This is a genomic window from Pseudoalteromonas sp. XMcav11-Q, assembly GCF_040104525.1.
GTDB lineage: Bacteria > Pseudomonadota > Gammaproteobacteria > Enterobacterales > Alteromonadaceae > Pseudoalteromonas.
In genome coordinates, this window is sequence record NZ_JBECOX010000007.1 from 57,672 (window position 1) to 288,357 (window position 230,686).

Here is a 230,686-nt window from a genome sequence, read left to right on the forward strand (position 1 = left end):
CTGTCAAACTAAATAAATCACAAGATCTGACCGCTTTTTTAGATTCTTTTATTATATGGATCTAACTATATAGATCTAAAAGACTGGATCGACTTCCAGCTTTTAGATCGTTATCCACAACACCTCATCCACAACCTCGAAATTTGTTCAAAAACAGCGGTGTTCTTACCGTTTCAAGCATGAGCGTTGGCTTATAAAAGTATTTTTAGGCTCAGCTATCCCATAGATTATCCACAAATAAATCACCGAGTTAAACTTAGGAATATTTTATTTTCTGCCTTTATTTCATATAGATAAGTAAAAACACTAAAAATTACACACTATTTGTGCAAATATTTTTATCCAATAACCTCAAAGCCCTCTTTACATATTCACGTTAAACGCTAAGATGGCGCGCAATACGACTTAGGTGAGGGTAACAATGCAAACTTTAGATCTTATTGTAGGCAGCCAAATGGGATCAGCAGAATACGTTGCTGAACAGCTAATGGAATCGCTTGAATCTCAAGGTTATACCGTGAATTTGCATGAAAAACCCGAGCTTGAAGCTTGTCAGCAAGCACTTTGGCTGGTGGTGACATCAACTTATGGGGCCGGTGACTATCCAGAAAACTTATTACCTTTTATATCAGCATTAAAAGCGAGCTCGGATCTAAGCCAGTTACGCTTTGCGGTAGTGGGAATTGGTGATTCAAGTTATGACACCTTTAATCATGCAGCTATTAATCTTGCAGATCTACTTAAAGAAAAAGGTGCAACACAGCTGTTAGACATAGAAAAGATCGATGTTTTACACCCAGATCTACCGGAAGATACCGCTATTGCTTGGTTACCTAAGTTTGTTGAATGTGTCGCTTAACGGCGCGACATTGAAATACACATAAGTTATTCACAAATTCAGTCTATTTTAGATCGTATTGTGGATAACCTATGATCTAACTGCTGATCTACGCTTACTTATCCATTGGATAAAATAATTCAGATCTAGCCCTGTGAATAAAGTAGCAAGTTGATCAAAGGTTTTAAGCCCATTGATCCGATCTAATTCACACCAATTGATCTTAGTTAAGCAGTTGGATCTAAACAGGAATACAAAACTATTCACAGATCAAAGGATCAGTAGTAGTAAGATCAATAAAGATCTTTAAAAAGATCCTTATATATTTTAAGTGATCTCTTTTTTGCGTTGTGCAAAGTTTAACCATTTCACTTCTGGTTAATTCTAGGTAGAATACGCATCCTTTCTAAATTTGCTCGGTTGTTTTAAGTAGGATCCCGTAAATGATTTATCATGAACATTTTGATGTCATCGTTGTTGGTGGTGGACACGCAGGCACTGAAGCTGCACTTGCAGCTGCACGTATGGGTATGAATACCTTATTGTTAACACACAATATGGATACCTTAGGCCAAATGTCATGTAACCCAGCTATTGGTGGGATTGGTAAAGGTCATTTGGTTAAAGAGATCGATGCGCTTGGTGGTGCAATGGCCAAAGCAATCGACAAAGGTGGGATCCAATTTCGAACGCTTAATTCATCGAAAGGCCCTGCGGTACGAGCGACTCGTGCTCAGGCAGATCGCGCATTGTATAAAGCGGCGATCCAAGACATTTTGCAACATCAAGAAAACTTAAAGATCTTCCAACAATCTTGTGATGATCTGATTGTTGAAGGTGATCAGGTCAAAGGTGTCGTAACTCAAATGGGTTTACGCTTTAGCGCTTCTTCAGTGGTGCTAACGGTTGGTACTTTCTTGGGTGGCCAGATCCATATTGGTTTAGAAAACTTCAAAGGCGGCCGTGCTGGCGATCCTCCTTCTATCGCTTTGGCTGAGCGTTTACGTGAAATGCCTTTTAGAGTTGATCGACTAAAAACGGGTACACCACCACGTATCGATGCAAGAACGGTTGATTTTTCAGTGATGCAAGAGCAACCAGGCGATACCCCTACTCCAGTTTTCTCGTTTATGGGCAAAGTGTCTGATCATCCAAAACAGATCCCTTGTTATATCACCTATACCAATGAAAAAACCCATGATGTGATCCGTAATAACTTACATCGCTCGCCGATGTATGCTGGCGTGATTGAGGGGATTGGTCCGCGTTACTGTCCTTCCATCGAAGATAAAATTGTGCGTTTTGCTGATAAAGAAAAGCATCAGATTTTCGTAGAACCTGAAGGCTTAACGTCATACGAGCTGTATCCAAATGGTATCTCCACCAGCTTACCATTTGATATCCAACTGGAGATCGTGCGTTCAATTAAAGGCTTTGAGAATGCGCATATTTGTCGTCCTGGTTATGCAATTGAGTACGACTTCTTCGATCCTCGAGACCTAAAGCAATCATTAGAAACTAAGTTTATCAATGGCTTATTCTTTGCAGGTCAAATAAACGGTACAACCGGTTATGAAGAAGCTGGTGCCCAAGGTTTGATTGCGGGTATGAACGCAGCTCTTCAAGTTCAAGGCCGTGAAGCATGGACACCGCGCCGTGATGAAGCTTATGCCGGTGTGTTGATTGACGACTTAGCAACGCTTGGTACAAAAGAACCTTATCGTATGTTTACCTCTCGTGCTGAATACCGTTTATTACTACGTGAAGACAATGCGGATTTACGTCTAACGGAAAAAGGTCGCGAATTAGGTTTAGTTGACGATGAACGCTGGGCTGCATACAACGACAAGCTTGAAGTTATGGAACAAGAAGCACAGCGTCTGCGCAATACTTGGATCCATAAAGATCACCCTGCACTTGAAGCGGTAAATGGATTATTGAAAAAACCACTGGTACGCGAAGCCAGTCTTGAAGATCTGATCCGCCGTCCAGAGGTTAATTATCACGACCTGATGGCAATCGAAGGATTAGGATCTGAGTTTGATAATATTCCAGCCCTTGAACAGGTTGAGATCCAAACTAAGTACGCCGGTTACATTGCGCGTCAACAAGATGAGATTAATAAACAGCTTCGTCATGAAGAGGCATTACTGCCTGCTGAGTTTGATTATAGCCTGGTAAGCGGCTTGTCAAATGAGGTTGTGGCAAAGCTGAGTGATGCTCGTCCACAAACGATTGGTCAAGCTTCACGTATTTCTGGTATCACCCCTGCTGCTATTTCGCTATTATTAGTGTATCTGAAAAAGCAAGGGCTATTACGTAAGTCGGCGTAATAGCAGTGGAACACTGTGTTACTAGAACAATTGAATGAATTACTCGCTGATACCTCAATCGAGCTCAGCGAACAACAAAAGCAGCAGTTGGTCGAATATGTCCAGCTGCTGGATAAATGGAACAAAGCCTACAACCTCACTTCCGTTCGTGACCCAAAAGAAATGATGGTAAAACACATCATGGATTCTTTGGTTGTTGCGCCACACTTAACGGGCAGTAACTATATTGATGTTGGCACCGGGCCGGGTTTACCGGGTATGGTTTTAGCGATAGCTAGACCGGACATCAATTTTGTTCTTCTTGATAGCCTTGGTAAAAGAGTTCGATTTTTAATGCAGGTAAAACATGGGCTTGGCATTGAGAATGTTACCCCAGTGCAGTCTCGAGTTGAAGAATATCAGCCAAGTGTTAAATTAGACGGTGTACTCAGCCGTGCTTTTGCATCACTACAAGATATGATCCAGTGGTGTTCACATTTAATCGATAACCAAGGTGTATTCTTAGCACTAAAGGGTCAATACCCTGCGGATGAGCTAGAACAACTACCAAACGGCGTGAGTTTATCGCAAGATATTAGTTTAGTGGTGCCCAAGCTTGAAGGTGAGCGCCATTTAATCATTCTTTCTAAAGATTAATTGTCGAGGACAATGTGGCAAGAGTCATTGCAATAGCAAACCAAAAAGGTGGTGTTGGTAAAACAACCACTGCGGTGAATTTAGCCGCGTCCATGGCGGCGACTAAACGTAAAGTTCTGTTGATCGATCTCGATCCTCAAGGCAATGCAACCATGGGCAGTGGTGTTGATAAATACGCCGATGTCGCAACGGTTTATGATCTATTGATCGAAGAAGCGCCAATGGATCAAGTGATCACCACAGAAACCAGTGGTGAGTATCATTTGATCGCAGCCAATGGGGATGTAACCGCGGCAGAAGTCAAACTGATGGAGTTGTTTGCGCGCGAAGTGAGACTACGCAACGCCCTTGAGACGATAAAAGATAAATATGAGTATATATTCATCGACTGTCCACCTTCATTAAATATGCTAACGGTAAATGCCATGGCTGCCGCCGATGCGGTTTTAGTTCCGATGCAGTGTGAATATTATGCACTGGAGGGATTAACAGCTTTAATGGACACCATTACCCAACTCGGTAAGTTGGTGAATCCAGGATTGCAAATTGAAGGCATTTTGCGCACTATGTACGACCCGCGTAATCGTCTAGCTAACGACGTATCTGAGCAGTTAAAACAACACTTTGGCGATAAAGTGTACCGGACTGTGATCCCTCGTAATGTGCGATTAGCGGAGGCGCCAAGTTTTGGAGCGCCTGCGATGTATTATGATAGAGCATCAAGCGGTGCGAAAGCTTATCTAGCGCTAGCGGGTGAAATGCTAAGACGCAAAGAAAAGCAAGCGGCTGCGGTTGCCTAAGAGGATAAAAAGAACATGTCGGTTAAAAAACGTGGTTTAGGCCGAGGGTTGGATGCCCTACTCAGCTCAGCTAAACCTAATCCTAATCCAAGTGCTGCGGCACCTGTGCCTAATCAACAAGAAGCGGTTGCAACAGTCAGTGAAGCACCTGCCGAATCGGCGGTTGAACAAGAGTTACAACGATTACCTATTGAGTGGCTAAAGCCGGGTAAATATCAGCCGCGTAAAGATATGTCTGAACAGGCACTTGAGGAACTGGCGAGTTCGATCCGTTCACAGGGGATTTTACAGCCTATTGTGGTGCGTAAAGTTACCACGCAAAGCTTTGAAATTATTGCCGGTGAGAGACGTTGGCGTGCGGCACAACTGGCAAAGCAAGATACCGTTCCTTGTTTAATCAAAGATGTGCCGGATGAAGCGGCTGTTGCTATTGCCCTTATTGAAAACATTCAGCGTGAAGACCTCAATGCGATGGAAGAGGCAATTGCTCTAGATCGATTGCTTAATGAATTTGAACTCACGCATCAGCAGGTTGCTGATGCGGTGGGTAAATCGCGTACAACGGTCACCAATTTACTTCGTCTCAACAATCTCAACGATGATGTAAAAATCTTGTTGGAACATGGCGACATAGAAATGGGTCATGCTCGTTGTTTACTTGCCCTAACTGGTGAAGCGCAATCTGAAGCAGCAAGAACTGCTGTGGCCAAAGGATTAACCGTAAGAGAAACCGAAAAACTGGTTCGCACCATTTTAGAGCCTGTTGAGAAAAAAGAAGCGAAGCAAAAAGATCCTGATGTGAAGCTGCTTGAACAGCAATTGCAGGAAAACTTAGGCGCAAAAGTTGAGATCAACTATAACCAAAAAGGCAAAGGTAAGCTGGTTATTTCCTATGCTAGTTTGGATGAGCTTGATGGTATTTTGGGGCGTATTAACTCTGAAATGAATGAAGCTGAATAACGGTAAACTTAACTAATTGACTAATACGTGAATGCGGTGCTTTATTTTGCGCCGCTATTTCCTCACCGATATGCTGCGAAATAGCGAGAATACTAAGAACTTTGATGGAAAAATAGCCACTCTTGTACAGGCTTTAATTTAAGCCTTCCTCCCTAACAAATTTTGACCTATTTGGCGTCCAAAAAACGTCACATTTCGCCTCGTCAAGTTGCAAATTAAGCAGAAACAAGTATAATTTCGCCAGTTTTCATACCCTGATAAAATTTAACGTCATTAAGGTTAATATAAAGTGACTCATTCGTTAGCCCGTCCATACAGGCGAGCCGCATTACAAGGTGTTTTGATTCAGGGTATCGTAGCATTAGTCGCTGCAGTAATCGTTTTTATAGGTTGGGGAGTACAAGCCGGAGTTTCAGCATTAGCTGGCGGCGCTGTGTTGGTACTCCCTAATTTTGTATTTGCTGCTTACGCCTTTCGATTTATGGGTGCAAGCAAAGCAAATCAAGTATATTCCTCGATAAAACGAGGAAATGGATTAAAATTTTTGCTAACTGTTGTGCTCTTTGCACTGATTTTTAAGCATTTTTCAGTAATGATGCTGCCTTTCTTTGGCGCGTATATGCTCGTGATGCTGACACAATGGTTGGTCCTGATTTTTTTTAATCATTAACTTTTGGGATAAAACATGGCTGCAGAAGAAGTTACTATATCGAGCCATATTCAGCACCACTTGACCAATGCCAAGATGTGCTCGACCGATGCCGGTCTTGCCTTCAATAAAGCATGTGCGGACAGTGGTTTCTGGGCATGGAATATAGATACCCTCGCATGGTCAATCGGTTTAGGTCTTATTTTCTTATGGATCTTCCGAAGTGCCGCTAAAAAATCCACTATAGGCGTTCCTGGTAAGTTCCAGTGCTTTATCGAGATGATCGTTGAATTCGTTGGTAACAACGTACGTGATACGTATCATGGCAAAAGCGCACTGATCGCTCCTTTAGCCCTAACTATCTTTGTTTGGGTGTTCTTAATGAACTTAATGGACTTAATTCCTGTTGATTTCTTACCTGCTTTTGCCGGCTTTGTTGGTGAGCAAGCGTTTGGTATGGATTCACACGATGTGTACATGAAAATTGTACCAACCACTGACGTGAACATGACCGCAGCACTAGCTATCGGTGTGTTTATTTTGATGATCGGTTATTCAATCAAAATCAAAGGTATCGGTGGCTTTATTGCTGAGCTAACACTTCATCCGTTTAGTACTAAGAACAAGATTGGTATGTTGTTCTTGATTCCGTGTAACTTGTTACTTGAAACCATTGCTCTTGTTGCAAAGCCATTCTCATTGGCACTGCGTTTGTTCGGTAACTTATACGCGGGTGAATTGATTTTCATCTTGATCGGTACGATTGGTTTAATGCAGTTACCACTGCACTTTATTTGGGCGGTATTCCATATTTTGGTCATCGTATTGCAAGCGTTCGTATTTATGATGCTGACAATCGTATACCTAAGCATGGCAAGCTCAGACAACCACTAACAGATTTTTTAAAAAATTAACTTTAACTTTAATTTACAATTGAAACTTTGGAGAAAAAAATGGAACTAGTATTAGGCCTTAAGTTTATCGCTGTTGCTCTACTAATCGGCTTTGGTGCAATCGGTACAGCTATCGGTTTCGGTAACATGGGTGGTAAATTCCTTGAAGCTTGTGCTCGTCAACCTGAGCTTGCGCCTTCACTACAGGTTAAAATGTTCATCCTTGCTGGTCTAATCGATGCTGTAGCAATGATCGGTGTTGGTATCGCAATGGTAATCCTGTTCGTACTTTAATTCTAATTTTTGAACAGTTTACTATTTTAAGGAGGAGTGGTTGTGGATATTAACCTCACTCTAATCGGTGAATTAATTGCGTTTACGGTATTCGTACTTTTCTGTATGAAATATGTATGGCCACCGCTAAATGATGCAATTGAAGCTCGCCAGAAGAAAATTGAAGATGGTTTAGCGGCATCTGATGAAGCTGAGAAAGAACTTGGGCGCGTACGTGCACAAGGTGCTGAACAGTTGAAAGAAGCGAAAGCACAAGCGGCTGAAATCATCGAACAAGCTAAGAAGCGTGCTGCGCTAATTGTTGACGAAGAGACTACTCGTGGTCAGCAAGAGCGTGAAAAAATCATTGCTCAGGGACACTCTGAAATTGAGTCTGAGCGCAACCGTGTGAAAGAAGAGCTGCGTTCACAAGTCGCTGCACTTTCTATCGCAGGTGCTGAGAAGATTTTAGAGCGTGAAATCAATCAAGCCACACACAGTGACATCGTTGAAAAACTTGTCGCTGAGCTTTAAGTAGGAGGGTATGAGCATGTCTGAATTGACTACTATCGCTCGCCCATACGCTAAAGCAGCTTTTGAACTTGCCGTTGAAAAAGGCACAGTTGAAGCTTGGAATGAAATGCTGTTCTTCGCTGGTCAAGTTACCAGCGACGAACAGGTTCAGGCGCTACTTGGTAGCATCGCTACTGAATCACAGCAGTCTGAAATCATTATCAAGTTATGTGCTGAGCAACTCAACGAACAAGGTCAAAATCTTATCAAGCTGATGGCCGAAAATGAGCGTTTAGCCGCCATCCCAGCTGTTGCAGAATTGTTTGCAGAATTAAAAGCAGACTATGACAAAGAAATCGAAGTAGATGTGGTTTCAGCAACAGTGCTTGCAGATGATACGCAAGCAAAATTGGTCGCGGCACTTGAGAAACGTTTCGCACGCAAAGTTAAGCTGAATTGTAGCATCGACGAAGCCATTGTAAGTGGCCTAGTGATTAAAGCCGGTGACACCGTAATCGACGGTTCTGTTCGCGGCAAGTTAGATCGTCTTGCGACGTCGCTACAATCGTAATTGGGAAAAAGAGCATGCAACTTAATTCCACAGAAATTTCTGCACTGATCAAGCAACGCATTGAGCAGTTTGAAGTTGTAAGTGAAGCGCGTAACGAAGGTACTATCGTATCTGTTACCGACGGTATCATCCGTATCCACGGTCTTGCTGACTGTATGCAGGGTGAGATGATCGAGCTTCCTGGCAACCGTTATGCTATCGCACTAAACCTTGAGCGTGACTCAGTAGGTGCTGTAGTAATGGGTCCATACGCTGACCTTAAAGAAGGCGTAAAAGTTAAATCAACTGGTCGTATCCTTGAAGTACCAGTAGGCCGTGGTCTACTAGGTCGTGTTGTTAACACGCTAGGTGAGCCAATCGACGGTAAAGGCGCTGTTGATAACGATGGTTTTGAACCAGTTGAAAAAATCGCACCTGGCGTAATCGAGCGTCAATCAGTAGATGAGCCAGTACAAACTGGTTATAAGTCTATCGATGCGATGATCCCAGTTGGTCGTGGTCAGCGTGAGCTTGTGATCGGTGACCGTCAGACTGGTAAAACAGCACTAGCAATCGATGCTATCATCAACCAAAAAGACACAGGCGTTAAGTGTGTGTACGTAGCGGTTGGTCAAAAAGCGTCAACAATTGCTAACGTAGTACGTAAACTAGAAGAGCACGGTGCGCTTGCAAACACTATCGTAGTAGTTGCTTCTGCATCAGAATCTGCAGCGCTACAATTCCTAGCGCCGTTCTCTGGTTGTACTATGGGTGAATACTTCCGTGACCGCGGTGAAGATGCACTAATCGTATATGATGATTTGTCTAAGCAAGCTGTTGCTTACCGTCAAATCTCACTACTACTTAAGCGTCCACCAGGTCGTGAAGCATACCCAGGTGACGTTTTCTATCTTCACTCACGTCTTCTAGAGCGTGCGTCTCGTGTAAACGCTGACTACGTTGAGAAGTTCACAAATGGTGAAGTGAAAGGTAAAACAGGTTCATTGACGGCATTGCCAATCATTGAAACTCAAGGTGGTGACGTTTCTGCATTCGTACCTACCAACGTTATCTCAATCACTGACGGTCAGATCTTCTTAGAAACTGACTTGTTCAACGCAGGTATCCGTCCAGCGGTTAACGCTGGTATCTCGGTATCTCGTGTAGGTGGTGCAGCTCAAACTAAGATTGTTAAGAAACTAGGTGGTGGTATCCGTCTAGCGCTAGCTCAGTACCGTGAACTAGCGGCGTTCTCTCAGTTCGCTTCTGACCTTGATGATGCAACACGTGCACAGCTTGAACACGGTGAGCGTGTAACAGAGCTAATGAAGCAGAAACAGTACGCACCGATGTCTGTTGCTGATATGTCATTATCGCTATTTGCAGTAGAGAAAGGCTTCCTAAAAGATATCGAAATCAACAAGATCCTTGATTTCGAAGCAAGCCTAATCGCGTTTGCTAAGAGCGAGTACGCAGAGCTAATGGCTCAAATCAATGAAACTGGTAACTACAACGCCGAGATCGAAGCGCAGCTTAAAGAGCTTCTTGAGAAGTTCAAGTCTACGCAAACTTGGTAATGTGTTATTAAGGTGAGTAGGTAACTACTCACCGAGATTCGGAGAGAGAGTCATGGCCAGCGGAAAAGAGATAAAAAGCAAGATCGGGAGTATCAAGAATACTCAAAAGATCACCAGCGCAATGGAGATGGTTGCCGCTTCTAAAATGAAGAAGGCACAAGAACGCGTAGCGTCTAGTCGTCCATACGCTGAAAACTTACGCAAAGTGATCGGTCGTGTTGCTCAGGCTAATCTTGATTTCCATCACCCGTTCCTAGAAGAACGTGATGTGAAACGAGTTGGTTATATCGTTATCTCTACAGACCGTGGTCTTTGTGGTGGCTTAAACTCAAACGAGTTTAAGCGTGTAGCGAAAGACGTGAAAGCGTGGAAAGAAAAGGGTGTTGAGGCGTCGTTCGCAACACTAGGCAGCAAAGCTGCTGGTTTCTTTAAACGTTTTGGTGGTTCGCTTGAAGCCAAAAAGGCAGGGCTGGGAGATACACCTTCAATACAGGACGTAATTGGTCCTGTAAAAGTAATGCTAGATGCATACGAAGAAGGCAAAATTGACCGCTTATTCGTTGTGTACAACAAGTTTGTCAACACAATGAAACAAGAGCCTGTTATCGATCAGTTATTACCTTTGCCAAAAGCTGAAGAAGAAGTATCAGCTCACGCTTGGGATTACTTATATGAGCCAAGCCCAGAGGCGATTTTAGAGACACTAATTGTGCGCTTTATTGAGTCTCAGGTTTACCAAGGCGTAGTTGAGAATGCTGCCTCTGAGCAAGCTGCCCGTATGGTTGCGATGAAAGCCGCAACTGATAACGCAGGTGGCCTGATTGATGAGCTACAGCTGGTATACAACAAGGCACGTCAAGCCGCAATCACACAAGAAATCAGTGAGATTGTGAGCGGTTCGGCTGCCGTGTAACGCTTCGGCAAAGTTTAATAAGAGGAATAGACATGAGTTTAGGTAAGGTCGTCCAAATTATCGGCGCCGTTGTGGACATCGAGTTTCCACAAGACAACGTGCCAGCCGTATATGACGCACTAAAAGTTACAGAAGGCGACTTAGCTGGTTTGACACTAGAAGTGCAACAGCAGCTAGGTGGCGGTGTGGTACGTGGTATCGCACTAGGTAGTACTGACGGTCTACGTCGTGGTACTCCAGTACAAGGTACAGCTGAGCCAATTAAGGTTCCAGTTGGTACAGCAACACTAGGTCGTATCATGAACGTACTTGGTGACGCAATTGACGAAGCGGGTCCTATCGGTGAAGAAGAGCGTTGGTCTATTCACCGTGCAGCACCATCATACGAAGAGCAGAGCAGCTCAGTTGAACTTCTAGAGACTGGTATCAAGGTTATCGACCTTGTATGTCCATTCGCTAAAGGTGGTAAAGTTGGTCTATTCGGTGGTGCGGGTGTAGGTAAAACCGTAAACATGATGGAACTTATCCGTAACATCGCAATCGAGCACAGCGGTTACTCAGTATTCGCAGGTGTTGGTGAGCGTACTCGTGAGGGTAATGACTTCTACCATGAGATGAATGACTCAAACGTACTAGACAAAGTATCTCTAGTATATGGTCAGATGAACGAGCCACCGGGTAACCGTTTACGTGTTGCACTAACTGGTCTAACAATGGCTGAGAAGTTCCGTGACGAAGGTCGTGACGTACTATTCTTCGTAGATAACATCTACCGTTATACACTAGCAGGTACTGAAGTATCAGCACTTCTAGGTCGTATGCCTTCAGCAGTAGGTTACCAGCCTACACTTGCTGAAGAAATGGGTGTTCTACAGGAGCGTATCGCATCAACTAAGACAGGTTCAATCACTTCAATCCAAGCGGTATACGTACCTGCGGATGACTTGACTGACCCATCTCCAGCAACAACGTTTGCTCACTTAGATGCGACAGTAGTACTTTCTCGTGATATCGCGTCTCTAGGTATCTATCCTGCGGTAGACCCTCTAGATTCAACTTCACGTCAGCTTGACCCACAAGTTATCGGTCAAGAGCACTACGACACAGCACGTGGCGTTCAGACAGTTCTTCAGCGTTATAAAGAGCTGAAAGACATCATCGCAATTCTAGGTATGGACGAGCTATCTGACGAAGATAAGCAAGTTGTATCTCGTGCACGTAAGATCCAGCGTTTCCTATCTCAGCCGTTCTTCGTTGCTGAGGTATTTACAGGTGCTCCTGGTAAATACGTATCTCTTAAAGACACAATCTCTGGCTTTAAGGGCATCCTAAACGGTGATTACGATGATATGCCTGAGCAGGCATTCTACATGGTTGGCTCAATCGACGAAGCAGTTGATAAAGCTAAAAACATGTAATTAGGAGGTTGTTATGGCAATGACAGTACACCTTGATGTAGTAAGTGCAGAGCAGAGCTTGTTCTCTGGCGCTGTGACTACTATCCAAGTGACAGGTAGTGAAGGCGAGCTTGGTATTCATCCAGGCCACGCGCCACTACTGACTGGCCTAAAACCTGGTATGGTACGTTTGGTTAAAGCGGATAGCTCAGAAGAAGTTATCTACGTTGCAGGCGGTACGCTTGAAGTTCAACCACAAACAGTAACTGTTCTAGCGGACGTTGCTATTCGTGCGGAAGAGCTTGACGAGCAAGCTGCTGAAGAAGCTAAACGTGAAGCGCAAGCGCAAATGGCTTCTGGTACTAGCGGTGAGTTGGATTACCAACAAGCTGCAGTACAACTAGAAGAAGCCCTTGCTCAACTACGCGTTATTCGCCAGCTGCGCAAATAAGCAACCACCTATCTGGTTATTGGAAACCCACGCATCGCGTGGGTTTTTTTATGCGTACAGGTAAAGAGCTAAGGGCTTGCTATCTAGCTATTAGAGCCATTGCATTAAATTTTAGGGCGGATATACCATGCCATTTAAATCAATTAAATGGCTTAATTTTGCCTTGCGGTACGTAGATACTGAGGTAGTAGTCGGGTGTGAGAGCGGATCTGCTAAGTTATTTCTTCACACTATTTCTAGCTGACAACGTGTAAAGCTTTATAGACATTCCCATACTAGGAAGATTTGTTATGCATGCATCGATGCAAATAGGTATCGAGAGTTGTTCAAGCATTGAACAGCATCACTTGCTTCTTTTTATATAGAATGGGCTGTAACTTTCTGTTTTTATATTCTATTTTTTATTGGTACTCTGAACTTTGAAATATCCAGGAAAAATAACATTTTTTACATGATAAAAAAGAAATAATGGTTCGATATTGTCTTTTGTATTTGTAATGGGTATAAGTGAGCGTATTCCCTTGAACTTATTGTTTTTAACGTTAAGTTTTAGGTTAAATGTGGTTGGTAAAGTTATATTTTATGCTACTTTAATTGTTCGTATTTATTGAAAAATAACTTTGTTATCTTAGAATAGGTATTGTCTTCTCGATAATGGAAACTCGCAGGCTTCATGGATGAGGTAAAGCACGGAAAAGTGATGAAAGAAGTAAATTTCACTAGAACAGTCCAATTTGTTAAGTTTGCTCAATGGACTTTAGATCCCAAAAAGCAAACAATCACTGATGGTGACGAAAGTAGAGAATTAGAGCCACTGCTTTATAAGATTCTTTGCTATTTGTTACTTAACATCGATCAGATTATAACTAGACAAGACTTAATTGATGACGTTTGGTGTCAGCATTATGTTGATGATAACGCAATAAATAGAGCGATCTCTGAACTCAGAAAACTGCTAAAGTCAGAAAAGTTCAAAGGCGTTATTATTAAGACTCACTACCGTAAAGGTTATAGCTTAGCGGTAGATAGAGAAATTGTTCTTTTTGAAGATGGCGGCCAATCTAGTAATCCAGAAGTAACCCCACCACCCACTAAAAAATCTAAAAAAAATTACTCCACAATACTTATTGGCTTAATGCTTCTTGTTGTAGCAATCACGCTATCAATGCTTTATTTCCTCCCTGCTAAAAAAAATGAGAATCAAGCGCTCAGCGCTTTTAAAGAGCATTCATTTGATAGTTTTGAGGAGCGAGCTATCACTTGGCAAGAGGCATATTACAGTTATTTAATATTGCACCCTGACAGCAATTATTATGCTTATTTGTCGGAATCTGACACGAGTAAATCTATTGTTGTTCGTTCGATGAAACACGATGATGCAAAGAAATTTACTTTTCCTGACAGCAGTGTAGAGCCTTTAGGTTTTTCTACTTCTCTTTCGCACCTATTCTACAGAGAGAAAACTGCAGATGGTGCTTGTGCCATATGGCGTATTGATTATTTGAAGGAAACTGATGCGCAAAAAGTAATGGGATGTGATAAGCAAATTCGCAACCTATTAGAAGTTGATAATCGTTATCTACTCTATGACAAGCTAGGCTTTCGTGAAAAGAGCCATACTGCTGCACTTTATATTTTCGATAGAAAAAGAGAGCTTGAGTTTAGAATATCTTCTCCAAACGCAAGTTCATTTGGCGATCAATTACTGCATTATGACTCCAGTAACGGACGAGTGTATTTCAAACGGATGCAAAGTGAGTTTACAGAAGTTTTTTATACCGATGTTGAAGGCAGTAACCTAGTCCAGGTAGCAACCATTACAGGAGTCGTAAACAACTTTACGATTGTTGATAACCAGCTATATTGGTTTGATTTACTGTCCCAAAGTGTCAAAGCATTTGACATCGATCTGGGAGTTGAAGTTGAGAACATCAAAAATAACTCATCAGTCGAGTATAGGAATATTTGGCGTGTAGCAAAAGATAAATATTTGGCGCAACAAAAAGACTTTGAAGTGGTAACTACACTGTATTCAAAAGATCTTGTCAAGCAGCTGGATATTGCAGGGGCCAGAGATGCCGCAGCATTGGAAAATATGGATCAATTTGTTGTTATTTCCAATGTTGATCATATTAATGAGCATTTACTTAGTTTTTTAGACAAGCAAGGCCGTGTTATTCGCCAAGTACAGTTAGATGAGTTTGCTTATCGGGTTAAGGTGAATAAAAGTAACTCATTAATTTATATAAGATTAGATAAAGATATCAAGGTGTTTGACCTCACTGGTAAGTTAGTCAATGAATTCTCATTTGATGAGAAAGTGGTTGAGATTGAAGCGTCTAATGATTCTCAGATAGCTGTAGTGGTACAAAAGGGCAAGATAAATAGAGCGCTTCTTATAGACAGTATGACTGGAAAGCAACGCCTACTGCCGATAAGAGATGTTCTTTGGTTTACCTGCTTTACAGAGTCAAAGTGTATTACGCAGAATTTTTTCAGAGAGGTACGGTTATACGATCTCGAAGAGGGAGCATTTACTGGGCAAAGCACCTACGTTGAACCATTTTTCCCCAACTTTACATTATTTGGAGCAGAGTTAATTTACTTTGACGGTAAAAAGCTAATGGAGTTTGACCCCGAAGCTTTATCGCAAAATGAACTAAAGTCCTACGATCCTAGTGAACAAGGAAATCTGTTAAATATGAGGCTAATCGATAATGATGGCAGTTATCTAACTTTTGCTATCACACGTAAGCAAAATGCAATCACGGTCTTTGAGACCAAATAAAAAAGCCCGAGAGCATGGCGGTGCCTCGGGCTGGTACATATGCGAGAAATGCAGATGTAATAAGGAAAACTTAGTCTAGGGGATCTAATTTATCCAGTCAAACTTATTGAGATACTTATCCTAATATTCAAATTAGCTTTCCTAAGGTTTTGCTAATAGCAAGTTTTTGATTTATCGCTATGCTAGACCTTGCTCTACAATAAAACGGAATAAAAAAATGAAACTTTCAATTAAAAAAAAGCAACTAAAGCAACTAACTAAATCACAAGCATCTAGCGTTAATGGTGCTGGTACTAATGAAATAGTAAAGGAGCTATTGACCTACAGCGTGATGTGTAATCAGGACAGCATGGCCTGTGGTATGGACGATAAAACCACAAAGCATTTTATGTAAGCTAAAAGGGTCGCTCGATTGATGCGTGCTGTTTGGCTTTTAACCAATGTTATACTTATTAAAGAGTTAACTTTTATCCCTCAGCCAGTGGAATACATTTTGGCCGGAGGGGGAGTGAAGTCAATACGCAATCAAATTGAACAAGGACCCGTTCATAAGGAAGAGGTACTATTTGAGTACCTCTCGACTGATAGCCATTTTAAGCCTTTCTTTTCACACTCCAGCGGAATCATACAGTACGCGCTTAAAGATACGCCTCAACTCACTACTGGCAAGAGAATACTCAAGATCACACCCAATGCAAGTTACGGGTACATGATATTTGAACAGTCCAATACGTACCCTGACATCTCTGTAGATTATTTTATTTGTACAGATGATGAAAGTACTGGTTTTGCGGTTCAGTTTTATCACACTCGATCGAATATATTTTTTTGGAAATCAAGTGAAGATGAAATAAACATGCACTCAAGCTTAAGTGGAAAACCAGTTTATTTAGCGCTTGCACCATGTAATACGTCTGCCGACTAGCCTTCAAAACAACCCTAATATTATCAAATAATATCCATATCCTTTCATAATGCTTTGAGTCAACTTGTTGTTAGTTATGGTTATTTTTGTTTTTTTGCTTGTTTGAAATGTAAGTGAACTATAGGCATTATCAAACCACTTTATTAGTTTGAATAGGCACTAAAAATGACGTTAGAAGAATACTTTAATAATTACTACGAACTAATATGTAATGGTGAGTTAGATAACTTAGCGCAATTTTATTGTAGTAACTCTCCACTTATTGAAGCAAATTATCAGCAGTTTTCTGGTATGAGACAGCAATTTAAGTTCAAACTTTCATTACAAGGTGTTGAGCTTATCTCAAAGCAACCTGACCTATTAATTGTGCGAGATAGCTTAAGGTTTGAAGCGACAATTGAAGGTAATGAAGTTGTTCAGGTATCAAGCAACGTTCACATGATGACGCGTGATAACGACGAATGGAGAATTTTTAACTCTGCAGCGTTGCCTGACAATAAGGTGGCATAATGTCTGACTTATTCAGAAAAGAAGCGTTATTACATCAAGGGCATAAACTAGATGGTGAAGTTACCCTCGCGACTCATATGTCATTCAACTGGATACTAGGTGTAATTGTACTTATCGTAGTTATAGGTTGCGCTTATTTATTCCTAGGAGAGTACCACAGAAAAGAAGTGGTTTCTGGTTACCTAAGACCAACTCAGGGGGTTAGCAAAATTTATCCGCTCGGCACAGGGGTAGTTGATAGAGTCCTGGTAGAAGAAGGTCAGTCTGTTAAGAAAGGTGAAGTGCTCGCAACGATTCGTATGGAGCGGGTACTGACTTCTGGTGCAGACATGAATGCCGCGATTGTCACTGAGTTGGAAAAGCAAAAGCAGCTATTGCAAGAAAATCTTGCGAATCAAATAAAGTTGAGAGATATGAATCAGGATAAACTTGAGTCTCAGATCGCAAGTTTATCAATTCAGCTAGAAAAGGCTAAAAACCAGTTACGACTACTATCCGAGCGAGTAGCGCTTAGCGATGAGCGAGTCAAAAATACAGAAGCACTTATCACAAAGGGGTTTGCCTCAGGTAATGACTTAAAGACTCAAAAAGACAACTTATTAGCAATTACTCAGCAGCAAGAAGAGCTGTTGTCGCGGCTATCCAGTCAAAGAGAACAGATGAGTCAACTTCAATATGAACTAGCGCAGTTACCTATAGATCATCGAGAAAAACAAGTAAGCCTTCAGTCACAACTCGCAAGTATCAACCAACAAATCAGACAAGCACAAGGCCAGCAGAGCTACAATATACTGAGCCAAATGGATGGCAAAGTTAGCAATCTACTTGTTAAACCGGGGATGGTTGCAAATGGACAAACTCCCATAATGACTGTCTTGCCGCATAATGCGGAGTTGGAGGCTATTTTGTTTGTGCCAACGAGAGCTTATGGCTTTGTAAAACCCGAGCAGCTTACTCGGATCCGTTACCAAGCATTTCCATATCAGCGCTTTGGCATATATGAAGGGCATATTAATACAGTTTCTAAATCAATTTTATTACCTAATGAAGCAAATGCCCCTGTATCTTTGCGAGAACCGGTATATCAAGTAGTTGTAAGTCTTAAATCTCAGTCTGCTAATGCCTATGGCGCGACAGTTCCGCTCCAAGCTGGAATGTTACTAGAAGCCGACATTATGGTTGATAGTCGCTCATTATTTGAGTGGTTATTTGAACCAATTTACAGCATCAAAGGAGCGTTGTAATGGAAAATCCTATGCATTTATTGAGATTTAGTGGCAATAAGCGTCTACCTGTGATCTTGCAAACTGAAGCCGCTGAATGTGGTTTAGCTAGCTTAGCTATGGTAGCGGCATACCATGGTCATAAAACCGATCTTACTTCGCTTAGACGTGAACACGAAATATCGCTCAAAGGAGCAAATTTAGAAGAGTTGATGCAGATTGCTGATAAGTTAAAGTTTAGCACAAGAGCACTGCGGCTAGACTTAGAGCATCTACCTAAGCTCAAGACCCCCTGCATTTTACATTGGGATATGAACCACTTTGTGGTATTAAAAAAAGTTTCAAGTCGCGGAGTCGAAATACATGACCCTGGAGTTGGTTTACGAAAATATACATTAAGCGAGTTTTCTAAGCATTTTACTGGTGTTGCTTTAGAGCTAAATCCAACAGAGGAGTTTCGCTCTGAGGATACGAGAGTAAACTTGAAGTTATCTGACTTTTGGAGCAAGGTGACTGGGATGAAATCAACACTTGGTAAAGTGTTTATTTTATCGGTATTACTCCAGGCGTTCGCGATTGCAAGTCCTTACTATATGCAGTTAGTTGTCGACGAAGTTGTGCTCAGCTACGACAAGAACTTACTCGCGATATTGGCGATAGGCTTTGGCCTTCTTATGCTAATTGAAATGATAACTGGTGCCGTTCGGAGTGTTTTGCTATTACACTTTGGAAACTTGATGAGTATACAGCTTGGCTCCAACCTGTTTTATCATTTAATACGCTTACCTTTAAAGTACTTTGAAAAGCGCCATATTGGTGATGTGGTTTCGCGTTTTGGCTCATTACAACAAGTGAAAGACCTACTAACTCAGGGAGTAATTGAAGTTATCATCGATGGTATTATGGCAATTGCCACACTAGTGATGATTTTTATTTACAGCCCCAAATTGAGCTTCGTAGTGCTAGTTGCCATTGTGTTATATGCCATTTTCAGAATTGCAATGTACCGACCATTGAGGCAAATGTCGGAAGAAGTCATTGTGAATTCTGCAAAAGAGCAATCTAACTTCATGGAAACCATTCGCGGAATACAAACGATAAAGCTATTTGGTCGTGAAGTACAAAGACAAAGTGTTTGGCATAATAAATATGCGGATAGTCTGAACGCAGGTATACGCGTTGGACATTTAAATATCGGGTATGAAGCAGTAAATAAAGTTATTTTTGGCGTTGAAAACGTACTGGTTATCTATTTTGCTGCTTTATTAGTGATGGATGGCGACCTAACGGTAGGGATGTTATTTGCCTTTATGGCATATAAAAGACAGTTCGTAGAAAAAATGGCAGGTCTTGTTGAGAAAGCCATTGAATTTAAAATGCTGAACCTGCACTTCAATCGCTTAGGTGATATTACACTCACAGATAAAGAACAAGATATTGAGCGAAAAATATCAGGCTCTCCATTAACGGGAAAGATTGAGCTACAAAATATTGCCTATAAATATAATCAAAAAGACGCACCTATTTTTAAATCACTTAATTTGCAAATTGAAGCTGGTGAATCTGTTGCAATAATAGGCCCTTCTGGTTGTGGTAAAACAACGCTCGCAAAAATTATGCTTGGACTTTTTGAGCCTGATGATGGAAAGGTGTTGGTTGATAATCAAGATATTCGTCAATTAGGTTTAGGTAGCTATCGCTCTCAAATAGCCGGAGTTATGCAAGATGATCAGCTACTATCTGGATCAATAGCCGATAACATCTCATTTTTTGATCCGCAGTTAGATATGAAGCAAGTAGAGTGGGCTGCTCAGGTTGCAGCTATAGATAAAGATATTGCTAATATGACTATGGGTTATAACACGCTGGTTGGTGACATGGGAGCTGCACTATCTGGTGGTCAAATTCAGCGCCTACTATTAGCTCGTGCGTTATATCGCAAACCTAAAATTTTATTTATGGATGAGGCTACGAGTAATCTTGATACCAAGCTTGAATATGCAGTTAATACTGCAGTTAAGTCTTTAGATATAACTCGTATCATTATCGCTCACCGCCCTGAAACCATAGCCAGTGCTGATCGTGTGATCGAGCTTCGATATGGTGAAGCTGTTGAGGTGGATAAGGATATTTATGAGGCTAGGAAAATGCCTATGGGTGAATCAACACAAGCACCTGTGTGTAAGTTAAATATTGAAAATGAGCCTTATACAGATACTTCTGCTGGTGGAGAATTTGTTCTGAGCTAGTAAACGATTTCGAGTAATCACTCTCACTCGGGAGCTTGAGGTAATAAGGAAAATAAAATGAACAAAACTAATCAAAAGGTACGAGAAATGATTGAATTAACATATCAATTAGAAAAAATTTATGGCGGCAGTACTTCCCTGCCTACAACAGCGCCAAGGTATCAAGGGCCGTTTTATCCTTCAGACCCATGCTTAGGGCCTATCGATATCACGACTTATTTTTAAGATGAAACTAAAAACCCCTTTTATGGGGTTTTATTTACTATTGATGAACTTTTGGAGTTTGAAATGTTGATAGTGGTATCAGCGATTATGTATGTTTTAGTTGTGTCATATTTTAATTGGGAGTTTTCTTTTTTTAGTGATGATTTTAATTTCTGGTTGTTGTTTTTAGATGTTTCTCTTTATTCGTTTTGTTATGCTGTTTCTTTTTTTGCTTTGAAGTTTTTGTTTAATGAAAAACATTTGGGTTGACTGTTTTATAAGTTGTTAAGTTTTTAATGGTTGTGATTTTATTTTGCTATTAGATTTCCAATGTCTTTGTTGTCTTTTGATTTTTTCTTAATATTTACAATAGTAAAATTACGGTTCTTATACTTTTTTTGTGTTCTTTAATGGTTTTATTTGTTAAGTAGAGGTGTTAAAGGTTATGTATTTATTATATTTCTACTTCTTGTTGTTTTATAAGGTTTTATTTTTTTCTATATATTTGACTGTTGTTTTGTTTTGAATTAAATTTTGTTTCAGGGTGAGTTTTTAATTTTCCCTTATATAGAAATGCTACCTAGTATTTATGGTGGTGAGGTAATTTAATTTTTAATAAATGCGAGAAAAAAATGAAAGAAATTAATAAATGTGAAATTCAGGAAGTTAATGGAGGGGTTGTACCTCTGTTTTTTGCCGTTGCTGTTTATGGTGAGGTTGCAGCTTTTTCTGCTATTGTTTCAGGAATTGCTACCTATAATGCTGTTAGAAGTGGATTCAAAAAATAAGGAATAATAAAATGAATACATTGTCAATGGAACAAGTTAAACATGTTAATGGTGGATTTGCATTCTTATTTATTCCAGTCGCTTTGACTTGGGGTAATGTAGCAACGGCTGCAGCTGTTGGTGCTGCCGGTGGTGCAATTACTGGTGGATTATTAGCTATTTATTCATAAAATAGAATGGGGAAGAACTTCTTCCCCTTTATTTTTATCTTTTTGAGAGAGAAAAAATGAGTATTAAAGTATCAATTTTTGTAATCAATAGTATTTTTTTTGTTTTCTTTGTTGCAATGATACAAAGTGTCATGGTTGGTGTTCATCAACCTAAATTTGGTGATTTAGTATTCTTTTTGCCTGGTGTATTATTAAGTTTGGTTTGTTTTCATGGCTTAATTTATAGAAAAAAGAGTGGTGATTATTCATTTCTTTCCTTGGTTTTATATAGTGTTTTTGTTTTCTTGAGTAAAAGGGTTGATGAAGTAGGTAGCCTTCAAGCTGTTGATTATTATATAGCCTTATCTGGTTTAGTTATTTTTTATTTTGTTTTTAAAGGGTTGAAGGATTAGGGGAGTTGAATTGTTTTATACTATCCAGTTTTAAATGGTTTAAAACTAATCGTTGTACTCGGTAGATACTGATGCAGTTAGCTTACCCCAAGATAGGTTATAAATTAGCCTAGTCTTAGTTAAGTTTTTTATGTTAGTTGTAGAGGGGTTGTTGAAGAGGTGAGATGGGGTCCTTCGAAAAATCATTTCGTTTGGCTAGAGCAAGGGTCAAATGTCTAATAAAATTCAAGAGTTAAATGGTAGTGTTTTTTGTGTAAGTTCGGATGTAATTATTATATAAATAATTGGCTTTTTAGTAAGTAATGTTGATTGTTTTTATTTGCAACCATTTTATAAGTTTTTACTTTGATTGTGGTTTTGTAATTTAGTTTTTGTCGGGTGTTATTTAACGCTAAAGTTTGTTGTGAATTAAACAGTGTAACTTCCCAAGTCATATCTTTTATTTTAATGGTTGTGTTAAATGTCAATATCGGTTTTCATATTTTAAATTATGAAAAAACCTAAGTGGTCGTTCCTGAATGTTGACGATTTAATGCTTAGGTTTGCCGAACCAAATAAATCCAGAATTAGTATTATCTTTATCCAAAATTAGCGCTTCGCGCAGCTAATAACTGATAAAAAAGGCATAAAAAAGCCGCTATTGGGCTAAAATTTTACGGCAGTTTTGGCCTACGTCTGCAGCACTGTGTTAAGCCTATCACCGAGCTTTCCTTTTGAGCGGTTAAGAGCCAGGTTACCACCCGTGTTTTGCGTGTTCGATGATTGGCTCTATCGCATTGCGCCGCTTGAGCTTCTTCTTAATGCTCGGAGTCATTCGGTGTTTTCGTCAGACAGTATGTGAATTTGTTTTATTCAGGTATTCGAGGCCCGTGAGCAGGCGGACAGGCTTCGCGCCAGCGCCTTTATCGCCATAGCGCTGTTTAAATCCGCTCTCTAAGCACTGCTAATCAATGAGCTTTGCTAGTTTCACCAGCTCATGATGCGATGAAACGATATCAAGAAGCTTGAATTAAAACGGGTGTTTTTGTGGTGTGTGCCTAGTTGATTCTGGTGTCATTTTTACACTCAAATTGCGATGTTTTGGTTGCGTGATTCAAAAAATCTGTAATTTGAGAGTAGTAAGAACATTTAGATCTTCAAGTAATTCAATTGGTTTAAGGATGAACATAATAAAACTTTCATGATCTCGTCTTGGTATAATCTCGCAGTGAGGTCGTATGGGTACATTATCAGTCCAACAAGTTTGAAAATTATAAATGGAAAGTGCGTAGTTGGAATTGATCATTATAAAATTAGAGATTCACCCTTCTTCGTCATTTATTTTTGATATAGCTACTTTTAGGATATAGATAGAAACAACCATGCAAAAAATAAAAAATGCAGGAAACTTATCCATCATAGGTAAATAAAATAATGAGACCATGATGTAAATTATCCCTTCTGCGATCTTAAAATTCACAATGCGGTTCATAAATATTGAATTTATAATGAGAAAACTTGATATGAAGCTAAGTAATGCTAGGATGCTGGCAGCATCTAATTTAAGATGAAATAAAAAAGGGATTAATATAAGTAATAATATAGATAATGAAAACTTATATGGCTTTTCTAGGATGTTATTCATTCTATTCTCTCTACTACGTTATCTAGAAAAATGAGGCCAAATTCAGCCTCATCAAATGCACTAACCACATTTAGCGCATTGTACACATTGTCTTTCCAACAACCTCGAAGCACTTTACCATCGATCGCAATGTGTGGCTTTTGAGCTTCTTCATGCGTTTAAATTGCTTGGCATGGGCATAGCGCGCTACTTTTTGTGCGGTCTTAGGGCCAACTCGTTCATGACTTTGTCTAAGCCGAATACCGGCTTGCTTAGCGAAACCAACCAGTTTATCACGGCATTTTTCTAGTAGTTTATTGTCGGTTGGATGGGTGATATTTTTCTCCATGATGGTGCTGTCTAAGACTACTTCCCGTAAGCTTGAAGGCTTAATAATATTACTTTTAAGGCCCGCATCTACCGTGAGTGACAGCATTAATTCAACCCCATTTTCGCCAATATGGGTGGTCACACCACATGGCTACCGTATTTTCGTCAGACAATTTGTGAATTTGTTTCAGGTATTCGAGGCCCGCAAGCAGACGAATAGGCTTGGCGCCAGCGCCTTTATCGCCATAATGCTGTTTGAACTCGACCTCTAGACGCTGCCAGTCAATGAGTTTTGCTAGCTTCACTAGCTCATGACGGGGTGAAACAATATCAATAAGCTCGATTTGAAACAGGTGCTTTTGTGGTGTTTGCGCGGTTGGTTTTGGTTTTATTTTTACACTCAAATTGCAATGTTTTGGTTGTGTGATTCAAAAAAGCTGCAATTAGAGGGTAGTAAGATCGTTTAGATCTTCAAGTAATTCAATGAATTAAATTGGTTTCAGGGGCGACTATTTAAAAAAATAGCAATTTCTTTAGCCATTTTTTCAATGTTCTTTTTAGACTCCAACATATACAACACCCTTGAAGAACCGTTGATAAAAAGTTTTCCATCAACTAACTCAATAGAGTTAATTTTAACAGCAGGCAAAAAAGGACAGAAACAACAAAAGGCTTCATTTTTTTCGAAATAAAATAAACGTCTAAATGTTAGAGCAACATAAAAAAACGAAGCTAACAAAAAAACATAAAAATCACCCCAAAATAAAAAAATAGGTACATAAAAGATAAAAAAAACAAGTGCTGAATTATAAAAGCTTCTTTTCATTTTCACCCTTGATTTGGGGTGATAAAACCACCCCAATTGAATAAAGTTACTGCATTAATGCGTAACTAACAGTGCCGCTTATAAAGCCAATACCGCCACCCATAAGCCCCAGTACAGCACCAGCAGGTGCACCGCCAATTCCTGTAGACGCAGTACCGAGTGTAAATCCGACTGTAGCACCAAACCCAGCTCCGCCAATAGCACCTTTAATACCAGCTTCCCAAAGACCTGATACAGAAACGGCACCATCAACTAGTATAACTTCATTTTTTTTCAATTCTCTCATGTTCTTAACTCCTTATTTAGCCAAAGCATAGTAAAGTGCGCCACCCGCAGCACCTACGCCAATGATGCCAGCAGTAACCCAACCAATAGGGTTGCTTGCCAGACCAACATAAATAGCAGCAGCACCTGCACCAGTCAGTCCACCATCAAGGCCACCAGCAATTAAATGATCGGATGTCCAAGCGGCACCATTTACTTCTTGAACTTGATTTAAATTCAGTTCTTTCATCTTTGTTTCTCACGTCAAATTTAGTTATTAATTTATCATCACTTCCGCCAAAGAAGATGACTTGTTCTAGAGGGAGTTCAGCTCGCCTCCGAAAATTATAAAAACAATAAAAAAATAAAAAATCAAATTTTAAGAAATTAAATGAAAGTAATAAATTCATTGGTTTAGAGGAAAAAATATCAAAAAGTAATATTCTATAAGCATCTAGTAAGATGTTGTTTAGCAATCTGTGTCGTTTCATTAGAATAAACAAAAAAGAGGAATGGCGCATAAGCAAAGAGTTTTATTTAGACACTGGACAAGATTAAGAACCTGTCTTCATGTAAGGTTTTGATTTTGAGGATGTTCTTGAGGTAGGCAGACTATTTATGCAAGTTGATACATTGTTAGAACGCTTCTCTAGCATTGATTACTTGAGGTGAGAGCATATTTTTTTAACAAAACTAACTCTAGAAGAGTTTCTCTCTGAATTCGTCGTCAAGCCTAGCACCTAATGTTGCTGACTTTCTATGTACCAATGGTGGAGAATTTCTTCTTGTTGCATTATTTGCGCATCTTCAGGGACGGGGATAGATAAAAGTGTGTATCAATTCTTGTTGTTTGCCCATCAATTGCAACTAAGTCAGCAAGCTCTTGCCATTTCTGTTTGGTTTCTTTAGTAATTTATCAGCGCTTAATGCATAAGTAATATGCACTTATTCACGGCTGCACCCATTATTTTGTTGCTTGCTTTCTGACAAATCGCTTTTACTCAATGCATTGTTGAAAGATGATGTGATCCCACCGTGGGATTACCTGTAAGCAGTTTGCTTTTTAACCGCTTCATCAGAGGTCGTATACCATCATCTGAATTCGAGTGCTTAATCTCTCAAGCGTTAACCTGCTTCATTATTACTTAATGAAAACAGAGCTAAAAATCCCGCTAATTTTTATCAAACTCTTATTTTTTGAGAAGCTATTTTTATCTTTTTGTTTTTAAACAATAAATTTATTTGTTGTAATTTGCCTTACAAATTTTTGACTGACATGATTGGACCTAAGTTTGAGACGCTATGACATTTGGCGTGTTTGAAATGGGGCATAAGGCATGACAAATACATTAGAAAACGCTGGTGTGAAGGTTCGAGAGTATGATCGGAGCACCTATGCTGTGTGGGAAATTACCTTAAAGTGTAACTTAGCCTGTAGTCATTGTGGTTCTCGTGCGGGTGATAAACGAGCTGATGAGCTGTCGACTACGGAAGCGTTTGATTTAATCAAACAGATGGCTGATCTAGGCGTAAAGGAAGTGACCTTAATAGGTGGCGAAGCTTATCTACGTCCTGATTGGTTGATGATTGCGTCAGAAATAAAAAATAAAGGTATGAGAGTCACCATGACGACTGGAGGTTACGGCATTTCCAGAGGAACCGCAAAGCGCATGGCTCAAGCGGGCATTGAAGCAGTCTCAGTTTCTATTGATGGTCTTGAAGATGAGCATAATAGTATTCGTGGCAAGTCTGATTCGTGGAGCCAATGCTTCACCACATTATCTCAATTTAAAGATTTGGGAGTACATACTGGAGTAAATACTACAGTAACAAGAAAAAGCGCAAAGGACCTTCCTTTATTGTACGAAAAATTAATTGATGTTGGCGTCAAAAACTGGCGAATCCAATTGGCCGTGCCAATGGGGAATGCGGCTGATAATAATGAGATGTTGATGCAGCCTTATGAATTACTCGATCTGTATCCATTATTGGGGTTGCTGTCAGTTCGTGGCAGAAAAGACGATCTCATAATTCAACCTGGTAATAATGTTGGTTATTTTGGTCCTTATGAACGTTTGCTTAGAGGGACTTTTATGCAAGAGAGTAAGTACTCGTTTTATACCGGTTGCGTTGCGGGACAAGGAGCTATCGGCATTGAAGCTGATGGCAAGATCAAGGGATGTCCATCATTGCCGAGCGAAGAATATACAGGGGGTAACATCAGGGAACGTACATTGAAGGATATTTATGAAAATGCACCAGAACTGAATTTTAATAGTCAAGAAATGGACGATGCGTCGATTGCACATTTGTGGGGTAATTGTAAGGGATGTAAATACGCGAAACTGTGCCGAGCTGGTTGCAATTGGACTGCTCATGTATTTTTTGGAAAGCGAGGAAATAATCCTTATTGCCATCATCGAGCATTAACTTTAGCCGCCAGCGGTTTACGTGAGCGCTTTCAGCAGCGCGTTGCGGCTTCAGGTATCCCGTTTGATCACGGTGTATTTGAAATCTATGAAGAATCAATCTCTGCGACATCTAATGACAACGTAAATCGCTTCACTATTCAGGGTATAAATTTTCCTCCTTCTTGGTTGGCGACAGACTCTAATCTGAGAGAGCGATTAAATAGCGAGAAATTAAATGCAATTCATCAATACAGAGCGTTAGGTTTAGCTAAAGCTGTGTGAGTGAATAAAAGTCTGTGGCGGCAGACTTCTAGGTGTAAATGATAGAGGCACCAAAACTTAGCGGTTTACCGCAAAGTATACTCTCGAGAGTACAAGCTCTATCAATAAATGTAATAAGGAAAATAAAATGAGAAATAAAAACTACGATATGCAAGAGCTGAATAATGCAGCCGAGTTACTTGAGTTAGTCGAAGGTGGCACACTGCATGATAATGGCTTAACACCTGTTCCTTGGGATTTTCCTCGTGTTATTCCAGACCCTATTGACCCAGTAAAGCCTCCGTTTCAAATGTCTTACGGTATCTGGATCCCACCATATGATTTAGCTAAGTACTCTTTGAAATAAGCAATGCTTAAGGGGCGGAAGAGATTTCTTTTGCCTCTTTGTTACCTCATACCCCAACTGTTTACTAGGGTCACAAATTTTCATCAGCAATAGCATTAGGCTTTCTTAACTAGTTGATAGTGCTCTGGACAAATCGTGCGCTCTAGTCTTTTGATTTAATCACAACGACTACTTAACAAGCGACTGTCCAATAAGCGTCTCTCAATTATTAGCTGAATACTTCATATGGTGGAATAGGAAATAGAATAAACCCTTCAATACTTTGAAAAAGATAATAAAAAAGGAATAGAAGATGAAATTTAGTAAACTTGCACAAAGTTTATTATTGGCACTTTTGCCCGTAGGGCACATATATGCATCTGGAGCCGATGAGAATACAACACCTATTGTTGTGAGCTACACTCAGGGAAATTTACCCTCAGCATTTGTTGCGCGGTCAACGCTGTTATCTTCAGATGGTATCCGTACTTATGCTTCTCTCACCGTTACCCAGAATGAACTTGACTCTCTACTTGTAGAATCACTTAATCAAGGTGGTTTACTGCGGATTGAGGGAAATCATAGGTATCATTTCCCTCAATTACTTTCTCATAATGCGGGTGATAAATCGCAAAATCAGCTTAACTGGCAACAGTTAACAAAGCTTTCTAAACTGGAGGTTCAGACCGTTGGTACAACGAAAGTGTGTCTGATCGATTCAGGTGTTCAACTTAATCATTCCCAATTGAGCTCACAGTTATTTTCAGGGCTGAGTAGTGAGTATGCAGGCTTCTGGTATCAAGATGCGATTGGGCACGGAACTCACCTCGCTGGACTACTTACCGATCCTGTTTTTGCGAACGGTGAAATATCCGTTGAAGTACGAAAATTACTACGATCGGCTAATGGTGAGAATTCTATTATCCGCGATTCAGACCTAATTAGTGCCATAGAGCAATGTGCAAATTCAGGTGCTCAAGTGATTAATATGTCGCTTAGTAGTCCATACTTTTCATCTGCTACTCGAGATGTGATCGATAGACTTGCCTATGACAGAGACATTATTTTTGTTGCTGCTGCGGGAAATCACGGGATACCTCAATCAGATAAAGGTGACTACCTAGCGTTTCCAGCGGCTTATCGAAATGTGATCGCCGTTGGCGCGATCGATGAAAATACGGATCTTGCATATTTTTCCGCTGAGAATGCCAGTATTGATCTAGTTGCGCCCGGTGTGAATATTCGTTCGACAATGACAAATCGTAATCGAGTGACTGCGGTGAGCAATAAGGTAGGAAATAAACTGCACTTTGTTCAGATTGATAATGGTACTCAGGACTTTCCAAATGAATTGAGCTTAGTGGAAAATTGCTTGGTAGCGCTGCCTAAAACGCTATTGGATGAGCATGATACACAATATGCTCTATCCCCTGAAAGCAAGCAGTGGTTAAAAGATGCTACAGACACATGCGCTGATGCTAACGGTAGTGGGATAGTATTTACTTATGATGTTGGTATTGCAGATACTACCATTAGCAAGATCGATTTTAGTACAAGCTTCCCGACTCTACTTATTCCAAACTTGACGTTAACACACGGAAGTTCAGAGACATTCGATTTACAGGTTGATGTAAATCAGTCTGAGTATGCTGTTTTATCCGGCACATCACAGGCAGCAGCCATTGTAAGTGCTGGTATAGCCAAACTCAAATCAGCTAACCCTAATGTGGATAGAGAAACGCTAATTCAAGCGTTATTTGGCAGTGCCGAAGACCTGGGACAACAGGGTAGAGATGGTAAATTTGGTTTTGGATTAGTCGACTTTTATAAAGCAAACCAAGTATTAAATGGCGAGATTGAGTTACCGGAGCAAGGTGTAAATCACTGTCCTGCTTCTTGGTATAGTAATCGCGCGTATACACAAGGGGAGCGTGTTGCTTTTGGCCGCTTTGTTTATGAAGCGAGCTATTGGTCAAAAAATCAAAACCCTTTATTCTCCGATGGTGATTATGAAGCGTGGAGCTATATCGGTGAGTGCGATAAAACTCAACCTAGTTATACCGCAGACTTCGATAGTGACTATGCCAGTTCTGGTTACCAGTTATCAGAAATAGAACGAATCACAGTGGTTTATTCATGTGAAAGCTACACACTAGCTTGTGGTGGAGGTAATTCTGGTGGCGGATTTGGTGGCTTCATTAGCTGGGGTTATGGTGGTGGTTCAGGTTTTTCTGACGGCGGAGGCGGAGGAGGCGGCTCATCATCAAGTAATCAAAATAGTCAAAAAGAGAAAGAAGCTAAACAATTTAAAGAAGATGCAGGCGATATTACTAACGTTGTCGCGCAATTCCAGTTGAAGCTAAAGCAAATATTAAATGGCCTAGACCCAAATAGTTCAGCCTATAAACAAGTCAATGGAATGCTTCAAAACTTAGGTAAACTCGCCGATAGGCTCAACAGTGGCGTACAAGGCTTTAGTCACGCTTGGAATGGTGAGGGTCAAGAAGCGTTAGCTGAGGCACTTGCATTTGTGGTTGCCGTTAAAACTGGTAAAACGATCGATGCTGTTGGTCGAATGTTAGGTAAAAACCCTGTAGTTGCTGTTGGCAAGGCTGCAGTCTCTGTTGGGTTCAGCTACGCGGCTGGTAATAGTGTTGAAACAGCTGTTGAAAATTTTGTTTACGATACGTATGTCAAGGATGCGATGACTGCTGCTAGCTATTATCAAAAAGTCGTGAATAAAGGAAATGAAATACTCAATGACATGCGCTGCGGTTATCAGCGGGTAACTAGGCCCGATATGTTATGTCGAGAGCATCTGAGAAGCATCGATCTGCTTGATAACACGTACATTGTTATGCTTGATCTAGATAACAATGGTGTTCGCTGGCAGTCCGCGCAAGCAGACAGAGAGATTTCCTTAGGTCAAAGTGACGGAATGTTATTCATAGACTTTAACGGAAGCGGCGAGCTCGACAGTGTTAATGAAGTGCATTTTGGTCATGCAGATACTCAGTTGGATACTTTATTGCTATTAGATAGCAATCGCGACTTGAAGATAGACGCATTAGATAGCAATTTTGACCGTCTAATGGTTTGGCAAGATCTTAACGCGGATGGTCGAGTCAATTCGGATGAATCTATCTCTGCCGCTAGTTTAGGGTTGGTAATCCATTTAGAAACTCCAAGCTTACAATTTACAGCGACAACTCATAGCGGTCCGGTAGGACTAATTAAGAGTAAGCAGTAATCGGCAAGCAGCCACGGAATGCTAGTTATTTTGTGGCTGCATATTTTCCATAGTTTGCAGTAATATCAACTTAAAAATAGCAGTAAAGGGAACATCAATCGTGGACGATCACATACAAACCTCTCCCCGAGGGGAGTCTACACTGGTAGATGAAGTAAACACTACGCAATTTTACTTTTCAATTAAAGTATCTCGTCTATTATTTGCATTAGCCGTTTTTTTCGGCATATCAGCTTGGATGTCGGAGGGGATATACTCACCGCAGAGCGCAGCGTCGGCGTTTAAGTCTGAACTTCTCAGTAACCCTAAAATACTTTTTTGGTTTAGCTTATACTGTGTCACTTTTATGGTCTCGGCTGGATTTTATTTGTTGGTTACGATTCAAAATAAGTTGGTTTTAGATGTCAAGAATTGCACGATTGTGATTTCTTATCTGTTTTTGCGAGACAAAACGATCGATTTTGAAAGCCTTGATAGCTTATTGGTGTTTCAAGATGAACATGAGCCATCTTTATTTGGCTTACATTGCCAGGACAAAGACCAACGCAGGGATAAATATCTAAGTAAGGGTATATGTTGGAGACTAGCAGAATCGCAATTGGCAGCATTTCTTCAAGTGATTAAAAAACACCGATTAGATCTCGGAGTTTCGCCTTGGGATTGAAGTGTACCAAACATAGTAAGCATCACTCTTACGAGATTATTCATAAACTTTTCCAAACTCCTTTCGCATCACACGACTGTTGATCTTAGTAGGTCATACTTTTGAATGGCCATCATCATTTTATCTCTCTAGGCCGTACGCTCATGTTATAGACACTGAATGATTAATGGGGGCTCATCAACTGTCTCTCATCTGTCAAAGTGTTTAGTTTGATTTTTACATTAGCTGAATATCAATATCAAACCAATAATATACTCTTATTTGGCCATAATGTTGGTGCTTAAGATTATGATAATTATAGTTAAGTTGTTTTTTTCCTTTGTTTGATTTAAAACTTTTTTAGCAACAATATTGAGCCATACCGAATTGAAGAGATGTGTTATTTACCTTTCACACTTTGCAACTTTAAGTCGGTCTGGCAGGTGGCTGTACTCAACTCTACTTCTCCACTTTGTCTGAAAATCGATTACCAAAAAAAGCGAGATAGTATCAATCTCAGCGCCACAAAAGGACAGTGGTTCTGTGTTGGTTGGAAGATCTAGCGATGCCTTCCATTTGAAGCTTCAAACTTGGTAATCAAACTACATGTTATTTTTTAAAAATAAATTAGGATAATAAAATGAAAGACTTACATCAAAATATGCAAGATGTTACCGAAGCAAAAGAACTACTTGTAAAAGTAGAAGGTGGTCTATCACCTATCAAATTCCCTGGTGATGACAAATTACCACCTTGTGACTGGTGGGTTTGCCCTCAGCCGTTATACGGCGTAATCATCGATCCTCCATTTGAAAAGTTCTAAGAACGTTTCGAATAGATCGTGATTGTGTTGGTGGCGCGTTATGCGCCACCAATAAGACTTGAGCTACTAGGGGTTAAAAATATGTCAGTCAATATGGATAGTGCAGGAATAAAAATAAAAAAAGAAGCACGCCAAACTTATGCAGTATGGGAAATTACGTTGAAATGTAATTTAGCGTGTAGTCATTGTGGCTCGCGAGCAGGAGACAGCAGAGTAAATGAACTCTCCACAACAGAAGCATTAGATTTGGTCCATCAAATGGCTGACCTAGGCATTAAGGAAGTTTCACTGATTGGTGGTGAAGCCTTTATGCGCCCAGACTGGTTGATGATAGCTGCTGAAATTACCCGCTTGGGTATGAAAGCATCAATGACAACTGGCGGCTTTGGTATTTCTGAAGGAACAGCTAAACGTATGAAGCAGGCTGGTATTTCAACAGTTTCTGTTTCTATTGATGGATTAGAAAAAGAACATGATTTGCTCCGAGGAAAAGTTGGAGCTTGGAAGCAATGTTTCCTGACAATTGAACGATTGACCAACGTAGGAATTAATGTTGGTTGTAATACTCAGATAAATCGTTATTCGGCAAAGCAACTGCCTTTGCTTTACCAGAAACTTGTAGATGTGGGGGCTAGAGCATGGCAATTGCAGCTAACAGTACCTATGGGTAATGCTGCAGATAATGATGAAATGCTATTACAGCCGAATGAATTACTTGACGTTTTCCCTCTAATTAACTTTCTATCTGTTAGAGGTAGGCGTGATGGCTTAGCTGTGCAAGCAGGCAATAACATTGGTTATTTTGGACCTTATGAACGTCAGCTTCGAGATAATAAATCCACTCATTCTGAATGGGCTTTTTATAGAGGTTGTGGAGCCGGGCAGAATACACTCGGTATAGAAGCTGATGGGAGCATTAAGGGCTGTCCTTCATTACCAACAAATGCATACACTGGCGGTAACATTAGAGAGCGTTCATTACGCGATATCTATGAAAATACTGATGAGCTTAGATTCAACGATATTAATAAACCTGAAGATGCGACCAAACACCTTTGGGGAGAGTGTGCAACCTGCGAATTTGCAAAGGTTTGTCGTGGCGGTTGTAACTGGACCTCTCATGTATTCTTTGGCAAGCGTGGAAATAACCCATATTGCCACCACCGAGCTGTAAAGATGGCAGTAAGAGGTAAACAAGAAAGGTTTTTCATTCGAGAAAAAGCGTCTGGAGACCCATTTGATCATGGGGTATTTGATTTAGTTGTTGAAGATTTCAAACCTTTGGATCCACAGGATACATCTGTATTCAGCTTAGCACAGGCGCAATTTCCTGAAAATTGGCTTGAAGCGGACCCCAATTTGGTCAGGCGTTTGTTTACTGAAAGGGGCCTTGTTATGAAGCAATACGTTGACTCAGGTATTGTACCTAAAGAGGAATCTCCTTGGTTCGATAAAACCCAACGAGAAGCACTGATGTCTAGCGCTGTGCCAGCCTAAGTAATTATAACACCGATAAATTTTAGAGGTATGTGAGTTATGTTTAACAACAGATTGTCTTTAGTCGCTTTGGCATTACTTTCTCTTAATGCTACAGCACAAAAAAATACTACGATAACGCAACTGACTTCTGCTGTACCATCTGATATTGCACAGTCTCAATTTATCAAAAGTGTGCAAGATGACAGAAGTTATGATGAGCTCGTATTGGAAAATGGCCTACGAGTTGTGGTTGTCTCAGACCCCAGTATTTCAGAAGCTGCTGTAAGTTTGACGGTTGGTGTTGGCCAATATCATGACCCTGAATCTTATCAAGGGCTGGCTCACTTTCTGGAACATATGATCTTTCAGGGATCTAAGGCTTACCCTAAGCCAAATGCATTGAAGGATTTTATTAGCAAGCATGGCGGACAATATAATGCCGCCACTGAATTGCAAATGACGAGTTACTTCTTTAGTTTACCGCAAGATAAATTTGATACTGCATTGACGATGCTTAGTGATGCAATCGTTAATCCTCTTTTTGATAAAGAAAATATTGATAATGAAATCAATGCAGTAGATCAAGAGTGGCAACGATTGAGGCAACAAGATAGCTTCGTGATTAACCGTACGGCCGCCGTAACCGTTAATCCAGAGCATCCAATTAGAAAGTTCGGTGCAGGCAATAAAGCTTCATTAAAGAGTAAATCAAATAAGAATGACCTCTATGCAGCGATGGCTAACTTTTACAAGCAGTATTACTCTGCAAACTTAATGACAGTGACGCTAGTGGGAGGGGAGTCGACTGGCGAATTAAAATCGTTAGCAAAAAAGCACTTTGCAAAAATAAAAAACTTACAGGTTGAACCCCCAATTATTTCAACACCGGTATTTACAGAAGCTACACTAGGCCAAGAAATCAAGCTCCAAACCAAAGTTGCTACCGATCTATTACTATTACAGTTTCCATTGTCTTCAAACTTTGCTAATTGGCAATTTAAGCCAAATGCGTACATTCAAATGTTATTGGCTTCTCAAGAACCGGGGTCCTTGGCTGCTACGCTGACTGAGCAAGGGTTAATTGAAATGATGCTACCTATGTTGATACCCAATAGCTACGGCCTTGAGGGTACTGCGCTGGTACAATTTATGTTGACTGAAAAAGGCAAGATGCATCAGGAAAAAATAGTCGCAGCATTTTTTGATTACGTTGAACTCATTAAGGAAACTGGGATAACTGAAGGATATGCCGCTGAGCTAAAACAAATGCTTAGTGGTCAATTTGAGAGCTACCAAAAGCCTCCCGCGCTTCATTTGGCAATGCAGTTTAGTCGTATGATGCAAACTGTACCTGCTCGCGATATCCTTCATTTTGATACTTATTTTAAAGGTTTTAATTCAGCAGTCATTCGCGAAAGTTTATCTAATCTCACCTTAGAGAAAGCCAGAATATGGCACATTAGCAACGATGAAAAAACGGGCACTTCTTTGCAATATGCACAAGGTAGCTACCATGTTGCTCCTTTGTCCGATTCGGCGAAAAAAAGTTATGCAGATTCAGGGTTGAACTTTAAGTTGCATTCGCCTTCTGTAGAAGAAGAGGTTGCTACACAGCTTGTTAAGCAAAGTAACGAGCTACCTAGCCAAGTTGTTGCATCAAAGGGTATTAGTGCTTGGTTGAAAAATAGTGAACATTTTACACAGCGTCAGGGCGTTTTAGGTATATCCATTGAAAGTGCAATACTTAATCAAGATGTGAAAAATCACACAATGCTGAACTTGTTAAATGTGATGATGATAAGAGAGCTGCAAAGGTTGGGGACTCGTGCTCAACAAAGGCATCAGATAAACCTGATGGCGATGCAGAATGCGCAAGGAAATTTAGCGATCACTCTCTCAGGGAAAACAGGAAAGCAAGATTATTATGCTGAGCAGCTTTTTAAAGAAATTACCGGCATGGAAATTTCGGAATTTAGACTTGAAGCTGCGAAAAAGTTGTATTTAGAATCTTTAGAAAATCTAGATAAATTGCCGCTTGCGTACCAGTCGGAACTGCATTTTGGTCGACAAGTTAAGACTGAAGCGATGTTGTGGACAACAGAGCAGGTTATCGCACAACTTAAGCAAGTTAATACCAAGGAATTAGCTAGTTTTCACAATAAGTTAGTAAGTAACACTTACATCGATATATTTGCATTTGGTGGTTATGACCAAGCTGATGTGCAAAGTCTTGCGTATAAAGTAAGAGAAACTTTTGGTCCAACATCCCAGACCCAAAAGCCACAGATTACAACCAAATATGCTCCTCAAAAAGGTTATATGACGAATGATAAACAGCGCTCTTCACTGGATAACGTTTATTATAGAGAGAGTTATATTTACGCCGAAAAATCCGCGCCCACGTATGCTGCGCTTATGGTGTTGAACCAGTTTTTTAATAGCTCAATATTCAATACTTTGAGAACTGAAAAGCAAATGGCTTATGCGGTAGGGAGTAAAGCGTTTAAGGTACATGATTATCCAGCTTTCAGTTTATTTATTGAAAGTGCAAATACCTCGTTACCAAAGATTAAGTCCGAGTTTGATAATTTCATTATGTCATTTTATCAAGGACTTGAAAAAATGGATGAGAAGGAGTTTGAGGTTGTTAAAGATGGATTGCTTGTCAGTTTAGAAAAGCAGCCTGAAAATGTATTTATTGAATCTCAGCGTTACTTCGAAGATTGGTTGAGTGGTAGGCTCGATTTTAGTTCTCGAGACGAGCTGATACATTATCTGAAGCGTGTGAATAAGTCACAAATTATTCAAGCCTATCAGCAATTATTAATTGACTATCAGGGTGAAGTGCAATTGCTTCAAATTAAAGGCCCGAATTCTAATAGTGAATACTTTGAATTTGAAGAATAAATTCTGCTGTAACGCAGGCCAGTATTGCGAGGCTTAGAGTAAAAATGGCAATTATTGTTATGGGACAAGTTGAAGATGCTCATACCCAGCATATGTTTCAACAGTTAAAGCGCTGTCGAGATGAGGTATACCATTTTCAATCACATGATTTTCCGTCAAAGTGTCAGTTGAGTTTTGATTTCGTAGATAATAAACATTCGATAAGCCTTGCCTGTGGAACACAGATTTCTCTTGATGATATTGAGGCTGTGTACTGGCGAAATTTTTCTGGGGTGAGTGATGAATCGACACGTGAGAATGTGGGCAGTTTGGATAGCTTAGCAGCACAGGACAGCATGGCTACTATCCGCACTTGGATGCAGTTAAACAATAATACTCGCTGGTTTAATAGCTGGGCGGCATATCAATATCATTTGGAGAAACCGAGGCAGTTGGCCAGAGTAAAAGAGCTCGGCTGCCTGGTGCCTAGTACTTATATTGGTAATGAGCTTCAAGCGATCCAAGCGGCATATAAGGCTTTTGATAAAGCGATATTCAAACCAGTTTATGGCGGTGCATATACGGAATGGCTAACTGCTCAGCATATTGACCCAGAGCATGCTCTCGTTGCTCTGCAAAAGTCACCCATCACTGTGCAAGAGTATATTGAAGGCACAAATGTACGTACATTTGTGGTTGATGGCAGAGTTGCTTCAGTTGCAATTGACAGCAACAGTGTTGATTTTAGAGAAGATGATCTTGCAAGTATGCGATTGGTCAATACGCCTTTAAGTATAAAGAGCCAAGCGATCGCCGTAACGAAAGCGTTGCAACTTAACTGGACCGCGATTGACTGGAGACGAACGGCGACTGGTGAGTACTATTTCCTTGAAGCTAATCCCTCACCGATGTTTCTCGGTGTAGAAGAACGCACTGAAGTGCCAATCACAAAATGGCTGATAGATGCGATGACAGAAAGTAAAAATAAATAATTTTAACTGTTTTGGTATAAATCGGGTGGCGGCCCTCTCGTATCAAAACTTACTTGTAGATGTAATAAGGAGAAAACTATGCATCCATTTTCATTGAATAAAGCGCAGCAAAAGAAAGTAAACGGTGGTTTACCTATTAAAGATCTGAAGAAAGAGACGCAGCCTGCTGGTTGTGTTGAAGGCGGCGGTATCATTCCACCTGATTTCTTTAAAGATATGTAATTAAAAAAGAGCCGAGTGTACGCTTTGGCTCTTTTTTTATACTTTTTAAGTAAGCAGTCTTTAAAACTATTATTTTTTGGATTTTTAAATGAAACCGTAGTTAGCGTGACTAAAAATGGTAAAGTTTATATAAATCAATAAATTACTGTTGTGGCGCAGCAAAATAAAAACCCAAGTCATTCTAAAAGTGGAAATTCTGGTGATTGAGACCGTGACCAAGACCAGCGATAGTTTTGCTGTCTTTATAACACAAGGGGTTAGATATTGAACTCGAGTTATTTATTAAAGATTCTATTTTCTGTGGTCTCTTTTAATGTTTTCTACTTACTTTTTACTCTTTTCTTTGAAAGAGACTTTGACTTTTATGTCTCAATTTTTGGCAGTTTTGGTATTCTATTCTCGATATTTGTTTTTTCATCCGAAGATGAGTGAGTTAATTGTTTTTAACGAACCTGAGATTTACAAAAACTAAAATTGCCGTTGAGTTGTGAAGTTTATCTTATCCGGCAATGTATTAGCTCTATGCTTTTGGTAACTCTACCTACGAAACCGTTGTATAGCTATTTTTGAGCTCTTTCATTATCTTCAGTGTTTTCGTCAGCTTAGTTGTCATGCATATCATGGGATCACTATAATTGGCGTACAGTGTTTGAGATTCATCTATATGTGGCTGGTGTAGGTTGATGAGCTGTTCGCTGCCCATTGAAAGGAACGCTCTCGATACCGGATAAAAAGCTGTGTGCGGATAAACACTCTCATTATCAATAGTTTCTTTTTCAGCCGGATACTCTCTTACGTTTCTGAACAATCCCCGCTACAATATTGCAAAATTTGTACTGAGTAAGTACTTATCTGCCTGCTAATTTTAGGTATCGCGATGCACATAGAAGTGATGGCGTTAAAGGCGTAAGTATAGAAAAGTACACCTGTTTAACTGACACAAGAAAAAGGATCCTGTGTTCATGCCATTAAATACAATTATTCTGGCTGCGGGTAAAGGTACCCGCATGCGCTCAAAACTGCCAAAAGTACTTCACCCTATTGCAGGAAAGCCAATGGTGCAGCATGTCATCGATAATGCGGTGTCTCTTGGGGCGCAATCGACCAATTTAGTATTCGGACATGGTGCGCAGCAATTAAAAACTGCTTTGGCACATAACGAAGTAAATTGGGTTCATCAAGCTGAGCAATTAGGTACTGGTCACGCGGTTGCGGTTGCGAAAGAGCATATTGGAGATGAAGATAAAGTTTTAATCCTCTATGGTGATGTTCCACTGACAAAAAAGAGCACGTTACAGCGTTTACTAAATGTGACGCCAGATAATGGCCTTGCTGTACTCACTGTTGATTTAGCAAATCCAACTGGCTACGGCCGTATGTTACGTGAAAACGGCAAATTAGTTGGTATTGTGGAACAAAAAGACGCGTCTGCTGAGCAACTTGCTATTACCGAAATCAATACAGGCATAATGGCGGCAAATGGTGGGCTATTAAAGAAATGGCTTGGACAGTTATCTAATAATAATGCACAAGGTGAATACTATCTCACTGACATCGTAGCTATGGCGCACAGTGAAGGGATAGAGATTACTTCTGCACAGCCTGATGACGAAATGGAAGTTGAAGGTGCGAACAACCGTGTGCAGCTTGCTGCTTTAGAGCGTGCCTATCAGGCTTGGCAAGCAGAAGCTTTGATGGTTAACGGTGCAAGTCTAGCGGATCCTGCTCGTATTGATGTCCGTGGTCAAGTAACGACCGGCGAAGATGTTCAGATTGATGTTAACGTGATATTTGAAGGTCATGTTGAAATTGGCGATGATGTCGTCATTGGCCCAAACTGCGTACTTAAAAACTGTAAAATCGGTAATGGTGTTGTAATTAAAGCCAATACCCTTATCGAAGATGCACTGGTCGCTGATAAATGCACTTTAGGCCCATTTGCTCGCCTGCGTCCTGGGGCGATAATGGAAGAAGACTCTCATATTGGTAACTTTGTAGAGATGAAGAAGTCGCGCCTAGGTAAAGGATCAAAAGCTAATCACTTAACTTACCTCGGTGATGCCGAAATAGGTGAAAAAGTGAATATTGGTGCTGGTACCATTACTTGTAATTACGACGGCGTTAATAAGTCAAAAACCATCATTGGAGACAATGCTTTTATCGGCTCAAATTCATCACTAGTTGCACCTGTTGAGATCGGTAGCACGGCAACGATTGGTGCGGGCTCTGTTATTACGTCAACTGTAAAAGATGAGCAACTAGCAGTAGCGCGTGGAAAGCAGCGCAACTTAGATGGCTGGCAACGCCCAATTAAAAAGTAGTAATGTTATTTCATTATTACTTTCATAGAGATAGGTTTAAATTTCTCTAACTTTTAGTAGGGCAAGTTATGACTTGCCTTATTTCATTCCTTTCTGTTACCGCCCGTGGTACATTGTATTTTCAATAAAAAAATATTAACAATAATATTACCCAATAAGTGCTATGGAAAATTTATTTCGCCGTGAGGTGTTTGAGCATAAGCAGCATCGCTTAGAGGGCACAATTAGCTTAATCCAACCACCTGTATTTAAAACACTGGGGTTACTCATTTTAACGGTTGTGATTTTAAGCATCGTGTTTCTATCAAGTGGTAGCTATACCAGAAAGGAAAGAGTATCTGGCGTTATTGAACCCAGTGGTGGGCTACTGCGCGTTGCTGCAATGCAACAAGGTGTGGTGTCCGAAGTGTTGGTCAAAGAAGGGGAGCAGGTCGCTGCAGGACAACCTTTACTGCGTATTGCATCCGCAAAACATAGCACCGAAGCCACTGAGTTAAATCAAGCATTATTGAATCAATATCGCTTTCAACAAAAGAACTTACTACAGCAGATAGAGCAACTGCGTGGACAGTACCAACTTGATATAGAAGAGCTGCAGCAACAAGAAACCACCGCAAGAGAAAAGCTAAAAGAGCTTGAGAGCCAAGCGGCCACGTTCCAAGAGCGGCTGCTACTCAATCAAGATTTGGTATCACAAATTGCAACCTTAAAAGGCACTGGGTATATTTCTGAACTTGAATTACAGCGCCAAAAAGACACTTTGCTTTCACTAAAGCAGCAAGCTTCTTCAATTCGCTCAGAGCGTATAGCGCTAGAATCGCAGCTTAAAAACATCAAAAATCAATTAGCTAAATTGCCAATTGAACACCAAAACCGAATTTCTCAGCTGCAATCACAACAAGCCGATCTACTGATCCAAATCTCGTCTATTGAGCAGGAACGACTTGGTGAAGTCCGTGCTACCCAATCAGGTATAGTCACAGGATTGCTTGCTAAGCTTGGTAAAAATGTTTCCATGGGGCAGCATTTACTGACCCTTATCCCTGAGCATAGTGATATGCAAGCTATTGTTTATATACCAACTTCAGCTTTTGGTTTTATCAAAGAAGGTCAGGAAACTAAATTGCGCTATCATGCGTTTCCCTACGAAAAGTTTGGTATTTACAAAGGGAAAATTGTGGAGCTTAGTAACAGCGTTATTTTGCCCGAAGAAACCAATATGCCTGGTATTATTCAAGAGCCCGCTTATCGAGTCGTGGTTGAGTTAGACGAACAAGCTGTCAAAGCATATGGTAAAGACACAGCTTTGCGGGCTGGTATGACTTTGGATGCCGATATTGTGGTCGAAGAAAGGTCCTTGTTGCGCTGGTTATTTGACCCAGTATTTAGCATTAAAGGTCAGTTATAAGAAGTAAAAAGGGTTGATATGGAAATGGAACACGAAGGCGCGGCCAGCAAGTTAGAGTTTTGGTCACGGAAATCTTTACCTGTGATCATTCAATCGGAGGCTGCTGAGTGTGGTCTTGCGAGCCTTGCTATGGTTGCTGGATATCACGGTTACCATACTGACTTAACGCGTCTGAGACAGCGCTTTAGTATTTCAATCGAGGGTTGTACGCTGCTCGATATTATGCACTTTGCTGAAAAACTTCATTTAACCTCAAGACCACTTCGGATTGAACTTGAAGATCTTGATGCACTGCAAACTCCGGCTATTTTACATTGGAACATGAATCACTTTGTGGTACTGAAAAAGGCCAACGAAAAACGTATTGTGATCCATGATCCAGCCAGTGGTGAAAAAACCTATACGATGGAAGAGGCTTCTAAACACTTTACAGGAGTGGCACTGGAGCTGACTCCAACAAAGGAGTTCGAAAAGAAAGAGCAAAAAGCGAGTCTTAGATTTGCTGACTTCTGGAGCCGTATCACTGGCTTAAAACGTTCGTTACTGCTTATTTTTATGCTTTCTATTTTGCTGCAAGTGTTTACGCTTGCTGCACCATATTATATCCAATTGGTGATAGACGATGTCATACTAACCGGGGATACCTCATTACTTACTGTGCTTGCGGTTGGATTCTTTTTAGTACTATTGTTTGAGATAGCTACCAATGCACTGCGGGGCTTTACGTTACTGCATTTTGGCAATCAAATGAATATTCAGTTGGGAGCTAATCTCTTTCACCATTTAGTACGTCTACCCATTACCTATTTTGAAAAGCGCCATATGGGGGATGTTGTTTCACGGTTTGGCTCTCTTCAGCAAGTAAAGCAGCTACTTACAACAGGAGTAATCGAAGCCATCATTGACGGTTTAATGGCGATAATCACTCTAGCGATGATCTTCTTCTATAGCCCCATGCTATCTGCCGTCGTAGTTATCGCCGTTATTGCTTACGCGATTATCCGAATTGCTATGTATAAACCATTTCGCAATATCAGTGAGCAGGAAATTATGGCGCGCGCTGAAGAAAACTCCAACTTTATGGAAACGGTACGCGGAATTCAGACGATTAAATTGTTTGGTTCAGAGGTTAAGCGAGAAGGGCAGTGGCAAAATCGCTACGCTAGTGCGATTAACCACAATATCCGCTTGGGCAATTTTAAAATTGGTTATGACGCGATTAACCGAGCACTGTTTGGTGTTGAGAATATCATCGTCGTTTATTTAGCTGCACATCTCGTTATTGCTGGTGGATTTAGCACAGGGATGCTGTTTGCTTTTATGTCTTACAAGCGTCAATTTATGGATAAAACCGCTAACCTAATCGAGAAACTCATAGAGTTTAAAATGCTGGGCCTACATTTTGACCGCATTGCCGATATTGCTTTAACAGACAAAGAAGAGTTGCAACCTGATCAATATCGTAAACTGAATATTGAAGGCAAAATAGAGGTGAAGAATGTTTCCTTTGCGTATTCTGATGCAACACCAAATGTTATTGAAAAACTAAACTTAACAATCAATGCGGGTGAGTCAGTAGCAATCACAGGGCCTTCCGGTTGTGGTAAGTCGACGTTACTTAAGTTAATGCTGGGGCTAAATAAACCATCCAGTGGTGAAGTTTTGGTGGATGGCATATCTCTTAGCCAAGTTGGTGCAAGACAGTATCGTCAGCAGATAGCTGCGGTGATGCAAGACGATGAACTCCTATCCGGTACTGTGGCTGATAATATTGCCTTTTTTGATTCACCAATCAATATGGAAAAAGTGGTGCATTGTGCTCAATTAGCAGCTATCCATGATGATATTAGCGATATGCCAATGGGCTATGACAGCCTGATTGGTGATATGGGGTCGAGCTTATCCGGCGGTCAAAAGCAGCGGATCATCTTGGCGCGTGCTCTGTATAAAGACCCTAAGGTTCTGTTTATGGATGAAGCAACAAGCCACCTTGATACGGGGCTGGAAGAAGATATCAATGAAGCGGTATCGCGGTTGAAAATTACCCGTGTGATCATTGCGCACCGTAAAGAAACTATCGCCTCGGCTGACAGAGAAATTAAGCTCAAAAAGCCAGAAAAGATGGACTCGGAAATGGAAACGTCTGCGTCGGAATAGGCCGTGAGAGAAAGCTGGTACCAAGCTTGCTCCCGTTTTCTGAAGCTTAGTGTTCTTCAACCGTTTATCACGCTAGTTCACCATTTATCTGAGCATTCTTCCGTTTGTCGTTTGGTCTCCAATTGATGGTAGCAAGCCGTATGCTACTCACATCTGGAGGGCATAATGCAAAAACGAATCAACCACTATTTATTATCAACCATTCTCACCTTGTTAAGTTACTCAGCGAATGCAACGGTTGAGTTTGATACAACTTTGCGAATGAACATACAAGATCTTAGTGCCAGTAACGGTCAAATCTTTGATGAGAAAGACACGACTTCCTGGTTTACTGCTCTCGATGTTAGTTCAGAGTTTAATGGGATTAGAGTTGCGGCCACTGCAAACTGGATGAAAATAGCAGGGGGGTCTGAGCTCAATGTTGAAGTTTCTGAGGCTTACTACGATTTCACGTTAGGTGATTGGTTTGCGTCAGTCGGCAAGAAAAAATTGGATTGGGATGTTGGCTATGGTTTTCGGCCTCTAGACATGTTTTCTCCTACTGATTCTCTTGCAGTTTATACTGCTGTGCCACCTGGTGCGTGGATGGTAGTGGGAGACTATTTCACCGAAACTGGTAGCGTAAGCCTTGTGTGTAACGAAACTACTCCAGATTATCTAGAAAAAGGGGTGAAAGTGGCAGCAAGCGCTGGCTGTGGCGGGCGCTATTATCGATACTTCGAGAGTTTTGAAGCTCAGGCCGTTGCACATTATGATGAAAAGTTAGGCGTGAGAGTTGGCGGTAGTGCTGTTACTGTTATTGGGGATAGCATGGAAATTCATAGCTCATTACTTTGGCAGCAAAGGCATAGAATGCCGATTTTTGACCCGCGCATATTGCAATCAGACAGCTTTATTCCTTCAGTTCAAACACAATGGCAGCGTGGTAGTCTTCAAGCCCTGATGGGTATCAATTACAGTTTTCGTTTTGGGATGACTCTGATTGCTGAGTATTGGTACGATGGTCGCTCACCGAGTAATACGCAGTGGCGTGACTTAATTAGGGCTGCAGATGGTAATATAGAAAGTCATCAGTTACACGTAATGCGAGGGCATTTTGCGACCCAAAATTTGTTCAGAGATAACTTGCTGCTGCACCTGAGGACGTCATCGACAACTTGGCAACCTACATTAACTTGGGTTGTAAACCCTAGTGATAACAGTATGTTGATTGATGGTAAGCTATGCTATAGTGGCTTCAAAAATAGCCCACTATGTGGTGGTATTAGGCAGTATGTGGGTGGTAATGAATCCATCTATGAGCAGCTTAGCTTTGACAAGACATGGTACTTTTCTACGGAACTAAAATTTTAATATGGGTCAAACAGTGGACTCACCGTTTAGTGGTGATAATTGGAAGAAAAATGTTCAGTTGGCATTTGTATGTACACTAATCGGAATTACGATTTACGCAATAGGGTGGGCTAAGTACTCGGTAATCTCGGTGCTGATATCACTCGGGGTTGGTTTTACAATCCGATTATCAAGATTTTGGTTGGCTACAAATTACTCAAGCATGAAGTTGGCTACACAATATGCAGCCGCACTGATTTTATCATTTTTAGTCTGGGGCTTAACACCTATTCTATTAAGTGTACTAAAGAGCTCTGGTGGTTATGTTGATGACCTGCAGCAGTACTTAGGGATTTTTGTTGTTGGTGGTTTCATTATGGTTGTGGTTAGTTTCATTTACTATCGCAGTGAACAAACCGCGCAATTAAGACGCTCTCTATATCAGTTCGAACTAGATCAAGTACAAAAAGATAAGCTATTACTAGAAACCCAGCTTAGATTACTTCAATCTCAGATTGAGCCGCATTTTCTTTTTAACACACTTGCGAATATCCAAGCGTTGATTGCGGTTGACGCGAAGCAAGCGAGCAAAATGCTTTCAGCATTAACTGCTTTGTTGAGGCAGAGCCTTGACCGGACTCGTACGGAGTGGCTGACACTTGGGCATGAACTCAGATTTAATAAAGCTTACTTGGCCATACAAAAAATTAGACTAGGCGAACGTCTCCATATTGAGTACGATGTCACTGATAAAATCACAGATGACATTTTGTTTCCGCCGATGTTGTTACAACCGATCATGGAAAATGCAGTAACACACGGTATAGAGCAGATTAAATCAGGTGGTATGCTGAAGCTAATAATAAAGCGTGCCGAGCAGAATGTGATTATTATTGTGTCGAACGATTGCAATATCGGGGGCAGTAAAAGAAAGGGCACGAATGTTGGCCTGAAAAATGTGCAACAACGAATGGAACAGCTTTACGGGGACCAAGCAAAACTGGTTTATGACGATAGCCAAGCGGGACAGGTTTGCGTAACTTTGGAGGTACCTATTAATGTCTCAACTCATAAAAGCAGTGATCGCTGACGATGAGCCTATTTTAAGAGCTCATTTGAAAATGATGCTGAAAGAAGCGTGGCCAGAGCTGAATATTGTCGGTCAAGCTGCTGATGGTGAAGAAGCATTAACACTCGTTGGTGCTTTTTCACCTCAAGTTGTGTTTTTGGACATTAACATGCCTGGCATAGATGGATTAGAGGTCTCGCGGCAACTGTGCGAACAGGTACAGCCACCGTATGTCGTTTTTATTACGGCTTATGATGAGCACGCGGTGGTGGCTTTTGAAAACCAAGCCATTGATTATCTGTTAAAGCCCATCGAAGAGTCTCGCTTAGAACGGACTGTCGAGCGTCTACAAAAACTATTAAGTCAACAATCTCCCTATTTAAATCAAAAAGCTCAGCTCAGTGAGATTTTTGAAGAGTTGCTAGAATCCACTCAGTCAGCCGCGATAGGCAGTTACCTAAAATGGATCAAGGTCAACAAAAATAATGAACTCCATGTTGTTAATACCTCGGATATTGAGTATTTCATTGCTGATAATAAATACACAGAAGTTCACACTGCAACAGACACTTATTTGATCAAAACAGCAATTACAGCGCTGGAAAATGCGCTAAATCCAGAAATGTTTTGGCGTATTCATCGAAATTGTATTGTTAAAGTTGAAAATATTCAAAAAGTTACTAAAGATGAACTCGGTCATGTTTACGTAGATTTAAAAGATAGCAGCGAAAGGTTAGTAGTCAGCCGAAAGTATCAATCGCTTTTTAAGCAGATGTAATATCCCTTCAGGCGCTAAGAACTAAGATTTTTAGTATCTCGTATCTACACATGTGCTCCACTAATGGCTCTATTATAAAGACAACAAGTTAACTCATTCCTTGTTCACACCTTGGGTTAATTCAACGCTTAAACCACACGTCACTTTATCTTTGATATTTACCGTTTATCCCACTTAAGCGCAGGTTATCACCTCGTTTACCACTGAATGTTTGATTTTCTTATGATGCTTACACTAACAGAAAAATGAAGGGTAATAGTGATGACAAGCAAATCAATCATAACAATCGCAATAACAGCAATGGGCTTATTAAGCTTAAATGTCGAAGCTGAAAATATTATACCTGAGCAGGTAATCGAAGCCTACCAAGCGGGGCTACAAGGCTCGAAAGAACAAAATCAATTCGCTTTTAATGCACTAAAAGAAATTAACGAAAAAGCACCAAATCCAGTTGTTCTGGCGATGCTAGGTAGCACAGAGACAACACAAGCTCGTTATACCAACAAGCCATGGCAGAAAATGCAATATGCTGAAAAGGGGATGGCGAAATTGTCCAAAGCAATCAAGCAGGTTAAGTCTTTACCTTATTCATTGCAGGCACGAGTCAATGTAACTGCTGGTTGCACTTTTGCTCAGGTTCCAAAAATGATGAATCGCGCAGAGCATGGAAGTTACTTACTGAACAAAGTAATCAGTGAAAGTGAGCAGTTTAAACAGTTAGAGCCTGCTTTACAGGTTAGTGCGTACCGTTGTGCAGCAGCTGCAGCTGAGAAGTTGGATGATGCTGAGCAAGCAAAATTGATGGCGGAGCTGGCACAAAAGCTCCTGTTAGCTAGCACCAAATAACAATGAGGACGCTTCTATGCTGCGTTTTGAAAACATTCGAAAATCTTATACGACATGTGATGTAACTGTCGATGCACTTAAGGGGGTTTCTGCGCATATTCATGCTGGCGAAACCGTTTCTTTGTGCGGCCCGTCTGGTAGTGGCAAATCTACGCTACTCAATATCTGTGGATTACTTGATGAGCAGTATCAAGGAGATATATGGATTAATGATCATCCTATACCGAAGAAAAAAAGCTTGCTGACGCAGATTCGAAGAGAAAAGCTGGGCTTTATTTTTCAGCGCTACAACTTAATTCCTGTGATGTCAGTGCTCGAGAACATTGAATATCCGTTGTTGATGTTAAACCTTAATAAACAGCAAAGAATGGATAGGGTTGTCGAAATTGTTCATAAAGTTGGCTTGAAAGATCATATATCTAAACGTCCTGACCAGCTTTCTGGTGGTCAACAACAACGTGTCGCAATCGCACGAGCACTGGTGAAAAAGCCACAGTTAGTGATAGCTGACGAACCCACTGCTAATTTGGACACACCAACTGCAAACATGGTGATGGATCTAATGCGTGATCTAGGTAATGACATGGGCACGACATTTATCGTTGCTACTCATGATCACCGGATGACGGATCGCTGCCATCGAGTATTAAACCTTGCTGATGGGCACATCACAGAACAGTTGCAACAAGTAGACAACAGGAGAGCAGGGTAATGCGTTGGGTTGTATTTGCATTTTTTAACGTACTAAGAAACGGACGACGTTCACTGTTCACAATTTTGGTTGCTGCGGTAGCGGTGGCCGCTATTTTAACCACCAGTGGATTTGCGCTGTTTACTTACCAATCTTTGGCTGAGAAAGCAGCAAGAGATGAAGGTAACTTTATTATCACCCATAAAAAATTGCTGGAAGAAGAAGATATGCCGTTGCAGTACGGTTTGTCAGACACTGAGTTACTGCAAAATCAACTATTAGAAGATGAAAGGGTAAAGAATGTTCTACCTAGAATCAATTTTAATGGCCTGGTTTCAAATGGTGAAAAAAGTTCTATTTTCATTGGGTTGGGTGTTGAACCAGAAGAGTTCATGGTTAAAGGACCATTCTTAACCATGGTATCTGGTCAGGCTTTATCGAGTTTTAGTGACCTAGAAGCCGAGTCGCAAATTGTGCTAGGTAAAGACTTAGCTCGGAGTTTAAAAGTGGCTGTTGGTGATTATGTGACGCTAATGTCGACGACCACGGATGGCGCGTTAAATGCCTTAGACTTTCAAGTTCGAGGGATTTATACAACAGGTGTGCCGGACTTAGATAAGCGCCAGCTATACATTAAACTTAGTGACGCCCAATCTTTACTCTACACCGATAAGGTTAGCTCGCTTTCTGTTTACTTATTTGACTTGGATAATACTCGAAGTACTGTCGCGCAATACGAGCCAAGAGATCCATCTTTGGCCTTTGTCCCTTGGTGGGAAAGAGCTTTTTACTATCAATCAGTTAAAGATTTATATAACCGAATCTTTGGCCTATTGGGTGGAATTATGGTGTTACTGGTGTTCTTTTCCATCTCAAACACAATGGCGATGGCTGTGACTGAGCGCACTAGGGAAATAGGGACGGTAGCAGCAATGGGATCTTACCAATGGGAAATCATCAGGAACTTCATTCTTGAGTCCAGCATCATTGGTTTCTTAGGCGCAACAATCGGCATTGCTATCTCGACCATTGTTGCTTGGGGTCTCGTTTATCTGGGGTTAGAAATGCCACCACCACCAGGAAGTAACCAAGGGTATCCACTTACTATTACGTTTTCATGGGAAATTGCGTTGAGTGTAATGTTAATAATGATTTTAGTTTGTGTATTAGCGGCATTCAAAGCGGCATACAAAGGTAGCGCGAAACCAATAACGGAGGCATTGAACCATGTTTAATAAACTTACCAAAACTTTACTACCTGCAGCGATATTAGCGTTTGCTTCATTTAGTGTTGGTGCTTCACAGCTTACTAAAGCAGATGCACAAGCTACATTATTAAAAGTAGATGCATTTAGAAGTGAGTCAGCGTCAGTGAAGGTGTCTGCCACCGTAAAAGCTTTTGATGACGATATCCTTAAGCATACAAAACAATACGATGTGTATTCATCGTCATCAAAACGTGCGTTGGTGGTTTTTAAATCTGACTCTGAAAAGGGCCAAAAGGTACTGATGAAAGGAAGCGACTACTGGATGTTTATGCCCAAAAGTCGCCGCCCAATTCGAATCACCCCGATGCAAAAACTGCTTGGTGAAGCATCATTAGGTGATATTGCAACTTTGAGTTGGAGTGAAGAGTATCAAGTTAAAAGCGTTGCACAAGTTGAAGGTGTTATTAAGCTTGAACTACAGGCTAATTCAACCAAACTAAGCTATCAAAATATCCTACTGGAAATTGATCAAAAAGATTATTTTCCTAAAAAAGCAGAACTTTATTTGCGCTCAGGTAAACATGCCAAAACGGCATTTTTTGAACGTGGGATCCGCGATGACAAAGTCAAAGTTGTAGCAATGACTTTACAAGACAAAGTGCAGAAAGGACAAAAAACCGTTATTGCATATGATGAAGTACAACAGATTGAAGTACCAGATAAATTATTTAATCCACAGATACTCATCCGTAGCGATTTAGACCTGTTACTTACCGAATAGGAGCAGGGTGTGGAACTGTCGTTAAAGAAAAACCAAATTGATATGTGGCAGACATCTGTCAGCCTATTTCAAAGTAACAATGCGATTGACGAGTTAACCGGATTGCTGACTGACGAGGATATTGCACACATTGAACTGATACGGAGATATTCTGAAAAGCAAGTAAAGATTGTGTCGAGAGCTTTTTTACGTGCTGTGCTAGCTAAGTATACTGGACAGTCTCCTAAGTCAATTCAATTTGCAAGAGGGTTACATGGTAAACCCAAATTGGCAAATGCAGATATGCAGTTTGAATTTAACCTTTCCCATAGCGATGACTTATTGGCCTGTGCCGTGAGTCTAGATCAACCTGTTGGGATTGATGTCGAGCGGATCAGGTACAAGCGAAACCTAAAGCATCTAGGCAAGTCGGTATTTTCGCCTTCTGAGCAATGTGAGTTTGAACAGTTATCGGAGCAGCACCAAGAGTTATACTTTTTTGATCGCTGGACATTAAAAGAGTCGTTGATTAAAGCGACAGGCAAAGGCTTAACGACCAAATTAAGCAAAGTATCATTTGGTAAACGTGATGCAATTGCCAGCTTCAGTGTCAGTGGTCAGCAGTTGGTGGAAGTATCAGGGGAGTATGCTAGCTGGTTGTGGCCTATTTCAACAGAGCATCGTCTTGCGGTTACTATGCTCGCTCGAGCGAGCATAGCAGAACCTGTGACTTTTAGAAGTTTTAACTTTTTGCCCAAGCGTGTCGCTGCGTCTGCAGCGGCGTAGACATAAAGTAATTTTATTATAAAAGCCCGCGTATGTTACCTAGGTTCAAGCGACATTTGGCGCCAAACTCAAAGTTAGGTGTACACACGCAGAAGAAATGGAGTATATATGAAGGTAATTAGTGATAACGCTTTAGTTATGAACTCAACTGAAAAAGTCGCGTCGTTCAAGCATGATACCTCCGTTGAGAGTATTAGAACTGACAGAAAGGAAAAACTGGCGGGGGCATTTCGCTTATTTGGTAAATATGGGTTCGATGAGGGAGTTGCGGGACACATTACCGTTCGTGATCCGAAATACCTTGATCACTTCTGGGTAAACCCGTTAGGAAAAAGTTTTAATCAAATTCAGGTTTCTGATTTGTTACTGGTGAATCATCAAGGCAAAGTTGTGGAAGGGGAAGGATTACTCAATGGCGCGGCGTTTACGATTCACGCGCATATACATCAAGCACGCAAGGATGTCATCGCTGCTGCTCATGCCCACTCTACTTACGGTAAAGCTTTTTCTTGCCTCGGAAGGGAATTACTACCAACTACTCAAGACGCATGTGCATTTTTCAATGACCATAGTCTCTTAAAGCAGTTTGGAGGAGTAGTTCTTGATAAATCGGAGGGGGAATTAATTGTACAGGCTTTGGGGCGAAATAAAGCCATAATCTTGCAAAACCATGGCTTGCTGACTGTTGGGCGAAGTGTCGAGTCAGCGTGTTGGTGGTATATAGCAATGGAGCGTGCTTGCCAAACTCAGCTGTTAGTTGAAGCGATAGGAAAACCTAAGTTAATTCCAGACCATGTGGCGAAAGAAACTCATAAACACATAGGGCGTGAGCGTACTGGTTGGTTTAACTTCCTTTCACTTTATGAGCACATAGTTAAAGAGCAAGCCGACTTATTGAGATAGGCCAATAATTGGTTTCTCTCGTTTTGATTGCATGTTTTGTGGTGCCCAACCAGGGATGAGAGCATCAAATCCGTTGCAGATAGGGGAATTCGTCGATTGACTTTATGGTTTACACTTTTGATAGCAGCTTGGTATTACCCCAAACACTTTTATGGTAAAAAATAGCTTATCGTTGGCTACAACGTTTCGCAGTTTTGAATCATTTGTTGCTTAAAAATTCTAATTTGCACACTAATCAGCTTAGCTATGTGGTCTATTTTTCGGTGAGGAAATTTTAGCGATATCACAGCTATTGCATAAGGTATCTACATCTTTTCATGCAAGGCAAAAATTTCGTTACTTAGCTGTTCTAAATCAAGAGCTTTTAGCATCGTTAGCGTCAAGTATTGGCGCTAACAGCGTTGAGTTCACTTTCTTTATATCACACTATTGATGCGTAAATTCGTTTTGTTATCCCTAAAACACTCTAGCTAGATCTAGGCTAGGGATTATTTAAGGTGTATTTCAAAACATGAGTTAGCTCATTCTTTATCTAAACTTCAGGTTGGTTTCGTAATGGCTGTTGTTACATAGCATGGTACTTTCAGTATTTGCTCTGTAACAACAGCTTAACTGATCTTATTAAACGTAAGTTGTGAAGATTAGTAGAGATAAAAGTTAGCTTCTATTTCATTGGAAATTCAAAAACCACCATGAATATCTGAAATGGGTTTGTACAGATCTAAGGATGTCAGAAATTACTTGTTTTTGATGGCTGTAAAATTATTTCGATCTCTGAAAGCAGCTCATAAAAGTGCTCTCCTTCCATCAATTTCACATGGTTACCTTTACTTACAAAGTCAAAGTGATGGTATTGAGCTAGAAATCATACCGTGTAACTCAAAATACCCAATAAGAACCTGCTGAATTTCTGAGTGAATATTTATAACTTATTGTTTTTGATGCTTAATTAAATTGGAAGATTTATGAAAGCTTTCCCAAAAGACTTTTGTGCTCAAGTTATCAAAAATGGCTCCATCGACAGCGAGGCGGGAAAATATTAACTCACCTTGTTCAACAAAATTTATGAATTACAAATTTTAAATAAGGATGCATGGGCTATGTTTTTCACGAAAGTAACTACCAGATTAAAGAGCACACTTCTTATCAGCGCAACAGTAATGTCGTTGGCTCCTCAAGCAAACCAAACATCATTAACTAAAGAGCAAATCTTGAACGAGCAACTTCGTGAGCAAAATATGGCCATGGAATATAAAGCACAGCTTCAAGAAGACCTCTCAAAATATGAAACTCAAGAATCATGTAATCCTCATCCAAGATGCAAGATAAGACCAGCTACATCAGTGGAAGATAGCGTTGGCAACAACTACGACTTAAACCGAATTCTCAATAATCGTAATAACTAATAACGATAAATAATCAAAGCTAAGGAAAAAACAATGAAAGCACTAGTCATTGGTGGAACATCTGCGATTGGACAGGGGATCATTAATAAGTTGGCGGAAAACGGATATGAAGTTCTTTTTACTTACAACAGTAATGAAGACAAGGCAAAGCTAGTTGCTGAGTTCAATTCTGAGTTAATTAAATACTGTAGGTTAAATCTTGCCGATAGCGCTGCGGTCACAGAATTCATCTGCACGATGAAGCAAGACATCGGCCCGAATGTACTCGTTAACGTCGCGGGCATCACCAATGACTCTCTGTCCTTTGGTGATATCAATGAAAACTTGACCAAGGTACACACAGTGAACTTTCTATCTCCAGCAACTATTGCAGCAAAAGCGGCAGAAGTGATGATGGAAAAGCGCAGCGGCCATATTGTGAATATCAGCTCTGTAGCGGCAAAGACTCCAAAAACAGGTAATGGCGCATATGGTAGCGCGAAGACGGCACTTGAGCGTTTCACTGCATCACTATCTGTAGAAGTAGCAAGATTCAAAGTAAGAACCATCAATATTGCACCAGCCTTTGTGAACACGCCGATGTTTACTCAGTTTGCAAACGGTAAAGAGCGAGAAGTTATCAGAACCTTACCACTAAGAGAAATTTTAGAAGTTGATGATGTAGCAAATGCTGTATTGGCATTTGTAACTGGAAACATCAAAACCACGGGGGTGACTTTGCCACTAACCAATGGCGCACCTGTTCTCTAAAAATAAATATTAACAATTAAATCAATAATATTATTAAGGATAAAAAAATGAACCAAACAGAAATCGCAACAATCGCAGCAAACATTCTTTATCTAGATGACGTCAGTGAAATTGAATTTGATCGTTCATTGTTTGGCGATTATTCAATGTCTTCTCTTGATTACGTTGACTTCGCTTTTGAATTAAAAGGCGAATCTGGAAAGGAATTTGATCCAGACGAATTATGGCCAATCAACACCATGATGGATAACCCAGAATACTACCAAGGTGGCCAATGGACTGAACAAGGCCGTGAGGAACTAAACAAGGTATTCGCTGGTTTCACCGAAGTAGAAGGTGGCAATCCATCACCTGAGTCTTTGTACAACTTATTCAGTGTTAACTTCATTCAGCATCGCATTAATGCACTTTAATGAGGTGATTTTATGTCTGCAGTTTATGTAAAAGCAGCAGGTATTCAAACTGAACATTTTGACCAGTTAGCAGCTCTGGACGCGATAGTAAACCGCGGCCAGGAGCGCGTCGAAAGTGCAGAGAGAAATATCTATAAGCCATTGAATAGAAAGCTATCTAAAGGTGAAGTTGCTGTCATCGCGCGTGAAGACCGCTCAATACTAAACGACCTGTCGACGCTAATTTTAAACTCGATTGGTGACTTGCTCGAGTACACCTCGCAGGACAAGCTTAACGATGCTGAGCAAACCCCACTCTATGCGGGTACAGATGGCGTGTCTGAGTACAACTTTGCTGCGTTGTATAAGATTATCGAGAAGCATGGTGGAGTAGAAGGCGCGCTAAAAAATCTTGGCGAGCTTAGCAAAATGAGTAACCCAATCAATATGATGCGCTTTTTATCAACCAACCCGTTGTATCACGCATCGAAGCGATTGAAGCTACGAGGAGGTGGTTACCCGATACGCGGGATGTCGCTATCGGGACTGCAAGCACTGGAGGATGCGTTCTCAGATATCAAGCACGACAGACAGGCTCAAGGTGTGGTCGTGGGAGCTGGAAGTATGCGTAACTTCGATACTCTACTGGTGTTTGACAAACTAGGTTTGCTGAGTAAAGACGAAAAAGAAAGTGAAATTGAACCTTCTTTTGGTGCGGCAACCCTGTATCTAAGTAACGACCAAACAGATGCATATGCGGAGGTTTTGGCAGTAGAAAGTCGCTACAGTCCATCTCCTTTCCCTAGCCCCAAAGCTTGGCATGCCTTGATGAAGTCTGTGAAAGTTAAAGGGTTGAATGTGGATGTAATTGTGACTTATTGCAACGGCGTAAAAACCAACAATGAAAACGAACTTGCTGCAATTGGTGATACTTTCCCTGAAGTAACCCAAAAAAATTATAAGTCGGTTTTTGGTTACACCAGCAAGGCTAACAACATTTTGGATCTTTCAGCTGTTCTGGTTGATGAGAGTATCCCTGAAGGTGCAACTGTATTAATTAACGGTGCTGGCTTTAGCGTTGGGATTGGTTTAATTGTCATCAAAAAACTAAAAAACATAAAAGTATCATAAAGAAAGGGTATGAAAATGAGTCAGCAGGATAACGTTTGTATCAGCGCATATGGCGCCATAACCCCGCTTGGCCAGACACTGGATGAGATTAGCCATAGTTTACAAAACGGAATAACGGGGATCCGTGAAGTTAAAAAGTTTGATACTTCGACGTTTAAAACAAAGTGGGCTGGATTACCAGAATATGGTAACGAGACAATTCACTGGCCAAAAAAGCCTGGTCAGTCAAATCGTCCAGGAGAGTTAATCTATGCAGAAAAGGCCGTTAAGCAGCTAGCTTCAGAATTTAACCCATTAGAGAAGTACAGCCCAGATCGTATTGGTTGTGTCATAGGCGTTGATGAACCTGGTGTTGATCCAGAACGCACAACACACTTTACAGAAAAACTAGGTCCAGAAAAGAGTAAAAAGCGTGACGAATATATCCCTGAAGGCACTGAATTTTATCGAATTTCAGAGATGATGGACCTCGATGTTACTTCAGTACTTAAAGTGATTCACAAGCACATACCATTTAGTGGTTACACGCGTTGTCATGTGGGACTTTGTTCTGCCTCATTACAAGCGTTGGGGATGGCTCGGCAAGCAATCTTAGATGGAAAAGCTGATGCGATGATCGTTGGTGGTGTTTCCGCGAAAGTCACCCCGTTTAACCTCGCCCAGTTAGAAGCTGTAGGTGCTGTGTGTACAGATCCTCTGCTAGAAGGGGCTGCGCGTTGTCGCCCATTTGATGTCAGACGCTCAGGTTTTATGCCAGCAGAAGGTTCAATTCTATTTATCTTAGAGCGGGAAGATGCAATTGAGTCGAGAGAAGGTACTAAGTACTGCCGTCTAAAGGGTTATGGGGCAAGCTTAGCTTCACAGCACGTTGTTGCGCCGCACACAGAAGGCCGAGAAATGCAGCTATGTATGGAGCGTGCTCTTGCTGAGTCACAGTTGCCACTTGACTCTTTCAGCTTCATCAATGCTCATGGAACGTCAACCAAATTAAACGATTACCATGAAACTCAGGTGTTAGAGGGGATTTTTGGCGAAGGAAAAGTGCCACCAGTGACCTCCACTAAGTCCTTGCATGGGCATTTAATTGCATCAGCTGGTGCAATGGAGGTGTTAGGTGTGATGGCATCATTCCGCGATGGCTTTATTCCAGCAGTTGCCAACCTTGAGCAGCAAGACCCTACGATTAAAGTGTCGATAGTAAAAGAAACCATACATCAGCCAATCATTAACGTGCTGAAGAACTCTTTCGGCATGGGCGGACTGGCTGCATCAATGGTATTACAGAACCCTTCTGTCTAGTAACAGTGGAGATTTAGGCAATGCGCTTCATTGACTTTTTACATCCAACGGCAAGTTGGGTCGCTCGATATAAAAATGAAAAGGTAGATGCTGAGTACGTATCTAATCTACTAGCAACCGTAGGCATGGGTCCTTTGGGTGAGTTAGACAGGGAAAAGTTACATGTTTTTTGCGTATTTAGCCCTGTTCAGGCGTTGTTATCATACTTTGTCGGTTCGTATTTAGGCTTAACCTGTGCAGTGGTTTCTCCGCGCAGCTTGAATAAGCTACTTAATGGATTCGACAACAGAAAGTTGGGCACCATTATTACGCCACTGGGTCGAAAAACTCCAGCGCTACCCGAAGGTACTGAATCCTTATCTTTAAACTTTACAACGCCAAAACTGGTGGGGGGGGCGCTGAATCCAACAATACAAAAAGCACGATTTATTTTTTGCACCTCTGGCTCTACGGGTAAAGCAAAACGAGTTGTGCATTGTGAAAGTAGTTTGATCAACAACGCGAAGATTGTAAGTGAATACTTGCACCTTAGAGAAGATGATATTTCTTATTGTGTTTTTCCAATGCAATACATGTATGGGCTTTCGACTTCCCTCTGTGCACTACATAGCAATAGCGTTATCGAATATGGCGAATTTGTCAGTCCGTCTTTGGTTGCCAGTTACGTTAAAAATAACCCTGTGACGGTATTGCCAATTTTAGGGGAGTGGAGCCAAGAGCTGAGTCAGGTTTGGAAGCAGGGCTTTTCGCCAGAGCGGCTGATCATACTGAATGCTTCAGACCGCCTCTTACAGTCGCAAGCTGAAGAAGTAATGCCCTGGGCAACAGAGTTTTGGAATAACCTTGGGCAAACAGAATCCGCACCTAGAATTTTCGCGCTGGAGTTAACGCAATTTCCTAATTTAGCCGCCGTTTGTCATAACAACACTGTGTCTGTGGGTTATCCCGTTGACGCGGCAATAGAGGTCAAGTTAGTAAACAAAAGTCCTGTTACAGGTATCGGAAATCTTTTTTATAAGACGCCTTTCAAAATGCTGGGGTATTTGCAGGATGATGGCTCTATGCAGTCGACGGATATCTTTTCGGACAGTGGCGATTTGTTTACACAAGATAGCGCAGGGCGGTGGCATTGGATAACACGAAGTAGCCACACCATTAAAGTGAATGGCGAGCTTGTGCCTTTGACATCGGTTACGAATCAAATACTTAACTATAAGCAAGTTTCTGGTGTCGGGTATATCACAAATAAAAAAGGCGAACTGTGCACCTATATTGAATCTTCTTGTATTGATGACGCGCTGCGCATTGAGTTGAGCTCATTGCTGGCTAGCACGCTCAGAGGAAAGCGCTCAAAAGTCGCGCTAGTTCCTAAGTTGCCGAGAACGGAAAATGGCAAATTAGATCTTTCTGAGTTACGCCAAAGCAATTTGGAAAATATAAATATTAATCAATAGGTTATTTAAATGAACGACGTAACTAAAGCAGTAGAATTGCAACATACCGCTTTTGATAGAAAGCGTATCCAAGCAATTGTAAAAAAATATTGGGCGATGAACTTACCTGATGAAAAAGTCCCACGCATCTCGGACTATGAGTCATTCGTGGCCAATGTGCCAGAAATGGGAAAGGAAAAATACATAGAGCTTTCAGAAAAGGCTTTTGAAAATCACAAAGATGCACCTTTGATCATCGGTGGTTCTAGCGGGACATCAGGTCAAAGCAAATTAGTCGTAGAGAAAACCAGTACGCCAGGCTCAAGACCAAGTGAAGAGGATATTCAACTGATCACAGAACTTCGAATGGCAGGAGTCATGGGGCCAGGGGATGTTGCAGCAAACCTCTTCATGGTAGGTATGTATTCAATTTTGCACCACGGATTTAATCGCATTATAGAAGCGTGTTACGCATCAATTTTGCCGCTTGGTATATTGAGCCCTGACCAAACTGAGTCACAGTTAAAGTTCATGAAGCAATATAAAGTCAATGTTCTTACCGGTACGCCAGGGACGCTTATCCAAGTTGCTCATGCTGTTAAAGAAACTGGTGTGCAATTGAGCATTGAACGCATTCTATACACTGGAGAGCGATTAGGAGAGGCAAAAGCCAAAGTACTAAGAGAGGTCTTCCCTGGAGTGCGCATTATCGGCTTTTATGGCTTATCAGAATGTGGATTTATGGCAATAGAAGAAGGTGATGAGCGTTACAAAGTCAGACAACATGCTTACTTCCTAGAAATCAATCAAGCAGGACGGCTACTTGTTACCTGTCTGAATGAGGAGACACCTGTACCTTTCTTGCGTTTTGATACCGGGGATGCAGTATCGCTTACAGCTCGAGGAGAACAGGTCATTATGGCGGGTATTGACCGCTCTGATACGAGTTTCAATTTTGTCGGTAATCTAGTTGATGTCAAGACGCTACGAAGTATTGCAGCAAGCACTATTTGTGAGCCGGATATAATAATTGAGGTGTTATTAGATACTAATAACGCGGGTCAGGATCTGCTGACGATTCGAGTATTACATGACCAGTTAGATGCTCAGCAATGCCAGAAAATCGAACATGCTTTGCTGGGTTATGAAGAAATAAAAGAAGCAATCGATAAGCGTATCGGAGTGGTTAACGTTCGTTTTGATAAACCTGAAACGGCAAGTCTGACAGGGCGCAATAAGCACAGACAGATATTAGATGCGAGAGCGTAAGCCATGAATAGTCAATTTCTAGATATTTGCCGGATTGAACAAGTTGAAAATGGGGTGGCTCAGGGTCGATTAGTACTCAGTAACTATTGCGGAACTTTGGCTGTGGATCCATTGTTTTTAGCACTGGAAGGTATCCATCAAGCAGCAGTCAGAGTGGGAAAAAAGGTGATTGAAGGTGCCAGTAGCCGTGAAATTCGCGTTTTACCAGTAAACATTAACCAATTTCAGCAGCTTGGTGAGTTTGTTTTGCAGGACTACCAATTTAGTTGTGAAGCTGCACCGTTTGGGCCATCCGCACGAGTCAAAATATCTGTTTATGAGGCACCAGACAAACCCGTGGTTGCAGAGTCCCAAATCACAGTGGCCAAAATTTAGCGAGGATAAAATTATGCATAACAATCAAATGTTGTTTACTAACATCCGTTGGCAATCTGACTTTGTGTTTGAGTTTATTTTAGATGCAAATCACTACCTCTTTGCAGAGCATTTTCCTGGTTTTCCAGTTGTGCCAGCATCCTTAATCATGGAAATGGTCTATACACAGTTAGCTAAAAAGCTCAAAAAAGAAGGGTGTAAACTTTTGATAAATAACGCTAAATTTTTAAGCCCAATGTTGCCAGCACCAAACTATCGTTGTGAGCTGAAAAATAAGTCAGGTGCGACTTACATGTTCACCATTTCGGATAGTACAGGTAAAGCTTACAACAAAGGGATTATTTCTTTAATCACTGATTCGGAGGTGGAATATGCTGCGTAAGATTCTTTTAGGGGTTGGTCCATGGGTCGTATTCAGTTTGGTACTACGGTTTGGCACGATGGAGCTTATCAATGTTGCGTGGATCGTATTTTTCGTTCTCCACACTTATTTTGGCCGTCATTATCTCAAAGCAGGCAACCCTTTATCTTGGGTTTCATCACTATTGTTTTTGATTTTGTTTGCTAATGGTATTTTTGGTTGGTCTTACTGGGCACTTCAGTATGGCGCGCAAATCTGTTACGGCGTTTTTGCCATTACGGCATTAGTGACCGTAATGGTGAACAAACCATTTACGTTAACGCACTCAAAGCTTGTCACGCCACAAGAATTCTGGGGGCATCCAATCTTCTTGAAAACAAACCAGCATGTGTCACTGTTCTGGGCCGCTAGCTTTGCATTGAATGGCGTAGTGATGATGTTTGAAGTTTACTATCCGTGGGCATCGCTAATCACAACCTACTTAGTGCTGACATCCGCTATCGTTTTTAGTGATCTTTACCCAATTCGTGTACGAGAAAAGGCGATGGCAATGCGAGCTAAAATGGAAGCAGAAGCGCAACAACAGGCAAAAATGAAAGCATCGGCGCAATCAGTCGCATAAAAAGTAGAGAGAATAAAATGATGAACAAACAAGTATTAATGCTGGCTCGCGGTGAGTATGAAAGCTTTCTAAAGCTAGATGGCTCTACCATATTCGACAATCTGCCTTGCCAGGGGGTGATTCTTGCGGACCGAGGTAACGCTAAAACTTATCCAAAGCTAACGGACAAATTTAAAGTAGAAGTTGTTCGTTGGTCTGAAGAAGAAAAGCTTAAAGAGCAGGTCGTTGCACTACATAAAGAGTATCAATTCACCGCGGTAGCAACCTTGGATGAGTCTAATGTTGGCCTAGCAGCTGAGCTGCGTGAGCTACTGGGAATTGAAGGGCTGCAGCATGAGCAAGGTCTTTGGTTTAGAGACAAAGTCACGATGAAGCAACGCTTGAAAAATACCACCGTGAAGTATCCGCAATTTGCTTGCTGCACTGACATTGAACAAATAAGAACCATGCTATCTACATTCGGTAAGTTGGTGATAAAGCCTAAAGATGGTTTTGGTAGCAAAGAGGTTATATTTGTTTCTATACCACAAGAGCTGGAGGTATGGATTGAAAAAAACCAACAGCATCTAGGACACTTTGAGGCGGAAGAGTTTATTGAGGGGCAGCTATACCATATCAACGCCATGATAGTGAATGGTGAAACAAAATTAACAGCCCCTGCTGCTTATTTACCAGGTATGAGCAACATTGACTTTACGGCGGGCACTCCATTTATCAGTGTAATTGAAGAAGATACCGAGCTAAAACAAAGGCTGATTGCATTCTCTGATGAAGTAAATAGAGCGTTTGAAATCAAAAATGGCATTACGCATCTGGAATGCTTTGTGTCGCCTAACGGCGAACTCACTTTCTGTGAAATCGGTCTACGACCAGGTGGTGGAGGTATCGTCTGGATGATTGAGTTGCAATACGGTGTGAATTATGCCGAGGCTGTTTTGGCTATCGAAGCGGGCTGCACGGAGGTTTTGCCTTCGATTAATGAACATAATCCAGCTGTATCTGGATTGATAGGAATTCGCTCGAATATTTCGGGATTTGTTAAAGAGTGTTTGCCATTGGGTGCAATGACCGACTCTCGAATCAAGCTCAAGCAATCTTTTGTAAAGCCAGGCGCTTTTAAAGCGGCTTCGACTCATTGCACTGACTTCTTAAGCCTGTTTATTTTTGACTCTGAGAATACTGAGTCATTCCACGGAATGTGGCGCGATATTCAGCAGAAGTACCAACAAAATTTATCATTTACCACTATTTAAGAATCAACAGAAATAAGGAAAAAACCATGAACACTATCAACTTAAGTAACTGTGAGCACACTATAGAGCTTCTTAACGTAAATATGCAAGAAAGCTCTCTCGAGGAAGTGGATGCGTCAGAATCTACGCTTAATCAAGTGAACTTCAGTGAGTCGAAACTTGAAAAGGTGAAGTTTGATAAATCTGAATTTGACGGCGTCTCTTGTCAAGAAGCAAATATGGTATCAATTAACTTATTTAATACTACTCTGACCCGCAGCAACTTACACAACTTGAAAATTTCAAGCTGTAACTATGAAGGTATGACAATTGAGGGTATTGAAGTCTTCAAATTGTTGCAAGCATATCAAAAGCAAAACTCTGCTGTGTAAACAATCATGAATGTTCTCATCGTAGGTTGTGGTGGGATAGGTGGTTACTTCGGTGCTAGGCTGGTAGAAGCTGGCACCGAGGTTACTTTCCTTACTCGTGCTAATACTGCGGCTAAGTTACGCAGTGGTGGGTTACACCTAAAAAGCGCCAGAGGAGATGTTAACACGCCAGTTAACGTGGTAACTGCTGATGAGCTCAATCAAAGTTATGATCTGGTTTTACTTACTTGTAAATCTTACGATCTAGAGCAGTGTTTACAACATTGCGCAGCGGCGATTAACGTATCTACGTTTATATTGCCTATGCTTAATGGCTTTGGTCACTATGCAAAAATACAAGCTGCTTTTCCAGATGCCAAGTTGTTATATGGTTATTGTAATATCAGCGCTGCACGGCATGTAGATGGTTACATTCAACATTATAACTCCATCCATGAGATGACACTGGGTGTCGCTGACGGTAGTGAACTTAGTGACAGGTTAGATGTAATAATTGCTCAGCTAAAGACCGCTCACTTTAATTTACGAGTGAGTAAGCATATTAAGCTAGAGATGTGGGAAAAGTTTGTCTTTATAAACGCACTAGCTGGAGTGACCTGTTTATTGAGAGGCACTGTTGGTGAGATTTTGCAAACTCGAAATGGTCAGTCTGTAGCAATGCAAATTTTAGAAGAGTGTCAGCAAGTAGCTAAAGCGTATGGTTATGCAGTTCGTCCAAGGGCAAACAAGATGACGAGAGATGCATTTGCTCAGGCAAACTCTCCGTTATCGGCATCAATGCTTAAAGATATTCAAAATCACTCTACCATTGAGTTAAATCTGATCGCTGAATTGTGTGATTTTGCAGAGAAAAAATCAATTTCTATACCTTTTATGCAAGCGGTGTACAGCCACTTACAAGTGTACCAGAACAAATTGAAGGAATGTTAGCCATGAATAATGAAGCGAGCAGTTATAAAGCTGCAATAGAGCAGGTAGGTAGAATTAAGTCATTTTACCAGTTTGCTCTGAAAGGGTTAGTACTGTGTGTATTGTTGGTGCTACTTAATGCAGTTATCAATCATGAATATATGTGGAGCCTTTGGGTTCTTGCTGGTTGGTCGATATTGTTCGTACTACGCTGGATTAGCTGTTTTGGCTTCTCCTCTTTTTTTGACCGAGATTGGGAGAAAAAACAGATAGATAAACGGCTTTCAAAGATGAATAAGTGAGGTGCTTGGTGTACGTAGCTCCGATATTATTTAGCTTCAATTAGCTCTATAATATCGGTACTACCTAAGGTGTATCGATCAAAAATACAGGTTGAATCACTACAATTTATGCGTTTTGGGTTGCTCTTAAGTTCTAAGGTTTTAACAAGGTGGTAACTTGGAGCGTTTTGCCATATTTTTAGCTCTGTATCACGAATTAACAATATATAATCTGATGTGACTGCCCATCGTCCTGAAGAGTAGGTTTCAAATTCTTCAATAAGCAGCTTCTTCTCCCTTGTGTATGGATTATAGCGCCAAAGTCCTGGCTTCCTAAACTGAGTAAGATAAATATCATTTTTAAAAAAGTGCCCCGTATAGCCAGATACACCAAGTAGTTCTTTCTGATCTGTATCCAACTTGAGTGATTCCAGATACCAGCTTTCGTTGACTTCTTTGCTAAACAGAACCTTATTGATGTCTTTTGAGTACGTAAAGTTCTCAAGGTTAGGGAGGTCTTCTTTTAATATCGTAATTTCATTTGTTTGTTTGTCGATTCTGAATAATTTGCCAGGGGTCGTTGCGAGAATGCAGTCACCTGCATCAGCCAGAGTGCTTATATGCTCGAGTTCAGGAGAGTCTGAAACCAGAACGTTCGTCTTTCCTGTACTATGCCATATCCCATTTCGATTTGAGCGATTGCTTATATAATAGAAACTACCATCGTCTTGAGGTGCTGTAGGAGTGTGCTCGTAGTAATCTATTTTGTCTCGTTCTTCCAAAGCCAATGTGTTTAAATCAAGATAAGACAGTTCTGAGAGGAATAGATTGCCTTTACTCATGATGACAGAGTCACCGATCGCTTCTGCCATATAAAGTTGAAATGGTAATTCATCAAGTGCCGAAAACTTTTGCTTGGCAATAGAGTAAGAAAGTAATTTACCATCTTTAGTGAAAATAAGTTCATCGTCAGATCGCCAACTAATTTTGTCGATTAAAAAGGGCTTTGAAAATAGTTTTCTTGTTTCGCCTGTTTGGATATTCATTACCCAAATGCTAGAACGTTCCCAGAATAAGTCTCTGACAAACGCAATGTAATTACCATTTGGGCTAATTGCTGTGCCATAATCACCTCTCCCTGTTGTAGGAGGGGAGGTAAAGTTCCTGATCAGACCTGTGGTAAGATCATGTTTGACGATTACGAATGGACTGGAGAGTTGATCACCTTTTGCGTAGAAAAGTGAGTTACCGTCTTTAGCAAACGTCACTGACATGAGGTAGCCCCCTTCAGCACATGAATCGAGGAGCTTCTTCTCCTCCATAATCAGTTCATTTCCTGCCACACGTGTGATAAACAGTTGGCATTGTTTGCCCTGGTGCTCGACAAAAGCGAAAGACAAGCCATCTCTAGAAAATGCAAAAGACGTTAAACGCTGGTTGTTTCCCAACTCAACAAGTTGTTTCTCACCTGTGGATAGCTGTTTGACCATCAAGGTATATTGAGATTCTTGCTCATTTAAATACACCAATAGACTTTTATCCGGCGAGATAGCAAAATCATATTCAATTCCGCGATCAAAAGTTAACGTCTTTTGTGAAAAGCTTGGAGTAACAAAATTCGCTGAAAAGCTTGGAGCCAAAAACAGCACGGCGGTAAATGCTGTGATTAAACTAATGCTAATCAGCTGCTTTTTATGGTTTAGCAATTGTAATAAAGAGGAGTTCTTCTGTTCTGATGAGATGGCTTTGGGTTGCGCAAGCCCTTGCGCCTTATTGTTCTCAGGGTGTGGTTTTAGCTTGGAAGCACTTCCTGTCTCTAGTTGTTTCTCAGCATATTGCTGGGTGGTATATCTACTCACCTGTTCAAAGGCATTAAAACGATAGCCTTTTTTGGGGACGGTAGAAATGTACTTAAGATTGGGGTCACCGCAGTTAATCAGCTTCCTAAGTTCAGAAATAACAGACGCGATAGTGTTTGTATCACGATATTGAGTACCCCATACTTCCATCAATAAAGTATCATAATCTACAGTTTGCCCGTTAGCCTCCAGCAACGCTTTCAAGCATGCATTGTGGCGAGCAGCTAAGCGGAATATTTCTCCGGTTTTCAGTATTAGCTCATTATTAGAAGCCACGAAAGTCCAATGAGGGGTGCTGTATATGTGCATGACTACGTCTAAATCCCCGCTACCCAATCCTGATTTAACTATTTATAATATTTGTGCGTTAAACTCAACGGCATGTTGTGATGGATGTTAGTATCGATATTGGTTACGTAAATGTCAATATATTGGTTGAAAATTCAGTGAAGGTTAATATTAAGGTGACTTTATTTGGGTTTTTTTAACAATAACGTGGTTGTGTGATGCTGTTTTTATTTTGGGTTATTTCATTAGTGAGTTTATCTTAACTTACTTATTCTTATTATCTTTTTTATTTTTTCACTGCTGATTTAGATTGTTCCGAAAAATAAAATGGAACATATTAGCTTCTGCAGTGAAATCTGTCGATTTTTCACGCGGTGAGCTGTCAGGAAACAGATTTAAAGGCATTTGTGGATTAGCCAAATTGATGCAAGACGATGAGCTCCTATCCGGTACTGTGGCTGATAATATTGCCTTTTTTGATTCACCAATCGATATGGAAAAAGTAGTGCATTGTGCTCAATTAGCAGCTATCCATGATGATATTAGCGATATGCCAATGGGCTATGACAGCCTGATTGGTGATATGGGGTCGAGCTTATCCGGCGGTCAAAAGCAGCGGATCATCTTGGCGCGTGCTCTGTATAAAGACCCTAAGGTTCTGTTTATGGATGAAGCAACAAGCCACCTTGATACGGGGCTGGAAGAAGATATCAATGAAGCGGTATCGCGGTTGAAAATTACCCGTGTGATCATTGCGCACCGTAAAGAAACTATCGCCTCGGCTGACAGAGAAATCAAGCTCAAAAAGCCGATGCATAGTGAGGGTGAGGAGCAAACGTCAACATCTGATTCAGAATAAATAAAGCGAGCACAGAGCTCGCTTGATATGTATCTTTATGGGATCTGACAGGTGTGCTCACGGCAAGAGCGGTTACGACCTGTCCAACAGTCACCGTAGCGATCAGTGAATAAGGCTGCTGCAGGAGATTTACCACCAGCAATCTGAGGTGTCATATTCGCTGGAATAGATTTGCTGTCGTTGGAAAGCGCTTTTATACACTTTTTGTTTAGTGCTAATTTCATTTGTTGTTCCTTACTTTTGCGGTTAATAACAATCCTTTATTTCAATCCTTTTAACCCCCCAAACTCAAAGGGCGTACAAAAAAACTAGTTCTAGTTAGGGTGAATGTCAATTCTTTGTTTGTTTTGTGTTTATCTGTATTTCTTGTGTGTCAAAGTTTGAGTTTGACTGAACAAAAGGTTAACTTACCTGTAGTGAAGACAAAATTAAAAACAGAATTTGAACAAGGATAAGTATGCTAATGCCATTAGATATAGAAAAAAAAGAACTCATCCTGGCTATGGTAGAAAAGCTGGCTAAGCAGGTAGAGTCAGACCTAGAAATGCTAGACCGTAATGGTTTGCTCAGTGGTCTTGCTGGGCACTTATTGTTTTTATTTCGAGCGGCGAACTTTAATGATGCTTGGGTCGATGAGGAAAAATTTCATCTGGCGCTAGATAAGCTCCAAAACGAATTGGCGGAACAAACCCCGGAACTGAGTTCAGGGTTAGCTGGGCAGGCGTGGGTGCTTGAATATTTTAACCAGTATGACGACGAAGATTATGACCCTGAGCTGCTGGAGGAGATAGATCACTTCTTTGCAACGGCACTTGATTTTACTCCTTGGACGGGAGAAATTGAAATGGTGCTCGGCCTAGCTGGTTATTCACCCTATATCTCACGTCGCGCAAAGAGAACTAAACAAAGCACATTATTTGATCGGTTAGTGACGGGTTATGAATCGGTTGCTGTAGAGTTGAGTGATCAGCAGATCGCTTGGTCTCAGCCAAAACAATCCGTATATCGTTTCGATAAAGAAGATACGGAAAGTCATGAGTTTAATTTGGGACTAGCGCATGGCGTACCCGGGATTATTGCCGCGCTTATTCCCGCGCTTCAGGACGAAAAAGTAAAGCTGCGGGCGCAAAAACTGGTCGTTGCGGGCTGTGATTGGCTGCTTGAACAACAAAGTCATGCAGAGGATAAGAAGGCGTGCTTTGGCTCATGTGCAGGCGACGAGCACCATTCTCGGTTAGGTTGGTGCTATGGTGACTTAACTATTGCGTTGACACTTGCAAGAGCTGGGCATGCGCTTGATAAGCCAAGGTATGTTGAGCAGGCATTGGAAATTGCTTTGTTTAACGTCGATAGAGATGCAACACAAGGCCATATTAACGATGCTGGACTTTGTCATGGATTTTTTGGGTTAGTCACCATTTATCAACTGCTCAACCAAATCATGCCTCATCCTAAGTTACAGGGCGCCGCTTTAACTTGGCTTGACTACGGTTTAAATCAGTACCAAGAGCGTGGATTAGAGGCCTTATATTCATATAACGGTCTGGAAAAGGCACATCAGGAAGATCATAGCTTTTTAATGGGTTATTCTGGTATCGGCCTTGCTTTAATTGGCGTGTTAGATGACAACCTAGATTGGGTTGATTGTTTGCTAATGAGTTAAGGAGTGACTATGTCAGCTAAAATATCAACAGATTCCTTTTTTGTATTAAGGACACCAAAGCTGCCGATTGAAACCTTGTTCAATCAACAAGATACTAATGCTATGCTGAGTGCCTGGCTCGCCACACCTGGTGTGGTGGAAGCCCTTTATGTTGCAAGTCCTTCGTTGCTCGAACGCTTGGAACAGTGGCGCGAAAAGCCAAACTCTAAACAAGGTAAAAAAGTTGCTTTAGCACTGCTGAGATATTTAATTCGGATGTCATCTCGTCCTACACCTTTTGGTCTTTTTTCGGGGATCCATACGGGTAAAATTGGCTCAGAAACTCGACTTGTGAGTGATAACGCAGAGCATGATTCCCGCAAAACTCGTTTAGATATGTTTCTATTGTCAGCTGTTCGCTCTCATTTAGCCGAAACGGAAGCAAAATCGGATAGTTTGTCCTATTTACCAAATCCTTCCCATTACTTCATAGCAGATCAGTGTCGTTATATAGAAACTTACCTCTCTGATGACTCGATGCAATATCGCCTAAGTGCAGTCGATAGTGATGAATACTTCATCACTATGTTGGAGCTTGCGAAGCAAAAGCTCAGCTTTTCTCAGCTAATTGAGCAATTTTGTCACCGCTATAACGAAGCTGAATATGATGAAGTTAGCGCCTATCTAGAAGAGCTCATTAGCGAAGGGGTGTTAATTCCTGATATTCCGCTACCTCTTACCGGTGATAGCCCCGACATCGCGCTAATTAAAGCACTGAAAACCATCGCGCCAGCAGAGATTTATACTAAGGTGGAGCAAGCAGTTAATGACCTTGCTATTATGGATGAAAAGGGACATGCAACGCCTGAAGAATATCAAACCATTTTTAATTACCTCTCTGAATTACCAGTAAAAGTTCAAGAAAACAAACTGTTTCAATCGGATACTTATCGCGCGTTTTTGCATTGCGAAATGTCACGACAAGAAGTTGCGAGAGTGAACAAGCAGCTGCAATTGATTGCGAGTTTGAATCGCAGCACTAAGCAGAATCCACTTGAAAATTTTATTTCTAAGTTTAACGCGCGATTTGAAGGACAATTTGTGCCTTTGGACATGGTCTTGGATGATGAATCGGGTATCAGTGTCTCAACAGAAACTGGTTATGATGCCCCTCTTGTGGGTGGTTTGCAGTTGGGTCGAGCGAATCGCGGTCAATCTAGTTCCCCTGAATATACTGAACTGGATCACATTATTGAGCAGGCAGTTACATTGCCAAGCAATTTAGGTACAAGCTGTGTGGCTCTTACCAGTAGTGAGTTGAAACAAAGAGTTAAGGATAAAGTAGAACTTAACTTGCCACGTTCAATGGCTGTAATGTTGAGTTTATTTGAGGACGAAAAGTCTAATCCCGTATTTAAGTTCAACGGTTGTTACGGGCCGTCTGCGGCCAATCTTTTGGGTCGCTTCTGTCACCTTGATGAAACATTAAAAGAATCGGTTATTCATCATTTAGAGCAAGAACATAGTCACAGTGAAGACGTTATCTTCGCTGAAATTGTACATATGCCCGAAGGAAGACCCGGTAACGTAATTGCGAGGCCACATTTACGACAATACGAAATCGTCTTCATGGCGGACAGTTCACTTGACCCTGAATACCAGATCCCGCTAAGTGATTTATACGTTTGGGTCGAAAGCCAGCAGGTTAAACTCTGGAGTAAGCGGTTAGATAAGCGCATTATTCCTCGCTTATCCAGTGCGCATAACTTCTCTGCCAGAAGCTTGAGTGCTTATAAATTCCTTTGTATGTTGCAACATCAAGAAAGTGAAACGCCCAAGTTTTCACTGCCCTCGAGCCTAAGAAACGCAACCTATGTCCCACGTATCATGTTAGATAACCTGATTCTGCATGAGAAAACATGGCGTATTGAGCGCAAAGAGCTTGAGGCGTTGCTGGTTAATCAGAGCATCGAAGAAAATAAGCTTCAACAACTCAAAGATAAGTATTTGTTAGACGATTGGGTGAGCTTTGCTGCAGGTGATAATGTGCTAACTTTGAGTTTGAGCCAAAGTGCGATGGTAGAAGTTTTGTTGATGGAAACCAAAGGCCGTCATACGGTTGAGCTCAGTGAAGTGTTGGCATCTCAATTTGCACCACGAGTAACAGATACACAGGGTCGTCATTATACTAATGAAATCATTGTTCCTTTACTTAATGAGAGTGCAGCTTCTCACACGCACTACATTGAAAAACCGTTAGAAAATATTACGGCTACACCAATCTCTCGGCGTTTTAGTGCTGGTTCCGAGTGGCTTAGCTTAAAAATATATTCAGGTAATACTATTGTTGAGCAGCTGCTTTATGAGCAGTTATTGCCGCTTATTGAGGAAAATAGCGCATTATTCGATAAGTGGTTCTTTATTCGCTATGGCGATCCTGACTGGCATCTACGCTTACGCTTCCAAGGCAAGCCAGAAGTACTTTGTGGAGAGCTATTGCCGAAACTTAATCAGCTGTTGTCACCTATGATAGAGAGCTCTCAGCTACATAAAGTTGAATTAATGACTTATGAGCGAGAGGTTGAGCGTTACGGCGGTCCGCAGTCTATGGCTTTGATTGAAAGCTTATTTATGTTTGACAGTGAGCTTATTGCAAAAAGTTGCCAGCTTGTCGCAGAGTTCGGTGAAGATGTTCGTTGGCGCGTCGCGTTAGCTTTTACTAATCGATTGCTAACGTTATTTAGCTATGATGCTGAACAAAAGCTATCGCTAATCTCTTCATTGCGCGCAGGGTTTGGTAAAGAATTTAATGAGAGTAGTGCGCTGAGAAAGCAGCTCGGCAATCGTTATCGCGACCATCAAACACAGCTCGATGATGACTTTGCGAAGCTTAATATTTCGAACCTAGCGCAATGTGATGAGGCTCAGCAAGCTATACTTGCACTGTTAGAAGGGTGGCAAATGCAGGCTGAGCCAGTGGTGAAGGAAATTCTGACGTTAGAAAAGTCAGGTTTGCTTAACCTGAGTACACAATCATTGCTGGGCTCTCTTTTACACATGCATAACAACCGTATGTTTAAAGCCTATGGTCGAGAGCAAGAATTTGTTATTCATGATATGTTGAGACGAAAATACTTTTCTGAATCTAAAGCCTTGTAGAGTATGAAAAGGTTGGCTTGATTGCCAACCTTTTTCATTTATGAGCTATGCTGATGCTTTATTTTGCATTTTTTCACCAGCAAGCTGTGGCAGTACTCGCTCAATGAATTGTTGAAGTGGTTTAACGTGCGCTTCTATGTCAGTCCAATCCGCTTCTAAGTCCTCAATAATATGATGAGTTTCTATCACCTCACCTTGATAGCAAAGTTCAATGATGGGGTGTAAGAATTTACTTAATTCCGCGTCAGTCGCGTTGTCTTTATGCACCCGAACCTGGTTGAACGGGTCACCTTCAATTGGCGCACCAAAGTCTAATGCTATCTGCAAATGATAGTGATCACCTAGGTGAGCATGGAGGTATGGGCTCGGTAGGTGCTTGTAATACTGCGCCATACCGGTCTCAGATACTGTGACGGCATCCACCATAAAGCCATGTTGCTGCCATAGCGCGCTAGTCTCATTGATACGGCTGAGGATTGCGCTGCTAATTGCTTCTGGTGTGCCAAGGTGTTGATCGCATGCAAGCGCGGTATCGTGATGTTTTTGCTTTAACATCTCGACTAAAGCGCGGCTATTGTATCTAAAACCATGAATAAAGCCTGAAGTTGACTTACGATATTTGGTGGATTGAGTGAGTGTGCCTGCAAAGTAAAGACCTTTCACATTAATGGATTCAAAGCTGCAATCTAGAGACGGGAAGCGGCCCTCAATCATTAAATCGGGTTTTGCGCTATCGGCAAAAACGCTGCTATCCATGGCAAACCCTGTACAACAAATGATCTCGTCATACTCTATGGTTTCTTGCTCTCCATTTGCGTGGGCATAACTAAAGTGCACGATAAAGCGGTCGTCTCGTTTCTCAATTAACTTAATGTCGGCGTCTAAGATAGCATTTTGAGATTTAAGCTGATAAGTATCTAAAATATTATTGTTTACGGCACGTAGGTCGCCAACATAGTGCGTCTTCCATGCCATATCTAAAGGATTTGGACTACAAACATGGATTAGACTTGTAGCAGGAATAAGGTGATCAGCCGTTTCGAAAGCGGAGTTTCCTTTACCGAGAATAAGTACGCGCTTGTTTGCAAACGGGGCCAAATCAATATTTAAGTCAGAGTATTGCGTCACTAACTCAATTCCCTCGATCTTTGGAATATAAGGTTTAGGGACGCCTGTACTAACGATAACGCGAGACGCTTCATATTGATCATTACTTGTTGTAGTTACTACAAAGTGCCCAGCAATTTTTTCGATGGACTTAACATGTTGGTTATAAGCAACATTTAGCTGATTTTGGTCGACATAATGATTGAGATATTTGACTAAATTATCTGCACTTGGGAAAAAGTTTTGGTCAAAGCTTGAAAAGTTTAGGCTGTAGTCATCAGTTAAAATTGAGTTCCAGTCGTGTCGTAAGTTGAACTCAGGGTTTGTCGAACCAGTATATACTTTATTAATTGAAATCAGTTTTCGGTGAATTGGGAATGTTTCGAAAAAACATCCTGCGCGCTGGCCTGACTCCAACATAAGGTAGGACAAGTCATTTTGTTTTAGATGATAAGCAGTTTGGACTCCCGCAGGGCCTGCGCCAATAATAAGATAATCAAGCATGTTCGTTGTTCCTTGTTGGTGTTGGTGCTGCAACAACTACTCTAGACAGGGTAAGGTTCCCCGCTTTCCCTATTGCAGTTATGATATTAATTTGTTGTGTAATTGTTGTTTTAAAATGTGTATTAATTGTGTATTTGCAATGTTTTTTTACCAATGGTGGGATGACTGGTTCACCTTAAGTACGCAACCTGTGCATGAAGATTTATACTGACTGAGACACAATCAACGGAAATAAAAATGATGAAAAAATTCGGGCTCGCCATATTGGTGGTATTCAGCACGCTATCTTGGGCTAATGAAAAATTAAATGAAGAACTCTCGGTGTTTACACCTTATCTCGGTACTTGGCAATCGGACTTTGATGTAGCTACAGGTAAACCAAAGATGCAGGATGTGAGTCACTGGGAGCGGGCTTTAAATGGCACGGCTGTTCGTACCTTACATTCAATCAACGATGGCATGTACGGCGGAGAGTCATTAATTTTCTGGGATAAAAGTAAAAACAGTCTAGTATTTTACTATTTTACGACGGCAGGGTTTTACACCCAAGGAACGATGGAAGTCCTGAGCCAGACCGAGTTTGTGGCATACGAAGATGTCATTAATAACAAAGATGGCATTACAAAGGTGAAATCAACCAGTAAATTTGAGAGTGGTCAATTTACGGTGTCGACACAATATTTGAAAAACGGCGAGTGGACTCAACCTGAGTCGCGTGTTTACACGAAAAGTGAGAAAGAGGTTAAATTTAAGTAAGCCTTAAAGTGCCTCCAATGAGGCACTGAACTGTGATATTTACTCTTGATTAGTAAATATCAGGGCAAGTGTGGCGACCACACGTATTGGCAACACAATGCGTTAGCCTGTCTTGGCTGAAGCGAAGCGCGCCGCCTGCAACTTGTGGAGTCATTACTGCAGGTACTGTTTGTTTGTCAGCAGATAGGGCTTTGATTTTCTTTTTGTTTAACGATAATTTCATTTCAGTATTCCTTCTAAACTAGATGCTCAGATTGAGCTACAAAAGTGGATTAACGCGAACTAATTTGTTTCGATTTTTTCGAACAAAAAAGAAACACAATTGCCAAGCTAAAACATATTGCTTACTTTTTCAACATTTTGCTTTCGAATGATTATGTGATGGGATATTTGGCAACAATGAAAACGCCAAGTACCTAATAAAGTACTCAGCGTTAAAAACCAGTTAGGCCTACTTTTTGTCTAAACTTAGCGATCTTCCCTTGCGCTCGGAGCCTAACCGAGCTGCCCTAAGTGCAAGTACGTTGCTTAGTGAGGTATTGAAGGTCACCCAATTGCCGTTTTCAAGCTGTGCTTCGATAACAAAACCCGGAATGGCGGTAAAAGCGTCGAGCTTTGCTCCAGATAGCTGTTTTGCGGCGACGACGGGAATGCGAAATTCAATTCCGGCTTGTGCTAATTTAGGTAGCTCTTGATGGCCCAAAATAGCCACGAATCGTTGCCAATCAGCCTCACGTTGCGCTTGTAACTTAGCCGTAAAATATCCGCTAGACTGGCTGTATATACGACCGGCTTGGTAGGGTAATTCCCACTCGGCATGGTGCCATGCACGCTCTGCAAGGGCCAATAGCCTTGGATAAAGCATGTATTCGGCTTGTGCATCACTGCGCAGCATTTCACTCCATAAGTGCCCTTGGAGCCCGGCAAACTTAACCCCTTTGTTTAGTGATGAGTCGCTGTCGTTGGCTATGTAGGCGTGGTTATTGGTATTTTTCCAGATCTCTGCATGCGCTGGGAGGTTGTCTGGCATAAATTCAAACATCTTTTTGCTTTCGATAGCACGGCTTGCCCAGTGATTACCACGCTCCTCTGGGTGAGATTGATATGGAAAGTCAAAGTAGGTTACATCAGGGCTAGACAAGACCACCTGCCAGCCCTGATTGGCGAAGCGATGCGCGACCGCGTGCCCGTTTTCGCTTAATGTCGCCCAAGCATTGCTCTGTACGTTTGCTGGCATATTGGCAGCACGTACATCACCTAAACCGTCGCTCCACCCTGCAACCTGTATTCCTTTTTTATCAAGTAACTTTGCGATCCGTTCAATGAAGTAACCGTTAAAGTTGGTAAAATCTTTCACGCTTGCCTGCAATTTTTTACAAGCCGGCGACTCTAGCCAAGCACCTGCGGTTTCATCTGCACCTATATGGTAAGTGTTGAGTGGTACACCTGCACGGTCATGCAGCACTTTTACTTCGCTTAATACTTTGTCGATAAAAGTATAAGTGTTTGCAATACAGACATTTAGCGTGTTGTCGTTATAATGTTGAATAGAGCTGTAACGCGTCTTGTCAGCAGCTTCTACTAATCGATATTGCTGTGCATCCTCTGGTTTGCCTTGTGCCATCAGCTTTTTATATCGCGCCTCCATGGCGATGATTGCAGCGCGTGAGTGACCAGGCATATCTAATGAGGGTAACACCTCGATATGATGCGCCTTGGCATAGCGCAGGATCTCAATATAATCTTCTGCAGAGTAAAAGCCATTCACTTGCGCGTTTTTATCATTCCCAGCGCCTAATTGCGGCAATAGGCAGCGAGTTTCGGTCAAATCAAAGCAGCGATAAGCACCGACCGAGGTGAGTTCATCAAGACCGTCTATGGCTAAGCGCCAGCCTTCATCATCCGCTAAATGAAGGTGCAATTTATTTAGCTTATACGCCGCCATCTGTTCAATGGTTTGTAAAATAAAGGCTTTGGAGCGGAAGTTGCGGGCAACATCGACGTGTAAACCACGAAAGTCATACCTTGGTGTATCAATAATATCCACCATGGGAATACTCAAATCATTAATATCCAGCAGTCCAGCAAGGCTTTGTAGTGCATAAAATGCAGCGGCGCCGTTATTGGCTTGGATTGAGATATTATTTTCGGCGACTGTCAGTTGATAATGTGGACTTGATTGCTTATTTGGCTTTACAGCGACATTAACTACAAGCCCGTCCTTGGTGCTTTTTACCCCAAGGGTATTGAGTCGCTGTTGTGCCATGGCGATAGCATCAGCTGAAATACCTGAAAGTTGCAGATTAATTCCGGCTGCTAGATTGAGTCGTTTATCGGACAGCACTGTCAGTTGTTTAGGTTTTGGTATCAGCCCAATTGCAGCATCAAGTGTTGGCTTCATTTGATGTTGATATAAGTATTCACTGCCCATCCACGGCGTGTCATCCTTACTGCTGGTTTGCAGCTGGTTGAGCGTATTAAATGGCGTCAGATAAAGTTGTAGCTCAAGTCCTGTGTCTTTATCGCGCTGGGTTTGCGTGCTTTTGATCACTTGTGGGGTGAGCTTAAGCTGCGCGTCCGTTACAACATAATTTGGCATAAATTCCGAGCGCGTAACCTGAGAATCCTTGGTATAAAAGCGCACGGTAGTGGGGGCACTTGAAAACCCACTAAACCCTGCTGCAGGCGTGATTTTGTGAATATCACCATTGATATGGGTGATGGCAAAGTTATCGCCCTCAACATGGTAAATCGGCATCAGTTGGCTAAAAAAGATAGCAAAGTCATTATTTGCCTTGGTATTTTCTTTAGCTACGCTAAAACTCAGCTCTGAGTAATAACACTTTTGCTGTGCCTTGGGGCAGGTGATCGGCTTGCTATCAAGCAAGGTGTACTTTACATCAAGATTTTGGCCTAACCAGTTTACAGCGGTTTGGTCGAGTGCATAAAGGGGTGACGACACCCCAAAAAGTAGGGCCATAAGCCGATTAAACTTCATTGGCTAGTTCCTTGTTATCATGGTTAATTTTATTGTGTTGAAACAATCCGTATGCCCCTAAAAGTGGCGCGTGATTTAAGGTGCTTGGAATGACACGAACGGATTGATATAGAGCATTGCCAAGCAACTGCTGCATCTTGGCTTCAAGTGCAGCGTTAAAATAGTCATATGAATGCGTCACGGAGCCGCCAAGTACAATGACATCTGGATTCAGCACCATGACTATTTGCGCGAGTGCATGACCAACATGACTGCCAAAAGTTTCAAATTGTTGTAGTGCAAATGGGTCGCCACTGCGTGCTTGTTCGGCCAACCACCTCCCTTCAATTCCTTGTCGCCCAAAGAACTGTCCTGAAGCATAATCTTCAATAATTCCATCAAGATAGCTTAAATTTCCTAGCTCTCCTGCAGCACTATGGTTACCCGTATATAAATTACCGTTAAACACAAAACCGGCACCAATGCCTGTGCCAAGGCATACGCCAATTAGGTTGTTGGCATGGTGGCCACCATATAAGTATTCACCAAATGCAAAGCAGTTTGCGTCATTATGGACAACAACGGGCAATGAAAAGTGGCGTTCTAACAACCGTTTCAGAGGCACATTTTGCCAATGAGGAATATTTTGTGTTGTCAGCACGGTGCCGCTGCACACATCCAGTGTGCTTGGTACGCCAATCGAAATACCAGTTGTTTCGGTCGTTAGGTTTTCTTCGATTAAACGAATAACAAAGGCATTAACTTGGTCTAAGTTGGCCTGACTAGGCACCGCATACTGGCGTACCTGTTCGACCTGAGTGTGGGCAACCGAAGCCACAAGCGCTTTGGTGCCACCCAAGTCAATACATAACAAAGAGTGATTCATCGTAATTTAACTATTTTCATTTAGAGGTTGAGACAGCGTCTTTTGACTATTGCCAAAAGTTTTATTTTTAATCAAAGGATTAGCCCATACACCAACACTTAGAATATAGCTAAGTGGCAGTAGTAACAGTAGGGCAGCAAGTTGTAAGTTGTTACTCAATTCAGCCGCAAAACCTATGATGGGAGACATAAAAGCACCGCCAATGATCCCGGTACATAAAATCCCTGTGATTGCGCCATGGCCGGTTTTGAATGAATTTAATGCCAGAGCAAAGATGACCGACCACATAATAGAGAGGAAAAATCCCACAATTGGAAAAGCAATAAGCGCCACCGTAGTGCTACCGAATAACGCACTTAGGAGCGCGATAGCGGCGCCGGAGCTGAATAAAATCAAAAGCTTTTGCGCATCAATGAGTTTAAGTAGTGCCAGTCCAAGTAAACAGCCTAAGGTTAGGCATAACCAGAATTCGCTCACCACTTTTGCGCCTTCGGTGGCTGGGTCTAGGCCATGATATTGCTGCAAAAACACGGAAATAAGGTTAGCGACGCCTTGTTCTAGCGCAACATAAGCGGCGATAGCGGCAAAAAATTTCAATACGGTTCTATCTTTAAAAAAACCGATGCTTTGTGACCAGCTCAGCTGCTGCTTTTTCTGCTCCGGTACCGCGTTAAATGGTGTAAATTGCGAGAGTAATAGCATCACGACGCTTAGGATAGCGAATACCGCATAGATACTTAGCCAGGTTTTATCTGCAGGGATAACACCAGACAGCGCTCCGCCAAATCCCTCTGCGGTGGTGACTTGAGACTGTAGTTTGCTATACACCAGAGGCGCGAGTGTTGCGGCAGCACCAAACATCAACTGCGCAAACACCGAAAGCACGGCAAAGTGTTCTGAACCACCGCTAGCGCGTAATAGTGGATTGATAGCCACTTGCAGTAGTGCCATGGCACAGCCGAGCATAAACAACGCTACCATGGCAATGGCAAACGTTGGCATTAGCACAAAGGTCGTTGCGCCAATTGCAGCAAGGGTAAATGCGAGCTGCATAACGGTTTTTTCTCCAAAACGCTGAACTAGCAGTCCCGCTGGAATAGACATCACACCGTAAGCGATAAAAAAGGCGAACGGGAAAAACCCCGCAAGCGTTAGACCTATGCTGTAACTTTCTATTAATGCTGGAAAAATCGCGCCTAAAATATTGGTGATAAAGGACACCGTAAAAAAGGTTGCCAATACTAAGGCAATCACTAGGTAGCTTTTTTTCATGTTGTATTTCCACCTTCATTAGAGAGCGGGTGATGGCGTGGCGATCTCGCTTGTGGGCAGACAAACAAAAAGATCAAGGGGAATCTCACCACCACCCGCAATTGGTTTATGCACGGAACGCTTGTGCTCGCTGTAATTGTTCCAGTGCTGTTGTATGGGCAGTAAAATGCTCATCACTAAGCTTCGTAAGATAGGCCTTGGCCGCCTGTTCGATATGCTGTGGCGCTTGTTCAAAGGGCATTTGGCAGGCGCTATCGCGATGATCCATGCCGCCAAGTAAGCAATACCAACTGGGACGAATATAGGGTGAGTGCATCCTGTGTTGGTTGAGCCAAGCATCAAAATCACCACCGCTACGCCAGTGTGTGAGCAGCTCATCGAGCTCGTTTAAGCTCAGAGCTGCGACTTTTGCATCTTGCCAATACGGTGAATCTGCGCGTTTGCTGGTGGCGTAATGTGCCAGTACATACTCTTTAATACCGAGCACCAGATCCGACAGTTGTTGATTGATGGCTAGTGTCTCGAGCTGTTGCGAAAGCAGCTTATTCAATAACTCAATGCTATAACCTGTGACCATCAGCGCGGTGGCTTCGAGTGGTTCAATAAAGCTCTGCGCGAGGCCAATAGCAAACACATTGCCTTCAATACTGCGCGCCATCATGCCCACTTTCATGGTGAGATGTTTGGCTTGTCCTTTATCGAGTTGCGCGGCTTGACGCAGTTGAGCCTCAGCCTCTTCGGGAGTGGTATGTGCGCTGCTGTACACGTAACCATATCCGGTTCTGCCTTGTAGCGGGATCTGCCAGCGCCAGCCGCACGGCATCGCGATAGCAGAAGTGCTTGAAGGTAGCGGGTTTATTTTAGCGCCGGCAATCGCGACAGCTGAATCATTGAGTAACTGATCTGCAAAGGAAATAAAGGGCACTTCGAGCGTTTTCTCTATCAGTAGGGCGTTAAACCCTGAGGCATCGACGTAAAAATCGCTTTTCACCTGCTCACCTGACTCAAGTGTCAGTGCAATAATTTCTTTGGCATGATGCTGTACGCTACTCACCGTACTTTGAATATGCTTTACGCCTCGCGCTAGGCTAAATGCCCTTAACCAATCCGCAAGTTTTTGCGCATCAAAGTGATAGCCGTACTCAAGCGCCCTTGGTAATGGACACTGTGGCAGAGGTGCTTGTTGCTTGTCGGCCAGCACTGCAGCTAAGAAGTAATGTTCGGGTTTATCTATATATTCGCTACCACGACGTCTGGCATTGGCGTTGACAAAGTAGACTTCCGCTGTTTTTACATCCATTTCAGAGAAGAAGGGATGGAAATAGCCGCCATTGTCGCCATTCCAGTTATCAAAATAGATCCCGGTTTTATAGCTTGCTTGGCATGCGGGCATCCAATCGCGCTCTTTCACACCAAGGCTTTGCATAAAAAGCTGCAAATGTGGCGTTGAGCCTTCGCCAACGCCAATTCTGCCAATACTCGATGACTCAATCACCGTGACCGATAAATTGGGTTGATGCTTAGCAAGGTAGGCTGCGCACATCCAACCGGCGGTACCGCCACCAAGGATGGTGAGTGACTGTATTGTTTTCATAGGCAAATGAGTTTTCATAGGCAAATGACCCCAGCCGCAAGCGACTGGGGCTCCGAGGTTAGAACTTATAGCTGACGCCAAGGTAATAACGCGTACCAAATTCAATGGTGTTCTGCGTTAAGTTGTAGTTGGTGTCGTAAGATTGAATAACCTCATTGGTCAGGTTTACACCCTCTAAGCTGACATCCAGATTTTCCATTGCATGCCACACCAAAGATGCATCCCATTGTTGGTAGCTATCGTTGCGCACCGCTTGTGCTGCACCGACGCCAATCCATTCACTACGCCAGTTATAAGCGATACGTGCACTGAACTGCTCGTTTTCGAAAAATAGCGAGCCGTTAAATGAGTTTTCAGATACTCCCGGCACCATTTCTTTTGCATTATCTGGTGTGGTGGTTTCACTATCCACGTAGGTGTAGTTAGTAATAAAGCCAAAGCCATTATCAAAGCTATGTTGAAGCTGCAGTTCTATCCCTGTTACGTCACCGTCTCCGTTACTACGTGGGCGTGTGACTCGGCATTGATCATACTTAGAAGGGTCGGTACCGCATCCGTCTACATATTCAATCGCTTCGGTAGAAAAGACAACGTTGTCAATTTTCTTCACAAAAACGGCTGCTGAGAGCAAGGAAGCTTCGGTAAAGTAATATTCAACGCCAATATCTGCTTGATCTGCTTCATAAGGTTTAAGGTTCGGGTTACCACCGGAGGCAGAACCAAAGTTGGCATCGATCGCTAGGCCTGGTTTTAAGTCGTTGTAGTTAACTCGAGACATAACGCTAGAGGCGGCCGCACGGATGATAATATCGTCGCTGTAGTCATAAGCGAAGTTGATGCTCGGTAGCCAGTTGTCGTAGTCAACCGTTTCATCGAAAACCGTGTTATCAACATAGCCGCTGGACTGCTGTTCTGTATCCACATAGCGTAAGCCGATATTACCGCGGAAGTTTTCACCGCTGAAGTCACTTTGCACATAGATAGCGAGCATATCTTCTTCGACATTGTAGGTTTTACCAAAATCTTGCTGCTCGATTAATTCACCCGCCTCATACTTGCCAGTGATAAAATCCCACCACTTATCTTCATCGAGCTTGGCGTATGAATTAAGAATATGTCCGCCCGTTTGCGAATGAAGATTGGTAAAAATACCATCACTCCAGTTAGCTAAGCTATTACCATCAGGGACAAAACCAACAACATCCGCTGGGTTTCTTTGGAGTGCGATACGTGAAAATTCGTTTTTGTTTACTTTCACACCCGCTTTGATGTTCTTGAAGTAATCGTGTTCTAACATCCACTTGATATCGGCTTGTGCATAACTTACTTCATGCTCTTGAACCGTAGTTTGGAAGTTTGATTCATGAGCAAATTTGAGCTGTGAGGCATCGGTTGGGTCTAACGAATCAAACCAAATTTGATAAGGGCCTGTGGCATCGTAAGTAAAGCCACCATCAGTACTATTTTGACCATTAGGGAAGGCTGGATCGCCAATTTTGTCACCTTCATCCGTTGCTGGGATCCACCAACTTGAGGAACCAAACTGTGTACCTCCATCAGATGTAGATCGACCAATAACACCGCTTACCTCGAAAGTATCACCGACGTATTTACCACTGAAGTTTAAGACATCGACTTCCATATTTACGGCGTTACGAACAGTAGGGTTGTATATAATGTTCGCGTAAGCTGGCAAAATACGCGCACGCTGCGTACCGCCCGCTGCGTTGTTTTGTACATCAACAGCACCTGCACCACGGGCACTTACGGTAAGGAAGTTATGGTTTACATGTGGATTGTCAAACTCAAAGCGAAAGTAGTCTACTGTAAACTCGGTGTTATCGCTTGGCGCAAATTGCGCCGTGAGTTGCGCGCTGGTGCGCTCGCGCTCAGCTCTAAATGCTTGTGAGCCGATTGCCCAAGCGCCCACTGTAGATGCTTGTCCCGTATCTTGATCCGCCGCAAAATATTCATAGTAGCCACCAATGGACTCAATAACGTGACGGCCTGAAGTCAGGTTCTCAACAGAATATGCTGCGAGCACACCAAATTTTTCATCGTCACTCTTCCAACTACCTAAAAACGATCCGCTTAAGTCATTTTCATCATACAAGGTAGAGCGGCCCATTTCTGCCGACACCATGTAAGTGTGTGCATCTAAGTCCAGTGGTTTACGCGTGACAAGATTCACTGTACCACCCAGCGCACCTTCTTCAAGGTTTGCTTCAGGCGTTTTGTAGACGTTCACTGCCGAAACTTGCTCTGCTGATAACAGCTCCATGTTAAAAGTACGTGTCGATGGACCTAAATCATACCAATCGGTACTGGCAACGGATTGGCCATTTAATAGAATGCGCGATTGCTCGGGCGCGGTACCACGGATAGTAACACCACTTACTTCACCATATTTACGGTCGACCGTGACCCCTGAAATACGCTGTAGCGCATCACCAATGTTTTTGTCGGGAAACTTACCAATATCTTCCGAGGTGATAGCATCAACAATACCATCTGCAAAGCGCTTGGTGTTCATTGAAGCTTCAAGCGAGCGGCGAATGCCTCTTACTTCAATCACTTCGACTTTTTCTGTTGCGCTTTGTTCTTCGGCTAATGCTGATGGTGCAGCGGTGAGTAAAAGGGGTGATAAGGTACTTGCTGTCACGATGGCGGCAAGTTTATTCAATTTAAATTGCTTCAACTTAGTTGTTTTCATTGTTCTGCCCATTGTTCCTATTTGTTGTTGGCAGAAGCTAGGGTATCGCCTTGGGTGTTTTTTAAGCGGTATATTTCTATCTACTAATGATACTTTTCACGCTTAAATGAGAGTAATTTGACAAAAATACTTCACTGCACTTCAGGCTGTCGCTATATTTCGATAGATTAATATTGGTTGGTGATTGAATTTGCATGATATGCAACTAGGTGTAACGAGTAGTTGTTTTAAAATTTATAACATGCAGATTTTAAATAAGTTTATTAATGTAAAAGGAAATTGCTATGCGCGCGATGTACGAGAAAGTACTGCCATCTCCTGGATGTTCATGGCGTTATTGCCTGTATCAGTTGCCCGAAATTCCCTTTAATTGGCACTATCATCCGGAATATGAAATCTGTTTGACGCTCAACAGTGTCGGTGTATGTCATGTGGGTGACCATATTGCCCCTTACGAAGACTTAGATTTGGTGATCCTAGGTCCTGACTTACCACATACTTGGCAGTCAAAGCCGAATCCGGATCACTCAGCTCATGTTGTCCATGTTGCACAAATACCCGCGCACTGGTTGGAGTCTTTAGTGGCTCAGCATCCTGAATTACATGGTTTATCTGAGTTGCTAAATGCAGCGCGCCGTGGCGTCAAATTTCCTGTGGAAGTCGCGAGGCAAGCGAAAAAGTGGTTTGAGCAAATCGCGGATGCCGAGCCGTTAATGCGCTTTGTGCTTTTGCTCGAAATGTTAACGCGGATGACGACATCAAACTATCAACATTTAGCCAGTAGCGGCTTTCGCTTTGACGCCCGCCATGATCCCGCGAAAGACAAGTTCGACCGGGTTATTGCCTATATCTATGATAATTACACCGACAAATTAAGCGCCGATGAGCTTGCACAACAAGTGCACATGAGCACCAATCACTTTCACCGTTTCTTTAAAAAGCGTACGGAGCGTACTGTGACGGAATTTATCAATCAGCTGCGTATTGCCAAGGCCTGTAAACTATTAATTAGCTCTGCCTCTCCCATTAGTGTGATATCGGATCAATGTGGTTTTAATAATATTTCTAATTTTAATCGTCGTTTTCAAGCGTTGAAGGCGTGTACGCCCAGTGAGTTTCGTGCACGGCTGCACCAAAAGGCATTGTATTGATCTGGACGTGAGCCTGTTTATGCGCTTTTTAATCAAAACTTCAATTCAAACCGTGAATATTTCGTAATGCTATGATATTCATGCTTATTCCTAAATATTCAACTTGGTATTTATCAAGGAATTGCCAAGAATGTGCCGGGTCGCAACAACAATAAACGAGGATGACCGTGATGACACTAGGACACTTTATAAAACAGATCCGTACACAAAAAGGCTTGAGCCAACCCCAGTTAGCGGAGCAAATGTGTGTTGAGCAAAGCTATTTATCTAAACTAGAAAACGACAAATCCGTGCCTTCTAACGAGGTATTTAGAAAGTTACTAACGGCGCTGAATTTATCCTTAGATGAGTGTATGCAAACCCTTTCAACACAAGGGAAGCGTGAAGAATTAAGCCAAATTCCAGATATAGAGTATTGGTATAAGCAGCATCAACAATCAAAACAAAAGCAATATAAGCAACTTGCGATATTAGCTATTTTGCTAGTGTCTCTCGGTGTTGGGTTATTTTGGAGTGGCTACAAACAGATATTTTTTAGTGAAAAACTGTTTGAATATGAATCTCAGGGGGTATTGCAAGCTGGTGAACCCGTCGAACTATATAGAAAATGGCGCTTTCTCCTTGTCCCTCATAGTAGGAATAGCGATATTGAATTTGTGGAGCAAGTTAAGCTTGCCATGGCGAAACGTTTAGATAAAAAAACGGTATTTTTTTCAGACTATAAAGGGAGCGCTTATACCGAATCAGTAACCGATGGTAGAAGGCATTATCGTTTTCAAGGCCCTAAATTTAGTGAGCGTGTAGAAAACGCCTGGCTGCAATTTATTGGCTTATTGTGTCTCTCCGCTGGGGTTATGCTAACTTTAGTAGGTAAGCGGTTAGTTAAACCTTAGATTATCAATATAGGTGTAAGATGCAAAAACGATTATTTTTTGGTATTGGCATGGATGACGACACTCGAGCGCATATTGGCCAATGGCTGGTGGATAGTGTGAGCGCGAGTAAAGCCAATACTCAGCCGAATAATTGGCATCTTACACTGGCGTTTCTTGCTATGGTGGAGGAGTCACAAGTAGCTGAGCTTTGTGATTTTGCGAGTGCTCTATCGGTGCCTAAATTTACACTCACCTTTGGTGACTATGGCTACTGGCAGCACAATGGCATTTTTTACTTAAAGCCCGAACACAAACCACAAGCTTTGCTTGATTTAGCCAATCCATTGCGTGCTTTTGGAGAAAAATGCGACCTCTATCACAACCCGCATCCATTCTCACCACATATCACGCTATTTCGAAATTGTAAGCCAGAACCTAGTGTTACGAAGCCCATTACGCCTTTCTCGCTGATGGTAAAGAAGTTCTACTTATACCACTCTCACCGCAATGAAAATGGCCTGATTTATGAGCCAATAGCGTCTTTCTTCTTGAGCTGAAATGTCTATTTTGAATGCTTTTTCCAAATAGAATAGAGTGTACTGCTAAGTAAACAGCTAAATAGCAAGACAAAGATATAATTTGGCACGCCGTTATAAAGATATAACGAGAGGTTAGTTGCTAATAATAGTAATAATGCAATGTACTTCATTCAGTTTAGTTCCTATATTCTTCAAAGCTTTATTGAGAACTAATGTTTGATACATCCCCTGTTATGCCCGTTTGTAGCAGGCCTTAGCTTTTCTTAGAGTAAAAGGGTTCGAGTAGATAACAGGCTAATCCATAGGCGCAGCCGAATCCGATAGCAACAATTGGTAGCATTTGTATTTCACTAGCACCAAGCCAACTGCCAAAAATAAACACCAATGACACAACAGAAACTAGGCATATTGTTATCTTTGCGAGCACAATTAAAATATGCTGTTTTAAAGGTAAGTCGCACTTTTCCTTCCATCTCTCTTGAAGTACTACGTAAATAAAAACGAAAAACACAGGTAACAGAGACTCAATAAACTCAAACATGATTTCGTGTCCTACTAAGTAGGTCAGATCCAGAACACGGAGCTGACCGATAGGTGAAGCGTATTTATTGTAAAGCTTCTTCGCTAATCCACCCAAAGCTGCGCCAACTAGAAAGGCAGCTACAAATCCAGCGCCATTAACTTGGTCTGTTACCAGGCTATAACTGTATCTGTAGCGACTAGAGCGTCATGACAGAGAGGTCTTGCTGGAAATACAAGAGGTGTAGTTATGACTGCCATCCGTATTCGCCAGAGACTCACTCAATAAACCAACATATCCTAGATGCGACTTGGTCAAGTTAGCATAAAAACTCACAAGTTCAAAAACCAAGAAAATAAAATTTATTCAATAATATTAGTGCATTATGTTTATATGTTATAGAGGGATAACAACTCAGTTTGCCAATCGTTATAATTGTTTGTTAGCTATGTAGCCAACGCTTTAGCTTTTTAACCAAAGTTTCAAACCAAGTCAGTTGATAGCGTTTGTATTTCTCGCACTTGAGGAATAGCTTTTTGGTGGCTTCGTTTCGTGCTGGGCTAATATGTAGACGGCTACACTCTTTACTTGCGTTGTGCCAATCTTGTGCGCTGACGGCTTTAATTAAATTAGGAAAGGCCAAAAATAACTTACTGGTACCAAGGTTATAAGCCATATCCAATAGCGCAATCTTAGCGGGCGTCGGTAATAGCTGATAAGGAATGCTGCCAGTTTCTTGCTTGGCAAGAAAATGAATGAGGTACTGTTCAAATTCTTTGATTTGCTCTATAAGACATTTTTTAGACGCTTTTGGTGGCAAGGTAAGCTCGGTATATTGCGCATACCAAGAAGCTTTATAGCCGCTGGGTTTTCCCTTAATGTTACGGTATTCATCGCGCTTTTGTTGTAGGGTGGCAGAGCGTTTGGAGCGCCTATCTCGCATCGGTAATTGGCAGAATTGTTCAACACTTTGCATATGAAAACCAACACCAATCGTCGGATTGGCATTCACATCTAGGTACAAATGTAGTACCTCGCCCTCAAATTGCAACAGATGCTGTATTACTCGTTGGTAGAATTTATCGGTGTCGTTGAACAACTAGGTACCTCAGTGATCACTGCTTTTTCATTCGTGGTATAGCACTGTTTTAGTATAGAACAGTAGCAGGCCTCTGCCTTAAAAACCGACTTATGGGCATCAATTTTGTCCCATAATCCACGATTAAAATTGCTTTTTGGCATGGTAAAAATGTTGAAAGTGTCGCCATCTGCCAGCAAAATCTTTTGTGGCGCACTGGAAACATACCAGCCAAACTTTTTTAGATAATTGATATTCGATTCTTCATTTTGAGCATCACTAAGCGCTGCTTGATAGGCGTTAAGGTTGCAACAAGCGTCCATCAGTTCGGTAACATCAAAGTAATTTTCGCCATCAAACTCGTACTTAATGTAGTGGATTATGGCAGGTCCGGTTCCTGAATTGCGAATATCGACTCTAATCGTTGCTTGAGTGGAGTCTAAATCAAAGTTGCTATAGCTGAATTGTAGCCATGGCCAGGTTTCAGTTTTTAGCTGCTTTTCGGCTGCGGAAACTTGCTCCTGAGCAGCCTTTGCTTGCAGGTAGGTGGCGTAAAACGACGCTGCGGAAATAAACATCGCACACAGGGCTAAAATGGTGTTCATTTTAGAGCGAGAGAGTTTAAATGTCCCTCTCGCTTGTCTTGAATTATGTGGAGATGGGTTTAGGCGCTCAGTGCGTTTCTCTTCGGTCAAATCTTCAGAGTGTGAGTTATTATTATGTTCTGACATATTTATCCAACTGATATTACGCCCTAGGGCGACAGAAATACGAGTAACGTATCGCCAATTTTCAGTCTATCTGTCGAAAGCTGATTCCATTGCTTTAGCTTAGCGACACTGACATTAAATTGTTTCGCAATGCGCCATAAACTATCGCCGTGTTTGATCTGATAGTCCAGTTGTTTGTCTGCCAAAATGGGCAAAATTAGCTTTTTTCCTGCACGAATACGGTCACTCTTTAATTGATTAAAGGCTTTTAATTCGGCGACAGTTAGCGAGTAGCGCTTTGCAATGGTGCTAAGAGAGTCTCCACGTCGAATAGTATAATGTTGCCATGTATCCGCGGGCATTTTTGGTAAGTGTGTGAGCATGGTTTGCCACTCTGACACGCGCGCTGTAGGGATGACAATATGCTCAGGGCCGCCGAGTAATGCAGGAAAACGTGCATAGCCTGGATTTAATACCTCGACTTCTTTCCAACCTTTAAGATCAGATAAAATAGCTTGTTGTTCGAGTTTAATAACGCTGATTAACGAACGATTAGGGATCTTAGGAAACTTCATTAAGTCATGCTTTAGCAGTTGTGATGCCGCAAGTAGCTTTGGTACGTAGTGACTTGTTTGGCGCGGTAGCTTCAAATGGAAAAAGTCAGTTGGTTTACCTGCTTTTTTATTTCGTTCAATGGCTGCAAGCACTCTACCTTCACCTGTGTTATAGGCGGCAATGGCATGATACCAATCACCATCAAAACGTTTGTGGAGGTATTGCAAAAAGTCCAATGCGACACGGGTCGAGTCTACGATATCTTGGCGGCCGTCATACCAAGCGTTGATCTTGGCATCATAATGTTTTGCAATCAGCGGTGTGAGTTGCCACAAACCCGAAGCATGCTTGTGAGAGTAGGCTTGGGTATTAAAGTCGCTTTCAATTAGCGGCATCAATGCAAGCTCTATTGGCATATCGCGCTTTTCGACTTCTTCTACTAAGTAATAAAGTAGCGGCGCTGCACGTTCACTGATGGTATCCATATAGTTTGGATGCCTGAGATACCAATCAATCCGTTGTTTTACACGCTTATCGTCGGAATCGGCAAAGCTGAGCTGATCTTTAATGCGGAGCCATAAATCATCAGTTGCGAGCGGATCATATGGTGTTTTAACCACCGTTTTAGCTTCGTTTTTAACTGTTTCTCTTGGCTTATTTACACCAGTTTGCACGGAGTTATCTGGCGTTGGTTCATCCTGTTGAGGTTGCTGTATTTGGCTACAGCCATTTAGGAGCAGGATTGCTGCGAGTAATGGAGTGATGAGGTTTTTCATAGAGCCTTTTTTATTATCCTTTTATTATGCAGTCCAATGAGGCATCTGAACCGCATAAGATTGTATATAAATTCGGTGCAAATGCAAAAATAGGCACCTTACCTGTTGCGGCTGTGTAGTGTAGAGCGATGAAATGGATACAAAATGAACTTTAGCGTTACAGCATTTATCATTGATTAATGGGATTAACGCAATAACACGCGATTGCTCACTGATCGTGTATTGCCCATTTATTCAAGGCCTAGTTGGTGCTTAAATTGTGTTTTATAGGTTCGCGAGAGCGTTAATACTTTCCCACTTTGCAATGCGATTTCACTGTCACCGCTGGCGAGCGGCGTAATACTCACCACTTTAGACACATTAATAGCAAAAGAGCGATGAATACGCACGAAGCCAACGGGGTCTAAGCGCTGACATAAAGTAGCAAGCGTTGAGCGTAGCGGATAAATGCGGCCATTTACGTGTAGATTGACGTAATTTCCAGACGACTGTAACCACTCAACCTCTTCAACTTTAACGATAAATTCTTTACCAAGCTTACGTACCAATAAGTGATGAATAGGTTTGTGGAGTGTTTCACCTTCATCGCTTTCTTGTTTTATCGGAGATGCTTCACCAAGCATATGGGAGACACTAAATTGATAACCTTTTATGAGTGCAATAAAGAACACCAAACTCCATGCATCTTTTTGATATTCATAGATAAGTTCAAACCAAGAAAGGTGGAAGTTGTAATCTAGTTGCAAACTAAAATAAATCGTTTCACGTAATAACACCATGATGCCAACATGGCCAAAACAAAATAACAGTGAGGCCATAAAAAAGCTAAAAGCGACGTTAACAGGTTTATGCCACTGCCAAGGAAATGCGTTTAAATACCAAGATATGACAGGAATTAAGGCTAGACTGGCAGCTGCACTGGTATATTCCCACACGAAAGGTTCCCACAGCGCAAAATCTAGCAGCGCATCTCGCTTGGCATCCATGATCAGAGTAATGGCATTTAAGGTGTTATTAATCGCCAGAAAGAGGGCGAGTAATGCCATTGCCATCAAAGGGTGGTATTGCTGAATAAAGGTACGTGAAAACATCATGGTTTGAGTTTTTCTTTTACTCTAGCAACTGGACGCAAAGCGGTCACTTATTTTATCCCTCTATTCCACGGTTTATCCCTAGCTATTGTTATTTAAGCAAATTTCGTTTGTTTGTACGCTGTATTGGCGCACTGTAGGGGTAAGTTTACTTTCAAAAAGAAAATAACATGGATCATTTAAATCGGCGAGTAGAGCTAGACTGGCTGCGTGTTATTGCATTTACAATACTCATTTTTTATCACACCGCTATGTTATATGTACCTAACTGGGGTTTTCACTACAAAAGTGCTTATACTTCGGTTTGGCTAGAATATCTGATGTTAGTGATCTCACCATGGCGCATGTTGCTTATCTGGTTTATCTCGGGAGTTGCGCTTAGATATATTTTTGATAAACAAGGAGCATGCACAGCCATGTTCTTTCGTACTCCTTTGTTATTGCTCCCACTATTATTTGGCATATGGGTTGTTGTGCCAGTGCAACTGTACGCAGAAATGCAGCAAAATGCTGGATTAACGCTCGGGTATGTTGATTTTTACAAACAGTTTATTGATTTTAACAGCCCTTTATTTAGTCAATATCAAAGCGGTATTTGGCCCCATGTCGATGTCAATCACTTGTGGTATTTGCGAGAATTATGGCGTTTTACTTTGCTCCTTGCTGTACTGCATATCGTCTTTAATTCTAAGCTTCAAGTAATGCTCCGGCATTGTATCACTTTGCGCTGGTTAACTTATCTACTAAGCGTGCTGGCTTTTGCAAGCTTACTCTGGGCTCAGTTGGCATTAGAAGGTGATAGCAAAAGAGAATTTCAGGGGTTTGTTTTTCTGCTCGCAGGTTATCTGCTTGCTAAGCATAATCGGTTTTGGGCTTGGCTTGCTCGACAAGGTAAAGTGCTGCTGTGGGTTTGTGCAGTCAACGCCATGATTATTTTGCTTTTATATCATTTTTACTGGTTGCAGCAAGACACGCGCACTACCTTCATTACTTGGGGTGGGAGTCTTGTGTTGGTGTTACAGCGTGTGTGCGCAGTGTTGTTGATATTAGCATTAGCGGCGCGTTATCTTAACCGTCCTCATCCACTGCTTACGGGGCTCAATAAAGCGGTGTTTCCCATTTATCTCTGGCATCAAAGCGTGATTATTGCCTTGGCGCTCTGGCTGAGCCGTTATCAACTCGGTGGTGTGCCTGAGAGCCTGTTGGTGATCACAGGAACACTGCTATTTTCTGGATTGTTGTTTTGGCTGGTGCCAAAGCTGGGCTCCCTTGGGTTGATGATGGGGTATCGCGCAGCCTTGCTGACAAACAATAAAATTCTTTGGGGGGTGGGGTGTTTGTTATTGTTGCCGCTGATCCTCCGGATTATTTAACCAGTGTACTGCACCATTGTGCAATAAATGCTCTACTCTTATTGCTAGGGTCAGTATGCCTCCGATGGAGGATACTTCACGGATAGCATCGCCACGGTCAAGGTGGTGAGCGAAAATAAGAAGAGGGAATCAAGCAAATGAAACCAATTTCTTCACCTCTGGCGGCAATTCAGCCGCATTACGATGTACTTGTTATTGGTAGTGGTTATGGTGGCTCTATCGCTGCGTCACGCATGGCGAGAGCCGGAAAATCAGTCTGCCTACTTGAGCGAGGGCGCGAGTTTTTAACGGGAGAATTTCCGGATACCGAGTTGGAGGCCGCTGGTGAGTTGCAGTTTAATAGCCAAACAGGGCACAAGGGCTCTCATTTGGGATTATTTGATATTCATATGCACCGTGAACAGAATGTCGTCGTCGGTTGTGGCTTAGGTGGTACCTCTCTTATCAATGCCAATGTTGCTTTGTCCCCAGTAGATGCAGTACTGAGAGATCCAGTATGGCCACACGCGATCCGAGATGATGAGGATGGTTTGTTGGAAGAGGGATTCTCGCGGGCTCGAGAGATGCTGAAGCCTGCCTTATACCCTGAACATTACCCAACTTTGAATAAACTTAAGGCTCACCAGCAGTCGGCAAATGCATTAGAAGCCCCCTTTAATAAAGTACCAATCAATGTATGTTTTGCGACCCCAGAAGATGGCATTAACCATGTGGGTGTTGAGCAGCAAGCATGTAATAACTGCGGAGACTGTGTGTCTGGCTGTAATTTCAATGCCAAAAATACCACCCGAATGAATTACTTACCGGATGCTTGGAATCATGGCGCAGAAATTTATTGTCAGGCCAGTGTACGCTACCTTGAGAAAATCGACTCTGGTTGGCGGGTGTTTTACCAAGACATGGGAACCGGCGCAGAATGCTTTTCTGCAGCCCCGTTATTTGTTGAGGCGGATATTGTGATCTTGGCCGCTGGCACGCTGGGTAGTAATGAAATTTTATTGCGTAGCCAAAGTCGCGGTTTGGCTATCTCTTCGCAACTTGGTCAGCATTTTACCGGTAATGGCGATATGTTGGGTTTTGGCTATAACTGCGACAGCGAAATCGGTGGTGTTGGGGTTGGTAATCTAGAGCCAGAAGGCAAAGCGCCTACAGGACCTTGTATCACCAGTGCAATCGATCTCCGTGAAGCGAGCGAACGCGCGCAACAAATGATTATTGAAGAGGGTAGTTTACCTGGCGCCATGGCAGGAGTGTTGCCAACTGCGCTTGCAAGTGCAGCGGGTGTAGTTGGACTCGACACGGATCATGGTTTTTATGACGCTTTGGAGGAGCAAGCGAGAGTATGGCAAAGCCAATGGCGAGGCGCTTATCATGGTGCAGTAAAACATACTCAGACCTACTTAGTAATGAGCCATGACGATAGCCAAGGTGTTATAACTTTAGAGCAAGACAAGTTGAACATCCGTTGGCCTGAGTTAGGAGCTCAACCTAATTTTCATCATGCGAGTGAAAAGCTGCTTCAAGCGACAGCAGCGCTCGGTGGCACCTATGTTAAAAACCCAATTTGGTCACCATGGTTGAATAATCGCTTGGTTACAGTTCACCCTTTAGGTGGCTGTCGGCTTGCTGAGACGGGTTCCGAAGGGGTGGTGAATCATAAAGGGCAAGTGTTTACGGGAGAGAGTGATGCCTGCTACGACTCGCTCTATGTGTCAGATGGTGCCATCATTCCAACGTCGCTTGCGGTCAATCCGCTGCTTACGATAAGTGCATTGACGGAGCGCTGCTGTGCGCTTATCGCCAAGGACCGTGATTGGCAAATTGACTATCAATTGCCGTCAAGCCGCTCCCGTACCGCTGAGCCGACTACAACAGGGTTGGCGTTTACAGAGCGAATGCAGGGCTATTTTAGCCGCGTGGTAGAGCCAAGCACTACCTCTTTACAAACCTACTTGGCTGCCTATCAGCTGGGCCAAGAAACAAACCAAACGCTGTCTTTTGTATTGACGGTCACCTCGACGGATCTAGAGGTGATGTTGACCGACCCACAACATAAAGCGCACATTTCGGGTCGCGTTGAGTGTAATCTGCTTTCTGATAAACCACTGACCGTTCGCAATGGTGAGTTTCGTCTGTTTGAGCGTCAGGTCTTTCCTCCAAATACTCGGAAGATGATCTATAAAATGAATTTAATGGCGGAGGATGGCAAACAGTACTTCTTTAATGCCTTTAAGTTAATCAAAGACGACCCTCACTCTCTCGATCTTTGGGATGATACTACAACCTTATTTGTTGATATTCATGAAGGAGAAGATACTCAAGGGGCCGTGTGTGGTCACGGTATTATGAAAATAGCGCCGATTGATTTTGTGACGCAGCTTGCCACTATTCGTGTAAGTCATGCCGAGAGTAAAGCGGCTCGCTTAAAAGCCATCGCGCGCTTTGGGCAATTTTTTGCGGGCACACTATATCAGAGTTACGGCAGTATTTTTTACCAAGAAAAAACGCACAGTGGTGAATTGGTGCGCAAAAAACGGCTGCTAAGGGCTCCAACACCTGAAGTATACTTGTTTGATACAGCTGATCATGTGCAGCTATCGCTGACTCGTTATCGTGGCGGTGACAAGGGCCCGGTTATGTTAGTGCATGGGCTGGGAGTTGCTTCGAGTATCTTTTCCACCGATATGATAGATACCAACTTAGTCGAGTACCTAGTCGCTAACCAATATGACGTGTGGCTATTGGATTATCGAGTCAGTATTTTGTTGCCTGCTGCCGCAAAGCAATCAAATGGCGATCAGGTAGCGAAATACGATTACCCTGCTGCAGTGAACAAGATCCGAACCATCACGGGAGCAGATAGTATCCAGGCGGTGGTGCATTGTTATGGTGCTACGACCTTCTTTATGTCTATGCTTAGCGGCCTTTCAGGGGTTCGCAGTGTTGTTGCATCACAAATTGCGGCGGACGTGGTGGTGCCGATGGCAACGAAAATGAAGACAGGTTTACATCTCCCCTCATTTTTAGAAAGGCTGGGCGTAGACTCGCTAACGGCGCGAGTACCACAGCAGAGCAATGGGCTTGCCTCTTTGTATGATAAGGCGTTAGGCTTGTACGCGCTCGCTGAAGCACAGGGGCGATGCAACAATGACAGCTGCCATCGCGTGACTTTTATGTACGCCTCCTTATACCGTCATGACCAGTTAACCGATTTGCTGCATGAGCATATTGATGAACTATTTGCCGAAGCCAATATTCAAACCCTTGAGCACCTTGCTGCAATTTGTCGCGCAGGAAAACTGGTCGATGCAGATGGCAAGGACGTTTACATGCCACACATCAACCGGTTAAACGTACCGACGCTATTTATTAGCGGGGCAGATAACGAATGCTATCTACCTGAGAGCACGAAAAAAACCTATGAACGTCTTTGTCATGCTTTTGGTGATGCTCAGTTTACGCGTAAGGTGATCCCCAATTACGCGCACATAGATTGTATCTTTGGGCGTCAGGCTGATGTAGATGTTTTTCCTCATATTCTCAATCATTTAGAGCGATATTAGCCGTGGTCTTACGATTGCGGCTAACTATGACTGCCAATTTAAGTACTACACACTTTTGGATAGTTTTACCTTAGCTTTAATGTAGCACTAAATGACAACGAAGGATCTCAAATAACAAGGGCTCCCATATTACCAAACGAATATGTTTTGCTTCACCTAGATTGCGTTGATTACTAACCAAATACGCATCTGAAGCATGCGCCTTGTTCGCGCCTAAGATAAATTAAGTCGCCGCCATGATTAATCATAATTTGTCTTGAGAGGCTTAAGCCGATCCCCGAGCCTTGTTGTTTAGTGGTAAAAAACGGCACGAAAATCATGTCGACTACATGTTCGGCAATGCCGGGCCCATTATCGCTTATTTCTATATAGTGCTGGCCTGCGTTATTGGCTCCGGTCTTTAATACCACTTGGCGGGTGTTTCGCTGATCTTCTTCATTGCGCTGCTGCACCGCTTCTATGGCATTTTTGGTTAAGTTAATAAGTACTTGCTCAATTTGAGCCGTGTCTAACATCACCAGTTGGGAGTGGCTAACATCAAGCTGTAAGTCTATGTTCGCTTGATGACAGCTTTGTTGATGTAACTGATAGATGCCCTCTACCAGCGGCGCAAGCTGGGCAGGTTGCAGCGCTGGGCTGGGTAAATTACTCACCGTTCTAAAACGGGCGATAAAAGCGCCCAGATACTCAGTGCGTTTTGCCAGTGTTTGCAACGCTAAGGCTAGGTCTTGTTTATCTTCTTCATCGTCAAAACTCAATGTGTCGGGCAAGAGTCCCCCACAGGTTTGTGCAATGGATGCCAGAGGTGTAATAGAGTTAGCTACCTCGTGCGTAAGCACTTTGGTGAGGCGTTTATAGGCTTGCTGCTCTTTGTTTTGTAATGCATCACGAATGGATTGTAAGGTGACAATTTTACGAATTTGCCCTTGGATATGCGCTGATGTTATTTGTATAGACAAGTTATCTTGTTGCTCGCCATATTGCCAATTTGCTATCGTTTTCAAGCTCTTATCGCATTCATTAACCAAAGGTGCAAGATGGTCTAAGTCTTGACTTTGATTAATGGGTTTACCGAGTAGGCGGGTTACCGCTGGGTTTGATTCAATAACCTTCCCCTCGCTGTCGAACACCAAAACCGCTAAGTCGATATGCACTAGCAAGGTTTGTAAAAAGTGAGCTTGCTGCTCGGCGCTCAACCGCGCGCTTTGGATCCGCGTTTTGATCTCTTCTAAGTGTTGCCGCATTGGGTGATGTTGGCTTAGTCCCAAGGAGCTATCGCCATTGGCTAAAGACTTAAGTACAAAACCCATGTGCTTGTTTTGCTTGTTAAATTGAAAGTATAAGGTTGAAATAAACGTGATGGTAATAAGGGTGATCAACAGCCAAGTTGCCGAAAAGCCACCTTGTATATACAAATATAGCGAGAGCCCACTGGAAATTACTAGACCAATGATAGTAAAGAAAAAAACAAGGATGGGATGGTGAGCAACGCGTGTCATTTCTTTTCTTCCTACAAATCGTACTTTTCTAAGCGACGATACATTGCCCCTCGGGTTAACCCGAGCGCTTTGGCTGCGTTTGAGACATTGCCTTGATAATGCTTGAGCGCTGCACGCACCGTACGTTGTTCAATTTCTTCAAGGTTGAAAGTGCCTTCAAAAGTGAGTGTATTGGTGCCCGAGGTATCTTCCATACTTGCTTGTGCCGCCGTGGGATTAGTGCCAATCACGGTACTGATATCCAAAAACTCGGTTTCACTTAAGATCACCGCACGTTCGATAGCATGTGCGAGCTCTCTGACATTACCGGGCCACGGGTAGGTTTGTAGACATTGCATGTCGCTGCTATTTACCTCAAGCTGCCTTTTATACTTGTGGCAAAAGTGTTCAAGGTAGTAGTTTACGAGCAGTGGAATATCATCGACACGCTCGCGAAGCGGTGGCAGACGGATCTCTATGGTATTGATCCGATATAATAAATCTTGCCTAAAACGACCTTCATCAACCGCTTGTTGCAGATTATCGTTGGTGGCACAGATAAGCCGTATGTCCACTGAAATAGGCTTATTGCCGCCTACAGGAGTGACTTGTCGATTTTGTAGCGCTGCAAGTAGCGTTGTTTGTTGGCCCATCGGCAGGTTGCCCAATTCGTCCAAAAACAAGCTCCCCTCGTGTGCGAGTTCAAAGCGACCGACCTTATCGCTTTTCGCATCGGTAAACGCCCCTTTTTTATGACCAAACAATTCGCTTTCAAACAAACTTTCGGAGATAGCACCCATGTCTAGGCTGATAAAGGTATTGTCGCGACGCATACTCGCCTGATGAATGGCGTGGGCGGCAAGCTCTTTGCCCGTGCCACTTTCGCCGGTGATCAAAATGTTGGCATCGGTGAGTGCCGCGCGTTCGATGGTACTAAATACCTTTTGCATGGCCGAGCTTTGTCCTAAAAAAGCAAATTGATGGCTACCACTGGATTGATTGAGTGCCTGATTTAACCCTTGCGTCTGACGAGTGAGCTTACCAACCTGTTGTTTGTCTTTGGCATGCGCAAATGCGGCGGCAACCGCACCGAGTAGTTGGTCGTTTTGCCAAGGCTTAGCGATAAAGTCGGCGGCGCCTGCTTTTATCGCGTCAACGGCAAGCTGAATGTCACCATAGGCGGTCATTAACAACACCACGATGCTTGGGTCTTGCTCGACAATTTTCTTTAACCAATAGAAGCCCTCTTTGCCACTAATAGCATCTTGGCTAAAGTTCATATCAAGCAAGATCACATCTATTTGCTGCGATGTAATCTGCGCTTCTATATCAAAGGGGTTATCTGTGGTGATGATGGTTTGGTAATGCTTTTTTAGCAAAAGCTTTGCTGCAATTAATATATCGCTGTTGTCGTCGACAATTAATATGGTGCCTTCCTGCTTCATATCCTGATCGCTTTATTTTTCTTTTAGCGTACCGCAATCGTTTAGATCTCGTCTACGAAAAGTGTTCATTTATGGACACTTTGTGATTTTTGATGTGTTCTATTTCCGGACACTTATTATTCTTAGAATATAATGGTAGATACCTAAAGCTTTGTAATTACTAATAAAATTAAGCTTGGCATGGTGTTTGATATTAGTCATACATATTCGATAAAACGATTTAACCGACTAACAACAAGAGGCGTGATTATGGATAAGAAAATAGAGCGTTCAGGATTGCAAAAACATCTTAAGAAAGCGGTGGCAGGTGGTGTACTACTGAGCATTGCAGCAGCGGCACTGGCATTCAATAACACAGCCTCTTCAGGTCGTAGTCAAAATCTCGCACTGAGTAGCCTTACGGTGAGTACCGTAAGCAAAGGGGCGTTTGTGGACGCGCTAAGCTTGCGTGGTCAAGTCGTACCCAAAACCACGATTTACTTAGACACCATCGCGGGTGGTCAAGTAGAAGAGCGTTTGGTGGAGCAGGGTGAGTTTGTTGAGGCGGGTCAGCCATTAGTGAGATTGAGCAATACCAGTTTACAGCTAGACGTGATGAGTCGCGAAGCACAAGTAACAGAGCAGCTTAACTTCCTAAGAAACACCCAAATGACCATGGAAACCAGTCGCCTTAATTTACGCCGTGACTTGCTGGAAATTGACTTACAAATTAGCCATTTGGAACGTCGTTATAAGCAATCCAGGCCACTCGTTGAAAAAGGTGTGCTGGCAACCGACAGATTGTCTGAAATCGAAGACGATTTACAGTATTACAAGGCCCGAAAGGAGCTGACGTTAGAGCGCCAAGCGCAGGAAAATTCAATTCGTAAAGTGCAAGTAGAACAGCTAGAAGACAGTGCTGAGATGTTACAGAAGAACTTGCAATTTGCCCGTCAAAATCTCGAAAACCTACTGATCAAAGCGCCGGTATCGGGTTACTTGAGTGAGCTGGATGTTGAAATAGGTGAGTCAAAGAGTAAAGGGGCACGGTTAGGCCAAATTGACATTCCGAATGAATACAAGTTGGTTGTCCGCCTTGATGAGTTTTATTTAAATCAAGTACAACCGGATATGGCAGTGAATGTGATGTTAGACAGTGGCTTAGTCAGTGCCAAGGTGAGCAAAATTGATAGCCGTGTAACGCAATCACAATTTCAGGTAGAAGTGGCGTTACCAAACGGCCAAAGCGACATTAAACGCGGCCAAAGCATAGATGTCGAACTGATGCTTGGCGGCAACAAAGAAAATGCCTTATTGCTAAAACGCGGTGCCTTTTTTACAAGCTCTGGCGGTAATTGGGTATACGTGTTGGCAAGTGATGGCAAAACCGCCGAGCGTCGTGACATTCGCTTAGGTAAAAAGAATCAAGATTATTACGAAGTGTTAGATGGTTTATCACAAGGTGAGCAAGTGATCACCTCAAGCTATAGCAACTTCGACAAAGCGCAACAACTCAATTTCTAAGGATATAACAATGATAAAACTAACTAACCTAAACCGTGTATTTTGTACTCAAGACGTTGAAACGACTGCGCTAAACGATATTAACCTAACTGTTAATGAAGGTGAGTTTGTCGCCATCATGGGCCCGTCTGGGTGTGGTAAGTCTACTTTATTGTCCATCCTAGGGATGTTGGATTCACCGTCATCTGGGCAGTTTGAGTTTGCGGGCACGGACATTGCGGGCTATAGCGAAAAGCAGCTCTCACAGCTACGTAAAGCGTCTATTGGTTTTGTATTTCAAAGCTTTAACCTGATTGATGAGCTGACTGTGTTTGAAAATGTCGAGCTACCGCTGCAATACCAAAATATCTCAAAAAGTGAACGTAAGCAGCGTGTAGAGCAGATTTTAAAACGCGTTGCCATCGACCACCGCGCTGATCACCTACCACAGCAACTTTCTGGTGGTCAGCAGCAGCGTGTGGCGGTTGCAAGAGCGCTGGTTATTAACCCTAAACTTATCTTAGCGGATGAGCCAACGGGTAACTTGGACTCCAAAAACGGCGAAGAAGTCATGGCGATGTTACGCGAGCTAAACCGCGAAGGCACAACCGTGATCATGGTAACGCACTCAGAAAAAGAGGGGTCATACGCGGATAGACTTGTACGCCTTCTCGATGGCCAAGTGATGTTAGACAAAGCCAACACGGTGGTGCAACCACAAAAATCAGAGGTGGCATAACGATGATAGTGAATTATCTAATAACAGCATTGCGTGCTTTTAAGCAGCAAAAACAGCATTTTATTTTAAATGTACTTGGGCTTAGTGTGGGCTTAGCCGCGGCAATTTTGGTCGCACTGTTTGCAAAAAATGAACTATCTTACGATAGCCAGCAACCTCATGCTGAGCGTGTGTATCGAATTGCACAAGACTATTCGCAATTAGGGCTTGGGGTCGTTCCTATTTTTAATTACATCAATGGCACTCGAGCACTTGAATATAGCCAAGTTGAAGAGGTTTTTGCGCTGACGATGGTGGAGTTTACTCGCGAAGCTGAAGTAGATGTGACAGTAAAAAATCAAGGTTTTAAACTGAATGACCTTTATGGCGCAACTGCAAATATCGAGAATTTTATCGATATGGAGACGGTGGCAGGTAGTCTAAGTCGCGCCATGAGTGTACCGAATAGCATTGCATTGAGTAGTTCAGAAGCTCAGCGTATTTTTGGTCGCACAAACGTGGTTGGCGAGACTCTACAGCATAAAAACGGCCAATATACGGTAGGTGCAGTATTTACAGATTTACCTGAAAACACGCATTTTGGCTTTAAAAACCTAGTGTCTGTAGAGCATGATCCAGTCAATACGGATATAACTTCTAGTTATGTTTATTTAAGATTGGCGCCGCAAACAGATGTTATTGCTTTGGAAAGCATACTGACTGAGAAATATTATTTCGGTGATTTTAAGGGTCGCTTATCGCTGCAATTACACCCCTTAACGGAGCTTCACTTTACTGCAAAGTCGCCGTTTGAAATGAAAGTGGGTGGTGCGAAACAAGTGGTGATGATCTGTGTTGGTTTAAGCGTGCTGCTGATCCTTATCGCTGGCTTTAACTTTATTAATATGACGGTTGCACAGTCGACCAAACGTGCAAAAGAAGTGGGTGTACGCAAGGCACTTGGTGCCAGCAAGTCGCAATTAGTTGCACAGTTTTTATCTGAGTCTGTACTCGTGTCATTGCTTGCAATGACAATAGCCTGTGTTTTGGTCGAGCTACTATTGCCAAGTTTCAACAATCTAGTTGGCCGTGAATTAAGTATTGATTATGCATCTATGTTTAGTGTCGTAGTAGTCGCGGTTGCCGTCATCGTGGGTTTGTTGGCGGGTCTCTATCCTGCATTTTTTATCTCATCTTTTAGTGCTAAACGCGTACTAAGCGGAGATTTACAGCGTGGGAGTACCGCGATTTGGGTGCGCAAAAGTCTTTTAACTGTACAAGCAGCACTTGCGGTTGGGTTAATTATTGCTTCGATAACGCTACAGTACCAGTTGGCACATTTGCAAAATTTACCGCTTGGTTACGAAACCACACAGCGTTTGGTGGTCTCAGAAGTGCCCGTTAAAGCGGCTTTTACAAAAGCGCCAACGTCATTAGTTAAACAGTTCGCGGCGATTGAGGGCGTTGAACATATCAGTGTGATAGATACGCAGCTGACTCGCTCGATTAATAACACCCTAGTACCAACGTGGCCAAATGGTGAACAGTCGCAATCCTTAACGCCAGTTATTGGTACAAGCTACGAGGTAGTCAAAGGATTAGGGTTAACGCTACTTGCAGGTCGAGACTTTAGCCGACAGTTTGCCGGTGATTGGTCAAATCGAGTTAACGGCGTAACCACAATAGGCACCATTATTACCGAGTCAGTCGCCAAGCAAGCTGGCTACAGTAATGTTGCAGATATTATTGGCAAAACTATCAAAGATACTGGCCGTAACGTAGAGATGCGAGTGGTTGGCGTCGTCGCTGACGTCAAAGTGGGGAATGCACAAGAAGCGAGTTCTAATATTATGTTTTTATTGGGGTTTACTTATTTTAATCCAACATCTGAAGTAATCTTAACGATTAACCCGCAGTATTTAGCACAGATTCGACAAGACTTGATTAGTGTGTTGGCAAAAACCGCAAACGTGTATGAACCAGAGATCAACCTACTTTCAGATAGTTATAGGACGGTACTTAGTGGTGATGAGCGTATCTCAAAGGTAGTACTTATCTTCACCGCGCTAGCTGTATTCTTAACCTGTTTAGGCACTTTTGGATTGGCATCCTTTGCAACGGTTCGCCGTCAAAAAGAAGTAGCTGTACGCAAAGTCTTGGGGGCATCACGGCTAAGCATTGTGAATATCTTAGCAAAAGAGTTCCTGATTTTGGTGGGAGTCAGTATCGCCATTGCTTATCCGGTAACTTATTGGCTCGTTGGTGATTGGCTTGCAAACTTTAATGACCGCATTGAGCAAGCAATGTGGGTTTATGGCGCAGCAGCCTTGGTGGTTGCCGGTATCACTTGGTTGACTGTGGCGACCCTTGCCTTTAAAGCCGCGAGTACGCGTCCGTCGCTGATCTTGCGATATGAGTAAATTAAATTGGTAATCACTCAAGAAATTGCGGCCTAATTTAGGCCGCTTTCATCATTTATTTCTTGATGTATTCATCACTAATATCGGCACGACCATTTCTGCTTTTGAATGGTGTGAATATGCTGCTACAAGCAGTCATTTCAAAAGTGAGTCACAATCGCGAGTGGAAAAATCAAGTGACTTTGTACTGGATATCTTTATAAAAAATAACTAAAAAGGATCTTCTATGCTCACTTCATATTTGAGTACGGCAATTCGGGTAAGTAAAAAGCAAAAGCTACACACACTGCTCAATGTCATCGGTTTCAGCATTGGAATTGCTGCTGCAATTATCGTGGCTTTATTTGCCCAAAGTCAGTTGATTGTTGATAAACATCAGCCTGATGCAAATCATGTTTACCGAGTGCATTTAGATTTGCGTTCTGTGGGTGTGGGCGTGCGCGGTGCGATTGACCCTAGAATGCCGCAGCTGATGCAAAAGCACAGTCAAATTAAGGACCTGTTGATTATTAGTCGGATTGAATCGTTACAATATAGTGGCGAACCAATGGCGGATATCGTGAAGGTTAAAGATCAGCGCTTTAAGTTCAAAAAGGCGTATGTTGCGACGCCAAATTTGGCTGAGTTTGTGAATATCTCTGTATTACATGGAGACTTAACTCAGGCTCTTTCTCAGCCCAATCTTATCGCCCTTAGCCAGACAGAATCAAAGCGCTTGTTTGGCGACACAGATGTTATCGGCAGGCAACTTGAATACGATGGGGGAAGCTATGAAGTGGCTGCTGTTTTTGCGGATTTAGAAGCAAATACACACTTTGATTTTGATGTGCTGATGTACTTACCCAAATTACAGCGCGGTCCTTTTAGTAGTCATGTGTATTTAAAGTTGCAGCCAGAAGCAGATCCCAACGCGTTAGCCCAAGAGATGACGCGCGAGATGCAAAAAAGAGCTAAAAACCCGAACTTCAAAGACATCCAGTTTCAGTTTATTCCGTTGACCCAGTTGCATTTTCACACCAATGGCACCGTAGAGATGAAGCAAGGCGGGTCTTATTTGGCACTGCAAGTGAGCGTTGTGCTGAGTACTTTACTTGTGATCATAGCCAGCGCTAATTTTATTAACTTCAATATTGCCAGTGCTGCAAAGCGTGCTAAAGAAGTCGGCATACGTAAAGCGCTAGGTGCCAGTAAGTCGCAACTCGTCACACAATTCCTGTCAGAATCGTTACTGATTGTGCTGTTTTCAGGGTTTTTAGGGGTTGTAATCGTTGAGTTGGCATTGCCGCACTTTAATCAGTTAATCGCGCAGCCCCTGACATTGGTATACAACTCTCTATTTATGCTCGGTCTTGTAATTACATTGACTGTGGTTGGTTTATTTTCTGGGCTATATCCAGCTTTATTTATCTCGTCATTTGGCGCGAAAAAAGTGTTAAGTGGCGATTTTAGTCGAGGGCGTTCATCAGCAAGGATCCGCAAAATAACCTTATGCTTACAAGGTGCGATTGGCGTAGGGCTGATAGCAGCTATCAGCATGCTCTATCAACAAATGATGCTGGTAAAACAGTTGGATGTAGGTTACGAAAAAGCACAGCGAATTATCATTCGAGAATTGCCCTCAGAGCTGATTTATCAGCAACAAGGAAACGCATTGCTTGATGAGTTAGGCCAGATCTCAGGTGTGGCTGGTTGGACATTGAGCGATACCAATTATGCAACCGCCATTAACGGTGGGATGCATTACACTTGGCCAAATGGCGAAACCTATGACGGCATGTTAGCAGTAATCAATACGGGTTATGACGTGATTGATGTACTCGGGTTAAAGCTGATTACTGGGCGAGGCTTTAGTCGCGATTACACTGGAGATTGGTATCGTGAACAGCAAAATGGAGAAGCGCATGTCGCTATCCTGATAACCAAGAAAATGGCTCATTTAGCGGGATATGAGAAGCTTGATGAGGTTATCGGCGTCACTGTTACCGTACCAAGGCGAAAGTTGACAGCCAAGGTTGTGGGCGTAGTTGAGGATATCAGAATTGGTTCCGTGAATAATGCAGTACAACCTACTTCATTGATGCTTGGTCATGTTGATGGTGAAACTGCAAATGTGGTATTAAAAATCGCTGAAGGCATTGATCCAGATAACGTGATCACTGAAATTGAACAAGTCCTTGCTGCACATCTCAATCGTCGTGATATAGAAGTTCAGTCTCTCAATGATGAGTTCTTGGCGGCCCACAAGAATGAACTTTATACGCTTACCATGCTATCTATCTTTAGTCCTTTAGCTATATTGCTGACCTTACTCGGAACATTTGGGTTAGCGTCATTTACTACCTTGCGTAAAGAAAAGGAATTAGCTATCCGTAAAGTGTTAGGCGCTACACGTCTTGGGTTAATTAGCTTGGTTGCTAAAGAGTATTTGTGGTTATCTGCATTGAGTATGGTACTTGCGGTCCCACTGACGTATTGGCTAGTTGGTGAGTGGCTTAATCGCTTTAATGAGCGGATAAATCAATCTATATGGATTTATGGAATCGCAGGCCTACTTGTGATCTTGCTTACTTGGCTTACCGTTGTGCTCGTTACCTACAAGGTTGCAAGCCGGCGCCCCTCATCAGCGCTGCGCTACGAGTAGCTGATAGCAATTTGGCTTAATATTTAAATAGGCCACTTAATAAAGCAAATTGGTATGACTCGCTGTCAATTTAGTGTCAAAAACCATAGTTACACTGGGGTTAATTCAGGCTTGAATAACAAGGTGTAGCTATGGCTAAGGTTAAGACAACCTCTCGTCTTCGTGGAAGATCAGCTAATTCACTTTGGATTGGTGTTTATAACAGTATCCTGTTGTTGTGTTTACCTTTGATTGCGCTGATCTTATTAAAAAAATGGCTACGTAAACCGGGTTATAAAAAGCACTTTTTACAGCGCTTAGGTGTCTATAATTGTAAGCGTTTACCCGCCTGTATTCATTTACATGGCGTCTCCGTCGGAGAATGCGCCGCCATTGCTAAACTTATTCCTGAGCTGCGTAAACAGCATCCTCATTTACCCATTGTTTTCACTTGTACCACAGTAGCGGGTTCCAACTATATTGAGCACAACTGGGGGGAGCAAGTCACTCACACCTATTTGCCATTGGACTTTCAATTGACGGTTGGTGCGTTCTTGACGCATTTTAATCCGATATTGACCATGTCGGTTGAGATGGAGTGGTGGCCTAATCTTATCCGTCAGTCGCGCAACCAAGGCAGTCGAGTGATGCTGGTAAATGCTCGCATGACCGACAGATCAAAAAATCGTTATGCCAACATGTTAGGTCTTTTTACCTTTATGGTGTCCAAGGTGCATAAAATTCTGCCGCAAAGTGAGCTAAGTTATCAAGCTTTTCGCGAGTTGGGTGTACCACCAGAAAAACTGATGATGTGCGGTAATATCAAGTACGATTGGCCAGAGCTTAAACATGCCGACCCAACGCAAAAACCCTCTCAGTTGACATGGATTGCGGGGAGCACGCATGACACTGAAGAAATAGCGGTGGTCGCAGCGCACAAACAGTTGTTACAGCAAAATCCAGCAGCTCAGCTAATTATCGCACCGCGTCATCCTGAAAGATTTGATGAGGTATGGCAGCAGCTGCAAGCAAGCGGGCTGAGCTGTCAGCGTTACTCGCACGCGCCAACACTAACGGCAAATACGCAAGTGTATCTGCTCGATACGATGGGCAAACTATTTGCGTTTTATCGTGATGCCCACGTTGCCTTTATCGGTGGCTCGTTAGTTAAGCTCGGTGGTCATAATCCTGCCGAAGCCATTGTCCAAGGGGCTGCTGTTGTAATGGGAAGTAGTCGACGAAATTGTGAAGATATATGTGCGCCGCTGAGTCAAGCTGGTGCACTTGTTGAGGGTAACGAACCACAGCAAATAGCTAAAGAAGTCATCGGCTTTTGGCAAAATAGTGCTGCAACAGTACAACAAATACAGGCTGGGCAAGCTGCTATCGCAAAGCATAATGGCGCACTACACACAACCACATTGCAAGTTTTATATCAGTTAAAGCAGGCACAACGGCCAGTTCATAGTACCCGATTACATCCAATGGTGATCAGATAACAATGCAATACAACAATATCCTTATTGTCCGACTCAGTGCCATTGGTGACATCGTGATGGCGTCAGGTCTTATTTCTGCACTAAAGACACGTTACCCAGAAGCAAAACTGAGCTGGTTAGCAGAGCCTGCTGGCGCGACCTTGCTACAACAAAATCCATTGCTAGATGAGGTGATCCTGTGGCCTCGCAATGAGTGGCAAAAAGTGCGAAAAGCACAGGGGATCATAGCGCTACTTAAGCTAGTTAATAGCTTTAAAAAGCAGTTGGCTAGTCGACAATTTGACTTAGTGCTCGACGCCCAAGGACTCCTTAAAAGTGGCGCGCTAGCTTGGCTAAGTGGCGCTCAATATAAGGTTGGGATCAATAGTCGCGAGGGCAGTCAGTGGCTTATGAATAAGGTAGTGACCTCGCCTTGGTCTGCTGATATCAGCTCGGAATACAGAGCTGCAGCGAAATTTTTTGGTGCGCCAGAAACGGCATTTCAATACTCGCTCATTGCCTCGAAAGAGACACAACAACACACAAAAGCACTGCTATTGGAGCATACTCAAGGTCAACCTTATGTGGTGTTTTGTCCGTTTACAACGAGAGCACAGAAACACTGGGTAGATGGGCATTGGTGTGAGTTGTATAAACAAGTAAATCAGTCTATTTGTGCGCATATTATTATATTGGGTGGACCAAGTGATATCGCTCATAGCGAGCGTTTAGAAAAACAGATGCCAGGGATCATTAATCTAACTGGGAAAACGACATTACTTGAGTGCAGCGAGATCATTCGGGGGGCAAAAGGTGTGATTGGCGTTGATACTGGACTGACTCACATGGCGATGGCGCATCATACCCCGGTTATTGCATTGTTTGGTTCAACCTTACCGTATGAAAACACCTTCAATCCAAATGGTCGCGTGTTGAGCGATAAACTTGCTTGCTCACCATGCAAACGCCGGCCAACCTGTGAGGCTCGTTTTGATTGTATGGTGGGGCTCACGCCACAAAGAGTGTCGAGCGCACTGGGAGAAGTGCTATGAAAGTTCTGCATATTGAAGCGGGTCGTCACTTATATGGCGGCGCACAACAAGTGGTGTATTTAACTCAAGCGTTACAGCAAAAGGGCATTGAGAACGTACTGGTTTGCCCGCCTAATAGTGAAATGATTGCAGCCGTTGATAAGCAAGTTGTTGTGGATCCTGTGAAAATGGCAGGCGATCTCGATGTCATGCAATGTTTGCGTTTACGAAAGACTATTGCCCATCATCGGCCTGATTGTGTTCATATTCACAGCCGTCGAGGGGTTGATACTTGGGGATTACTTGCCGCTAAGTTGCTTAATGTTCCTGTTATTTTATCGAGACGAGTCGACAACACCGAGCCACGCTGGTGGTCAAAATTAAAGTACCCAGCCTACGATAAAGTTATCGCTATCTCAGAGGGGATCCGCCAAGTATTACTCTCACAAGGTGTTGCCTCTGAGCAAGTAAAGTTAGTCCACAGTGCCGTCGATACCGAGCGCTTTGCACCAAATAGTGCGGAGCGGCAATGGCTGCTTGATGAGTTTGAACTACCACAAAATGCCTTGGTTGTGGCTAATTTTGCGCAACTGATAGAGCGCAAAGGGCAGGATGTGATCATGCGTGCAGCCAAACAACTCATTGCTGAGCATCCTAATTTACGTGTATTACTGTTTGGCCGAGGGCCAAAGCTGCAACAGTATCAAGCGCGTATAGATGAGCTGGGGCTGCAAAAAATTGTCCAGCTGGTGGGATTTCGACAAGACGTAGCGCGTATTTTACCGGCGGTTGATATTGTTGCACATCCAGCATCGATGGAAGGGCTAGGCGTAGCGTTATTACAAAGTAGTGCATCTGGCGTGCCTGTCGTGGGCTTTGCTGCCGGTGGCATTCCCGAAGCGGTTGCGCACAATGAAACCGGACTACTTGCTCCGATTGGTAATCAAGCTCAGTTTACTCAAGATCTTAATCGCTTATTGCAGGACCCGATTTTACGAGAGCAAATGGGCCGTAAAGGTCGCGCTAAAATGTGCAGTGAATTTGCCATTGAGGTGATGGCGGAAGGTAACTTGTCGGTGTATCTAAGCGTGTTAACTGAGTTGGGAAGAGACCCTTTAACTAGCCAATCACAGAAAGTGTGAGTTCCAATAAAGGTAATCACCAATGCGGCTTACTAGCTTGGTTCTTAGTGGGTTTACAGCAATATGCTGGGCAATGGTATGCCTATCTTCTGTGGATCTGAGCTGATGATAGTAATACGCGCTTTGCCAAATTCTGTGTTTAGCAGTTAAGCTGTTCCGCCTTTTAATTCTCCAACAATCTTACCAAGTTGTGTATTGCCAAGCGTCAGTAAGCCATGAAAGTGATCAGGCATTAATACCAATTGAATTAATTCTCTAATCAATTTGAAGGGTGAAATAGCATATTAGCTTCGTTAAAAATTTCTCATTTAGAACAACTAAATAGCAAAATTTTTGCCTTGCTACTAAAGCTATTTCCCCGCTTCAAGATAGATCATTTACTTAATACAACTGGTATAACACCCATGTTTGCCAGCGGCACTCAAACTTTTTTCATTATGTGAGATAGATTGGCAAAACAATCGTGCCAGCCGATAATCCGTAAAATAGAGCGTGCGTTTATGGCAGTTAAACGTAATGAAGTATTCTGCGTACGGGATTGATATCCTGCCTTTTCTCAGGTTATTCCAGCTCATGTGCATGCCTTGCAATTGAGAGATAAGTTTTAAAGATAAGTCCTTCGATTAAATCTATCGAGGTACACCTCGACCTACGTGATGGATGGTAGGTCGTGATTTATCACGACAACAGGTTTGCGACAAAACATTCATGACTATCAAGGTGAACCAAACACGCACATGTGCCGTTTAATTATTAATCGGTTAAACGAGGAGAGCATTATGCTTGCTGCCACACTCAAAGAAAAAATCGCTAATAAAGAACTCCATGCCATCGTGCTTAGCTACGCGGATTCAAATCACTATCTTGCGGGTGGTCAAGATAGTGATGGGAACTTGCATATCTTAATGCATGCCGAAGGTAAACTAACGCCGTTTAACTCGCTGCGAGAGGCCGAGACAAAGCTGGCGGAACTCGGCGCAACTCAAGCCTACCTCAGAGTTGAGTCCGCCTATGATGAAATTGGTCCAGAGGACTCTTCGGGAACGCATATCAGCAATATGGAGATCCGTCACTTAGCTCCATCCGACATAACCGTTTAAACAAAAAGGCTTAAGCGCCCACAAGTGAGCGCTTAAGCCTTAAAAGTCAACGAGTAGAGATCTCTTATTCTACTGAAAGTGTTATCGTTTTAGTTGCAACGGAAGCGGACTTTTCATCTACAACACTTAAACTTACCTGATAGTCGCCTGATGCTATAGGAGTGAATTTTAGGTTCGAGTCATGAGCTGTGGTACTGTCAATCACTTCGCCTGATGGAGCAACCACCTTCCAAAAATAGGTCAAATTGCCTGCATTGCTGTCGCTATCCATAACCGTTGGAGTTATCCAAAGCGCTGCATCTGTTTTCAGTACTCCTTGATAGTCCAGCGCCGTAATTACTGGAGCGCTATTTTGAACAGCACTTACTTTGATGAATGCCGCGACGACTAGTTCAACCTTGCCATCAGACACGATGCATTTCAGCACATAGTTACCAGCTTCATCGAAGGTAAGAGACGCGCGATTATCAGCATTATTGACCACTGCAGTGCTATTCTCAGGCTTCGTTTCAAGTGACCAACGATAAGTGAGCGGATCGCCGTCTTTATCTTCTGCGGATACCACAAAGACTTTGGTTTCCCCTTCCGTAGCTGTAGACATTTGTGGACTCATAGACGCTGTGGGTCCATAATTTTCAGGGTGGCTCTTTATCACGCCACTGGCGGTTTGGCTTAGCTCACCGTTACTTACCTCCACAAAATAACGGTAACTTCCCTCTCCGTGAGGCGTAAAAATCACCGTATCGGTATCTTCATTCGTAACGGAATAGGTCAAACCGGCTTCAAATGGCTCAAACGTCCAACTAAAGGAGAGTGTTCTTCCGCTTGTATCTCTACTTCGCTTGGCACTAAGCTCGATGGCTTCATTGATTTTGGTTGACTCTGGCACGTCGACGAATACAAGCGGTTTGTTTGCTTCGCCTAATTTGGCCGTTAAGGTATGGGTTGCCTCACTTAAACGACCCTGTCTGTCTTTAAGGCTAAAGCGGATTTTATATTGCCCTGCCTTATCTAATTGAAGCGAGGTGAGAAATCCATTTGGTGTTGCCATTGCGGCTTGGCTGCCGCTCGGTTTGCTGTCAAAACTCCAAAGCGGTGTTACAGCGCCTTGATACTGACTACCATCGCTTTTCAGCTCAACAAAAGTCATGGAGCTTAATGTAACCTCTGAAGGCGCAGAAATAACCGCTTTAAGAGCTGGCTGGTTATCTATAACGATGACTTTTTCTGATTTGCTATGTGACGATTTACCATCATAAACGGTTAAAGTAATGGTGTATTCACCCGCAAATTTAGAGGCGAAAGAGGCAACGTTATTGTTAGGGCTTACCAATGTGTATTCATCAACATTAGCAGGTGCAGTAACTTGCCATTTATAACTGAGATTATCGCCGTCTGAGTCTGAGCTGTTGCTCGCATCTAACTGTAGATGCTCGTTGATGGCAATTGCCTGTTTGGTGAGTGTGAAGTCGGCGACAGGAGGTGTGTTCACACTTGGTGTAGTTTTTTCTTTTATACGGATCTCAAACTGTGTTGTCGATTCGTTACTACCTGACTTGATTGTTAGCCCTAGAATGTAAATACCTGCAACGTCAGCGGTAAAGTGCGTTTGCTTAGCGTTGGGGTTAGAAAACTGAGCGTTACTGCCTTGGGGTTTGGCTTGCCACTGCCATGTTATTTCGGCATTTTCAGGGATCGTACTTCCCGTAGTGCTAAGCTGAATGACGTTGCCAGTCTCCCCAAAGGCACTTGCCTGAATTTTAGCGACTGGCTTAGTCGTGGTATCCGTTCCAGAATCTGTATTATCGTTATTTGAGTCTGTGTTGCTGTTATTTGAATCTGTGCTGCCGTTATTTGAATCCGTGTTGCCATTATTTCCATTTTTGCCGCTATCTTGATTGACTGGTGTAGTGTCACCGCCTGAACCGCCGCATCCTGCTAGTAATAGTGAACAACAAAGTATTGATGTTATTAAGTTTTTGTTCATTTAATTATCCTTTTAAGTACCTCAATCCGGAAATGTATCCTGATGTTCATAATATTTCCAGTTAAAATTTGTTCAGTGCAAAATTTAACTTGTTTAGGTTTTGAAGTTTCGACTATAATCGCCTTAAATTTCGAAACGAAACTTATTTGATGACTAAACGAAACACTCAACAGCGCAGACATACCATTCTTTCATGGGTGAATGAATACGGTGAAGTAAGCGTAGAATCACTCGCCGCTGAGTTTGAAACGTCAGAAGTTACGATTCGTAAGGATTTAACGGCACTAGAAAAAAGCGGCCTGTTACTACGCCGCTATGGCGGTGCGATAGCCCTTCCTAAAGAGATCACCGCATCAGGTAAAGACGAGCAAGACTCGGTACGTAAAACGGCCATTGCCAAAGCGGCCGCCGAGCTGATTAAAGATCACAATCGCATCATTATCGATAGCGGCAGAACCACTGAAACCCTAATTCCGGAGCTTGCACAAAAGCGCGGCTTAGTCGTGATGACCAATGCGATGAATATCGCTAATCGATTGTTATCACTGGAGAATGAGCCAACCTTATTGATGACCGGCGGGACATGGGATCCGCACTCAGAATCCTTTCAAGGGCAAGTAGCAGAGCAAGTACTACAATCCTATGACTTTGATCAGCTTTTTATTGGTGCCGATGGCATTGATGTAGAGCGCGGCACAACCACATTCAACGAATTAATTGGGCTGAGCCGTGTGATGGCAAAGTCAGCCCGTGAAGTGATTGTGATGGTCGAATCCGACAAGATTGGCCGTAAAATTCCGAATTTAGAAATACCTTGGGCACAGATCACCACTTTGATCACCGACAACAACTTGGCCGATGACCTCCGCCAAGCGATCGAAGCGCGTGGCATACAACTTATCTGTGCTGAACTACACACAACGTGCAAATAATGGAGAGATTATGTGTGGAATCGTAGGCGCTGTTGCTGAGCGTCCAGTAAACAAAATTCTTATCGAAGGCCTAAAACGCCTTGAATATCGTGGTTATGACTCTGCGGGTGTAGCACTTTGCGAAGGCGGCGCACTCAACAGCGTGAAAGCCGTAGGTAAAGTGGTAAACCTAGAATCTGCGCTTGAAAATGCAGAAGTAAAAGGTACTACCGGTATCGCGCATACGCGCTGGGCAACACACGGCGGCGTAACAGAGGCTAACGCGCACCCGCATATTTCTAACAGCGAAATTGCGCTGGTACACAACGGCATTATTGAAAACCACGAAGGTTTGCGCGCGGCATTAAAAGAAGACGGTTACGAGTTTTTATCTGACACCGACACCGAAGTGATGGTGCACTTGATCCATCAACTCAGACAGCAACACACTACATTACTCGCTGCCGTGCAAGCAGCGGTAAAACAGCTCGAAGGTGCATACGGTACGGTATTATTTGATAAAGCCAATCAAGATGAAATCATCGTGACACGCTCAGGCAGCCCACTGGTGATCGGCCTTGGCCTTGGTGAAAACTTTATTGCCTCTGATCAGCTTGCACTATTACCAGTAACACGCAGCTTTATCTTCCTAGAAGAAGGCGATGTAGCACGCATTACTCGCGAAACGGTAGAAATCTTCGACATTAACGGCAATCCTGTAGAGCGCGAAGTGGTTGAGTCTAACATCACGCAAGATGCGTCGGGCAAAGGCGAATACCGCCACTACATGCTAAAAGAAATCTACGAGCAGCCAATGGCTGTACGTAACACACTTGAAGGCCGTTTAGATAACGATCGCGTTAGTATCGATGCATTTGGCGACAAAGCGAACGAAATTTTTAAAGATGTAAAACACGTACAGATCATCGCGTGTGGTACGTCTTACCACTCAGGCATGGTGGCGCGCTACTGGCTGGAGCAATTTGCAGGCGTAAGCTGTAACGTTGAAATCGCCTCAGAGTTTCGCTACCGCGACTCATTCGTTCACGAAAACAGCCTACTGGTAACCATTTCACAATCGGGCGAAACCGCAGACACACTTGCAGCGCTGCGTCTTGCCAAAGAGCAAGGCTATATGGCGTCGATGACCATCTGTAATGTACCTGGCTCATCGCTAGTACGTGAGTCAGATCTTGCCTTTATGACCAAAGCAGGCGCTGAAATTGGGGTGGCATCAACCAAAGCATTTACAACTCAATTAGTTGGCTTATTGATGCTAACTGCGTCGATCGCGCAGGAAAAAGGCCGTGATCAAAGCGCAATCGTCAACGCCATCAAAACCCTGCCAACCAAGCTTGAAGAAACGCTAACGATGGCCGATGGCATCGAGCTTCTTGCAGAAGAATTTGCCGACAAACATCACTCATTGTTCTTAGGTCGTGGTTCACAATACCCAATCGCAATGGAAGGTGCACTTAAGCTTAAAGAAATCTCCTACATCCACGCCGAAGCTTATGCGGCAGGCGAGCTAAAACACGGCCCGCTCGCGCTTATCGACGCAGACATGCCTATCATCGTCGTTGCACCAAACAACGAGCTGCTTGAAAAGCTCAAATCAAACGTTGAAGAAGTGCGCGCACGCGGCGGTATCATCTATGTATTTGCAGACAAAGACTCAAACTTTGCCTCAGACGACACCATGCGAGTAATGAACGTCAATCACGTAGAAAACATCATCGCCCCAGTGGTTTACACCATCCCACTACAGCTACTTTCATACTACGTAGCCGTGATCAAAGGCACCGATGTTGACCAACCGAGAAATCTCGCAAAGAGTGTAACGGTAGAATAAGAAAAGGCGCGCAAGCGCCTCAGTTGTGGGAGAGTAATAAAGTCTCATACCAAGCAATAAAGTATCATCCTAAAATGGCAGCGATCATAGTCGATACGCTGCCATTCCTAAATCGAAAATGCCCCAAAACAATTTACGTTTTCTTTGAAGTATCTGGTAACTTAGCAGAAATAAGTGCCGCTAAACTAATAAACGCAAACGAAATTGCCAAACAAGCTGCTAACCCGTAGAGCTGGAAGACCCAGCCTGACAGCACTGTACCGAACAATCGCCCCATTGCATTCGCCATGTAGTAAAAGCCAACATCTAACGAAACGCCATCGGCATCTGCCATGCTAACAATCAAATAACTGTGCAGTGACGAGTTGACAGCGAACAGTATGCCAAACACCATTAAACCTGCTATGAGTAACATTTTAACTTCCCAGCTAAAATATAGTGATAAGGCAATGCCTAATGTCACCAGTGCCAACAAGCTTGCCCATTTTACGGTTTCTGTTGAAGGAGAAACGTTGTCTTTGAAGTTGATTAGCTTCGGTGCCATTGATTGCACAATACCGTAACCAATAACCCAAAGCGCCAAGAAACTGCCTACCGACCAATGATCCCACTCAAAGGCTTGTGACAAGAACACAGGTAGCGCAACCACAAACCAGACATCTCGCGCACCGAACAAGAAGAGTCGTGCAGCTGATAAGATATTGATAGAGCGACTCTTTGAAAAAATATCGGTGAACTTAGGCTTGTTCTTAGCTTTCCCCAAGTCGTTCTTCAAGGCATAAAGGCTGTAACACCAGACAAGTGCCAGAACACCAGCCATTAATAACATTGCGCCTTTGAATGAAAGCAAAGTTAACAGTAAGCCGCCTAAGAAAAAGCCAACGCCTTTCAGAGCATTCTTAGAGCCTGTTAATACCGCGACCCATTTAAATAATGTGCCTTCTTGCCCTGCGGCAACCAACATCTTAATTGAGCTTTTCGCGCTCATTTTGTTTAAGTCTTTGGCAATGCCTGAAAGCGCTTGTGCAATCATTACATATACGACTGTTAACCATTCAGCCGGAACGGCTAACATCAGCAAGGTGATAATTTGAATGGCTAAACCAATGTTCATGGTTTTATTTAACCCTAAACGAGCACCTAAGAAGCCGCCAACTAAATTAGTGACAACGCCAAAGATTTCATAAAACAAGAACAACATCGCAATGCTAAGCGGACTATAACCTAACGCATGGAAATGAAGCACTACTAACATGCGTAGTGCGCCATCAGTTAAGGTAAATGCCCAATAATTACCTGTGACAACAAGGTATTGCTTAATATCGTCTGATAATGATGCCAAGCGCTTCATAGTGATACATTACCCTTTGATTGATAAACCAACTTTACGAGCAAGCTCAGCTGTTCTATTAGCATAGCCCCACTCGTTGTCATACCATGTGTACAGCTTCACCTGAGTGCCGTTAACGACCATTGTTGATAACGCATCAACAACGCTAGAACGTGGGTCGGTTTTATAATCGATAGATACTAGAGGCTTTTCTTCATAGCCAAGAATGCCTTTCAATTCGCCTTCAGCCGCTTCTTTCATCCAAGCATTAATTTCAGCTGCCGTTGTTGGACGCTCAACTTCAAATACACAGTCTGTAATGGACGCGTTTGCTAGTGGTACACGTACTGCATGACCATTCAGCTTACCTTTCAACTCTGGGAAAATATGAGTAATAGCTGTTGCTGAACCTGTAGTGGTTGGGATTAAGCTCATGCCACAGGCACGCGCTCTGCGTAAATCTTTGTGCGGAGCATCTAAAATGGTTTGAGTATTGGTAATATCGTGGATAGTCGTCATCGAGCCATGTTTGATGCCGATTTTATCCTGTAACACTTTCACCACTGGTGCTAAGCAGTTTGTGGTGCAAGACGCTGCCGTTACGATTGAGTGTTGTTCAATATCATATCGATGGTCATTAACCCCCATAACTACATTGAGCACACCTTCTTCTTTTACTGGTGCTGTGACAACGACTTTTTTTACACCTTGGTCTAAGTAGGCTTTTAACAACTCAGTTTTCTTCATTTTACCTGATGCTTCAATGACCAAATCACATTCAGACCAATCCGTATCATTAATCGCTTTATTTTGCGTTACACGAATGGCTTGACCATCAATTATCACGTTATTGTCATCATGAGATACATCATATGACCAAGTACCATGCACAGAATCGTACTTTAGCAAATGTGCCAAAGTCTCAGCGTTGCCAGCAGGATCATTGATTTGCACAAACTCAATGTCTTGCCAACCAAAAGCAGCTCTAAGTGTTAAACGACCCATGCGGCCAAAACCGTTAATACCAATTTTAATTGCCATGTTTTAAGCTCCTACTTTTTGAAACTCATTGAAAAAAGAAAGTTGTACTGGGTGTGAAAGCGCTTTAGGGCGCATTTTCTGTACTTGTTTAATAATGTCTGCCTTGTCGTAACCTAGTTCATACATGAGTATTCCAATCACTAAGCCAGTGCGCCCAGAGCCACCTTTGCAATGCACTGCTATAGTGCCTTGATTGCGCAGTATTGATAAGATGTCATTAATTTGAGATGCATAAGCTTTAGCGAAGTCCTCGTTTGGGCCATCTTCATCAGAAATAGGAAGCTGAAACCATTTAACACCTTGTGCATCACACACTTTTGGAAGGTCTTCGGCTTCATTCTTTTTAATTTCTGCATTGTACATCAGCGTCACAACCGCTTGTGCTCCAGCATCTTTCAACTGCGTGACCGATGTTGTTAAATCAACGTCCTTGGTTCCGGGGCAAGGCGTAAATATAAAGCTCGCGCCATTATCAAGTGCCAGTTTGTCGCAAGGATGAGTTTGCATAAGAACCCTCTATGTTATTCGTTAAACCAATGTCTTGTTCTGTTCACAATCGCTACGAGAGACAGCATGATGGGAACTTCAACCAGAACCCCAACCACAGTTGCCAATGCAGCGCCTGAATGTAACCCGAATAGGGAGATCGCCACAGCGACTGCCAATTCAAAGAAGTTAGATGTACCAATCAAACAAGCAGGTGCAGCAATGTTGTGCTTAAGCTTGAGTCTGACCGCGATAAAATAAGCAACAATGAAAATACCATAGGTTTGAAGAATTAGCGGAATAGCGATTAACAAGATATTAAGAGGTTGCTCAATGATGGTGTTTGCCTGAAAGCCAAATAGCAGCACTACTGTTGCTAGTAACCCGATAACAGAAAACGGTTTGAACTTCTCTAGCAAACTTGTGATAGCTGCTTCATCGCGACCTGAACTGTTTAAGTGTTTTCTGGTCAGGATTCCCGCGATTAAAGGCAGTAATACATACAAAATAACCGAGATAAACAAGGTACCCCAAGGCACATGAATATCTGTTACACCAAGCAATAACCCTGCAATGGGAGCGAATGCAAAAATCATGATGATATCGTTCACAGATACCTGAACCAAGGTATAGTTTGCGTCACCTTTTGTTAATTGCGACCAGACAAACACCATTGCAGTACAAGGTGCTACGCCAAGTAAAATCATACCAGCGATGTATTCTTGAGCAGTTTTTGGTGACACAAAATCGGCAAATAATCCTTCAAAGAACAACCAACCTAATGCAGCCATCGAGAACGGTTTTATAAGCCAGTTGATCACCAAAGTTAATACTAAGCCTTGTGGATTCTTGCCAACTTCCTTGATGGTCGAAAAGTCTACTTGCACCATCATTGGATAGATCATCACCCAAATGAAGACCGCAACAACCACGTTGACATGGGCAACTTCAAGCTTTGCAATCGCTTCAAAAAGAGGTGGATAAACAATCCCCAGAACCACACCAGCAACAATTGATATCGCAACCCACACAGATAAATAACGTTCAAAAATCCCCATAGTTATATTCCTTAATTACAGCAACTTGCCACACGCGTAGGGCGATCACCCATTGCATTTAATCTGGCTAGCTCTTGTTCAATAAAAATAGGTTCATTCACTACCGTTGAAATGATAGTTTGCTTCATCCACGCTGGCAGTGTTGGATTGATTGAATAAAACACCCATTGCTGATGTTTTCTGTCAGATAAGATCCCTGTTTTTCTAAGCTGTGCTAGATGACGAGAAACTTTCGGTTGGCTCTCTTCATCCAATGCAGCCATCAACTCACAGACACATGCTTCACCTTCAACAGCAATAATTAAAAGCGTTTTCAAGCGAATATCATCAGCCAGAGCTTTGTATAAAGTAGTAGGTGTTATAGGCGCAGGTTTTTGCTTTTCTTGTATCAGCAAAAACATTTTGATCCGCTCGTTTAACTCTTGTAGCGTCTTTTCAAACGGGTTGGCATCTTTACGAGAACGAGGCTCTGGAAAATCCCAAGCAAGGCAATTGGTGCCGTCAACTCGGCTATCGCATTCTTTTGCTGCTTTATCGCACAGCGTAATAACAAAGTCGAAATGGGTATTGTTAACTTCATCAAGGTGTTTTGAGCGTAAACCATCAGTACGTAATCCAAAGTGTTCAATAGCTGACAATGTGCGGTTATCAACATGATTTGGCTCAGTACCAGCGCTGTAAACCTCGTACTCACCTTTACCATGATGTTGTAATAACGCTTCTGCCATAATGGATCTAGCCGAATTTTCTGTGCATAAGAAGAGAACTTTCATGAGCAACTCCATAATAAATTTATTATATAATAAATTTGTTATGGAGTTGCTGCAAGAGATATTTTCGAAAAAATGAGTTAAGCGGCTGTTCTAGATAAATTGTTCATACTTCAATTTTTTTGGCTTTTTTAATGGTCAAAATATATAAGCGAATAACTCAAAGTGGCACAGAGATATCCTTTGGCTCCAAATTGTTTTTGTCCAGAAGTGAGTTACAACAAGTATGATACTTTAATATTCAGTTGTAGCTTGATTCGGACTTGAGAGTAGTAATTAGTATAAAACTTTATTCCTCTCTCACACATGTTTTCTGTGGCTTAGGATGAGGCTATATTCCTAAGTCACACAATAATTGCAATGCTGGCATTTGGGCCTAATAGTGTCTAATTTGGATAGCCGTCTAACCTAATGCATCGCGAACTTTGGGCATGATCCTGCGACTAACAGGGACTTCGTCACCTGTTGATAAATGTAAAATGCCAGTTCCTGATGCGCTTCTGGATAATGATGTTATGAACAGGGTATTCACTATGTACGAGCGATGAACCCGTAAAAAAGTGGCAGGAAGTGTACTTTCGAGTTCAGACAAGCTGTTGTGGTGCAATACACTTCCCCTATTATTAATAACCAGCTCAACATAATCTCTTGCCCCCTTACAAAAACAAATTTCTTCGCAAGATATAAAGTCTGTTTTTCCAGCATGGCTGATTTTTATTTTAGTTGGTTGTTCCCGTTCTTTCTGTTCGTCCAATATGCGCTGTAATCGATCTGCCCGATCTTGCTCAAACCGCTTTTTTCCTGTTCTTTCTTATAATCGATAGCATGTTGAGCAAAAAAGAAGACGAAAAGCAAAGCAATGCAATAGTAGTAGTAAATATCCAAAAACTGGTTTGGGCTACTAGCAGTCAATAGAACAAACGCAAACAGTGCAATACTATGTGGCAGCGCGTTGCGGGCTTTCTTTATCGCAGCATATCCGGTAATTAATGTGCCTATTCCCACTGGGAGCAGTACTGATACAAGTGTTTTTGATTCCAAATGATCCAGTAACAAAACAAATATGAGGGTCGTTACGCAACCAACGGTTAAGGCTGTTTTTCTTCCTTTTGTTAAAAAGCGTTTACATACATAACTCAATAAAAAGAATGAAACTATTAAGCTTGAACAAAGAATAGTTAGCATCCTGATCCCATTGTATGGGTAACTATAATCAAACAATCCGCGCGATACTTCAGCAATTAATTGGATAACTGCGAAAAGCGATGCAATAGGGATGAATAGATTGTGTTTGGTATTATTACTTTGGAAGGCTAATACAGATGAATAGATAAAACCGAGAATTAAAATACCAAACGGGATAAACACTGGTAGGTAGTGGTTTGCAAGGTAGTCCTTGGGCGTTTGATAATCGGTGATAAGCAACCTTTGTATAGGTGGATCAATCTGTAATAGCCTGTTATGCGAAGATAACTCGATGACTAGAGTATTGTGTTGTTTTATAAGGGGGCTATCGGGTAAATAGAAGCTTTTATCCATGCGGCCGGCAACTTCATTTTTTGCTTCCTCAGCTGGCGAGCCATTGTGGCCGATATTTACTCCATTAAGATAAACCGTCGTAGATGCTTCGGCTGACAAAACCAGTCCAAGAGGGCGCTTCCTAGGTTGCCCTGCGTTTGCCACATCGAAATGAACTTGTATCCAAACTAAAACACAGCAGCACTGATAACACAGCAGCACTGACACCCACGATTATTTACTCACGATGGTTATGGCTGTTTCGACTTAGCATTGTGCAAGGTTGTTCATTATTCGTATCAAAAGCGCTTCTAAAATAAGGTAGCTGTTGGTGTTTGCTCATTTTTCGACACTAAAACTAGTGTATCACGCACGAGAAGCGCGCTGTAATTTGCACAGCTTGAGGGGTTATCGCTAAAGGCGTTATTTGGTTAAGCCAGCAAACGTGCACAATTTGCTAGATTTGTGCGCCGTCGTTTTTTAAGGGTTCCACAATAAGCTGTGAGTACTTGCTCTCGACCCACCGCGCCGTGGAAAACCCGAGAAAATTGTGTAGTGAGCTTCATCCAGTTATCAGGTTCGATGTTTAGTCGAGACAGAATAGGTTGAGACTCAAAGATGGCACCGCTTTTGTCGGTGCGAATACATTGACCGGTAAGCTCAACTAATTCTATATAAAACTTGAGTTCAAAAGGCAGCCCTTTTGGCATATGTTTTCTGGGGCTTCCCGCAAACCGTAATAGGCTTTTTGGTTGTTTCCCTTGCCTTGCATGGTCGATACGCTTTTTGATACTGGTAAAGTCAGAGGTTTCAGGTGTTGGGGCTAATTTAGCTCGAATAGGGTTTAAGTCAACGTATGTCATACAAGCAGCTAATGCTGCTTCGTCCAGCAAGGGCTGAGATTTAAATCGTCCTTCCCAGAACCGGCCTGTACACTCATCCTCTTTATTTGCTCTACGGGCAATATCCTCGTTGAGTACCCGCATAAACCAACTAATATCAGCCAGTCTTTGTCTGTATTTGGAAGTATATTCACTGAGTATCAACTGCTCCGACTCGCTTAGAGGCTCTTCCTCGATAAACTTCCAAGTTACCCAATTACCTTTAAACAGCTTGTGCCAGCGTATTACAACGGCTTTATCTGATAAGCGCTTGGCCTTTTTATCATCAACGTGCAGAACAAGGTGAGTGTGGTTACTCATCACCGCATAAGCACAGACGTCGATACAGAAAACAGCTGCCAATATCAGGAGCTTTTCTTCAACCCAATCACGGCGATGTTCATAGGACTTTCCGGTCAATTTATCTTCACCGCATAAAAACGCGCGCCTCACGCAACGGGAGATACAGTGGTAGTATTTGGTGTCGGTTAAGCTGATTTGATTTTTACGGGCAGTAGCCATCCTTTGTTTTCCTCAATCCTTTGAGTGCAGAATTAGAGCGTAGACGACTTTTAAAAAAGGCACAAATTAGTGGTGGGTGTCTTTGGTTTACTTGTTCAACTTCTACAGGCTTATATGCCCTCAAAATCAAGATACTAAAGGCGCATTCAGCGCCTTTTTTATAACGGTTCAAATTAATCCGTCTTAAAAATCTCATAACTCATTTCCCCTTATGGGTTTCTGAAGTTTGCATTCTAAAAGCCAAAGCAGAAAACTTATTTATTAAATACAATTTCTTACTAGATATTTTTCTATTTATTTAAATCGTAAGTTTGTGGTACTACGCACTTAAAAAGACAGTATGAGTAACAATCAGGCACAATTCATCAAGACGTCAGGTTTTTTGTATTTGAACTGCTAATGTCAGTGGTTCTTAAATCACCATTAAGGACAAACCATGAAGTCGAATTTAGCTTTACTCACCCTATTATTTTTAAATCTCAGCGGTTGCTCTATGAATCATGCTGAAGATAAAACCAATGTAAAAGAAAGTATGTATTTTGGTGAGCAGCCACCGGGTTTAGTGCCGAAGATCTTTGAGCCTAAAATAGTTTCACCAAACGGGGAGTTTGAAAGCGGTACATTCACGCCAGATATGCAGTCTTTTTACTTCACCAAAGCGATAGGCGAAGACAAAAAGCGAGGTTTCTTTGTTATCCATAAAGAAAATAATCAGTGGGGAAAGGCGTCAGAAACAGATCTACATTGGCCGCAGTTTTCTTATGATGGTAACAAAATGTTTATCGGTAAAATGTATCGAGAGCGCGAAGGGGGTGGTTGGTCTGAGCCTAAAAGCCCAGGCGCGTTCATAGAACATATGGCTCATGGACGATCGGTTTCTGCAAGTGGCACTTATTACTTTACCGGATATAAAAAGCGAGGTGTTGTTGGCGCTTTGTATTACTCTCGACTTATCAACGGGCAGTATGAAGAGCCCATAAAGCTAAGAGACGATATGAATCAAGGAGAGTATATTGCTGGTTCTATGATAGCGCCTGATGAGTCATATTTGATTTGGAGTGTGCAACGAGCAGAGGGTTTTGGCCAATCTGATCTCTATATTAGTTTTAAAGAGCAAGATGGTACTTGGTCGAAGGTTATAAATATGGGGACAGCAATTAATACAGAAAAACAGGAAAGCTCCCCTCAATTATCACCTGATGGAAAATATTTTTTCTTTAATCGAGGTGATTGGCATGTGAATGGAAGCGGCAAACGTGTTTATGAAGGAAAACAATATTGGGTTGATATTCAACTGATAAAAAACTTAAAACTAAAAAGTGAGTTTACTTAATTATCTTATGTTTACAAACAAAGGCGCGTTTGGCGTCTTTTGACTAATATCTATAGGACACGTAACTGTTCAACGAGTATGCTTATTTACGAGTTACATGGTAAGCAACCAAGCTACAAACTGTTTTGCTTCAACAGCATTGCTAAGGCTTACTTTTCTGAAATCAGCATGATCTTTATAAACAACATTTTGTTTGTTTACAGAGATCGATGAAATCGGTGGGGTGGCTTCTATGTCAGGGGCGGAGCATACTTTGATTACTTATAAGCCAAAGAACACCTGTGCCCTAAATTTGTCGTTCCAGCCAGCTGTTTTCAATTTGCTGCGTTGACTCGGTAAGCCGCATTCACACTGCTTGAGCATATTCATTACAAAGCGCCTGAATAGGGCCATATTTTCCACCGCACCATCGAGACAAATTCTTGATGAATCCTCTTTAAAGGGGGTTATAAAGAAAGGGGGTTATAAAGACACCCATAATTATTTGTCATCAAAGCTGCACTATCCATACACAACCTAATACGATTTGCATTGGCTTAACCGAAAAACGAAAATGATTTCTGTCCAGCAAACAATACTGACAGCCACTACTATTTGCTTACCATGGTTATGGCAGTTTCGACTTAGCTTTGTACAAGGTTGTTCATTATTCGTATCAAAAGCGCTTCTAAAATAAGGTAGTTGTTGGTGTTTGCTCATTTTTCGACACTAAAACTAGTGTATCACGCACGACAAGGGCGCTGTAATTTGCACAGCTTGAGGGGGTATCGCTAAAGGCGTTATTTGGTTAAGCCAGCAAACGTGCACAATTTGCTAGATTTGTGCGCCGTCGTTTTTTAAGGGTTCCACAATAAGCTGTGAGTACTTGCTCTCGACCCACCGCGCCGTGGAAAACCCGAGAAAATTGTGTAGTGAGCTTCATCCAGTTATCAGGTTCGATGTTTAGTCGAGACAGAATAGGTTGAGACTCAAAGATGGCACCGCTTTTGTCGGTGCGAATACATTGACCGGTAAGCTCAACTAATTCTATATAAAACTTGAGTTCAAAAGGCAGCCCTTTTGGCATATGTTTTCTGGGGCTTCCCGCAAACCGTAATAGGCTTTTTGGTTGTTTCCCTTGCCTTGCATGGTCGATACGCTTTTTGATACTGGTAAAGTCAGAGGTTTCAGGTGTTGGGGCTAATTTAGCTCGAATAGGGTTTAAGTCAACGTATGTCATACAAGCAGCTAATGCTGCTTCGTCCAGCAAGGGCTGAGATTTAAATCGTCCTTCCCAGAACCGGCCTGTACACTCATCCTCTTTATTTGCTCTACGGGCAATATCCTCGTTGAGTACCCGCATAAACCAACTAATATCAGCCAGTCTTTGTCTGTATTTGGTAACATATTCACTGAGTATCAACAGAGGAGCAGCACTGACATCCACAGTTATCTGCTCACCATGGTTATGACAGTTTCGACTTAGCATTGCACAAAATTGTTCATTATTCGTATCAAAAGCGCTTCTAAAATAAGGTAGCTGTTGGTGTTTACGTATTTCTCGACACTAAAACTAGTGTATCGCGCACGGCAACGGGGAATACTGCGCCCTAGGCTATTAATGCGGTAATGGTGTCTGCATGTGCTTGTTCAAATTGAATCTTAAACTAACTACGTGGCGTGTTAAAAAATATTTAAACTTGTTTTGTTTTATTTGAATTTGTTATGTGTTAGGTTTGCAATGCCTTAAATTTCAAGGGCTTTTCTAATAAATGAACTTAATAAATGTATAAAGGAATAATATACAATGAAAGTATTGAACAAAGTTTTTGGTGCAACCGTTTTAGCGCTAGGTGTATCTGCAGGGTCGGCTTCTGCTGCTGAAGTAAAAATCACAGAAGTAGATTATGGTAGTGTGATCATCCAAACTGCTGATGTTGTGTTAAACCACAGCCAAGCAGGGACTTTCTCTATGAATGTGAGCGAAAACCATTTAACTGTAAATGCTCAAGACTCTAATGGACGTAAGTTCCGCTGCGTAATGAATGGCACTGTAAGCTACAGCGATCCTACTATTCTTGAAAGAGTAACGAACATCGCAGCGACAATCTCTGAAGGCGACAGAGTACAATTTGAGGTGCAAAAAAATGTATTACCTCAAGTTTGTCATGTTAAAAAAATGCTAAGCTTCTAAGCTTTGCTATTTCGCAATGGAAAGTGTGCGCACCTTCCATTGCTTTAAGTACTTCTATTTAGCTAGCTTGACTACGCAGTGATAAAAGCTTGGGCAAGATCATGGTGACCATCTCTTTCTAAGCAATCGATAACTTGTTGTTCTACTTGAGTAACTAAGTTACTGCGCTTTAGTTCGATAAAGGCATCGGTAAAACTGTCTTTATATTCTTCCCAACCGCCACAATATGCATTGGCTTCACCGAAAATGGACTTAAATTGATAGGTGATAAGAAAATACTCCCCCGATTCTTGCCATTCTGTTGTGGATTCAGTTACTTGACGACCATTCGCTTTCTTCACAAATAAGCGAAACAGTTCAGGTTTGAGAAAGTAGCCGTAGTGGCAGGTATCTAAACACGCAGTATAGTCGTTTTCGGTTAACTGACTTAAATCGAGTTCTGGGTCTTTAAGTAACTTTTCTAAACAATTCGCGCCATATTCACACTTATCAAGGCGACAAATAATTTCGCACATCAGTGCAAAGTAGTCTGTGACAGACATTTTGCCTGCTTTGCGCAGCTCCACAAAAGAAGGGGCTACGGTGCGCTCAAAAAACTCAATGTCGAACTCTGAGCGATTCGCCGTCATTTCCATCAAAAAGTAGTCGGCGAATGGAAAATCAATGCCAAGTTCGAGGCAATGAAGACAGGCCGTTTCGATATCATCTGGGTGGTGATGATCAACTAATTCTCCCATACAAATATCGAGCTCTACCGCACTTAACTCATCACCCATCAAGTCGGCATACTGAATGACTTGTGCTTTCGTGAGTGCTGCGGTGACATCCAAATAACTTTCAAACAGGGCTTCCGATAAGGTTTCTACCTTTGCCTTATCTTGTTGAGATAAAGCTTGTTTTAAGGTGTCGAGGCGAGTTGGAGTGTCCTCGTTGTACCAATCTCCAAAATAGAATTGCGTCATATTTGTTTTCCTTAATCGATAATAGTCGCAGGAGTAAGTGATTAAGCGCTTGTTGCTGAATATCTAGCTGCTATCCTTGCCTTGTTTAGGTTAATATCACAAGTTGCAATTCTTATCATTCAGCGCACAGGCAATCCAAGGTTGCATTGTGTTCCCAAACTGTTTACACTTGCCGCGATTCTAACCATTCATTCACTGTAGAGGAGAAAAAACATGACACAAACAACTTTATCCTTTGCAGGTCTTTCTCTGTAATTCGCGAGCGCGAATAAATATTTCCTAGCTTGCGAAAGCTGTATTTAGCGATTTTATGTTACCTATGTAACCTAACATTTGATTGCTATAACTAAGCCATTCTAGACCTGCCAATACACAATTATTTTTAAACCTCATTGAAAGGTATTGGTAACTATGGGCAGATCCGTCCAACAAATTTCTGATCGCGTGTGTCTATTTGCATCTCAAGACACTTGGATTGAAGGCGCTGCGATCCAACAACTTACAAAAACCGCTGAACTAGCCAGTATGCATCGCGTTGCTGGTATGCCTGACTTGCACCCGGGACGTGGTTATCCGATCGGCGCGGCATTTTTTAGCCTAGATAGGCTGTATCCCGCGTTAGTCGGAAACGATATTGGCTGTGGTATGGCGCTGTGGCAGACCACCACAAAGGTTGCCAAAGTTAATTTGGATAAGTTTGCTAAACGGCTAGAAGATATCGAGCAACCGCTCGATGCCAGTTGGCAAGAGACGATTCAAGCTGAAATGACACATCGTGATATTTCAGCTGGATTATTTGAAAGTACACTGGGTACGATTGGCGGCGGTAATCATTTCGCCGAGTTTCAAGCGGTGGAACGTGTTTACAATGAAGCCGCGTTTACTGCGCTTGGCCTTGATAAAAAGTATTTACAGCTGCTGGTTCACTCCGGCTCGCGTGGGCTTGGGCAAGCCATTTTAGTCGACCATATTGCGCGTTTTAATCATGATGGCTTAGTGGCTGAAGCGGGCTCGGAGAGTGAAAGCGCACGCTATTTGGCACGCCATGATGAAGCGGTGCGCTGGGCTGAGTTAAACCGCTTTTTGATTGCAAAAAGATTTCTCGCAGCCATTCGTAGCGATGGCGAATGTACGCTAGATGTTAATCACAACCTCGTGTGCCCAAAAGTTATTGATGGCCGCGCAGGTTGGCTGCACCGTAAAGGTGCGACCCCAAGTGACAAAGGTGCTGTCGTGATCCCCGGCTCACGAGGAGACTATAGCTATTTGGTTCAACCTGTAAACAATGCGCCTGCGTTAACTGCCAGTTTATATTCTTTGGCTCATGGTGCTGGTCGAAAGTGGAAGCGAGGTGACTGCCAAAGCCGCTTGAGTCACAAATATAAACGCGAAGACCTTTATCGCACAGCATTGGGGAGTCGTGTGATCTGTGGCAATAAGGAGTTGCTGTACGATGAAGCGCCGCAGGCTTATAAAAAGTGTGAAACCATTGTCAGTGATTTGGTTGACGCTGAATTGATAGAAGTGATCGCCATATTGCGTCCGGTGCTGACATTTAAAACTAATGGGAGTTGTTCGTCATGATCTTGTTGCAACTTTCAGCCGGTCAAGGCCCAGCAGAGTGCGGGAAAGCCGTTGCATTGGCGCTCAACTTAGTCGATAAACAAGCTAAAGCAATAGGCGCAGAATGTACTGTGTTAGCGCAAGAAATGCATGAACACAAAGGCTGCATGAAATCCGTATTGCTACAGCTTTCGAGTGACGCAAAAGCGCTTGCCGAGTATTGGCATGGCCCGCAGTTGTGGGTGTGCCAGAGCCCATTTCGTGCCAAACATAAACGGAAAAATTGGTTCTTTAGCGGCAGCATGGCCGAGATAGATGAAGTCACAATGGCATCCGATATTCGCTATCAAACTTGTCGCGCGTCAGGAGCTGGTGGGCAGCATGTTAATACCACAGACTCAGCGGTACGAGCGACGCATATAGCATCAGGATTGAGTGAGCGAGTGGAGAGTGAGCGTAGTCAGCACGCCAATAAGCGCGTTGCAAAGGCGTTATTGCTACAGAAATTGGCTGCGCAGGCAGATGCTGAGGAAATGGCTCGTGATAAAGCAAGGTGGCAGCAACATCAGGCGCTACAACGCGGTAATCCTAAAAATACTTTTAAAGGAAACCAGTTCAGCCCAAGGGTGCCGTTTAATATAGGAGCTCTGCATGACAACTAATGTGTTATTCATCTGTAGTCGCAACCAATGGCGCAGTCCAACCGCTGAGCGTATCTGGAAAAATCATCCGGGTATTAGCGTGAGATCGGCAGGCACAAGCCCAAGAGCACGTCGCAGCGTAAATGCGAGTGATATTGAGTGGGCCGATACTATTTTAGTCATGGAAGAAAAACATAAATCGCGGCTGCGTGCACAATACGCCAATCTATTGCGCTATAAAAATGTTCAAGTATTGGATATTCCTGACGAATATCAATTTATGGATGACGAGCTAGTGACGCTATTACAAGACAGTGTCGCGAGTATTTTAGTGGTTTAACCCAGCCCATTTGGGGTGTTAATAAGATTGTAGGGAAGAGGATAGAGCAATGTAATTCCATCGGGAACAAGCAATTGAGAACACAATAAGTCGTTTTGTTGCGATTAATTGCTGATTTTGCGGCCAAGTACCAACTTGGCTTTTTAATTTTAAAAATGGAGCAACTAAGATGAGAATTAAATATCCTCGAACTCCGCACTTGGTGTGGTCAAAAGGGATCACAAGTGATGATGTAAGGTGTGCCAACACGGAGCACTTTAAAAACAAACAAGTAGTCGTGACCGAGAAAATGGATGGTGAAAATACCACTTTGTATGCTGATTATATGCATGCACGATCACTCGACAGTCGTTATCATCCATCTCGCTCTTGGGTAAAAGCACTACAGGCTCAAATAGGTCTAAAGATTCCAAAAGGATGGCGTATCTGTGGTGAAAACTTGTATGCAAAGCACGCCATTCATTATCAGAAGTTGCCTAGCTACTTCCTCGCTTTTTCTGTGTGGAACGCGAGTAACGAGTGTTTAAGTTGGGATGATAGCCAAGCTATTTTTAATGAGCTTGGTCTGCATAATCCAAAGGTGCTCTATCGTGGGGCATGGTGCGAAAAAACCATCAAAAGTATTGTTGTAGATACAAACTTACAAGAAGGCTATGTGGTCAGAGTGGCTGATGCCTTCCATTATGATGAGTTTGCTAATTGTGTTGCCAAATGGGTGCGCTCAGATCATATTGTGTCGGATAAGCATTGGATGCATAGCGTTATTACACCAAACAAACTCATGGAGGAGTAACACTGTATGTTAGCGAAGAAAAAAGTAGCGGATTGGTTGCCTTTGCTTGCAGAGCAACATCAGCCTGATTTTACAGAGTGCTTAGCCATGTTGGGGGAAACCTTTCCCCTGTTGCACGAACTTGAAGCAACACCACAAGATACTATTTGGCATGAGGAAGGTAATGTTGCCATTCATACCAATATGGTATTGGAAGCACTTTATGCATTGCTGCAGAGTTCTGCCTCTCATATAAAGGGGGAGCGAAGGCAGGTGCTGATACTCTCTGCGCTGTTGCATGATATTGCCAAGCCTGTCGTGACCAGAGCGAAGGAGATTGATGGTCAACGGCGGATTGTTGCACCGCGGCATGAGGCGATCGGGATGAGTTACCTAGCAAGTAGACTCGTTGACTTACCGTTGCCAATGCAGACTATTCAAACGATTTTGGCATTAGTCGGTTTTCATCAAATGCCCAAATTATTGGTAGTTAAAAACAAAGGCTTCAGTGAATATCTTAATTTAGCGCTAAATGCTGATCTCGAGATGCTCTACTGGCTCGAAGTTGCAGATATGCGAGGTCGTATCTGCCCAGATCAGGATATGCAAATTGAACTGCTGAGCTTGTTTAAAATGTTTGCTCAAGAATATAAGCTTTGGTCGATTGCAGATCCGGCTGAATCACTACTTGCTAATATATCGCGATACCCAACTGTTGAAGAACAGTGCTTCATTGCTGCTTATACAGTTAGGCAAATGGCTTTTGGCGAAATCACAGTTCCTGAAGAAGCTCCTATCAAATTTTACCAACAGGCAAAGCACTATGGTCATTTTTATATCATGTGTGGAGCTAGTGGGAGCGGTAAATCCAGTTGGATAGCAAAGCATCTTCAAGGATTTACACTGGTCTCTTTGGATGAACTAAGAGGCGAGATTAATGGTCGTTCCACGAGTCAAAAAAACCGTGGTCAGGTTCTACAAGCCGCCAAGCAAAAGCTGAAAAAAGCATTAGCAGCAAAGGAAAATGTTGTGTGGGATGCGACAAACCTGCGAAAAGATTTTCGTAAGATACTTTGCGATTTAGGGTGTGACTACGGTGCGCTCGTGACGTTAGTTGTATTTCAACAAGGTGAAGTACAACTTCGGCAAAATAACCGAGCAAGAGCACGAGTCGTCCCAGATGAAGTGATAGCCCAGCAGCTGAAAAGGTTGGAGTGGCCATCGGTGACAGAAGCGCATCGGATACAGGTGATTGGCGAACAAGGGCAAGTGCTTTGGCAAAAGGGGGCGTTTTAGCCACCGTTCAGTGAGATTAGCTTTACTTGTCAGCTAATTTTGATAGCTGACAAGTAGCCAATATAGAAGTGTGAATAGTGGCAGAGCGCTATCCTACGAGCTATGCTAATTTTATCTTGCTCAAGAACAGTTCTTTTGTCGGACTGCTCCTGAACATCATCCAAAATTTCGAAGCCTAAAACGTTCCCTTTCTTTGCATTTAACAATCGTTGCACCAGTTTATATTCTTGTGTTGTATAGCCTAGCCAAGGAGCAACTGCACTAGTGTTGTTGGTCATACTCCCTCATACCACTTTTACCAATATCAATGAGAGTATTAAGGTTATATGTATAAATTTTAAGCGCTTTTATATAAAACTTATATACCTTAAAGAAATGACGGTAGACCCACTGTCAGACATAGCTATACTTCACTCTCGATACGCCAAATACAATTATTTTGTGTGGTGGTTTTTAGGATTTTGTTTGTGGAATATAGGGCGGAGGCGCGGAAATACACACATAGATACTTTTAGAATGAGCACAGGTGCGCTCAATATTAATGCGTTTAAGACTATAAATATTAATCCATCATAAGCTTTTTGCGGCAGCAGCATATGGATACTGAGGAATTTATCCGCTAAGAGAATCAATAACCATGATAAAAAGGTGGCTAGAAAATGGTCTAATTTTAGGAAGTAGGCAATAGGGAAAGTTGCAAAAAATATCATCAGGTAGCCGTAGTTTAGGTTGGTGCTGAGTGTGTTACAAAGCCACAGGGTCACGGCTAACAAGGAAATAGTAGATGTGTGCAAAAAGTGTGATTTTATTCCCTGACTTCCAGTAGCCATTTACGTTCCTTAGTGACTGTGGTGGTGTATATTTGTTCAGCAATTACATCCGAACTTGTTCGATAACGCAACGGCTTTTTCAATAACTCCACTGTGCTGCAAAGTGCCTCGCTAACGTAGCGCTTTAAAACGCTTCTATCATTGCTTGTGAAGAAGCGCTTAACTTGTTAAAAGCGCAAATTAAAGCGGTTTGATGGCGATTATATCCACCGCTTTTGCCAGCCATCCTTGATACAGTGTAAATACCCGTTTGGTGTAGGCTTGCTGGTGATGAAAATCGAACGCGGCTTGATCGATGAAGCGTTCGACTAAGGTAAGCTGGGTGCGGTCTTCACTTTCATAAAGTTCAAAGCGTAAACATCCGACCTCTGCTCGAGTGGCTGGCAAGATCTCTTGGATTGCGTTAATACAATCTTGATAGTGCTCGGTTTTAGGCGTGATATGGGCGATAAAGTTGACGTTATTGTGGCTGTTGGCCATGATATTTCTCCATAATGCGTTTAGTAACGGCGGTAACTGGGGCTGATAAAACATAGGCGGCGATGAATGAGGCCGGCCAAGCATTGGCAAAGGCATGCGCCCATCGCGTGGTAAAGTCCGCCACTAATCCCAAATTGATGTACGTAACCCATCCAGACACCATAAACGACAGGCACAATGACAGCAGTAATGTAAAAATGAGTTTTTGCATGTTTCCTCCTCTGGCTGTTGATATGATTGTAGGGAATTGCCAGCCGATCAGAATGGCAAAAATGGAAAGCTAAGATTGCGGAGATAACTATGCTAGATGACTTACGACTCTTTGTTGAGGTAAGCCGCCGAGGAAGTTTTGCCAAGGCGGCAGAAGACCTTGGCATAGGCGCGCCGACCTTATCTAAGCGGATGTTAGCGCTGGAAGACAAACTTGGTTATCCGCTCTTACTGCGCAGCGCCAGAGGACTTACATTAACGAATCATGGTCAGGCGGTGGTGGATAAAATGGCGGAGTCTTTGCTCGCCTTGCAAGCGCAAAGTGAGGCGCTATCAACACTAGAAGCGTCCACTTTCCACCTGTTATGCCCGCAAAACCTAATGATTGGTCCTTTGTATAATGCGCTGCAATCGTTTCAGGCCCAGTATCCAGAGATCCAATTGCATGTGGAGCCTGCCAATAGTGTGGCCTTACTCAGCCAAAAGCGGTTTGATTTAACCGTGCGAGTCGGGGAGCTGGATGATTCAAGCGTCTATCAAAAACGGCTGGGGAAAATCGCGGTAAGAGCGGTGGTCGCCACGGAAATTGCGACTACACAAACCCTGTTTTTGCCCTTTAAAGCATCGCAACTGCCTGCAACCGATGCGTGGCGAGCACTACTGGCGCAGTTTAGTCACGTCTCTTATGTGGGTGATATTACCTTAGTGCGTAAATTGGTAGGCTCGGCTAACGGTGCTGGCGTATTGCCGATGACAGAAATTGCAGCGTTGGCAGCGCAACCTCAAACCGCATTTAGCTATATCGGTGACTGCCAATTTATTCGCAACATCTACGCGCTTTGGCCAAATCAACGAACTCCACCGACTTACACCAGAGACTTTATTGAGTTACTGCAAATGCGGTGTCAGGAGCTTGATTATCTGCAAGGGGCAGTGATAGCTCTGTAATGAACACCGCACAATCGCATTTTATCCTAAGCTCAGATTGCGCTCAAAATGCACGATATCGACATCAGGCTTTAGCTTATAGAGCTGTGCTAAACGTCCGCCTGACTTTACCTTTTCATCCAGTGCTTCAAACATGTTTGAGGCTTCAATTCGTCTTACCAAGCTCTTGCGCTGAATGGGTTTGGCGATAATGGCTTCGATGGCGGTTTTGAGTTGTCCAATGGTAAATTGATCTGGCAAACAATAAACCGGGATCATGGAATATAACGCCTTTTGCTGCAGCCTTGCCTTGGCCTTTTCAATAATATGCTTATGATCAAAAGCCACAGCAAGATCTGGGATCTCGCTAAGATCCACCCATCTCACATCATCTACCGAGTCTATTTGCGTTGCCACTTGCTGAGGTGAAATCAAGGCGTAATAAACCAAGGTGACACTAAAGCCTCGCGGATCACGGTTGATCCCAGAAAAGGCCTGAAGTTGCTCTAGGTATTGTGGGGCAACACTGGTTTTCTCTTTGATCTTACGCAGTGCGCTCATATCCGTGTTGTCATCCAGTTCAACATCAACAAACCCTCCAGGTAATCCCCAGCGGCCTTTGAACGGCGCATGGGCGCGTTTGGTGAGGAGGACTTTTAAGCTACCTTGCCAAATTGTAAATAACACACTGTCTACTGAAAAAAGAGGCGGGTGAAACTGGGATAAATTGTGTTCTGAGCTCATTGATTTTTTAGTTAATGTCTTTTGGACACAATAAACGATTGTTTAGGTTAAAGCAAAACAAAGGTTTCAATGTTAATAAGTGGAGTATATTGTCTCTGTGACTCTATCTTGGCGCTTGATCAAAATTTGTGTTGTGATGAGTTTGTGTCTTTATGACACTATTAATTTTGAGTTGCAAAGGTTGCTATTTTGAGCTTGTAAGTAATGTAAAAGTCCTTTTATTTTAAATGGTTATAGTAGCTGGAAGGGATGGAAGCGGATGTTGTTTTATTATGCGATAGTTAAAAGCGGTATCAGTAGAGGTAAGTATGACGTTCCTTAACGAGTAAGGCTGTGGCATAGTAAAGTCACTTAAATTATTAGCTGAAAGATCACCCTGCAACGTGGCTACAAATATCCCTCGTCATGCGGAGGTGCTGTGGTTATAAAGCGGCTTTAAGAATCTCAGCATTAACTCGTTAAATTAATCTCAACAATGTCTGACCAATATACTGTTTTATATGTAGAAGATGACCCAAGTAGTGCTGAGATATTACGTTTATATCTGGCACAAGCGGATATGCAGGTTGTCCATTTCGATAACGCCCCAGATGCCCACCGAGCCCTACAAAACCTAACATTTCAACTCGCTATTTTAGATGTCATGCTACCCGGAGGTGATGGCCGTGAGTTACTTAAAGAAGCCGTTGCACGCAACATTCCTACCATTATGGTGACCGCCAAAGTGTCTGAAACCGACCGTCTTGAGGGGTTTGAGCTTGGTGCGGATGATTATGTATGTAAGCCTTATAGCCCACGAGAAGTGATCTCACGAGCAAAGGCACTATGTAAACGTAGCTATCGTGGTCAGCAGAGTGCCGCTTTGTTGTTTGATGGCTTAAGTATCAATCTTGAGAGCAAATCCGTAACGGTAACACAACAAACACCAGCGTTAACGGCTGTGGAGTTCGAGTTATTACTGACCATGGCCAAGCAGCCGCAACAAGTATTTAGCCGCGCGCAATTAATTGAACAAGTATGGGGAAGTGATGCGCCTATTACGGATCGGGCAGTCGATACTCATTTGGCTAACTTGCGTAAAAAACTAGGTGACAGTAAGGCTGAGCCCAAGTTTATCGCCACTCGTTACGGGCAAGGCTATCAATTTATCGCGCGTAAGGTGTCTTCATGAAGCTAAAAACCAAATTTACCTTACTCGTGGCGCTTTGTACCTTTGCGCTACTCGGAAGCTTTTATCAACTATCTAAAAACTCAGCCGAGCGCACTTTTTTAGCATTTAATAAGCAAAGTGCGGTAACGTTTGGTCATTCATTGCTTGATGATGACTTAGTGGAAGAAGCATTGACTGGTAAAACCTTTGCGAGCCCAGAAGCGACGTTAACGTTTTTAGCATCAACCTTTCCTGAGCAGCTATTTATTTGGCGAGATGCTAACTCAACAGCGGATGTAAAGATCCTCAACCCCGATCTCACCATAGACTATGAGCAGGTCAAATCCGGTCATCAATTTTCAATTCATCATCCCGGTGTTGCGGCGTTTGTGGTGCAATTTAATGAGGCGCAATATGTGTTATCACTACAGGGTGAGTTGTTTTGGTTGCCTGAGGTATTGCTAGATAGGTCGTTTGAAAAGGAAGCGCTGCAGCAAGCGATGTTGGATGATTTTATGCTTACTTTGGTCATCTTATCGATTATTGCTGCATTACTTGCTTGGTTGGGGTCGTGGTACTTTTTGTCGCCACTTAAACAGCTCAAACGTAGCTTCAAGGCGATAGAGTCGGGCGAGTTAGACACCCGCTTAGCGCTAAAACGCCATGATGAAGTAGGTGAAATCATCAATAGTTTTAATAATCTTGCGGCTTGGCTACAAGGTTTGCATCAGCAGTATAAACAAATGAATTCCGACTTATCTCATGAACTTAGAACACCACTTAACGGCATTCGTTCGCGCTTGGAGGCGATGGAAGACGGTATAGTGCCAATGGATAAGGCTCAGTTAGCGGTGATAACCCAAGACCTTCACAACGTTAACCGTATTATCGACGACCTGTGTTTGTTGTCATTAACCGAGTCAAAGCAGCTGACCTTGTCATCAACACGAGTAAATCTCTCTGAGCTGTTAACATCGACCTTAGTGCGTTACCAAGCACAGGCCGAAGCGCGAGGCGTGAAATTGGACGCAGATATTCAAGAAGGTGTGACCGTGACGCTTGATGCCGGAAGAGTCAGACAGATAGTGGTGAACTTATTAGATAATGCCTTTAAATATGGTGCTGATGGTGGCGTTGTGACGTTAAAGCTCAGTTATCAAGATAATGAACTGGTGATTACGGTTGCTGACTGCGGCCAAGGTATGTCGCCTAATCAACTCGAACAGGTGTTTGAGCGCTTTTATCGTGCGCAGGGGTCGCGCCACGATACATCCAGTTTGGGGCTCGGCTTACCAATTTGCCGTCAACTTGCCGAGTTGATGGGCGCGACATTGACCGCGACCAGTACTGAAAATCAAGGCGCAAGCTTTTCACTTCGGTTTTCTCGACTAACTTGATAATTGCTTGACAATTGCTCGGCATAGTTAGCTCAACAACGACATCAACAGTTTGAGAGCAAAAATATGAGAGCAATTATTTTATCAGCATTGGCATGTACCACCGTTGGTTGTGGGATCACCGCGTCTACCGCGCCACAATCACTCACTTTACCGATGAAGTACACCGAGAAAGGTCATGCCTATGTGATGGCAACGATTAACCATACGGTTACCCATCCTATGATTTTAGATAGTGCTGCGAATGTTGGTATTTTACCGGTTAATCTGAAAGCAGCACTTGCCTTGCCAGAAGATAAGCTAAGCAAAATGGACGTACAAGGCGCAAGTGGTAGCTCAGAGCTAGTATTGGCAACGATAGACCACACCAGCGTCGGCCACTTAGCAGCAGAGTCGCTTCCATATGTATTTAAAGATATGACCCGCTTAGATGTGGAAGGCGTCTTGCCAGGAATTTTGGGGCATGGATATATGTCGCAATATTGTAATGTGTTTGATTTTAATAATAATGAGCTGAGTTTGTATCAAGGGGTTTGCCCAAGTAGCGTGACACAAGGCTTGGAGAGTGAAAGTTTTAAAATAGATAACAATTTCATCAAGCTGACAGCAAGTTTTAATGGCGAAGAGGTAGACGCCGTGCTTGATACCGGCGCTCCAACCAACTACATCAACTCACACCTGGCCAATAAACTAACATTAACGCTGGGCGAAAAAGACATCAGCCGAGGGTTAAACGACCAAGCGACTAAAAAGGTGGCCATAGAATCACTGCGTTTTAGCTTAGGTGACAAGGAAATCATCAATACCGAAAGTCACTTATCGGATATGCCTGTGTTTGAGGTGCTTGGATATAAAGATGAGCCGTTTATCCTGCTGGGTTTAAGTAATTTCAACGACGATAAGCTCATTATCGACTACGCTGAGAACAAAATTTACTTTTGATCCCAACGCTGCTGGCTTGACGCTCGACCAGTCAGTAGCTAATTAAATTTCATATTAATTTAGACAGTTATGGTGTTTACTATAGCGAATAGTTATTTGAATGATCATTCAAGTAAAGTTAGTCTAGCATCCAATGAGTAGTTAACCTGAGGTTAGTTAGAGCTCAGGTTATACCAATACAAAATGCATCAAGAGGAGCAACTGATGACTGACTTTACAATCCATACCGTAGAATCTGCACCGCAAAAAGGTAAACCATTACTTGAGAAGTCCCAGCAAGCATTTGGACGTATTCCGAACCTTCATGGTGTAATGGCGGAATCACCAGAGCATCTGCATGGTTATCAAGTGTTACATGAGGCTTTTTTAAATAGCTCGTTCAATAACGATGAAAAAACTGTGGTGTGGCAAGCGATTAATGTAGAGCATGAATGTCACTACTGTGTACCGGCTCATTCTGCTATCGCAAAATCAATGAAAGTAAGTGATGAATTGGTCAAAGCACTGCGTGAGCAAGCACCGCTGGGCGATGAGAAACTAGAAGTGCTGCGTGCCACAACACTTGAAATGCTGCGTGAGCGTGGCAAACTGAGTGATGCACAAACGAAAGCGTTTTTTGCAGCAGGTTATACTAAACAAAATTTGCTGGAAATCATCTTAGCACTAAGTCAAAAAGTGATGAGTAACTACGTGAATCATATCGCACATACTCCACTGGATGATGCTTTTAAAGCGTTTAGCTAATTAGTAGAGAGGCATTTAGCCTCTCTACTAGGTATTACTCGCTTTCTAATCCGTCAAGCTGTAAGCCTATCTGAGTGCTCAATACTCCTGCTTGTACACGTAAATATGCATTCAAAGTTGTGAGGTCAGTGTGTGCGTCAGCGTGGCGATAGATAGCTCGGTTACCACGAGCGTAGCTTAAAATTAGATTATTGTCGCTAGCGAAAGTATTGGCGTTAATCATCGTAAGGTGTTCAACGATAATCTCACCGGTTACGGTATACACCTCCCCAGTTACTGGTGATTGTAGTTTCAACCCTTTAACCAGTGTGGTGTTGTTTTCTTCAAGTGAAACAAATGATTGATTGTTGATGTTTATTTCAGCACCGTGTGGCGCCTCAGTTAATTCTATCAACACATTGTCGGTCGCAAGAGCTTGGCCACTAAGTAGTATGACTGATAAAAAGAGTGCTTTCATAATGGTTCTCCTTAGTTATGACCAATAAAACGAATTTGCCAAGAGGTAAGCTGGCCATCTTGCGCATTATTTCTGTGTACAGCACGAATGTCCGGTGCGCCACTTACTGGATCAAAGATAAAGGCTTCGTCCTCACTTTGTGTATCAATTAACCGAATGGTCCATTGGCCTTGCGCAGGTTCGCCATAGAAGTGATGCGATAGCATTTGCATATCATTAAAGCCGTTGCGTCCAGAAATAGTTCCTGTTCTTGGCGTCATTAATACGCTGCGAGTACCTGATGGAGAAATAAGCTCAATTGCAACGTCACGGGTACTGGTATGCTCACCGGTTACACGGATCTGTACGGCTTCTACGGTGACATCGTTGTCAATTTGTACCGAACTTTCTGCGCCAGCAAGGCTACCGTCAGGAATGGTGACATTAGCATTAACTTGCTGCCAAGGTGTGATAGTGAAATTACCTCTATCTTCATTATAGAAACGAGCCATATTTACTGCAGCATCAACATCAATTGCACCAAAGCCGTAGAAGCCATGGTAGTTATAACCTGCAGCATTGCGCTGCCATGTGGGGATCGCATCATATTGTTGTGCTTCTCCAGCCGCATTATTAAAGGTCAATGTAACGCCAGGATTGTCCGCATCAATTTTACGCGCTGTAGAGGCTAAGATATGTCTCACATCGCGCCAAGTTAATGCCGGGTTTGCTGACATGATAAGTGCAATTGCCCCTGTCGTGTTTGGTGCAGCGGAAGAAGTGCCATTCATCGTTGCATTATAATCACAATTAGGATCCAGTGGATGGCTTCCATGTAAGGTGTTACGCAGATTGGTCGGGTTGCTTCCCCAGTCACAGCCACTGATGTCCGTAGAGATTATAGCGGGAGTGGTTGAGCCGTACTCACCGCCAGGCGCACTGACAAAGACGCTTGAACCAACCGTAGAGTATGACGAGCGTTTACCGTCAGCATTATAAGCAGACACAACCAAATTCCAATAGCTGGTATCAATACGCTCTAAGTTAACATCTTGCATTGGTAAGCCATGGTTACGATTTGCAAACCATAGATACCCAGGCCCTAAACCACTGGCATTAAAGCTTTGAGCTTGGTAACCATTACCTGCAGATTTTACGAAAATTGCACCGCGGCCGCTGTGACTTGTAGTCGTGATCTCTTCTTGAGCATCTTCATAGGTCTGTAGCCATGGAGAGAAGTCGTAGTTAAATGTTTGCGGTGATGAAAGGGTTCGGCCATAGCTTTGGTTAAATACTCTAGGAAAATCAAAAGAAGCTTTGTTGAAACCATCAGAATACATGCCGTGAGACTGTAACCAATTTTCCATACTTCCGTTTTTAAGATAGTTAAAGCCAACGAGCCCGGCTCTAGGTGCGACACCACGACCGCCAATGCCATTAAATGCACTGGCAGCAATGATACCTGCGACACCTGTACCGTGACCATCGCCGCTGCTGGCTGGTTTTAAATCAGCAGAATTCGTAAGGAAATCCCATGAGCCTGGTTTTACATTGTTTATAAGATCAGGGTGAGTAAGTTCAACGCCACCGTCTATGACTGCGGTGGTTACGCCTGTTCCCATAATACCAAGCGCATGAGTAAGGCTAAGGTTTAGATCTTCTCCTGCAACACCACCTCGCTCAGAAAAAGCATTTTGCCCTGTATTTTTCAAATGCCATTGTTGGTTGACAAGGGGATCACCTGGAAATAATGGGTATTCTTGTTGGGCACTAGCAGTGCCATGAAGTATGCCTAGCAAAGTAGCTAGATAAGTTATTTTTATTTTCATGGTATCTCAGTTTTTATTGTTTCTTTTACAAGAACAGACTGTATACCCTAAAAAGGTACTTAATGTAAATAGTGGGTTATATATGTATTTTTGTTGTTTTTATTTTGTTTGTTATAAGTGGGACTACTTTGTGCTTACAGGAATTATGGACGGACGCGTTAGAATATAGCTGAGCACTCCGGCTTCGGTTATAGCGACAGACCACACCACCCAAACAGGTGCGCCACTAAAGCTCAGTGCCAGTAAGCCAACACTCATGCCAACTGCCGCGCCAATCTTGCCTTTTATGGGGATCACCTGATGTTGTCGCCATGCAAGCAGACTCGGGCCAAATTTGGGGTGGGTAAGCAGCCAGTTTTCTAACTTAGGAGAAGAGCGGGTAAAGCAAGCAAGGGCAAGAATAAAAAAGATGGTGGTAGGCATAACAGGCAGTGCCATGCCGATAAAGCCGAGACCAACAAAGACGATGCCAGCAACATGCAGCCAAAAACAACGATTGAATAGGGGGATTTTCTTACGCATAGGCATCCTCATATTTCGGGAGTGCTGAACTGGCAGCGCATCACGGTGACCTGAGCCAACATTGTTAACCAGAAGCCAATTATTAAAAGCATATCACAGCGGCTGAAATTCGCGAATTTTCAACTAAGCTAAAGCAAAGAGATTATCAGTCGGACGTCAGTGTTTGAAATAGCGAATCTGATCTCAGGTTAAGTACAGGGAAGTGGTGCGACTGAAACGTTGAGGAGCAAAGTATGCAAGTAAATTTAGAACGTCTAAAGTCTACCTTATTTGCGCTCGCGGAGTTCGGCTATAACCATGAAGATAAGGGAATTTATCGCCAAGGTTTTAGCAATGAGGATTTTGCAGCGCGTAAATGGCTGATGGAATGCGCACAAAGCGAAGGATTTGTGAGTCGTATGGATGGCGCTGGCAATGTGATTATTGAAATGACCAGTCCGGATATCGCAGCGAAACCCGCAGTGATCATCGGCTCTCATCTCGACAGTGTACCAGCAGGTGGCATGTTTGATGGAACTTTGGGCGTCATTGCGGGGTTTGAGTGTATTCGTATTTTAAAAGAGCACAATGTGCAATTGGATAGGCCGATTTGGGTCATCGGTACCAGTGAAGAAGAAGGGCGCTTTGGCGGCATGATCGGGGCACAAGCGCTCACCGGGAAGTTAACGCCTCACCAATTACTCACAAGTCATGATGCGGATGGCTGTATGCTTAGTGATGCCATGCGCGCGCAAGGGTTAGACCCTATGGATGCACTGAATGCGAGGCTAGAACCTGAGCAAATAAATAGTTTTTTTGAATTACATATAGAGCAAGGGCCCGTGCTTGATCAAAAAGGCATTCAAATTGGTGTGGTGGAAGGGATTTCGGGAGTATTTAAATGGATGGTTAAATTAATTGGAAAGGCCGACCACGCAGGCACAGCCCCCATGGAGATGCGCAGCGACGCCTTTATGGGGTTGGCTGACTTTGCCTACCAGTTAGACCGCATTATTGCAGAGGACGGCACAGATACCACGAGGATCACCGTCGGTAAGGCAGAATTAAAGCCGGGTTTTGCACATACGATTGCTGGAGAGGTGGATTTCACCATCGTCGCGCGTGATATGGACGAAACCGTGATGGAGAACCTTGAAATTGCCTGTCGTAAAGCGCTTTCAGCCATCGCTCGAAAACACCATTTAATGTTTGAATACGAGCAGGTGAGTTGGTTGTCTCCAATGAAATGCACACCTGAGATGGTGGAATTTATTAGTCAACAGGCAGAGGCCTTGTCATTGAATTATCAAATCATGCCAAGTGGTGCTGGTCACGATAGCCAGTTTTTTTCAGAAGTGTGTCCCACGGGGCTGATATTTATTCCATCACTCAACGGCGTTAGCCATGCGCCAGACGAATGGAGTCATTGGCATGATGTTGAAGCTGGGAGTAATTTACTGCTGCAATGTGTTCAAAAAAGAGCAATAAAAACAAAAGAATAAATGTAAGGCTGGGGTGAAATTGGGTGAGGCTTTACTAGACAAATTTGATCCTTGGGCTAGTCTTTGTTACTACTAGAATAATGTGGATAGCAAAACTTGCGGCGAATTCGGACTTGGATAACCGCAGTTAGGGATTATGAGGATGTGGATCGCCCGAGTAGTAACCTTGGTCTTACTTGCTGCGAGCTTTAATGGGCTTGCTGCCTCGCTGAGGGTGAGCGATGAGGTCGTGACTGCTGGGTTTATTACGCTACACATTGAGCGTACAGGTCCGCCTCTACAACAACCAACACAGCTATCCATTCAACATCTTTCGGAACCTTACTCCCTCTCCCTTTCGCTTCAGCCGACTCAACAAGCGGTAACCATTAGTGGCTTGGCTGATGGTGATTATCTCGCAACCTTAGGTAGTCCCTCTGCTAACTCGGCACAAACGTCGGTCTCATTTTCAGTCAAACATCATCAGTTAACGCTGGCGCTTGCGCTGTTTGTACTGGGCTTGTGCTTATTTGTGCTACTTGTAGGGATGATTATGGTGGGTAATAAGCAAACGCACGATAAGGAAAGCGTATGATAAATGCTTCATTGGCGCTCGGTCTTGCCCTAGCGTTTGCTTTGCTATGGGTATTTTTTGGCTGGTGGATTGGCAGGCGCGTGCAGTCACATAATGAATTTGCGCTGGCCGGTAGAAATGTTGGGTTGGCCTTTGCTTGTGCCACTGCGATGGCAACTTGGGTCACCAGTAATACCACTTTAGTTGCGCCACAGCTCACTTATCAGTTTGGTATTTGGGGCATGATAGGCTACGCCTGTGCCGCATTCGGATTGTTGCTATTTGCGCCGCTAAGCCAACGCATCAAAACTTTACTACCCCACGGCTACACCAGTGGCGACTTCATGCGGTTGCGGTTTGGGCGTTTCTCTTGGTGGGTCTTTTTGCTGATCTCTTTCGTGTATGCCATGAGCTGGCTCGTTAGTCTAGGCATGGCCGGTGGCATTTTGCTACACACCCTAAGTGGCTTAGATTATCACCTTGGTATGTCGATTATTCTGCTGATGTGTGTGGTCTACACGCTCTTTGGCGGTCTAAAAGCGGTGATCGCCACGGACTTTCTACAGGCCATTATTATTTTGGCAGGTGTCGTCGGAATTGCCATTGTCGTGGCGATGAATGTTGGGCTTGAACCAATTCACCAAAAACTCAGTAGCGACCACCCCAAGCTACTCGACCTGCTTTTTCCTGCCGCTGTGATGTTTTTATTCAACAATATCTTTTTTGGTTTAGGAGAAATTTTTCACAGCAACGTATGGTGGTCAAGGGCGTTTGCATTTAAAGGTGGGGTGGGCAAAAAGGCGTATTTTATCGCAGGACTACTGTGGCTACCGATCCCCATCGTAACTGGGTTTATTGCGCTGGCAGCGCCGAGTTTAGGTTTGTATCCCGCTAGCGCCGATATGGTGGGACCCTTGGTTGCAAGCCAAGTGCTCGGCTATACCGGCTCGATCATTCTGTTCATTGTGGTGTTCTCAGCGCTAGCATCGAGTTTGGACTCTTTGCTCGCCGCAACGTCAGATCTCATCAATCAAGATATTTACCTGCAATACATCAAACCAAAGGCGAGCGATAGCGAACGCTTAAAAAGTGCTAAGTGGATTATTGTCATCTTAGGTGTAGTAACTTGGCTTTTGTGTTTACCAAAAATCGCCACGCTGGGTGCCTTGTTGAACTTCGCTGGTGCCTTCGTCGCCAGCACCATTTGGCCTATCGTATTTGGTTTGTACTTTGCGCGAATGACGGGAAATAGCGCTGGCTGGGCTATGTTGCTTGGCACGCTATCTGGCTTGATTGGGTATTTTTATATTGGCTTTTATGTCGCCGCATTAGTTTCTTGTGCGGTGTCGTTATTAATTTGTGTGATTGCTTGGCGTTTTAGTCAGCAATCATTCCATTGGCAAGCGTTGGGCACACAAAGCAAAGTGGAGGATGTATGATCTCATTGGGCGCATTTTCTAGTTTAATTTGGCTGGCCATAGTGCTCAGTTGTTTATGTCCTGTTGTCCTTGTCGTTATGTTCCTTATTGATTTTAAAAAGAGGCAGTTATGGTAAGTGCGCAGCAAGTAGAGTTTAATCGAGCGCAGCCGGATGTTTACGGGGATGCACATCCCAAAGCATTACTCAGAGCGATACAAGAAGACGGGGACAGGCTGCATTGTTTGGAGAATAAGCACATTATCAGTGTCGACCACCTTGACCGAGACGTGCTGATCCAGCTATTCCGCCTCGCCGCGAAATATGAAAGTAACCCTGCAAGGTTCAGCTCGCCGCTTAGTGGCAAAATTTTGATCAGTGCGTTTTATGAACCCAGCACTCGCACCCGTCTGTCGTTTGAAAGTGCATGGCACCGCTTGGGGGGCGATATTATGTCGATCACCGATCGCTCCTCAACGGGCATTGCGAAAGGGGAGTCGCTGCAAGATGTCGCCGAGATGTTCAATAATTATGGCGATTGTGTCGTTTTACGTGACACCTCTGTGGAGTCTATTGAAGAGATGATCCACAGCCTACGGATCCCAATTATCAACGCTGGTAATGGCATTGATGAGCACCCAACACAAGCGATGTCTGATCTATACACTATCTTCAAATGGCGGCCGTCGTTATTACTCCCTGACAGCGAAGCCTTTAGCCCTATAAAAATTGGCGTGATTGGCGTGCCGAGCCAAATGCGTACGGTGCGTAGCCTGCTGAAAATGTTTACACATTTTCCGCGTATTGTGGACGAAATATTCCTGCTCTACGACGAGAGTGTCGAGGAAGCGGTGTCGAGCGACCAATTAGCCCAGCTAGAGGAAGCGGGGGTCAAGGTGTCTATCGGCCATGACTTGAACGCCGTTTTACCTGAGCTTGATGTGGTGTATATCAATTCCATTGCATGGGTTGGTGAAAGCTTCGAAACCTATGGAAAGTCGTTTAAATTGAGCGCAGATTCCCCCTTTAAGCCCGATGCGATAGTGCTTCATCCTCTGGCTCGGGGTGAAGAGCTGTGTACCAGTTTAGATGCCACGCCACACAATTGGTATTTTAGTCAGGCACGTGGTGCCGTCTTTTTACGCCAAGCCTTATTGACCTGTATGGTGCAGCGCGCCAGTACTGTGATGGATGTGATTTAGGGAGATATTATGTGCGGAATTGCTGGTATTTTTTCAACGCAAGCGCAAACACAAATAGATAATCAATTATTAGTAAACATGGCAGCCATTCAACATCATCGTGGCCCCGACGGTTTTGGCTATAAACAAATGGCTGGCGTGGGATTTAGTCACGCCAGACTGTCGATAATCGACCTCGACGAGCAGCGAGGGCGGCAGCCCTTTATTAGTTCTGACAAGCGTCTAATGTTGGCTCACAACGGTGAGTTTTACGATTACGCGCGGATCCGAGCTGAGCTGGTAGCAAAAGGGGCAAGGTTCCAAAGTAAAAGCGACTCAGAAATTGCTATGCACTTATATCAGCAGCTTGGTCTCGATGAGATGCTGACGCATCTGCGCGGTGAGTTTGCGTTTGCGTTGTATGACCAACAAACCGATACGTTGCACTTAGTGAGAGACCGCTTTGGTATTAAGCCTTTGTACTACACCCAAACAGAAGACGAAATTGTGTTTGGCTCAGAACTGAAAGTGCTGTTTGCCAATCCTAAAGTTAAGCGTCGATTCTCAAGTGAAGGTCTATTTCATCAACTGATCCAAGTCATGGTACCCGGCAGCACGGCGTTTGCGAATGTACATCAAATCAAACCTGGGCATGTTGTTAGCATCACCAGAAGCGAACAAGGTTTTAGCATTGAAGATAGACCTTATTGGGATGTTAACTTTCCAACGGCGCAATCGTATTTGAACGGTAAAGATGAAGAATATTACATTGATGGCGTGCGCAAACAGCTGCTAGAAGCGGTGCAGTTGAGACTCACCGCAGACGTCCCGGTAGGTTGTTACTTAAGTGGTGGCATAGACTCGTGCGCTATTTTGGGTTTGTCTTCAGCTGCGGCACAAGCACCAATTAAGGCCTTTACCATAGGCTTTGATAGTGCTGAGTACGACGAAACGCCGATTGCAAAGCAAATGGCGCAAGCCACCAAGGCCGATCATCATATTATGTCGTTAAGCGGTGACGAGCTATATGGCCATTTCGAGCGAACCTTATGGCATACCGAACGAACTATTTATAACACGCTTGGTGTTGCTAAGTATTTGATGAGCCAGCAAGTTAACGAGTCTAATTATAAAGTTGTGATGACCGGAGAAGGCTCCGATGAGCTTTTTGCGGGTTATCCAGCATTTAGAAAAGACCTGTTTTTATATGGCTTAGATGAACTTGATGACACCGAAAAAGCCCAGTGGCAAACCATGCTGGAAGACAGCAATAAGTTGTTTAAGGGGGCTATGCTTTCCCGTGAGCAATACGATAGTGCAGCATTAGATGAGGTGGTTGGTTTCACACCAAGTTGTTTGCAGCCTTGGCTGTCATGCAGTCACTTTGCCCATCAACTCGTTGCCGCCGAACACAGAGAAATACTCACGGGTTATGATGCAGGCAAAGCGATTGCCGAGACTTTAGATGATGCCATGTTGGAGTCTCGCCATCCACTCGATAAAGCCCAGTATGTATGGATTAAAACTATGCTTGAAGGGCAAATATTAACTTGGGGTGGTGATAGGGTCGACATGGCCAATTCGATGGAGGCAAGGCCTGCCTTTTTGGATCATCACCTCGCAGAGTTTGCCTTTACCATTCCCCCGCAATATCGCATTAAAGATCGTAAAGAAAAATACGTGTTACGCGAAGCGATGAAAGGACTGCTGCCAGAAGTACTGTATGAACGAGAAAAGTTTGCTTTTATGGCACCACCGGCGCACTCAGATGAGAAAAAGTGGGCTGCAATGCGCGTGTTGGCTGATAAGTACTTGTCTAGACAAGCTGTAGAAGCCGCAGGTTTATTAGACTTTGAAGCGGTAAATGCGCTATTTGAGTTACATGATTCACCAGACGCCGATGATTCACTCAAAGTGCAACTAGATGCCGTGATCAATCATTTGCTTGGTGTGCAAATACTCCACAAACAATTTATTGCCGCAGATTTACCTCAATTTGCTGCCGCTGAAGCGGAACGCCTTGGTTGGAGGGCAGCCACAGAGTAGAGGCTGATCGTATTGGTATTACAGAAAACAAGGAAATAAAAAGGCGATGCACCAACTAGTGCATCGTCTTTTTGATTTAATACCTAAGGTTAATCCCAAAGATTAAAAGTAATAACCGAAGTTAATGTTGAAGCGACGCTCGCTTTCGTCACTATCGCCTGCGATTGAACCACCAATAAACGGCTGGTTTTTCGCGTGAACTAAATCAACATAGGTGAAGAATGCACCCGCAGCGAGTGACACACCTGTGACATTCATCCAAGTGTCTTCAGTGTTATCGGATTTGTCGTAAATAATACCGAAGTCGTTATAAAATTGCAGATCGGTAATTGGACCGAACTCAACTGGCAGGTTGTACGCTACATTAAAGTTCGACATGGTGGCTTCTGCTGCGATGGAATCATAAAATGCGTAAGCACCTACTGCCATACGGTTTACATCATCAATATCGTAATGGTATTCACCGTGTTGTAACTGTAAGTTCCAAGGGCCTATGTTGCTATTTAAATGTAGTGCCCACGCGTTGTAATCACCTGCTCGGTCATTACCATCGTGAAGGCCACCGGCAAGGCCAGAGACGCCGATTTCAGTTGTGCCACCGTTGTGTTCAATATGGTACGCGTAACGACCAACAAAGGTGTTATATTCGCCGATTGGTTGCGTTGGGTCGTCATAAACGCCATCGCCCGCTTTACGGAAACCTACCACGTCATAAGAGTAGCGATCGCTGCGGTCATCCACGTAACCGTCCACACCACCTAGCTCATCGTTTTTGAAAAAACCAAGATCAAGCTGCCAGTTGTCCGCCACTTTACGTTTAAATACCACCCCCATGTCGTGGTCGTCTTCAAGACCAATATAATAGGTAGTGTTAAAGAACCAATTGTGTGAATTGTAAGGTGAGTTACCAAAAGGTACTTTAGTCATACCAACCTGAGCTTGCCAATGGTCGGCAAAGTCATAGTCTAGGTAAGCGTATTTTACCGCAGTCATATAGTCGAAAAAGCGGATTTCGGCATTTAAGCCAAAGCCACCAACATTGCCAGAGAAGTTCAACCTGAAAATATCGAAGTCAAAATCGCCACCACGGTTCTTGTTGTCATCGTCATAAGACGTATGGCTGTAGTTTGTTCTGATCGCGCCGCCGACTTTGATGGTCGGTTTTGTTTCAGCTGCTGCAACTTGAGTTTTAGTTTCAGCTTTTGCTTCGGCTTTTTCAGCCTTAGCGACTTTTTCCTGTTGTGCTCGCGCCTGCTCTTTTTGTTCTAGCTGCGTGAGTTTCTTCTGAAGTTCAGCCAATTGGCGCTTTAGCGCGTCAATTTCTGAGTTTTCGGCAAGCACTGAATTAGAGCAAAGTGCTAGACCTAATCCGAGTGAGATGGTTGAAAGTTTTAACATAGTTGTCCCGTTGTTAAATGGTTGAGCGCAAAAACCTCTTACAAATTGTAGACCACCAAAGCTATCCTTGCAGAAAGCAAATAAATTTATGGTCCTTGATTGAATTATCCATAGTAACACTGCGGCCTATCTGACCTCAAAGTTATCCAGCATTTAACCATACCTAAGATGAATGTAAGACGAACAAATGATCACATTTGTATGTAATTCTTGCCCAATAGCCTATCCCTCACTATATTTTTACTATCTGTGAAATGGTGTTTATTCATGAATATATCGCAAAAATTAAAGCTGTCTTTCGCAACGGCAATCGCGCTTCCTTTGTTAATCATCGCGGGGCTAATTATCAGTCAAACTCGGCAGCAGGGGATAGAGACCTTCTCGGAGCTAAGTGATCGAGAGGCACTACAAGTTGAGAATGGTATTCAGATGTTTTTTGATGAAATTGCAAAAAACGTAGACTACTTAGCAACCCATGCACAGGTCTTGAGTGCGCAGCAAGACGTGAAAACTTATATAGATTCAACCAATACCACTCGACTTAATTCGAAAGCAGGAAGTAAAACAGAGCAAGCAGCGTATTCGCTGTTTGAGCACTTTGGTAACACGCACCCCGGTATTGCCTATATCTACATGGGAAATCAACAAGGTGGTTATATTCAATGGCCTTTAGGTGAAGTAAATGCAAACTACGACCCTAGGGAGCGTCCTTGGTATCAAACAGGGCAGTCGGGAAATGGTGAGACGATCCGCACTAGCGCCTATTATTGGGCGCCGGATGATATGGTGATTGTGTCGACGGTAAAAGCGGTTACTGCCAATGGTCAAACCGTGGGTGTTCAAGGTATGGATGTGTCACTGCAAGGGTTGACCAAAATCATCCGCAATATCAAATTGGGCGAGACCGGCTATTTAATGCTAGTGGAAGACACTGGAAATGTGTTGGTCGATGCCAAGTTCTCCGAACATAGATTTAAAAAGCTGGCAGACATTGCGAACGGCCGCTATCGTGAATTGGCTCAAAATAAAGATGGGCTATTTGAGCTCGAAATTAACGGGCAAGACTATTTTGCCAACATCTATACAGCACCCAAATTAGGCTGGAAGTTTATTGGTTTAGTTGAAAAAAGTGAGGTAATGGCTGCAGCCAATGCGATGACGCTGACGATATTGATTCTAAGTGCTGTCCTGATCACCGTATTTTTATTGCTAGCAAGTTATATTTCTAAGTTGATTTCAGCGCCCATTGTAGAAGTGAGTGACGGTTTAACTGAAATTTCGCAAGGCGGTGGTGATTTAACGCAGCGTTTAGACATTAAAGCTCAGGATGAAACGGGCAAACTGGCGACGAGTTTTAATTTGTTTTTAAATCTCATTGCTGAGTTGGTGACGCAAATCAATGAGTGTGCGCAGCAAGTTAATGAAACCTCACGACAAACCGCTTCGCAGTCTGATCAGCTCACCGGCGCTACCAGTCAACAACAGCAAGCGCTTGAAATGGCTGCCACCGCAATTAATGAGATGGCGGCAACCGCAAACGAAGTGGCGGCAAGCTGCGCCAATGCGGCTGAGCTGGCCGGACAAACTCAGCAAGCATCTGAGCTGGGCCAAAGGGTGATCACAGAGTCTGTCGAGAGCGTCACAACATTATCTGAAGTGATCAATAAGGCAACCGCAGATATCATGCAGCTCGACACCGAAAGCGAAAATATTATGTCGATACTCAGCGTGATCCGAGGCATAGCAGAACAAACCAATCTTTTAGCGTTAAATGCGGCAATAGAGGCGGCACGGGCAGGTGAACATGGCCGTGGTTTTGCTGTAGTGGCTGATGAAGTACGTGCGTTGTCGCAGCGTACCTCTGAATCGACGGAAGAAATCGCTTCTCAGCTTGATAAGCTTAGAAAAATGACAGAAATGGTGTCGGGAGAAATGAAGCGTAGCCTAACGCGTACGGAGCAAACGGTTGAACTGACAAACTCAGCGCAACAACAATTTAGTGAAATTACCCAAGCGATTGTCAATATTAGCGACCTTAACACGCAAATCGCCACCGCAGCTGAAGAGCAGCAACATGTTGCTGAAGACATTAATCGCAACGTGGTGGAAATTAAAAATGCTGCGGATAGCGTGAGTGATATCGCTGTGAATACCAATCAAAATGGCGTGAGATTACATTCATTATCGAGCACTCTCACAGAGCTGGTGGGCAAATTTAAAGTATAGCTTTAGCCCAATCCTCAAGTTCCATAAATCGTGAGAGCAACGCTCTCACGGTGCTACCGCATTGGTATAATTGAATAACTTTCAAATTGGATGGATAACAGTTTACTCGTAGTATTTAAGTGGTAAGGTAGGCATATCATTGAGTTGACGTAGGAATCACCATGGAATTATCACCTTCAGTTTCAATCGAGCGCACTGAGTCCGGACTAGAGTATATTTGGGTCGACAGTGCATTTTGTCAAGCGAAGATCTTTTTACAGGGCGCGCAACTTACCGAGTTTACACCAGCAGGAAAAGGCAATTTAATTTGGGTTTCTGAGGCGGAAGATTACCTTGAAGGTAAACCAGTACGCGGTGGTATTCCAATCTGTTGGCCTTGGTTTGGCGTACATAGCAAAGCGGATTGGCCAATTCATGGGGTTGCTCGCAAGCTACTTTGGCGTGCGCACAGCGTTGAAGAAAAAAGCGATGAAATTACCGTTAAACTCACACTACCGATGACCTTAGTTGAAGCGCAATACTGGCCACACACGTCACAATTAGAGGTTGAGTTTGTGTTATCAGACAAGCTTGAAGTGCGACTGACCAATATCAATACTGGTGATGCGCCATTTACGTTAACGCAAGCCTTACATACGTATTTCCCAACGCCAGAAGTCAGTAATACCACGGTAGACGGGTTACAAGGCGCGAAATATATCGAGTTTGATGAAGGTCCATTTGAGCAAACCGAAGTGGTTAGCTTTGCCCGCGAAACCGATATGGTATACACCCAAGCAAGCCCAGTGCAAACCATCAACACGCCTGCGGGCATTATTGAAGTAAAACGTGAAAACTCAACTTCTTGTGTGCTTTGGAACCCATGGATTGAAAAGTCACAGCGTTTAAGCAACTTTAATGATGACGAATACCACAAGATGTTGTGCTTAGAAGCTTGTAACGTAATGGACGATGCCGTGCAACTTGCACCAGGTGAAAGCCATACCTTAAGTACAATCATCCGTTGGTTATAATTTTATATTCGCGGAGCACACTATGCTCCGCTGAAACCCGATAACAATAAAAATTCTCCCTATGGAAAAGCCCATAATACTGGTTATCGACGATAACGCCGAAGTACGCCTCAGCGCCGTCTTCTTTTTAGAAGATCAAGGTTTCAATGTAATTGAGGCGGCAACCCTTGAACTTGCCAAGCCACTGCTCACCGCTAAGCAAGTGTCATTAGCCTTGCTCGATATGAACTTCTCCCGAGATACCACCTCAGGCAATGAAGGGCTGGACTTTTTGCGCTGGCTACGTGACTCCAATCTTAATGTGCCTGTGATCTGTATTACCGGTTGGGGAAATGTCGCGTTAGCGGTGTCTGCAATGCAGCTTGGTGCGAGCGACTTTATCGAAAAGCCATGGGACAATCAGCAGCTGCTGCAAGCCGTGCAGCAACAACTCAAAATATCATTAAAGCAAGCGAATATCGTAGCAAAACACAGCGAGCGCGGCGCGTTTCAATGGCGCTCTCAGGCGATGCAATCTTTATATAAGCAGCTTGCTAAAGTAGCAAAAACCGACGCTAGGGTCCTACTTACCGGCCCAAGTGGCGCGGGGAAAAGTCATTTAGCTCAGTGGTTACACCAACAATCTAATCGTTCAGCAGGACCTTGGGTTGAGGTGAATATGGGCGCGGTGCCAGAATCATTATTCGAAAGTGAGATGTTTGGTCATAGCAAAGGGGCGTTTACAGATGCAAAGCAGCATCGTGTTGGTCGTTTTGCAATGGCAAAGCAGGGCACATTATTTTTGGATGAAGTTGCGACTATTCCACTTCCTTTACAAGCAAAATTACTGCGGGTGCTGGAAAATGGCAGTTATGAAGTTGTGGGTAGCAGTCAGACGCAACAAGCGGATTGTCGACTTATTTGCGCAACCAACACCAATCTTGATGACTTAGTGAAAGCCGCTGAGTTCCGAGAAGACTTGTTATATCGCATCAATACAATTGTGATTGAAGTGCCGAGGCTCGCCGAGCGGTTTGGCGATATCGTGCCGTTGGCTGAGTATTTTGTCGCTAAATTCTGTGCGCAGTATGGTGAGCCAATTCGTGAACTTAGCCCTGCGGTTAAAGCTGCGTTGATTGAACACAATTGGCCCGGCAATGTGCGTGAGTTAAGTCACGTCATGGAGCGTGCCGTGTTAATGGCGGAGGGCTTGCAGATTGAGCTCAGTGATTGCCAACTACGCTTTACCGCCGCACCTAAAGTGATCAGTGATATGCCAAGCAAGACTTTGCAACAAGTGGAGCAAGAAATGGTGGAGCAAGCGATGCAACGCGCTCAAGGCAATGTCGCAGAAGCTGCTAAAATACTTGGACTCACGGCTTCTTCTCTTTATCGGCGTTTGGAAAAATATGGCCTTAAAACATCTGGCTAGCGCTGAGTGGCGGCTTGGGGCCTACTGTACGCTGTTAACCATTAGCTGTACGGTTTTACTGACTTTGCTGCTTCTGCAATTACAGCTAGAGATAACGTGGGTAGCTGCCGTATCGGTGAGTGTGTTGGGGCTGTTGGGCGGGTTACAAAAAATACTGTTGTCTCACCTTAAACGCATTGCCATGCGTGCTAATTGGCAGCTGGAAGCGATTGTACAAAGTGATTTTACTCAAACTATTAAGCCACATTATACAGCGGGCGTGGTAGCCGAATTTGAACAGCGCTTACTGGCCTTAAGTGCACAGCTGCACAGTCAAAAGCGCCGCTATCATAGTCAGCAGTTTATCATTTATCAGCTAATAGACAGCCTTAATACGCCTATTATGATGTTTGACGAAAAACTCAAACTTGCCTATGCCAATGGGGCATTTGAGTCGCTTTATCATCGCCCTTGGTTAGAGTGTAAGGGAATAAGCGCGGCTCAGTTTGGGCTGGTGCAACAAGATAATCACTGGCATTTTGCAGATACAGCGCAGCAATCTCGGTGGCAACTACAAAGTAGTGAATTCTTTCAAGAGGGTAAGCAGTTTTCTTTACTTGTCGCACTCGATATCACTAAGGCATTACGTAAAAAGGAGCTGGCAGCTTGGCAACATTTAATCCGAGTAATAAGTCATGAGATCCACAACAGTTTGACGCCCGTCAGCTCCCTAGCGCAAACCTTATTAGCAAGAGCAAAGGACGAAAAAGAGCAGCATGCGCTAAGTGTAATAGGTCAGCGTTGCCAGCATTTACAACAATTTGTGAGCCAATACGCCAAAGTTACGCAAACCCCAAGGCTAGATCGGGAGTCAGTCTCTATCATGCTGTTACTGTCTTCTGTTGCTGCGTTATTTGAGGATACCGGCATCCAAGTAAATTGCACTGTGAATACGCTCAATCTCGATAAAGCCTTAATTGAGCAAGTGCTGATTAACTTAGTTAAAAATGCCATTGAGGCCAGTGGTGAAAGTGCCAAGTTGACGCTACATGCTTATTATCAGCAGCAACAAGCGGTGATTGATGTGCAAGACAATGGCCCGGGCTTTGCCAACCTAGATAACATGCTTACTCCTTTCTATTCCACCAAAGAAGGTGGGCAGGGAATAGGTTTAACCTTTAGCCGCACCATTGTAGAGTTACACGATGGACAACTGAGTTGTCACAACACCGACTCAGGAGGATTAATAAAAATCACTTTGCCTTGTTGATAATAATTATCATTAGCATATAATTAAAGTTCCTTCAAAACCTTGGCAAGGAGCTACCATGTTAGTCACTTATCTGCTGGCCAGCGGCTTTATCTTTATGGCGTATAGCTACTCCAAATCATTCAAACCACACGCGCACACTAAGGCAAAACTGGCGGTGTTATTGAGCGCGGGTTTAATCGCCGCGGCAAAATGGCAGGCGGGGTTGAGTTCAACCGTGGTATTTTTTGTGTTTGCAGTGTCTCTTGGGGTGCTTAGCTTGTTTATCACCCTTGCACAGCCACAAAAGCACTGAAAAATTACGCGCATTTAGAGCAACGCAGATCTTGCTTGCCTCAAAATAGACGTTTTAAGGTGTAACGTGCGCAAGAAATTGTTACTAAAAAGCACACTTTTTCTTTACATCTCTTGTTAAGCTAGCGCCACCGGATTTATTTAGGAAAGGTAATGCGAGCGCTACTGATAATTTTTGTTGCTTTTACGAGCTTTGGTTTACAGGCTAAGTGGCAAACCATCAAAACCGAAAACTTTAATGTGCATTATCCTCAGGCGCTTCAGCAATGGGCGTATTCTGCAGCAAATGAGCTGGAGGTGGTGCGAGATAAAGTGCTGGCACAACAAGGTAGAGCCTTGAGTGAACGCGCAGATGTGATTATTTACGATCCAGAAAATGCGGCCAATGGCTTTGCATTACCCAGCACAGATAAACCAATGATGGCACTGCAAGCGACGCCGCCTCAAGCTGATTCCGTCATCGCAAATAACACCAGTTGGCAGCAGTTGCTCATTTTGCACGAATATATTCATCTCGTTCATCTATCACAGCCGAGCCGTAATCAATGGCGACAACATCTCAGAGATTGGCACGATATTACTGACTTGCTCGATGCGGTATTACCGCGCTGGGTCAGCGAAGGCTATGCTACCTTGCTGGAGTCTAGATTAACGGGACGAGGACGTTTATACGACAACTACAGTGAGAGCATTGTGCGTTATTACGCGCAGCAAGGTGCATTACCGACCTATAGCGCTTTAGATAATGGCGACAAGTCTTACCTTTCCAATTCCATGGCATACTTAGTAGGCGTACGTTTTCTAGCATGGCTTGAGGATAATTATGGCGCACAGACGTTAGATGCAGTGTGGACAAGAGTGCAGGCGGTGGAATCTCGCAGTTTTGAAACCGCATTTAGTGGTGCTTTTGGAGCGCCAGCAAGCCAGTTATATCGTCGCTTTATTGTTGAATATAGCTATCAGGCCATGCAGCAGGAGCTGGCCTTGGTTCCGACACAGAGTGAGCTTTGGCAGCGGTTCTCATATGCTGCTCGAGATATTGCATTCTCTCCAGATGGCAGTCAGTTTTTGGTGGTAGAGCAAAGTCGTAAACGCCAAGTCACACTCAATATCTACGAAAACAAAGAAAATGTAGAAGCCATTGAGCAATTTAATAAGCGCAATGAAGCGATATTAAATGCCGATCCTAAAGATATTGTGGATATCGCACCCGAAGTCTTTCCAAAAAAGCGACTTGCGCAGCTTGATGCTCACAATTTTGCTGGTATCTATTACCCCCAATGGCTGAATGACGACCATATTTACTTCGTTGCAAAAACGCCAGCTGCAGACGATACCTTTATCAATGATTTGTTTGTCTGGAAAGTTGGTACTGGAAAGCCAAAGCAACTGACTGAAGGCGCGGGTATTCGTCGCTTTAGTATTGTTGATGCTAATACCATTATTGCGGAGGTGTCTCGTTTGGGTTACTCACAGCTAGTGACCATAGAGTTGGACTCAGGCAAGCAAACGCCAATCACCACAAGCAAGCTTGGGGATGTCCATGACTTTCCTGTGCTCTCTAATAAAAAGACGACATTAGCCTATGTGCATGTTACTCCTAACAAACGCTGGCAACTTGTTGTTAAAGATCTTAGCCATGATACAACCGAAATCGTCTACTTACCCAAGTCACATCAATACCTTTCGGGGTTAACTTGGTCTCATGATGGTGACAAGCTGTACTTTATTTCTGGAGTCGCAGGCCATTTAGCGGTGATGCGTTATGACGTGGCGAGTAAAATACTTGAGACCTTACCTGTGAGTGCTAAACCGCTTGAGCAAATTATTACCCATTCACAGCAGTTCCTGGTGAGCTATGCGACCCCTGAGGGGGTCAAGGTTAACAAAATAGTGTCTCCGGCTTGGCGCACCGTAAGCGTGTTGGAGCAAGTGAATGAGGCGGAACAAAAAGAGCTACATCCTCATCAATTACCTGCGGCTAAGATAGATCAAACCGCGCTGCCCAGTTCTGATTATTCTGTGTTCGAACAGTCTTATTCTGTCGCCTTATCAGGCGCATTAAATAGCGCCTCTTTTGATAGTTTGGGCGTGGCATTAAAAGGGCAGGATGTGCTGCGCCAACTTGCTTGGCAGCTTGGCGCCGAGAAAAGCATCAATAATGGTGCGTTGATGGGCGCATTTGCCCAACTTGAATATCGTCATGAAAACTGGAAAACGACGTTTGATGCTGGATATCAAGAGCTAGAAGCGGATAAGCAGTCTCGCTCGCCACAAGTAAAGACCCCGAATAAAAGCAGCTTTAAGCAATTTGCCTTGTCATCTAGCTATCGTTTTGGTGAAGCATTGAATTTCCTCGCTCCCGAATTGGGCGTTATTCGTGTGCAACATGGTGAAAAAGCATGGAGCGGCGGGCGTTACGGTTTTAACGGTCGTACAATGTGGGATACGCAGCAGCATGGTGTAGCACTGCAAGTCTCTGCAGCTCAGTGGCTAGGTGAATTAGATGGTTTTGATTATCAGCTGAGCTTGTTTGCTAAAGCATGGCAAATTCCATTCTATGCATCGGTCGATAGCCGCTACAGCAGCGAATTGCCTCTATCTGTGGGCGGTGGAGCGCTTACCAGCACTAGTATTAGTAACAGTTTACACGCTGTCAGCGAACCTATGTTACCGCATCTATTTGCAACGGGAAGCCGCTATTTAGGCTATGAATTTGCAACTTCATGGCAGCAGGGCAAACCTAAGTTATTTTATAAGCAGCATCAGTTAGATGGAGAAGTGATTGGGCAAAATTACGGTATTAAGATGCGCTTACCTTTGTCTCGAGTGATATTAGATAAGGCCGCTGATTTTGCTCCTGCCGGATTAACCGATCTACAGTTTAGTGCTGGAGTTGGTCGTATAGAGGGGCGTAATATGACCAATGAAAACCGTGTTTGGTTTAGTGTTTGGTATGAGTTGTAGGTAATCGTTGCGGACTGCTATCAAACAATGTGCGAGGCTAGCCCCGCACATTGTTTGGTGTGTTATAAAGTGCTGAGATTAATTATGGTTCGCTATAATCTGCAAGCCGGAGTAAGCATTATACCCGCGGATCATCACCCAATAACGACCTGCACCTTCATTTAGGGTACAAGATTCGCTGTTACCATAACGGTAAGGGCGACAAGTCCAATTGCTGGTTGTTGGTTCTGCACCTTTAAGTACGTACATATCAGCATCACCAGTGCCACCACTTGTATTGAATGTCACTGTATTCGTGCCTGCAGGGGCATCGTAATAGAAGAAGGTTTCACTGCCGCTAGCACCAGCAAGCCCTGTTTTGGCTACTCCCTTGATAAGCTTTTGCTCTTCACCTGGCAGCGTCACGGTGACCTGTTGTGTTGTTGACGCAGTGTCACCATTACTATCTGTCACGGTGAGCTCTACGGTATAGCTGCCAGAGTTTGTGAAGCTATATGACGTTTGCGCGCCTGAAGCGGATGCGCCATCACCAAACTGCCAGCTATGCTGTGTAATAGAACCATTTGGTGAACTAGAGCCTGAACCATCGAAGCTGCAGCTTAGGTCATTACAGCTGTAAGTAAATAATGCAACGGGCAATGGATCGGTAGTGCCGTTATCGCCAACAGGAATTTGGCCACCAAAGTGACTAGAAACCTGAGGCCAAATTAAGCTGATTTTAGCGCCTTTATTGGTACAGCCACCTAAGTGGTGTAGCGCAACAACATTATTGGTTGAGGCTGCAAGTACAGGCGAACCTGACGAGCCGCCAATAGTGTCGCAGTAATAGCCTATATCTGTACCGGTACCTCGACCATTCGCCGTTGCTTGGTTAACAGAGCACAGTCCATTGGTGTCTTGATCAGACTCAATCGACAGCTCTTTAGGATTACCTGAACCATGTTGAGGAATGTAAATACGCTCGCCTTGCGATGGATTACGCACGTCTAAGCCAAAATAACCAAACGGCTGGGCCTTAGCGAAATCATTGATGGTAAACAGCGTATAATCTAGTGTGTAATCTGTTTTAAGGAAGTCTTTACCTGTGACCTTAACCACAGTTTCGCGCTGGCTGCCGTTACAGCTTGTACTTTGATAGTTAAACCATACCTCAGTATTCGCCAGCTCTGATGCTGATCCCACACAGTGATTATTGGTAAACATACGGTTATCTGCACCAACACGCCAACCCGTACATAAACCACTGCCGTTCATGAGCAGTCTGGCGACTGGACGCGAGCGCTCGAATTCCACCGGGTGCGATTGCGCCCAGCACTGCACGTCTTTGCGTTCCATTGCGCCACAAGTTGACATGGGCGTCACATCGGTCAAGCCCTCAACAGTTGCTTGCCCTTCAGTACCATGATAGTAAAAATCGACTTCGGGTGTTTTGCCTGCATTACCTTGGCCTGGAGTATATTCAATGATGACTTTATCAGCAGAGACTGACATAGCAGAAAACTGTTTAACGCCGTCATCGCCGAGGCTTGGATCAACCGTTGCTGCGCGGAGGTTTGCTTGGGTGTATTCATAGCGCTCGCCACTATTCTCCGAGCGCACAACGAGTTTACCGCCGTTTCCAAGGGTGAGGTTTTTGAAGTGTAGTTTGATGTAGCTTGCATCTGGGTGTGAAACTGTTTGCACAATAGTTTGTGTAGACGTTGAAGTGCTTGTAGCACTGTTTTGAGTAATAAGTGGAAGGTTTAGATCGTACTTTTTACCAATCATTGCTTTGCTAGCTTTGCTGGTATATTCCATCATCTGAGTTTCCGTTAGTGGCGCTTGTGCCATCGCGATACCTGATGCTAAACCTAATGCTGTGACAAGAATGTGTCGTTTCATTGTTATTCCTTTTGAGTGTGTGGTTATCCAACTTGAGATAAAAAGTTGGGCGTCGTTCAATACCGAACCAAGCCTTGGGTGCACTGTAGAGCACGACCAGTTGGTGGTATGTTTTTTGAACATCCACACACCAAAATAGAAACAATAATTCGTTTTGTAAAGTCTTATATATATTATTTTAACATAAGTTTTACTTTATTAATTCCATGCCGGCTGATAGTTAGATGTTTTCATGCCGCCGCACTTCTAAGCCTTCTAAAGTGTACTTATTTTTATACGGTTGTATTTGAGCCTTGCCAAGGGGTGGGAAATAGATTCTATAGGTTATGTTGTATTTTTATGTTTAGTTCTTAAAATGCGCGCCTTCAAAAATAAAAACCTTAAAAATCATAATTTTACAAAGTGTTTTTAAGGGTTTTACAGCACTTTAACTTAGCAACAATTTAGACATTTGGAGTTGGCATTGAGCGAATATTTACCGATCGTTTCTTCTTTCGTTTTGGTTTTAAGCTTTGTTCCTTTGATTAGGAAGATCCGTAAAAATCGCAGTGTATCAGGTGTCTCACTGTTAATGATGAGTTTTGGTGTTGCACAAAGCTCTTACTTTATTGCCTACAACATTTTCTTTGAACGTTTTTTTATGGTGCTGCCTTTCGTGATTACAGGCTCTTTAAGCGCACTTATTTTATATTATTTTATTCGGTATAACGCAAGTGCTAAGCAGCGTAATCAATTAGCACTCTTACTTGGTTTGTCGACGCTGCCATTTGGGTTTTTATTGGCAAAGAACATTGAAGCTGCTGCGTTGCTAAATGCGTTAACTTACTTAGGGCTAGTGATGAGCTCAATTCGCGTTATGCCGCAGACCTATAAAACAATTAAAAGCGGTGATGTTTCTAACTTAAGCGCTAGGTATTTCTCACTGCAGTTTTTAGCGGGCGGAATTGGCTTGGCTGCTGAACTGAGCTTAGGTCATGTTAGCGTAGCTCACGTGTTGATGTTTGTGATGATTTTACTGACTAATGCCGCACAATTAGGCTGTATTCAGTACTATCGCTCTAAACCCGCTTTAGCTTAGTGATATAAACAGACAAAACAAGGGCTAGCAAATTGCTAGCCCTTAACGTTTTCGCTCATTTCACTCGCGTAATACAAAAATTTTCGAATTACGCTTCTAACGCTTTTGTGATCATACGATCAATATACGCTTTATGTGCCTTAGTTGCCTGATCGGCACCCCAAGCTGTGCTCTTATCCAAAATACTCTGCAGTTGGAATAGTGCAGCGGCTTTTGCCAAATTGTCGTATTTGCTCACTTTGCTCAATCCTGCAACATTAATTAAGCGAGAAACGTACTCAATTTGTAGGTTCTGGCTTAAGGTAGTTGCATTCTTATCAGCAACGAAAATAGCGGCAGTCAGGTCGTTCATCACCTCGTTTAGGCTGTATTCGTTACCATAGTACGTAGAGTCGCTGATACGTTGTAATACATTCGCGTGTAGTACTTGGTCTAGTACCGACTTTTGCATGCCAAGTACCATCTTATGGACTTTAGGATCTTCGTTCTTACCATAATGGTTAAAGCCACGGCGCTGCGCTTGCATGTAGTTGTAAAGAGGCTGCATATTTTCAAGCACGGTCGGTGCGAAAACCATTTCCTTAAGCGCGGTCATAGCCGCTTTTTGGCGCGCAAGTGGTACTGGTGTAAATGGTTTTGTTTCACCTTCTGTGCCTACTACGCTGCGCTCAACGTATACACCGCCAATTTGGCGTGAAATCACAGTTGCTTGAGCACGGTATTGACCAAACAGCATATTCGCAGAGGTTAATAACTGTTGGTTAGACTGACCTTCAACACGCGCTTTGTCTTTTAGTTCGGTGAATAAATGGTTGACCAGAGTCATGCGGTCAACCCCGTATGTCACCGGATCGGATGATAAGTCCCCAATCATCACGCGAGGATCAATATGACGCCCCGGCGCACGCATATCGTCGGCATCGTTGCCAAAAGCTAAGCCATGTTCGCCAGAACGAGATAAGATCTTTTCAAGGCGCTGTTGCTCTTGGGTGTCATCGTTAAGTGCTGTGCTGTAACCAAATTCTATCGCCCAATCATCGTACGGACCTGGTTTGGTTTGGAAGATATCACCTTGGTCAACGCCTAGAGGGGCAATGTTAGCTGGCGCGTAGTCCATCACAGAGCCGGTTACGATACCTTGTGTTTTTGACTTGTCGTGTACTTCTTTAGGACCCCACAAAATAGAAGACTTCATGTTGTGGTTTAGGCCTAAGGTGTGTCCTACTTCATGAAGAACCAACTGTACTAAGCCCTGTCGTAGCATTTCTTTGCGTTCGATGTCAGCACCTGTTGCAAGGCTTGCCGTCATCAATTGGCCCTGCATTTCATGTCCAAGCGAACAGTGTAGTGTATCGCTTGATGCTTGAGCACCATGGCTCATTTGACCTTGAGAGTAGAGTGAGTCATACATCCAGCGGTTACGCATAAATACATACTCTAGCATGATGTCGGAACCAAGAATTTGGCCAGTAAGCGGGTTGGCAGTTGCTGGACCATAGCCGCCAAACGGTGGGCGAGGTGAAGAAGTCCAGCGCAGTACATTGTAGTTGATATCACCCGCATCCCAAGTGGCATCGTCAGGTTGTACTTTTACAACAATGGCATTCTTAAAGCCGATTTTCTCAAACGCACTATTCCATCCTAGTACACCATCACGAACCGTGTCACGCCATTCGACTGGTGTGGTGTTTTCAATCCACCACACGATAGGTTCAACAGGTTCAGAAAGCGCCGCGCTTGGATCTTTCTTCACTAAGTTCCAACGCTTAATAACGTCTTTATACGGCGCCCAATCTGGTGAAGTTTGCACGTCAAACTGATTGGTGAAGTAACCGATACGTGCATCATCGTAGCGAGGTTGGTAGTCATTGTCTGGCAGTGCGACAAAACTATGTTGTACTTTTAGCGAGACAAAACGTGAGTCTGTCACTGCATTTGAACCTGCAACTTTTGGGTCTGGGTTACTAAAGACATAATCAACAACAATATCTAAGTTGTTGCTATATGGACGGTGCTTAACGATTCGAGATTTCTTCTCGTCTAATTTGCCAAGGGCAAAGCGCTTGCTTGCGTTCTTGTCATCTGCACGTTTCCAAGGAGATACTTTATGTAGTGACTCACTTAAAAATAGCTTATTTGCTTTGAATAAAATTTTACCGTCTTCAGCTTTTTCAATTTCGATACTGGCGAGTACGGCTTCACTGATGTTGGCATCGCTCGCGTTCGCAATAGCTGAGTTTTCATCAAAGATAAAACGCGGCGTTTTGCTGATAATATCAATGCGGTTAAAGTGTTTTCTAAACTCAATCAGTTTCGTTTCTCGGTAGTTACCTCGAAAATGGCCGACATCGGTAACGCCATCAACAGTATGCGCGAAGTATAAGAATGGAGTATCAAGTTGCGTCTCATTGAGTTGCATTAGGTATTCTCCGCTTTCTTTATCCTGATAAAGCGGAAACAGGCCATCAATACTGGTTTTATTTTCGACTAGTGAAGCGATTGTTTTTTCTTCTTCTTTTTTGTCTTTTTTTGCAAAGCTTGGGGCGCTTGCGAAGGTGAGCGCGAGGGCAATGCTTAATGCAGTTTTCTTCATAATGTTGACTCGAAATTGTAAAAATCTGAGTGTACCCAAAACATCAGAGCCTGTCAGAAACTCAAGGTAAAATGAATGTAACAAAAGATAAACGACATATTGGCAAACAAAGTTTAGATGTTTTTCCAATTCCGAAAAGCTGTGTTCGATTTCGAAATATCAGCCGGTTTTGATATCTGGAATTAATTTAACTTATTGAAATATTTGTTTATTTTTATTTGGCATGGTTCTCGCTAACAGTCGACAGTCAGTGAGGAGGGAACATGGATCTAGTCAAACCGGCAAAACCAAGAAAAACCAAACATTACATCGTTGCTGTCTGTTTAATGGTGGTGATAATTGTTTATTTACTGTGGCAACAATGGGCGTCTCATTCTAGTGTGATACGCGCAGAGATACTGGTGGCGGAAGTGAAACAAGGTCCGCTTACTTTATCAGTAGATAGCTTTGGGGAGTTACGTAGTGCTGAGCAGTTTTTATTAAACGCGCAAAGTTCGGCTATCGTTAAAACTATCCACCATAAAGCGGGCGCAATTGTGCACAAAGGTGAAGCGATCGCCGAGCTTGTGAGCCCAGATCTGGCGTTACAGGTTCAACAAGCCAAACAAGCTCTGCGCCAGTCGCGGACAATAAAAGAACAGCTGCTACTCACTCAACAAAGGGAGCTGTTAAACGAACAAACACAGCTGATGCAAAAACAAGGCGCGCTTAAAACCTTAGTATTGCGCCACCGCGCGGAGCAAAACCTTGCACTACAAGGCATTATTTCCGCGCTGAACTTTGCCCAAACTGAAACCAGTTTGAGTACCTTGCAGCATGAAATTAGCATGCTAGAACAGCAAGCTAAACAGTTGCAAGCACTACATAGCTCGGCGCTTATTCTTGCTAACGAGGAAATCAATATTCGTGAACAAGAACTCAATAACTTACTAGAAAAACAACAACAACTGGAGATTAAAGCCAGCACTTCAGGGATCATTGAGCGCATGCCTCTGGCGCTTGGGCAACGAGTCAATGTTGGTGACGAATTAGCATTGATTGGCTCTAACCAGTCGTTGATGGCGGTATTGTCTGTGCCACAATCCCAAGTGCGCTGGGTTGAAACTGGGCAAGACGTGATGGTGAACATGCAGGCCAACAAAGTAAAAGGCAAAGTGCTCCGAGTTGACCCCGTGGTGACAAACAATAGCGTGGAAGTAGAGGTGAGTTTACCAAATACCTTACCGAAGCAGGCGCGAGCGCAGCTGAGTATCTCTGCCAGCATCGCCATTAAGCATCTTGCCAATGCCACCTATGTTCAGCGCCCTGCCAATGCCAAAGACAATCAAACGCAGACCTTATTTGCACTGACTAGTGATGACACCGCAAAGCCGCTAGAAATCACCTTTGGTGCTTCAACGGGGAAATATATTGTTATAGATTCTGGCGTTGAAGCCGGGAAACGATTAATCATTTCTGATCTAGCCTATCTTGGCAGTCTAGATGAGACAATCTTATTAAAGTAGGAATATCAAAATGATAGTGCTTAAAAATATCAATAAAGTGTTCGAAACCGAAGAACTACAAACACACGCACTGAGAAATATTTCACTGGAAATAGCAAAAGGCGATTTTATTTCGATCTCTGGCCCATCAGGATGCGGTAAATCTACTTTGCTATCCATCATCGGTTTAATTGACCAAGCAACAAGTGGTAGCTATACGATTGGTGCTCATGATGTGACAACTCTGACGCTTGATCAGGCCGCTGAGCTTCGCAATGAGCATATTGGGTTTGTCTTTCAGGCTTTTAATCTCATTGATGAAATTTCGGTATTCGATAACGTCGCTTTACCCCTAAAGTATCGTCCTGAGAAATTGAGTAAGGCTGAAGTAAAGCTCCGAGTCGAGTCTTGTTTACAAAAGGTTGGGCTGTCGCATCGCGTTCAACATAAGCCAAATCAGTTATCAGGCGGGCAGCAGCAGCGTGTTGCGATTGCTCGTGCTTTGGTGACCGAACCAAGCATTCTACTGGTGGACGAACCGACGGGTAACTTAGATTCGAAAAGTGGCGATCAGGTGATGCAATTAATCGCTGAATTGCATCAGCAAGGCACCACAGTTTGTATGGTGACGCACGATCCACGTTATGCCGATATGGCTCCAAGGCAGGTGAAATTGTTCGATGGTGAGCTGTTAGGCACAGTCGCTTCTGCTCAACCTGTTAGTCAACGAGCATAGAGAGGGCACCATGCAAGTGTTCAACTTAGGCCGTGCAAATATTTATCATGTTAGTGTGGTGACTACGCTGAGCTGTGTATTCGTTGTGATGCTGGTCGCAATGGGGATGTTACATAGCCTGTATTTTTCACCTTTAACATATCCAGATTCAGAACGTATTGTGAAGCTTGAATACCCGATGTTTGATGAAAATGGTAACGAGAGCAGCGAAGCCTTTAATTACCCATCATTGATGCATTTATACGAGCATAAACCTGCCGCAATGGAGCAGCTGGCGATGGTGCATTATGCTGAGCAATTGCTTACTTCGGATGCCGATGCGCCACAAGTTGAATCAGCTTATGTCTCGCCAGAGTGGTTTAGTATTTTTGATATGCCGCTTGCGATGGGGCGGGTTATTACTGAATCTGTAGATGAGAGCAGCCCTGTCGCAGTGCTGAGCTTTCAAGCTTGGCAAAGTCACTTCAATGGTGATCCTGATATTTTAAATAAAACGCTGCGACTGGATGGGCGAGAGTTTACGATTGTCGGAGTTGCTGCAGAGCCGTTTTATGAACCTAACTTAAAAAAGCTGACACACAACACTGCGGTATGGTTACCTTGGCAATACAACCTAACTTCAGAGGAAGCTAAACCTTACTGGTGGAACCGATATGCGCTTAACTTGATGGTGGGTAAGCTGGCTACAGGGGTGGAGCATGAACAAGTCAGCCTCTCGCTATCGAACGAAATGAACACACTTTGGCGCAGCAAAGTGAGCGACAGTGAGTATTTTGCGAAGTGGTATATTGGCATTCGCGCGGTGTCGTTGAAATCAATTATGCTCGGTAAGTCTCCCTTATTGTTATTTGGAATGTTTGTGGTATCGCTCGGTTTACTTGGTATCGCGCTATTAAATATCAGTAACTTATACCTTGCAAGACTCAGTCAGATCCAGCGCACGCTGGCAATTCAAGCGGTGGTGGGAGCAAAAATAAGAGATATTGCGCTGATGCAGTGGTTACCGCTGCTAGCACTTTGCTTAGTATCACTCGTGGTTGCAATTGGAGCGTCTTATGTTATCTGCCAGTGGCTACAAAAAGAACTAGTGGGGCTGTTGCCGCAAGCGCAGCTGATAGCGTTAACCTGGCAAAGTATACTTGCACTGGGATTGGTCGCTTTATTGACGAGCTGGTTATTGTTGTTCGCAGGAATGTCTGCAATACGCTTTCGTCACTTAACGCACATGCTAAAACAAAGCGGTAAGGGGAATGCCGTTGTTGTGAGTGCGCGAGTGCAACGGTTCATGGCGGTGAGTCAGTTAAGTATTTCTATTATCTTGCTCTTCTTCTGCTTCAATGTCGGCGTTGCTGCCTTATCTCATCTCAAAAATGCTTATGCGGTAGATCTCAAGAATAAATACGAAGTGACGTTTTATGCCCCTGATACTATGCCAAGAGATGAATACACAGAGGTAATGCGTCAAGCCAGTGAAGTCCTTGCGAATACCGCAGAAGTAATCGCGGTGAGTCGAAGCCGTTCACCGATCGGACAAGGCGTTGGCACTTGGTCATTGCAAGAAGTCGAGACGCTCGAACGCGTGCATCCGGTTGGCCGAGTTGTGGATAGTGGTTATCTTGAGTTTTTTTCTTTGCCGTTACTACAAGGTCAGTTTTTCGATAGTGAAGCGGTGCGCCGCGGTGAGCAGCAGTTAATTATCAATAAAACCTTTGCAGAGCAACTAGGTGGAGAGGAAAAGGCGCTAGGCAAGCGCTTGAGTTTTAACATTACAGACGAAGATGCGGCGTTTGAAATTATTGGTGTCGTTGCTGATTTAGCCGTGCCTGGCGAACCCGTACTGCCCCATGTGTATCGAGCAGTACAAGGAAGTAATACGGTGTTAATTAAGACTCAGCAGCCTGTCACTAAATCCCATTTTGCAGCGCTGCTGATGCAAGTTCATCCAGCATTGAAAATCTTTAGTTTTAAATCACTTACTGCGCAGCGTGAGCAATACCTGTTGACTGATACCTTGGTTACCTATGGAGCACTGTTTATCTTCGCGTTGGCGTTGTTGCTCGTGATTATTGGCCTATTTGGTGTCTTTCGTTATAGCCAATCACTTAAGCTTTCTTATTACGGCACGAAAATGGTGCTGGGTGCTAAGCATAGCGATCTCACTCGAGAGGATCTTACTACCCACTTTAAGCACATAAGTATAGCGTTAATGATCTCCCTAACAGGGTGTTTATTATTGTCGCCATACTTTCAGCAAACATTTAATGTGGCAGAGTTTTCGATTGCGGCTGTGGGGATAGTGTTGGTGTCGAGTTCGTGTTTGTACTTTTCACTACAGCAAATACTGCGCAGGCCACTCAACGCATTAATCAACCCATCTGAATTAGTGAAGGGATAAGCATGACATTATGGCATAAGCTATTGAGGCGATTGAGGTATAGGCTTAGGCTAAGTCTGATGTTAGTCGTGTTATTGAGCGGCGCTTTCGCCGCTATGATGATGAGTATTGGCTTATCATGGCAAGCTTATCAGTCGCTACCTTATCCGCAAAGCGATAAACTCGTTTGGCTGCAAGGGAATATGTTAGATGAACATGACAAGACGATCATGGAAAATGCTATCTCTACGCCTGTTGCGTGGCAGCTTGCTCAAGACAAGCAATTGTTTGATAAAGCCTCCGCAGTATTGTATAGCCACAGCTTACTACGTGGTTCAGTGGTTGAGCCAAGGATTGAGACAACTTACGTCGGTGATGATTTCTTTTCGCTCTTTAATATTGCTTTAAAAGAAGGGAGGTGGTTTTCCCAAAGTAATGAGCTTGGTACAGCACCTAACGAAGTCGTTGTGACAGAGTGCTTTGTGCAGCAATATTTTCCTGATGAAAATATTATAGAGCAGAGCATTCAACTTGATGATCGTCGTTATATCGTGGTGGGAGTGGTCGCGTGCGATGAATCTGAACCGCAGTTATATCAATCGAACCGGATGAGTGAGGTATTCTTACCATTTGCGCAGATGATGGGTGAACGTATTACGGGTATGGATCATTTGGCGGTAAGAAGCGACTTATTTCTTGTGGGTCGCATAAAACACGAAAATGCGCAGCTGCAATTAACGCTTTTGCAGGCGCAGTTTCAAACTGCATTTGAGCAAGCTCAATTAGAACAAGGGATATCTGGTCGTGCGACGCTCAGATTTTCGTTGTCACCACTTGCTGATAAATTAAAAGGGCAGCTAAGAACAACGACGCAATGGTTAGCATTTGCAGGCGTTGGGCTGCTTGTCATCACCTTAGTGAATGCATTTTCGCTTTACTTGCTAGACTTTAAAGCCAAACAAAACCAGCTGGCACTGGCGATTGTACTCGGTGCTAAGCGCGGCAATCTACAACTCGAACAGTGGCGTTATATTGCCTTGATTTTTTTGTTTGCGTCATCGCTTGCGATAGGGATAGCGAATGCTGGCGTTTGGCTAATGCAGTTTTGGTCGAAGGAGACCCTAGCCCATGCAGTTTGGCTCAAACTACCTTGGTGGAGCTTTTTATTGGTAGGTGCTTTTGCTCAACTCTGTGCACTGGTGTTTGTAAAACTGGCAATGTCTCAGGTGTCATTTAAGGATATTCGTAGTCAACTAAGTGGCTCAGGGAAGGGGCAGGTCAAACAATTGCCTAAGTCAATGAGTCAAGCCTTACTCGGATTGCAAATCGGTGTGGGCATAGTCACAATGAGCTTTGCGTTTTGGCTATTGAGCTACTTTGGCGGGCAGCTAAATACCTCAAGTGGTTTTAACTCAAATAACCTTTATTTTGTTGAGTTACAGCAAAGTAACTACGACCGCAGTTCAGATGCTATTCAAGCAAGATATAATCAAGCGATGATAAACTTGTCGGCGCTTAGACAGCACCCAAGCGTCGAGAGTGCTGCTCTGGCTGGCGTATTACCCCACGAATTTGTATTTCTGGAGCCGCTAAGCTTAGTTGATGATGGCAGCGACTCAGTCGTCGCTTATTTACAGCTCAGCGGGCCAAATTACTTTATCACCTCAGGCCTAAGGTTTATTGCTGGTGGCGGATTCTCTGAGGATGACCTAGCTATCAATAGTTCAGGGAAAAAAGTGGTGCTCAATCAGCTTTTAGCACAGCGCCTTGGCGTAACAGCAGCAGATATCGGCATGACCATCTACGACAGAAATCAGCGCCCCATTACCCTTGTGGGTATTGTCGAAAATACCTTTAGCCATACGTCTCAAGCACAAGCCTTAGCTTATCTACCTTTTAATTTTATTAGTGGAAATATTCTGGTGCGAGCCAAAGCAGGAGAGAAATTAGACTTGCATACGGTTACCGCCTTGTACAAACAACAAAACCCAAGCCAATCTATTTTAAAGCTCGTCGATATCAAATCGCGGATGCAGCAACTCAATAAAACAGCCATGCTGAGCTTTTTAGCTGGGTTGGTGATCGCACTGATGATGTTAATACAGGTAGTGGCAGGTATGTATGGTTTGCTCGGCTACCTCGCCATATTGAGTACGCCAGTCTTCTATATCAAGCGTTTAGTCGGTGCTAAGGTACGTGATGTTCTTATTGAGCAGTGTTGGAGTCGGGCTTCTCTCGTGTTAGTCGCAGTTGTTATTGCAGTTTTCTTGTCTTTAGTCGTGGCGAGTACGTTTGGTATTTTGAGTCCACTGCTTGGGATCTATCTGTTGTTCGCTATCGTATTGGTAGGCAGTATAGTTCTAGTGCTTGAGCTTCATCATGTCACTAAGCAGATCTAGGGTGAAAAATGTGACAAAAAGCCGAAAAAACTGTTATATAAATCACAAAAATCGTACTTAAAAAGGTCTTTTCAAATCAATGGTTTTGGTACTTAATTGTTTGAAATAACTTTATAATTTTTGCTGTTTTTCGATAGTTATAAAAAGTTGTTCTAAAGGTGTAACAGATTCTTACAAATGTCACATCCGAGAACGCGCTAAACTTGGTACTATACGGTCAGGAAATTATCAATAGGTACTGTCATGCAAGCTAAAACTTTAAAATGGATTCTACCCTTTACCGTGCTTATAGTGGGTGTTGTCGGATTTATGTTCGTCAATGCCGTTGCTAAGAGTGAACCTGAGAAGCAAGAAGTCGATTCTCGTCCTGTTGTTGAAGTTGAAACTCTCGCTGCGCAAGATCACCAAGTTGTGATCCAAAGCTATGGCGAAGTAAAACCGCTAGAAAGTACACAACTTTCTATTCAAGTATCGGGCGAAGTTGAATACTGGCACCCTAACTTTGTTGAAGGCGGTGTGGTACAAAAAGGCGAAGTGTTACTGCGTATTGAGCAAGATAACTACGAAGCCGCGTTACTACAAGCAGAAGCAGAACTTGCCAGAGCTCAGGCGCAGCTTATCGAAGAGCAAGCACAAGCTGATGTAGCTGCTGATGAAGCAAGAAGATTTCCAAATAAAAAGCATACCGACCTATTTTTACGTAAACCGCAGGTCATGAGTGCCAAAGCCTCAGTAAAATCGGCAAAAGCTGCACTGCAGCGTGCAAAGCGAGACCTAGAAAACTGCGAAGTTATCGCGCCTTATAACGCACTAGTGGTGAAAAAAGACGTTGGTCTTGGCCAGTTCGTTTCTATGGGGAGTTCAGTTGGTACTGTCAATAACATCGAAACGGCGGAAGTGATTATTCCTATCGCGGGTTTTGATTCTGTGTTTTTACCTGAGCGAGTGTCAGGGCTTGCCGCTACGGTTTATCAGCGTGGTGTGAATGCCTTCACTCGAGAAGCGGTAATTGATAGAGATTTAGGTACTGTTGACCAACAAACGCGTATGAACAACCTGGTGGTACGTATCAATGACCCGTATGGTCTCACAACGCGCCAGCCAGCGATAAAATACGGCACGTATGTACAAGTTAGCTTTGCGGGTAAAACGTTAAAACAAATCTATCGTCTACCACAAGATATCGTGAATAATCAGTCGGTTTGGTTACTTAATCAAGATAACCAGCTTGAGCCACGAAAAGTGCAAGTTATCCGCGAAGAGGGTGAGTTCTTCTTAATCGGCGATGGCATCACAAGTCGCGATAAAGTGGTCATGACACCACCTGAATATCCACAAAAAGGCATGGAAGTTAAAGTTGCTGGCACGGACTCCTCATCAAAGCCTAGTAGTCAGCCGGAAAAGCTGTAACAGCAAGGAGCGACCATGAGTGATATAGAAAAAACATCGCAGCGCGGTATTATCGCTTATTTTGCGAATAATACGGTAGCGGCGAACTTGTTGATGGTCTTCATACTGATAATGGGTTTTATCAGTTATATGACTATCCAAAGACAAATGTTTCCAAACTTTGAAATCAATTATGTGACGGTGTCAGCTGTGTATCCTGGCGCGTCTCCTCAAGAAATTGAAGAGGGGATTTTGATCAAAATTGAAGAAGCATTAAAAGACGTTACAGAAATCAAAAAAGGGGTTTACCGTGCCGCTAGAGGCAGCGGTAGTGCGCAACTTGAAATCTATAAAGATGAAGACTTAACGGAAGTAGAAGATAAAATTCGCTCGCGTGTGAATAGTATCGCGACCTTCCCAGCATCCATGGAGCCCGTGCAGGTTCAGCTTATAGAATTTCGTCAAGACGTGGTGAACGTCGCACTGGCTGGTAATCTACCGTTGAATGCACTCAAGCCAATCGCCAAAGAGATCGAAGATGAATTACTCGAAATTCCAACGATTTCATTGGTTGACCGTTCAACCCCAAACTATGAGATTGGTATTGAAGTTGATCCAGATGCTCTGCGCCGTTACAACCTAACGATTAGTGATGTAAGTAGCGCAATTAGACGTTATTCAACCAACATTTCAGCAGGTCAAATCAGAACTGAATCAGGCATCATTGCAGTGCGTGTTGAAAACCAAATGTACCGCGGTAATGAGTTTAGAAACATCCCTGTTAAGGTCGGTGATAACGGCGCCAAAATTTATCTTCAAGACATCGCAGAAATTAAAGACGGGCTAACTGAAGGTGAATATTACTTCCGTTTGAATGGTGAAAATGCGGTATTTCTGTCGGTTAAAGCGACCAAAGACCAAAATATGATCCCAATCGCGAAAGCGGTACATAAATATATCGAAGAGAAAAATGCTAAGTTACCCGCAGGCTTAAGATTAGAACCAATCGTTGATATGACGTACTACCTGAACGCTCGACTCGAGATGATGAAGAGCAATATGTTACAGGGTGCGTTACTCGTCGCAATTATGCTGACTATTTTCCTACGCTTCAAATTAGCGCTCTGGGTAATGATTGGCTTGCCGGTGTGTTTCCTTGGTGCATTCCTATTTATGCCAGCTCTTGGGATCAGTATTAATATCGTATCGCTATTTGCCTTTATTATGGTACTTGGGATCGTGGTGGATGACGCCATTGTCATAGGGGAGTCCGCCTACTCCGAAATTGAACGCAAAGGCCACAGCGTTAAGAATGTGGTGATTGGTGCTAAGCGTGTTGCAACACCAGCAACCTTCGGCGTATTAACAACCATTGCTGTGTTTGCACCTATGTTGTTCTCATCTGGTCCTGAAAGTGCATTCTTTAAGTCAATCTCGGGCGTTATTATTCTGTGCTTGGTATTCAGTTTGATTGAATCCAAATGGATTTTGCCAGCGCACATTGCTCATACTAAGATTAAACCACTGCGTCCAAACAGTCGTCGTGCTGCATTTAACAAGAAGTTCTTCGCATTTGTAAACGGACCATACAGACGCTTTATTCAGCGCTGTGTTGATTGGCGCTGGACCGTATTATTAACTTTTGTGGCGATGCTGGTATTTAGCTTTAGCTTAGTGACTTCGAATTTAGTGCGCTTTATTCCATTCCCGAAAGTGCCAGAGGATTATCCAAAGATCGAAATTACCATGAACGACAATGTCTCGGACGAGCAAACCATTGCGGCAATGCAGTCTATTGAGTTAATGGTGCGTAATGTCGATAAAGAGATTGCCCAAGAGTTCGGTCAAGGTATGGTTAAGGATGTATATTCTTGGAACCAAAGCCGCGCTAAGGGCTCAGTGTTATCGACGTTAGTTGACGAAGAGCTAAGACCATTTACGGCTTTTGAACTTGCACGCCGTTGGCGCGAGGCAATGCCAGAGATCACCGCAGTGAAGTCAATTATTGTGTATGACAGTGTTGGCGATCAAAGTGGTGGTGAGGGTGAATTTGGCTATCGCTTGCTAGGTTCTGATATCGAGACTCTCAATGCAGCGGGCAGACAGCTTATTTCAATGTTGCAGCAGCAACCCGGGTTATTTGATATTAGCTCGAGTATTGACCCTGCGAGTAAAGAAATGCAGATCGCGCTTAAGCCAGTGGCTTATGAGCTTGGCTTGCAACTTGCCGATGTTGCGATTCAGGTTGGTAATAGCTTCTACGGTGGCGAAGCACAGCGTGTTATTCGTGATGGCGAAGAGATCAAAGTGATGGTGCGTTATCCTGAACTTGATCGTAAAGCTTTGGCTTCACTTAAGCGTACTATCATCACAACGCCAAAAGGCAAAGAAGTGATGCTAGGCGATGTTGTAGAGTTTACTGAGAAGCCGGGTATCAATTATATTCGTCGTGAAGATGGCTTTAGAACGGTATATGTATACGGTAGCATCGATGAAGAGCTGATTGAGCCAGATGCCGTGGTTAAGAATATCGAAGAAAATATCTTACCAGAGCTACTAAAACAGTTCCCAGGCGTAAAAACTAAGCTAGGTGGTAGCGTGGAAGAGCGTCAAGCTCAAACCAGTGAGCAGATCTTATTCTTTGCCGCTGGTATGTTGATGGTTTATATCCTATTGGCTGTACCGCTTAAGAGCTATGCACAACCGCTTATCGTGATGTCGGTAATCCCGTTTAGCTTAGTTGGCGCGCTATGGGGTCACTTAGTGTTTGGCTTAGATATGAGTACTATGTCTATGTTTGGATTGGTAGCCGCTGCTGGGGTTGTGATCAACGACTCCTTGGTAATGACGGACTATATCAACCAAGCACGTGCTGAGGGCGTTAAGCTTAAAGAGGCTGTTATTGAAGCGGGTTGTGCACGCTTTAGGGCAATCACGCTAACCTCTATCACGACGTTTGCCGGTGTCATGCCAATCATCTTTGAAACCAGTCTACAAGCAAGGTTTGTTATTCCGATGGCGGTATCACTTGGCTTTGCAGTGCTATTCGCAACGCTTATCACGCTTGTGTTAGTGCCGGCCTTATATATCATCTTAACGGATGTGCAGGGTGCGGGTTCACGCTTAAAAGCGAAGATCAGACGCAAGCCTAAATCTGACGATAACCAACTAGAGAAAGCAGAAGCTTAGAAACTCTCGTTTCCACTCAATAATATAAAGGCCGCGCAGTGATGCTCGGCCTTTTTCTTTGCGCGCTGGTATGGCTCTTGAATCATGATACACTGGCGAAAAATAACGAATTTAGGATGACAACTTGGTGATGGAAAAAACTAAACCGCTAGCCAAAAAGCAGCCGAAATCCTTGCTGCACCATAATCATGAGCGTATCGACAACTACTACTGGATGCGTGATGACGAGCGTAAAAATGCTGATGTGTTGGCACACCTCAAAGCAGAGAATGATTACTGTGAAGCGCAAATGGCGCCTCACCAAGCACTGCAAACCCAGCTGTTTGAAGAAATGAAAGGTCGTATCGTAAAAGACGATAGCTCAGTGCCCGCAAAAGATGGCAACTATTGGTATGTGAGTGAAGTGAGTGGTGATGAGGAATATGCTAAGTATTATCGTGCATCACAAGAAGATTTGTCGGATAAAAAACTGCTGTTAGACATTAATCAGTTAGCCGCTGGCAACGAGTTTTATGACATCGGTGATATTACTGTAAGCCCAGACGAGCAACTGCTTGCCTATAGTGAAGATACCGACGGGCGTCGAATTTATACCATCAAGTTTCTTGATTTAAACACCAATACGCTACTACAAGACGTGCTGTATAACACGGAAGGTCAGGTAATTTGGGCGAACGACAATAAAACCGTATTTTATGTCAAAAAAGACGAACAAACGTTGCTCGGCTTCCAAGTGTATCGCCATGTGTTGGGAACGCCACAAAGCGATGATATTTTGGTGTTTGAAGAGCAAGATCGCCAATTTTATATGGGATTGGGTAAAAGTCGTGACGAAAGCGCTATTTATATCTATCTCGCAGCAACGGAAACGAGCGATCAGTTAATACTGGATGCAAACGATCCTTGCGGTGAGTTTAGCACTCTTATTCCAAGAGAAATTGGCCATGAATATGGTCTTGAAAAAATGGGAGAGTTCTTTTACATCCTTAGTAATAAGAACGCTAAAAACTTCCGTTTAATGCGTGCAACAGCGGCAACCGTTGGTGATGTCGAGCAATGGGAAGAGTTGGTTGCCCATCGTGACCATGTACTATTAGAAGGTTTGGAGCTGTTCCATAGTCACTTTGTGCTGACTGAGCGTGAACAAGGGCAGATCCGTTTTGTTGTCCATGATTATCAAGGGCAGAGCTATCACCTTGGATTTGATGATGCTTGTTATTTTGCTACGGTAGGAAATAACCCTGAGCCAAGTTCAAGTAATATTCGTATCCACTACTCGAGTATGACAACTCCCAGCTCAGTGTACGATTGTGATTTAACCACTGGTAAGAAGACGCTGAAAAAGCAACAGCAAGTGTTAGGTGATTTTAAACCTGAATATTATCACTCTGAACGTTTGCATATAACCGCAAGAGATGGTGTTAAAGTCCCTGTGTCTTTGGTGTATCGAAAAGATAAGTTTAATCAAGACGGTAGCAATCCACTATTGCAGTATGGCTATGGTTCTTATGGTATTACTATCGACCCTAACTTCTCTAGTCAAATTCTAAGCCTGTTAGATAGAGGGTTTGTATACGCGATTGCGCATATTCGAGGTTCTGAGATGCTTGGTCGTGAATGGTATGAGCAAGGCAAAAAAGCGCATAAGCAAAATACCTTTAACGACTTTATTGATGTTACCAAGGCCTTGGTTGAGCAGGGCTACGGCCATAAAGACAAAGTGTTTGCATCAGGCGGAAGTGCAGGCGGCCTGTTAATGGGTGCAATTGCAAACCAAGCTCCAGAGCTGTATTTAGGGTTAGGCTGCCATGTGCCTTTCTTGGATGTGTTAACTACCATGTTGGATGAGTCAATCCCATTGACCACAAACGAGTATGATGAATGGGGTAATCCGAATAATGAAGCGGACTACCAGAATATTTTAGCGTATTCGCCGTATGACAATATTGAAGCCAAAGCCTATCCAAATATTCTAGTCACCACAGGTCTGCACGACTCGCAAGTGCAGTATTGGGAGCCAATGAAGTGGGTTGCTAAGCTTAGAGAATATAAAACGGATGATAATGTGCTGATCTTTAAAACCGACTTGGAAGCGGGTCACGGTGGTGCCTCAGGCCGATTTAAAAGCTTACATGAAAGAGCGCTAGAAATGGCATTCTTTATCAGCTTATTGAATGGTAGGTCGTAGTTCTAACTCGACAACAGCGAGATAAAAGATCGCGAGGTAAACTCGCTCCTACCAGAGGAAAACCTAGGTAGGAGCTGGCTCTGCTTGTAAGTCGTAGCTTTAGCTCGACTTGTACACCCTAGCTCTAACTCGACAACAGCGAGATAAAAGATCGCGAGGTAAACTCGCTCCTACCAGAGGAGAATCAAGGTAGGAGCTGGCTCGCTTGTAGGTCGTAGCTTTTAGCTCGACTTGTACACCCTAGCCTTAATCTTAGTTTAAATATGCTTTAAGCATCCACACCAGCTTCTCTTGCTCTTTGATGTAGTCGCTCATTAGCGCAGCTGTCCCTTCATCTTCGGCTTCGCCCGCCTGCGCTAGAATCTCACGCTGCATAGAAATAAGCGTTGTGTAGCCATCAAGCAGGGTTTCTAGTGCTTGCGTACCATTGCTGATCCCTTTTGCTTCTTGAATTTTGCTGGTTTCCAAATAATCAGAAAACGCATGCAATGGGTTGCCTTCAATTGTCAAAATACGCTCTGCGATTTCATCGACTTTCTCAAGTAATAGCGTATAAATTTCTTCAAATTTTAGGTGTAGTTCAAAAAACTCACGACCTTTGATATTCCAGTGAAAACCACGGGCATTCATATATTGAATTTGGTAGCTGCTTAGTAGCGTATTAAGTGACGTTACTAGCGCTTGGCTCTTTGCTTTGTCTAAACCGATAGAATTAATGTTTGTCATGCGATGCTCCTTGTTGATTCACAGTCAGTATGGCGCAACCTTAGGTGATTGCCCAATGATTAAAATCAAAGTGTTTAATCGGAAAAATCAATTAATAAAATAAAAACATATTAAATATTAATACAATATGACGTTGGGATGAGCGTGGTAAAAAACAAGATGAAACCCCAAAAAGCGCTCAACAATAACAAGGTGACATGAATACTTGGCGGGAATAAAGCTTGCCAACTTTTCCCAAAGCCTTACCAGAGCGCGTAGTTTTTGATCTAAGACAAGTGTTTAATCTCGTTCGTATTTTGGCGGTTTTAAACTTGATTTAGGTCAAAATATCGCCGCATCATAAGCGCATAATCATTTCATCAAGACACAAAAAACGCGGTGTCTACTACTTGAGGAAATGAGTATGAAAGGCAAAACAAAATCAGAACATAAAATGGAACTCGTCGTCGTTGTTATCGCTTTAGTGGCTTTTGTTGTTGGGCTCGTAGGTCACTTAGCTGGCGCAAGCATCGCAAACTCAGATACCTTTGGCTATATTGCAGCGCCAGTACCGTTATTAGTTGGCTTGATCGCAGTGATTGCTTACAAAGTAGCTGCAAGCGCAGAGCACTAAGGCCTCCCTAACAGCTCGCAGATATAGTCCATTACCGCACGGGAATATATTAAGCTGGTATGGCTGAGATGAAATACTTTGTGCTCGGCCATGCCACTGAGCTTGGTTTCTTCTAACAGCACAGTGCCATCTGACTGGCTACCTTTTTGTAGCAGTGGCATTAGTCCAATGGGTAAGTCACCGGCAATACTGTAAAGCTTGGCGTCGAAAGGCCAATCTTGATTGTTAGATAATAAAAACTCCACACTGTTTTTTAACAGTAGCTCCAGTCCTTTGTCGTGCATATGCTTGGCAATGGCACTACCTTTATGTGGTGTCCCCAAGGTCACCACTTTTTTTACTTGCTTGCTCGCGGCAGAACCTCGTTCTAAATATGCTCTTGCAACTAAGCCCCCCATGGAGTGGCAAACGAGGGCGGCGGGACAGTCGCCAACAAAAGTATCAATAGCGGCGCAGATCTCATCAATATCTGGCGTTAATGTGTTATAGCTTAAATTGAGAATACGGTAGCCCGATTTACCTAAGCGAGCGCTAAGCGGCCGCATCACAAAACCAGACATGTACAAGCCGTGTAGCACCACAATGCTCTCGATTTTGGCGCTCGCGGTAATATTGAGTGAAATAGGAGCGTGGTTCATACCGCCTCTTTAAACTTGAATACTTCTAAGCCTTGCGCGAGTGTACCACCCCCACTTGAATACTTGATGTATAAATCAATCCAAATTAGAAATTATTATTCTAACTAATCAAATTGCCACTCTTGCTTGTAATCGTACCTAAAGCCAATGGAGATGGAGTCCATATCGATTTGGTTGTCGAAGGACTTGTTCAAATACTCCAAGTGCACTCTGAGGGGCGGTGTTGGTAGCCACTCAAGTGTAACATTGTAGCCATCGAAGCTTTGATTAAGCGGATCATGACTGCCGTAACCGTCATCAAAATCAAAATATCCGGTTTTGAGTTTATAGTGTTTTGCGAGTTGATAGGCCAACGAAAGATCAAAGGTGTGGCCTTGTCGAGAATCAAGAGCTTCCACGCGTTGATAGTCTTTGTCCTGATATGCCATAGCAGCGTAAAAGCGGGAGGTAAATTGGTAAGCCAGCGCACCAGACCAAAGTTGGTTTTCGCCAATATGTTGCTCGTTATCGTACACATCGTTTTGTTGATAAGTAATCGCTGCGTGTAAACCTGCGTTATCGTAACTTAACCCAGTGTTGAATAAATCCGTTTGATTATCGCCCTTATCACCATTAAATTGGCCTGCGGCGATAAACGTCATTGGCCCCAATTCGTAGCGGTAAGTGACTAAATTATCAACGAAAAAAATACTCTCTGGATCGTAAGCAAATGGGCTGCTGGCGTGATTAAAAATATCAACGTATTCGGCAATAAACAGATACTGTGCAGGCCTTTGTTTGCCAATGCCAAATCGACCATACGGTGTACCTAGCGCAGTATAAGCACGGCGTGACTTGCCAAAATTTCCTTCATTGGCGAGATCGATGCCCCATTCACCATGAAGTTCGGCCTGCCAGCCCGGCATAAATTCATGAGTTACTTTAATCCCTGCGTGGGATAAGGCGTCACGAACATCCCAGTTACTTGCGTCATCTTGATTGATTACGCCAAATGTCGGGCGTATTGTGGCATAGGTTTTGAGCGTGGTTGAGGGCTCGCTAGGTGGTTTTACCGGGTCACTTTGTGGTGTTGATTTTGCCATTGGAGCTGCGGCCTTTAGTTCGCTATTTTGCGTCATAAACCGAGCTTTAAGCTCAGCTAATTGCCGCTCAAGATTTTCAATGTCGGCCATGGTGACAGGTCGATCGGTTGCCAAAGTTGCTGAAGAAGTCAGTAAACAGGCTAGGCCAATCAGTGCGGTTGAATTGCTCAAAGTAAAATTCATGGTTTTTACATCGCTCAGTTGCCAATAATCGAATTATAGACAACACTTTTGATATTCGAGCACTTTTTATTCAGGCTGTTGAATATGAAGATCCGCACTAAGTTCTCTGTGACTTCTGCCATAGTGATCTTATTGATCATCACGACGACGACGCTTTCTACTTACTGGTTTGTTAGCGATTCGGTGAAAACCAAAACCCATGCCTATGTAACAGATAGCACGCAATTGCTGGCTGTGAGCATAGAGAATTGGCTGGCTGGTAAAGCAACGCAAATTAATGTGATAAAAAGTCAGTTAGAGCAAAACTTTAGCGATGATAACTTTCAACAAGCACTGAATACACCAGTGTTTAAAAAGGAGTTTCTGCTGGCTTTTGGTACTTTGGCTAATGAGGAAGGGCTCAGGTCGAACAACCCCGCTCGCAAAAATCCTCCGGGCGTCGATTTTAGAGAGCGAGCTTGGTATCAGCTTGGTAAAAACCAAAATAAAACCGTTTATACCAGTCCATATACGGACGCGGCGACAGGTGAATTATTGCTGTCGGTGGTATCTCCCATTGTAGTGAACGGTAATTTTAAAGGGGTAATTGGGGGAGATTTAAGCCTAAAAACCATCGCTAATAGTGTCAATCAGGTTAACTTTGATAACACGGGCTATGCCTTTTTGGTCGACAAGTCTGGTAATGTAATTTCTCATCAACATGCCGAATTTAACGGCAAAAAATTGCAACAGGTATATCCAGCTTTACGCTTAGATAGCGTAGATAAGTTGCAAGAAGTGGATACCAAAGAAGGCAAAAGGTTGTTTTACTTACATTCGCTTGATAACACCTTTGGTACGGACTGGTATTTGGCGGTATTAATCGATAAATCAAAAGCCTACAAAACACTGACTGAAATTACAATAAACTCCCTGATCATTGCTATTTTAGCCGTGGCTATTGGAGTATTCTGCGTACGGACGTTAGCAATTCACTTACTCCAACCATTACGGGATTTGGAATCTGCAATCACCGGCATGGCAAGTGGGGGCGGTGACTTAACTCAGCGCTTAAAAATTGTTAACGAAGACGAGTGCGGCACGGTAGCGCGACAATTTAATTTGTTCTTGGGCTTTTTGCATGGGTTAGTAAGTAATGTAAAAGAACGTGCAGACGACGTGGTGATAAGCAGTGATGCCGCCAAAGAGCTGTCGACGCATTCTTCACAGAAACTTGATCAACAAGTTAGCCTAATTGAAAACCTCGCTACCGCGATGAATGAAATGAGTACTACCTCGACCGAAATCGCAGGTAACGCGCAGCAAGCCGCAAGCTCTATCACCTCTGTAAATGAAAAGACCTCCGAAGGGCAAGAAATATTCTTTAAAGCGCGAAGCCAAATTAATGCTTTGGCTGACGATATTACTGCATCGTACGAGTTGAGTACGCAACTTGCAGAATACAGCCAAAATATTGAGAATATTCTTTCGGTCATCAATGGCATTGCTGAACAAACCAATCTACTGGCACTTAATGCTGCAATTGAAGCCGCACGTGCCGGAGAGCAAGGTCGTGGTTTTGCGGTTGTGGCCGATGAAGTGCGTTCTCTAGCATCAAAAACACAGGAATCCACCACCGAAATTAAATCCATGATCGACCAGATCCAAGCTTCGTCCATTCAAGTTCAGCAATCTATGGGAAGTAGCAGAGATAAAACCCAGCAATGTGTGTCACAAACCGAGCAAGCGACACATATGCTAGAAGAAATCTCAGAGGCAGTAAAAGAGCTTATGGATCGCAATATTCAAATCGCAACAGCCATAGAAGAGCAAAGTGTGGTGATTGAAGAAATCAATAAAAATACAATACATATCAACGATATTAGTGTCGAAGTCGGCAGCTTTTCTGACAAACAATACAGCGCCAGCGAAGAACTCGCTAAAAACGCCCATGAACAAGAAGCGCTACTGTCTAAGTTTACGTTGTGAGCTTGAAATATAACGGGTCACAACACATGGCTGTTGTTATAGCGACAGCGCCATTCTGTTGGCGAGCAGCCAGCATAACGCTTGAATGCAATGCGAAAGTTCACAACAGTACCAAAGCCACTCAGTTCAGATATCACATTGATGTTAAAAGTGGTTGTTTCGAGTAAGATTTGCGCCCGCTGCACTCGCAATTCTCGAAGCCACATCATGGGTGATTGGCCAACGTATTTATTGAAGTTTCTAGTCAGTGCTCGGCTTGTCATACAGGCGTGCTCAGCTATTTCAGCGAGCGTAAGCGGTTTATGATAGTTGTGTGAGAGCCATAATTGTACCCGCTGAATGTCATTTAAGACATTATATACAGGTCGATATAATTGAGGGTGTGAAAAACTGCGCTCAAGAGGCATTACAAAACGTTCCGCAACTTTGTTCGCAAGCGCTGCTCCAAAATCACATTTAATGATGTGTAGACACAGGTCTTGTCCGGCAGAAAGGCCGGCCGATGTGATAACTTGTCCCTCGTCAACGTATAATACGTCACGCAATATATCGACCGCCGTGTGGTGTTGCTCAAACTCTGAAAAAACATCCCAATGCGAGGTAGCCCGTTTTCCATCTAAGACACCTGATTTTGCTAAAAGTACTGAGCCATTACCGATAGAAACGATGCGAGAACCTTGTTGATATGCGGTGCGAATTGCACGGAGAACGTTTTCATCATCATAGGCAGTCGGTGTATATAAGCTTGGAACAATTAATGTGTCATTAGCGCCGATAGCTGATAAAGGTTGTACATTCTCAATGATAAAACTATCGCTTTGAACTTGCCCTTGGTTACCTACAAATTGGATATTATAGCGTGGTTGTTCGCGTTCTTTTGTTGCAAAAAAAAACATTTGGTAAGTCACGGCTAAATCATATGGTACAAAGCCACCGACAACTAAAATATGAAGATTAATCAGAGTAGATTCACAACTCATAACGACCACTTAGCTTATGATGATATATTAATAGTTAGCACAATATTAATGGTAAAGGGAACTCTAGGACATTGATGTTGACTTTTTTCGATGTTAATTAGTCCTTATTCGTTCCTGCTTCATTCATTGTTTATTCTAAACTTTTAAATAAAAGGACTTATTGTTTTTATCAAAGAGAAAAATAGAGTGTAGACCTTTGGCCTACTATTTTGGTAGCAGCTTCAATTTCAATACTGCTGCGGTGATTAATCAATGAAGCTAGAGGTAGGTGTCGTTATGTTTCATTTGGTGCATACGGTTGGGTTGACGCTATATTCATTTTTGTTGGTATTGTTACTTGCTACCAGAACCGTGCCTAGAACACCTTCCGGAGCTGGGTTTTGGTCGAGCGCTATCTTGTTTGCAATTGCTTCACGAATTTGTATTTTGCTAGGCGAACTTGTTATTTCAACAGAGCTAAGTAGTAACCTTTATCTTGTACTTAACCTTTTTGAGAAGCCAATCCTATTAGTTGGAGTATGCCGATTCTTTAAATTGAATTGCGTAAAAAGAAGAGTTATTCAATTATTTAGTTATGTGCTTGGTACGCTGTTTATAATTTCAATCTTAAACTTATCTCCTTGGTACTTTAAGATCCTCTGTGCAATGGTTAACTTTTCTTTTTTATTTTATATATTTATACTTTTTTTTGGAAAGAAAAAGCCATATTTTACCTGTGTGTATCGGTTTATCTCCCTTGCAGCCCTTATTCTCTCCATACATTGGTTGGTTTCTTACCCAATAATCTATTATTTCCCTGACTGGAGAATCTATGGTTTTATTCTAGGTACTATGGTGAACTTGGTACTCTATTTAGCTTTATTGGCATCAGTACTTATTACTTTCCAACGCCGCTTGCTCAAGGCTGAAAAGCATGCACTGAAACTTGCTTATCATGATGCACTTACTGGGCTTAAGAATAAGCGTTATCTGACTAACTTTTTTAATCAGGCGAACATTTTTGCCAATCGCCCACATCAATTAACCGCGGTATTTTACATTGATTTGGATAACTTTAAGCCCATTAATGATAGTAGTGGTCATAAGGTTGGTGATGAAGTACTCAGATGCATAGCAACAAGACTAATTGCCAGTACACGAAGTACCGACATATGTGCTCGAATTGGAGGTGATGAATTTATTGTAATCGCAACGCAGCTAGACTCAAAAGAACAAGCGGAGATTATCGCTAGAAAGTTACTCATCAGTATCACGCAAGAAATTGAAGTTGAACATCAGGTGTATAAAGTTGGGGGGAGTATCGGTATTAGCTTTTTCCCCACTCAGGGAAATTGCATCGAATCATTAATTGAGAAGGCTGATAAAGCAATGTATGCCGTTAAGTCTTCTGGCAAGTGTGGCTATAAGTTATCTAACCCCTAGCAGTTTTTGTATTGCCGCCAGTTGGTATTCGTACTCTTTTATTGTTTCCTGTAGCATAGAGAACCAGTGTTTTGCTCAAAGTAAAAGAAATTTCCTCGTTGAATTAAATAGGCTAAGTTGAAAGGTGATGAGATCTAACGGAAAAAACTTTAAGAAGTATATTATTGTTCTGCTATCGATAAGTGCTATTTTCATCATCCTGATTACGCTCATGCAGCCTGTGTTAATCAAAGCTATATGGGCTAAATATAAGTCTACGGATCATTTTTTAACTCTCCAGATTGATAGACGTATCAGATACGAAGCTTCAGCAGAAAACAATGCATTTCGTGTAAGTAGAGTTTTGAGTGAGAGTCAGTATGCAGTAGAGCATGTGCTCAAGGCTAAATTTAAAAAGCCAATCTCGGTTTATGTGTGTGCTAGTCAAGACTCTTTCAATGAATATGTATTTTTATCCAAAAATGTTGTTGGTGCAGTATATTGGGGTAAATTATTTTTATCGCCAAATGCATTTCATAGCAGTTCGATTGGGAGGTTACTTAATCATGAGTTAACACACTACCTTTTTTACACCCATCTTGGGGATAAGGCCCATATCGAAAAAGTACCTTTATGGTTTAGAGAAGGGATCGCTGAGTTTGTTGCAAATGGAGGGCAAGATTATACTAAAGGCAAAGAGATTTTCGAGCTAATGAATGAAAATGAGGTAAATACCTATTTGTCGGAAGAGTTGAATTATTGGTTTTTATCACAGGATGCAAGTGATGCTGTAACAAAAAATGGGGTGGTTAACCGGGTGTCGTACAGGGTTGGTGGGTTATTTGTGCATTTCATCTATGACCTAAGCCCTAAACAATTTAACGAATTAATACAGTTATTATTAACAGGAATTGAGTTTAGTGATGCGCTTCAAAGTACTTATGAAAAAAGTACTCATTCTCTACTTAAGGAATTTTCTCATTACCTAACTCAGGAAAGCGGTTTATCTGATTAAATCAATCGTTACATAAACGCTAGGGGCGGAGCATACTTTGATTACTTATAAACCAAAGAACACCTGTGCCCTAAATTTGTCGTTCCAGCCAGCGGTTTTCATTGCTGAACAAACCAATCTACTGGTACTTAACGCTGCAATTGAAGCCGCACGTGCCGGAGAGCAAGGTCGTGGTTTTGCGGTTGTGGCCGATGAAGTGCGCTCTCTAGCATCAAAAACACAGGAATCCACCACCGAAATTAAATCCATGATCGACCAGATCCAAGCCTCGTCCATTCAAGTTCAGCAACCTATGGGAAGTAGCCGAGATAAAACCCAGCAATGTGTGTCACAAACCGAGCAAGCGACACATATGCTAGAAGAAATCTCAGAAGCAGTAAAAGAGCTTATGGATCGCAATATTCAAATCGCAACCGCCATAGAAGAGCAAAGTGTGGTGATTGAAGAAATCAATAAAAATACAATACATATCAACGATATTAGCATCGAAGTCGGCAGCTTTTCCGACAAACAATACAGCGCCAGCGAAGAACTCGCTAAAAACGCCCATGAACAAGAAGCGCTGCTGTCTAAGTTTACGTTGTGAGTTCTTGAGTTTGAACAATCCACTCAACTTTTGAGTGGATTATTACTTAATTGTGGCGTTGGTATTCCTACTATAAGTCTTTTCCTATCAATCCATCAGTATTCTGTTCTAATTACATTGTAAAGTTAATTAAATGTTAATTGTTTGGGGGGGGGGGAGCAAAGCTAGATCCAAGTGTTACTTGAGTAATAACTCAAAAAATAAATTATAATTGACATATGTTAAAAGTATGATGATGTACCTGTAATGGGTCCTTTAGCAGTAAAGTAATTACAAAATGGTGGTATTTAATGCAACTAGGTCTACGCAAGATCGATCATAATTATAAGAACTTTATTTACAGATATGTATCTTCGAGTTTCTGTGTTAGACAATTAAAAAATATACTACCAATGGAGTTGGTTTTACATGATTATTATAGTTATTCATTAAAAAATAAAAGTTGAAAATATATTGAGATTGAGAGGGGAGTTCTATAAAACTATTGATTTTGGTTTGAGGGAAAGGGAGCTTGAGGAAAGTGATATTCATTTAATTAATAAAAGCCTCAGTTTAGAGCTTCCAGGCTATAGGACTCATAAGTCATGGGTTGGTAGGTGTGAAAATGATAAAATTTATATACCACCTGCACCCAGTAAAATTAAAAGTTTAATTAACGATACGATAAAAACATTTAACAAGGAAAGAGTTGGAAATAATTTAACTTGTAACCTTTTTTTATATTTTAGAGTTGTAGCTATACACCCATTTATTGACGCGAATGGAAGGACTGCTCGCTCTTTATTTCTAAGCTTAGTCGAAGAAAAGTATAGCTTATATTGTCCTAGACTTCATCTTTCAAAGAAAACTGAAGAAATGTACAACGAACTATATTTTAAATCTCTTTCATCCTATGAGAGTTTTGCTAACTCTCCAGAGTTAAGAACACTATTAGAAATGGGAAAGGAGTTGACCAATTACTTTAACAATGAAAAGGAATCCTTGGTTTTTAATGTGGTGCGAGATTATAGGGTGACGGATGAAGAAAGGTTTTATAACTTATTTAATGTTCTGGTTGATAAAGGGGTTTTTATAGAAAGTGTAGAGGGAGTAAAAGATGATTTTTATATTAACCTTAAGAAAAAAGGTGTTGTTGAAGTCTTACCAATATTTGGAAGAGTCGGTAACGTTATAATTTCAAAGCATATTTTCAATTACCACAATAAGTTACATGAAAAGTTAATAAAAGGAATGAAATGAATATAAAAAAGAGTTTGATCTTTAGTCTGATGGGGGGCTGTTTTATTAAATGTTGATATCGATGCTTACGAACTATCAAATAGTAACTCGCTATCAGCCGGCTTTAAAAGTGCGTATGCTATTGAGAGGATACAAGTAAATGGCGTTGCTATTCCGAAGAGCCGATTTCGGCATTCTGTTAGTAATTTAAGTCGTACATTTGAAACTTTGGGTGATCGTTATGGGTACGATAACTCTAGCTCTGAGCAAAGAGAAAAAGAAGCAAGAGCATTTGATGCTGAGGTTATATGGCTCTGTGGTAATTATGCAGATCAAAAACCAGACTCTTGTGATCCATTGTTAAAACCAACAATATCAGTCGACGGTTGTAGCTCAGAAATAGGTTCTATTGATATACTTAATAGCTGGGATGGAGTTTTTAGAGATAGCTGCAACGGCCATGATAAGTGTTACTCTACTCTTGATTCAGGACAAAAGAATTGTGACGATCAATTTCACGCAGATATGGCTGCGACATGTAAAGTAAAATGGGAAAAGTCTGCGAAGGGAAAAAAAGATATAGAGTTTAATTATAGATGTAATAAAACAGCGACGCTTTTTGCTAGAGGAGTAAAGGGTTTTGGGAAGTCCTATTATAACTCGGCCCAAGAAGAATCTGCATGTTATGAATGGCACGATAATTTACAAATTTGCAAGCCTATAATTCACGAATATTTTAAAAGCTAACTCACGGCCCCTATTTTGGGGGCTATCTAGGAACGAGAAAATGAATCACTTATCAAAAAATATTTTTTTAATAGGTTTATTTTTTTCACCATTCTCCTTTTCTTCTAATTGTAATTACTTTTATTTTGATGGGTTTGGTGGAAATGTTGAGAGGCCCTATGTTTATTACGAAAGGGATTGGTTCAACGATATTGATATTGAGTCAGATGAAGTTGAGATCACAAAATCTTTAGTTGTTGATGCTGTGGTAAAGGTAATATCAGGGGAAGCTAGTCACCACAATATTGTAACTGGGTGGGACTTTAATACTCTAGAATTAGCCTTGATTTATGATATTGGTGATGATTATGTAGAAAGCTTGGCTGCTTTAGGTTATCGAGTTTCAAAATCATCTCTTACTATCTTGCTGGAGAATAAAGGTGATGAAGAATTTATAGATTTATTGAAAAAATACTATGATGGTAATAAACATGAGTTGTTAATATATATTTCAGGGAGAAGTTTTTCTTTGACCAATTACTTGTTGTCGAAGAAGAGGTTTGAATTAATAAAAAAGTTGCAAGATGAATTAAATTTTGATGCCAGTTCAAATTCCTTGCAAGGGGATATGGTTAACTTGGATGGTTATAGTATAAATGAAAGGTTGGTGATTTCTGATTTTATAGATTTGCGCGTTTATGGCGAGGTTTTTAACAGAAAGGAATTGCAACGAAAAGATAGATTGAAAAAGATCAAGTTAGCTTTTGATAATTATAAACATTATAACTTTTATAATAGGTGTAGGTATCAAGATGTAGACTTTACAAAGGCAAAGTTTATAGGTGCAGTAGGGTTTGGTGAGCTTAAAGAAAAAATAAAAGGTCTTGACTTAGATGGTTCGTTAAAGTTATTTCAAGGTCAGCCTATTTATCAAGATTATGTAAGTTATCTTTTTTCAATAGATAATATAGATGATAAGCCGTCAGTATTCTTAGATGATTTTAAGAGAGTCCCTTCTGAAGAGTTGTATGGTTATGTTAATGATCAAGAGCATGCATACTATTCAAGGAATGGGATAAGTGTTAATGAGTTCTATTTTCTACATAGAAATGGGTCTTGGAAAGAGCAAAAACAATTGTTTAACATAACTAGAGTTGCTGGTTATTTGTCAGAAAATAAATGGCTTATCTCTCGCTTGTCAAAAAATAAATTAGATTCCCTAAGTGGTTTATATCTTTATGGTAAGAATTTTAGTTTCTATTATTTACAAGGTGAGACTGATGTAGAGGAATTTAAAAAGGCTGTAACCGTTTTCGGTGCTCCAAAGTCTGAGTTTGGTATCAATATTTTGGAGTGGTACTCGGTAAAGTCGATGCAGAATAAAAAGTATGAAAAAATTAAGAACTACGTTAAAAATAATTATAGTTATGTTGTTAGGATTCAAAAAGAAATAAATTTATGAATGATAAATTTAACCATAACAATATATTAACTTTTCTATTTATTTTCGTTAGCTTGCCACTTTTAGAATTTGTCAATTTAGCCTTTAATGGTACGTACTTTTCATTGTCATCTTTTTTGTACTTATTAATGGTGGACCTAGTCGCAAAGTCAACTCCACTTGCTTTTTCCAAATTGATGTTGAGTTTTAAAGGTATAAGGTTGATTCGTGAAATAGTAAGAAACTACTTGTACGGCAGTATTATGCTGATTTTTAGTATGTATGTTTGGATTATATACTTTTCGGAATCAAACTTGGCAGTTCTTATCTTGGTAACACCTTATGTCATTTTAATTACAGTCCCTGCACTGATTATGAGCTGTATACTCACCCGATGTATTAGAAAAAATCAGAGGGCTGAAGGGCAGCCCTAATGGGGAACATACGTTAGCAAAATGATTGGGTGAATATGGATGAGGCGGCTTTGAATCGTCGTACTAACAAAGCCATTAACCCAATCCTGTCAATTTATAGTAGAATAACCAACTTAGTGATGAGGTACTGCTGCTGTATTAAAAGCGTTTAGTACCCTATGTTGTATCCTTTACTTATCTCTTGCTTCGTACGAATGGCGCTATGGTAGGTGTGAGCTTGGCAAGGTGTTCAACATATGAGCTTTTAAAGTTAATTAATACAGGTGGTTATAATGGCAATACAGTGGTTCCCAGGGCATATGAATAAAGCGCGCAATGAGATCAAAGAGATCATGCCGCAGATGGATGTCATTATTGAAGTGCTGGATGCTCGTATTCCATACAGTAGCGAAAACCCGATGGTAGGGCAGTTACGTGGTGACAAGCCTGTTATCAAAATCATGAACAAAGCGGACCTTGCCGATCCTGAACTGACCAAGCAGTGGATGGAGTATTTTGAACGTGAGAGCGGTGTAAAAGCGCTGGCGTTTGGTCATGATAAGGCGAATGAAGTACAGCGTATTAATGCGCTTTGCAAAAAGCTTGCACCTCATAAAGTGGGTCAAGATAAGCAGCTAAAAGCCATGATCATGGGTATTCCAAATGTGGGTAAATCGACACTTATCAATACACTTGCTGGCAGAATTGTTGCAAAAACAGGTAATGAACCAGCGGTAACTAAAGCGCAACAGCGTATTAAGCTTGAAGACGGCATTATGCTTTACGATACGCCGGGTATGTTGTGGCCAAAGGTTGAGAACGAAAACTCGGGCTATCGTTTGGCGGCAACGGGTGCTATTCGCGATACGGCTATCAATTATGAAGAAGTGGCGAGTTACACCGCTGAATATCTGCTAGGTGCATATCCAGAGCTTTTAAAAGCACGTTACAAGCTCGACGAATTACCGGACTGTGATTGGACATTTATCGAGATGGCTGGCCGCAAGCGTGGTTGTGTAAAGGGCGGCAATCAGGTCGATACGCATAAGATGTCGGAGATTTTAATCAACGAACTGCGCGATGCTGTTATCGGACAGATCACGATGGAAACGCCGGAAATGCGAGAGTCGGAAGAAGAAATGGTTGCTGAGTTACGAGCACAAGCTGAGGCTAAAAAGGCCGCGCGTGAAGACGAAAAACGTCAGCGCCGCGCAAGAGCGCGTAAGAATCGCCGCTAAGCGGCGAATTTGGTTTGATTCCGGCCTTGTTTGGCACGATAGAGCGCGGCATCGGCGCGCTTTATAAAACCATCTTCTGATTCATCAATATGGTATTGTGCAACGCCAATACTGACTGTCACTTTGACCTCACATTCCGCCTGCTCTAGAGCAACATGGATCTTCTCAGCAATCGCAATTCCTTGTTCTAACGTCGCTTTGGGTAGCAATACCATAAATTCTTCACCTCCCCAGCGGCACAACAAACCGTTGTTTTCTATCTGGCGTTTACATACGTTCGAGAAGCATTGCAGCACTCTGTCGCCTACCACATGGCCATGTTGATCGTTCACTTGTTTAAAGTGGTCAATGTCCATCATCAACATTACTACAGGGGTTGATTGGGTACGCGCTTTCGCTAAATGATGCTGAAGCTGTGGCTCGAAGGCTTGACGATTAAAGGTATCGGTGAGTTTGTCGTACTTCGCCATTTTTTCTAAGCGTTTTTGATAATGGTTAAACGTCAACTGCGCTACGGCCAATATTAATAAGGTGACTAGGCTCCCTACCCATAAATTGGTTGTGAGTATGTCGCTTATTCCACTGGATTTATCTATTGTTTGCTCAACAATTAAATACCAGCCTATAGAGTCCAAATAGCGCGAATGGACAAACTCGGCATGGTCGTCGGTTTCCAACCGAAATTGATATTCGGATTGATTGAGCAGCGCCGTTGCTTGGGTTGGAAAACGATCATGAATACTGGTGCCTGATAGGGTCTGATCGTTAAAAAATAATAGCCTGCCTTTGTGGTCAATAAAGTACAGTTTGCGTGCGTAGCTGGCTTCGTATTGTTCGATTAAATTATGTAAATCAGCCAATAAGATGCCAACCCCAACAACGCCAATTACATCGTTGTTTTGCCTTATTTTATGATTGACGTAAACAATGGCTTCGTTGTTATCTCTTGGGTCTATATCAACATTGAGCGCATAGTCAGCATCGCTGTGCAAGCTTTCTCGGTACCAATCGTTTTGTTTGGCGCGAATGTCTAATTGCTGGGTGTTACCATCAAAGTGGTAATAAATGAGGCTCTTGTCATCCACTAAAAAGCTTGTTTTTGCGTGATGTAAAGCTCGAGTATCTTCTAAGTAGGTGAAAATAAGCGCAGGGTCTTGCTGTGAAGACGTTAGCCAGCGTTTAATAAAGACGTTATTTGCCATTTGCTGAGAAACAATAATTGGAGCTTGAAGCCGTTTTTGTATATCTAAATCAATCAGATGGCTGGTGAGTGGCAGAGCATCATCGCTCACCCCTTTATACAACGATTGTTTAGCATGCTCGATACTTATCCAGCTGGTGAAAATAAACCCTACCAGCAGCAGCAGACTTAACAACATGTTATAACGGTAGCGTCGAGCGTTCATATTATTGTTATTTTTGGAAAAATAGAATGATACGGATTCTAGTAAAAGAAAACGATTACACGACATTACAGCTGAACAAACGCTGATAGAAAATGTAGGCATAAAAAAAGCCCTGAGCAGGGCCTTTTGATTCATATCTACCGTCACCGATATGAGCAATGTAGCAAGTAAAAAGTGGTTGCCAGTGATACACATCAAGGGGCGTTGTAGCACATCACCGACAACACGATTCAGGGTCGAATCAGCAAGAGCATGTTCTCTTGTTGATATTGATTATCAATTAGATTAGCCGTTAGGTCAATACCTTTTTGAAAATAATTCTCATTAATATTTGTACGGCTGTTTTTCGGTAAGTGCTGAAAATAGATATAATACCAGTTGTATTAAGTAAATGATCTATCTTGAAGCAGGGAAATAGCTTTAGTAGCAAGGCAAAAATTTTGCTATTTAGTTGTTCTAAATGAGAAATTTTTAACGAAGCTAATATGCTATTTCACCCTTCAAATTGATTAGAGAATTAATTCAATTGGTATAAATTTTAGGCATAAAAAAAGCCCTGAGCAGGGCTTTTTACGTTCATATCTACCGTCACCGATATGAGCAATGTAGCAAGTAAATTGTGAGAATAAACTTAGTCAGGTTTAGGGGCGACTGAGTTAAGTTCATTCAAGCCATTAACGTTGGCCAGCCGTGTTTCAGGGTCGAGAAACAAACTAGAGTACTAATGCCAATCTCAAGGTAGTGAGTACATCAGGTAGACAGGGCTTTACAACTATCAACCTTACTAACTGAGTTGGCGAAACAACACGTTGCCGTCTTGTTGATAGTGATTATCAGTTAGATTTAACAATGAGTCAATACTTTTTTGAAAATAATTCTCATTAATATTAGTGTGGCTGTTTTTCTAGGAAATACCGAAGTGAAAATAAATTTTGGGCATAAAAAAAGCCCTGAGCAGGGCTTTTTGATTTCATATCTACCGTCACCGATATGAGCAATGTAGCAAGTAAAAAGTGGAGTTAGCGTCTAAATACGAGGAGCAATGCAAGTGCCTGCTAACGTCCTTGGTAGTTGTGGATACCAGCCTTGTTTCGGGTCAAGAAACTATTGTGATAACAAGTTGAGCCGTCACTCTCGCCTTGTTGATAGTGATTATCAATTAGATTTGAGGGGCTGTCAACGTTCTTTTTGAAAATAATTCTTATTTAGATCTAAGTGATTGGAATTACACCAAATTTAAATTTATTGAGTGTATTGTTTTATTAATGTGATGGTTTTTGGTGTGTTGTGTGTCTTATTTCTGCTTATTCTAGGGGGCAAAGTATTATTCTATATTGAGCTTTGTAGGTTCACCGTTTCCAGAGCTTCAGAGAAAAGCTAGGTTAATTCATCATCCACATCTTAGATATTTTGATTAACGCAGTAGTCATACTTTCGCTTCACTCGTTATTTATTTCCACACTACTTTGGGTTTTGTGCATATTGCTCATGATTTTTATGCACAAAACGCGTTTTACTCAACTTAATCAACTTATTTCCGCAATCTATGGTTAATTGAGGGTTAACAATAAGCTCGTACTTGATAGCAGGTTGTAGTCGCTAGTCACAATACGTTTAAGACAAATGAGTACAGAGCAATGAGAACAACAATAATGAAGCCAGTTGCAGCAATGTCATTAATTGCAGTAACTGCTTGCCCCGTTTTGGCACAACAAGATGAAGCACTAGCCAGCAAGGTTGCAAAGCTAGAAGCGCAATTAAAGGAATTACAGTCCAATAAATCACTGAACCTTGAGTTTGGTGGGCGTGTACAACTCGATTTTAACCATTTTAGTGGTGCATACAGCGCCGATAATGAGGGTAATGCCGCCAGCGACTTTTTTCCGCGCCGGATCCGCACCTATGTAGAGAGTGAGCAAGGCGATTGGGAACATAAGTTGTTACTCGATTTTGCTGAAGGCGATGCCGAGATAGTCACTGTAAGAGTGCGTTATACCGGCTGGAACAACGGCCCGCGCTTTCAGTTTGGTAAATTAAGAGAAGATATCACCCTGAATGCGCTCACCAGCAGCAAACACATCAATACCATAGAGCGCAGCTCTATCGCTGATACGTTTTCTCCTTACTTTCGATGGGGCGCATCAGCTTATCAATATTTTAAAGATTCCGGTTTTCGCTATGCGTTAGGGGTATATAAAAACGACGCCTTTGGTGCATCTGGGCGTGACCAAGATGACCGTCTGGCACTTGCCTATTCGGGGCGTTTGACTTGGTCGCAACACACTCCCGGTAAAACCCTGCATTTAGGTGGTTGGGGTTCGTACCGTGATATGGGCGGTGCTACGCTGGGTAATCGCCTTGCTCGCGGTGAAGTACGCGAAGCCAAAGTGCGCCTCGTGGATTATGCTGCAGGCGGTGATGTCGTTGCCCTTGATAGCATGTCACAAGCCGGGTTAGAACTCGCTTATCAACATAATGCCTTTATGCTTGAGGCCGAATATGCCACACGCAACTTAGATACCCTCGACCCTACTTCTGCATTAGATGGGGGAGATATTTCGGGTTATCACTTGTCTTTGAGCTATTTCCTGACCGGTGAACACAAACAATATTCCGCAAGCTCTGCGGTATTTAAGCAGCCTAAAGGGGTAAAAAATGCGTGGGAGTTGGTTGCACGTATTTCCAGCATGGATGCTGAAAACGCCAACCAAGGCACGCAAGTCGACGCCTACACACTGGGCGGTACCTATTACCATTCCAGCAGCTTAAAGTTCATGGCTAACCTTGTCTATGCGGATGTTTCAGGCGCTGGAAGTACCGCGTTGGTTGGTGACGAAGATTCAGGATTTGGCTTTGCTGCACGCTTGCAGTATCTATTTTAACGGGAGCAGGTTATGAAGTTTGCATTAAAGCATCTCAAGTTAGCAATGGCTGGCGTGGCGATGATGTCTACTCAGGTATTAGCGGATACCCACTTTTTAATTCCCGGTGGTCCAGGTGGTGGCTGGGATACCACGGCTCGAGCTGTGGGCGAGGCGTTAGTGAAATCAGGGCTTGAGTCCAATGCATCGTTTCAGAATATGTCAGGCGGTGGTGGCGGCCGTGCTATTGCTTATTTGATTGAATCGGGCAATAAAAAAGGCGATATGTTGATGGTTAATTCAACGCCAATCGTGCTGCGCGCATTGTCGGGTAAGATCCCCTACAGTTATCGTGATTTAACGCCCGTTGCCAGCGTAATTGCCGATTATGGTGCATTCGTGGTGCGTGATGATTCGCCTTTTAAGAGCTGGAAGGAGGTGATTGCTCGTCTAGAAGTAAACCCGGGCTCTGTGACCGTTGCGGGTGGTTCTGCTCGCGGTAGTATGGATCATCTCGTTGCAGCACAAGCTGTAAAAGCAGCAGGCGTTGATGGTCGTAAGCTGCGTTACATTCCTTACGATGCCGGTGGCAAAGCTAAGGCCGGTTTATTGTCTGGCGAGGTGAAGATGCTCTCGACCGGATTAAGTGAAGCGCTCGACATGGCAAAAAGTGGTCAGGCGCGCATTCTTGCTGTTACTGCGCCAGAGCCTATCGCGGACTATCCAGAGATCCCAACCCTGAAGTCTTTAGGCTATGACATGGAATTTGTTAACTGGCGTGGTTTTTTTGCGGCTCCGGATCTCCCTCAAGCAAAACTCGACGAATATACCGTGAGATTACAAAAACTGGTGCAAAGCAAAGAGTGGGAAGCGGTGCGCGCACGCAACGGTTGGTTGAATCTATTTAAGCCACAGCACGAGTTTATTGAGGCGCTAGAGGCACAAGAAGCACAGCTGAAAGTGGTGATGGAAGAATTGGGTTTCGTTAGACGCTGATTAAATTAAATAGGTGGTTGCAGTGAGGTTACTGCATCACCTAAAAGTGGGTAATTCACTATGTTAAACCGAGAATTGTTAGGCCCAGTGCTGTTTTTAATTCTGTTTTCACTCTATGCGGTATCTGCTTGGCAGATCCCGATTATGCCTTTTGAAGAGTACGAGGCGGTAAACTCAGCAACTTTGCCTAAGGTATACGCGCTGATTGGCATTGTTGTTTGTCTTTTGTCGATTGCCGCAACACTGTTTAAAGGCGTCCCTGCACCTGATACACGTGAAAAAGCAGAGACTACCTCCAAGGCAACCATAGCCCAATGTGCAGCACTGATTGTATTGATGCTTATCTACAGCAGTGTGCTTGAAGAACTCGGGTTTATTGTTTCGACCATTTTGTTTTTAGGCTGTGGCTTTTTAATTATGGGTGAGCGACGTAAGCAAATTTTGTTATTGGCGTCAGTACCTGTGGTTATCGTGTTTTGGGCCATTATGACGCAGCTACTTGGGATCTATCTGGTTCCAGGTGATTTTTGGAGTTAAGCCATGTTAGACGGTATTTTAGTTGGCCTGTCCACGGCCTTTATGTGGCAAAACTTACTGTACGTAATTGTTGGCTGCTTTGTCGGTACGTTTATCGGCATGTTGCCCGGCTTAGGGCCAATCACGGCGATTGCGTTGATGATCCCTATCACTTACAACATCGGTGCCGACTCCGGTATGATCTTAATGGCGGGCGTATATTACGGCGCTATTTTTGGTGGCTCGACTTCCTCTATTTTGATTAACGCTCCCGGTGTAGCTGGTACTGTGGCATCGTCATTTGACGGCTATCCAATGGCAAAACAAGGACATGCGGGTAAGGCTTTGGCTATTGCCGCTTATGCTTCATTTACTGGCGGAACGATTGGTGCGTTGATGCTCATGATAGCCGCACCACTACTTGCAAAAGTGAGCTTAAGCTTTCAGTCTCCAGACTATGTGATGTTGATGTTTTTGGGCTTGACTGCGATTGCTGCTTTTTCTGCAAAAGGGCAATTTTTAAAAGCCATGATGATGACTGTATTTGGCTTGATGTTGTCGACGGTGGGAATAGACCCTTCATCTGGAACTGAGCGTTTTACCTTTGGTCAGGCAGACTTGCTAGACGGCGTAAGCTTTTTGTTGGTCGCAATGGCAACCTTTGCATTGTCTGAGGCGTTGATCAACGTGATCCGTCCAGAAAAAGCTAATCAAGGTTCGAATGATGATGACACCCCCGTTATTGGCTCAACAAAATTATCAGGCGCTGAAGTGAAAGAAATGGCGCCAGTTGTGGGGCGCTCTTCGATTTTAGGGTTTATCATTGGCGTATTGCCGGGGGCTGGCGCAACGATTGCGAGTTTTATGGCTTATGCAACGGAGCGAAATTTGGCACCAAAAGCCATTCGTGAGCGTTTTGGGCGTGGTGAAATCCGCGGCTTAGCGGCACCTGAGTCGGCAAACAATGCTGCTTGTACTGGGTCATTTGTGCCCTTGTTAACGCTTGGGATCCCGGGGTCTGGCACCACTGCGATTATGTTAGGGGCGCTGATTGCTTATGGTATTCAGCCGGGTCCTACGTTAATGCAGGATAATCCTACGGTGTTTTGGTCGGTAATTGTAAGCATGTATTTTGGCAACATTGTGCTGCTGATTTTAAATTTGCCACTGATCCCTTATTTTGCAAAGGCTTTGACTCTGCCACGCTCGGTCCTCACGGTGATGATTTTATTCTTTAGCTTGATTGGCGTTTATCTGGTGTCATTTAATACCTTCGATTTGTTTATGATGGTAGGTTTTGCCTTGGTGGCGGTGGTGCTGAGATTATTGAGCTTCCCGATGGCACCTTTGCTCCTTGGGTTTATTCTTGGCGATATGATCGAACGCAATTACCGCCGCGCCATGATGATTTCGGATGGCTCTATTAGCTTTATTTGGGAGAGGCCACTAACTTTAGGCATATTTGCGCTTGCCATGTTAGTGTTGTTGATCCCATTAAAAGAGTACTTCCAGCAACGAAAAGTTGCGCAGTAACCCAGCAGTGAGGAAATAGGTGTGTCGCAATCACAAAAATTAGCACGCAGACCAAAACGCTTAGAAACGCGACTGATCACTTGGGTTGTGGGCTTGTGTGTGATCCAAGCATGCTTATTTACCGCGCTGGTGTATCAGGTTATTACGCAAAGCTTACACCAGGAAGTGGGAGAAAAAGCCTTGGCTTTGGCTAAGGCGGTGGCGGTTCGTGAAGATGTTATGACGGCACTCATAGCAGATAGGGATAGCTCACAGATCCAACGCCTCAATACTAATGTTGAGCTGCTGCGCCAGGCAACTGGCGCAGATTTTATCGTCATTGGTGACACCGAAACGCGACGTATCGCCCACCCAGATGAGCAAAAAATTGGTCGCACTATGGTCGGAGGGGATAGCCAAGCCGCACTGTCTGGAGAGAGTTATATCTCAACAGCACAGGGCAGTTTAGGTGAGTCTATTCGGGGAAAAGTGCCGGTGTACTCTCCCGCTGGTGAGGTGATTGGTTTAGTCTCGGTAGGCTTTTTAGTGCAATCCGTCGAGTCGTTGGTGTTGCAGCGCAGCATTGCCGTTTTTGTCGGAGCTGCAGCGGTGTTACTGCTCAGTGTCATTGCCGCAATTTGGATTGGTCGACGTGTCCGCCAAGCCATTTTTGGCCTGCAACCAGATGAAATCGGGCGCTTATTTGCAGAGCAAGAGGCCATACTGAATACCGTACGGACGGGGATTATCGCGCTTGACCCTGATGGCAGCGTGCGTCGTTTGAATCAACGTGCGTGCGAAATTCTCGAAAAGCCTCGCGGCTTAAGTAAGCAAGGTTTGCACCTGAGCGATCTGTTGCCAGAGCATAGCGACTTCTTGTTGCATAATCCCAATCGCCCTTTAGTTGGTTTTGAGCTATTTGTTGCTGACAAGCGTTTGGTGTTATCGCGGTTTGCGCTGCAAGTGCAAGGTCAACACGAAGGTATTTTACTGAGTATGCGACCCTCCGATGAACTAGAGTATGTGTCAAAGCAGCTCACTAAAGTACAGGCTTTTGCAGAACTGTTGAGAGTGCAAACGCACGACTATTCAAACAAGTTAAATACCATTGGCGCGCTTATCCAAATGGCACAATATGACAAAGCGATTGAGCTGATAGGTCAAGAAAGCCAAGGCTCACAAGCGCAAATTGAAAACCTCCTCACCTATATACAAGAGCCAGTGATCGCGGGCTTATTACTCGGTAAATACCATAAAGCGCGAGAGCATAATGTGGCACTAGAGGTGAGTTCCGACAGTGCGCTGTGCGTTATCCATCAAAAAGAGATGTTGGAACGAATAGTTTCAATATTAGGTAATCTCATCGATAATGCCATCGAAGCGGCAAGAACGACGGCACAGTTGCGGCCTGCCAAAGTGGTCGTAACAGTGGATGAAACGGTTCAGGATATTATCTTTGATGTTGAAGATAGCGGCACTGGACTGATTGGTAACGTCGAAGAGGCGTTTACGCCGCAGTTTAGTACTAAGTCCGGCGACCAACATGGTGTTGGCTTATATCTCGTAAAAACAAATCTTGATTCCTGCCACGGAACCTTAGAGGTTGGGGAGTCTGAATTACTTGGTGCAAGGATCACGGTCTTTATTCCCAAGCAAGTAAAAGAGCAATAACAATGACTTATTCTGTGGTGATCATCGAAGATGAAGTAGCTGTGGCACAATTATTAGCGCAATACCTAGTGACACCGGCAACACCAAGTAGCGCAAGGCAAGGGCAATATCGAGTGGTGGCCAGTAGCGACAATGTTTCTACTGCGACGGTACTGTTGAGTGCGATACAAGCCGACTTAATTTTATTGGATATTTATCTACCCGATGGTAACGGTCTTGAGTTTTTAAAGATGCTACGTGAGCAAGGCTGTAAAAGCGAAGTGATGCTGATCACCGCAGCAAAAGAAGTGGCGACGCTAGAAAAAGCGATCCGTCTGGGAGTCTGTGATTTTTTAGTTAAACCGCTGATCTTGGAACGGCTCGACCTCGCACTCGCTCGCTTTGAGGCGCGTCAGCAGTGTTTGGATGGTGCCAATGAAGTGACGCAATCTATGGTCGACACCTTATTTGGTAGTGAACAGGCGAGCATACAAAGTACAGCTAGACTACCTAAAGGCGTTGACCCACTTACTTTGGAAAAAATTCGTACGGCATTTCAAAGTCAACCCAAGCAGGTGTTTACAGCAACCCAAATGGGAGAATTGGTGGGGGTGAGCCGCTCAACCGCTCGGCGCTATTTAGAGTTTTTGGTTAGTATAGAAGAAGTAAAAGCCGACCAAAGCTACGGTAGCATTGGCCGACCAGAGAGAAGCTATCATTTAAATTAAGGGTGTGCCTGTAGTGACTGCCATGGGATCACCGGCGCATCATTGCTGCTAGGGCGAGTGAATTCGCTGAGATAAGGTGTGGGTCCTGTGAAGAAACCGGTGTTACGTAAGTAAAAACGGTTTTGCTCTTCACCACCTTGATAATCCAAACGCGACCCTTTTCTGGCGGTGGCGTCATAAGTGAATTTAGCTTGATTTAACTCAACCCAGTTACCTTGGGTGTCACGCAAAAACTGGCGATTATAAAATGCCTTACGCTCAAACTGTCCAGCTTCGGGTAAAAAGTTTTCCAAAAAGCTATGCGGTCTTGCAACATAGGTATTGGTTTCAGGGCGGCTAAAGGCTGCGATCAGCTTCCATTGGCCGGTTTCCGGCGCATAAAAATAGCCGCGATATTCAGTATGGCCTTCATAAGTTGTACTGGGCTCGATATTGACTAAAAAGCGATATGTCGTATCTGGCTGCCAGTTATAACGTAAATAGCTTTGTCCTCCAGAACCTTCATTGCCAAATTCACCGACGTAAACGCCGTCGCCTTTAGCGAGTAATTTGATTTTAAGATTGTCAGGAATCGTGCTCGGATCATCCGTTTGATATGGGCTCCAAACCGAAAACAGCACGCGGCGCTCGCTGGGTGAGTTTACCTGAATACCAAAGTAACCTTCGCCAAAACCATTCGCCATAAAATACGAACCTTGTGGATCATAGCCAGATGGCACCGTCACTTCGTTGTAAAACCAGTTATAGTCCTTTTTGTCAGGTACGGTATAGGAAAGGTGTACTGAAGGGCCGCGACGACCCCAGTAAAAGTCTTCTTTGACATAGTTAGGTGCAGGGGTCATGGCCTCGCCATCGAGACTGAGCCCGGTAATGGCGGGGAAGGTACTGTTTCGCCCTTTGGCTAATGTGTCACCGGCTATTTGGACCGTTTGATAGCCAACTTGTGTCACAGCAAAGTCACCGACTTTAACCTTAGTCGGGCTTTGTCTATCGAGGTTAAGCGTCACTTGTTTATTGTTATGCGTTACCAGCAATGTACTTGGTGCACTTGGTTTCTCAAGGTGTAAATAGAGGGTATAGGTGCCAACGTTATTGGTATAAAAATAGTGATTAAATCTAAGCTGCTTATCCTGCCATGGGGCAATTCCTGCTTGAGTTATATATTGCTTGCTAGCGTCAATATCGTTGTTGACCCAAGCGTTGCCGTAACTGCTGATATAAGCCTCTTGCGCTGAGGCAAATAGCGAGGCGCACAGCAGTATCGGTGTCATTATTGTATTCTTCATCTTAAGTTCCTTGAATGGGGCGCGTTGCCCCATGTTGATTAGAAAGAAGTGTTAATGCCTAAACTGATACTGCGGCCGTAACGGCTCAAGTGGCTCACTTGCTCTTGGGTTTTAATGTATGACCATTGACGCTCATTGGTGAGGTTGGTCACGTTTAGGTCAATTCGTGTCTTTGCCGTAAGATTATAGCTGGCACTGAAATCAAACTGACCATAATCCGCTGCCCATTCCGGGCCGCCCCATGCATCTGGATACTTCAGGTAATCATCTCGCCAGTTGTAAGCGATACGCGCTTGGTAGTCATCCTTTTCATAATAGATAACCGCATTGTAAGAATGCTCAGACATTCCAGCGAACGGTAGCTCATCTTTTTCGGGGTCGTCGTATTTACTATCCGTAAATGTATAGTTGATTTGCATACCTAGACCATCAAAAGGTGCCGGTAGCAATTCCTCAAACGACTGTTGATAAGCAATTTCGAAACCTTTGATCTCTGCTCCCGCTTCCGAGCGTGGAGATACTTGGGTAAATTCCGGACCGTCAACTTCAACGCCGTCTTTTATGAATTTACCCACTTTTATCGTACCGACACGCCCCTGAGCGATAACAGATTTAATGTCTTTGTAATAGGTTGCAAAGGTGAGCGCACCATAATCAGAGAAGTACCACTCTAGTCCCAAATCAAGTTGGTCTGCTCTAAGTGGTTTGATCCCAGGGTTGGCAAGATTAAGCTCAAACTTACTGAAATTAATTGAGCTATATGGGGTTAGAAAATCGATGCTAGGTCTGGTGATAACTTTAGCCGCGCTGGTTCTAAATAACAGTGAGTCTGTTATTTCTAACTTAAAGTTCATGCTAGGCAGTACATCAGTGTAGTCATCTTCTACGTAAGAATCGGAGTAATAATCGGCAATATCCCCTTCTATACGATAGATAATATCGCCATCTTCGTCTTCTTCTACGTTGTATACCAGACTTGGGTAATCAAAAACGTAGCCATCTGAGGTGATCTCGGTTTTGATTGCTCTTACGCCTAGGTTTAGGTTGTAAGGCATTTCCGACAGCTCGCCGACTAGGTTGGTCTCTAAATAAAGTGCAAACGTTGACTCAGAAAGCTCGTAGGAATCTTTAGGGCTCTTGGTGGCTCTAATTTTTTCATCTGCGGCTTGGGCATTGATGGATTGATAAAATGCATAGAGTTTGTCGTAGTCAAAGCTTGCCCACGGCGCAGGGTGCATGCCCGGCTCACCATCTAGGAAGTTATCAAAGTTGGCAGGTACAAGTACATCTGCGGGTAGTCTAAATAAGTTAAGACCACCGAGCTTTTCCACACTTGAGTTATCAAAGCTGTCGTAATCTGAGTTTTTAAAATAAGCCCCACCATTACTAAACATTGACGGATCATCTGATTTACTTACGTCTCTGCCTTTAGTTTGCTTTCCGTAATGAAAACCAAACTTGATGTCTTTGACAAATTCCCATTCAGGAATAAATGTCCCTTCAAGCCTTAACTCTTCAACATCGCTTATCACTTCCGTGCCATAGTTGTAGCTGTAGTGAGCTCCAAAGGGTTGATCGGCATTAAGTGCTGGTGACATGGTCACATCTGGCAGGAGGTTGTCGCCTGTTTGATCTATAGTGATAGTATCCACAAAGCCACGTGCCACGATGTAGCGGTTGTCGCCATCATTGATCCGCTCGGCACGCGACTTAGACACGTCAAATTCAAGCGTTAGATCGCTGGTAGCATACCACTTGAAGTTAAGACCGGCCTGCCAAGTGTCGGTATTGCGAGGCTCAGAGACATTTAGTAGCTCAGCCATCGCGCCGTCGACTAACTCAATGTAGTTGACGTTGCCATCTTCATTAAATTTTAATTCACCTACCGCTGGGATCCCCGGTGTCCAAGGTTCATCATAGGTGACGAAAGAGATTTGATATTTTTCACCGTCGGTTTTGTAGCTTGAGTATAAGCTATCAAAGGTGACATCAATATCATTCGTTGGACGCCATTGTAACGCTAGGCTCGCACCAATGCGCTCACGTTTATCTTGCCAGTTCGAGTAGCGCACATATCCTGGGATCATTGATGGGTGTACTTTCTCGCCCTCATCTAGCTCGCCATTTCGGTTACTGTCAACAGGGACTCGCACGTCAGTATTTTCTTCTGGATCGTAAAACCCTTGTCCTTCATAGGAGTCTTCGCGTTGTGTTCGCTCGGAATAAACGGCGGTAAATAGGGCGCCAAAGGTATTGTCAAAAAAGGTATCACTAATTAGGAAGGAGGCTTGAGGGTTGGTATCGCCGGTACGTTCTTCGTAAATGGCTTTGGCACTTCCGGCGAGGGTAAAGCCATCCATATCTAACGGTCGGCGGGTTTTTATATTGATGACCGAACCAATCCCCCCTTCTTGTGTTTGTGCTTGTGGTGACTTGTATACTTCTAATGCTTGAACCATTTCAGGCGCAATTAAATCGAAGTTAAAGTCACGGCTTGTGTGTTCAGATGCCATTCTACGACCATTGATGGTGGTAACGTTAAAGTCCCCGCCAAGGCCCCGCACTGTGACGTTTTGTCCTTCACCTGCGTTACGGGTAATGGCGATACCTGTCATTCGTTGTAGCGCTTCAGCTAGGTTTTGATCTGGGAACTTGCCAATGTCTTCGGCAACGATGGCATCCATTACGCCGACGGCGTTTTTCTTGAGAAAGAGTGACTCTTTGATACTGGAACGTACGCCACGTACTTCAATTTTCTCTACTTGTTGCTTGGCTTTATCTTGCTCGTCAGATCCGCTGTTTTGTTCTGTTTCCTGTGCGTGCGCGTATTGGGACAGGGCACAGCTCACGGCCAATCCCACAGCACACAGTTTTAGAGTGTGTTTCATCTTGTTGTCCTGTTGAGTGTTGTTATTATTGCGCCCGCTTTACGGGCGCTTATTCAGGCATTGTTAGTACTTGCTATAGATAGCGTATTTAACCTCTGGTTAGTTATGTGACAATGCCTAGTGGTGCTGCAGTGCGCCATGTGCCCCTAGTGAAATCCGGGAAGTCCTTGCTATTACTTCTGTCTGCAACTGAGTCCATTGAAAGAGGGAAGACCGCTGACCAAGCAGCTGCGTCGTAAACATCCTGATCTAGCGGCTCGCCATTACGAAGGCAGTAAATAATGCGCCAGAACATTAAGAAATCCATGCCACCATGGCCGCCGTTGCGCTCTGCTTCAGCCCCCATTTTTTGCCAAAGTGGATGGTCATATTTACCGTACCAATCATTCATGTCGTAATCCCACTCGTGAAAGCTCTTACTCCCGCCGTTTTCAAGCGCGATGCGGTTGGGGAATCCTGCAAATACGCCGTTAGTACCTTGAATTAAATTATGGCGGGAGTAAGGGCGTGGGGTAGTGGTATCGTGCTGTACCATAATCGAACGACCTTTGATGGTTTTAATGATGCTGGTGTTCATATCTCCAGCAATATAGTTCAGTTGGTTTCGTTCATGATTTGCTGGAAATTCACGTTTAGCATAGGCTGCACGACCAAGCGCTGGTGAACTCATGGAGGAGATATAGTCGAAGCGATCGCCACGGTTGATATTCATATATTGAGAAACCGGGCCTAGACCATGGGTTGGGTAGAGGTTACCGTTACGTTTGGTATGCCAATGTGTGCGCCATGAGCCAGTTTTATGCTCAATTTCTTTCATTTGCCAACGAAGTTCATGGATATAAGCTGCTTCACCGTGCAGTAACTCACCGAATAGCCCTTGGCGAACCATGTTTAATACCATCAGCTCGTCGCGACCATAGCAAACGTTTTCCAACATCATGCAGTTCTTTTGCGTGCGCTCTGCGGTATTTACCAATTGCCACGCTTCTTCTATGGTTACTGCTGCTGGCACTTCGACCAAAGCGTGTTTGCCACTTTCCATTGTGTCTACCGCCATAGGCGTATGCCATTTCCAAGGCGTAGAGATGATCACAATATCAATGTCATCGCGCGCCAACATGCGGCGATAGTCCATATCACTCTTGCCGTAAGTCGCAGGTTTTGGTAAACCCTTGTCGACAACAATTTTAACGGCTCTATCGACGACTGCTTGGTGCGTATCGCAGATGGCCTTGATCTCGACACCGTCAAGATGGCAAAAGTGCTTTACCGCGCCAACACCACGTTGACCTACACCAATAAAGCCCACTCGCACGACATCCAGTTTCGGTACGACTAGACCTTGAACTGAATTTCCTTGTGGCTTTGGTGTAAGCGGCGTCTTATTATTGTTACTCGCGCAGCCAACCACTGCGCTTGTTGCTGCGATAGCAGCCATTGATTGAAGAAATCGCCGGCGGTTTAGATCACCCATAATAACCTCTTAGTTGTTCACTCTTGTTGTTAAAAACGAAATGTTATTTTTTGGTTATTATTACGGCAGTTTTATTTTGAACGCAAGAAAAATATCTTTCATATTCTTTCGATTTGTTTTCAATGCGTTTCTAATTTAACTTTAAATCCTTACAAAACATTTGTTTATGTTTATTTTTGTTTAAAGTTAAAAAAATGAATTGAAAGCAAATGAAAGCTGTGTAGACTAAATTCAACCAAAACGAAAGGAGGTGTCATGCTGAACACCATCGAAAGACGCCACGAAATCGTTCAACTCGTTGGTCAAACGGAACGAGTAGAAGTATCTGAGCTGGCAGAACAATTTGGTGTATCAACCGTGACGATCAGAAATGATCTCAATGCCCTGCATGAAAAAGGTTTGTTGGTTCGCTCTCATGGTGGTGCCGTTGCGAGTTCTAGGTTAACCAAAGAGCTCACCATAACGGAAAAGCACGATCATCATCACCAAGTGAAAGTCGAGCTTGCAAAGTTGGTGGCGGGCCTTATAGGCAATGATGAGTCTATAATTCTGGATTCAGGTACCACCACTGAAGAGGTTGCGAAGCAACTTACCGAGCATCAACAGCTAGTGGTGATGACCAATGGGCTTAACGTGGCGCAAGCGCTCGTTGCAGCTGATGGCGTTGAAGTGTTGATGACCGGTGGTTCACTGCGTAAAAAGTCACTGTCGTTTTATGGCAGCCATGCAGAAGATCAGCTAAAGCAATATCACTTTGACCGTCTGGTGCTCGGTGTTGATGGGTTCTCTGTTGATGTTGGTGTAACAACACACTTTGAACCGGAAGCTGCGCTTAACCGCGAGATGTGTAAGGTTGCAAAGCAAGTCATAGTGGTGACGGACTCCAGTAAATTCGATCGTAAAGGTGTGCATCGCATTATCGCCTGCGAAGAAATTGACGTTTTGGTTACGGACAGTGGTATTCCAGCTGATGTTCATCAGCAATTGGTTGCCGCCGGAATTGAGGTACATTTAATAACGTCTTAAGAGGTGATCATATGCGGCGTTTTCAAGCCCTAATCGAAGCCAATAAATCAGGGAAAAACTCAGGCATTTATGCCATTTGCTCAGCTCACCCTTGGGTGCTAGAAGCGTCGATAAGATATGCCAAGCAGGAAAATACGCTGCTATTAATTGAAGCCACGGCCAATCAGGTTAATCAATTTGGCGGTTACACCGGGATGCGTCCCGCGGATTTTATTGCCAAAGTCGAAGAGATGGCCGACGAACTTGGTTTTGATAAGCAGTTACTGATTTTTGGCGGTGATCATTTGGGACCAGTCTGTTGGACGAGTGAAAATAGCCAAGCCGCAATGGCCAAAGCGTGTGACTTAGTCGCTGAATACGTGAAGGCTGGTTTTAAGAAAATTCACTTAGATGCCAGCATGCCCTGTGCTGACGACCCTGACGTGTTAAGCGATGATATTGTAGCTAATCGCGCTGCCTTGTTGTGTCAAACAGCGGAAGCAGCCGCGATTGCGACGTTTGGTCGTAGTGATATTGTTTATGTGATTGGTACTGAAGTTCCCCCTCCTGGTGGCGCTGATGAACAGATTGACAGTCTACAACCGACCAGCCAAGTTGCTGCGCAAGAAACCCTAGCTTGCCATCGTGAACTCTTTGCAAATAAAGGATTAGCGGATGCTTGGCAACGCGTGGTTGCAATGGTGGTGCAGCCGGGTGTTGAGTTTGATAACACCCAAGTTTTTGACTACAAATCGAATGAAGCGAGTGCATTAAAAGATTTTATTCGTACCGTTGACCGTATCGCTTTCGAAGCGCATTCGACAGATTATCAAACTGCAGGCGCTTATCAGTCGTTGGTTGCTGACCACTTTGCCATTTTGAAAGTCGGGCCTGAATTGACCTTTGCGCTGCGCGAAGGATTATTCGCGCTTCACCATATTGAAAAGCAATTACTACCCTATGTTCATAGTCAGTTTGTTGAGGTGGTGGACGAGGTCATGCTGGCAGAGCCTACGAGTTGGCAGCGTTTTTATCACGGCGAATCACAGCAACTCCGTTTCTTGCGTCAATTTAGCTTTAGCGACCGTATTCGCTATTACTGGCATCAAGATGCGGTGCAAAAGGCGTTAGCAACTATGCTCGAAAACCTAGCGCAGCAGACCTTATCATTGCCGCTTATCAGCCAATATTTTCCAGAGCTATATCAACAAGTACGCCGTGGTGAAATAGCAAGGGATGCCAAAGCGTTAGTGATTGCCAAAATTCAACGTGTTGTGGCTCGCTATTCAAATGCGTGTTTTGCCATGGAGAAAGCGTCATGAACACTTTGCTAGGACACGAAATTGCGCAATTAAAAACACGAAATGCCTATTGGACAGCAAAAGAGATCACCCAGCAGCCACAGATGTGGCAAGAAACCGCTCAATTAGTCGCGAGCATAAAGCCTAAGCTTTTGGTGGAGTTAGCTCCTCTTCTAGATGACCCTGATACTCAGGTTATTTTGACGGGGGCGGGTACATCCGCTTATATCGGTGACGCTATCGCCACTCATCTTAATGCACACATGCGCCAAAGTGTGCGGGCAGTGAGCACAACTGATTTAGTTGCTGCACCACGACAATACCTAGCGACGGATAAACCTTGTTTATTAGTATCTTTTGCTCGCTCTGGCAACAGTCCAGAAAGTGTGGCGGCCGTAGAGTTGGTAACACAGCTGGTTAGTAACAGCCAGCACCTTTTTATCACCTGCAACCGTGATGGAAAGTTGCATCAAGCAGCGCTGCAGACAAGCAATGCAACAAGTATATTGCTACCGGAACCTACGCTTGACCAAAGTTTTGCAATGACGAGTAGCTATTCGTCAATGATGGTTGCAGCGCTACAACTTTTTGCAGTGGATGACGGCTCCGTGGATAAATTGATCAATGCAGCGCAAAGCATGTTAGCTGCGGCAGAGCAGCAAAATATCCGTGCATTTGCACAACAACCATTTGAGCGTTTGGTGTACCTAGGCTCTGGCTGTTTGTTGGGATTTGCAAAGGAAGCTGCGTTAAAAATGCTTGAGTTATCGGCAGGCCAAGTAATGAGCGTGAGCGAGTCACCGCTTGGGTTCCGTCATGGTCCAAAATCACTTATCAATAGCAAAACTGTCGTGGTATGTTTTATCTCAAGTGATGGTTATACCAGCTTGTACGATCAGGATTTAGTTGCTGAATTGCAGCGTGACGGTACAGCCATGACGGTGCATTCACTTTGTCCTAAAGTGCCACCACTAGAAGATGTGTGGCAAGGGTTACTGTATATGTTGTTTGCACAGCAGTTAAGTTTCTATAAAGCGCTGAATCTCGGTATTTCACCGGACAATCCTTGCCCGTCGGGGGAAGTGAATAGAGTCGTGCAGGGCGTAGTCATTCATCCATTTGGGAGTGAAGTATGATTTATGGAGTGGATGTTGGCGGGAGCAAAATTGAAATTGCGGTGTTTGATGAAAAGCTACAACGCATAGAGTCTTGGCGTGTGGCGACACCAAAGCACAGTTATGAGGCGTTTTTGGCGCAAATCGTCACTTTGGTGCAGCAAGCCGATGACAAATATGGTTGTAAAGGACAGGTTGGTATTGGTATGCCGGGGATAGTAAATGCGCAGCAGCGCGTGCTATCAGCAAATGTCCCTTGCGCCAATGGTAAAGAAGTTAAGGCTGATCTCGTTGCAAAACTGGAACGGCCCATCGCGGTCGAAAATGACTGCCGTTGCTTTGCGTTATCAGAGGCCAGTCTTGGAGCCGGTAAGCAATATCAAAAGGTCTTTGGGGCAATAATAGGCACCGGTGCTGGAGGCGGGTTTTGCATTGATGGTGCGTTGTATAAAAGTGCCCAAGGGATCGCCGGTGAATATGGCCACCATCCGCTTTCTGCGGTGTTACAGCAAAAATATCACCTGCCTATTTTAGCGTGTGGCTGTGGGTTGCAAGGGTGTTTAGAGCGCTATGTCGCAGGACCAGGGCTTGCCGGTTTGTATCAACATTTCACTACGCGGAAGCGTTCCTCAGAACAAGTTATCACAGCGATGCGGGCTGGAGAAAGTGAAGCAATCCATGCGTTTAATTGCTATATGGATCTGTTGGGCTCGGCGTTTGCAAATTTAATCAAAGCATATGACCCTGAAGTTATCGTGCTTGGCGGTGGCATGTCGCTTATCGATGAACTTGTAGAGGCGCTCCCAAAAGCCATCGAACCTCATGTATTTTCAGCGGTGTCAGTGCCAGATATTGTTAGAGCCAAGCATGGTGATGCAAGTGGTGCATTAGGCGCGGCCCTATTAGGGAGCAAAGTGCATGCTTGAACAGCTTCGTTATATTCGGCCCCATCGTATCTATACCCCTACCAGCGTCCTTGAAGCGCACGTTGCGGTAATAAAAGGTGAGCGTTTTCACGCGATTATTCCAGCGGCGGAAGCGCCTGATAATACCGAATGTTATTCTAATTTAGATATGTGGCCTGGGTTAATTGATTTACATATTCATGGCCGCGAGGGCTGTGATGTTATTGATGGCAAACTCTCCAGTATAGAAACTATTAGCACTTCGTTGCTCAAACATGGCGTCACTGGCTTTTTGGCAACCACGGTGACGACTACATGGCCACAAACTATTGCAGCGATGAAGGTTATTGGAGCCGCCTATAAGCAAAAGATGCCGGGCGCTCAGGTGTTGGGCGGATACAGTGAGGGCTTATTTTTTAGTGAAAAACACAAAGGTGCCCATAACGAAGCTTTCTTTAAGCCGTTAGACGAAGCCTTAATTGATGAAATGATTAGCGCGGCTGATGGTGCGCTTAAAGCAGTGGCGCTTGCACCAGAAAAGGCTAATGGCGTAAAGATGACACAGTACCTAAGTAAACATGGGGTGCGAGTGATGCTAGGTCATTGTGATGCGGATTTTGCGCAAACCAATGCCGCTTTGGCACATGGTGCCTGCGGCGGGGTCCACGTGTTTAACGGCATGCGTGGCATTCATCACCGTGAACCGGGCTGTGCTGGTGCGTTGTTACTTGATAGCCAAGCCTTGGTGGAAGTGATTGCCGACGGTATTCATTTGCACCCTGCGATTTTACAGTTGATCTACCGCCTAAAAGGTCAGCATAAGGTGGCCTTGATCAGTGATTGTATTAATGCTGGTGGCCTTAAAGATGGTGAATATCAATTGGGTGAAATGCCAGTTGTGGTCAAGGATGGCGTGGCGAAAACTCACAGCGGCAGTTTGGCCGGCAGTACACTAACACTTGAAAAAGCAGTGAAGAATTTAGCAGAATTGGCCAATATTCCGCTTCTAGAAGCCATCAATATGGCAAGTTTAGTACCCGCGACTTATTTAAATATGGACAATGAACTTGGTAGCATTGAAGTGGGTAAAATAGCGCATTTTTCTTTGCTAGATGATGCCTTCCAAGTCCAGCATGCCAACTTGTTCGGAAAGCAGATATTTTAAACAAAAACCCAAGCTCACCGCCCTGAAATTGACAAAATACAACGGAATTTTCTTAAATACAGCGGCCTAGCAGTAAGCGATACGGTAAAAATAGGTCACAAAGTTTCGCATTAGAAACTTTTTCGCGAATTGATTGCATTTTAGACGACTTCAAGGATGATGTTCGCTACAAGAGGTGATATACTCCCGCCGAATAATTTTTCTACTTTAAATAGAGTAAAACAATGGCAGATTTATCGAAATACAGAAACATTGGTATTTTCGCGCACGTTGATGCGGGTAAAACTACCACCACTGAGCGTATTCTAAAGCTTACTGGTAAAATCCACAAAACTGGTGAAGTACACGACGGTGAGTCTACTACTGACTTCATGGAGCAGGAAGCTGAGCGTGGTATTACAATCCAATCAGCGGCGGTAACTTGTGAGTGGAAAGGCCACCGTTTAAACGTTATCGATACTCCTGGACACGTTGACTTCACAGTAGAAGTATACCGTTCACTTAAAGTACTTGACGGTGGTATCGGTGTATTCTGTGGTTCTGGTGGTGTTGAGCCACAATCAGAAACTAACTGGCGTTATGCGAACGAATCAGAAGTTGCACGTGTAATCTTCGTAAACAAACTAGACCGTATGGGTGCAGACTTCTACCGCGTAGTTGGTCAGGTTGAGAAAGTACTTGGTGCTAACCCACTAGTGATGACGCTTCCAATCGGTATCGAAGACCAGTTCTGTGGTGTTGTAGACGTACTTGAGAAGAAAGCATACGTTTGGGATGACACAGGTCTTCCTGAAAACTACGAAGTACAAGACGTTCCAGCTGACATGGTAGACAAAGTTGAAGAATACCATGAGATGCTAGTTGAGTCTGCTGTTGAGCAAGACGACGACCTAATGGAAGCGTACATGGAAGGTGAAGTACCTTCTATCGAGCAAATCAAAGCGTGTATCCGTAAAGGTACTCGTGATCTAGCGTTTTTCCCAACTTTCTGTGGTTCAGCGTTCAAAAACAAAGGTATGCAACTTGTACTTGACGCTGTTGTAGATTACCTACCTTCTCCTACAGAAGTTGATCCTCAGCCGCTAACTGATCCAGAAACAGGTGAGCCTACTGGTGAAGTAGCAACTGTTGACGCTGATGCACCACTTAAAGCGCTTGCGTTCAAAATCATGGACGACCGTTTCGGTGCGCTTACGTTCATCCGTATCTACGCTGGTCGCATGAAGAAAGGTGACACTATCCTTAACTCTGCAACTGGTAAAACAGAGCGTATCGGCCGTATGGTTGAGATGCAAGCGGACGAGCGTACTGAACTTACTGAAGCACAAGCGGGTGACATCATCGCTGTTGTTGGTATGAAGAACGTTCAAACAGGTCACACGCTATGTGATCCTAAGCACGAGTGTACACTTGAAGCGATGATCTTCCCTGATCCAGTAATCTCAATCGCTGTTGCACCTAAAGATAAAGGTGGTAACGAGAAGATGGGTATCGCGATCGGTAAGATGGTTGCAGAAGATCCTTCATTCCAAGTTGAGACTGATGAAGATTCAGGTGAAACTATCCTTAAAGGTATGGGTGAGCTTCACCTAGACATTAAGGTAGACATCCTTAAGCGTACATACGGTGTAGACCTAATCGTTGGTCAGCCTCAGGTTGCTTACCGTGAAACTATCACACAAGAAGTTGAAGATAGCTACACGCATAAGAAACAGTCTGGTGGTTCTGGTCAGTTCGGTAAGATTGACTACCGTATCAAGCCTGGTGAAGTTGGTTCTGGCTTTACGTTCAAGTCTACAGTTGTTGGTGGTAACGTTCCTAAGGAATTCTGGCCAGCAGTTGAGAAAGGCTTCAAGTCAATGATGGACGAAGGTGTACTAGCAGGCTTCCCAGTACTAGACGTTGAAGTTGAGCTATTCGACGGTGGTTTCCACGCAGTTGACTCGTCAGCAATCGCGTTCGAAATCGCTGCTAAAGGCGCATTCCGTCAGTCTATCCCTAAAGCGGGTGCACAACTTCTTGAGCCAATCATGAAAGTTGACGTGTTCACGCCAGAAGACAACGTAGGTGACGTAATCGGTGACCTTAACCGTCGTCGCGGTATGATCAAAGACCAAGAAGCTGGCGCAATGGGCGTTCGTATCAAGGGTGAAGTACCACTATCTGAAATGTTCGGATACATCGGTCACCTACGTACTATCACGTCTGGTCGTGGTCAGTTCTCAATGGAATTCTCACACTATGCACCATGTCCAGCAAACGTTGCTGACGCGGTAATCGCAGCTGAGAAAGAGAAAAAAGCAGCTAAGTAATTAATTACTTATTTTGCATAAAAAGGTCGCCTTTGGCGGCCTTTTTTATTTTTAAACTCAATGATTTACCCCGTTAATATCCTGTCTAAAAGTCGTCACGATTATTTCATGTTTTATTAATTTTAAAGTTCTTGCTTTAGGAACATTGGCACTTTATCATTAGCTTTTCTTCAATAAATTGGGTCACGTTATTGCGTCGAGGGCTCAAATTTGATTGTGGTTGGGTAAATAAAGGAGATACTCAATGAGAACCCTAGAGTTGGAAATAAACTGGCTTTTCTACGTGTTTACTTTGTCGTTGATCTGGCTTGGTAATGAGCTGTTTTCTATCTTGGCTATTCCCTCATCATTGTTGCAAATAGTTACATTAATTTTACTGTTGTTTACTCTAACAACATTGGCACTATCATTAACTGGAAAGCGTTTTCTTCATATAGATAAAGCGGGAGTTAGCTATAACTTTTTTGGTAAGACTCATTATATCCATGCGGAACATATTCAGGCGATTAGGTTACGCTCCTTAGGTGTTTTAAGTATCCCAGAAGTGTATCTTGATGACGGTCGTGTCATTCGCTTCTTTAGTTGGAAAATGAATAGTGATGAGCTTTTAAAAGCAGAAAGCTTGATTAGGTAAGTTGAAGCTGTGCAGGTGAAAATTTCACCTGCTCCAAATAATGACGCTTACTTCTCGTTAAGCCAAATAGCAGCTTGCTTTGCAAAGTAAGTCAAAATACCATCTGCACCAGCACGCTTAAAGGCGAGTAAAGATTCTAGTACGACAGGTTTTTCAGCCAACCAACCATTGTCAATTGCAGCCTTATGCATCGCATATTCACCACTGACTTGATAAGCGAATGTTGGCACCCCAAACTCATCTTTAACGCGTCTGACGACATCTAGATATGGCATGCCAGGTTTTACCATCACCATATCGGCACCTTCTTGTAAATCCAAAGCCACTTCACGTAATGCTTCGTCAGAATTAGCAGGATCCATTTGGTAGGTTTTTTTGTCTGCACCTTTAAGGTTGCCCGCAGAGCCAATTGCGTCACGGAAAGGGCCATAGTAGCTTGAAGCGTACTTGGCAGAGTAGGCCATAATACGAGTATGGATAAAGCCACACTCTTCAAGTGCTTCACGTACAGCGCCAATTCGGCCATCCATCATATCCGATGGTGCAACAACGTCGGCACCGGCTTCTGCATGAGAAAGCGCTTGCTTGACCAGTACTTCTACGGTTTCTTCATTCATGACATAACCGTGTTCATCCAAGATACCGTCTTGGCCGTGCACTGTGAATGGGTCTAGTGCAACGTCAGTGATCACACCGAGCTCGGGACATGCTGCTTTGATTGCACGAATGGCTTTTTGTGCAATTCCTTCTGGATTGTATGCCTCTTCAGCGAGCAATGTTTTTTGCTCTGCTGGTGTTACCGGGAACAAGGCGATAGCAGGAATACCTAGCTCTACTAATAGTTTGGCTTCCTCAACTAATAGATCAATAGATAAGCGCTCAATACCTGGCATAGATGGGATCGCTTCACGTTTAGACTCACCATCAAGCACGAACACTGGATAGATTAAATCGTTAACCGTTAGCGTACTTTCGCTCATTAGACGTCTTGAAAAATCATCGCGGCGCATTCTACGCATACGAGTAAGGGGGAAAAGATCGAGTCCTGATTGAGCCACGTTAGTTCTCCTGGTTAGGTTTGAAAGTAACAACGCGATTACGGCCTTGTTGTTTTGCTTGATACAAGGCTTTGTCTGCATTGTCCGTATAAAGTTGTGGGTTATGCGGATCGCAAACCACAGCGCTGTATATACCAGCGCTAGTGGTCATATTTAATGTGTTTTCCCCAAGTTTGATATTGAGCTCTTGGGTTGCGATTCTTAATCGCTCAGCTACTTCACGTGCGCCATCTTCAGCTGTATTTGGGAGAAGTAAAATGAACTCTTCACCGCCATAACGGAACACTTCGTCATGCGGTCGCCGTAAGTGTGACTTAATTAAATTGGCAAATTCGCAAATAGCCTGATCACCAGCCAAGTGGCCATATTTATCGTTAATTTTTTTGAAGTGATCGATATCAAAAATGACGAGGCTCAGTACTGTCTGTTCCCGTCTTGAGCGTCGTACTTCCATTTGTAAGCGCTTATCGAAGTAACGACGATTTTTCACTTTAGTGAGTGGGTCTTCCATGTTCATCCGTTCTAGTTCTCGATTTTTATCTTCGAGTTCTCGTAACGTGACTTGTAGCTCAAAAGTGCGTTCCTCAATATTGGATTCTAAATCATATTGTGCTTGTTCTTGGAGTTTGAGCTTCTCTTTTAATAAGGCATCTTCAGCTTGGGTATGCGCCAATCGTTGTTGTTGCTTAACCAGCTTTTCGTCTCTTTGAAAAATGTAAAGGCGTACTAGTAAATAGCTGAGTAAAGTCGCTTCTATCGCAAAAATACCAAAGTACCCCAAGTGATTTAAAAAGCTTCCAGACTGAACACCGAGTTCAACTGTAAATGGGTAGCTGATCACAATAAAGTGGCAAAGTGCAATCGCAATTAAGATATTGCGGTTTTTATTGCTAAATCGGGTAAGTATGTAGATAAGTATTAGTGCGATAATAAAACTGATACTTTGAGCTAATAAAAGTGACTGAGAAACTGGCAGAAAAGCGGTTATTACGAACAAACTCACTATGACCGCAATGATTCTTTTACGTGTAAGCAGAGGGTGAGCGAGTAACCTTCTTTCTGCGCAATAACTAGCAGTAGGCAACAGTAGTATACTGAGCAGCAAAGTCATGACACCTTGGCCATACTGCTGGAACCACTGCCAAGTAGAATACAAGTAGCGGTAGCCAAAGCCATAAATATGAGCGTTAAATAGCCAGATTATAGCGATGAATAAAGTTGCGCATAGAAAGTAACTTCTTTTGGTAACAAAATAAAGTGTGGCATTAGTTAAAGCGAGTGCTAATACAAAGCCTGCTAAAATCCCAAAAATAAGATTAAATTTACTCTTAAATTGAAGGTATTCGTTAGGCTCCCAGATAGCAATAGGTGCATTGAACACACCATCATCATTGATTTGCAAATATAAATGGCTTTGCGTTTGTGGCTGTAGCTCAAGTGGAATGACTAACGACTCATATTTAAGTGGTCGTCTTATCAGTGGTAGCGCATCACCCATATCAAGAGTAAATATAGGATGGTTTGGTTTAACATGATAAGCAGTCACCGCATCAATGAGGTTATTGTTTATACTGACTAACACCGGTGTGAGAGCGTTATTCGCGTTGTGTATTGTAATCTTTAACCATAAAAATTTCTCAACAGGCCGGAGGCCTTTTGGAACTTGAATGCTTTCATGCCATTCGGCTGGGGCTGCAAGTAATTTAGCTAAAGAGGCGTCTTCACTCAGTGTATAACTTAACTTTATTTGGTGCTCTACCTTAAATGACTCAGAAATAGTCACAGTAGAAAATGCGGCGGAGCTGAATAACAATAAAAGTAAAGATAACACAATGCGCATTATTGGTTTTACCTCACAAACAATTGTTTAAAATTGGTAGTGGTTGTGGATATAACTTCTGAAATGGGACATTGTTTTAAGCGTGCAATTTGCTCAGCTACATAGGATAAGTACATTGGTTCATTGCGGCGAGATTTAGGTTTTGGGTTAATTGTTCTTGGTAGTAGGTACGGCGCGTCTGTTTCCAAAAGTAAACGGTCAAGAGGTATGTATTGAATGAGCTCTTGCAGCGTTGTGCCTCTACGTTCATCGCAAACCCAGCCTGTGATGCCAATCATTAGTCCGTAATCTAAGTAATGGCGCAGTGCGGTACGGTCACCAGTAAAACAGTGTAGTACTCCTTGAACTTTAACTTCTTGCAGTAGCGCAAATAGCGCATCGTGCGCATCTCTTTCATGTAGATACACTGGGTAGTTAATAGCTTCTGCTAGCTGCAGTTGCGTCAAGCACACGTTTTGTTGTATTGGCCTTGGTGAAAAGTCGCGATTAAAGTCCAAGCCACATTCACCAACAGCAATAGCCTTGTTGCTACTTTTTAAAAGAGTGAGGAGGTCATCGTAGAGCGTGTCAGGTGCATCTTTGGCATCGTGTGGGTGGACACCTGCTGTACAATAAAGTTGGTATTGCTCAGCGAGTGAAATACTTTGCTCGCTGCTTGTTAAATCGCAGCCAATTGCTAGCATAGATTCTATGCCTGCTTCTTTGGCTCTAGTAATTACCTCGGCCAAGTCGGATGAAAATTGCGAGCTGGTGAGGTTTACACCAGCATCGATCATCTTGTCCATTAGTTAACTCGTTTAACTCGCGTTGTGCGGTTTGAACCCGCTTTTTTCATCAAAAATGAGCCGAAAGAAGCACGCTCAATAATTAATGTGTCGCCCTCGTTGGCAAAAAAGGTCTCTGATGAAACTTGTCGCCATACTTGGCCATTGTCTAGAGTGAAGACCATTTTATTACGGCCTTGGGTAGAGGTTTTAACTAGTTTAGCCGTAATTTCTTCGATTTCTTCGCTTGCTGCTTTAACTTTATGCTCTAAGCCAAAACCATCTTCTTTCGACTCTATTTTTTCTACGCTTCGCGCTTCACTTACCTTATTTTTACTTGTGATTGCTTTGCCAGACTGCGCTTCAGTGATTGGTTTATTTGCAATCACATTGTCATAGCACATGAGCCGCTTAAAATCATTCTCAATCAGGGTACAAGCTTGTAGAGCCTGTGTATTGATCGGCTTTGCAGCGCAAAGAGAGGTAAAGCCAACTGCAAACAGTATCATGGTTTTTTTCATTCTTCTGACTCCTGTTGTTGTGGTTTAGTGCTATAAAATCTGGCTAGAATGAGCCCCAACTCAAACAAGAGTAGCATAGGTAGTGCCAATAAAGTTTGAGATAGAACATCAGGGGGGGTTAAAAACATTGCGATGACAAAAGCACCAACGACAACATAAGGCCGTTTCTCTTTTAAACTCGCAGGGGTTGTCATACCACTCCAACATATAAGCATGATGGCAACGGGAATTTCAAAGGCGATGCCAAAAGCAAAAAATAGCTTCAGGATAAAGCCAAGATAACTGCTAATATCTGGTGATAATGTCATCATCTCCGGTCCCACACTGGTAAAAAAACCGAGAATGATAGGCATGACAACAAAGTAGCAAAAGGCAATCCCGCCATAAAATAGTAGTACACTAGAAAGTAATATCGGTATAAGCATCCGCTTTTCATGCTTATATAAGCCTGGTGCGATGAAGCCCCACACTTGATGTAAAATAAATGGCACTGCAGCGAATAACGACACGAATAATGTTAGTTTAAAGGGGGCAAAAAACGGTGCTGTAACATCTGTTGCGATCATTGTTGTATTGCTAGGCAAGCTATTTACTAGCGGCGCCGCAACAAACGCATAGATATCATTGGCGAAATACACCAAGGAAACAAAGATAACGAAAACGCTCATTAACGCTCTCATTAAGCGGTTTCTTAACTCAACAAGGTGAGCTATAAATCCACTCTGGGCTGATTCTGTCATGTAACTTGACTCGTACGAATATAATGTCAATTGGATAAGAGAAAAGGTACTGCTTGGATGTCTAAATATCCAAAACTTGAACCCATTCTAACTATCTAACTGGTAGATTGATTAGTCTTTATTTTTATTATTTTCGGTTGATTTATAAGAATGTCTGACTGATTCAGCCGCTTCCTGTAATTCTTGAACGGATTGCTTGAGTTCGGGGGCCAAATCTTGCATTCCCTGTTGTTCCGCTTTCTTTAAATTATTATGTAGCTCGTGAACGCGTAACTCTTCACTTACTTCAGCTTTGACTGAATTAGCGACAGACTTTACCGTTTTTATCCATCTCGCTACGGTGCGGATTGCAACGGGAAGACGTTCAGGGCCAAGTACAATTAGACCGACGATAAGAACGACCACTAACTCCCACATACCCATGTTGAATTACACCTTATCTTTTTCTTTCTCTGATACAGGTTGTGCTTGCTCAGTTGTTGTATTTTTTAACTTTTCTGGCTCAGAGTCGGTCGCAGTTTGCTCATCCGATACCGCCTTTTTAAAGCCTTTAACTGCACCGCCTAAATCACTACCAATACCGCGTAGTTTTTTAGTTCCAAATAACAAAACAATGATGGCTAAAATAATAAGTAATTGCCAAATACTGATCCCACCGAATCCCATAATAACTCCATTGATACTTACTGCTTATGAATAATGATTATACGCCTAGCGAGCAAAAAATCACCCTGTTTTACGCCATGCGCCAATAAATACTAGCACGGCAATAATCGCAAGTAGGCTACTTGCGACAGGTTTGTCAAAAATAAAGCTCAATCCCGATATTATTGCAAAACTACTCGCTGCTAAGCCTAACAACAGCGGCTTTGTAGCAGTATCTGCTTTTTGTGTGACAGGTGGAGGTGGGCGGCGCTTGAGATTTTGATAAATCAAATCTGGCAGTTCAGGCATTTTTTCAGCCCAAAATGGTAAGTTTGCATATAGCTTTTTCGCCACCGCGAAAGGGCCTACTTGCTCTTGTACCCAATGCTCTAAAAATGGTTTTGCTGTTTTCCACAGATCTAACTGCGGATAAAGCTGACGCCCTAGACCTTCTACATACAGCAGGGTTTTTTGCAATAATACTAATTGTGGTTGCACTTCCATGTTGAAGCGCCTTGCCGTGTTAAACAAATTCACTAGCACATGGCCAAAAGAGATTTCTGCAAGCGGCTTGTTAAAAATAGGTTCGCATACGGTGCGAATGGCAAACTCAAACTCTTCTACGCAGGTATCTGCAGGAACCCAGCCAGAGTCCACATGAAGCTGTGCCACCTGACGATAATCACGATTAAAAAAGGCGATAAAGTTTTCGGCCAAATACCTTTTATCTTCACGGTTTAAGGTGCCGACTATGCCGCAATCTATGCCAATGTACTTAGGGTTATGAGGATTTTCACGAGCGACAAAAATATTGCCAGGATGCATATCTGCATGGAAAAAACTGTCACGGAAGACCTGTGTGAAAAAGACTTCCACGCCGCGCTCGGCCAGCAATTTCATATTGGTGCCTTGCGCTAACAAGGCTTCGGTGTCTGAAACCGGAATACCGTAGATGCGTTCCATCACCAGCACGTTTTTACGTGAATAATCACTATATACCTCAGGGATATACAGTGAATCTGAGTCTTCAAAGTTGCGTCTGAGTTGAATTGCGTTCGCGCCTTCTCGCATCAAGTCTAGCTCGTCGAGTAAGGTTTTTTTGTATTCCCTAACAACTTCCACTGGGCGCAGACGTTTTCCTTCGCTGAGTAAATTGACAACGATTTTAGCGAAACGCTCCATTAAAGAGAGATCGGCATGGATTTGTTTTTCGATATCGGGACGAATAACTTTGATCACGACATCCTTCAGATCTTCTTTGTGTTGTAGCTTGGCAGCATGCACTTGCGCTATTGAGGCTGAAGCCAGCGGTTTTGATTCAAATTCAGCAAAGTATTCATGAATATCGTCGATTTCTAGCGCTTGTTCAATGAGCTTTTGTGCCATCGCGGGGTCAAATGGTTGAACTTGATCCTGCAAAAATGCAAGTTCTTCGGCAATGTCTGGTGGCAGTAAATCTCGACGGGTCGAAAGCATCTGGCCGAACTTGATCCACACCGGCCCCAAAGTTTGTAGTGCCAGACGTAGGCGTGTGCCTACTGGTTTGTCTTTATGTTTGTTGCGCAGCCAAAACAAACTTGCTCGAGCGAGTTTACCGTACCAAGGCTGCTTATGCGCAGGGACGATTTCGTCTAAACCATAGGTTAAAAATGTTTTGGTGATCTGATGCAAGCGAAGTAAAGACAACCTAATTTCCTTTGTTCTGCTGAAGTAATGCGCTGAGGCGTTGATTTAAGCTTTCGACTTGATTGTTTAATGTTCTCACTTGCTGCTTAAACTGTTGAAACTCGAGCGGGTGAGGCGCAACCTTCAACTCATCTTGAAATAACCCAGTTAGTGTTGCTTTGGCTACCTGTCCATCTTGCTTTGCGCGATGCGCTAACTTATGAAAGGTATCTACGGCAACTTGTGCGGGCCCATCACCAACATATTTGGCGAGGTGTTCCGCCCAATCAATATCAAGTGTTGCTAATGCATTACTATATAGTTGTGCGAGCGCCAAATCCCCTTCAAGATCGAGCTTATCTTGACGGATAAGCGCAGTGAGTTGGCTTGGATCTTTGAGCTCAAGCAAGGTTGGTAAATCGGCACTAATTGAACAATCGGCTTCGCCATCAAAAGGACATAAAACGTGAATGTTAATGCCTGTGTAAGTAATAGCTAAACAAGTATTTTGATCTCGAATATCAACACTGAGCACTTTGTGTTGGCCTTTACTTAGCACATGCTTTAGCTCAGGTGAGAGTTTAAGACCTTTGTTTAAAGCCGTCTCAAGTACGGCGCCAAGTAATGAAGCTAACACAGCAACTCCTAGAATTTAAAGCCGCGATGAAGGGCGACGATGCCTCCGGTCATATTTTGGTAGTCAGTTTGTTCAAAACCGGCTTCATCCATCATGGATTTTAGCGTTTCTTGATCTGGGTGCATGCGAATAGATTCTGCAAGGTAGCGATAAGACTCACTGTCATTTGCAACTAATTTGCCCATTGCAGGTAATAGTGTAAATGAATACATATCATACAGCTTTGCCAGCGCTTCATTATCTGTCTTTGAAAATTCAAGTACCAGTAAGCGTCCACCTGGCTTTAGTACTCTGTACATTGAGCGCAATGCTTTATCTTTATCAGTTACGTTACGTAAACCAAAGGCAATAGTGATGACATCAAAAGTATTATCGTCAAATGGCAGCATTTCTGCGTTCATTTGAACGTATTCAATATTGCCAACAAGTCCCGAGTCGCGTAATTTTTCGCGGCCTACTTTAAGCATTGAGTCGTTAATATCACCTAAAACAACTTGTCCTTTATCACCAACTAATTCGCTAAATCTTGCGGTTAAATCACCCGTACCGCCAGCAAGATCAAGTACTTTGTGACCAGCGCGTACACCTGAGCAGGCAATAGTTTGACGCTTCCACAAACGATGGATACCGAATGACATCAGATCATTCATGATGTCGTATTTTGCAGCTACAGAATGAAATACGTCTGCAACCATAGAGGCTTTTTTGTCGGTCTCGACTGTTTTATATCCAAAGTGGGTAGTATTGTCTTGTGACTCTTTCATGTGGGTTCCATCATTACTCTGCAACTATGCTTGCTAGTGTACTTGATTGGTAGCCGTAGGTGCAATTTCTTATCCGTGTTGTATTGTTGAAAATGCAAACAAAAGAGGATATTGCGGATCAGTGACTAATATAACAGTGTTGGCCGAGAGAATGTGCCTTCTGCGCAGCATAACCTGCACGTTTTGCCAACACATTAAAGTCTTGCTCTGGTGCAAGTTGGGCTATCCCAAGGGCCAGAGACACATTGGGTAATGGAATTTTCCCTTTCGCGCTGACAAACTTTAATCGCTCAACACCTTTACGCACTTTTTCCGCGATAACACTCGCGGTATCTAAATCTACATCGGCAAGGATAACCGTGAATTCTTTTTTACCTGTGCGACCAGGTAAGCCGCTTTCAACGACATAACGTTTGATATTATTGGCGATACGATTAAGCACAACTTCACCCACAACATCACCAAACCGCGTTGAAAACTCGTCAAGGTTATCAACTTGTATAGAAAGCGCACAGACGGATTTTTGCTGCGATTGCCATAGGGACACTTTTTGATGAAGATAGTGACGCTTATAAAGACCCGTTTGTGGGTCTAACAAGTGTTGTTTACGTAAGTCGAGTAGTAACTTTTGATTACGTTCATAATCTAAACGCGATTTTATTAACGCTTGTTTAAATTGTTTGTGCTGTTTTAGCAATAGCTCAGTTTGTTTGGTGAGTGTTGATAGTGCGCGCTTACTCTTTTGAATGTTGTGTTCATCTAAATTATGTACACATTGACTGACTTGTTGGGCAAAGCGAATAACCTGCTTTTGAGAGGTTTCTGCATTTTCGTGTAATTCAGTCACCAAAGAATCAACACCTTCAAGCAATTCAGATTGTGTTTTTTGTCCTTGATCTAGAAACTGATAGTAGAGTTGCTCAATGAATACACAGTCTATTTTTGTGTGCGCTTTGATGGCTTTGTTGATGGCACAGTCGAGATCTTTGTTCGTGGCGCTAATATGGGTATAAGCAACCTGATAATTTAAAGGCGTGGGCGGCAAATGATGTTGCTCTAAAAACAGGCACACCTGTGTCATTTTTTCTTGGGCAACAGCCATGGGATCATGGAACATCATTTCATTTACCACAACAATTAATTATCAAACGTTAATGAACTACCACCAACTCCATCGGTGTAACTCTTGTCCTAATTGCACTAGACCTACATTAATCTGTATCGTCCGAATTTAAAAGTAAAAAATTTGTCTTTGAAATAGAAAATTTACATTTTTTTGTTGAATTGCTGATTTTCTCATCAATTTTTACTAGGTTGAGTAAATTGTATTCGATCTGAGATATTCGTGATTCTGTCGAATTAAGTTGCATCTGTTACGGGACTCTCCTACTTTGACTAGCAGAAAGTTCATTTCACCATAACAAAGCTCAGAGCGATGGATAATCATTATTTTTTGGCTATTTTATCGCGAGCTGAGTAACAACAACGTATCGAGGAAGTCAGCGTGTTATCACCAAAATTAAAGCTGTGGACTAAGCGTTCAAGCGTCGCCGTTTATTTAACTGTCGCCTTATCAGGTTGTGCTATTACCGGAAGTGACAATAACGCTGAGTTTACTCAAATAGCTGGCAGCGTTATGAAATTTAGAAGTGATAACAATGCCTATGGTCGCAGTGATACAAAAGTAGAGTTTCTGCTACCAAACCTCAGTGCAGAAAAGTTGGCGACCACAAATCAGCAGCGTCTACAGTTTTTGGCTCAGCTCGACAATATCGACACTTCAGCGCTAAGTGAGGAAAATCAAATCAATCTCACTATTTTGCGTGCGCAAGTGCAGAATAGCGTCGATGAATATCGTTTTCATAGTCACTATATGCCGCTCACCTCTGAATATGGTTTTCATTCCGGTCTGTCTTTTATGATCTCGAGTCATGACTTTAAGAAACGTGCTGGTTACGAGCTATATTTAGCACGTTTGCAGCAGGTTCCTCGTTATTTCAAGCAAAATATCGACTGGATGAAAGAAGGTATGGCGATTGGTCTGACTCAGCCGAAAGCTGTGCTTGAAGGTTATGAAAGTTCTATCGAAGCCTATATCGTTGATGATGTGACAAAATCTGAGTTTTATGGCCCGTTTACACAAAACCAAGCGGGTTTACCTGATGCTGAATTTAAAGCGCTGCAACAGCGTGCCAAAAAGATTATTCAAGGTGATGTGATCGCTGCATATCAAAATTACCTTAATTTCTTTGTCAATGAGTATCGTCCTGCGGCTAGAACTGAAATTGGAATTTCTTCGACACCAAATGGTGAAGCGTTTTATGCGAATCGTGCTAAATACTACACCACCACGAATATGACGCCAAAAGAGATCCACGAGCTTGGTCTTAAAGAAGTGGCTCGGATCCGTGCAGAAATGGAAAAAATCATTAAAAAAGTAGGCTTTAAGGGGTCTTTTGCCGACTTTGTGCAGTTCTTAAGAACCGATCCACAGTTTTATGCTAAAACCCCCGAAGCGTTGCTTAAAGAAGCTGCATATATAGCAAAGAAGATGGATGCCCAGCTACCTAAGCTATTCCATACATTACCAAGAAAGCCATACGGTGTCGCTCCAGTGCCTGCGAGCATTGCACCTAAATATACAACCGGGCGTTATTCGGGTGCACGTAGCGATACTGACGCAGGCTATTATTGGGTAAATACCTACGCTCTGGATAAGCGCCCGTTGTATGTATTAGAAGCATTGACTCTACATGAGGCCGTGCCTGGTCACCATTTGCAGATCTCCTTGAATGCCGAGCTTGATTATCTACCGGAATATCGTCGTAACGAATATATTTCTGCTTTTGGTGAGGGATGGGGGCTATATTCTGAGTTTTTGGGTATCGAAGCCGGGTTTTATCAAGATCCTTACAGTGATTTTGGTCGCTTAACCTACGAGATGTGGCGAGCGGCTCGTTTGGTTGTAGACACTGGCATGCATATGTTTGGTTGGAGCCGCGAGCGAGCGATGAACTTTATGAAAGACAACACTGCATTGTCCTTACATAATGTTAAAACGGAGACTGATCGTTATATCTCTTGGCCGGCTCAAGCGCTGTCATACAAAATTGGTGAACTAACCATTAAGCGGCTACGTCGCAAAGCAGAAAAAGCACTGGGCGATCAGTTTGATATCCGTGAGTTTCACCATCAAATCTTACGTCATGGTTCTGTACCATTGTTTGTGCTTGAAGACCAAATCGACAAATATATTGAAACCACGATGAATCAAGCACGTAAGTAATCGAGATTATCCATTTAATAAAAAAGCCCAAAGTAAAGACGTTGGGCTTTTTTATTTTATTAGCCTAAGCTAGTTTAGTTTACAAAACTAATGATTAGCTGATACACATCATCAGTCGTTCGGCATTTATTGGCATTAATGATGAGCTGTTCACCTAAGTGCAGCGCTCGCTGTTGTGCCGCTAAGCGTGCATCTTCATCTTCAATCGCATCTATGTCCGCAACATGTGCGAGACCAATGGTGCGGCGGATCAATTCACACCCACAATAACCAACCGCGTCTTGCAATACCTTAGTGAGGAAGTATTCCGCGTAGCCATCTGCTTGCAATGACAGGTCGCGTGTTTGTGTTTTTGCCAGTTCAAGCCAAGTAACATAGAAGTTAGATAGGGTGGTGGCGATACTATCGAGTAAATACACTTGCATATTTCGACGTTTTGGCAGAGCGTTAATGCGAGCATGTTGGGCACAGTAGTTGAGCAATAAATTGCCGATAAATGAGCCTAAATCAAAGCCAATGGGGCCAAAAAAGCCAAACTCTGGATCGATTAGCTTAGTGTGCTTGGCATTGACGAAAATACTACCAGTATGGATATCACCGTGGAGCAAGGCTTCTGGTGCATTGAGAAACTGGGCTTTGAGCTTTGCCACTTCAACTAATAACGTCTTATTGTTTCTTAGCATTTCCACAGACGATTGCAATGCGGCTGGAAAGTTGTTTCTTTCAGCATCGCGGTATGGGTCGTCGAAGAACAAATCTTCAGTGATTGCGCACAGCTCAGGATTAGTAAACTCGGTGACTAGGGCTTTCTTTTCACTCGGTGTTAAGTAAAAACTTGAGTGATAAAAGCTGGTTTTTGCTAGGTAATTTGCGACGTCTTTGCTGAGTCTTGCAAAGGTGTTCGCTTGGTTTAATTCACCGCGCAAAATGCGTAGATGACCAAGATCTTCCAACACAGTTACCGCAAGCTCTGTATTGTGGTGCAGCACTTTTGCTGTGGTATCTGGGCAGATCTCACCATGGCGTTGTAACACACTAGCTTCAATTCTGGCTCTGTCTAACGTCAGTGGCCAGCTCTCACCCACACATCGAGCGTAAGGCAAAGCTTGCTTGACGATGATGCTATTTTCTTGCGTATCTTGCACGCGGAAAACCAAATTCAGATTGCCATCACCAAACTCATAACAAGATAAGGTTGCATCTTTATCAAAGAAACTTCCTAAATTAGTAATGTAATCAATAACTTTTTCTGCATCAAATTCAATGTAGCTCGACATGTTTCTGCACCTTGTGGATATTTGCTATTAGCATTCTATATTTTTAAATGTTTAGATGTCTATACTTCTTTAG

General features: G+C 43.0%; 193 protein-coding genes and 3 pseudogenes (1 of these 196 running past the window's edge). 133 read left to right on the plus strand and 63 right to left on the minus strand.

What is annotated here, in order from left to right:
• From ABMY45_RS12770 to ABMY45_RS12890, 25 genes are all read left to right on the plus strand, one after another.
• Positions 1-12: the 3' end of an isocitrate lyase/phosphoenolpyruvate mutase family protein gene (locus tag ABMY45_RS12770; RefSeq protein WP_349288960.1), read on the plus strand. It extends 786 nt beyond the left edge of the window; the window shows 12 of its 798 coding nt (coding positions 787-798); its start codon lies beyond the left edge, outside the window; the stop codon is at positions 10-12.
• A 409-nt stretch (positions 13-421) separates the two neighbouring features.
• Positions 422-859 (plus strand): FMN-binding protein MioC, encoded by a 438-nt coding sequence (mioC, locus tag ABMY45_RS12775; RefSeq protein ID WP_010604148.1) that lies wholly within the window; start codon positions 422-424, stop codon positions 857-859.
• Positions 860-1,281: 422 nt separating this feature from the next.
• The gene (gene mnmG / locus ABMY45_RS12780; protein ID WP_239421784.1) at positions 1,282-3,171 is read left to right on the plus strand and encodes a tRNA uridine-5-carboxymethylaminomethyl(34) synthesis enzyme MnmG; all 1,890 of its coding nucleotides are present in this window, start codon (positions 1,282-1,284) and stop codon (positions 3,169-3,171) included.
• 15 nt (positions 3,172-3,186) lie between these two features.
• Positions 3,187-3,807 carry a 16S rRNA (guanine(527)-N(7))-methyltransferase RsmG gene (gene rsmG / locus ABMY45_RS12785; RefSeq protein ID WP_010376874.1) on the plus strand — a complete coding sequence of 207 codons (621 nt, stop codon included), beginning with the start codon at positions 3,187-3,189 and terminating at the stop codon, positions 3,805-3,807.
• A gap of 14 nt (positions 3,808-3,821) precedes the next feature.
• Positions 3,822-4,607, plus strand: a complete 786-nt coding sequence (locus tag ABMY45_RS12790; RefSeq protein WP_010376876.1) for a ParA family protein — start codon at positions 3,822-3,824, stop codon at positions 4,605-4,607.
• Positions 4,608-4,622: 15 nt separating this feature from the next.
• Positions 4,623-5,567 (plus strand): ParB/RepB/Spo0J family partition protein, encoded by a 945-nt coding sequence (locus tag ABMY45_RS12795; protein WP_349288961.1) that lies wholly within the window; start codon positions 4,623-4,625, stop codon positions 5,565-5,567.
• Between the two features lie 289 nt (positions 5,568-5,856).
• The gene (locus ABMY45_RS12800; RefSeq protein ID WP_010604145.1) at positions 5,857-6,237 is read left to right on the plus strand and encodes an ATP synthase subunit I; all 381 of its coding nucleotides are present in this window, start codon (positions 5,857-5,859) and stop codon (positions 6,235-6,237) included.
• 15 nt (positions 6,238-6,252) lie between these two features.
• Positions 6,253-7,110: a F0F1 ATP synthase subunit A gene (atpB, locus tag ABMY45_RS12805; RefSeq protein WP_010604144.1), complete on the plus strand. Its 858-nt coding sequence runs from the start codon at positions 6,253-6,255 to the stop codon at positions 7,108-7,110.
• A 59-nt stretch (positions 7,111-7,169) separates the two neighbouring features.
• Complete coding sequence (gene atpE, locus ABMY45_RS12810; protein ID WP_010604143.1) at positions 7,170-7,403, plus strand: F0F1 ATP synthase subunit C; 234 nt, start codon at positions 7,170-7,172, stop codon at positions 7,401-7,403.
• 42 nt (positions 7,404-7,445) lie between these two features.
• Complete coding sequence (gene atpF / locus ABMY45_RS12815; protein ID WP_010604142.1) at positions 7,446-7,916, plus strand: F0F1 ATP synthase subunit B; 471 nt, start codon at positions 7,446-7,448, stop codon at positions 7,914-7,916.
• A 16-nt stretch (positions 7,917-7,932) separates the two neighbouring features.
• On the plus strand, positions 7,933-8,466 hold the full coding sequence (atpH, locus tag ABMY45_RS12820) for a F0F1 ATP synthase subunit delta (RefSeq protein ID WP_010604141.1): 534 nt from the start codon (positions 7,933-7,935) through the stop codon (positions 8,464-8,466).
• A 14-nt stretch (positions 8,467-8,480) separates the two neighbouring features.
• On the plus strand, positions 8,481-10,022 hold the full coding sequence (gene atpA, locus ABMY45_RS12825) for a F0F1 ATP synthase subunit alpha (RefSeq protein WP_010376884.1): 1,542 nt from the start codon (positions 8,481-8,483) through the stop codon (positions 10,020-10,022).
• Positions 10,023-10,074: 52 nt separating this feature from the next.
• Positions 10,075-10,935 (plus strand): F0F1 ATP synthase subunit gamma, encoded by an 861-nt coding sequence (atpG, locus tag ABMY45_RS12830; protein ID WP_017218545.1) that lies wholly within the window; start codon positions 10,075-10,077, stop codon positions 10,933-10,935.
• 32 nt (positions 10,936-10,967) lie between these two features.
• The gene (gene atpD / locus ABMY45_RS12835; protein WP_349288962.1) at positions 10,968-12,353 is read left to right on the plus strand and encodes a F0F1 ATP synthase subunit beta; all 1,386 of its coding nucleotides are present in this window, start codon (positions 10,968-10,970) and stop codon (positions 12,351-12,353) included.
• Between the two features lie 13 nt (positions 12,354-12,366).
• A complete protein-coding gene (locus ABMY45_RS12840) occupies positions 12,367-12,783 on the plus strand; it encodes a F0F1 ATP synthase subunit epsilon (RefSeq protein WP_010604138.1) in 417 nt (138 codons plus the stop codon).
• A 700-nt stretch (positions 12,784-13,483) separates the two neighbouring features.
• Positions 13,484-15,571: a winged helix-turn-helix domain-containing protein gene (locus ABMY45_RS12845; RefSeq protein WP_349288963.1), complete on the plus strand. Its 2,088-nt coding sequence runs from the start codon at positions 13,484-13,486 to the stop codon at positions 15,569-15,571.
• A gap of 217 nt (positions 15,572-15,788) precedes the next feature.
• Positions 15,789-15,965: a hypothetical protein gene (locus ABMY45_RS12850; RefSeq protein ID WP_157782774.1), complete on the plus strand. Its 177-nt coding sequence runs from the start codon at positions 15,789-15,791 to the stop codon at positions 15,963-15,965.
• A 114-nt stretch (positions 15,966-16,079) separates the two neighbouring features.
• Positions 16,080-16,496 carry a hypothetical protein gene (locus tag ABMY45_RS12855; RefSeq protein ID WP_237116687.1) on the plus strand — a complete coding sequence of 139 codons (417 nt, stop codon included), beginning with the start codon at positions 16,080-16,082 and terminating at the stop codon, positions 16,494-16,496.
• A gap of 165 nt (positions 16,497-16,661) precedes the next feature.
• Positions 16,662-17,006: a hypothetical protein gene (locus ABMY45_RS12860; RefSeq protein ID WP_010604135.1), complete on the plus strand. Its 345-nt coding sequence runs from the start codon at positions 16,662-16,664 to the stop codon at positions 17,004-17,006.
• Positions 17,006-18,250 (plus strand): HlyD family efflux transporter periplasmic adaptor subunit, encoded by a 1,245-nt coding sequence (locus ABMY45_RS12865; protein WP_010604134.1) that lies wholly within the window; start codon positions 17,006-17,008, stop codon positions 18,248-18,250. Before ABMY45_RS12860 ends, ABMY45_RS12865 begins: the two co-directional genes overlap by 1 nt.
• Positions 18,250-20,478, plus strand: a complete 2,229-nt coding sequence (locus tag ABMY45_RS12870) for a peptidase domain-containing ABC transporter (RefSeq protein ID WP_010604133.1) — start codon at positions 18,250-18,252, stop codon at positions 20,476-20,478. Before ABMY45_RS12865 ends, ABMY45_RS12870 begins: the two co-directional genes overlap by 1 nt.
• Before the next feature lie 87 nt (positions 20,479-20,565).
• Entirely contained in the window at positions 20,566-20,703 is a 138-nt protein-coding gene (locus ABMY45_RS12875) for a hypothetical protein (RefSeq protein WP_157782772.1), read from the plus strand.
• A gap of 611 nt (positions 20,704-21,314) precedes the next feature.
• Positions 21,315-21,470 carry a class IIb bacteriocin, lactobin A/cerein 7B family gene (locus tag ABMY45_RS12880; protein WP_081489935.1) on the plus strand — a complete coding sequence of 52 codons (156 nt, stop codon included), beginning with the start codon at positions 21,315-21,317 and terminating at the stop codon, positions 21,468-21,470.
• Between the two features lie 11 nt (positions 21,471-21,481).
• Positions 21,482-21,640 (plus strand): Blp family class II bacteriocin, encoded by a 159-nt coding sequence (locus tag ABMY45_RS12885; protein ID WP_081489934.1) that lies wholly within the window; start codon positions 21,482-21,484, stop codon positions 21,638-21,640.
• A 56-nt stretch (positions 21,641-21,696) separates the two neighbouring features.
• Positions 21,697-22,032 carry a hypothetical protein gene (locus tag ABMY45_RS12890; protein WP_239421778.1) on the plus strand — a complete coding sequence of 112 codons (336 nt, stop codon included), beginning with the start codon at positions 21,697-21,699 and terminating at the stop codon, positions 22,030-22,032.
• Between the two features lie 1,694 nt (positions 22,033-23,726).
• Here the strand turns inward: ABMY45_RS12890 and ABMY45_RS12895 are convergent.
• From ABMY45_RS12895 to ABMY45_RS12915, 5 genes are all read right to left on the minus strand, one after another.
• Positions 23,727-24,107 carry a hypothetical protein gene (locus ABMY45_RS12895; protein ID WP_235368516.1) on the minus strand — a complete coding sequence of 127 codons (381 nt, stop codon included), beginning with the start codon at positions 24,105-24,107 and terminating at the stop codon, positions 23,727-23,729.
• On the minus strand, positions 24,076-24,369 hold the full coding sequence (locus ABMY45_RS12900) for a hypothetical protein (RefSeq protein ID WP_174170136.1): 294 nt from the start codon (positions 24,367-24,369) through the stop codon (positions 24,076-24,078). Before ABMY45_RS12900 ends, ABMY45_RS12895 begins: the two co-directional genes overlap by 32 nt.
• Before the next feature lie 95 nt (positions 24,370-24,464).
• Positions 24,465-24,791: a hypothetical protein gene (locus ABMY45_RS12905; RefSeq protein ID WP_349288964.1), complete on the minus strand. Its 327-nt coding sequence runs from the start codon at positions 24,789-24,791 to the stop codon at positions 24,465-24,467.
• Between the two features lie 46 nt (positions 24,792-24,837).
• Entirely contained in the window at positions 24,838-25,077 is a 240-nt protein-coding gene (locus ABMY45_RS12910; protein ID WP_010607034.1) for a hypothetical protein, read from the minus strand.
• Between the two features lie 12 nt (positions 25,078-25,089).
• The gene (locus ABMY45_RS12915) at positions 25,090-25,305 is read right to left on the minus strand and encodes a hypothetical protein (protein WP_010607033.1); all 216 of its coding nucleotides are present in this window, start codon (positions 25,303-25,305) and stop codon (positions 25,090-25,092) included.
• A gap of 1,087 nt (positions 25,306-26,392) precedes the next feature.
• Between ABMY45_RS12915 and ABMY45_RS12920 the strand changes: the two genes are divergently transcribed.
• The 35 genes from ABMY45_RS12920 to ABMY45_RS13090 all read left to right on the plus strand — a co-directional run bounded on the left by ABMY45_RS12920 (position 26,393) and on the right by ABMY45_RS13090 (position 64,500).
• Entirely contained in the window at positions 26,393-27,748 is a 1,356-nt protein-coding gene (locus ABMY45_RS12920) for a radical SAM protein (RefSeq protein WP_010607032.1), read from the plus strand.
• 127 nt (positions 27,749-27,875) lie between these two features.
• On the plus strand, positions 27,876-28,094 hold the full coding sequence (locus ABMY45_RS12925; protein ID WP_010607031.1) for a hypothetical protein: 219 nt from the start codon (positions 27,876-27,878) through the stop codon (positions 28,092-28,094).
• Positions 28,095-28,386: 292 nt separating this feature from the next.
• A complete protein-coding gene (locus ABMY45_RS12930; protein ID WP_102057810.1) occupies positions 28,387-31,323 on the plus strand; it encodes a S8 family serine peptidase in 2,937 nt (978 codons plus the stop codon).
• 100 nt (positions 31,324-31,423) lie between these two features.
• Positions 31,424-31,987, plus strand: a complete 564-nt coding sequence (locus ABMY45_RS12935) for a hypothetical protein (protein WP_010607029.1) — start codon at positions 31,424-31,426, stop codon at positions 31,985-31,987.
• Between the two features lie 619 nt (positions 31,988-32,606).
• Positions 32,607-32,789 (plus strand): hypothetical protein, encoded by a 183-nt coding sequence (locus ABMY45_RS12940; RefSeq protein ID WP_010607028.1) that lies wholly within the window; start codon positions 32,607-32,609, stop codon positions 32,787-32,789.
• An 81-nt stretch (positions 32,790-32,870) separates the two neighbouring features.
• A complete protein-coding gene (locus ABMY45_RS12945) occupies positions 32,871-34,286 on the plus strand; it encodes a radical SAM protein (protein WP_100215558.1) in 1,416 nt (471 codons plus the stop codon).
• A gap of 39 nt (positions 34,287-34,325) precedes the next feature.
• Complete coding sequence (locus tag ABMY45_RS12950; RefSeq protein WP_349288965.1) at positions 34,326-37,175, plus strand: insulinase family protein; 2,850 nt, start codon at positions 34,326-34,328, stop codon at positions 37,173-37,175.
• A gap of 44 nt (positions 37,176-37,219) precedes the next feature.
• Entirely contained in the window at positions 37,220-38,146 is a 927-nt protein-coding gene (locus ABMY45_RS12955) for an MvdC/MvdD family ATP grasp protein (protein ID WP_010607025.1), read from the plus strand.
• A gap of 78 nt (positions 38,147-38,224) precedes the next feature.
• The gene (locus tag ABMY45_RS12960; protein WP_157757260.1) at positions 38,225-38,368 is read left to right on the plus strand and encodes a hypothetical protein; all 144 of its coding nucleotides are present in this window, start codon (positions 38,225-38,227) and stop codon (positions 38,366-38,368) included.
• Positions 38,369-39,330: 962 nt separating this feature from the next.
• On the plus strand, positions 39,331-40,689 hold the full coding sequence (gene glmU, locus ABMY45_RS12965) for a bifunctional UDP-N-acetylglucosamine diphosphorylase/glucosamine-1-phosphate N-acetyltransferase GlmU (RefSeq protein WP_010607024.1): 1,359 nt from the start codon (positions 39,331-39,333) through the stop codon (positions 40,687-40,689).
• A gap of 163 nt (positions 40,690-40,852) precedes the next feature.
• A complete protein-coding gene (locus ABMY45_RS12970; protein WP_010607022.1) occupies positions 40,853-42,097 on the plus strand; it encodes an HlyD family efflux transporter periplasmic adaptor subunit in 1,245 nt (414 codons plus the stop codon).
• Positions 42,098-42,115: 18 nt separating this feature from the next.
• Positions 42,116-44,254: a peptidase domain-containing ABC transporter gene (locus ABMY45_RS12975; RefSeq protein WP_349288966.1), complete on the plus strand. Its 2,139-nt coding sequence runs from the start codon at positions 42,116-42,118 to the stop codon at positions 44,252-44,254.
• Positions 44,255-44,419: 165 nt separating this feature from the next.
• The gene (locus ABMY45_RS12980) at positions 44,420-45,607 is read left to right on the plus strand and encodes a hypothetical protein (RefSeq protein WP_174170145.1); all 1,188 of its coding nucleotides are present in this window, start codon (positions 44,420-44,422) and stop codon (positions 45,605-45,607) included.
• 1 nt (position 45,608) lies between these two features.
• Positions 45,609-46,676 (plus strand): histidine kinase, encoded by a 1,068-nt coding sequence (locus ABMY45_RS12985; RefSeq protein WP_010607019.1) that lies wholly within the window; start codon positions 45,609-45,611, stop codon positions 46,674-46,676.
• Positions 46,645-47,433 (plus strand): LytTR family DNA-binding domain-containing protein, encoded by a 789-nt coding sequence (locus ABMY45_RS12990; RefSeq protein WP_010607018.1) that lies wholly within the window; start codon positions 46,645-46,647, stop codon positions 47,431-47,433. Before ABMY45_RS12985 ends, ABMY45_RS12990 begins: the two co-directional genes overlap by 32 nt.
• A gap of 261 nt (positions 47,434-47,694) precedes the next feature.
• A complete protein-coding gene (locus ABMY45_RS12995) occupies positions 47,695-48,279 on the plus strand; it encodes a hypothetical protein (RefSeq protein WP_010607017.1) in 585 nt (194 codons plus the stop codon).
• 16 nt (positions 48,280-48,295) lie between these two features.
• Positions 48,296-48,991 (plus strand): ABC transporter ATP-binding protein, encoded by a 696-nt coding sequence (locus ABMY45_RS13000; protein ID WP_010607016.1) that lies wholly within the window; start codon positions 48,296-48,298, stop codon positions 48,989-48,991.
• Positions 48,991-50,205: an FtsX-like permease family protein gene (locus ABMY45_RS13005; protein ID WP_349288967.1), complete on the plus strand. Its 1,215-nt coding sequence runs from the start codon at positions 48,991-48,993 to the stop codon at positions 50,203-50,205. The genes ABMY45_RS13000 and ABMY45_RS13005 overlap by 1 nt, the downstream gene beginning before the upstream one ends.
• A complete protein-coding gene (locus ABMY45_RS13010) occupies positions 50,198-50,959 on the plus strand; it encodes an outer membrane lipoprotein-sorting protein (protein ID WP_010607014.1) in 762 nt (253 codons plus the stop codon). Before ABMY45_RS13005 ends, ABMY45_RS13010 begins: the two co-directional genes overlap by 8 nt.
• Before the next feature lie 9 nt (positions 50,960-50,968).
• A complete protein-coding gene (locus tag ABMY45_RS13015) occupies positions 50,969-51,724 on the plus strand; it encodes a 4'-phosphopantetheinyl transferase superfamily protein (RefSeq protein ID WP_010607013.1) in 756 nt (251 codons plus the stop codon).
• 108 nt (positions 51,725-51,832) lie between these two features.
• Positions 51,833-52,627 carry a class II aldolase/adducin family protein gene (locus ABMY45_RS13020; protein ID WP_010607012.1) on the plus strand — a complete coding sequence of 265 codons (795 nt, stop codon included), beginning with the start codon at positions 51,833-51,835 and terminating at the stop codon, positions 52,625-52,627.
• A gap of 1,100 nt (positions 52,628-53,727) precedes the next feature.
• Positions 53,728-54,033 (plus strand): hypothetical protein, encoded by a 306-nt coding sequence (locus ABMY45_RS13025; RefSeq protein WP_174170149.1) that lies wholly within the window; start codon positions 53,728-53,730, stop codon positions 54,031-54,033.
• Positions 54,034-54,066: 33 nt separating this feature from the next.
• Positions 54,067-54,783, plus strand: a complete 717-nt coding sequence (locus ABMY45_RS13030; protein ID WP_010607010.1) for an SDR family oxidoreductase — start codon at positions 54,067-54,069, stop codon at positions 54,781-54,783.
• A gap of 47 nt (positions 54,784-54,830) precedes the next feature.
• Positions 54,831-55,196 (plus strand): phosphopantetheine-binding protein, encoded by a 366-nt coding sequence (locus ABMY45_RS13035; RefSeq protein WP_010607009.1) that lies wholly within the window; start codon positions 54,831-54,833, stop codon positions 55,194-55,196.
• A 12-nt stretch (positions 55,197-55,208) separates the two neighbouring features.
• Positions 55,209-56,306: a beta-ketoacyl synthase gene (locus ABMY45_RS13040; protein ID WP_174170150.1), complete on the plus strand. Its 1,098-nt coding sequence runs from the start codon at positions 55,209-55,211 to the stop codon at positions 56,304-56,306.
• A gap of 9 nt (positions 56,307-56,315) precedes the next feature.
• The gene (locus tag ABMY45_RS13045; protein WP_039841423.1) at positions 56,316-57,605 is read left to right on the plus strand and encodes a beta-ketoacyl-[acyl-carrier-protein] synthase family protein; all 1,290 of its coding nucleotides are present in this window, start codon (positions 56,316-56,318) and stop codon (positions 57,603-57,605) included.
• Positions 57,606-57,625: 20 nt separating this feature from the next.
• Positions 57,626-59,059, plus strand: a complete 1,434-nt coding sequence (locus ABMY45_RS13050) for a class I adenylate-forming enzyme family protein (RefSeq protein WP_010607006.1) — start codon at positions 57,626-57,628, stop codon at positions 59,057-59,059.
• Positions 59,060-59,068: 9 nt separating this feature from the next.
• Positions 59,069-60,307: an AMP-binding protein gene (locus ABMY45_RS13055; RefSeq protein WP_349288968.1), complete on the plus strand. Its 1,239-nt coding sequence runs from the start codon at positions 59,069-59,071 to the stop codon at positions 60,305-60,307.
• Between the two features lie 3 nt (positions 60,308-60,310).
• The gene (locus ABMY45_RS13060; RefSeq protein WP_010607004.1) at positions 60,311-60,682 is read left to right on the plus strand and encodes a hypothetical protein; all 372 of its coding nucleotides are present in this window, start codon (positions 60,311-60,313) and stop codon (positions 60,680-60,682) included.
• Between the two features lie 13 nt (positions 60,683-60,695).
• Positions 60,696-61,064, plus strand: a complete 369-nt coding sequence (locus ABMY45_RS13065; RefSeq protein WP_174170153.1) for a hypothetical protein — start codon at positions 60,696-60,698, stop codon at positions 61,062-61,064.
• Positions 61,054-61,665, plus strand: a complete 612-nt coding sequence (locus ABMY45_RS13070; RefSeq protein ID WP_206473562.1) for an amine oxidase — start codon at positions 61,054-61,056, stop codon at positions 61,663-61,665. The genes ABMY45_RS13065 and ABMY45_RS13070 overlap by 11 nt, the downstream gene beginning before the upstream one ends.
• 17 nt (positions 61,666-61,682) lie before the next feature.
• The gene (locus ABMY45_RS13075) at positions 61,683-62,918 is read left to right on the plus strand and encodes an ATP-grasp domain-containing protein (protein WP_227386661.1); all 1,236 of its coding nucleotides are present in this window, start codon (positions 61,683-61,685) and stop codon (positions 62,916-62,918) included.
• A 26-nt stretch (positions 62,919-62,944) separates the two neighbouring features.
• Positions 62,945-63,289 (plus strand): pentapeptide repeat-containing protein, encoded by a 345-nt coding sequence (locus ABMY45_RS13080; RefSeq protein ID WP_349288969.1) that lies wholly within the window; start codon positions 62,945-62,947, stop codon positions 63,287-63,289.
• A 6-nt stretch (positions 63,290-63,295) separates the two neighbouring features.
• Positions 63,296-64,219: a 2-dehydropantoate 2-reductase gene (locus ABMY45_RS13085; protein ID WP_206473560.1), complete on the plus strand. Its 924-nt coding sequence runs from the start codon at positions 63,296-63,298 to the stop codon at positions 64,217-64,219.
• Positions 64,220-64,221: 2 nt separating this feature from the next.
• A complete protein-coding gene (locus tag ABMY45_RS13090) occupies positions 64,222-64,500 on the plus strand; it encodes a 2TM domain-containing protein (protein WP_010606998.1) in 279 nt (92 codons plus the stop codon).
• 26 nt (positions 64,501-64,526) lie between these two features.
• Here the strand turns inward: ABMY45_RS13090 and ABMY45_RS13095 are convergent, their stop codons facing one another.
• Positions 64,527-66,614: a winged helix-turn-helix domain-containing protein gene (locus ABMY45_RS13095; protein ID WP_349288970.1), complete on the minus strand. Its 2,088-nt coding sequence runs from the start codon at positions 66,612-66,614 to the stop codon at positions 64,527-64,529.
• 424 nt (positions 66,615-67,038) lie between these two features.
• On the opposite strand from ABMY45_RS13095, the pseudogene ABMY45_RS13100 reads away from it, so the two are divergent.
• Positions 67,039-67,485, plus strand: a pseudogene (locus ABMY45_RS13100) (ATP-binding cassette domain-containing protein); the annotation flags it as partial.
• Positions 67,486-67,520: 35 nt separating this feature from the next.
• On the opposite strand, the gene ABMY45_RS13105 reads toward ABMY45_RS13100, so the two are convergent.
• Positions 67,521-67,709: a hypothetical protein gene (locus ABMY45_RS13105; RefSeq protein ID WP_010606994.1), complete on the minus strand. Its 189-nt coding sequence runs from the start codon at positions 67,707-67,709 to the stop codon at positions 67,521-67,523.
• 233 nt (positions 67,710-67,942) lie between these two features.
• On the opposite strand from ABMY45_RS13105, the gene ABMY45_RS13110 reads away from it, so the two are divergent.
• A complete protein-coding gene (locus tag ABMY45_RS13110) occupies positions 67,943-69,148 on the plus strand; it encodes a lanthionine synthetase C family protein (protein ID WP_349288971.1) in 1,206 nt (401 codons plus the stop codon).
• A 9-nt stretch (positions 69,149-69,157) separates the two neighbouring features.
• A complete protein-coding gene (locus tag ABMY45_RS13115; RefSeq protein ID WP_349288972.1) occupies positions 69,158-72,286 on the plus strand; it encodes a lantibiotic dehydratase in 3,129 nt (1,042 codons plus the stop codon).
• Positions 72,287-72,331: 45 nt separating this feature from the next.
• Here the strand turns inward: ABMY45_RS13115 and ABMY45_RS13120 are convergent, their stop codons facing one another.
• Complete coding sequence (locus ABMY45_RS13120; protein ID WP_102057804.1) at positions 72,332-73,897, minus strand: NAD(P)-binding domain-containing protein; 1,566 nt, start codon at positions 73,895-73,897, stop codon at positions 72,332-72,334.
• A gap of 237 nt (positions 73,898-74,134) precedes the next feature.
• Between ABMY45_RS13120 and ABMY45_RS13125 the strand changes: the two genes are divergently transcribed.
• The gene (locus tag ABMY45_RS13125) at positions 74,135-74,653 is read left to right on the plus strand and encodes a hypothetical protein (RefSeq protein ID WP_010606990.1); all 519 of its coding nucleotides are present in this window, start codon (positions 74,135-74,137) and stop codon (positions 74,651-74,653) included.
• A gap of 49 nt (positions 74,654-74,702) precedes the next feature.
• Here the strand turns inward: ABMY45_RS13125 and ABMY45_RS13130 are convergent, their stop codons facing one another.
• From ABMY45_RS13130 to ABMY45_RS13155, 6 genes are all read right to left on the minus strand, one after another.
• Entirely contained in the window at positions 74,703-74,876 is a 174-nt protein-coding gene (locus ABMY45_RS13130) for a hypothetical protein (protein WP_017218574.1), read from the minus strand.
• A 228-nt stretch (positions 74,877-75,104) separates the two neighbouring features.
• Positions 75,105-77,651, minus strand: coding sequence for a family 20 glycosylhydrolase (locus ABMY45_RS13135; RefSeq protein WP_349288973.1), 2,547 nt, complete (start codon positions 77,649-77,651; stop codon positions 75,105-75,107).
• Entirely contained in the window at positions 77,641-78,516 is an 876-nt protein-coding gene (locus ABMY45_RS13140) for an ROK family protein (protein WP_239421880.1), read from the minus strand. Before ABMY45_RS13140 ends, ABMY45_RS13135 begins: the two co-directional genes overlap by 11 nt.
• Before the next feature lie 6 nt (positions 78,517-78,522).
• Positions 78,523-79,788 carry an MFS transporter gene (locus ABMY45_RS13145; RefSeq protein WP_222241903.1) on the minus strand — a complete coding sequence of 422 codons (1,266 nt, stop codon included), beginning with the start codon at positions 79,786-79,788 and terminating at the stop codon, positions 78,523-78,525.
• Positions 79,789-79,894: 106 nt separating this feature from the next.
• Positions 79,895-81,382, minus strand: a complete 1,488-nt coding sequence (locus tag ABMY45_RS13150; RefSeq protein ID WP_349288974.1) for a tryptophan halogenase family protein — start codon at positions 81,380-81,382, stop codon at positions 79,895-79,897.
• 58 nt (positions 81,383-81,440) lie between these two features.
• Positions 81,441-84,095, minus strand: a complete 2,655-nt coding sequence (locus ABMY45_RS13155; protein WP_174170165.1) for a TonB-dependent receptor — start codon at positions 84,093-84,095, stop codon at positions 81,441-81,443.
• A 284-nt stretch (positions 84,096-84,379) separates the two neighbouring features.
• Here ABMY45_RS13155 and ABMY45_RS13160 point away from each other — a divergent pair, with 284 nt between their 5' ends.
• The 3 genes from ABMY45_RS13160 to thpR all read left to right on the plus strand — a co-directional run bounded on the left by ABMY45_RS13160 (position 84,380) and on the right by thpR (position 86,678).
• Positions 84,380-85,246 carry an AraC family transcriptional regulator gene (locus ABMY45_RS13160; RefSeq protein WP_010377630.1) on the plus strand — a complete coding sequence of 289 codons (867 nt, stop codon included), beginning with the start codon at positions 84,380-84,382 and terminating at the stop codon, positions 85,244-85,246.
• A 170-nt stretch (positions 85,247-85,416) separates the two neighbouring features.
• Positions 85,417-86,139: a helix-turn-helix domain-containing protein gene (locus tag ABMY45_RS13165; protein WP_010606983.1), complete on the plus strand. Its 723-nt coding sequence runs from the start codon at positions 85,417-85,419 to the stop codon at positions 86,137-86,139.
• A gap of 20 nt (positions 86,140-86,159) precedes the next feature.
• The gene (gene thpR / locus ABMY45_RS13170) at positions 86,160-86,678 is read left to right on the plus strand and encodes an RNA 2',3'-cyclic phosphodiesterase (protein WP_174170166.1); all 519 of its coding nucleotides are present in this window, start codon (positions 86,160-86,162) and stop codon (positions 86,676-86,678) included.
• 235 nt (positions 86,679-86,913) lie between these two features.
• On the opposite strand, the gene ABMY45_RS13175 is transcribed toward thpR, so the two are convergent.
• From ABMY45_RS13175 to ABMY45_RS13195, 5 genes are all read right to left on the minus strand, one after another.
• Positions 86,914-87,201 carry a hypothetical protein gene (locus ABMY45_RS13175; protein ID WP_174170167.1) on the minus strand — a complete coding sequence of 96 codons (288 nt, stop codon included), beginning with the start codon at positions 87,199-87,201 and terminating at the stop codon, positions 86,914-86,916.
• Positions 87,202-87,622: 421 nt separating this feature from the next.
• Entirely contained in the window at positions 87,623-88,279 is a 657-nt protein-coding gene (locus ABMY45_RS13180) for a hypothetical protein (protein WP_174170168.1), read from the minus strand.
• Positions 88,243-88,989, minus strand: coding sequence for a hypothetical protein (locus ABMY45_RS13185; protein WP_174170169.1), 747 nt, complete (start codon positions 88,987-88,989; stop codon positions 88,243-88,245). The genes ABMY45_RS13180 and ABMY45_RS13185 overlap by 37 nt, the downstream gene beginning before the upstream one ends.
• Before the next feature lie 23 nt (positions 88,990-89,012).
• Positions 89,013-90,299, minus strand: a complete 1,287-nt coding sequence (locus ABMY45_RS13190) for a LysM peptidoglycan-binding domain-containing protein (protein WP_174170170.1) — start codon at positions 90,297-90,299, stop codon at positions 89,013-89,015.
• Positions 90,300-90,529: 230 nt separating this feature from the next.
• Positions 90,530-91,393: a LytTR family DNA-binding domain-containing protein gene (locus ABMY45_RS13195; protein ID WP_174170171.1), complete on the minus strand. Its 864-nt coding sequence runs from the start codon at positions 91,391-91,393 to the stop codon at positions 90,530-90,532.
• 167 nt (positions 91,394-91,560) lie between these two features.
• On the opposite strand from ABMY45_RS13195, the gene ABMY45_RS13200 reads away from it, so the two are divergent.
• Both ABMY45_RS13200 and ABMY45_RS13205 read left to right on the plus strand, forming a co-directional pair.
• Positions 91,561-92,763, plus strand: coding sequence for an acyltransferase (locus ABMY45_RS13200; protein ID WP_349288975.1), 1,203 nt, complete (start codon positions 91,561-91,563; stop codon positions 92,761-92,763).
• Positions 92,764-92,900: 137 nt separating this feature from the next.
• Positions 92,901-96,326, plus strand: coding sequence for a GMC oxidoreductase (locus tag ABMY45_RS13205; protein WP_349288976.1), 3,426 nt, complete (start codon positions 92,901-92,903; stop codon positions 96,324-96,326).
• Positions 96,327-96,499: 173 nt separating this feature from the next.
• Here ABMY45_RS13205 and ABMY45_RS13210 read toward each other — a convergent pair whose 3' ends face one another.
• Both ABMY45_RS13210 and ABMY45_RS13215 read right to left on the minus strand, forming a co-directional pair.
• Positions 96,500-97,825 carry an ATP-binding protein gene (locus ABMY45_RS13210; protein WP_349288977.1) on the minus strand — a complete coding sequence of 442 codons (1,326 nt, stop codon included), beginning with the start codon at positions 97,823-97,825 and terminating at the stop codon, positions 96,500-96,502.
• Positions 97,826-97,836: 11 nt separating this feature from the next.
• Positions 97,837-99,249 carry a sigma-54 dependent transcriptional regulator gene (locus tag ABMY45_RS13215; protein WP_349288978.1) on the minus strand — a complete coding sequence of 471 codons (1,413 nt, stop codon included), beginning with the start codon at positions 99,247-99,249 and terminating at the stop codon, positions 97,837-97,839.
• Between the two features lie 249 nt (positions 99,250-99,498).
• Here ABMY45_RS13215 and ABMY45_RS13220 point away from each other — a divergent pair, with 249 nt between their 5' ends.
• From ABMY45_RS13220 to ABMY45_RS13255, 8 genes are all read left to right on the plus strand, one after another.
• Positions 99,499-100,752: an efflux RND transporter periplasmic adaptor subunit gene (locus tag ABMY45_RS13220; protein ID WP_349288979.1), complete on the plus strand. Its 1,254-nt coding sequence runs from the start codon at positions 99,499-99,501 to the stop codon at positions 100,750-100,752.
• Between the two features lie 10 nt (positions 100,753-100,762).
• Positions 100,763-101,470 carry an ABC transporter ATP-binding protein gene (locus tag ABMY45_RS13225; RefSeq protein ID WP_102057788.1) on the plus strand — a complete coding sequence of 236 codons (708 nt, stop codon included), beginning with the start codon at positions 100,763-100,765 and terminating at the stop codon, positions 101,468-101,470.
• Positions 101,471-101,472: 2 nt separating this feature from the next.
• Entirely contained in the window at positions 101,473-103,869 is a 2,397-nt protein-coding gene (locus ABMY45_RS13230; protein WP_010606969.1) for an ABC transporter permease, read from the plus strand.
• A 226-nt stretch (positions 103,870-104,095) separates the two neighbouring features.
• Entirely contained in the window at positions 104,096-106,510 is a 2,415-nt protein-coding gene (locus ABMY45_RS13235) for an FtsX-like permease family protein (protein WP_349288980.1), read from the plus strand.
• Between the two features lie 131 nt (positions 106,511-106,641).
• Positions 106,642-107,988, plus strand: a complete 1,347-nt coding sequence (locus ABMY45_RS13240) for a 3-deoxy-D-manno-octulosonic acid transferase (protein WP_349288981.1) — start codon at positions 106,642-106,644, stop codon at positions 107,986-107,988.
• Positions 107,989-107,990: 2 nt separating this feature from the next.
• Complete coding sequence (locus ABMY45_RS13245; RefSeq protein ID WP_349288982.1) at positions 107,991-109,019, plus strand: glycosyltransferase family 9 protein; 1,029 nt, start codon at positions 107,991-107,993, stop codon at positions 109,017-109,019.
• Positions 109,016-110,140 (plus strand): glycosyltransferase, encoded by a 1,125-nt coding sequence (locus ABMY45_RS13250; protein WP_349288983.1) that lies wholly within the window; start codon positions 109,016-109,018, stop codon positions 110,138-110,140. Before ABMY45_RS13245 ends, ABMY45_RS13250 begins: the two co-directional genes overlap by 4 nt.
• Positions 110,141-110,919: 779 nt before the next feature.
• A complete protein-coding gene (locus ABMY45_RS13255; RefSeq protein ID WP_010606962.1) occupies positions 110,920-111,240 on the plus strand; it encodes a DUF6482 family protein in 321 nt (106 codons plus the stop codon).
• Between the two features lie 64 nt (positions 111,241-111,304).
• On the opposite strand, the gene ABMY45_RS13260 is transcribed toward ABMY45_RS13255, so the two are convergent.
• On the minus strand, positions 111,305-113,227 hold the full coding sequence (locus ABMY45_RS13260) for a PKD domain-containing protein (RefSeq protein ID WP_349288984.1): 1,923 nt from the start codon (positions 113,225-113,227) through the stop codon (positions 111,305-111,307).
• Positions 113,228-113,376: 149 nt separating this feature from the next.
• Here ABMY45_RS13260 and ABMY45_RS13265 point away from each other — a divergent pair, with 149 nt between their 5' ends.
• A complete protein-coding gene (locus tag ABMY45_RS13265; RefSeq protein WP_010377680.1) occupies positions 113,377-114,159 on the plus strand; it encodes a DeoR family transcriptional regulator in 783 nt (260 codons plus the stop codon).
• 10 nt (positions 114,160-114,169) lie between these two features.
• The gene (gene glmS / locus ABMY45_RS13270; RefSeq protein ID WP_349288985.1) at positions 114,170-115,990 is read left to right on the plus strand and encodes a glutamine--fructose-6-phosphate transaminase (isomerizing); all 1,821 of its coding nucleotides are present in this window, start codon (positions 114,170-114,172) and stop codon (positions 115,988-115,990) included.
• 133 nt (positions 115,991-116,123) lie between these two features.
• Here glmS and arsJ read toward each other — a convergent pair whose 3' ends face one another.
• The 7 genes from arsJ to ABMY45_RS13305 form a co-directional block, all read right to left on the minus strand.
• Positions 116,124-117,341 (minus strand): organoarsenical effux MFS transporter ArsJ, encoded by a 1,218-nt coding sequence (gene arsJ, locus ABMY45_RS13275; protein ID WP_349288986.1) that lies wholly within the window; start codon positions 117,339-117,341, stop codon positions 116,124-116,126.
• Between the two features lie 9 nt (positions 117,342-117,350).
• Positions 117,351-118,361 (minus strand): ArsJ-associated glyceraldehyde-3-phosphate dehydrogenase, encoded by a 1,011-nt coding sequence (locus tag ABMY45_RS13280; protein ID WP_349288987.1) that lies wholly within the window; start codon positions 118,359-118,361, stop codon positions 117,351-117,353.
• Positions 118,362-118,364: 3 nt separating this feature from the next.
• Positions 118,365-118,868: a dual specificity protein phosphatase family protein gene (locus tag ABMY45_RS13285; RefSeq protein ID WP_239422875.1), complete on the minus strand. Its 504-nt coding sequence runs from the start codon at positions 118,866-118,868 to the stop codon at positions 118,365-118,367.
• 14 nt (positions 118,869-118,882) lie between these two features.
• Complete coding sequence (arsB, locus tag ABMY45_RS13290) at positions 118,883-119,905, minus strand: ACR3 family arsenite efflux transporter (protein WP_239422874.1); 1,023 nt, start codon at positions 119,903-119,905, stop codon at positions 118,883-118,885.
• Between the two features lie 11 nt (positions 119,906-119,916).
• Positions 119,917-120,678 carry a metalloregulator ArsR/SmtB family transcription factor gene (locus tag ABMY45_RS13295; protein ID WP_239422873.1) on the minus strand — a complete coding sequence of 254 codons (762 nt, stop codon included), beginning with the start codon at positions 120,676-120,678 and terminating at the stop codon, positions 119,917-119,919.
• A gap of 711 nt (positions 120,679-121,389) precedes the next feature.
• Positions 121,390-122,313 carry a hypothetical protein gene (locus ABMY45_RS13300; protein ID WP_349288988.1) on the minus strand — a complete coding sequence of 308 codons (924 nt, stop codon included), beginning with the start codon at positions 122,311-122,313 and terminating at the stop codon, positions 121,390-121,392.
• 311 nt (positions 122,314-122,624) lie between these two features.
• Positions 122,625-123,596 (minus strand): transposase, encoded by a 972-nt coding sequence (locus ABMY45_RS13305; protein ID WP_349288989.1) that lies wholly within the window; start codon positions 123,594-123,596, stop codon positions 122,625-122,627.
• A gap of 436 nt (positions 123,597-124,032) precedes the next feature.
• On the opposite strand from ABMY45_RS13305, the gene ABMY45_RS13310 reads away from it, so the two are divergent.
• Entirely contained in the window at positions 124,033-124,929 is an 897-nt protein-coding gene (locus ABMY45_RS13310; RefSeq protein WP_010606956.1) for a PD40 domain-containing protein, read from the plus strand.
• A gap of 261 nt (positions 124,930-125,190) precedes the next feature.
• Here the strand turns inward: ABMY45_RS13310 and ABMY45_RS13315 are convergent.
• Positions 125,191-125,370 (minus strand): annotated as a pseudogene (locus ABMY45_RS13315) (ISAs1 family transposase); the annotation flags it as partial.
• A gap of 346 nt (positions 125,371-125,716) precedes the next feature.
• A pseudogene (locus ABMY45_RS13320) lies at positions 125,717-126,307 on the minus strand (transposase); the annotation flags it as partial.
• 408 nt (positions 126,308-126,715) lie between these two features.
• On the opposite strand from ABMY45_RS13320, the gene ABMY45_RS13325 reads away from it, so the two are divergent.
• On the plus strand, positions 126,716-127,102 hold the full coding sequence (locus tag ABMY45_RS13325) for a hypothetical protein (protein ID WP_010606954.1): 387 nt from the start codon (positions 126,716-126,718) through the stop codon (positions 127,100-127,102).
• Positions 127,103-127,173: 71 nt separating this feature from the next.
• Here ABMY45_RS13325 and ABMY45_RS13330 read toward each other — a convergent pair whose 3' ends face one another.
• On the minus strand, positions 127,174-128,064 hold the full coding sequence (locus ABMY45_RS13330) for a hypothetical protein (RefSeq protein WP_227386693.1): 891 nt from the start codon (positions 128,062-128,064) through the stop codon (positions 127,174-127,176).
• Between the two features lie 411 nt (positions 128,065-128,475).
• On the opposite strand from ABMY45_RS13330, the gene ABMY45_RS13335 reads away from it, so the two are divergent.
• From ABMY45_RS13335 to ABMY45_RS13355, 5 genes are all read left to right on the plus strand, one after another.
• Complete coding sequence (locus ABMY45_RS13335; RefSeq protein WP_349288990.1) at positions 128,476-129,648, plus strand: RNA ligase RtcB family protein; 1,173 nt, start codon at positions 128,476-128,478, stop codon at positions 129,646-129,648.
• Positions 129,645-130,289 (plus strand): peptide chain release factor H, encoded by a 645-nt coding sequence (gene prfH, locus ABMY45_RS13340; protein ID WP_349288991.1) that lies wholly within the window; start codon positions 129,645-129,647, stop codon positions 130,287-130,289. The genes ABMY45_RS13335 and prfH overlap by 4 nt, the downstream gene beginning before the upstream one ends.
• On the plus strand, positions 130,279-130,608 hold the full coding sequence (locus ABMY45_RS13345) for a phosphotyrosine protein phosphatase (RefSeq protein WP_174170192.1): 330 nt from the start codon (positions 130,279-130,281) through the stop codon (positions 130,606-130,608). Before prfH ends, ABMY45_RS13345 begins: the two co-directional genes overlap by 11 nt.
• 169 nt (positions 130,609-130,777) lie before the next feature.
• The gene (locus ABMY45_RS13350) at positions 130,778-131,401 is read left to right on the plus strand and encodes an RNA ligase family protein (protein WP_174170193.1); all 624 of its coding nucleotides are present in this window, start codon (positions 130,778-130,780) and stop codon (positions 131,399-131,401) included.
• A gap of 6 nt (positions 131,402-131,407) precedes the next feature.
• Positions 131,408-132,676: an AAA family ATPase gene (locus tag ABMY45_RS13355; RefSeq protein WP_349288992.1), complete on the plus strand. Its 1,269-nt coding sequence runs from the start codon at positions 131,408-131,410 to the stop codon at positions 132,674-132,676.
• 29 nt (positions 132,677-132,705) lie between these two features.
• Here the strand turns inward: ABMY45_RS13355 and ABMY45_RS13360 are convergent, their stop codons facing one another.
• From ABMY45_RS13360 to ABMY45_RS13375, 4 genes are all read right to left on the minus strand, one after another.
• Positions 132,706-132,954 carry a hypothetical protein gene (locus ABMY45_RS13360; RefSeq protein WP_130165172.1) on the minus strand — a complete coding sequence of 83 codons (249 nt, stop codon included), beginning with the start codon at positions 132,952-132,954 and terminating at the stop codon, positions 132,706-132,708.
• Between the two features lie 156 nt (positions 132,955-133,110).
• Complete coding sequence (locus tag ABMY45_RS13365; protein WP_130165171.1) at positions 133,111-133,506, minus strand: hypothetical protein; 396 nt, start codon at positions 133,504-133,506, stop codon at positions 133,111-133,113.
• Between the two features lie 180 nt (positions 133,507-133,686).
• On the minus strand, positions 133,687-133,986 hold the full coding sequence (locus tag ABMY45_RS13370) for an antibiotic biosynthesis monooxygenase (protein ID WP_349288993.1): 300 nt from the start codon (positions 133,984-133,986) through the stop codon (positions 133,687-133,689).
• A complete protein-coding gene (locus ABMY45_RS13375; RefSeq protein WP_010606951.1) occupies positions 133,967-134,197 on the minus strand; it encodes a DUF2798 domain-containing protein in 231 nt (76 codons plus the stop codon). The genes ABMY45_RS13370 and ABMY45_RS13375 overlap by 20 nt, the downstream gene beginning before the upstream one ends.
• Positions 134,198-134,286: 89 nt before the next feature.
• Between ABMY45_RS13375 and ABMY45_RS13380 the strand changes: the two genes are divergently transcribed.
• On the plus strand, positions 134,287-135,144 hold the full coding sequence (locus ABMY45_RS13380) for a LysR family transcriptional regulator (protein WP_349288994.1): 858 nt from the start codon (positions 134,287-134,289) through the stop codon (positions 135,142-135,144).
• 21 nt (positions 135,145-135,165) lie between these two features.
• Here ABMY45_RS13380 and ABMY45_RS13385 read toward each other — a convergent pair whose 3' ends face one another.
• Entirely contained in the window at positions 135,166-135,810 is a 645-nt protein-coding gene (locus ABMY45_RS13385) for an NUDIX domain-containing protein (protein WP_238536749.1), read from the minus strand.
• A gap of 532 nt (positions 135,811-136,342) precedes the next feature.
• On the opposite strand from ABMY45_RS13385, the gene ABMY45_RS13390 reads away from it, so the two are divergent.
• The 4 genes from ABMY45_RS13390 (at position 136,343) to ABMY45_RS13405 (ending at position 140,100) form a co-directional block, all read left to right on the plus strand.
• Positions 136,343-137,038, plus strand: coding sequence for a response regulator transcription factor (locus ABMY45_RS13390; protein WP_174170196.1), 696 nt, complete (start codon positions 136,343-136,345; stop codon positions 137,036-137,038).
• On the plus strand, positions 137,035-138,414 hold the full coding sequence (locus ABMY45_RS13395) for a HAMP domain-containing sensor histidine kinase (protein ID WP_174170197.1): 1,380 nt from the start codon (positions 137,035-137,037) through the stop codon (positions 138,412-138,414). The genes ABMY45_RS13390 and ABMY45_RS13395 overlap by 4 nt, the downstream gene beginning before the upstream one ends.
• A 66-nt stretch (positions 138,415-138,480) precedes the next feature.
• Complete coding sequence (locus ABMY45_RS13400) at positions 138,481-139,356, plus strand: retropepsin-like aspartic protease (protein ID WP_206473502.1); 876 nt, start codon at positions 138,481-138,483, stop codon at positions 139,354-139,356.
• A gap of 204 nt (positions 139,357-139,560) precedes the next feature.
• Positions 139,561-140,100: a carboxymuconolactone decarboxylase family protein gene (locus ABMY45_RS13405; protein ID WP_088532102.1), complete on the plus strand. Its 540-nt coding sequence runs from the start codon at positions 139,561-139,563 to the stop codon at positions 140,098-140,100.
• A gap of 34 nt (positions 140,101-140,134) precedes the next feature.
• Here ABMY45_RS13405 and ABMY45_RS13410 read toward each other — a convergent pair whose 3' ends face one another.
• From ABMY45_RS13410 to ABMY45_RS13420, 3 genes are all read right to left on the minus strand, one after another.
• The gene (locus ABMY45_RS13410; RefSeq protein ID WP_174170200.1) at positions 140,135-140,557 is read right to left on the minus strand and encodes a hypothetical protein; all 423 of its coding nucleotides are present in this window, start codon (positions 140,555-140,557) and stop codon (positions 140,135-140,137) included.
• Between the two features lie 11 nt (positions 140,558-140,568).
• Positions 140,569-142,365: a S8 family serine peptidase gene (locus tag ABMY45_RS13415; protein ID WP_349288995.1), complete on the minus strand. Its 1,797-nt coding sequence runs from the start codon at positions 142,363-142,365 to the stop codon at positions 140,569-140,571.
• Positions 142,366-142,488: 123 nt separating this feature from the next.
• Complete coding sequence (locus tag ABMY45_RS13420; protein WP_010606936.1) at positions 142,489-142,887, minus strand: YbaN family protein; 399 nt, start codon at positions 142,885-142,887, stop codon at positions 142,489-142,491.
• Positions 142,888-143,120: 233 nt separating this feature from the next.
• Here ABMY45_RS13420 and ABMY45_RS13425 point away from each other — a divergent pair, with 233 nt between their 5' ends.
• The 5 genes from ABMY45_RS13425 to asnB all read left to right on the plus strand — a co-directional run bounded on the left by ABMY45_RS13425 (position 143,121) and on the right by asnB (position 149,565).
• Positions 143,121-144,368, plus strand: a complete 1,248-nt coding sequence (locus ABMY45_RS13425; RefSeq protein WP_010606935.1) for a Zn-dependent hydrolase — start codon at positions 143,121-143,123, stop codon at positions 144,366-144,368.
• 142 nt (positions 144,369-144,510) lie between these two features.
• Complete coding sequence (locus ABMY45_RS13430) at positions 144,511-144,942, plus strand: hypothetical protein (RefSeq protein ID WP_174170203.1); 432 nt, start codon at positions 144,511-144,513, stop codon at positions 144,940-144,942.
• On the plus strand, positions 144,939-146,360 hold the full coding sequence (locus ABMY45_RS13435) for a sodium:solute symporter family protein (RefSeq protein ID WP_174170204.1): 1,422 nt from the start codon (positions 144,939-144,941) through the stop codon (positions 146,358-146,360). Before ABMY45_RS13430 ends, ABMY45_RS13435 begins: the two co-directional genes overlap by 4 nt.
• A 109-nt stretch (positions 146,361-146,469) precedes the next feature.
• A complete protein-coding gene (locus tag ABMY45_RS13440; RefSeq protein ID WP_010606932.1) occupies positions 146,470-147,540 on the plus strand; it encodes an aspartate carbamoyltransferase in 1,071 nt (356 codons plus the stop codon).
• Positions 147,541-147,549: 9 nt separating this feature from the next.
• Positions 147,550-149,565 carry an asparagine synthase (glutamine-hydrolyzing) gene (gene asnB, locus ABMY45_RS13445; protein WP_349288996.1) on the plus strand — a complete coding sequence of 672 codons (2,016 nt, stop codon included), beginning with the start codon at positions 147,550-147,552 and terminating at the stop codon, positions 149,563-149,565.
• Between the two features lie 102 nt (positions 149,566-149,667).
• On the opposite strand, the gene ABMY45_RS13450 is transcribed toward asnB, so the two are convergent.
• Positions 149,668-150,963 carry a porin gene (locus ABMY45_RS13450; RefSeq protein WP_102057764.1) on the minus strand — a complete coding sequence of 432 codons (1,296 nt, stop codon included), beginning with the start codon at positions 150,961-150,963 and terminating at the stop codon, positions 149,668-149,670.
• A 267-nt stretch (positions 150,964-151,230) separates the two neighbouring features.
• On the opposite strand from ABMY45_RS13450, the gene ABMY45_RS13455 reads away from it, so the two are divergent.
• The 6 genes from ABMY45_RS13455 (at position 151,231) to ABMY45_RS13480 (ending at position 160,123) form a co-directional block, all read left to right on the plus strand.
• Positions 151,231-153,189, plus strand: coding sequence for a methyl-accepting chemotaxis protein (locus ABMY45_RS13455; RefSeq protein WP_349288997.1), 1,959 nt, complete (start codon positions 151,231-151,233; stop codon positions 153,187-153,189).
• Between the two features lie 161 nt (positions 153,190-153,350).
• Complete coding sequence (locus ABMY45_RS13460) at positions 153,351-154,202, plus strand: D-hexose-6-phosphate mutarotase (RefSeq protein WP_349288998.1); 852 nt, start codon at positions 153,351-153,353, stop codon at positions 154,200-154,202.
• Between the two features lie 61 nt (positions 154,203-154,263).
• Positions 154,264-155,613, plus strand: a complete 1,350-nt coding sequence (locus tag ABMY45_RS13465; protein ID WP_349288999.1) for a sigma-54 dependent transcriptional regulator — start codon at positions 154,264-154,266, stop codon at positions 155,611-155,613.
• Positions 155,591-156,862 carry an ATP-binding protein gene (locus tag ABMY45_RS13470; RefSeq protein WP_349289000.1) on the plus strand — a complete coding sequence of 424 codons (1,272 nt, stop codon included), beginning with the start codon at positions 155,591-155,593 and terminating at the stop codon, positions 156,860-156,862. Before ABMY45_RS13465 ends, ABMY45_RS13470 begins: the two co-directional genes overlap by 23 nt.
• 58 nt (positions 156,863-156,920) lie before the next feature.
• Positions 156,921-157,157 carry a hypothetical protein gene (locus ABMY45_RS13475; RefSeq protein WP_308374581.1) on the plus strand — a complete coding sequence of 79 codons (237 nt, stop codon included), beginning with the start codon at positions 156,921-156,923 and terminating at the stop codon, positions 157,155-157,157.
• A gap of 152 nt (positions 157,158-157,309) precedes the next feature.
• Positions 157,310-160,123: a hypothetical protein gene (locus tag ABMY45_RS13480; protein WP_349289001.1), complete on the plus strand. Its 2,814-nt coding sequence runs from the start codon at positions 157,310-157,312 to the stop codon at positions 160,121-160,123.
• Between the two features lie 78 nt (positions 160,124-160,201).
• On the opposite strand, the gene ABMY45_RS13485 is transcribed toward ABMY45_RS13480, so the two are convergent.
• Entirely contained in the window at positions 160,202-162,004 is a 1,803-nt protein-coding gene (locus ABMY45_RS13485; RefSeq protein ID WP_349289002.1) for a PKD domain-containing protein, read from the minus strand.
• 463 nt (positions 162,005-162,467) lie between these two features.
• Here ABMY45_RS13485 and ABMY45_RS13490 point away from each other — a divergent pair, with 463 nt between their 5' ends.
• A complete protein-coding gene (locus tag ABMY45_RS13490; protein WP_349289003.1) occupies positions 162,468-163,082 on the plus strand; it encodes a PQ-loop repeat-containing protein in 615 nt (204 codons plus the stop codon).
• An 88-nt stretch (positions 163,083-163,170) separates the two neighbouring features.
• Here the strand turns inward: ABMY45_RS13490 and ABMY45_RS13495 are convergent, their stop codons facing one another.
• Positions 163,171-165,675, minus strand: coding sequence for a zinc-dependent metalloprotease (locus ABMY45_RS13495; RefSeq protein WP_349289004.1), 2,505 nt, complete (start codon positions 165,673-165,675; stop codon positions 163,171-163,173).
• A gap of 263 nt (positions 165,676-165,938) precedes the next feature.
• Here ABMY45_RS13495 and ABMY45_RS13500 point away from each other — a divergent pair, with 263 nt between their 5' ends.
• The 7 genes from ABMY45_RS13500 to ABMY45_RS13530 all read left to right on the plus strand — a co-directional run bounded on the left by ABMY45_RS13500 (position 165,939) and on the right by ABMY45_RS13530 (position 179,434).
• Positions 165,939-167,180 carry an HlyD family efflux transporter periplasmic adaptor subunit gene (locus ABMY45_RS13500; protein ID WP_349289005.1) on the plus strand — a complete coding sequence of 414 codons (1,242 nt, stop codon included), beginning with the start codon at positions 165,939-165,941 and terminating at the stop codon, positions 167,178-167,180.
• A 10-nt stretch (positions 167,181-167,190) separates the two neighbouring features.
• The gene (locus ABMY45_RS13505) at positions 167,191-167,895 is read left to right on the plus strand and encodes an ABC transporter ATP-binding protein (protein WP_010606919.1); all 705 of its coding nucleotides are present in this window, start codon (positions 167,191-167,193) and stop codon (positions 167,893-167,895) included.
• Between the two features lie 10 nt (positions 167,896-167,905).
• Positions 167,906-170,290 (plus strand): ABC transporter permease, encoded by a 2,385-nt coding sequence (locus ABMY45_RS13510; protein ID WP_349289006.1) that lies wholly within the window; start codon positions 167,906-167,908, stop codon positions 170,288-170,290.
• A 2-nt stretch (positions 170,291-170,292) separates the two neighbouring features.
• Positions 170,293-172,668, plus strand: coding sequence for an ABC transporter permease (locus ABMY45_RS13515; protein ID WP_349289007.1), 2,376 nt, complete (start codon positions 170,293-170,295; stop codon positions 172,666-172,668).
• 243 nt (positions 172,669-172,911) lie between these two features.
• Positions 172,912-174,078, plus strand: a complete 1,167-nt coding sequence (locus ABMY45_RS13520; protein WP_095728788.1) for an efflux RND transporter periplasmic adaptor subunit — start codon at positions 172,912-172,914, stop codon at positions 174,076-174,078.
• A gap of 15 nt (positions 174,079-174,093) precedes the next feature.
• On the plus strand, positions 174,094-177,246 hold the full coding sequence (locus ABMY45_RS13525) for an efflux RND transporter permease subunit (protein ID WP_174170218.1): 3,153 nt from the start codon (positions 174,094-174,096) through the stop codon (positions 177,244-177,246).
• 130 nt (positions 177,247-177,376) lie between these two features.
• Complete coding sequence (locus ABMY45_RS13530) at positions 177,377-179,434, plus strand: S9 family peptidase (protein WP_174170219.1); 2,058 nt, start codon at positions 177,377-177,379, stop codon at positions 179,432-179,434.
• 252 nt (positions 179,435-179,686) lie between these two features.
• On the opposite strand, the gene ABMY45_RS13535 is transcribed toward ABMY45_RS13530, so the two are convergent.
• Positions 179,687-180,160 carry a Dps family protein gene (locus ABMY45_RS13535; protein WP_010376518.1) on the minus strand — a complete coding sequence of 158 codons (474 nt, stop codon included), beginning with the start codon at positions 180,158-180,160 and terminating at the stop codon, positions 179,687-179,689.
• A 403-nt stretch (positions 180,161-180,563) separates the two neighbouring features.
• Here ABMY45_RS13535 and ABMY45_RS13540 point away from each other — a divergent pair, with 403 nt between their 5' ends.
• Positions 180,564-180,773, plus strand: a complete 210-nt coding sequence (locus tag ABMY45_RS13540) for a hypothetical protein (protein WP_010376516.1) — start codon at positions 180,564-180,566, stop codon at positions 180,771-180,773.
• Here ABMY45_RS13540 and ABMY45_RS13545 read toward each other — a convergent pair.
• Both ABMY45_RS13545 and ABMY45_RS13550 read right to left on the minus strand, forming a co-directional pair.
• Entirely contained in the window at positions 180,770-181,411 is a 642-nt protein-coding gene (locus ABMY45_RS13545; RefSeq protein WP_174170220.1) for an alpha/beta fold hydrolase, read from the minus strand. The genes ABMY45_RS13540 and ABMY45_RS13545 overlap by 4 nt on opposite strands.
• 104 nt (positions 181,412-181,515) lie before the next feature.
• On the minus strand, positions 181,516-182,676 hold the full coding sequence (locus ABMY45_RS13550; protein WP_211867306.1) for a porin: 1,161 nt from the start codon (positions 182,674-182,676) through the stop codon (positions 181,516-181,518).
• Between the two features lie 84 nt (positions 182,677-182,760).
• Here ABMY45_RS13550 and ABMY45_RS13555 point away from each other — a divergent pair, with 84 nt between their 5' ends.
• Positions 182,761-184,644, plus strand: a complete 1,884-nt coding sequence (locus tag ABMY45_RS13555; protein WP_102057745.1) for a methyl-accepting chemotaxis protein — start codon at positions 182,761-182,763, stop codon at positions 184,642-184,644.
• A 17-nt stretch (positions 184,645-184,661) separates the two neighbouring features.
• Here ABMY45_RS13555 and ABMY45_RS13560 read toward each other — a convergent pair whose 3' ends face one another.
• Positions 184,662-185,624: a helix-turn-helix domain-containing protein gene (locus tag ABMY45_RS13560; RefSeq protein WP_174170222.1), complete on the minus strand. Its 963-nt coding sequence runs from the start codon at positions 185,622-185,624 to the stop codon at positions 184,662-184,664.
• Positions 185,625-185,876: 252 nt separating this feature from the next.
• Between ABMY45_RS13560 and ABMY45_RS13565 the strand changes: the two genes are divergently transcribed.
• The 7 genes from ABMY45_RS13565 (at position 185,877) to ylqF (ending at position 193,662) form a co-directional block, all read left to right on the plus strand.
• The gene (locus ABMY45_RS13565) at positions 185,877-187,046 is read left to right on the plus strand and encodes a GGDEF domain-containing protein (RefSeq protein ID WP_174170223.1); all 1,170 of its coding nucleotides are present in this window, start codon (positions 185,877-185,879) and stop codon (positions 187,044-187,046) included.
• Positions 187,047-187,173: 127 nt separating this feature from the next.
• On the plus strand, positions 187,174-188,040 hold the full coding sequence (locus ABMY45_RS13570) for a hypothetical protein (protein WP_349289008.1): 867 nt from the start codon (positions 187,174-187,176) through the stop codon (positions 188,038-188,040).
• A gap of 37 nt (positions 188,041-188,077) precedes the next feature.
• A complete protein-coding gene (locus ABMY45_RS13575; RefSeq protein ID WP_227386720.1) occupies positions 188,078-188,626 on the plus strand; it encodes a methyl-accepting chemotaxis protein in 549 nt (182 codons plus the stop codon).
• 459 nt (positions 188,627-189,085) lie between these two features.
• Positions 189,086-189,865 carry a Fic family protein gene (locus ABMY45_RS13580; protein WP_349289009.1) on the plus strand — a complete coding sequence of 260 codons (780 nt, stop codon included), beginning with the start codon at positions 189,086-189,088 and terminating at the stop codon, positions 189,863-189,865.
• Between the two features lie 207 nt (positions 189,866-190,072).
• Positions 190,073-190,591, plus strand: a complete 519-nt coding sequence (locus ABMY45_RS13585) for a hypothetical protein (RefSeq protein ID WP_349289010.1) — start codon at positions 190,073-190,075, stop codon at positions 190,589-190,591.
• A 40-nt stretch (positions 190,592-190,631) separates the two neighbouring features.
• Positions 190,632-192,032, plus strand: a complete 1,401-nt coding sequence (locus tag ABMY45_RS13590) for a hypothetical protein (RefSeq protein WP_349289011.1) — start codon at positions 190,632-190,634, stop codon at positions 192,030-192,032.
• Positions 192,033-192,717: 685 nt separating this feature from the next.
• On the plus strand, positions 192,718-193,662 hold the full coding sequence (gene ylqF, locus ABMY45_RS13595; protein ID WP_039493363.1) for a ribosome biogenesis GTPase YlqF: 945 nt from the start codon (positions 192,718-192,720) through the stop codon (positions 193,660-193,662).
• On the opposite strand, the gene ABMY45_RS13600 is transcribed toward ylqF, so the two are convergent.
• Positions 193,659-195,068: a sensor domain-containing diguanylate cyclase gene (locus ABMY45_RS13600; protein WP_174170228.1), complete on the minus strand. Its 1,410-nt coding sequence runs from the start codon at positions 195,066-195,068 to the stop codon at positions 193,659-193,661. The genes ylqF and ABMY45_RS13600 overlap by 4 nt on opposite strands.
• A gap of 1,652 nt (positions 195,069-196,720) precedes the next feature.
• Here ABMY45_RS13600 and ABMY45_RS13605 point away from each other — a divergent pair.
• The 6 genes from ABMY45_RS13605 to ABMY45_RS13630 are packed head-to-tail and all read left to right on the plus strand — an operon-like array spanning position 196,721 to position 203,331.
• Positions 196,721-197,950 carry a porin gene (locus ABMY45_RS13605; RefSeq protein ID WP_174170292.1) on the plus strand — a complete coding sequence of 410 codons (1,230 nt, stop codon included), beginning with the start codon at positions 196,721-196,723 and terminating at the stop codon, positions 197,948-197,950.
• Positions 197,951-197,962: 12 nt separating this feature from the next.
• Positions 197,963-198,925 (plus strand): tripartite tricarboxylate transporter substrate-binding protein, encoded by a 963-nt coding sequence (locus tag ABMY45_RS13610; protein WP_017218314.1) that lies wholly within the window; start codon positions 197,963-197,965, stop codon positions 198,923-198,925.
• Positions 198,926-198,985: 60 nt separating this feature from the next.
• Positions 198,986-199,462, plus strand: a complete 477-nt coding sequence (locus ABMY45_RS13615) for a tripartite tricarboxylate transporter TctB family protein (protein ID WP_211867298.1) — start codon at positions 198,986-198,988, stop codon at positions 199,460-199,462.
• A gap of 3 nt (positions 199,463-199,465) precedes the next feature.
• Positions 199,466-200,974 (plus strand): tripartite tricarboxylate transporter permease, encoded by a 1,509-nt coding sequence (locus ABMY45_RS13620; RefSeq protein ID WP_010606897.1) that lies wholly within the window; start codon positions 199,466-199,468, stop codon positions 200,972-200,974.
• A 21-nt stretch (positions 200,975-200,995) separates the two neighbouring features.
• A complete protein-coding gene (locus tag ABMY45_RS13625; RefSeq protein ID WP_349289012.1) occupies positions 200,996-202,624 on the plus strand; it encodes a sensor histidine kinase in 1,629 nt (542 codons plus the stop codon).
• 2 nt (positions 202,625-202,626) lie between these two features.
• Entirely contained in the window at positions 202,627-203,331 is a 705-nt protein-coding gene (locus ABMY45_RS13630; protein ID WP_174170232.1) for a response regulator, read from the plus strand.
• Here the strand turns inward: ABMY45_RS13630 and ABMY45_RS13635 are convergent.
• The 3 genes from ABMY45_RS13635 to ABMY45_RS13645 all read right to left on the minus strand — a co-directional run bounded on the left by ABMY45_RS13635 (position 203,328) and on the right by ABMY45_RS13645 (position 208,979).
• A complete protein-coding gene (locus tag ABMY45_RS13635) occupies positions 203,328-204,617 on the minus strand; it encodes a DUF3472 domain-containing protein (RefSeq protein WP_349289013.1) in 1,290 nt (429 codons plus the stop codon). The two genes, ABMY45_RS13630 and ABMY45_RS13635, sit on opposite strands and share 4 nt — an antisense overlap.
• A gap of 38 nt (positions 204,618-204,655) precedes the next feature.
• Positions 204,656-207,505, minus strand: a complete 2,850-nt coding sequence (locus tag ABMY45_RS13640; RefSeq protein ID WP_010606893.1) for a TonB-dependent receptor — start codon at positions 207,503-207,505, stop codon at positions 204,656-204,658.
• A 103-nt stretch (positions 207,506-207,608) separates the two neighbouring features.
• The gene (locus ABMY45_RS13645; protein ID WP_010606892.1) at positions 207,609-208,979 is read right to left on the minus strand and encodes a Gfo/Idh/MocA family oxidoreductase; all 1,371 of its coding nucleotides are present in this window, start codon (positions 208,977-208,979) and stop codon (positions 207,609-207,611) included.
• Positions 208,980-209,234: 255 nt separating this feature from the next.
• Here ABMY45_RS13645 and agaR point away from each other — a divergent pair, with 255 nt between their 5' ends.
• From agaR to ABMY45_RS13680, 7 genes are all read left to right on the plus strand, one after another.
• A complete protein-coding gene (agaR, locus tag ABMY45_RS13650; protein WP_102057735.1) occupies positions 209,235-210,005 on the plus strand; it encodes a transcriptional repressor AgaR in 771 nt (256 codons plus the stop codon).
• Positions 210,006-210,016: 11 nt separating this feature from the next.
• Complete coding sequence (locus ABMY45_RS13655) at positions 210,017-211,306, plus strand: D-tagatose-bisphosphate aldolase, class II, non-catalytic subunit (RefSeq protein ID WP_174170235.1); 1,290 nt, start codon at positions 210,017-210,019, stop codon at positions 211,304-211,306.
• Positions 211,303-212,421: an SIS domain-containing protein gene (locus ABMY45_RS13660; protein ID WP_102057733.1), complete on the plus strand. Its 1,119-nt coding sequence runs from the start codon at positions 211,303-211,305 to the stop codon at positions 212,419-212,421. Before ABMY45_RS13655 ends, ABMY45_RS13660 begins: the two co-directional genes overlap by 4 nt.
• Positions 212,418-213,326: an ROK family protein gene (locus ABMY45_RS13665; protein WP_174170236.1), complete on the plus strand. Its 909-nt coding sequence runs from the start codon at positions 212,418-212,420 to the stop codon at positions 213,324-213,326. The genes ABMY45_RS13660 and ABMY45_RS13665 overlap by 4 nt, the downstream gene beginning before the upstream one ends.
• Positions 213,319-214,470 carry an N-acetylglucosamine-6-phosphate deacetylase gene (nagA, locus tag ABMY45_RS13670; RefSeq protein WP_174170237.1) on the plus strand — a complete coding sequence of 384 codons (1,152 nt, stop codon included), beginning with the start codon at positions 213,319-213,321 and terminating at the stop codon, positions 214,468-214,470. Before ABMY45_RS13665 ends, nagA begins: the two co-directional genes overlap by 8 nt.
• Positions 214,471-214,694: 224 nt before the next feature.
• Positions 214,695-216,782 (plus strand): elongation factor G, encoded by a 2,088-nt coding sequence (gene fusA, locus ABMY45_RS13675; RefSeq protein WP_174170238.1) that lies wholly within the window; start codon positions 214,695-214,697, stop codon positions 216,780-216,782.
• A 244-nt stretch (positions 216,783-217,026) separates the two neighbouring features.
• Complete coding sequence (locus tag ABMY45_RS13680) at positions 217,027-217,416, plus strand: hypothetical protein (RefSeq protein ID WP_174170239.1); 390 nt, start codon at positions 217,027-217,029, stop codon at positions 217,414-217,416.
• A 47-nt stretch (positions 217,417-217,463) separates the two neighbouring features.
• On the opposite strand, the gene hemB is transcribed toward ABMY45_RS13680, so the two are convergent.
• The 11 genes from hemB to ABMY45_RS13735 all read right to left on the minus strand — a co-directional run bounded on the left by hemB (position 217,464) and on the right by ABMY45_RS13735 (position 227,170).
• Positions 217,464-218,474: a porphobilinogen synthase gene (gene hemB / locus ABMY45_RS13685; protein ID WP_174170240.1), complete on the minus strand. Its 1,011-nt coding sequence runs from the start codon at positions 218,472-218,474 to the stop codon at positions 217,464-217,466.
• 1 nt (position 218,475) lies between these two features.
• Positions 218,476-220,314 (minus strand): diguanylate cyclase, encoded by a 1,839-nt coding sequence (locus ABMY45_RS13690; RefSeq protein ID WP_174170241.1) that lies wholly within the window; start codon positions 220,312-220,314, stop codon positions 218,476-218,478.
• A gap of 8 nt (positions 220,315-220,322) precedes the next feature.
• Complete coding sequence (locus ABMY45_RS13695; RefSeq protein WP_174170242.1) at positions 220,323-221,099, minus strand: TatD family hydrolase; 777 nt, start codon at positions 221,097-221,099, stop codon at positions 220,323-220,325.
• Positions 221,099-221,599, minus strand: coding sequence for a hypothetical protein (locus tag ABMY45_RS13700; RefSeq protein WP_010606881.1), 501 nt, complete (start codon positions 221,597-221,599; stop codon positions 221,099-221,101). Before ABMY45_RS13700 ends, ABMY45_RS13695 begins: the two co-directional genes overlap by 1 nt.
• Complete coding sequence (gene tatC, locus ABMY45_RS13705; RefSeq protein WP_010606880.1) at positions 221,596-222,339, minus strand: twin-arginine translocase subunit TatC; 744 nt, start codon at positions 222,337-222,339, stop codon at positions 221,596-221,598. Before tatC ends, ABMY45_RS13700 begins: the two co-directional genes overlap by 4 nt.
• Before the next feature lie 111 nt (positions 222,340-222,450).
• A complete protein-coding gene (tatB, locus tag ABMY45_RS13710) occupies positions 222,451-222,762 on the minus strand; it encodes a Sec-independent protein translocase protein TatB (RefSeq protein WP_010606879.1) in 312 nt (103 codons plus the stop codon).
• Positions 222,763-222,768: 6 nt separating this feature from the next.
• Positions 222,769-223,005 carry a Sec-independent protein translocase subunit TatA gene (gene tatA / locus ABMY45_RS13715; protein ID WP_010376470.1) on the minus strand — a complete coding sequence of 79 codons (237 nt, stop codon included), beginning with the start codon at positions 223,003-223,005 and terminating at the stop codon, positions 222,769-222,771.
• Between the two features lie 60 nt (positions 223,006-223,065).
• Positions 223,066-224,670, minus strand: a complete 1,605-nt coding sequence (gene ubiB / locus ABMY45_RS13720) for a ubiquinone biosynthesis regulatory protein kinase UbiB (protein ID WP_211867286.1) — start codon at positions 224,668-224,670, stop codon at positions 223,066-223,068.
• Position 224,671: 1 nt separating this feature from the next.
• The gene (locus ABMY45_RS13725) at positions 224,672-225,286 is read right to left on the minus strand and encodes an SCP2 sterol-binding domain-containing protein (protein ID WP_211867284.1); all 615 of its coding nucleotides are present in this window, start codon (positions 225,284-225,286) and stop codon (positions 224,672-224,674) included.
• Positions 225,287-225,294: 8 nt separating this feature from the next.
• Positions 225,295-226,050, minus strand: a complete 756-nt coding sequence (ubiE, locus tag ABMY45_RS13730; RefSeq protein WP_010376465.1) for a bifunctional demethylmenaquinone methyltransferase/2-methoxy-6-polyprenyl-1,4-benzoquinol methylase UbiE — start codon at positions 226,048-226,050, stop codon at positions 225,295-225,297.
• Between the two features lie 118 nt (positions 226,051-226,168).
• On the minus strand, positions 226,169-227,170 hold the full coding sequence (locus ABMY45_RS13735) for a GGDEF domain-containing protein (RefSeq protein ID WP_010376464.1): 1,002 nt from the start codon (positions 227,168-227,170) through the stop codon (positions 226,169-226,171).
• A gap of 384 nt (positions 227,171-227,554) precedes the next feature.
• Between ABMY45_RS13735 and ABMY45_RS13740 the strand changes: the two genes are divergently transcribed.
• Entirely contained in the window at positions 227,555-229,336 is a 1,782-nt protein-coding gene (locus ABMY45_RS13740; RefSeq protein ID WP_010606875.1) for a DUF885 domain-containing protein, read from the plus strand.
• Between the two features lie 74 nt (positions 229,337-229,410).
• Here ABMY45_RS13740 and mtnK read toward each other — a convergent pair whose 3' ends face one another.
• A complete protein-coding gene (mtnK, locus tag ABMY45_RS13745; RefSeq protein ID WP_349289014.1) occupies positions 229,411-230,613 on the minus strand; it encodes an S-methyl-5-thioribose kinase in 1,203 nt (400 codons plus the stop codon).
• Positions 230,614-230,686: the final 73 nt, after the last annotated feature.

Coding starts and splice junctions, on each gene's coding strand:
- mioC (WP_010604148.1), top strand. CDS start 422: ATGCAAACTTTAGATCTTATTGTAGGCAGCCAAATGGGATCAGCAGAA.
- mnmG (WP_239421784.1), top strand. CDS start 1,282: ATGATTTATCATGAACATTTTGATGTCATCGTTGTTGGTGGTGGACAC.
- ABMY45_RS12795 (WP_349288961.1), top strand. CDS start 4,623: ATGTCGGTTAAAAAACGTGGTTTAGGCCGAGGGTTGGATGCCCTACTC.
- atpB (WP_010604144.1), top strand. CDS start 6,253: ATGGCTGCAGAAGAAGTTACTATATCGAGCCATATTCAGCACCACTTG.
- atpE (WP_010604143.1), top strand. CDS start 7,170: ATGGAACTAGTATTAGGCCTTAAGTTTATCGCTGTTGCTCTACTAATC.
- atpH (WP_010604141.1), top strand. CDS start 7,933: ATGTCTGAATTGACTACTATCGCTCGCCCATACGCTAAAGCAGCTTTT.
- atpA (WP_010376884.1), top strand. CDS start 8,481: ATGCAACTTAATTCCACAGAAATTTCTGCACTGATCAAGCAACGCATT.
- atpG (WP_017218545.1), top strand. CDS start 10,075: ATGGCCAGCGGAAAAGAGATAAAAAGCAAGATCGGGAGTATCAAGAAT.
- atpD (WP_349288962.1), top strand. CDS start 10,968: ATGAGTTTAGGTAAGGTCGTCCAAATTATCGGCGCCGTTGTGGACATC.
- ABMY45_RS12840 (WP_010604138.1), top strand. CDS start 12,367: ATGGCAATGACAGTACACCTTGATGTAGTAAGTGCAGAGCAGAGCTTG.
- ABMY45_RS12845 (WP_349288963.1), top strand. CDS start 13,484: ATGAAAGAAGTAAATTTCACTAGAACAGTCCAATTTGTTAAGTTTGCT.
- ABMY45_RS12850 (WP_157782774.1), top strand. CDS start 15,789: ATGAAACTTTCAATTAAAAAAAAGCAACTAAAGCAACTAACTAAATCA.
- ABMY45_RS12860 (WP_010604135.1), top strand. CDS start 16,662: ATGACGTTAGAAGAATACTTTAATAATTACTACGAACTAATATGTAAT.
- ABMY45_RS12865 (WP_010604134.1), top strand. CDS start 17,006: ATGTCTGACTTATTCAGAAAAGAAGCGTTATTACATCAAGGGCATAAA.
- ABMY45_RS12870 (WP_010604133.1), top strand. CDS start 18,250: ATGGAAAATCCTATGCATTTATTGAGATTTAGTGGCAATAAGCGTCTA.
- ABMY45_RS12875 (WP_157782772.1), top strand. CDS start 20,566: ATGATTGAATTAACATATCAATTAGAAAAAATTTATGGCGGCAGTACT.
- ABMY45_RS12880 (WP_081489935.1), top strand. CDS start 21,315: ATGAAAGAAATTAATAAATGTGAAATTCAGGAAGTTAATGGAGGGGTT.
- ABMY45_RS12885 (WP_081489934.1), top strand. CDS start 21,482: ATGAATACATTGTCAATGGAACAAGTTAAACATGTTAATGGTGGATTT.
- ABMY45_RS12890 (WP_239421778.1), top strand. CDS start 21,697: ATGAGTATTAAAGTATCAATTTTTGTAATCAATAGTATTTTTTTTGTT.
- ABMY45_RS12905 (WP_349288964.1), bottom strand. CDS start 24,791: ATGAAAAGAAGCTTTTATAATTCAGCACTTGTTTTTTTTATCTTTTAT.
- ABMY45_RS12910 (WP_010607034.1), bottom strand. CDS start 25,077: ATGAGAGAATTGAAAAAAAATGAAGTTATACTAGTTGATGGTGCCGTT.
- ABMY45_RS12915 (WP_010607033.1), bottom strand. CDS start 25,305: ATGAAAGAACTGAATTTAAATCAAGTTCAAGAAGTAAATGGTGCCGCT.
- ABMY45_RS12920 (WP_010607032.1), top strand. CDS start 26,393: ATGACAAATACATTAGAAAACGCTGGTGTGAAGGTTCGAGAGTATGAT.
- ABMY45_RS12925 (WP_010607031.1), top strand. CDS start 27,876: ATGAGAAATAAAAACTACGATATGCAAGAGCTGAATAATGCAGCCGAG.
- ABMY45_RS12930 (WP_102057810.1), top strand. CDS start 28,387: ATGAAATTTAGTAAACTTGCACAAAGTTTATTATTGGCACTTTTGCCC.
- ABMY45_RS12940 (WP_010607028.1), top strand. CDS start 32,607: ATGAAAGACTTACATCAAAATATGCAAGATGTTACCGAAGCAAAAGAA.
- ABMY45_RS12945 (WP_100215558.1), top strand. CDS start 32,871: ATGTCAGTCAATATGGATAGTGCAGGAATAAAAATAAAAAAAGAAGCA.
- ABMY45_RS12950 (WP_349288965.1), top strand. CDS start 34,326: ATGTTTAACAACAGATTGTCTTTAGTCGCTTTGGCATTACTTTCTCTT.
- ABMY45_RS12955 (WP_010607025.1), top strand. CDS start 37,220: ATGGCAATTATTGTTATGGGACAAGTTGAAGATGCTCATACCCAGCAT.
- ABMY45_RS12960 (WP_157757260.1), top strand. CDS start 38,225: ATGCATCCATTTTCATTGAATAAAGCGCAGCAAAAGAAAGTAAACGGT.
- glmU (WP_010607024.1), top strand. CDS start 39,331: ATGCCATTAAATACAATTATTCTGGCTGCGGGTAAAGGTACCCGCATG.
- ABMY45_RS12970 (WP_010607022.1), top strand. CDS start 40,853: ATGGAAAATTTATTTCGCCGTGAGGTGTTTGAGCATAAGCAGCATCGC.
- ABMY45_RS12975 (WP_349288966.1), top strand. CDS start 42,116: ATGGAAATGGAACACGAAGGCGCGGCCAGCAAGTTAGAGTTTTGGTCA.
- ABMY45_RS12980 (WP_174170145.1), top strand. CDS start 44,420: ATGCAAAAACGAATCAACCACTATTTATTATCAACCATTCTCACCTTG.
- ABMY45_RS12985 (WP_010607019.1), top strand. CDS start 45,609: ATGGGTCAAACAGTGGACTCACCGTTTAGTGGTGATAATTGGAAGAAA.
- ABMY45_RS12990 (WP_010607018.1), top strand. CDS start 46,645: ATGTCTCAACTCATAAAAGCAGTGATCGCTGACGATGAGCCTATTTTA.
- ABMY45_RS12995 (WP_010607017.1), top strand. CDS start 47,695: ATGACAAGCAAATCAATCATAACAATCGCAATAACAGCAATGGGCTTA.
- ABMY45_RS13000 (WP_010607016.1), top strand. CDS start 48,296: ATGCTGCGTTTTGAAAACATTCGAAAATCTTATACGACATGTGATGTA.
- ABMY45_RS13005 (WP_349288967.1), top strand. CDS start 48,991: ATGCGTTGGGTTGTATTTGCATTTTTTAACGTACTAAGAAACGGACGA.
- ABMY45_RS13010 (WP_010607014.1), top strand. CDS start 50,198: ATGTTTAATAAACTTACCAAAACTTTACTACCTGCAGCGATATTAGCG.
- ABMY45_RS13020 (WP_010607012.1), top strand. CDS start 51,833: ATGAAGGTAATTAGTGATAACGCTTTAGTTATGAACTCAACTGAAAAA.
- ABMY45_RS13025 (WP_174170149.1), top strand. CDS start 53,728: ATGTTTTTCACGAAAGTAACTACCAGATTAAAGAGCACACTTCTTATC.
- ABMY45_RS13030 (WP_010607010.1), top strand. CDS start 54,067: ATGAAAGCACTAGTCATTGGTGGAACATCTGCGATTGGACAGGGGATC.
- ABMY45_RS13035 (WP_010607009.1), top strand. CDS start 54,831: ATGAACCAAACAGAAATCGCAACAATCGCAGCAAACATTCTTTATCTA.
- ABMY45_RS13040 (WP_174170150.1), top strand. CDS start 55,209: ATGTCTGCAGTTTATGTAAAAGCAGCAGGTATTCAAACTGAACATTTT.
- ABMY45_RS13045 (WP_039841423.1), top strand. CDS start 56,316: ATGAAAATGAGTCAGCAGGATAACGTTTGTATCAGCGCATATGGCGCC.
- ABMY45_RS13050 (WP_010607006.1), top strand. CDS start 57,626: ATGCGCTTCATTGACTTTTTACATCCAACGGCAAGTTGGGTCGCTCGA.
- ABMY45_RS13055 (WP_349288968.1), top strand. CDS start 59,069: ATGAACGACGTAACTAAAGCAGTAGAATTGCAACATACCGCTTTTGAT.
- ABMY45_RS13060 (WP_010607004.1), top strand. CDS start 60,311: ATGAATAGTCAATTTCTAGATATTTGCCGGATTGAACAAGTTGAAAAT.
- ABMY45_RS13065 (WP_174170153.1), top strand. CDS start 60,696: ATGCATAACAATCAAATGTTGTTTACTAACATCCGTTGGCAATCTGAC.
- ABMY45_RS13070 (WP_206473562.1), top strand. CDS start 61,054: ATGCTGCGTAAGATTCTTTTAGGGGTTGGTCCATGGGTCGTATTCAGT.
- ABMY45_RS13075 (WP_227386661.1), top strand. CDS start 61,683: ATGATGAACAAACAAGTATTAATGCTGGCTCGCGGTGAGTATGAAAGC.
- ABMY45_RS13080 (WP_349288969.1), top strand. CDS start 62,945: ATGAACACTATCAACTTAAGTAACTGTGAGCACACTATAGAGCTTCTT.
- ABMY45_RS13085 (WP_206473560.1), top strand. CDS start 63,296: ATGAATGTTCTCATCGTAGGTTGTGGTGGGATAGGTGGTTACTTCGGT.
- ABMY45_RS13090 (WP_010606998.1), top strand. CDS start 64,222: ATGAATAATGAAGCGAGCAGTTATAAAGCTGCAATAGAGCAGGTAGGT.
- ABMY45_RS13105 (WP_010606994.1), bottom strand. CDS start 67,709: ATGAAATTAGCACTAAACAAAAAGTGTATAAAAGCGCTTTCCAACGAC.
- ABMY45_RS13110 (WP_349288971.1), top strand. CDS start 67,943: ATGCTAATGCCATTAGATATAGAAAAAAAAGAACTCATCCTGGCTATG.
- ABMY45_RS13115 (WP_349288972.1), top strand. CDS start 69,158: ATGTCAGCTAAAATATCAACAGATTCCTTTTTTGTATTAAGGACACCA.
- ABMY45_RS13120 (WP_102057804.1), bottom strand. CDS start 73,897: ATGCTTGATTATCTTATTATTGGCGCAGGCCCTGCGGGAGTCCAAACT.
- ABMY45_RS13125 (WP_010606990.1), top strand. CDS start 74,135: ATGATGAAAAAATTCGGGCTCGCCATATTGGTGGTATTCAGCACGCTA.
- ABMY45_RS13130 (WP_017218574.1), bottom strand. CDS start 74,876: ATGAAATTATCGTTAAACAAAAAGAAAATCAAAGCCCTATCTGCTGAC.
- ABMY45_RS13135 (WP_349288973.1), bottom strand. CDS start 77,651: ATGAAGTTTAATCGGCTTATGGCCCTACTTTTTGGGGTGTCGTCACCC.
- ABMY45_RS13140 (WP_239421880.1), bottom strand. CDS start 78,516: ATGAATCACTCTTTGTTATGTATTGACTTGGGTGGCACCAAAGCGCTT.
- ABMY45_RS13145 (WP_222241903.1), bottom strand. CDS start 79,788: ATGAAAAAAAGCTACCTAGTGATTGCCTTAGTATTGGCAACCTTTTTT.
- ABMY45_RS13150 (WP_349288974.1), bottom strand. CDS start 81,382: ATGAAAACAATACAGTCACTCACCATCCTTGGTGGCGGTACCGCCGGT.
- ABMY45_RS13155 (WP_174170165.1), bottom strand. CDS start 84,095: ATGAAAACAACTAAGTTGAAGCAATTTAAATTGAATAAACTTGCCGCC.
- ABMY45_RS13160 (WP_010377630.1), top strand. CDS start 84,380: ATGCGCGCGATGTACGAGAAAGTACTGCCATCTCCTGGATGTTCATGG.
- ABMY45_RS13165 (WP_010606983.1), top strand. CDS start 85,417: ATGACACTAGGACACTTTATAAAACAGATCCGTACACAAAAAGGCTTG.
- thpR (WP_174170166.1), top strand. CDS start 86,160: ATGCAAAAACGATTATTTTTTGGTATTGGCATGGATGACGACACTCGA.
- ABMY45_RS13175 (WP_174170167.1), bottom strand. CDS start 87,201: ATGTTTGAGTTTATTGAGTCTCTGTTACCTGTGTTTTTCGTTTTTATT.
- ABMY45_RS13185 (WP_174170169.1), bottom strand. CDS start 88,989: ATGTCAGAACATAATAATAACTCACACTCTGAAGATTTGACCGAAGAG.
- ABMY45_RS13190 (WP_174170170.1), bottom strand. CDS start 90,299: ATGAAAAACCTCATCACTCCATTACTCGCAGCAATCCTGCTCCTAAAT.
- ABMY45_RS13195 (WP_174170171.1), bottom strand. CDS start 91,393: ATGATGTTTTCACGTACCTTTATTCAGCAATACCACCCTTTGATGGCA.
- ABMY45_RS13200 (WP_349288975.1), top strand. CDS start 91,561: ATGGATCATTTAAATCGGCGAGTAGAGCTAGACTGGCTGCGTGTTATT.
- ABMY45_RS13205 (WP_349288976.1), top strand. CDS start 92,901: ATGAAACCAATTTCTTCACCTCTGGCGGCAATTCAGCCGCATTACGAT.
- ABMY45_RS13210 (WP_349288977.1), bottom strand. CDS start 97,825: ATGACACGCGTTGCTCACCATCCCATCCTTGTTTTTTTCTTTACTATC.
- ABMY45_RS13215 (WP_349288978.1), bottom strand. CDS start 99,249: ATGAAGCAGGAAGGCACCATATTAATTGTCGACGACAACAGCGATATA.
- ABMY45_RS13220 (WP_349288979.1), top strand. CDS start 99,499: ATGGATAAGAAAATAGAGCGTTCAGGATTGCAAAAACATCTTAAGAAA.
- ABMY45_RS13225 (WP_102057788.1), top strand. CDS start 100,763: ATGATAAAACTAACTAACCTAAACCGTGTATTTTGTACTCAAGACGTT.
- ABMY45_RS13230 (WP_010606969.1), top strand. CDS start 101,473: ATGATAGTGAATTATCTAATAACAGCATTGCGTGCTTTTAAGCAGCAA.
- ABMY45_RS13235 (WP_349288980.1), top strand. CDS start 104,096: ATGCTCACTTCATATTTGAGTACGGCAATTCGGGTAAGTAAAAAGCAA.
- ABMY45_RS13240 (WP_349288981.1), top strand. CDS start 106,642: ATGGCTAAGGTTAAGACAACCTCTCGTCTTCGTGGAAGATCAGCTAAT.
- ABMY45_RS13245 (WP_349288982.1), top strand. CDS start 107,991: ATGCAATACAACAATATCCTTATTGTCCGACTCAGTGCCATTGGTGAC.
- ABMY45_RS13250 (WP_349288983.1), top strand. CDS start 109,016: ATGAAAGTTCTGCATATTGAAGCGGGTCGTCACTTATATGGCGGCGCA.
- ABMY45_RS13255 (WP_010606962.1), top strand. CDS start 110,920: ATGCTTGCTGCCACACTCAAAGAAAAAATCGCTAATAAAGAACTCCAT.
- ABMY45_RS13260 (WP_349288984.1), bottom strand. CDS start 113,227: ATGAACAAAAACTTAATAACATCAATACTTTGTTGTTCACTATTACTA.
- ABMY45_RS13265 (WP_010377680.1), top strand. CDS start 113,377: ATGACTAAACGAAACACTCAACAGCGCAGACATACCATTCTTTCATGG.
- glmS (WP_349288985.1), top strand. CDS start 114,170: ATGTGTGGAATCGTAGGCGCTGTTGCTGAGCGTCCAGTAAACAAAATT.
- arsJ (WP_349288986.1), bottom strand. CDS start 117,341: ATGAAGCGCTTGGCATCATTATCAGACGATATTAAGCAATACCTTGTT.
- ABMY45_RS13280 (WP_349288987.1), bottom strand. CDS start 118,361: ATGGCAATTAAAATTGGTATTAACGGTTTTGGCCGCATGGGTCGTTTA.
- ABMY45_RS13285 (WP_239422875.1), bottom strand. CDS start 118,868: ATGCAAACTCATCCTTGCGACAAACTGGCACTTGATAATGGCGCGAGC.
- arsB (WP_239422874.1), bottom strand. CDS start 119,905: ATGGGGATTTTTGAACGTTATTTATCTGTGTGGGTTGCGATATCAATT.
- ABMY45_RS13295 (WP_239422873.1), bottom strand. CDS start 120,678: ATGAAAGTTCTCTTCTTATGCACAGAAAATTCGGCTAGATCCATTATG.
- ABMY45_RS13305 (WP_349288989.1), bottom strand. CDS start 123,596: ATGGCTACTGCCCGTAAAAATCAAATCAGCTTAACCGACACCAAATAC.
- ABMY45_RS13310 (WP_010606956.1), top strand. CDS start 124,033: ATGAAGTCGAATTTAGCTTTACTCACCCTATTATTTTTAAATCTCAGC.
- ABMY45_RS13325 (WP_010606954.1), top strand. CDS start 126,716: ATGAAAGTATTGAACAAAGTTTTTGGTGCAACCGTTTTAGCGCTAGGT.
- ABMY45_RS13330 (WP_227386693.1), bottom strand. CDS start 128,064: ATGACGCAATTCTATTTTGGAGATTGGTACAACGAGGACACTCCAACT.
- ABMY45_RS13335 (WP_349288990.1), top strand. CDS start 128,476: ATGGGCAGATCCGTCCAACAAATTTCTGATCGCGTGTGTCTATTTGCA.
- prfH (WP_349288991.1), top strand. CDS start 129,645: ATGATCTTGTTGCAACTTTCAGCCGGTCAAGGCCCAGCAGAGTGCGGG.
- ABMY45_RS13345 (WP_174170192.1), top strand. CDS start 130,279: ATGACAACTAATGTGTTATTCATCTGTAGTCGCAACCAATGGCGCAGT.
- ABMY45_RS13350 (WP_174170193.1), top strand. CDS start 130,778: ATGAGAATTAAATATCCTCGAACTCCGCACTTGGTGTGGTCAAAAGGG.
- ABMY45_RS13355 (WP_349288992.1), top strand. CDS start 131,408: ATGTTAGCGAAGAAAAAAGTAGCGGATTGGTTGCCTTTGCTTGCAGAG.
- ABMY45_RS13360 (WP_130165172.1), bottom strand. CDS start 132,954: ATGACCAACAACACTAGTGCAGTTGCTCCTTGGCTAGGCTATACAACA.
- ABMY45_RS13365 (WP_130165171.1), bottom strand. CDS start 133,506: ATGGCTACTGGAAGTCAGGGAATAAAATCACACTTTTTGCACACATCT.
- ABMY45_RS13370 (WP_349288993.1), bottom strand. CDS start 133,986: ATGGCCAACAGCCACAATAACGTCAACTTTATCGCCCATATCACGCCT.
- ABMY45_RS13375 (WP_010606951.1), bottom strand. CDS start 134,197: ATGCAAAAACTCATTTTTACATTACTGCTGTCATTGTGCCTGTCGTTT.
- ABMY45_RS13380 (WP_349288994.1), top strand. CDS start 134,287: ATGCTAGATGACTTACGACTCTTTGTTGAGGTAAGCCGCCGAGGAAGT.
- ABMY45_RS13390 (WP_174170196.1), top strand. CDS start 136,343: ATGTCTGACCAATATACTGTTTTATATGTAGAAGATGACCCAAGTAGT.
- ABMY45_RS13395 (WP_174170197.1), top strand. CDS start 137,035: ATGAAGCTAAAAACCAAATTTACCTTACTCGTGGCGCTTTGTACCTTT.
- ABMY45_RS13400 (WP_206473502.1), top strand. CDS start 138,481: ATGAGAGCAATTATTTTATCAGCATTGGCATGTACCACCGTTGGTTGT.
- ABMY45_RS13405 (WP_088532102.1), top strand. CDS start 139,561: ATGACTGACTTTACAATCCATACCGTAGAATCTGCACCGCAAAAAGGT.
- ABMY45_RS13410 (WP_174170200.1), bottom strand. CDS start 140,557: ATGAAAGCACTCTTTTTATCAGTCATACTACTTAGTGGCCAAGCTCTT.
- ABMY45_RS13415 (WP_349288995.1), bottom strand. CDS start 142,365: ATGAAAATAAAAATAACTTATCTAGCTACTTTGCTAGGCATACTTCAT.
- ABMY45_RS13420 (WP_010606936.1), bottom strand. CDS start 142,887: ATGCGTAAGAAAATCCCCCTATTCAATCGTTGTTTTTGGCTGCATGTT.
- ABMY45_RS13425 (WP_010606935.1), top strand. CDS start 143,121: ATGCAAGTAAATTTAGAACGTCTAAAGTCTACCTTATTTGCGCTCGCG.
- ABMY45_RS13430 (WP_174170203.1), top strand. CDS start 144,511: ATGTGGATCGCCCGAGTAGTAACCTTGGTCTTACTTGCTGCGAGCTTT.
- ABMY45_RS13435 (WP_174170204.1), top strand. CDS start 144,939: ATGATAAATGCTTCATTGGCGCTCGGTCTTGCCCTAGCGTTTGCTTTG.
- ABMY45_RS13440 (WP_010606932.1), top strand. CDS start 146,470: ATGGTAAGTGCGCAGCAAGTAGAGTTTAATCGAGCGCAGCCGGATGTT.
- asnB (WP_349288996.1), top strand. CDS start 147,550: ATGTGCGGAATTGCTGGTATTTTTTCAACGCAAGCGCAAACACAAATA.
- ABMY45_RS13450 (WP_102057764.1), bottom strand. CDS start 150,963: ATGTTAAAACTTTCAACCATCTCACTCGGATTAGGTCTAGCACTTTGC.
- ABMY45_RS13455 (WP_349288997.1), top strand. CDS start 151,231: ATGAATATATCGCAAAAATTAAAGCTGTCTTTCGCAACGGCAATCGCG.
- ABMY45_RS13460 (WP_349288998.1), top strand. CDS start 153,351: ATGGAATTATCACCTTCAGTTTCAATCGAGCGCACTGAGTCCGGACTA.
- ABMY45_RS13465 (WP_349288999.1), top strand. CDS start 154,264: ATGGAAAAGCCCATAATACTGGTTATCGACGATAACGCCGAAGTACGC.
- ABMY45_RS13470 (WP_349289000.1), top strand. CDS start 155,591: ATGGCCTTAAAACATCTGGCTAGCGCTGAGTGGCGGCTTGGGGCCTAC.
- ABMY45_RS13475 (WP_308374581.1), top strand. CDS start 156,921: ATGTTAGTCACTTATCTGCTGGCCAGCGGCTTTATCTTTATGGCGTAT.
- ABMY45_RS13480 (WP_349289001.1), top strand. CDS start 157,310: ATGCGAGCGCTACTGATAATTTTTGTTGCTTTTACGAGCTTTGGTTTA.
- ABMY45_RS13485 (WP_349289002.1), bottom strand. CDS start 162,004: ATGAAACGACACATTCTTGTCACAGCATTAGGTTTAGCATCAGGTATC.
- ABMY45_RS13495 (WP_349289004.1), bottom strand. CDS start 165,675: ATGAAGAAAACTGCATTAAGCATTGCCCTCGCGCTCACCTTCGCAAGC.
- ABMY45_RS13500 (WP_349289005.1), top strand. CDS start 165,939: ATGGATCTAGTCAAACCGGCAAAACCAAGAAAAACCAAACATTACATC.
- ABMY45_RS13505 (WP_010606919.1), top strand. CDS start 167,191: ATGATAGTGCTTAAAAATATCAATAAAGTGTTCGAAACCGAAGAACTA.
- ABMY45_RS13510 (WP_349289006.1), top strand. CDS start 167,906: ATGCAAGTGTTCAACTTAGGCCGTGCAAATATTTATCATGTTAGTGTG.
- ABMY45_RS13515 (WP_349289007.1), top strand. CDS start 170,293: ATGACATTATGGCATAAGCTATTGAGGCGATTGAGGTATAGGCTTAGG.
- ABMY45_RS13520 (WP_095728788.1), top strand. CDS start 172,912: ATGCAAGCTAAAACTTTAAAATGGATTCTACCCTTTACCGTGCTTATA.
- ABMY45_RS13525 (WP_174170218.1), top strand. CDS start 174,094: ATGAGTGATATAGAAAAAACATCGCAGCGCGGTATTATCGCTTATTTT.
- ABMY45_RS13530 (WP_174170219.1), top strand. CDS start 177,377: ATGGAAAAAACTAAACCGCTAGCCAAAAAGCAGCCGAAATCCTTGCTG.
- ABMY45_RS13535 (WP_010376518.1), bottom strand. CDS start 180,160: ATGACAAACATTAATTCTATCGGTTTAGACAAAGCAAAGAGCCAAGCG.
- ABMY45_RS13540 (WP_010376516.1), top strand. CDS start 180,564: ATGAAAGGCAAAACAAAATCAGAACATAAAATGGAACTCGTCGTCGTT.
- ABMY45_RS13545 (WP_174170220.1), bottom strand. CDS start 181,411: ATGAACCACGCTCCTATTTCACTCAATATTACCGCGAGCGCCAAAATC.
- ABMY45_RS13550 (WP_211867306.1), bottom strand. CDS start 182,676: ATGAATTTTACTTTGAGCAATTCAACCGCACTGATTGGCCTAGCCTGT.
- ABMY45_RS13555 (WP_102057745.1), top strand. CDS start 182,761: ATGAAGATCCGCACTAAGTTCTCTGTGACTTCTGCCATAGTGATCTTA.
- ABMY45_RS13560 (WP_174170222.1), bottom strand. CDS start 185,624: ATGAGTTGTGAATCTACTCTGATTAATCTTCATATTTTAGTTGTCGGT.
- ABMY45_RS13565 (WP_174170223.1), top strand. CDS start 185,877: ATGAAGCTAGAGGTAGGTGTCGTTATGTTTCATTTGGTGCATACGGTT.
- ABMY45_RS13570 (WP_349289008.1), top strand. CDS start 187,174: ATGAGATCTAACGGAAAAAACTTTAAGAAGTATATTATTGTTCTGCTA.
- ABMY45_RS13590 (WP_349289011.1), top strand. CDS start 190,632: ATGAATCACTTATCAAAAAATATTTTTTTAATAGGTTTATTTTTTTCA.
- ylqF (WP_039493363.1), top strand. CDS start 192,718: ATGGCAATACAGTGGTTCCCAGGGCATATGAATAAAGCGCGCAATGAG.
- ABMY45_RS13600 (WP_174170228.1), bottom strand. CDS start 195,068: ATGAACGCTCGACGCTACCGTTATAACATGTTGTTAAGTCTGCTGCTG.
- ABMY45_RS13605 (WP_174170292.1), top strand. CDS start 196,721: ATGAAGCCAGTTGCAGCAATGTCATTAATTGCAGTAACTGCTTGCCCC.
- ABMY45_RS13610 (WP_017218314.1), top strand. CDS start 197,963: ATGAAGTTTGCATTAAAGCATCTCAAGTTAGCAATGGCTGGCGTGGCG.
- ABMY45_RS13615 (WP_211867298.1), top strand. CDS start 198,986: ATGTTAAACCGAGAATTGTTAGGCCCAGTGCTGTTTTTAATTCTGTTT.
- ABMY45_RS13620 (WP_010606897.1), top strand. CDS start 199,466: ATGTTAGACGGTATTTTAGTTGGCCTGTCCACGGCCTTTATGTGGCAA.
- ABMY45_RS13630 (WP_174170232.1), top strand. CDS start 202,627: ATGACTTATTCTGTGGTGATCATCGAAGATGAAGTAGCTGTGGCACAA.
- ABMY45_RS13635 (WP_349289013.1), bottom strand. CDS start 204,617: ATGAAGAATACAATAATGACACCGATACTGCTGTGCGCCTCGCTATTT.
- ABMY45_RS13640 (WP_010606893.1), bottom strand. CDS start 207,505: ATGAAACACACTCTAAAACTGTGTGCTGTGGGATTGGCCGTGAGCTGT.
- ABMY45_RS13645 (WP_010606892.1), bottom strand. CDS start 208,979: ATGGGTGATCTAAACCGCCGGCGATTTCTTCAATCAATGGCTGCTATC.
- agaR (WP_102057735.1), top strand. CDS start 209,235: ATGCTGAACACCATCGAAAGACGCCACGAAATCGTTCAACTCGTTGGT.
- ABMY45_RS13655 (WP_174170235.1), top strand. CDS start 210,017: ATGCGGCGTTTTCAAGCCCTAATCGAAGCCAATAAATCAGGGAAAAAC.
- ABMY45_RS13660 (WP_102057733.1), top strand. CDS start 211,303: ATGAACACTTTGCTAGGACACGAAATTGCGCAATTAAAAACACGAAAT.
- ABMY45_RS13665 (WP_174170236.1), top strand. CDS start 212,418: ATGATTTATGGAGTGGATGTTGGCGGGAGCAAAATTGAAATTGCGGTG.
- nagA (WP_174170237.1), top strand. CDS start 213,319: ATGCTTGAACAGCTTCGTTATATTCGGCCCCATCGTATCTATACCCCT.
- fusA (WP_174170238.1), top strand. CDS start 214,695: ATGGCAGATTTATCGAAATACAGAAACATTGGTATTTTCGCGCACGTT.
- ABMY45_RS13680 (WP_174170239.1), top strand. CDS start 217,027: ATGAGAACCCTAGAGTTGGAAATAAACTGGCTTTTCTACGTGTTTACT.
- ABMY45_RS13690 (WP_174170241.1), bottom strand. CDS start 220,314: ATGCGCATTGTGTTATCTTTACTTTTATTGTTATTCAGCTCCGCCGCA.
- ABMY45_RS13695 (WP_174170242.1), bottom strand. CDS start 221,099: ATGGACAAGATGATCGATGCTGGTGTAAACCTCACCAGCTCGCAATTT.
- ABMY45_RS13700 (WP_010606881.1), bottom strand. CDS start 221,599: ATGAAAAAAACCATGATACTGTTTGCAGTTGGCTTTACCTCTCTTTGC.
- tatC (WP_010606880.1), bottom strand. CDS start 222,339: ATGACAGAATCAGCCCAGAGTGGATTTATAGCTCACCTTGTTGAGTTA.
- tatB (WP_010606879.1), bottom strand. CDS start 222,762: ATGGGTATGTGGGAGTTAGTGGTCGTTCTTATCGTCGGTCTAATTGTA.
- tatA (WP_010376470.1), bottom strand. CDS start 223,005: ATGGGATTCGGTGGGATCAGTATTTGGCAATTACTTATTATTTTAGCC.
- ubiE (WP_010376465.1), bottom strand. CDS start 226,050: ATGAAAGAGTCACAAGACAATACTACCCACTTTGGATATAAAACAGTC.
- ABMY45_RS13735 (WP_010376464.1), bottom strand. CDS start 227,170: ATGATGTTCCATGATCCCATGGCTGTTGCCCAAGAAAAAATGACACAG.
- mtnK (WP_349289014.1), bottom strand. CDS start 230,613: ATGTCGAGCTACATTGAATTTGATGCAGAAAAAGTTATTGATTACATT.